This is a genomic window from Pseudomonas sp. CMR5c (genome assembly GCF_003850545.1).
GTDB lineage: Bacteria > Pseudomonadota > Gammaproteobacteria > Pseudomonadales > Pseudomonadaceae > Aquipseudomonas > Aquipseudomonas piscis.
The window spans coordinates 4,741,838-4,968,996 of the sequence record NZ_CP027705.1; the positions used below are offsets into that span (position 1 = coordinate 4,741,838).

At 63.2% G+C, this 227,159-nt stretch carries 212 protein-coding genes and 1 pseudogene (2 of these 213 running past the window's edge); 109 read left to right on the top strand and 104 right to left on the bottom strand.

Annotated features, from left to right (window positions below; translation table 11 throughout):
• Positions 1-2,729: the 5' portion of a non-ribosomal peptide synthetase gene (locus C4K40_RS21640; RefSeq protein ID WP_053133039.1), read on the bottom strand. It extends 10,303 nt beyond the left edge of the window; 2,729 of the gene's 13,032 nt are visible here — the first part of the coding sequence; the start codon lies at positions 2,727-2,729; its stop codon lies off the left edge, out of view.
• Positions 2,730-3,185: 456 nt separating this feature from the next.
• Here C4K40_RS21640 and C4K40_RS21645 point away from each other — a divergent pair, with 456 nt between their 5' ends.
• A complete protein-coding gene (locus tag C4K40_RS21645; RefSeq protein ID WP_022639980.1) occupies positions 3,186-3,734 on the top strand; it encodes an RNA polymerase factor sigma-70 in 549 nt (182 codons plus the stop codon).
• A 49-nt stretch (positions 3,735-3,783) separates the two neighbouring features.
• Here C4K40_RS21645 and C4K40_RS21650 read toward each other — a convergent pair whose 3' ends face one another.
• From C4K40_RS21650 to C4K40_RS21660, 3 genes are all read right to left on the bottom strand, one after another.
• Positions 3,784-4,143, bottom strand: a complete 360-nt coding sequence (locus C4K40_RS21650; RefSeq protein WP_053133043.1) for a hypothetical protein — start codon at positions 4,141-4,143, stop codon at positions 3,784-3,786.
• Between the two features lie 89 nt (positions 4,144-4,232).
• Positions 4,233-5,027 (bottom strand): ABC transporter substrate-binding protein, encoded by a 795-nt coding sequence (locus tag C4K40_RS21655; protein ID WP_031320236.1) that lies wholly within the window; start codon positions 5,025-5,027, stop codon positions 4,233-4,235.
• Positions 5,028-5,123: 96 nt separating this feature from the next.
• Positions 5,124-5,747, bottom strand: coding sequence for a TetR/AcrR family transcriptional regulator (locus tag C4K40_RS21660; protein ID WP_022639983.1), 624 nt, complete (start codon positions 5,745-5,747; stop codon positions 5,124-5,126).
• A 344-nt stretch (positions 5,748-6,091) separates the two neighbouring features.
• On the opposite strand from C4K40_RS21660, the gene C4K40_RS21665 reads away from it, so the two are divergent.
• From C4K40_RS21665 to C4K40_RS21700, 8 genes are all read left to right on the top strand, one after another.
• Complete coding sequence (locus C4K40_RS21665; RefSeq protein ID WP_053133046.1) at positions 6,092-7,882, top strand: acyclic terpene utilization AtuA family protein; 1,791 nt, start codon at positions 6,092-6,094, stop codon at positions 7,880-7,882.
• A gap of 9 nt (positions 7,883-7,891) precedes the next feature.
• Positions 7,892-8,761, top strand: coding sequence for an SDR family oxidoreductase (locus C4K40_RS21670; protein WP_053133048.1), 870 nt, complete (start codon positions 7,892-7,894; stop codon positions 8,759-8,761).
• A 3-nt stretch (positions 8,762-8,764) separates the two neighbouring features.
• Positions 8,765-10,381 (top strand): geranyl-CoA carboxylase subunit beta, encoded by a 1,617-nt coding sequence (gene atuC / locus C4K40_RS21675; protein ID WP_022639986.1) that lies wholly within the window; start codon positions 8,765-8,767, stop codon positions 10,379-10,381.
• Between the two features lie 77 nt (positions 10,382-10,458).
• Positions 10,459-11,616 carry a citronellyl-CoA dehydrogenase gene (gene atuD, locus C4K40_RS21680; protein WP_022639987.1) on the top strand — a complete coding sequence of 386 codons (1,158 nt, stop codon included), beginning with the start codon at positions 10,459-10,461 and terminating at the stop codon, positions 11,614-11,616.
• A complete protein-coding gene (locus tag C4K40_RS21685) occupies positions 11,613-12,410 on the top strand; it encodes an enoyl-CoA hydratase/isomerase family protein (protein ID WP_022639988.1) in 798 nt (265 codons plus the stop codon). The genes atuD and C4K40_RS21685 overlap by 4 nt, the downstream gene beginning before the upstream one ends.
• Positions 12,411-12,438: 28 nt before the next feature.
• On the top strand, positions 12,439-14,394 hold the full coding sequence (locus C4K40_RS21690; RefSeq protein ID WP_053133051.1) for an acetyl/propionyl/methylcrotonyl-CoA carboxylase subunit alpha: 1,956 nt from the start codon (positions 12,439-12,441) through the stop codon (positions 14,392-14,394).
• A gap of 121 nt (positions 14,395-14,515) precedes the next feature.
• Positions 14,516-15,055 carry an exonuclease domain-containing protein gene (locus tag C4K40_RS21695; protein ID WP_022639990.1) on the top strand — a complete coding sequence of 180 codons (540 nt, stop codon included), beginning with the start codon at positions 14,516-14,518 and terminating at the stop codon, positions 15,053-15,055.
• Positions 15,056-15,129: 74 nt separating this feature from the next.
• Complete coding sequence (locus tag C4K40_RS21700; RefSeq protein WP_022639991.1) at positions 15,130-15,414, top strand: pyrimidine/purine nucleoside phosphorylase; 285 nt, start codon at positions 15,130-15,132, stop codon at positions 15,412-15,414.
• Positions 15,415-15,495: 81 nt separating this feature from the next.
• Here C4K40_RS21700 and C4K40_RS21705 read toward each other — a convergent pair whose 3' ends face one another.
• A complete protein-coding gene (locus tag C4K40_RS21705; RefSeq protein WP_053133054.1) occupies positions 15,496-16,299 on the bottom strand; it encodes an MOSC domain-containing protein in 804 nt (267 codons plus the stop codon).
• An 82-nt stretch (positions 16,300-16,381) separates the two neighbouring features.
• A complete protein-coding gene (locus C4K40_RS21710; protein ID WP_022639993.1) occupies positions 16,382-17,317 on the bottom strand; it encodes a chemotaxis protein CheV in 936 nt (311 codons plus the stop codon).
• Positions 17,318-17,879: 562 nt separating this feature from the next.
• Between C4K40_RS21710 and C4K40_RS21715 the strand changes: the two genes are divergently transcribed.
• The 3 genes from C4K40_RS21715 to C4K40_RS21725 all read left to right on the top strand — a co-directional run bounded on the left by C4K40_RS21715 (position 17,880) and on the right by C4K40_RS21725 (position 20,401).
• Positions 17,880-18,317: a hypothetical protein gene (locus C4K40_RS21715; RefSeq protein WP_022639994.1), complete on the top strand. Its 438-nt coding sequence runs from the start codon at positions 17,880-17,882 to the stop codon at positions 18,315-18,317.
• Between the two features lie 534 nt (positions 18,318-18,851).
• Positions 18,852-19,745 (top strand): sensor histidine kinase, encoded by an 894-nt coding sequence (locus tag C4K40_RS21720; protein WP_022639995.1) that lies wholly within the window; start codon positions 18,852-18,854, stop codon positions 19,743-19,745.
• On the top strand, positions 19,742-20,401 hold the full coding sequence (locus C4K40_RS21725) for a response regulator transcription factor (RefSeq protein WP_031320239.1): 660 nt from the start codon (positions 19,742-19,744) through the stop codon (positions 20,399-20,401). The genes C4K40_RS21720 and C4K40_RS21725 overlap by 4 nt, the downstream gene beginning before the upstream one ends.
• A 1-nt stretch (position 20,402) precedes the next feature.
• Here C4K40_RS21725 and yegS read toward each other — a convergent pair whose 3' ends face one another.
• Complete coding sequence (yegS, locus tag C4K40_RS21730; RefSeq protein ID WP_053133415.1) at positions 20,403-21,302, bottom strand: lipid kinase YegS; 900 nt, start codon at positions 21,300-21,302, stop codon at positions 20,403-20,405.
• Between the two features lie 430 nt (positions 21,303-21,732).
• Here yegS and C4K40_RS21735 point away from each other — a divergent pair, with 430 nt between their 5' ends.
• The 13 genes from C4K40_RS21735 to C4K40_RS21795 all read left to right on the top strand — a co-directional run bounded on the left by C4K40_RS21735 (position 21,733) and on the right by C4K40_RS21795 (position 37,240).
• Positions 21,733-23,166 (top strand): undecaprenyl-phosphate glucose phosphotransferase, encoded by a 1,434-nt coding sequence (locus C4K40_RS21735; protein ID WP_053133057.1) that lies wholly within the window; start codon positions 21,733-21,735, stop codon positions 23,164-23,166.
• Positions 23,167-24,624, top strand: coding sequence for a mannose-1-phosphate guanylyltransferase/mannose-6-phosphate isomerase (locus tag C4K40_RS21740; RefSeq protein ID WP_053133060.1), 1,458 nt, complete (start codon positions 23,167-23,169; stop codon positions 24,622-24,624). It abuts the gene before it with no gap.
• A 68-nt stretch (positions 24,625-24,692) separates the two neighbouring features.
• Positions 24,693-25,466: a polysaccharide biosynthesis/export family protein gene (locus C4K40_RS21745; RefSeq protein WP_022640001.1), complete on the top strand. Its 774-nt coding sequence runs from the start codon at positions 24,693-24,695 to the stop codon at positions 25,464-25,466.
• 18 nt (positions 25,467-25,484) lie between these two features.
• Complete coding sequence (locus C4K40_RS21750; RefSeq protein ID WP_022640002.1) at positions 25,485-27,479, top strand: GumC family protein; 1,995 nt, start codon at positions 25,485-25,487, stop codon at positions 27,477-27,479.
• Positions 27,479-28,675 carry a glycosyltransferase gene (locus C4K40_RS21755; protein ID WP_022640003.1) on the top strand — a complete coding sequence of 399 codons (1,197 nt, stop codon included), beginning with the start codon at positions 27,479-27,481 and terminating at the stop codon, positions 28,673-28,675. Before C4K40_RS21750 ends, C4K40_RS21755 begins: the two co-directional genes overlap by 1 nt.
• Positions 28,665-29,960: a cellulase family glycosylhydrolase gene (locus C4K40_RS21760; RefSeq protein WP_083456930.1), complete on the top strand. Its 1,296-nt coding sequence runs from the start codon at positions 28,665-28,667 to the stop codon at positions 29,958-29,960. Before C4K40_RS21755 ends, C4K40_RS21760 begins: the two co-directional genes overlap by 11 nt.
• A 2-nt stretch (positions 29,961-29,962) precedes the next feature.
• Positions 29,963-31,180, top strand: coding sequence for a glycosyltransferase family 4 protein (locus C4K40_RS21765; RefSeq protein ID WP_053133066.1), 1,218 nt, complete (start codon positions 29,963-29,965; stop codon positions 31,178-31,180).
• Positions 31,171-32,271 (top strand): glycosyltransferase family 1 protein, encoded by a 1,101-nt coding sequence (locus C4K40_RS21770; RefSeq protein WP_053133069.1) that lies wholly within the window; start codon positions 31,171-31,173, stop codon positions 32,269-32,271. Before C4K40_RS21765 ends, C4K40_RS21770 begins: the two co-directional genes overlap by 10 nt.
• A complete protein-coding gene (locus C4K40_RS21775) occupies positions 32,271-33,689 on the top strand; it encodes an O-antigen ligase (protein ID WP_053133072.1) in 1,419 nt (472 codons plus the stop codon). The genes C4K40_RS21770 and C4K40_RS21775 overlap by 1 nt, the downstream gene beginning before the upstream one ends.
• Entirely contained in the window at positions 33,686-34,507 is an 822-nt protein-coding gene (locus tag C4K40_RS21780) for an acyltransferase (RefSeq protein WP_022640008.1), read from the top strand. Before C4K40_RS21775 ends, C4K40_RS21780 begins: the two co-directional genes overlap by 4 nt.
• Positions 34,508-34,517: 10 nt before the next feature.
• Complete coding sequence (locus C4K40_RS21785) at positions 34,518-35,933, top strand: lipid II flippase MurJ (protein WP_053133074.1); 1,416 nt, start codon at positions 34,518-34,520, stop codon at positions 35,931-35,933.
• Positions 35,934-35,946: 13 nt separating this feature from the next.
• On the top strand, positions 35,947-36,897 hold the full coding sequence (locus C4K40_RS21790) for a glycosyltransferase family 2 protein (protein ID WP_053133078.1): 951 nt from the start codon (positions 35,947-35,949) through the stop codon (positions 36,895-36,897).
• Positions 36,898-37,000: 103 nt separating this feature from the next.
• The gene (locus C4K40_RS21795; RefSeq protein ID WP_053133081.1) at positions 37,001-37,240 is read left to right on the top strand and encodes a hypothetical protein; all 240 of its coding nucleotides are present in this window, start codon (positions 37,001-37,003) and stop codon (positions 37,238-37,240) included.
• A gap of 41 nt (positions 37,241-37,281) precedes the next feature.
• Here C4K40_RS21795 and glp read toward each other — a convergent pair whose 3' ends face one another.
• Positions 37,282-38,469: a gephyrin-like molybdotransferase Glp gene (gene glp / locus C4K40_RS21800; protein WP_164485058.1), complete on the bottom strand. Its 1,188-nt coding sequence runs from the start codon at positions 38,467-38,469 to the stop codon at positions 37,282-37,284.
• Between the two features lie 22 nt (positions 38,470-38,491).
• Positions 38,492-39,031: a molybdenum cofactor biosynthesis protein B gene (gene moaB, locus C4K40_RS21805; protein WP_053133087.1), complete on the bottom strand. Its 540-nt coding sequence runs from the start codon at positions 39,029-39,031 to the stop codon at positions 38,492-38,494.
• Positions 39,032-39,277: 246 nt separating this feature from the next.
• On the opposite strand from moaB, the gene C4K40_RS21810 reads away from it, so the two are divergent.
• Entirely contained in the window at positions 39,278-39,499 is a 222-nt protein-coding gene (locus C4K40_RS21810) for a YgdI/YgdR family lipoprotein (RefSeq protein WP_022640016.1), read from the top strand.
• Between the two features lie 72 nt (positions 39,500-39,571).
• On the opposite strand, the gene C4K40_RS21815 is transcribed toward C4K40_RS21810, so the two are convergent.
• The 6 genes from C4K40_RS21815 to C4K40_RS21840 all read right to left on the bottom strand — a co-directional run bounded on the left by C4K40_RS21815 (position 39,572) and on the right by C4K40_RS21840 (position 43,855).
• A complete protein-coding gene (locus C4K40_RS21815; RefSeq protein WP_053133090.1) occupies positions 39,572-40,462 on the bottom strand; it encodes a pseudouridine synthase in 891 nt (296 codons plus the stop codon).
• Positions 40,463-40,540: 78 nt separating this feature from the next.
• On the bottom strand, positions 40,541-40,861 hold the full coding sequence (locus C4K40_RS21820; protein WP_022640018.1) for a hypothetical protein: 321 nt from the start codon (positions 40,859-40,861) through the stop codon (positions 40,541-40,543).
• A gap of 40 nt (positions 40,862-40,901) precedes the next feature.
• Positions 40,902-41,339, bottom strand: coding sequence for a S24 family peptidase (locus C4K40_RS21825; protein ID WP_022640019.1), 438 nt, complete (start codon positions 41,337-41,339; stop codon positions 40,902-40,904).
• A 106-nt stretch (positions 41,340-41,445) separates the two neighbouring features.
• Positions 41,446-41,682, bottom strand: a complete 237-nt coding sequence (locus tag C4K40_RS21830; protein ID WP_053133091.1) for a glutaredoxin family protein — start codon at positions 41,680-41,682, stop codon at positions 41,446-41,448.
• A 70-nt stretch (positions 41,683-41,752) separates the two neighbouring features.
• Positions 41,753-42,724: an acyltransferase family protein gene (locus tag C4K40_RS21835; protein WP_053133094.1), complete on the bottom strand. Its 972-nt coding sequence runs from the start codon at positions 42,722-42,724 to the stop codon at positions 41,753-41,755.
• Positions 42,725-42,760: 36 nt separating this feature from the next.
• A complete protein-coding gene (locus C4K40_RS21840) occupies positions 42,761-43,855 on the bottom strand; it encodes an acyltransferase (protein ID WP_053133098.1) in 1,095 nt (364 codons plus the stop codon).
• A 254-nt stretch (positions 43,856-44,109) separates the two neighbouring features.
• Here C4K40_RS21840 and C4K40_RS21845 point away from each other — a divergent pair, with 254 nt between their 5' ends.
• Entirely contained in the window at positions 44,110-46,065 is a 1,956-nt protein-coding gene (locus tag C4K40_RS21845) for a monovalent cation:proton antiporter family protein (RefSeq protein ID WP_022640024.1), read from the top strand.
• 54 nt (positions 46,066-46,119) lie between these two features.
• Here C4K40_RS21845 and C4K40_RS21850 read toward each other — a convergent pair whose 3' ends face one another.
• On the bottom strand, positions 46,120-47,328 hold the full coding sequence (locus C4K40_RS21850; RefSeq protein WP_053133101.1) for an ammonium transporter: 1,209 nt from the start codon (positions 47,326-47,328) through the stop codon (positions 46,120-46,122).
• Positions 47,329-47,660: 332 nt separating this feature from the next.
• On the opposite strand from C4K40_RS21850, the gene C4K40_RS21855 reads away from it, so the two are divergent.
• From C4K40_RS21855 to C4K40_RS21895, 9 genes are all read left to right on the top strand, one after another.
• Entirely contained in the window at positions 47,661-47,975 is a 315-nt protein-coding gene (locus tag C4K40_RS21855) for a YqjD family protein (protein ID WP_031320244.1), read from the top strand.
• A gap of 1 nt (position 47,976) precedes the next feature.
• Positions 47,977-48,366, top strand: a complete 390-nt coding sequence (locus C4K40_RS21860) for a phage holin family protein (RefSeq protein WP_022640027.1) — start codon at positions 47,977-47,979, stop codon at positions 48,364-48,366.
• A complete protein-coding gene (locus C4K40_RS21865; protein ID WP_022640028.1) occupies positions 48,363-48,704 on the top strand; it encodes a hypothetical protein in 342 nt (113 codons plus the stop codon). The genes C4K40_RS21860 and C4K40_RS21865 overlap by 4 nt, the downstream gene beginning before the upstream one ends.
• 184 nt (positions 48,705-48,888) lie before the next feature.
• Entirely contained in the window at positions 48,889-50,220 is a 1,332-nt protein-coding gene (locus C4K40_RS21870) for a deoxyguanosinetriphosphate triphosphohydrolase (RefSeq protein WP_022640029.1), read from the top strand.
• A gap of 819 nt (positions 50,221-51,039) precedes the next feature.
• Positions 51,040-52,683 carry a ShlB/FhaC/HecB family hemolysin secretion/activation protein gene (locus tag C4K40_RS21875; RefSeq protein WP_172681652.1) on the top strand — a complete coding sequence of 548 codons (1,644 nt, stop codon included), beginning with the start codon at positions 51,040-51,042 and terminating at the stop codon, positions 52,681-52,683.
• Between the two features lie 98 nt (positions 52,684-52,781).
• A complete protein-coding gene (locus tag C4K40_RS21880) occupies positions 52,782-57,740 on the top strand; it encodes a hemagglutinin repeat-containing protein (RefSeq protein ID WP_053133104.1) in 4,959 nt (1,652 codons plus the stop codon).
• Between the two features lie 203 nt (positions 57,741-57,943).
• The gene (locus C4K40_RS21885) at positions 57,944-58,570 is read left to right on the top strand and encodes a response regulator transcription factor (protein ID WP_022640032.1); all 627 of its coding nucleotides are present in this window, start codon (positions 57,944-57,946) and stop codon (positions 58,568-58,570) included.
• A gap of 43 nt (positions 58,571-58,613) precedes the next feature.
• Positions 58,614-60,275: a response regulator gene (locus C4K40_RS21890; protein WP_083456925.1), complete on the top strand. Its 1,662-nt coding sequence runs from the start codon at positions 58,614-58,616 to the stop codon at positions 60,273-60,275.
• 235 nt (positions 60,276-60,510) lie between these two features.
• On the top strand, positions 60,511-63,459 hold the full coding sequence (locus tag C4K40_RS21895) for an HD domain-containing phosphohydrolase (protein WP_053133107.1): 2,949 nt from the start codon (positions 60,511-60,513) through the stop codon (positions 63,457-63,459).
• Positions 63,460-63,463: 4 nt separating this feature from the next.
• Here the strand turns inward: C4K40_RS21895 and C4K40_RS21900 are convergent, their stop codons facing one another.
• Entirely contained in the window at positions 63,464-63,946 is a 483-nt protein-coding gene (locus C4K40_RS21900) for a GAF domain-containing protein (protein WP_053133110.1), read from the bottom strand.
• Positions 63,943-64,833, bottom strand: a complete 891-nt coding sequence (locus tag C4K40_RS21905; RefSeq protein WP_031320248.1) for an ATP-binding protein — start codon at positions 64,831-64,833, stop codon at positions 63,943-63,945. The genes C4K40_RS21900 and C4K40_RS21905 overlap by 4 nt, the downstream gene beginning before the upstream one ends.
• 166 nt (positions 64,834-64,999) lie before the next feature.
• Between C4K40_RS21905 and C4K40_RS21910 the strand changes: the two genes are divergently transcribed.
• Positions 65,000-67,321 (top strand): response regulator, encoded by a 2,322-nt coding sequence (locus C4K40_RS21910; protein ID WP_053133113.1) that lies wholly within the window; start codon positions 65,000-65,002, stop codon positions 67,319-67,321.
• On the opposite strand, the gene C4K40_RS21915 is transcribed toward C4K40_RS21910, so the two are convergent.
• The 3 genes from C4K40_RS21915 to msrB all read right to left on the bottom strand — a co-directional run bounded on the left by C4K40_RS21915 (position 67,305) and on the right by msrB (position 68,899).
• Positions 67,305-67,766 carry a MarR family winged helix-turn-helix transcriptional regulator gene (locus C4K40_RS21915; RefSeq protein WP_053133116.1) on the bottom strand — a complete coding sequence of 154 codons (462 nt, stop codon included), beginning with the start codon at positions 67,764-67,766 and terminating at the stop codon, positions 67,305-67,307. The two genes, C4K40_RS21910 and C4K40_RS21915, sit on opposite strands and share 17 nt — an antisense overlap.
• Positions 67,763-68,248, bottom strand: a complete 486-nt coding sequence (locus C4K40_RS21920; protein ID WP_022640039.1) for a glutathione peroxidase — start codon at positions 68,246-68,248, stop codon at positions 67,763-67,765. Before C4K40_RS21920 ends, C4K40_RS21915 begins: the two co-directional genes overlap by 4 nt.
• Positions 68,249-68,506: 258 nt before the next feature.
• Complete coding sequence (gene msrB / locus C4K40_RS21925; protein WP_022640040.1) at positions 68,507-68,899, bottom strand: peptide-methionine (R)-S-oxide reductase MsrB; 393 nt, start codon at positions 68,897-68,899, stop codon at positions 68,507-68,509.
• 224 nt (positions 68,900-69,123) lie between these two features.
• On the opposite strand from msrB, the gene C4K40_RS21930 reads away from it, so the two are divergent.
• Both C4K40_RS21930 and htpX read left to right on the top strand, forming a co-directional pair.
• Positions 69,124-70,335: a pyridoxal phosphate-dependent aminotransferase gene (locus C4K40_RS21930; RefSeq protein WP_053133119.1), complete on the top strand. Its 1,212-nt coding sequence runs from the start codon at positions 69,124-69,126 to the stop codon at positions 70,333-70,335.
• Between the two features lie 305 nt (positions 70,336-70,640).
• Positions 70,641-71,528 (top strand): protease HtpX, encoded by an 888-nt coding sequence (gene htpX / locus C4K40_RS21935; protein WP_022640055.1) that lies wholly within the window; start codon positions 70,641-70,643, stop codon positions 71,526-71,528.
• A gap of 62 nt (positions 71,529-71,590) precedes the next feature.
• Here the strand turns inward: htpX and C4K40_RS21940 are convergent, their stop codons facing one another.
• Positions 71,591-72,256 (bottom strand): thiopurine S-methyltransferase, encoded by a 666-nt coding sequence (locus C4K40_RS21940; RefSeq protein ID WP_053133122.1) that lies wholly within the window; start codon positions 72,254-72,256, stop codon positions 71,591-71,593.
• 102 nt (positions 72,257-72,358) lie between these two features.
• Here C4K40_RS21940 and C4K40_RS21945 point away from each other — a divergent pair, with 102 nt between their 5' ends.
• Positions 72,359-73,126 carry a class III extradiol ring-cleavage dioxygenase gene (locus C4K40_RS21945; RefSeq protein WP_022640057.1) on the top strand — a complete coding sequence of 256 codons (768 nt, stop codon included), beginning with the start codon at positions 72,359-72,361 and terminating at the stop codon, positions 73,124-73,126.
• Positions 73,127-73,208: 82 nt separating this feature from the next.
• Here the strand turns inward: C4K40_RS21945 and C4K40_RS21950 are convergent.
• Together C4K40_RS21950 and C4K40_RS21960 are read right to left on the bottom strand one after the other, a co-directional pair.
• A pseudogene (locus C4K40_RS21950) lies at positions 73,209-74,916 on the bottom strand (DEAD/DEAH box helicase).
• Positions 74,917-75,400: 484 nt separating this feature from the next.
• Positions 75,401-76,156, bottom strand: coding sequence for a spermidine synthase (locus C4K40_RS21960; protein ID WP_022640060.1), 756 nt, complete (start codon positions 76,154-76,156; stop codon positions 75,401-75,403).
• Positions 76,157-76,316: 160 nt separating this feature from the next.
• Here C4K40_RS21960 and C4K40_RS21965 point away from each other — a divergent pair, with 160 nt between their 5' ends.
• Positions 76,317-77,663 carry a class II 3-deoxy-7-phosphoheptulonate synthase gene (locus C4K40_RS21965; protein ID WP_022640061.1) on the top strand — a complete coding sequence of 449 codons (1,347 nt, stop codon included), beginning with the start codon at positions 76,317-76,319 and terminating at the stop codon, positions 77,661-77,663.
• Between the two features lie 39 nt (positions 77,664-77,702).
• Here C4K40_RS21965 and C4K40_RS21970 read toward each other — a convergent pair whose 3' ends face one another.
• Positions 77,703-78,917, bottom strand: coding sequence for a winged helix-turn-helix domain-containing protein (locus C4K40_RS21970; protein WP_053133125.1), 1,215 nt, complete (start codon positions 78,915-78,917; stop codon positions 77,703-77,705).
• A 260-nt stretch (positions 78,918-79,177) separates the two neighbouring features.
• On the opposite strand from C4K40_RS21970, the gene C4K40_RS21975 reads away from it, so the two are divergent.
• On the top strand, positions 79,178-80,353 hold the full coding sequence (locus tag C4K40_RS21975) for a diguanylate cyclase (protein WP_053133127.1): 1,176 nt from the start codon (positions 79,178-79,180) through the stop codon (positions 80,351-80,353).
• A gap of 35 nt (positions 80,354-80,388) precedes the next feature.
• Here C4K40_RS21975 and C4K40_RS21980 read toward each other — a convergent pair whose 3' ends face one another.
• The 4 genes from C4K40_RS21980 to C4K40_RS31645 all read right to left on the bottom strand — a co-directional run bounded on the left by C4K40_RS21980 (position 80,389) and on the right by C4K40_RS31645 (position 83,690).
• Entirely contained in the window at positions 80,389-80,604 is a 216-nt protein-coding gene (locus C4K40_RS21980) for a DUF1127 domain-containing protein (protein WP_053133421.1), read from the bottom strand.
• Between the two features lie 121 nt (positions 80,605-80,725).
• The gene (locus tag C4K40_RS21985; RefSeq protein WP_053133130.1) at positions 80,726-81,622 is read right to left on the bottom strand and encodes a hypothetical protein; all 897 of its coding nucleotides are present in this window, start codon (positions 81,620-81,622) and stop codon (positions 80,726-80,728) included.
• Positions 81,619-83,397: a hypothetical protein gene (locus tag C4K40_RS21990; protein WP_022640066.1), complete on the bottom strand. Its 1,779-nt coding sequence runs from the start codon at positions 83,395-83,397 to the stop codon at positions 81,619-81,621. Before C4K40_RS21990 ends, C4K40_RS21985 begins: the two co-directional genes overlap by 4 nt.
• Positions 83,398-83,522: 125 nt before the next feature.
• On the bottom strand, positions 83,523-83,690 hold the full coding sequence (locus tag C4K40_RS31645) for a hypothetical protein (RefSeq protein ID WP_022640067.1): 168 nt from the start codon (positions 83,688-83,690) through the stop codon (positions 83,523-83,525).
• Positions 83,691-84,050: 360 nt separating this feature from the next.
• On the opposite strand from C4K40_RS31645, the gene C4K40_RS21995 reads away from it, so the two are divergent.
• Positions 84,051-84,620, top strand: coding sequence for a peroxiredoxin (locus tag C4K40_RS21995; RefSeq protein WP_053133133.1), 570 nt, complete (start codon positions 84,051-84,053; stop codon positions 84,618-84,620).
• A 91-nt stretch (positions 84,621-84,711) separates the two neighbouring features.
• The gene (locus C4K40_RS22000; protein WP_022640069.1) at positions 84,712-85,566 is read left to right on the top strand and encodes a LysR substrate-binding domain-containing protein; all 855 of its coding nucleotides are present in this window, start codon (positions 84,712-84,714) and stop codon (positions 85,564-85,566) included.
• On the opposite strand, the gene C4K40_RS22005 is transcribed toward C4K40_RS22000, so the two are convergent.
• Complete coding sequence (locus C4K40_RS22005; protein WP_053133136.1) at positions 85,556-86,305, bottom strand: sulfite exporter TauE/SafE family protein; 750 nt, start codon at positions 86,303-86,305, stop codon at positions 85,556-85,558. The two genes, C4K40_RS22000 and C4K40_RS22005, sit on opposite strands and share 11 nt — an antisense overlap.
• 105 nt (positions 86,306-86,410) lie before the next feature.
• On the opposite strand from C4K40_RS22005, the gene C4K40_RS22010 reads away from it, so the two are divergent.
• The 3 genes from C4K40_RS22010 (at position 86,411) to C4K40_RS22020 (ending at position 88,532) form a co-directional block, all read left to right on the top strand.
• On the top strand, positions 86,411-87,361 hold the full coding sequence (locus C4K40_RS22010; RefSeq protein ID WP_053133139.1) for a LysR family transcriptional regulator: 951 nt from the start codon (positions 86,411-86,413) through the stop codon (positions 87,359-87,361).
• Positions 87,362-87,436: 75 nt separating this feature from the next.
• Positions 87,437-87,898 carry a MarR family winged helix-turn-helix transcriptional regulator gene (locus tag C4K40_RS22015; RefSeq protein ID WP_022640072.1) on the top strand — a complete coding sequence of 154 codons (462 nt, stop codon included), beginning with the start codon at positions 87,437-87,439 and terminating at the stop codon, positions 87,896-87,898.
• Between the two features lie 214 nt (positions 87,899-88,112).
• Positions 88,113-88,532 (top strand): organic hydroperoxide resistance protein, encoded by a 420-nt coding sequence (locus C4K40_RS22020; protein ID WP_022640073.1) that lies wholly within the window; start codon positions 88,113-88,115, stop codon positions 88,530-88,532.
• A gap of 71 nt (positions 88,533-88,603) precedes the next feature.
• Here the strand turns inward: C4K40_RS22020 and C4K40_RS22025 are convergent, their stop codons facing one another.
• Positions 88,604-89,176: an elongation factor P gene (locus C4K40_RS22025; protein WP_053133142.1), complete on the bottom strand. Its 573-nt coding sequence runs from the start codon at positions 89,174-89,176 to the stop codon at positions 88,604-88,606.
• 48 nt (positions 89,177-89,224) lie between these two features.
• Positions 89,225-90,358, bottom strand: a complete 1,134-nt coding sequence (gene earP, locus C4K40_RS22030) for an elongation factor P maturation arginine rhamnosyltransferase EarP (RefSeq protein WP_053133145.1) — start codon at positions 90,356-90,358, stop codon at positions 89,225-89,227.
• Between the two features lie 124 nt (positions 90,359-90,482).
• Here earP and C4K40_RS22035 point away from each other — a divergent pair, with 124 nt between their 5' ends.
• Positions 90,483-90,878 (top strand): hypothetical protein, encoded by a 396-nt coding sequence (locus C4K40_RS22035; protein ID WP_053133148.1) that lies wholly within the window; start codon positions 90,483-90,485, stop codon positions 90,876-90,878.
• 2 nt (positions 90,879-90,880) lie between these two features.
• A complete protein-coding gene (locus C4K40_RS22040; RefSeq protein WP_022640078.1) occupies positions 90,881-91,363 on the top strand; it encodes a GreA/GreB family elongation factor in 483 nt (160 codons plus the stop codon).
• Positions 91,364-91,375: 12 nt separating this feature from the next.
• On the opposite strand, the gene cysB is transcribed toward C4K40_RS22040, so the two are convergent.
• From cysB to C4K40_RS22065, 5 genes are all read right to left on the bottom strand, one after another.
• Entirely contained in the window at positions 91,376-92,350 is a 975-nt protein-coding gene (gene cysB, locus C4K40_RS22045) for an HTH-type transcriptional regulator CysB (RefSeq protein WP_022640079.1), read from the bottom strand.
• Between the two features lie 111 nt (positions 92,351-92,461).
• Entirely contained in the window at positions 92,462-92,962 is a 501-nt protein-coding gene (locus C4K40_RS22050) for a universal stress protein (protein WP_022640080.1), read from the bottom strand.
• A gap of 84 nt (positions 92,963-93,046) precedes the next feature.
• Positions 93,047-93,952, bottom strand: coding sequence for a 5'-nucleotidase (locus C4K40_RS22055; protein WP_022640081.1), 906 nt, complete (start codon positions 93,950-93,952; stop codon positions 93,047-93,049).
• A gap of 31 nt (positions 93,953-93,983) precedes the next feature.
• Positions 93,984-94,937 (bottom strand): putative 2-dehydropantoate 2-reductase, encoded by a 954-nt coding sequence (locus C4K40_RS22060; RefSeq protein WP_053133151.1) that lies wholly within the window; start codon positions 94,935-94,937, stop codon positions 93,984-93,986.
• Positions 94,937-95,323: a thioredoxin gene (locus C4K40_RS22065; RefSeq protein ID WP_053133153.1), complete on the bottom strand. Its 387-nt coding sequence runs from the start codon at positions 95,321-95,323 to the stop codon at positions 94,937-94,939. Before C4K40_RS22065 ends, C4K40_RS22060 begins: the two co-directional genes overlap by 1 nt.
• Here C4K40_RS22065 and C4K40_RS22070 point away from each other — a divergent pair.
• The gene (locus C4K40_RS22070) at positions 95,322-95,756 is read left to right on the top strand and encodes a PilZ domain-containing protein (RefSeq protein WP_031320260.1); all 435 of its coding nucleotides are present in this window, start codon (positions 95,322-95,324) and stop codon (positions 95,754-95,756) included. The genes C4K40_RS22065 and C4K40_RS22070 overlap by 2 nt on opposite strands.
• Positions 95,757-95,898: 142 nt before the next feature.
• Positions 95,899-96,975, top strand: a complete 1,077-nt coding sequence (locus C4K40_RS22075) for a 3-deoxy-7-phosphoheptulonate synthase (RefSeq protein ID WP_022640085.1) — start codon at positions 95,899-95,901, stop codon at positions 96,973-96,975.
• A gap of 57 nt (positions 96,976-97,032) precedes the next feature.
• Here C4K40_RS22075 and C4K40_RS22080 read toward each other — a convergent pair whose 3' ends face one another.
• Positions 97,033-97,314 carry a GNAT family N-acetyltransferase gene (locus tag C4K40_RS22080; protein WP_022640086.1) on the bottom strand — a complete coding sequence of 94 codons (282 nt, stop codon included), beginning with the start codon at positions 97,312-97,314 and terminating at the stop codon, positions 97,033-97,035.
• A 633-nt stretch (positions 97,315-97,947) separates the two neighbouring features.
• On the opposite strand from C4K40_RS22080, the gene oprI reads away from it, so the two are divergent.
• Positions 97,948-98,199: an outer membrane lipoprotei OprI gene (oprI, locus tag C4K40_RS22085; protein WP_003448337.1), complete on the top strand. Its 252-nt coding sequence runs from the start codon at positions 97,948-97,950 to the stop codon at positions 98,197-98,199.
• Positions 98,200-98,325: 126 nt separating this feature from the next.
• Here the strand turns inward: oprI and C4K40_RS22090 are convergent, their stop codons facing one another.
• The 3 genes from C4K40_RS22090 to C4K40_RS22100 all read right to left on the bottom strand — a co-directional run bounded on the left by C4K40_RS22090 (position 98,326) and on the right by C4K40_RS22100 (position 100,389).
• A complete protein-coding gene (locus C4K40_RS22090) occupies positions 98,326-99,300 on the bottom strand; it encodes a L,D-transpeptidase family protein (protein ID WP_031320262.1) in 975 nt (324 codons plus the stop codon).
• A 133-nt stretch (positions 99,301-99,433) separates the two neighbouring features.
• The gene (locus tag C4K40_RS22095; RefSeq protein ID WP_007931378.1) at positions 99,434-99,727 is read right to left on the bottom strand and encodes a hypothetical protein; all 294 of its coding nucleotides are present in this window, start codon (positions 99,725-99,727) and stop codon (positions 99,434-99,436) included.
• 56 nt (positions 99,728-99,783) lie between these two features.
• Complete coding sequence (locus C4K40_RS22100) at positions 99,784-100,389, bottom strand: arylesterase (RefSeq protein WP_053133156.1); 606 nt, start codon at positions 100,387-100,389, stop codon at positions 99,784-99,786.
• Positions 100,390-100,399: 10 nt separating this feature from the next.
• On the opposite strand from C4K40_RS22100, the gene C4K40_RS22105 reads away from it, so the two are divergent.
• Both C4K40_RS22105 and C4K40_RS22110 read left to right on the top strand, forming a co-directional pair.
• On the top strand, positions 100,400-101,083 hold the full coding sequence (locus tag C4K40_RS22105; protein WP_031320263.1) for an ABC transporter ATP-binding protein: 684 nt from the start codon (positions 100,400-100,402) through the stop codon (positions 101,081-101,083).
• Positions 101,083-103,593 (top strand): ABC transporter permease, encoded by a 2,511-nt coding sequence (locus tag C4K40_RS22110; protein ID WP_053133160.1) that lies wholly within the window; start codon positions 101,083-101,085, stop codon positions 103,591-103,593. Before C4K40_RS22105 ends, C4K40_RS22110 begins: the two co-directional genes overlap by 1 nt.
• Positions 103,594-103,617: 24 nt before the next feature.
• Here C4K40_RS22110 and greB read toward each other — a convergent pair whose 3' ends face one another.
• Positions 103,618-104,091 (bottom strand): transcription elongation factor GreB, encoded by a 474-nt coding sequence (gene greB, locus C4K40_RS22115; protein WP_031320264.1) that lies wholly within the window; start codon positions 104,089-104,091, stop codon positions 103,618-103,620.
• A gap of 295 nt (positions 104,092-104,386) precedes the next feature.
• Here greB and C4K40_RS22120 point away from each other — a divergent pair, with 295 nt between their 5' ends.
• A complete protein-coding gene (locus C4K40_RS22120) occupies positions 104,387-105,016 on the top strand; it encodes a response regulator transcription factor (RefSeq protein WP_022640091.1) in 630 nt (209 codons plus the stop codon).
• A gap of 86 nt (positions 105,017-105,102) precedes the next feature.
• Here C4K40_RS22120 and C4K40_RS22125 read toward each other — a convergent pair whose 3' ends face one another.
• From C4K40_RS22125 to C4K40_RS22135, 3 genes are all read right to left on the bottom strand, one after another.
• Positions 105,103-105,411 carry a hypothetical protein gene (locus C4K40_RS22125; RefSeq protein WP_053133423.1) on the bottom strand — a complete coding sequence of 103 codons (309 nt, stop codon included), beginning with the start codon at positions 105,409-105,411 and terminating at the stop codon, positions 105,103-105,105.
• Positions 105,412-105,709: 298 nt separating this feature from the next.
• Positions 105,710-106,144: a DoxX family protein gene (locus tag C4K40_RS22130; RefSeq protein ID WP_022640093.1), complete on the bottom strand. Its 435-nt coding sequence runs from the start codon at positions 106,142-106,144 to the stop codon at positions 105,710-105,712.
• Positions 106,145-106,245: 101 nt separating this feature from the next.
• Entirely contained in the window at positions 106,246-107,667 is a 1,422-nt protein-coding gene (locus tag C4K40_RS22135) for a transglycosylase SLT domain-containing protein (protein ID WP_053133164.1), read from the bottom strand.
• A gap of 236 nt (positions 107,668-107,903) precedes the next feature.
• Here C4K40_RS22135 and C4K40_RS22140 point away from each other — a divergent pair, with 236 nt between their 5' ends.
• The 3 genes from C4K40_RS22140 to C4K40_RS22150 all read left to right on the top strand — a co-directional run bounded on the left by C4K40_RS22140 (position 107,904) and on the right by C4K40_RS22150 (position 110,793).
• A complete protein-coding gene (locus tag C4K40_RS22140) occupies positions 107,904-108,710 on the top strand; it encodes a TatD family hydrolase (protein WP_022640094.1) in 807 nt (268 codons plus the stop codon).
• Between the two features lie 85 nt (positions 108,711-108,795).
• Complete coding sequence (locus C4K40_RS22145; RefSeq protein WP_022640095.1) at positions 108,796-110,277, top strand: methyl-accepting chemotaxis protein; 1,482 nt, start codon at positions 108,796-108,798, stop codon at positions 110,275-110,277.
• 153 nt (positions 110,278-110,430) lie between these two features.
• Positions 110,431-110,793 (top strand): terminase, encoded by a 363-nt coding sequence (locus tag C4K40_RS22150; protein ID WP_022640096.1) that lies wholly within the window; start codon positions 110,431-110,433, stop codon positions 110,791-110,793.
• A 13-nt stretch (positions 110,794-110,806) separates the two neighbouring features.
• Here the strand turns inward: C4K40_RS22150 and C4K40_RS22155 are convergent, their stop codons facing one another.
• From C4K40_RS22155 to C4K40_RS22165, 3 genes are all read right to left on the bottom strand, one after another.
• Positions 110,807-111,604 (bottom strand): acyl-CoA thioesterase II, encoded by a 798-nt coding sequence (locus tag C4K40_RS22155; RefSeq protein WP_022640097.1) that lies wholly within the window; start codon positions 111,602-111,604, stop codon positions 110,807-110,809.
• Positions 111,605-111,713: 109 nt separating this feature from the next.
• Complete coding sequence (locus C4K40_RS22160) at positions 111,714-112,481, bottom strand: CHAD domain-containing protein (protein WP_053133167.1); 768 nt, start codon at positions 112,479-112,481, stop codon at positions 111,714-111,716.
• Positions 112,482-112,625: 144 nt separating this feature from the next.
• On the bottom strand, positions 112,626-112,904 hold the full coding sequence (locus C4K40_RS22165) for a hypothetical protein (protein ID WP_022640099.1): 279 nt from the start codon (positions 112,902-112,904) through the stop codon (positions 112,626-112,628).
• A 223-nt stretch (positions 112,905-113,127) separates the two neighbouring features.
• On the opposite strand from C4K40_RS22165, the gene C4K40_RS22170 reads away from it, so the two are divergent.
• Positions 113,128-114,165 (top strand): patatin-like phospholipase family protein, encoded by a 1,038-nt coding sequence (locus C4K40_RS22170; protein WP_053133170.1) that lies wholly within the window; start codon positions 113,128-113,130, stop codon positions 114,163-114,165.
• Position 114,166: 1 nt separating this feature from the next.
• On the opposite strand, the gene C4K40_RS22175 is transcribed toward C4K40_RS22170, so the two are convergent.
• The 6 genes from C4K40_RS22175 to C4K40_RS22200 form a co-directional block, all read right to left on the bottom strand.
• Complete coding sequence (locus C4K40_RS22175) at positions 114,167-114,862, bottom strand: response regulator (protein WP_053133173.1); 696 nt, start codon at positions 114,860-114,862, stop codon at positions 114,167-114,169.
• Between the two features lie 98 nt (positions 114,863-114,960).
• Entirely contained in the window at positions 114,961-117,612 is a 2,652-nt protein-coding gene (locus C4K40_RS22180) for a sensor histidine kinase KdpD (protein ID WP_053133176.1), read from the bottom strand.
• A gap of 99 nt (positions 117,613-117,711) precedes the next feature.
• Positions 117,712-118,257 (bottom strand): potassium-transporting ATPase subunit KdpC, encoded by a 546-nt coding sequence (gene kdpC / locus C4K40_RS22185; RefSeq protein WP_031320266.1) that lies wholly within the window; start codon positions 118,255-118,257, stop codon positions 117,712-117,714.
• A gap of 32 nt (positions 118,258-118,289) precedes the next feature.
• Positions 118,290-120,374: a potassium-transporting ATPase subunit KdpB gene (kdpB, locus tag C4K40_RS22190; protein ID WP_053133180.1), complete on the bottom strand. Its 2,085-nt coding sequence runs from the start codon at positions 120,372-120,374 to the stop codon at positions 118,290-118,292.
• 10 nt (positions 120,375-120,384) lie between these two features.
• Positions 120,385-122,079, bottom strand: coding sequence for a potassium-transporting ATPase subunit KdpA (kdpA, locus tag C4K40_RS22195; protein ID WP_053133183.1), 1,695 nt, complete (start codon positions 122,077-122,079; stop codon positions 120,385-120,387).
• 11 nt (positions 122,080-122,090) lie between these two features.
• Positions 122,091-122,180 carry a potassium-transporting ATPase F gene (locus C4K40_RS22200; protein ID WP_022640106.1) on the bottom strand — a complete coding sequence of 30 codons (90 nt, stop codon included), beginning with the start codon at positions 122,178-122,180 and terminating at the stop codon, positions 122,091-122,093.
• A 326-nt stretch (positions 122,181-122,506) separates the two neighbouring features.
• Here C4K40_RS22200 and eat point away from each other — a divergent pair, with 326 nt between their 5' ends.
• The gene (eat, locus tag C4K40_RS22205) at positions 122,507-123,871 is read left to right on the top strand and encodes an ethanolamine permease (RefSeq protein ID WP_053133186.1); all 1,365 of its coding nucleotides are present in this window, start codon (positions 122,507-122,509) and stop codon (positions 123,869-123,871) included.
• A 126-nt stretch (positions 123,872-123,997) separates the two neighbouring features.
• Positions 123,998-124,165: a DUF2897 family protein gene (locus C4K40_RS22210; RefSeq protein WP_022640108.1), complete on the top strand. Its 168-nt coding sequence runs from the start codon at positions 123,998-124,000 to the stop codon at positions 124,163-124,165.
• A gap of 41 nt (positions 124,166-124,206) precedes the next feature.
• Here the strand turns inward: C4K40_RS22210 and C4K40_RS22215 are convergent, their stop codons facing one another.
• Both C4K40_RS22215 and C4K40_RS22220 read right to left on the bottom strand, forming a co-directional pair.
• Entirely contained in the window at positions 124,207-125,058 is an 852-nt protein-coding gene (locus tag C4K40_RS22215) for a DUF1989 domain-containing protein (protein WP_022640109.1), read from the bottom strand.
• A 15-nt stretch (positions 125,059-125,073) separates the two neighbouring features.
• The gene (locus tag C4K40_RS22220; protein WP_022640110.1) at positions 125,074-125,727 is read right to left on the bottom strand and encodes a GntR family transcriptional regulator; all 654 of its coding nucleotides are present in this window, start codon (positions 125,725-125,727) and stop codon (positions 125,074-125,076) included.
• A 188-nt stretch (positions 125,728-125,915) separates the two neighbouring features.
• On the opposite strand from C4K40_RS22220, the gene C4K40_RS22225 reads away from it, so the two are divergent.
• Complete coding sequence (locus tag C4K40_RS22225) at positions 125,916-126,473, top strand: TetR/AcrR family transcriptional regulator (RefSeq protein ID WP_031320267.1); 558 nt, start codon at positions 125,916-125,918, stop codon at positions 126,471-126,473.
• Positions 126,474-126,495: 22 nt separating this feature from the next.
• Here the strand turns inward: C4K40_RS22225 and C4K40_RS22230 are convergent, their stop codons facing one another.
• The 15 genes from C4K40_RS22230 to mtnA form a co-directional block, all read right to left on the bottom strand.
• Complete coding sequence (locus tag C4K40_RS22230) at positions 126,496-127,290, bottom strand: SDR family oxidoreductase (protein WP_053133189.1); 795 nt, start codon at positions 127,288-127,290, stop codon at positions 126,496-126,498.
• 196 nt (positions 127,291-127,486) lie between these two features.
• Positions 127,487-127,816: a ComEA family DNA-binding protein gene (locus tag C4K40_RS22235; RefSeq protein WP_022640113.1), complete on the bottom strand. Its 330-nt coding sequence runs from the start codon at positions 127,814-127,816 to the stop codon at positions 127,487-127,489.
• Between the two features lie 110 nt (positions 127,817-127,926).
• Positions 127,927-129,921, bottom strand: a complete 1,995-nt coding sequence (locus tag C4K40_RS22240) for a nucleoside-diphosphate sugar epimerase/dehydratase (protein WP_053133192.1) — start codon at positions 129,919-129,921, stop codon at positions 127,927-127,929.
• Between the two features lie 90 nt (positions 129,922-130,011).
• On the bottom strand, positions 130,012-131,031 hold the full coding sequence (locus tag C4K40_RS22245) for a glycosyltransferase family 4 protein (protein ID WP_053133195.1): 1,020 nt from the start codon (positions 131,029-131,031) through the stop codon (positions 130,012-130,014).
• 95 nt (positions 131,032-131,126) lie between these two features.
• Positions 131,127-132,086: an SDR family oxidoreductase gene (locus C4K40_RS22250; protein ID WP_083456926.1), complete on the bottom strand. Its 960-nt coding sequence runs from the start codon at positions 132,084-132,086 to the stop codon at positions 131,127-131,129.
• 371 nt (positions 132,087-132,457) lie between these two features.
• Positions 132,458-132,754 (bottom strand): integration host factor subunit beta, encoded by a 297-nt coding sequence (ihfB, locus tag C4K40_RS22255; RefSeq protein WP_022640117.1) that lies wholly within the window; start codon positions 132,752-132,754, stop codon positions 132,458-132,460.
• Positions 132,755-132,878: 124 nt separating this feature from the next.
• The gene (locus C4K40_RS32000) at positions 132,879-133,160 is read right to left on the bottom strand and encodes a hypothetical protein (RefSeq protein ID WP_083456927.1); all 282 of its coding nucleotides are present in this window, start codon (positions 133,158-133,160) and stop codon (positions 132,879-132,881) included.
• Between the two features lie 183 nt (positions 133,161-133,343).
• A complete protein-coding gene (gene rpsA / locus C4K40_RS22265; protein WP_022640118.1) occupies positions 133,344-135,038 on the bottom strand; it encodes a 30S ribosomal protein S1 in 1,695 nt (564 codons plus the stop codon).
• A 121-nt stretch (positions 135,039-135,159) separates the two neighbouring features.
• Entirely contained in the window at positions 135,160-135,846 is a 687-nt protein-coding gene (gene cmk / locus C4K40_RS22270) for a (d)CMP kinase (RefSeq protein ID WP_053133198.1), read from the bottom strand.
• The gene (locus C4K40_RS22275) at positions 135,846-138,053 is read right to left on the bottom strand and encodes a bifunctional prephenate dehydrogenase/3-phosphoshikimate 1-carboxyvinyltransferase (RefSeq protein ID WP_022640120.1); all 2,208 of its coding nucleotides are present in this window, start codon (positions 138,051-138,053) and stop codon (positions 135,846-135,848) included. The genes cmk and C4K40_RS22275 overlap by 1 nt, the downstream gene beginning before the upstream one ends.
• Before the next feature lie 28 nt (positions 138,054-138,081).
• Positions 138,082-139,194: a histidinol-phosphate transaminase gene (gene hisC, locus C4K40_RS22280; protein ID WP_053133201.1), complete on the bottom strand. Its 1,113-nt coding sequence runs from the start codon at positions 139,192-139,194 to the stop codon at positions 138,082-138,084.
• A gap of 11 nt (positions 139,195-139,205) precedes the next feature.
• Positions 139,206-140,300, bottom strand: a complete 1,095-nt coding sequence (gene pheA / locus C4K40_RS22285; RefSeq protein ID WP_053133204.1) for a prephenate dehydratase — start codon at positions 140,298-140,300, stop codon at positions 139,206-139,208.
• Complete coding sequence (gene serC / locus C4K40_RS22290; protein WP_031320272.1) at positions 140,300-141,385, bottom strand: 3-phosphoserine/phosphohydroxythreonine transaminase; 1,086 nt, start codon at positions 141,383-141,385, stop codon at positions 140,300-140,302. The genes pheA and serC overlap by 1 nt, the downstream gene beginning before the upstream one ends.
• A gap of 73 nt (positions 141,386-141,458) precedes the next feature.
• A complete protein-coding gene (gene gyrA / locus C4K40_RS22295; RefSeq protein WP_053133207.1) occupies positions 141,459-144,218 on the bottom strand; it encodes a DNA gyrase subunit A in 2,760 nt (919 codons plus the stop codon).
• 352 nt (positions 144,219-144,570) lie between these two features.
• Positions 144,571-145,647 (bottom strand): S-methyl-5-thioribose-1-phosphate isomerase, encoded by a 1,077-nt coding sequence (mtnA, locus tag C4K40_RS22300; protein ID WP_053133210.1) that lies wholly within the window; start codon positions 145,645-145,647, stop codon positions 144,571-144,573.
• A 110-nt stretch (positions 145,648-145,757) separates the two neighbouring features.
• On the opposite strand from mtnA, the gene C4K40_RS22305 reads away from it, so the two are divergent.
• The 5 genes from C4K40_RS22305 (at position 145,758) to C4K40_RS22325 (ending at position 150,616) form a co-directional block, all read left to right on the top strand.
• On the top strand, positions 145,758-147,089 hold the full coding sequence (locus C4K40_RS22305; RefSeq protein WP_053133213.1) for a TRZ/ATZ family hydrolase: 1,332 nt from the start codon (positions 145,758-145,760) through the stop codon (positions 147,087-147,089).
• A 60-nt stretch (positions 147,090-147,149) separates the two neighbouring features.
• Complete coding sequence (ubiG, locus tag C4K40_RS22310; protein WP_022640126.1) at positions 147,150-147,848, top strand: bifunctional 2-polyprenyl-6-hydroxyphenol methylase/3-demethylubiquinol 3-O-methyltransferase UbiG; 699 nt, start codon at positions 147,150-147,152, stop codon at positions 147,846-147,848.
• A 3-nt stretch (positions 147,849-147,851) separates the two neighbouring features.
• Complete coding sequence (gene mupP, locus C4K40_RS22315) at positions 147,852-148,523, top strand: N-acetylmuramic acid 6-phosphate phosphatase MupP (protein ID WP_053133216.1); 672 nt, start codon at positions 147,852-147,854, stop codon at positions 148,521-148,523.
• 56 nt (positions 148,524-148,579) lie between these two features.
• Positions 148,580-149,320 (top strand): YciK family oxidoreductase, encoded by a 741-nt coding sequence (locus tag C4K40_RS22320; protein ID WP_022640128.1) that lies wholly within the window; start codon positions 148,580-148,582, stop codon positions 149,318-149,320.
• 369 nt (positions 149,321-149,689) lie between these two features.
• Positions 149,690-150,616, top strand: a complete 927-nt coding sequence (locus tag C4K40_RS22325) for a GGDEF domain-containing protein (RefSeq protein WP_053133219.1) — start codon at positions 149,690-149,692, stop codon at positions 150,614-150,616.
• Between the two features lie 60 nt (positions 150,617-150,676).
• Here the strand turns inward: C4K40_RS22325 and C4K40_RS22330 are convergent, their stop codons facing one another.
• The 7 genes from C4K40_RS22330 to C4K40_RS22360 form a co-directional block, all read right to left on the bottom strand.
• Positions 150,677-151,429, bottom strand: a complete 753-nt coding sequence (locus C4K40_RS22330; protein ID WP_152898903.1) for a TenA family transcriptional regulator — start codon at positions 151,427-151,429, stop codon at positions 150,677-150,679.
• A gap of 77 nt (positions 151,430-151,506) precedes the next feature.
• Positions 151,507-153,966 carry an EAL domain-containing protein gene (locus C4K40_RS22335; protein WP_053133222.1) on the bottom strand — a complete coding sequence of 820 codons (2,460 nt, stop codon included), beginning with the start codon at positions 153,964-153,966 and terminating at the stop codon, positions 151,507-151,509.
• Between the two features lie 201 nt (positions 153,967-154,167).
• Positions 154,168-155,994 (bottom strand): ABC transporter ATP-binding protein, encoded by a 1,827-nt coding sequence (locus tag C4K40_RS22340; protein ID WP_053133224.1) that lies wholly within the window; start codon positions 155,992-155,994, stop codon positions 154,168-154,170.
• Positions 155,987-156,589: a DsbA family protein gene (locus C4K40_RS22345; RefSeq protein ID WP_172681653.1), complete on the bottom strand. Its 603-nt coding sequence runs from the start codon at positions 156,587-156,589 to the stop codon at positions 155,987-155,989. The genes C4K40_RS22340 and C4K40_RS22345 overlap by 8 nt, the downstream gene beginning before the upstream one ends.
• Before the next feature lie 36 nt (positions 156,590-156,625).
• On the bottom strand, positions 156,626-157,567 hold the full coding sequence (locus C4K40_RS22350) for a rhodanese-related sulfurtransferase (RefSeq protein ID WP_053133227.1): 942 nt from the start codon (positions 157,565-157,567) through the stop codon (positions 156,626-156,628).
• A 183-nt stretch (positions 157,568-157,750) separates the two neighbouring features.
• Positions 157,751-158,047: a BolA family transcriptional regulator gene (locus tag C4K40_RS22355; protein ID WP_022640135.1), complete on the bottom strand. Its 297-nt coding sequence runs from the start codon at positions 158,045-158,047 to the stop codon at positions 157,751-157,753.
• Between the two features lie 12 nt (positions 158,048-158,059).
• Positions 158,060-158,575 carry a DUF2059 domain-containing protein gene (locus C4K40_RS22360; protein WP_022640136.1) on the bottom strand — a complete coding sequence of 172 codons (516 nt, stop codon included), beginning with the start codon at positions 158,573-158,575 and terminating at the stop codon, positions 158,060-158,062.
• A 182-nt stretch (positions 158,576-158,757) separates the two neighbouring features.
• On the opposite strand from C4K40_RS22360, the gene C4K40_RS22365 reads away from it, so the two are divergent.
• On the top strand, positions 158,758-160,152 hold the full coding sequence (locus C4K40_RS22365) for a class II fumarate hydratase (protein ID WP_022640137.1): 1,395 nt from the start codon (positions 158,758-158,760) through the stop codon (positions 160,150-160,152).
• Positions 160,153-160,195: 43 nt separating this feature from the next.
• Here C4K40_RS22365 and C4K40_RS22370 read toward each other — a convergent pair whose 3' ends face one another.
• The 3 genes from C4K40_RS22370 to pap all read right to left on the bottom strand — a co-directional run bounded on the left by C4K40_RS22370 (position 160,196) and on the right by pap (position 164,109).
• The gene (locus tag C4K40_RS22370) at positions 160,196-161,155 is read right to left on the bottom strand and encodes a DMT family transporter (RefSeq protein ID WP_053133230.1); all 960 of its coding nucleotides are present in this window, start codon (positions 161,153-161,155) and stop codon (positions 160,196-160,198) included.
• Between the two features lie 155 nt (positions 161,156-161,310).
• The gene (locus C4K40_RS22375; RefSeq protein WP_022640139.1) at positions 161,311-162,495 is read right to left on the bottom strand and encodes a thiolase family protein; all 1,185 of its coding nucleotides are present in this window, start codon (positions 162,493-162,495) and stop codon (positions 161,311-161,313) included.
• A gap of 99 nt (positions 162,496-162,594) precedes the next feature.
• Positions 162,595-164,109 carry a polyphosphate:AMP phosphotransferase gene (gene pap, locus C4K40_RS22380; protein ID WP_053133233.1) on the bottom strand — a complete coding sequence of 505 codons (1,515 nt, stop codon included), beginning with the start codon at positions 164,107-164,109 and terminating at the stop codon, positions 162,595-162,597.
• Positions 164,110-164,256: 147 nt separating this feature from the next.
• On the opposite strand from pap, the gene mnmC reads away from it, so the two are divergent.
• From mnmC to C4K40_RS22405, 5 genes are all read left to right on the top strand, one after another.
• Positions 164,257-166,233, top strand: coding sequence for a bifunctional tRNA (5-methylaminomethyl-2-thiouridine)(34)-methyltransferase MnmD/FAD-dependent 5-carboxymethylaminomethyl-2-thiouridine(34) oxidoreductase MnmC (gene mnmC, locus C4K40_RS22385; RefSeq protein WP_053133236.1), 1,977 nt, complete (start codon positions 164,257-164,259; stop codon positions 166,231-166,233).
• 204 nt (positions 166,234-166,437) lie between these two features.
• Entirely contained in the window at positions 166,438-168,210 is a 1,773-nt protein-coding gene (locus tag C4K40_RS22390) for an N-acetylglutaminylglutamine amidotransferase (protein WP_031320277.1), read from the top strand.
• Positions 168,211-168,213: 3 nt separating this feature from the next.
• Entirely contained in the window at positions 168,214-169,959 is a 1,746-nt protein-coding gene (gene ngg / locus C4K40_RS22395; protein ID WP_022640143.1) for an N-acetylglutaminylglutamine synthetase, read from the top strand.
• An 81-nt stretch (positions 169,960-170,040) separates the two neighbouring features.
• The gene (locus tag C4K40_RS22400; RefSeq protein ID WP_022640144.1) at positions 170,041-171,225 is read left to right on the top strand and encodes an osmoprotectant NAGGN system M42 family peptidase; all 1,185 of its coding nucleotides are present in this window, start codon (positions 170,041-170,043) and stop codon (positions 171,223-171,225) included.
• Positions 171,226-171,310: 85 nt separating this feature from the next.
• The gene (locus tag C4K40_RS22405; RefSeq protein WP_022640145.1) at positions 171,311-171,538 is read left to right on the top strand and encodes a YheU family protein; all 228 of its coding nucleotides are present in this window, start codon (positions 171,311-171,313) and stop codon (positions 171,536-171,538) included.
• A 32-nt stretch (positions 171,539-171,570) separates the two neighbouring features.
• Here the strand turns inward: C4K40_RS22405 and C4K40_RS22410 are convergent, their stop codons facing one another.
• Together C4K40_RS22410 and C4K40_RS22415 are read right to left on the bottom strand one after the other, a co-directional pair.
• On the bottom strand, positions 171,571-171,903 hold the full coding sequence (locus tag C4K40_RS22410) for a YnfA family protein (RefSeq protein WP_053133239.1): 333 nt from the start codon (positions 171,901-171,903) through the stop codon (positions 171,571-171,573).
• Between the two features lie 64 nt (positions 171,904-171,967).
• Positions 171,968-172,783: an SDR family oxidoreductase gene (locus C4K40_RS22415; protein ID WP_022640147.1), complete on the bottom strand. Its 816-nt coding sequence runs from the start codon at positions 172,781-172,783 to the stop codon at positions 171,968-171,970.
• 252 nt (positions 172,784-173,035) lie between these two features.
• Here C4K40_RS22415 and C4K40_RS22420 point away from each other — a divergent pair, with 252 nt between their 5' ends.
• Positions 173,036-173,194, top strand: coding sequence for a DUF3309 family protein (locus C4K40_RS22420; protein ID WP_172681654.1), 159 nt, complete (start codon positions 173,036-173,038; stop codon positions 173,192-173,194).
• Between the two features lie 119 nt (positions 173,195-173,313).
• Here C4K40_RS22420 and C4K40_RS22425 read toward each other — a convergent pair whose 3' ends face one another.
• The 5 genes from C4K40_RS22425 to C4K40_RS22445 all read right to left on the bottom strand — a co-directional run bounded on the left by C4K40_RS22425 (position 173,314) and on the right by C4K40_RS22445 (position 179,091).
• Positions 173,314-175,407, bottom strand: coding sequence for an LTA synthase family protein (locus tag C4K40_RS22425; RefSeq protein ID WP_053133243.1), 2,094 nt, complete (start codon positions 175,405-175,407; stop codon positions 173,314-173,316).
• A 314-nt stretch (positions 175,408-175,721) separates the two neighbouring features.
• Complete coding sequence (locus C4K40_RS22430) at positions 175,722-175,913, bottom strand: PLDc N-terminal domain-containing protein (protein ID WP_011062611.1); 192 nt, start codon at positions 175,911-175,913, stop codon at positions 175,722-175,724.
• 85 nt (positions 175,914-175,998) lie between these two features.
• Positions 175,999-176,529, bottom strand: a complete 531-nt coding sequence (locus C4K40_RS22435; protein WP_022640149.1) for a hypothetical protein — start codon at positions 176,527-176,529, stop codon at positions 175,999-176,001.
• A gap of 107 nt (positions 176,530-176,636) precedes the next feature.
• The gene (locus tag C4K40_RS22440) at positions 176,637-177,155 is read right to left on the bottom strand and encodes an ankyrin repeat domain-containing protein (RefSeq protein WP_022640150.1); all 519 of its coding nucleotides are present in this window, start codon (positions 177,153-177,155) and stop codon (positions 176,637-176,639) included.
• A 97-nt stretch (positions 177,156-177,252) separates the two neighbouring features.
• The gene (locus C4K40_RS22445; protein WP_053133246.1) at positions 177,253-179,091 is read right to left on the bottom strand and encodes a long-chain-acyl-CoA synthetase; all 1,839 of its coding nucleotides are present in this window, start codon (positions 179,089-179,091) and stop codon (positions 177,253-177,255) included.
• Between the two features lie 275 nt (positions 179,092-179,366).
• Between C4K40_RS22445 and C4K40_RS22450 the strand changes: the two genes are divergently transcribed.
• Both C4K40_RS22450 and C4K40_RS22455 read left to right on the top strand, forming a co-directional pair.
• Positions 179,367-179,675 (top strand): hypothetical protein, encoded by a 309-nt coding sequence (locus C4K40_RS22450; RefSeq protein ID WP_124421355.1) that lies wholly within the window; start codon positions 179,367-179,369, stop codon positions 179,673-179,675.
• Between the two features lie 92 nt (positions 179,676-179,767).
• A complete protein-coding gene (locus C4K40_RS22455; protein ID WP_022640152.1) occupies positions 179,768-180,046 on the top strand; it encodes a DUF3509 domain-containing protein in 279 nt (92 codons plus the stop codon).
• Between the two features lie 69 nt (positions 180,047-180,115).
• On the opposite strand, the gene C4K40_RS22460 is transcribed toward C4K40_RS22455, so the two are convergent.
• The 3 genes from C4K40_RS22460 to aroC form a co-directional block, all read right to left on the bottom strand.
• Entirely contained in the window at positions 180,116-180,655 is a 540-nt protein-coding gene (locus C4K40_RS22460; protein WP_053133250.1) for an acireductone dioxygenase, read from the bottom strand.
• Between the two features lie 112 nt (positions 180,656-180,767).
• Entirely contained in the window at positions 180,768-181,922 is a 1,155-nt protein-coding gene (locus tag C4K40_RS22465; RefSeq protein WP_164485037.1) for an MFS transporter, read from the bottom strand.
• Between the two features lie 28 nt (positions 181,923-181,950).
• Complete coding sequence (aroC, locus tag C4K40_RS22470) at positions 181,951-183,042, bottom strand: chorismate synthase (RefSeq protein ID WP_053133253.1); 1,092 nt, start codon at positions 183,040-183,042, stop codon at positions 181,951-181,953.
• 191 nt (positions 183,043-183,233) lie between these two features.
• On the opposite strand from aroC, the gene C4K40_RS22475 reads away from it, so the two are divergent.
• Together C4K40_RS22475 and C4K40_RS22480 are read left to right on the top strand one after the other, a co-directional pair.
• Positions 183,234-184,187, top strand: a complete 954-nt coding sequence (locus C4K40_RS22475; protein ID WP_053133256.1) for an alpha/beta hydrolase — start codon at positions 183,234-183,236, stop codon at positions 184,185-184,187.
• Positions 184,188-184,285: 98 nt separating this feature from the next.
• A complete protein-coding gene (locus C4K40_RS22480) occupies positions 184,286-185,077 on the top strand; it encodes a hypothetical protein (protein ID WP_022640157.1) in 792 nt (263 codons plus the stop codon).
• Between the two features lie 51 nt (positions 185,078-185,128).
• On the opposite strand, the gene prmB is transcribed toward C4K40_RS22480, so the two are convergent.
• Positions 185,129-186,037 carry a 50S ribosomal protein L3 N(5)-glutamine methyltransferase gene (gene prmB / locus C4K40_RS22485; protein ID WP_022640158.1) on the bottom strand — a complete coding sequence of 303 codons (909 nt, stop codon included), beginning with the start codon at positions 186,035-186,037 and terminating at the stop codon, positions 185,129-185,131.
• A 240-nt stretch (positions 186,038-186,277) separates the two neighbouring features.
• Here prmB and C4K40_RS22490 point away from each other — a divergent pair, with 240 nt between their 5' ends.
• The 5 genes from C4K40_RS22490 to C4K40_RS22510 all read left to right on the top strand — a co-directional run bounded on the left by C4K40_RS22490 (position 186,278) and on the right by C4K40_RS22510 (position 189,050).
• Complete coding sequence (locus C4K40_RS22490) at positions 186,278-186,868, top strand: cysteine hydrolase family protein (RefSeq protein ID WP_031320281.1); 591 nt, start codon at positions 186,278-186,280, stop codon at positions 186,866-186,868.
• Positions 186,869-186,998: 130 nt separating this feature from the next.
• Positions 186,999-187,319 carry a hypothetical protein gene (locus C4K40_RS22495; protein ID WP_053133259.1) on the top strand — a complete coding sequence of 107 codons (321 nt, stop codon included), beginning with the start codon at positions 186,999-187,001 and terminating at the stop codon, positions 187,317-187,319.
• A gap of 76 nt (positions 187,320-187,395) precedes the next feature.
• On the top strand, positions 187,396-187,953 hold the full coding sequence (locus tag C4K40_RS22500) for a Smr/MutS family protein (protein ID WP_022640161.1): 558 nt from the start codon (positions 187,396-187,398) through the stop codon (positions 187,951-187,953).
• Positions 187,954-188,030: 77 nt separating this feature from the next.
• A complete protein-coding gene (gene folE, locus C4K40_RS22505; protein WP_011062625.1) occupies positions 188,031-188,576 on the top strand; it encodes a GTP cyclohydrolase I FolE in 546 nt (181 codons plus the stop codon).
• Between the two features lie 102 nt (positions 188,577-188,678).
• Positions 188,679-189,050 (top strand): glutathione S-transferase N-terminal domain-containing protein, encoded by a 372-nt coding sequence (locus C4K40_RS22510; RefSeq protein WP_022640162.1) that lies wholly within the window; start codon positions 188,679-188,681, stop codon positions 189,048-189,050.
• A 46-nt stretch (positions 189,051-189,096) separates the two neighbouring features.
• On the opposite strand, the gene C4K40_RS22515 is transcribed toward C4K40_RS22510, so the two are convergent.
• Entirely contained in the window at positions 189,097-189,699 is a 603-nt protein-coding gene (locus C4K40_RS22515; protein ID WP_022640163.1) for a glutathione S-transferase family protein, read from the bottom strand.
• Between the two features lie 9 nt (positions 189,700-189,708).
• Complete coding sequence (locus C4K40_RS22520; RefSeq protein ID WP_022640164.1) at positions 189,709-190,875, bottom strand: PLP-dependent aminotransferase family protein; 1,167 nt, start codon at positions 190,873-190,875, stop codon at positions 189,709-189,711.
• 82 nt (positions 190,876-190,957) lie between these two features.
• Here C4K40_RS22520 and C4K40_RS22525 point away from each other — a divergent pair, with 82 nt between their 5' ends.
• On the top strand, positions 190,958-191,401 hold the full coding sequence (locus C4K40_RS22525) for a MarR family winged helix-turn-helix transcriptional regulator (RefSeq protein ID WP_031320282.1): 444 nt from the start codon (positions 190,958-190,960) through the stop codon (positions 191,399-191,401).
• Positions 191,402-191,684: 283 nt separating this feature from the next.
• A complete protein-coding gene (locus C4K40_RS22530) occupies positions 191,685-193,034 on the top strand; it encodes an NCS2 family permease (RefSeq protein WP_053133262.1) in 1,350 nt (449 codons plus the stop codon).
• A gap of 163 nt (positions 193,035-193,197) precedes the next feature.
• Here C4K40_RS22530 and uraH read toward each other — a convergent pair whose 3' ends face one another.
• The gene (gene uraH, locus C4K40_RS22535; RefSeq protein WP_053133264.1) at positions 193,198-193,551 is read right to left on the bottom strand and encodes a hydroxyisourate hydrolase; all 354 of its coding nucleotides are present in this window, start codon (positions 193,549-193,551) and stop codon (positions 193,198-193,200) included.
• A gap of 425 nt (positions 193,552-193,976) precedes the next feature.
• Between uraH and puuE the strand changes: the two genes are divergently transcribed.
• The 7 genes from puuE (at position 193,977) to C4K40_RS22570 (ending at position 201,505) form a co-directional block, all read left to right on the top strand.
• Positions 193,977-194,903: an allantoinase PuuE gene (puuE, locus tag C4K40_RS22540; RefSeq protein ID WP_022640168.1), complete on the top strand. Its 927-nt coding sequence runs from the start codon at positions 193,977-193,979 to the stop codon at positions 194,901-194,903.
• A complete protein-coding gene (gene uraD / locus C4K40_RS22545) occupies positions 194,900-195,415 on the top strand; it encodes a 2-oxo-4-hydroxy-4-carboxy-5-ureidoimidazoline decarboxylase (protein ID WP_022640169.1) in 516 nt (171 codons plus the stop codon). The genes puuE and uraD overlap by 4 nt, the downstream gene beginning before the upstream one ends.
• 295 nt (positions 195,416-195,710) lie before the next feature.
• On the top strand, positions 195,711-196,214 hold the full coding sequence (locus C4K40_RS22550) for an ureidoglycolate lyase (RefSeq protein WP_022640170.1): 504 nt from the start codon (positions 195,711-195,713) through the stop codon (positions 196,212-196,214).
• 51 nt (positions 196,215-196,265) lie between these two features.
• Positions 196,266-197,573 (top strand): urate hydroxylase PuuD, encoded by a 1,308-nt coding sequence (locus C4K40_RS22555; RefSeq protein ID WP_053133266.1) that lies wholly within the window; start codon positions 196,266-196,268, stop codon positions 197,571-197,573.
• A gap of 172 nt (positions 197,574-197,745) precedes the next feature.
• Positions 197,746-199,104, top strand: coding sequence for a nucleobase:cation symporter-2 family protein (locus tag C4K40_RS22560; RefSeq protein WP_022640171.1), 1,359 nt, complete (start codon positions 197,746-197,748; stop codon positions 199,102-199,104).
• A 612-nt stretch (positions 199,105-199,716) separates the two neighbouring features.
• The gene (locus tag C4K40_RS22565; RefSeq protein WP_031320285.1) at positions 199,717-200,502 is read left to right on the top strand and encodes an outer membrane protein OmpK; all 786 of its coding nucleotides are present in this window, start codon (positions 199,717-199,719) and stop codon (positions 200,500-200,502) included.
• Positions 200,503-200,650: 148 nt separating this feature from the next.
• Positions 200,651-201,505, top strand: coding sequence for a pirin family protein (locus C4K40_RS22570; RefSeq protein WP_053133268.1), 855 nt, complete (start codon positions 200,651-200,653; stop codon positions 201,503-201,505).
• 19 nt (positions 201,506-201,524) lie between these two features.
• Here the strand turns inward: C4K40_RS22570 and C4K40_RS22575 are convergent, their stop codons facing one another.
• Both C4K40_RS22575 and C4K40_RS22580 read right to left on the bottom strand, forming a co-directional pair.
• Entirely contained in the window at positions 201,525-202,697 is a 1,173-nt protein-coding gene (locus C4K40_RS22575; RefSeq protein WP_022640174.1) for a patatin-like phospholipase family protein, read from the bottom strand.
• Positions 202,698-202,747: 50 nt separating this feature from the next.
• Entirely contained in the window at positions 202,748-203,680 is a 933-nt protein-coding gene (locus tag C4K40_RS22580; protein WP_022640175.1) for a lipid A biosynthesis lauroyl acyltransferase, read from the bottom strand.
• A gap of 121 nt (positions 203,681-203,801) precedes the next feature.
• Here C4K40_RS22580 and minC point away from each other — a divergent pair, with 121 nt between their 5' ends.
• The 9 genes from minC to C4K40_RS22620 all read left to right on the top strand — a co-directional run bounded on the left by minC (position 203,802) and on the right by C4K40_RS22620 (position 213,101).
• Positions 203,802-204,539 (top strand): septum site-determining protein MinC, encoded by a 738-nt coding sequence (gene minC / locus C4K40_RS22585; protein ID WP_053133272.1) that lies wholly within the window; start codon positions 203,802-203,804, stop codon positions 204,537-204,539.
• Between the two features lie 200 nt (positions 204,540-204,739).
• Positions 204,740-205,552: a septum site-determining protein MinD gene (minD, locus tag C4K40_RS22590; RefSeq protein ID WP_031320287.1), complete on the top strand. Its 813-nt coding sequence runs from the start codon at positions 204,740-204,742 to the stop codon at positions 205,550-205,552.
• The gene (minE, locus tag C4K40_RS22595) at positions 205,552-205,806 is read left to right on the top strand and encodes a cell division topological specificity factor MinE (RefSeq protein WP_010224188.1); all 255 of its coding nucleotides are present in this window, start codon (positions 205,552-205,554) and stop codon (positions 205,804-205,806) included. The genes minD and minE overlap by 1 nt, the downstream gene beginning before the upstream one ends.
• 90 nt (positions 205,807-205,896) lie before the next feature.
• Positions 205,897-206,532, top strand: coding sequence for an RluA family pseudouridine synthase (locus C4K40_RS22600; RefSeq protein WP_053133275.1), 636 nt, complete (start codon positions 205,897-205,899; stop codon positions 206,530-206,532).
• A 49-nt stretch (positions 206,533-206,581) separates the two neighbouring features.
• Positions 206,582-207,682: a hypothetical protein gene (locus tag C4K40_RS22605; RefSeq protein ID WP_053133278.1), complete on the top strand. Its 1,101-nt coding sequence runs from the start codon at positions 206,582-206,584 to the stop codon at positions 207,680-207,682.
• A gap of 94 nt (positions 207,683-207,776) precedes the next feature.
• Positions 207,777-209,066 carry a M18 family aminopeptidase gene (locus C4K40_RS22610; RefSeq protein ID WP_022640179.1) on the top strand — a complete coding sequence of 430 codons (1,290 nt, stop codon included), beginning with the start codon at positions 207,777-207,779 and terminating at the stop codon, positions 209,064-209,066.
• A gap of 149 nt (positions 209,067-209,215) precedes the next feature.
• Complete coding sequence (locus C4K40_RS31650) at positions 209,216-209,392, top strand: hypothetical protein (protein WP_022640180.1); 177 nt, start codon at positions 209,216-209,218, stop codon at positions 209,390-209,392.
• A gap of 80 nt (positions 209,393-209,472) precedes the next feature.
• Complete coding sequence (locus C4K40_RS22615) at positions 209,473-211,632, top strand: mechanosensitive ion channel family protein (RefSeq protein WP_053133281.1); 2,160 nt, start codon at positions 209,473-209,475, stop codon at positions 211,630-211,632.
• Between the two features lie 122 nt (positions 211,633-211,754).
• Positions 211,755-213,101 (top strand): amidohydrolase, encoded by a 1,347-nt coding sequence (locus C4K40_RS22620; RefSeq protein WP_022640181.1) that lies wholly within the window; start codon positions 211,755-211,757, stop codon positions 213,099-213,101.
• Positions 213,102-213,141: 40 nt separating this feature from the next.
• Here C4K40_RS22620 and C4K40_RS22625 read toward each other — a convergent pair whose 3' ends face one another.
• On the bottom strand, positions 213,142-213,855 hold the full coding sequence (locus C4K40_RS22625; RefSeq protein ID WP_022640182.1) for a UTRA domain-containing protein: 714 nt from the start codon (positions 213,853-213,855) through the stop codon (positions 213,142-213,144).
• 362 nt (positions 213,856-214,217) lie between these two features.
• Here C4K40_RS22625 and C4K40_RS22630 point away from each other — a divergent pair, with 362 nt between their 5' ends.
• The 6 genes from C4K40_RS22630 (at position 214,218) to C4K40_RS22655 (ending at position 219,609) form a co-directional block, all read left to right on the top strand.
• Positions 214,218-215,285 carry an ABC transporter substrate-binding protein gene (locus C4K40_RS22630; protein ID WP_022640183.1) on the top strand — a complete coding sequence of 356 codons (1,068 nt, stop codon included), beginning with the start codon at positions 214,218-214,220 and terminating at the stop codon, positions 215,283-215,285.
• A gap of 128 nt (positions 215,286-215,413) precedes the next feature.
• Positions 215,414-216,220, top strand: a complete 807-nt coding sequence (locus C4K40_RS22635; RefSeq protein ID WP_022640184.1) for an alkaline phosphatase family protein — start codon at positions 215,414-215,416, stop codon at positions 216,218-216,220.
• Complete coding sequence (locus C4K40_RS22640) at positions 216,217-217,062, top strand: ABC transporter permease subunit (RefSeq protein WP_022640185.1); 846 nt, start codon at positions 216,217-216,219, stop codon at positions 217,060-217,062. The genes C4K40_RS22635 and C4K40_RS22640 overlap by 4 nt, the downstream gene beginning before the upstream one ends.
• Positions 217,049-217,849 carry an ABC transporter permease gene (locus C4K40_RS22645; protein WP_053133284.1) on the top strand — a complete coding sequence of 267 codons (801 nt, stop codon included), beginning with the start codon at positions 217,049-217,051 and terminating at the stop codon, positions 217,847-217,849. Before C4K40_RS22640 ends, C4K40_RS22645 begins: the two co-directional genes overlap by 14 nt.
• The gene (locus C4K40_RS22650; protein ID WP_053133287.1) at positions 217,846-218,835 is read left to right on the top strand and encodes an ABC transporter ATP-binding protein; all 990 of its coding nucleotides are present in this window, start codon (positions 217,846-217,848) and stop codon (positions 218,833-218,835) included. Before C4K40_RS22645 ends, C4K40_RS22650 begins: the two co-directional genes overlap by 4 nt.
• A 120-nt stretch (positions 218,836-218,955) precedes the next feature.
• Positions 218,956-219,609, top strand: coding sequence for an HAD family phosphatase (locus C4K40_RS22655; RefSeq protein ID WP_022640188.1), 654 nt, complete (start codon positions 218,956-218,958; stop codon positions 219,607-219,609).
• 46 nt (positions 219,610-219,655) lie between these two features.
• Here C4K40_RS22655 and C4K40_RS22660 read toward each other — a convergent pair whose 3' ends face one another.
• Entirely contained in the window at positions 219,656-220,618 is a 963-nt protein-coding gene (locus C4K40_RS22660; RefSeq protein WP_053133290.1) for a zinc-binding dehydrogenase, read from the bottom strand.
• 139 nt (positions 220,619-220,757) lie between these two features.
• On the opposite strand from C4K40_RS22660, the gene C4K40_RS22665 reads away from it, so the two are divergent.
• Entirely contained in the window at positions 220,758-222,842 is a 2,085-nt protein-coding gene (locus C4K40_RS22665; protein ID WP_164485038.1) for a carboxy terminal-processing peptidase, read from the top strand.
• A 121-nt stretch (positions 222,843-222,963) separates the two neighbouring features.
• Positions 222,964-224,772: a bifunctional diguanylate cyclase/phosphodiesterase gene (locus C4K40_RS22670; protein ID WP_022640191.1), complete on the top strand. Its 1,809-nt coding sequence runs from the start codon at positions 222,964-222,966 to the stop codon at positions 224,770-224,772.
• Here the strand turns inward: C4K40_RS22670 and C4K40_RS22675 are convergent.
• From C4K40_RS22675 to C4K40_RS22695, 5 genes are all read right to left on the bottom strand, one after another.
• Entirely contained in the window at positions 224,741-225,139 is a 399-nt protein-coding gene (locus C4K40_RS22675; RefSeq protein ID WP_022640192.1) for a hypothetical protein, read from the bottom strand. The genes C4K40_RS22670 and C4K40_RS22675 overlap by 32 nt on opposite strands.
• A complete protein-coding gene (locus tag C4K40_RS22680) occupies positions 225,140-225,511 on the bottom strand; it encodes a hypothetical protein (protein WP_003179080.1) in 372 nt (123 codons plus the stop codon).
• Positions 225,508-225,849 carry a helix-turn-helix transcriptional regulator gene (locus C4K40_RS22685; RefSeq protein ID WP_031320291.1) on the bottom strand — a complete coding sequence of 114 codons (342 nt, stop codon included), beginning with the start codon at positions 225,847-225,849 and terminating at the stop codon, positions 225,508-225,510. Before C4K40_RS22685 ends, C4K40_RS22680 begins: the two co-directional genes overlap by 4 nt.
• Positions 225,850-225,944: 95 nt before the next feature.
• On the bottom strand, positions 225,945-226,421 hold the full coding sequence (locus C4K40_RS22690; protein ID WP_053133293.1) for a YkvA family protein: 477 nt from the start codon (positions 226,419-226,421) through the stop codon (positions 225,945-225,947).
• 292 nt (positions 226,422-226,713) lie between these two features.
• On the bottom strand, positions 226,714-227,159 hold the 3' portion of the coding sequence (locus C4K40_RS22695; protein WP_053133296.1) for an FKBP-type peptidyl-prolyl cis-trans isomerase. 277 nt of this gene lie beyond the right edge of the window; 446 of the gene's 723 nt are visible here — the last part of the coding sequence; its start codon lies off the right edge, out of view; the stop codon is at positions 226,714-226,716.

The following is a 227,159-nucleotide window of genomic DNA, read 5'->3' on the forward strand; positions in this document are numbered from 1 at the left end:
TCGCTGAGGCTCGCGCTCAAGCGCTGGCCGTGGCGCGCGGCGCTGTGCCGGACCTGGGCCGAGCGTGGATGATCGGTGGCCAGGCTCAGGGCTGGGGCTTCATCGGCCAGCTGCTGCTTCCAGTAATCCAGCTGGCGCTGGCCTTCGCCCTGGGCCAGCCATTGGCGCTGCCAACTACCGTAGTCGGCGTATTGCAGGGCCAGTGGCGCCAGCTCCAGGGCCTGGCCTTGGGCGAAGGCCGCATACAGGCGCGAGAACTCGTCGATCAGCAGGTTCAGCGACCAGCCGTCGGCAATGATGTGGTGCAGGGTCAGCAACAGTTGATGTTCTTCATCATCCAGGCGCACCAGGGTCGCCCAGTACAGGGGCCCCTTCTCCAGATCGAACTGGGTGTGGGCCTCATCCTCGCGGATCTGCCGGGCCCGGGCTTCGCGTTCGGCCGGTGGCAAGTCGCTGATATCGATCAGTTGCAGGTTGAATTCGCAGGGCTCATCCACTTGTTGCAAGGCTTGGCCGTCACGCTCGAAGAAACGCGTGCGCAGGGCTTCGTGGCGCTGGAGCAGTTGCTGGAAGCTGGCGCGCAGGGCGTCCTCGTCCAGTTCGCCACGCAAGCGCAGGCCACCGGGAATGTTGTAGGCGCTGCTGCATGGGTCCAGCTGCCAGGTGATCCACAGGCGGTTCTGGGCCAGGGATTGCGGCAACGGCTTCTGGCGCGACAGGGTGTTGATCGCGCCCTGGGCTGTGCCACCGTCCTGCTGCAGGCGCGCGACCTCGGCACTGAACGCCGACAGGGTCGGGGCCTCGAACAACAGGCGCAGCCCCAGTTCCAGGCCCAGTTCCTGGCTCAGGCGGGCCATGACCTGGGTGGCGGCGATGGAGTTGCCGCCCAGCAGGAAGAAGTGATCCTCGGCGGCCACCGCAGCGCATTGCAATTGCTCCTGCCAGATACGCCCGATCAGGGCCTGCAACTCATTGCCTGGAGCTTCGCCGGTTGCGTCCTGGCCCGGAGTCGAGGCATCCGGGAACAGCGCGTAGTAGTCCAGGCTGCCATCGGCCAGGCGGGTACGGCAGGCCGAGCGTTGCAGCTTGCCGCTGGAAGTCTTGGGCAAGGCCCCGGGGTTGAGCAGTACCACCACGCTAGGCGCTTCCTGGCAGGCCTCGGCGACTGCCTGGCGAATGGCCTTGATCAGTGCCTCGGGCGGCAGGATCTTCTGCACGCTGCGGCTGATTTCCGCGGCGATGCCAATGCCTTCCTGGCCCTGGTCGGTGACGGCGAAGGCCGCCACCCGGCCTTTGCGCACCACTTCCACTTCGCGCTCGATGGTCTTCTCGATGTCCTGGGGATACAGGTTGTGCCCACGCACGATCAGCAGGTCCTTCAGGCGCCCGGTGATGTACAGCTGGCCATCGCGCATGAAGCCCAGGTCGCCGGTGCGCAACCAGGTACGGCCGGCGTGCTGGACGAAGGTCTTGGCGGTCGCTTCGGGATTGCGCCAGTAGCCATGGGCGATGCTCGGTCCGGCGGCCCAGACCTCGCCGATGCGATTATCCGGCAGCTCGCGAAGCTGCTGCGGATCCATCAACAGCACCGCGTGTTCCGGCTGGCTGAAGCCACAGCTCATCATCGCGCTGCCCTGCCCCGGTTCGGCACGGTTCTGCGCCAGGGCCTGCTCGTCCAGGTGCAAGGCCGGGATGCCCTGGCCGCGCACGCCACCGGCGACGAACAGCGTGGCTTCGGCCAGGCCATAGGACGCCAGGAAGTTATCGGCGCTGAAACCGCAGGCACCGAACTTCTCGGCAAAGCGCTCCAGGGTGTCGAGGCGGATCGGCTCCGAACCGGAATAGGCCACGCGCCAACCGCTCAGGTCGAGGCGCTCCAGGGCCGACTCACTGACCCGCTCGCTGCACAGGCGGTAGGCGAAGTCCGGGCCGCCACTGATGGTGCCGCCGTATTCGCTGATGGCTTCCAGCCAACGCAGGGGCCGGGCCAGGAAGTAGGCCGGGGACATGAGCACGCAGGGCACGCCACTGAAGATCGGTTGCAGCAGGCCGCCGATCAGGCCCATGTCGTGGTACAGCGGCAACCAGCTGACGATCACGTCGTCCGGATTGAGGTCGATGCCGAAGCCGCGGCGGATCAGCATCTCGTTGGCCACCAGGTTGCCGTGGCTGACTTGCACGCCCTTGGGCAAGGCCGTGGAGCCGGAGGTGTATTGCAAGAAGGCGATGTCATCGTCCGCCAGCTCGACGGGCTGCCAGCCCTCGGCCAGGGCGCTGTCCAGGGTATCGACGCACAACAGTTGCGGTGCACCCTCGGCCTTGAGCTCGTCCATTTGCAACAGCGCCTCACGCAGCCCGGCGCTGGTCAGCAGCAGCCGTGGCTCGGCGTCGGCCATGATCGAGATCAGCCGTTCCTGGTGATGGCGCCGGGCCGATTCTGGCGGGTAGGCCGGCACCGCGATCACCCCGGCATACAGGCAGCCGAAAAACGCCGCGACGTAGTCCGGGCCACTGGGGAACAGCAGCACCGCCCGGTCGCCGAACTCGGCATTGGCCTGCAAGGCCGCGGCGATGGTGCGCGCCCGCAGGTCCAGGTCCCGGTAGCTGAGGACCACGCTCTGCTCCTGTTCGTCGGCGAGAAAGCGCAGCGCCACTTGATCAGGGGCCAGGACCGCCCGGCGTTGAAGGGCTTGGGCCAGGGTGCTGGGGAGTTCGAACGCGTCCGTCATGGGGTTTCCTGCCAGGATTGTGCATGCAATGGAGATCGGGCCCTGCGCTGCCGTGCCCTGTTGACCATCGACGGATCGAAAGGTCATGCGTGGGCCGCGGGCATCCGGAGGGCGCCGTGGCCGGGTCTGCTACCCGGAATCTTTCTCCAATGGGAACGGATGACGCCTGAAAATAATTAGCTGCTGGCGCCGTTTGCCGGCGGGCGTCTGCCCCGGGGCTTGCACGGCTTCGTCGCGCACTGTCACCAAACGGGAACAGACCCTGCGGCATGCTGCCTGGCAAGCCCTGCTCAGGACCGCTAATGCGCGCCCGTTCGCAATCTGTAAATCAGGAGAGCATTAGTTCTTTTTCTCAATTGACAATCATTATCATTCAGCCTAATTTGTCGCTCGATGTGTAGGACGAATCTGACCCCGCAGTAGTCCCACTACCCTCTTTGCAACAAGGTGATTTCCATGACGGAACAAGTATCCACAAGCAGGTGCGATTCACCGTTACTCCAGGCTTTTGTCGATAACCGCCTGATCCTGGTCAAGATTGCAGCACGCATCACCGGCTGCCGGTCCAGGGCCGAGGACGTCGTCCAGGACGCTTTCTTCCGGCTGCAATCGGCACCGCAGATCACCTCATCGTTCAAGGCCCAGCTCAGCTATCTGTTCCAGATCGTGCGCAACCTGGCCATCGATCACTATCGCAAGCAGGCGCTGGAGCAGAAGTACTCGGGCACCGAAGAGGAAGGCTTGAACGTCGTCGTCCATGGCGCCTCACCTGAAACTTCCCATATGAACTTCTCCACCTTGGAAAACATTGCCGAAGCACTGACCGAGCTGCCCTCGCGCACTCGCTATGCCTTCGAGATGTATCGCTTGCATGGTGTCCCACAGAAAGATATCGCCAAGGAACTGGGCGTTTCGCCGACCCTGGTGAACTTCATGATCCGCGATGCCCTGGTGCATTGCCGCAAAGTCTCGGGCAACCGCCCCGACACCTTCGCCCGTCGCTGACCCGCGACCGGTGCCGGGCCGTGGCGCCCAGCTCCAGAACCGCTCGGGCTCAGCTCTCGAGCAGGCCGCTCCGGCCCAGGACCAGCAACGCCGCACGCTTGTGCAACAGATCGAATTCCTGCTGGCAATTCCGACAACGGTCATGCCCGGCACACGCTGGCTCGTGGTTGGGAACCGGGGGGCGCTCGCAACCCGGTGGGTCCAGGTACAAGGCATGCACCTGGGCCGACAGCCAGAACGCCAGGCGGTCCTGGCGGGCCGCCTCCATGGCCTGCGCATCCACGGCCCCGGACTCCTGCCCCTCGACATGCAATGCCTGGAACAGCATCCGCCGTGCGGCAATCTCGTCGATGCCCAGCATGGCGCCAGTGCCTGGGGATTCAACGCTCAGCGGATTCACAAGGGCCATGGCAAGGTCACCGTCGAATGGGCATTCAAGCAAGTGACGTGGGCCGCCAGGAAAAATTTAGCCCGCCGTGAACCGGGCCGGAAACGGGCTCAAGCGTGGGGAACGGGCGTGACCACGATGCGATAAGGCTCGAAGATCTTCAGCATCTGGCCGTTGTCCCGCAACCTTTGCAACAACCCGGCGAAATCCCGGGCGCTGATGGGCGCCTTCGGCCGGATCAGGCTGTAGTGGTGGTAGACCTGGTCGATGCGCTCGGAAACCAAGAGGCGATCGGTACTGTCGACGTTGCGGGCCAGGAAGTCGCTGAGGTAGGAACGCGTCACCAGGGCGATATCCGCCCTGCCGCGCAAGACCATCAGCAAATTGCTGTCATGGGAATAGGTCAGCGTGGCGTTGAAGGTATCGGCCAGGTAGCGGGTATCGGCATTGAACTGGGCGAAGGCGTAGTGATAACCGCTGAACAGGGCCAGGCGCTTGCCCGCAAGGTCGGCGAAGTATTCCTGGCCGCGCCCGGGCTGGCGCTGGGCGACGAAGATCTCCGCATCCTCGAGCCCCATGTCGACGCTGGTGTGTTCGATGTCCTGCCAGCCCCAGGCGGGATTCTCGAAGATCGCCATGTCCACCCGCCCCTGTTCGAAATCGCGAAAGCGCCGGGGAATCGAAGTGGGCACCAGGACGAACTGGTAATCGCTCTGGGACTGGTTCAGCGCCTCCACCAGTTGCGGTAGCAGGCCAGTGTCGGCCCCGGTTTCAGGGCGTACGGTGTAAGGAGGGAAATGGGCCGCCGCGACCCGCACCAATTGCGCCGAGGAGGCCGGAGCGACCCAAAGTGTTGCCAGAGCCAGCAAAAGCATTCGCAAGGCTGGCCGCAAAGGCAGGGACATCAAGGCAACACACCTCGGGCAAGAGAATGGGAATGCCGTAAAGCTAGGCGTTTTCGGACGCTTCGACAATCTGGCAAGCGATAATTAATCGGCGTTTCAGTGATCCTTCAGTACCAGCAGCAAGGCCTCTTGCGCCAACTGTTCCAGGGTCATGCTGCCCTCGGCGCGAAACCAGGTGGTGGTCCAGGACAGGGCACCGGTGAGAAAGCGCCGGGTGATGAACACATCGCCCCTGATGAAACCGGCTTCCTTGGCCTCGCCCAGCACTTGCAGCCAGATCTGCTCGTAGATATCGCGCAGGGCCAGGACCGCCGCCTGACCCTCGGCCGATAGCGAGCGCCATTCGTAGACCAGCACCGCCATGGCCTCGCCACTACCGCCCATGATCGACTGCAGCTCGCAGCGGATCAGCGCCAGCACCCGATCACGCACGCTGCCGGCCTCGGCCAGCTCGGCGCGCATCAACGCGGTGTTGTAGTGGATGGTCTCCTGCATCACCGCCCGCAGGATGTCGTCCTTGCTCTTGAAGTGGTGGAAGATGCTGCCGGACTGGATCCCCACCGCGCCGGCCAGGTCGCGCACGGTGGTGCGTTCATAGCCCTTGTTGCGAAACAGATGCGCAGCCGTGCGCAACAGCTTGCCCCGGGCGCTCTCGGGATCGGTCACTTGCCCGCTGGCGATCAGCTCGCGCACCACCTGCAAGGCTTTTTGCTCGTCCACCGGTGTTCTCCTACTTCACTTCATCGATCACTCTGGCGCCGCACCCTAACAGGCCGGTGAAAAACTACCTGCGTTGCCATCGCTGCGTTAAAAACAGGCTGGTGCGCCAGGCCGGTCAAAATGCTCATTTACCACTCGTAAACTGCGCTTTTCGCCTGTTTTTGCCTTGCGCTGGCTGCCTCGCGACGTTTTTCAACGGCCTGCTAAAAGCGGGCACGGCGCGCGCAATTTAAGCCCCCTACCGCCCCCAAGCAAGCGCTTGGGTAGAAGAATAGCCCAGGGCATTTACAAACCAAGCGCTTGCTTGGTAGCCTCCGTGCAGTTCTTTCCTCGAGAGTCCCGCCATGACCAAGACCGTACGAATCGGCTGTGCCAGCGCCTTCTGGGGCGACACCAGCAGCGCCGCCGCGCAACTGGTGCAAGGCGCCAGCCTGGACTACCTGGTATTCGACTACCTGGCCGAGATCACCCTGTCGATCATGGCCGGGGCCCGCATGAAGGACCCGGCGGCGGGCTACGCCACGGACTTCGTCGAAGTGCTCACTCCGCTGCTGGGCTCGATCCATGCCCAGAACATCCGCGTCATCAGCAATGCCGGCGGGGTCAACCCCCAGGCTTGTGCCGACGCCCTGCGCGCCGCCTGCGCCAAGGCCGGGGTGCCGCTGAAGGTCGCCGTGCTGCTGGGCGACGATCTGCAACCACAGTCTAAGGAGCTGGCCAGCGCCGCAATCGTGGAAATGTTCACCGGCGCCCCACTGCCGCCCATGTGCGTATCCACCAACGCCTACCTCGGCGCCCCGGGAATAGTCGCCGCCCTGGAACTGGGAGCGGACATCGTCATCACCGGGCGCGGGGTCGACAGCGCCGTGGTCAGCGCCGCCCTGGTGCATGAGTTCGCCTGGTCCTGGCATGACTACGACCGCCTGGCCCAGGCCGCCCTGGCCGGGCACATCATCGAGTGCGGCGCACAGTGCACCGGTGGCAACTTCACCGACTGGCGCGACGTGCCGGACTACGAGCACATAGGTTTCCCCGTGGTGGAGGTCCAGGCCGATGGCCGTTTCGTGGTGAGCAAGGCCCCGGGTACGGGCGGCCTGGTCAGCCCGCTGACGGTGGGCGAGCAACTGCTGTATGAGATCGGCAACCCCCAGGCCTACCTGCTGCCGGACGTGACCTGCGATTTTTCCCAGGTGCAATTGCGCCAGGAAGCGGCCGACCGAGTCAGCGTCCAGGGCGCCCGGGGCATACCCCCCAGCCATCAATACAAGGTCAGCGCCACCTACCCGGACGGTTTCCGCTGCACCGCCAGTTGCCTGCTGGCCGGCATCGACGCGGTGGCCAAGGCCCGTCGGGTCAGCCAGGCGATCATCGACAAGACCAGCGAGATGTTCAGCCAGCGCGGCTGGGGCCCCTACAGCGAAGTGAACATCGAACTACTGGGCAGCGAGGCCACCTATGGCCCCCACGGCCAGCGCCAGGACAGCCGCGAAGTGGTGATCAAGCTGGCCGTGCGCCACCCGAACAAGGCGGCCCTGGTGCTGTTCTCCCGGGAGATCGCCCAGGCCGCCACCGGCATGGCTCCGGGACTGACCGGCATCGTCGGCGGACGGCCGACGGTGTACCCGGTGATCCGCCTGTTCTCATTCTTGCTGGACAAGGACCGCTGCCGCCTGGAAATCGACTTCGCCGACCAGCGCCATGCCTGCTCCCTGCCTGAGCCCGACCCGCTGGACCCAGGCGCCCTGCCCGTTCCCCACCCGCTGCCCAGGCCCCAGGGCCAGGCCGATGCCAGCGTGCCCCTGGTCAAGCTGGCGGTGGCCCGCTCCGGCGACAAGGGCAACCACAGCAACATCGGGGTCATGGCCCGCCACCCGGACTACCTGCCGTGGATCGCCGAGGCCCTGGCCCCGGAAGTCCTGGTGGACTGGATGAGCCATGTGCTGGACCCGGTCCATGGCCGGGTCCAGCGCTGGTACCTGCCGGGCACCCACAGCCTCAACTTCCTCCTGGAAAACGCCCTGGGCGGCGGTGGCGTCGCCAGCTTGCGCATCGACCCCCAGGGCAAGGCCTTCGCCCAGCAACTGCTGGAAATCCAGATCCCGGTGCCCCAGCGCATCGCCGACGCCGTCAATTAAGGAGCTGCCGTGGTGTACGACTCGATCTTCAAAGCGCAATTGTTTGCCGGCCAGACCATCCTCGTCACCGGCGGCGGCAGTGGCATCGGCCGTTGCACCGCCCATGAGCTGGCGGCCCTGGGCGCCCGGGTGCTGCTGGTGGGGCGCAAGGCGGAAAAACTCCAGCAGGTCGCCGGCGAGATCGCCGAGGACGGTGGGCTGGTGGATTGGCAAGCCTGCGATATTCGCGACGAGGATGCAGTCAAGGCCCTGGTCGGTGAGCTGATCGAGCGCTTTGGCCCGATCCATGGCCTGGTGAACAACGCCGGCGGCCAGTACCCGGCGCCCCTGGCCTCGATCAACCAGAAGGGCTTCGAGACCGTGCTGCGCACCAACCTGGTGGGTGGTTTCCTCATGGCCCGGGAAGTGTTCAACCAGTCCATGAGCAAGCACGGCGGCAGCATCGTCAACATGCTCGCCGACATGTGGGGCGGCATGCCCGGCATGGGCCATTCCGGCGCTGCGCGCTCGGGGATGGACAACTTCACCAAGACCGCCGCCTACGAATGGGGCCATGCCGGGGTCCGGGTCAACGCCGTGGCCCCGGGCTGGATCGCCTCCAGCGGCATGGACACCTACGAAGGCGCCTTCAAGGCGGTGATCCCCACCTTGCGCGAGCATGTGCCGCTCAAGCGCATCGGCAGCGAATCGGAAGTCAGCGCGGCCATCGTGTTCCTGCTCAGCCCCGGCGCGGCCTTCATCAGCGGCAGTACCTTGCGCATCGACGGCGCCGCCAGCCTCGGCAGCCGCGCCTGGCCCCTGGGCAAGGCGCGCAACAGCCACTCGTACAACGGTTTTCATCGGGCCTACCTGCCCGATGTGCTCAAGGACGGGGAATAAGCCATGCCGGTGATCCAATCCCAACTTGACCCCCACAGCGCGCAATTCGCCCAGAACCAAACGGCCATGCTGGCCGGCCTGCAACAGCTGCGCGACATCCAGCAACACCAGTTGGACAAGGCCGCGGAAGCCAAGGCCAAGTTCGAACAACGCGGGCAGTTGCTGCCCCGGGAACGCCTCAACCTGCTGCTGGACCCGGGCGCGCCGTTCCTCGAACTGGCCGGCCTGGCCGGCTACAAGCTGCACGACGACAAGGACGGCAGCCAGGCCGGCGGTGGCCTGATCGCCGGCATCGGCTACGTCTGCGGGGTGCGCGTGCTGGTGGCGGCCAACAACAGCGCGATCAAGGGCGGCACCATTTCCCCCAGCGGCCTGTACAAGTCCCTGCGCCTGCAACAGATCGCCATGGAAAACAAACTGCCGGTGGTGACCCTCGCCGAAAGCGGCGGCGCCAACCTCAACTACGCGGCGGAGATCTTCGTCGAGGGCGCACGCAGCTTCGCCAACCAGGCGCGGATGTCGGCCATGGGCCTGCCGCAGATCACCGTGGTGCATGGCTCGGCCACCGCCGGCGGTGCCTACCAGCCCGGGCTGTCGGACTACGTGGTGGTGGTGCGCGGCAAGGCCAAGCTGTTTCTCGCCGGGCCGCCCTTGCTCAAGGCCGCCACCGGCGAGGTGGCCACCGACGAACAGCTCGGCGGCGCCGAAATGCACGCCCAGGTTGCCGGTACCGCCGAGTACCTGGCGGAAAACGATGCCGACGGCATCCGCATCGTTCGCGAGATCGTCAGCCTGTTGCCCTGGAATGCCCAACTGCCGGCACCGCCGCCCAGGACCTGGAGCGAACCGTTGTACCCGATAGAGGAACTGCTGGGGCTGGTTCCCGACGACCCGAAGAAACCCTACGACGCCCGGGAAATCGTCGCGCGCCTGGCCGACGGTTCAAAGTTCCTGGAGTTCAAGGGCGAGTTCGATGCCCAGACGCTCTGCGGCCACCTGCAGATCCAGGGCCGGGCCTGCGGTTTCATCGGCAACAACGGCCCGATCACCCCCCAGGGCGCGAGCAAGGCCGCGCAGTTCATCCAGCTTTGCGACCAGAGCCAGACCCCGCTGCTGTTCTTCCACAACACCACCGGTTTCATGGTCGGCACCGAATCCGAGCAGCAAGGGGTGATCAAGCACGGTTCGAAGCTGATCCAGGCGGTGGCCAACGCCCGGGTGCCGAAGCTGACCATCGTGGTCGGCGGCTCCTACGGTGCCGGCAACTATGCGATGTGCGGCCGCGGCCTGGACCCGCGTTTCATCTTCGCCTGGCCCAATAGCCGTACCGCGGTGATGGGTGGTGCCCAGGCCGGCAAGGTGCTGCGCATCGTCACCGAGGCCAAGCACGCCAAGAACGGCCAGGAGGCCGACCCGAAGATGCTCGACATGCTGGAGCAGGTCACCGCGCAGAAGCTCGACAGCCAGTCCACCGCACTGTACGGCAGCGCCAACCTGTGGGACGACGGCCTGATCGACCCGCGTGACACGCGCACCTTGCTGGGCCTGCTGCTGGACATCTGCCATGAAGCCCAGGTGCGCCCACTGCAACCCAACAGCTTTGGCGTGGCGCGGTTCTGATCGCGCAGAACGGCCCGCAGGTAGTGGGCCACAACGATCCGCTGGTGACGTCACTCAACTTGAGAAGGACAACAACAATGATCTTCACCCAGGAACACGAAGAACTGCGGCGCACGGTGCGCAATTTTGTCGAGCGCGAGATCAATCCCCATGTCGATGAATGGGAAGAAGCCGGGCGCTTCCCCATCCACGAGATTTTCCGCAAGGCCGGCGAGCTGGGCCTGCTGGGCATCTCCAAGCCGGAGAAGTTCGGCGGCATGGGCCTGGACTACAGCTACTCGGTCGTCGCCGCCGAAGAGTTCGGCACCATCCGCTGCGGCGGCATTCCCATGTCCATCGGCGTGCAGACCGACATGTGCACCCCGGCCCTGGCGCGCTTCGGCTCCGATGAGCTGCGCGATCAGTTCCTGCGCCCGGCCATCAGCGGCGAGCAGGTGGGCTGCATCGGCGTTTCCGAGGTCGGTGCCGGCTCCGACGTAGCCGGGCTCAAGACCCACGCCCGCAAGGACGGCGATGACTACGTGATCAACGGCAGCAAGATGTGGATCACCAACTCCCCCAGCGCCGACTTCATCTGCCTGCTGGCCAATACCTCGGACGACAAGCCCCATGTCAACAAGTCGCTGATCATGGTGCCGATGGACACCCCCGGCATCAGCCTCAGCCCGAACCTGGACAAGCTCGGCATGCGCAGTTCGGAAACGGCCCAGGTGTTCTTCGACAACGTGCGGGTGCCCCAGCGCAACCGCATCGGCCACGAAGGCGCCGGGTTCATGATGCAGATGCTGCAATTCCAGGAAGAACGGCTGTTCGGCGCGGCGAACATGATCAAGGGCCTGGAGTACTGCATCGACAGCACCATCGAGTACTGCAAGGAGCGCAAGACCTTCGGCAATCCGCTGATCGACAACCAGGTGATCCACTTCCGCCTGGCCGAGCTGTCCACCGAGATCGAGTGCCTGCGGGCCCTGGTGTACCAGGCCACCGAACAGTACGTGCGTGGCCAGGACGTGACCCGCCTGGCCTCCATGGCCAAGCTCAAGGCCGGGCGCCTGGGCCGCGAGGTCAGCGACAGCTGCCTGCAGTATTGGGGCGGCATGGGCTTCATGTGGGACAACCCGGTGGCCCGGGCCTATCGCGATGTGCGCCTGGTGTCCATCGGCGGCGGTGCCGACGAGATCATGCTGGGGATCATCTGCAAACTCATGGGCATCCTGCCCGGGAAGAAGAAATGAGCCTGTTGCCGAGTTGCCAGACACTGTTGCTGGAATCACGCGACGGCGTGCTGTTCATCACCCTCAACCGCCCCGAGTGCCGCAACGCCATGAGCCTTGAGATGGTGGCGGAATTGCGCGCGGTGCTGGCCGCCGTGAGCGCGCGTCGCAGCATCCGGGCCCTGGTGCTGCAGGGCGCTGGCGGACACTTCTGCGCTGGTGGCGACCTCAAGGACATGGCCGGAGCCCGGGCCCGGGGCAACGCGGCCTACCGTGAATTGAACCGGGCCTTCGGTGCGTTGCTGGAAGAGGCGCAGAAAGTCCCCCAGGTGCTGGTTTGCGTACTGCAGGGCGCGGTTCTCGGCGGCGGTTTTGGCCTGGCCTGCGTCAGCGATATCGCCATCGCCGAGCACTCGGCGCAGTTCGGCATGCCGGAAACCAGCCTCGGCCTGCTGCCGGCGCAGATCGCCCCGTTCGTGGTCCGGCGCATCGGCCTGACCCAGGCCCGGCGCCTGGCGCTGACCGCCGCCCGCTTCGATGGCGAACAGGCCCGGCAACTGGACCTGGTGCACTTCGTCGAGAACGACGCCACGGCGCTGCAGGAACGCCTGGGGCAGCAGTTGGCGCAGGTTCTGCGCTGCGCCCCCGGGGCCAATGCACAGACCAAGGCCCTGCTGCTGGCCAGCGTCGACCAGCCACTGGGACCGCTGCTGGACCAGGCTGCCGACGACTTCGCCCAAGCCGTCGGCGGCGAGGAAGGGACCGAAGGCACCCTGGCCTTCGTGCAGAAACGCCAACCGTCCTGGGCCGGCTGACGCCCCACACAGACACAGGAAGCCTACGATGCCCGCGTTCACCAAGATCCTGATCGCCAACCGTGGCGAAATCGCCTGCCGGATCCAGCGCACCGCCCAGCAACTGGGCTATCGCACCGTCGCCGTATTCAGCGACGCCGACGCCGAGGCGCCCCATGTGCGCATGGCGGACGAAGCCGTGCGCATAGGTCCCGCGCCGGTCCAGCAGTCCTACCTGGACAGCGCCGCGATCCTCGATGCGGCCCGGCGCAGCGGCGCCGATGCCATCCATCCCGGGTATGGTTTTCTCTCGGAAAATGCCGAGTTCGCCGCAGCCTGCACGGCCGCCGGCATCACCTTCATCGGCCCCAGCGCCGCGGCCATCGAGTTGATGGGTAGCAAGCGCCGCTCGAAGATCGCCATGCTCGAGGCCGGCGTGCCCTGCATCCAGGGTTACCAGGGCGAAGAGCAAGACGACGCCACCTTGCAGCGCGAAGCCCAGCGCATCGGTTATCCGTTGATGATCAAGGCCAGTGCCGGTGGCGGTGGGCGCGGCATGCGCCTGGTACAGGAGCCCGGGCAACTGCTGGAGCAGATCAGGACCGCGCGCTCCGAGGCGCTGCACGCCTTCGGCAGCGACGAGCTGATCCTGGAACAAGCGCTGGTCGAGCCGCGCCATGTGGAGATCCAGGTCTTCGGCGACCATCACGGGCAGTTGATCTACCTCGGCGAGCGCGACTGCTCGATCCAGCGCCGCCACCAGAAGGTCGTCGAGGAGGCGCCCTGCCCGGTCATGACCCAAGAACTGCGCCAAGCCATGGGTGAAGCGGCGCTCAAGGCCGGACGGGCGGTGGACTATGTCGGTGCCGGCACCGTGGAGTTCCTGCTCGATGCCCGGGGGCAGTTCTACTTCCTGGAAATGAACACCCGCCTGCAGGTGGAGCACCCGGTGACCGAACTGGTCACCGGTCTGGACCTGGTGGCCTTGCAACTGCAAGTGGCCGCCGGCGAGCCACTGCCGCTGAAGCAGGAACAGGTACGTTTATCCGGCCATGCCATCGAAGTGCGCCTGTACGCCGAAGACCCGGCCCAGGGTTTTCTGCCACAGACCGGCCAGGTGCTGCGCTGGGAGCCGGCGCCGGGCATCCGCACCGACCATGGCTTGCAGGAAGGCCAGTGGGTCAGCCCCTTCTACGACCCGATGCTGGGCAAGTTGATCGCCCACGGCGCCACCCGCGAGGAAGCCCGGCGCAAGCTGCTGCGCGCGGTGGAGGATTGCGTGTTGCTGGGCCTGGAAAGCAACCGGCGCCTGCTGGCCAACCTGCTCGGGCACCCGGTGTTCGCCGGCGGCCAGTTCAGCACGGCATTCATCGCCGAACACTTTGCCGAGGATCCGAGCCTGCAACCGCAGCTTCCCGGTCACGAGGACCTGGCCATCGCCGCCGCGCTGTTTCATCACCACGCAGCCAAGGCCCATGCCGGGCCGCTCGCCGCCTGGCGCAACAACGTCGGGGGGGCGCTGCACTATCGCCTGGGGCAGGAGGAACGGCTGTGGTCCCTGCAACTGAGCCCGGGGACCGCAGGCCAGGTACAGGTCCGGCAGGCTGGGCAGTTAATGGAGCTGAAGGTCTGCAGCGCCGACGGACGCCGGGCCATCCTGGAGCTTGGCGGCATCCGCCGGCACTACGCCTATCACCTGGAAAACCAGGAACTCTGGCTGCACAGCCAACAGGGCAGCCTGCACCTGCAGGACCGGACCCACGCCCCGGTCCAGAGCCAGTCGGGCGCCCATTCGGGAACGCTCAAGGCGCCGATGGATGGCGCCATCGTCGACGTGCTGGTGAGTGAGGGCATGCGCGTCAGCAAGGGCCAGCTATTGCTGGTGCTGGAGGCGATGAAGATGGAGCATCCGCTCAAGGCCGGGATCGACGGGACGATCACCCGGATCCAGGTCGGCCTCGGCGACCAGGTGAAGAACCGCCAGGTGCTGCTGGAGGTGGAATAACCCTACAGGTCCTATCGGCGTCGGGGCGGATCGTACCCCGCCCGGCGCTCCCCCCTAGGCGGATTCCCCGGCTTTGGCTACGCTCAAGCGTCATCGAGATGGTTGAAGGCTGGAATTCGTGATGCCCCACTGGCTGGTAATAGATCTGGAAGCCACGACCGATGAAGGGGGCTGGCCGGTGAGCGAGATGGAAATCATCGAGATCGGCGCCACCCTGGTCAACCGAGAGGGCCGGGAACAGGACCACTTCCAGCGTTTCGTCCGGCCCGTCAGGCGCCCGATGCTGACGCCGTTCTGCCGCGAGCTGACCCATATCACCCAGGCCAATATCGACGGCGCCGCCCCCTTGAGCGAGGTCTGGCCCCTGTTCGAGCGCTGGCTGGCCCAGCATCGACCGCGCCTGGAGGGCTGGGCCAGCTGGGGCGATTACGATCGCAAGCAGTTGCAGCAGGAATGGCACAACCAGCAGTTGCAGAGCTTGCTCGCCGATGTACCGCACATGAACCTCAAGCAGCGCTTCGCCAAGGCCCGGCGCCTGGAGCGCCCCCTGGGGCTGAATACCGCCCTGCAACTGGCCGGGATGCAGTTCAATGGCCAGCAGCATCGAGCCCTGGAAGATGCCCGCAATACCGCGCGCCTGCTGCCGCTGGTGCTTCCTTGATGGCGACAGGTGACGGCCCTTCGGGGCTTGTGCATACTGGCCGGCCTTTTTGACCCACTCTTGAGGAATCGCCCATGTTTAAAGTCAACGAGTACTTCGACGGCACCGTCAAGTCGATTGCCTTCGGCACGGCCGAAGGTCCTGCCACCATTGGCGTCATGGCCCCGGGCGAATACGAATTCGGCACCGCGCAACGGGAAATCATGCATGTGGTTTCCGGCGCCCTGACCGTCAAGCTGCCAGGCAGCGACGAGTGGCAGACCATCTCTGCCGGCAACCACTTCAACGTACCGGCCAACAGCAAGTTCCAGCTCAAGGTCGCGGTGGACACCGCCTACCTGTGCGAATACCGCGGCTGATCCCTCCCCCGGCTTGCACCAGCGCATGAAAAATGCCCGTCCCCCACCAGGAGACGGGCATTTTTTTTCGCCGCGCCAAGGCTATTCGAGAACGGTCACCGGCATGCCCACCTGCAACTGGCCAATCCCGTCGTTGACCAGGTTCTGGCCGAACATCGCCCCATCCTCCCGTGCCCGGTACTTCTGCAAGGTCGCCAGGGGCTCACGATCAGGACTGCGCTCGCCAGTCTGCGGATCGATGGTGGTGAGGATGCAGCGCGAGCAGGGCTTGACCACGCGGAACTCGACATCGCCGATACGCACCCGCTTCCAGTTGTCCTCGGCGAACGCTTCGCTGCCCTCGACCACCAGGTTGGGCCGGAACCGCAGCATCTCCAGGGGCCGGCCAACTCGGCTGGCCAGGTCGTCCAGGGATGCCTGGCCGATCAGCAGCAGGGGAAAACCGTCGGCAAAAGCCACTTGGTCATCATCCTTGCCGTAGCCGGCAGCGGTGGTCCGCGCCCGCTCCAGCGGAACCTGTACCAGGCGCGTGGGCTTGCCGATGAATTCGCTGACCCAGGCTCCGGCCTCGTCGCCGGCATCGGGTACTCGCAAGGTGTCCTGCCAGATGGTCACGCCACGCAGGGCCGCAGTTTCATCCGGCAGCGCCACCTCCAGCGAGGCCAGGCCCGGGGCGCTGAGGGTCAGGCCACCCCGGGCATTCCACAGCGCCGAGAGCTGGCTCATCCGTCCTACGGCACGCTGGGTCAGGAAGCGCCCGCTGGCCTCATCCACCAGCATCCAGCGGCGATCACCCTCGAGGCCGAGCTTGTCCAGGCCGATCTGTTGCAGGGTTTCGCCCCTGCCGGATTTCAACGGATACCGATAAAGCGCGCTAAGACGCATGTCCTGCTCCCTACGGGGAAAAACGCCCACCCTATACCAGCGCCCCGGTGAAACAAAGATCCATGACGCTGGCTCGCCGGCCTCAGGCGCCAGCTTCATCCAGTAGCAGGCGCTGGCGCACTACATCCACCAGCTTGTCGGGCTGGAACTTGGAGAGGAAGTTGTCGCAGCCGACCTTCTTGACCATGGATTCGTTGAAACTGCCGGACAACGAGGTATGCAGCACCACGTAGAGCCCGCGCAGGCGTGGGTCGTTGCGGATCTCGGTGGTCAGGCGATAGCCGTCCATCTCCGGCATCTCGGCATCGGTGAACACCATCAGCAGCTTCTCGGTCATGTCGACCCCGGTGTCGGCCCAGGCCTTGAGCATCTTCAGGGCCTTGAGGCCGTCGCTGGCGATGTGCATCTTCACCCCCAACTGGCCCAGGGTATCGCGCAGTTGCGACAGGGCCACGTTGGAGTCGTCCACCAGCAGCACCTCGCGGCCGCGGGCACGGGCCAACAGCGGGTCGTCGAGCTTGTCGCGGGAGACCTTGGCGTTGTACGGCACGATCTCGGCCAGCACCTTCTCGACGTCGATGACTTCCACCAACTGGTCATCGACCTTGCTGATGGCGGTCAGGTAGTGCTGGCGGCCGGCGCTGGAGGGCGGCGGCATGATGGCTTCCCAGTTCATGTTGACGATGCGGTCCACGCCGCCCACCAGGAACGCCTGTACCGAGCGGTTGTACTCGGTGACGATGATGGTGCTGTTGGGCCCGGGAACCAGCGGACGCATGCCGATGGCCTGGGACAGGTCGATCACCGGCAGGGTCTGGCCACGCAGGTTGACCACGCCGCAGACGAAAGGGTGGCGCTGGGGCATCAGGGTCAGTTTCGGCAGTTGCAGGACTTCCTGGACCTTGAAGACGTTGATCGCGAACAGCTGCCGACCGGCCAGGCGGAACATGAGGATTTCCAGTCGATTCTCACCCACCAGTTGCGTGCGTTGATCTACCGTGTCGAGAATGCCGGCCATTAATGACTCCTGGGCTGTACTGATGAATTCACTAAAGACAGATATCGGCCAGGTACGCCGTATCTTGACCCGTATGCAAATTGCCATACAAAGCCATTGATGTCACATTAACATCATGCTTTACTGCGGCGGTCAATTCAGCAGTACTACTGCTGCGCCGCCGAGACCTCTATCTCGGCGGAAGGTTCCCGTGCCTAGGGGATTCCCCTATCAACAATCAGGACCAGCCTGATATTCGCAATATCCAATAGCCATTAATGTGACGCCATTCTCATTGCATGAATGGAGTCAGGCTTTTGTTTTTGATCGCAAAAGGGTGGCCCGACCCCCTTTCAAGCCTACATGCCACTGCTCACAGAACCCCAGCGCTCATGCGCTGCTTCGCTGTGGGCGGTATCCGGCTGCCAGCGGCAAACGATGAAATCCGTTCATCGCGCCCGATTGCGACTACTGAAAAAACGCCAGACTTGTCTAATATTCAAATTCCCCAAACGCCTCCCAAATTGAAACCGTTCAGCCAACGCCCTATCCCGCCATCGGAAACGAAGTCATGGAGATAAGCATGCTAAAGGACGGCCATGAGTGCACCACGCCCCTGCCCGAATTCCTGCTTGAAGCCCAGACACTGCTGGCCAAATCGGAAGACTGCCTGAGCCACCTGCACCTGATCAGGAACGACGAGGAGGCCATCAGTTGCCTGCTCGTGACCCTGCAGCGCCTGGCGCAGTGCGCGGCACGCCATACCATCAGCCCGCTATCGGAGTTTTCCCTGCACATCCACGGCCTGCTCAAGCGACCAGAGCATCCACTGGACCTCAACGACCAGATCCTCGAAGCGCTCAAGAGCTGCCTGACCCTGATGGCCTGGCAACTGGAACTGATCGACCCGCGCGACGGCCAGCTCAACATGGATGACAGCGAACAAGTGATGCTGATCGAGGAATTGGCCGACCAGGTCTCGCAGAACTGCACCTGCTCGCACCCATCTTGCAGCCATTGAAGTTGCAATAACCGCCAAGCTGTCGGATAGAGAACATCGAACGACGATGGCCAGCCGCACAAGATAAATAAGTAGGCGGCTAACTATCCAATCTACTGTCGTTATTGAACAGCACATACCCAAGAACGACATCAGCCACTAAAACAATTTCAACTTGCGTCCAACCCGGCACTGATCCTCCTGGGGACTTGCGTGTACCTGCAGCAGCGGATTCCCCCGGATTCATTGCTCGCAACAGCCCCCCGGCAACCCGGGACAGGAATGATCGACCATGGTTTTCCTGACCTCCAGGACATATATGCCCAGGCACTTGGGCGCGACCAGCAGTATCTTCGGTGGTATTATGCGGCGCACTAATGGACATACTTAATGGCACTTTGATTCCAATGTCGACAATCACTATCGAGCCTGTAGCAGAAATACAGGCAGAGTTGATTGAAGCCAGATATTCAAATAGCACCGTTTCTCAAACAAGCCTGGCCACCCATTCCTGACCAGACTCTTCGCAGCGAACATTCATTGGCTCCATCCGTCATGTACGCCAGTCTCAAGTCACTCTTCTCCTGGCCGCCCTCCCATGATCACCTGCGCTGGCTCAGCCTGTTGCTGTGCTCAGGCTCGGCGGTGGGCACCGTGCTGGTCTATTGCCTCGGGGACTCCCTGCCCCTGCCCCTGGTACTTCTCAACGTCGCGGCACTGGCCTGCATCTGGGGGCAGTACGGCTACTCGCGCAAGTCCATCCGCTTCCAGCCCCAGGAGCTCGCCGAACGCCTACTGCAAGTCAAGGAAAACGAACGTCACCGGCTCAGCCGCGAATTGCACGATGACATCGGCCAACTGCTGACGGCTGCCAAGTTGCAGGCCGACTGGCTCAAGCGGCGCCTGCCGGAAGACCTGCAGGAGCATTTCGCCCTGCTCGGCACCACCCTGGAAGAGACCCTGACCAAGGTGCGCGACGTTTCCGCCATCCTCAACCCCCGGCAGTTGACCAGCCTGGGCCTGGAGGCCAGCCTGCGCGCCCACCTGCTCAAGACTCTGGAGAACACCTCGGTGCACTGGAGCCTGGAATGCCACCAGCGCCTGTCGGGCATCCCGGAAGAAATGGCCGTCGCCGCATTCCGCATCACCCAGGAGGCGGTGACCAACACGCTTCGACATGCCCGGGCGAACAACCTGCTGGTGCGCCTGCAACGCCTGCCCGAAGGCCTGTCGCTGTTCATCAGCGATGACGGCCAGGGTTTTTCCCCCGCCGCCAACCCCGGCGCCCAAGGCCAGCGTGGCATGGCCGGGATGCAAGAACGGATCAATCAACTGGGCGGTTTGCTCAAGGTCACCAGCGAGACCGGCCAGGGCACCCAGATCGAAGCACTTTTTCCCTGGGCCCCTCGCACCCTTGAGCGGGCCAGTACAAATAAGGTTCTACATTGACCTGTAATTTACTTTTGGTGGATGACCACTCGCTCATCAGGGCTGGCGTGCGCGCCCTGGTCATGGACATTCCCGGATACGCCGTGATCGGTGAAGCCGACGATGGCGCGCACCTGCTGGAAATGGTCGAGAAACTGCGGCCGAACATCGTCCTGCTGGACCTGTCGATGAAGCACACCGGCGGCCTGGAGGCCCTGCGACAGCTCAAGGCCACCCATCCACACAGCAAGGTGCTGATCTTGTCGATGCACACCGATCCGGCGCTGATCATGCAGGCGTTGGAGTCCGGAGCCCATGGCTACCTGCTCAAGGACACCACCGCCACCGAACTGGAACACGCCCTCGAAGCGCTGCGCAACGACGAGCGCTACCTGAGCCCGGCCATCGCCCACACCGTGATTACCCAGGCCCTGACCCGCACCCAGAAGACCCAGCCGCCGCCGGCGGACAACCACAACCTGACAGCCCGTCAGTTGGAAATCCTGCGCCTGATCGTGCGCGGCAAGTCCACCCGGGAAATCGCCCAGGGGCTGGGCCTGAGCATCAAGACCGTGGAAACCCATCGCTCCCAGATCATGAAGCGCCTGCAGATCTTCGACGTCGCCGGGCTGGTGCTGTTCGCCGTGCGCGAGCGCATCATCAGCCTCGACGACTGAGTCAACCAGCGCCGCCCAACAGCGGCGAAGCGGCAGGCAGATGCACCTGCAAGGCCGCGGGCCGGACTTCGAAACGCAGCCGGTCGCCTTGCAAGGGCTCGCCGTCGAGGTTGATATCCAGCCCTCGCGAAGCCTTTATCTCGACCCAGGGCAGGCGGGTGCGAACGAACAGTTTGTCGATCGCCATCCCCCCGGCCAGCAGGTTCTTCAGGGTTCCCACCAGATCCTGGGGCGCCGGCAGGATGCTGACATCGAGCAAGCCGTCATCGGCCAGCGCCTGGGGACAGAGCTCATGGCCGCCCCCTGCCTGGCGACCGTTGCCGATGCCCAGGGCCAGCAGCTCACCATGCCAATGAAAATCCGGCCCCTGCAACTCACCGTAGGCGGCGCTCAGCTCGGCAAACCGTGATAACCCGGTGAACAGATAGGCGACGCCACCCAGGACCTTCTTCAGGTCCTCCGAAGTATTGGCTGTGACCTGGCTGCCGAAACCGCCAGTGGCCATGTTGAGGAAGACCTCCCCGTCCACTTCCCCAAGGTCGATCGGCCGGGCCGGCACATCCAGCAGGTCCAGGGCCGCTGCGGGTTCCAGCGGCACCCCGGCGGCGCGGGCAAAATCGTTGGCAGTGCCCAGGGGCAACAGCACCAGGCTGCATGGGCTCTGGGCGTCGGCCAGGGCCTGGGCGACATCGCGCAGGGTGCCGTCGCCGCCGCCGGCGACCAGCCGCCGATAACCGGCGGCCAAGGCCTCGCCAACCAGGCGCTGGGCATCCCCTGCCTCCCAGGTCAGGCGCACCGCCAGCTCCCAGCCGGCGGCCCGCCTGGCCTCCACCGCGGCCCGTACTTGCTCGTTCAGGGCCTGCTTGCCATGCAGTATCAAGAGCGCCTTGCGTTCACTCATCACGATGACTCCCATCGGTCACATGGTTCTGATGAGATGTTGACTCTCCTGCGGCCGGAAAAGATCTGCCGGATCGTTTTTTTTTGCCTCCAAGCGCCCTGGTGCCCCACTTCCGAGGGGCTGGCAGGGGATTAAAGGTACAGCGCAAAAGATCTTTCATCGCCAGTCGGTTTTCGATTCGCCAGCCGCTGTTTCATGAGCTTTACTCAGCCAAGTCGTTTAGATGAGCAAGTGCAGCCATCGGGTCGATCGGTGCCAGGAGCCCCACCCAGATGCGCGTACCTGCCTGCCCAATGGCTTGCGATCGAGACCAGGGATGGTTTGCCTGGTTTCGTGCGGTATCGGGACTGCGCGATGCGAAGGTGCATTTTTTGACCGGTGGCCAACCTCCAGAGGCGCCGGTTTGCCTTGGGTCGAGGGAATTGATCTTATGCGGTTGCAACCTGTAGACAGCCTGTTACTGACTCGACCCAGCATGGTCGAGTACTTCCTGTTCGGCATCCGCGTGGTCCATGGACTGACCGCGATCCTTCCGGGGATCCTGCTCCTGCTGCTGGCGAGCCCCGAGCTCCCGGCGCTCAAGAGCGACCTGACCATCCTGGTGTTCTTCGGCATCATCAGCGTGCTGATCTTCCAGGCCCTGGGGGTCTATGCCGAATCCATCTTCAGCAACCAGTTGCGCTTCCAACTGACCTTGTTCGCCTGGTCGGCGTCCTTTTGCGTGCTGCTGTTCATGCATTACTCGATGTTGATGTTCCATACCATCGACAACCGCGGGCTGCTGGCGTGGTTCTTCGGCAGCTTCGTGCTGTTCGGCATCGAGCGCCTGATCCTCCTGACCCTGTTCCAGCAACTGATGCAGCGCGGCGTGTTCCTGCAGAACGCGGTGATCCTCGGCGCCACGGAGAACGGCCAGCGCCTGGCCGAGTACCTGGCCCAGCACCAGGACATCCGCTCCGGGGTCACCGGTTTCATCGACGACCGCATCGGCCGCCTGCCCAAGGTGCTGTGCAACCTGCCGCTGCTGGGCAACTCCAGCGATCTGGAACGCCTGATCCGCGAGGAAAAGGTCACCCAAGTCCTGGTGGCCCTGCCCTGGTCGGCGGAGAACCGCATGGCCTATGTGATCCGCGAACTGCGCAGGCTGCCGGTGAACGTGCTGCTGGTGCCCGACATGGTGGCCTTCCGGCATGCGCACAACCGCATCACCGAAGTCGCCAACCTGCCGATGTTCAACGCCTCCGAAGTACCGCTGCGGGGCTGGTCGCCGTTCTTCAAGCGCCTGGAGGACATGATCCTCTCGAGCATCGCCCTGGTGCTGCTGTCCCCGGTGATGCTGCTGGTGGCCCTGGCCATCAAGCTCGACTCCAGGGGCCCGGTGCTGTTCAAGCAGAAGCGCTACGGCTACAACAACCGGCTGATCCAGGTCTACAAGTTCCGCTCCATGCACCAGCACATGAGCGATGCCAACGCCGAGAAGCAGACCACCCGTGGCGATCCGCGCATCACTCGGGTCGGGCGCTTCATCCGCAAGACCAGCCTCGACGAGCTGCCGCAGTTGTTCAACGTGTTCGGCGGCAGCATGTCCATGGTCGGTCCACGCCCCCACGCCACGGCCACCAAGGCCGCCGGCATTCTCTTCGAGGAGGCGGTCAAGGAATACACTTCGCGCCACCGGGTCAAGCCGGGAATCACCGGGCTGGCGCAAATCAACGGATACCGGGGCGAAACCGATACCCTGGAGAAAATCGAGAAACGTGTCGAATTCGACCTGGAATACATCGAAAACTGGTCGGTCTGGTTCGATCTGTACATCCTGTTCCGCACCGTTCCATCAGTGATCATGACCCGCGAGGCCTTCTGAATGAGCACACTCATTCCCTGCATCATCGCTGGCGGTGCCGGCACCCGTCTGTGGCCGGTATCCCGCGAGGCAATGCCCAAACCCTTCATGCGCCTGCCCGATGGCGAAAGCCTGCTGCAGAAGACCTTCGAGCGCGCGACGGCCCTGGACGACGTCGGCCGCCTGTTGACCGTGACCAACCGCGACCTGTTCTTCCGTACCCTGGATGACTACCGCCTGCTGAACAAGAAGCGGGTCGACCTGGACTTCATCCTCGAACCCTTCGGCCGCAACACCGCGCCCGCCATCGCCGCCGCGGCCCTGCACGTCAGCCGCCTGTATGGCGAGGACGCGCAGTTGCTGGTGCTACCGGCCGATCACCTGATCAAGGACCTGGCCGCTTTCGCCGCCGCGGTGGGCAGTGCCCGGCAACTGGCCGAGCAAGGCTGGCTGGTGACTTTCGGCATAGTGCCGACCCATGCCGAAACCGGCTTCGGCTATATAGAAAAGGGCCAGGGCCTGAACAACGATGGCTTCCAGGTCAGCCGCTTCGTCGAGAAACCTGACGCCGCCACCGCCCAGCGCTATGTCGATGGCGGCCTGCACCTGTGGAACGGCGGCATGTTCTGCATGCGCGCCGATGCGATCCTCCAGGAACTGCGGGAATTCGTGCCCGAAATGGTCAGTGCCGTGGAACGCTGCCTGGAGCTGAGCCATCGCAAGGAGGGCAAGCACGAACTGCAAGTGGAACTGGACGGCGACAGCTTCGCCCAGGCTGCGGACATCTCCATCGACTACGCCGTGATGGAACGTTCGAAGAAAGTCGCCGTGGTGCCCTGCCAGCTCGGCTGGAGCGATATCGGCTCCTGGCAGGCGGTGCGGGAACTGACTGCGGCGGACGAACATGGCAACCAGTGCAATGGCGAGACCGTGCTGCATGATGTTCACAACTGCTACATCGACTCGCGCAAGCGCCTGGTGGGCGGGGTCGGCCTGAACGACCTGATCATCATCGACACTCCGGACGCCCTGCTGGTGGCCGATGGCAAGCGCAGCCAGGACGTCAAGCTGATCGCCCAGGAGCTCAAGCGCCTGGGCCACGACGCCTACAAGCTGCACCGCACCGTGACCCGGCCCTGGGGCACCTACACCGTGCTCGAGGAAGGACCGCGCTTCAAGATCAAGCGCATCATGGTCAAGCCCGACGCCTCGTTGTCGCTGCAGATGCACCACCACCGCAGCGAGCACTGGATCGTTGTCAGCGGCATGGCCCGGGTGACCAATGGCGAGGACGAGTTCCTGCTCAACACCAACGAGTCGACCTTCATCAAGCCTGGCCGCACCCACCGCCTGGTCAATCCCGGGGTGATCGACCTGGTGATGATCGAAGTACAGAGCGGGGAGTACCTCGGCGAAGACGACATCGTGCGCTTCAACGATATTTATGGACGGGTTCCCGCCGAACCTGCCAAGACTTGAAACCGCGCTCTGCCCCCGAATCTGGCCCGACAGGGAGTTGTGACTATGCACGCCAGGAAGACCGCTCGATGAAAAGACTGCTGCTGATTTCCAGTGTTCTCATGCTGTGCGCCTGTTCCATACCGGCCAAGGTGGAACTGCCTCCCGGGCAGGACCTCGAACAAGGCCACCGGGCTGGCGAGGCCCTGGCTGGCAAGCCGCTGCCGCCGCAGCGAATCCGCCCGGGAGACACCCTGCGCATCGTTCGCAATACCGGCGAGGCACCGTCGATCTCGGCCTTCACCGCCAACTCGATCTACGAGCTGACGTTGTTCACCGTGCTCAACGACGGCACCTTCTCCTATCCCTATGCCGGCCAGGTCAAGGCGGCGGGGCTCACCCCGCAGCAGTTGACCCAGGTCCTGGAAAGCAAGCTGAAGAACGTCTACCAGGACTCGGCGCTGACCGTGAACATCAACCAGGCACCAGGCAACACAGTGTTCGTCGGTGGATCGGTGCGTAACCCGGCGTCCCTGCCGGTGACCGTCACCACCACCCTGGAACAGGCCATCGTCGGTGCCGGGGGACTGCTGTCAGTGGGCGACAGCCGCAACATCGCCCTGCTGCGCGAAGGCGAGGACGGGCGCTACAAGACCTACTTCTTCGACTACCGCAAGTTCATGATCGCCGGGAACGCCGGGGCGGCGCCGGTACTGCTGCAACGCGGCGACGTGGTGTTCGTGCCCAAGTCCAGCGTCGGCAACGGCATCGAATGGGTGGACGTGTACCTCAACCAGCTGATTCCGTTCACCAAGTCGATCGGTATCGGGGCCAGCTACGAAATCAACCGCCAATCCAATTGATCGCCAAGGACTGCCCATATGATCAATATCCGTTCCTTTCGCGATTTGCTGCGGCTGTTCTTCATCTTCAAGCGCGAGGTCAAGATCACCGTCCTGGTGACGTTCATCATCATCGTGCTGGGCGCCTTCCTGCTGCCCAACCGCTTCGAGTCCACCGCCCTGCTGCTGGTCAAGCCGGGTCGCGACACCAGCACCCTGCCCATCGAGATTTCCGACCGCCAGGCAGTGGTGATCCCCAGCGCCCAGCGTGATCCGATCCTCGACGAGGAGCGCATCCTCACCGGCGCCCCCATCGCCCGCAAAGTGGCGCAGCAGTACCTCGACGACCTGTCGCGCCAGCCCCAGCCCGGCGGCGTACTGGGCACCATCAAGAACGCGCTCAAGGGCGCGGTCGAAGGTATCGCCGACCTGTTTCGCGGGCTGCTGCAACTGGTGGGCCTGGTGGAGAAGCAAACCCCGGTCGAACGCCTGACCGAGCGCATGCTGAAGAACTTCAGCGTGACCCACGCCGCCGGCTCCTCGGTGATCGAAGTGAGCTTCACCTGGAACGATCCGCAAGTGGCGCAGACCGTGGTCAAGAGCTGGATCGAGCAGTACCAGCAGGAGCGGGCACAGACCCTGGGGCGCAAGAGCCTGTACGCCTTCTATGAAACCGAGAGCACCAGCACCAACCAGCGCATCCTCGGCTACAAGAAGCAGATCGCCGACTACCTCAACCAGCTGGGCGCGGTGAGCATCGACGAGCGGCTGAACGATATCTCGCGCAACCTCAACAACTTGCGCGGCGAACACCTCAATACCACTCGTGCGGTGGCCTCCACCAAGAGCGGCCTGGACACCATCCAGCAGCAGCTCAACAGCATGAAGAAAGAAATCAGCATCGGGCGCCAGATGAGCCTCAACCCCGACCGCCAAGACCTGCAACAGCGGATCAACGCCAAGCAGATCGAGCGCCAGGAGATGCTCCGTACCTTCAAGGAGGGCGCCCCGCCGGTCCGGGCCATGGATGCGGCGATCGCCAACCTGCAGGCCCTGCTACGGGCGGAAAACGCCACGGTCCAGCGCAGCGAGAACCTGGCGCCGAACCCGGTCTACACCCGCCTGCAGAACAGCTTCGCCGACCAGCAAGCCAGCCTCAGCCGCCTGAAAACCCAGGCTGCCCAACAGGAAAGCCAGTTGCTCAAGCTGGAACAGGACCGGCGCCATGCCCTGGACCTGGAACCTGAACTGGCCCGTTTGCAACGCGAGCTCAGCGCCGCCGAGAAAAGCTTCGCCCTGTATAGCGACAGCACCGAGAAGGCGCGAATCGACCGCGAGCTGGACCAGAGCCAGATCAGCAACATCGCGGTCATCGAGGACGCCACCTTCCAGCCCAGCCGGATCTTCCCCAAGAGCCTGACCATGCTGCTGGCGGCCATTCCCCTGAGCCTGGCGGTAGGCCTGCTGGCCCTGTACTTCTTCTACCTGCTGGACCAGCGCATCCACGACGCCGACCAGCTGGAGGAGCGCTTCGGAGTCAAGGTCTGGACCAGCCTGCAGGACCTGGACAGCCACCTGCCGCAGCGCAACAGCGCCTTCACCGCCAGCCTGTACCGGTTGTATGGCGTACTGCCGCTGAAACAGGTGGCCGAGCGCGGCCTGGTGATCGGCCTGACCTCGGCCCGTCATGGCGAAGGCGTGAGCTTCGTGACCGGCCACCTGCGCGACCTGTTGCAGGAGCGCGGCCACGGCGTGCGAGTCAACGGCGCCCCCACCGCACAGCCCGGTGAAATCGTGCTGCTGGAAGCCTCGGGCTTCTTCTCCAACCAAGAGGCCTTCGTCAGCCTGCGCGAAGCCGACCTGATCGCCCTGATCATCGAGGCCGAGACCACCACCGTGCCGGTCCTGCAAAACGCCCTGTCGATCCTCAACACCGCCTTCAAGCGCGTCGACGGCATCATCCTCAACCGCCGGCGCTTCGGTATTCCGGAAAGCGTGCTCAGCTTCATGGCGCGGATCAGGAGCCCACATTGATGCATATCGCCGTGCTGGCCCCCATGCCTCCCGAGCAGAACGGCATCGCCGACTATGCCGCGCATTTGCGCACGGCCCTGCAGGAACGAGGGATACGGATCAGCACACCACTGCAAGGGCTGGGCAACGATCCGCAGCGTGCCACCGAGCGCGTGGCCCAGGTCGACTGGCAGGATATCGACCTGGTACACGCCGAGCTCGGTGGAGGCCGGCTGGCCGAGTTCCATGCCTTGAGAGCCTTGCGCCAGCGCTTCCCCAGCCTGCCCCTGAGCGCCACCGTGCATGACCCCGAGCGCCTGGTCTGGCGCCGGGCCGCCCTGCCCTGGCCATTGTCGCTGGCGGCACGCCTGCCTTCACCGATGCCTCAGCTGGCCACGGTGCTGGCCGACCCGATCTGCCTGCACGAGGAAAAACAGCTGGCCCGCAGCCTGAACCGGCTGATCACCCTGACCCGTGCCGGCGGTGAGTGCCTGCGCCAGCGCATGGGGCTGCGCGCCGAGCAGATGGTGGTGATTCCCCATGGCAACCTGGCGATCCCCGCCCGGCCGCTGCCGCCGCTGACGCCACTTCGATTGCTGTACTTCGGCTTCATCTATCGCGGCAAGGGTATCGAGGATCTGCTGGACGCCCTGGCCATGGTCTTCGCCCAGCAACCGGACCTGCGCCAGCGCCTGCGCTTGACCCTGGCCGGAGGCAGCGAGCCGGAGATGGCCTTCGGCACTGCCGGCAGCTACCTGGACCAGCTACGCCAGCACATCCAGCGCCTGAACCTGCAGGACAGCATCGACTGGCAGCTGGACCTGCCGGCCGGTGATATCCCCCGAGTCATCCAGGACCACCATGTGATGGTCCTGCCCTATCGCGAATCGAGCAAGCTCAAGCTCCTGGGGCAGTTGCGCGGCACCAGCGGAGCGCTGTCCTGGGCCGTGGCCTGTGGCCGCGGGGCCATCACCTCCGATGCCCGTTCGTTCGCCGAGGAAGTCGCGCAGGACAATGGCGTGATCTTTCCCCAGGGCAACGTCGCGGCCCTGGCCGCCGAGATCAGCCACCTGTGTGCCAGCCCGGAGCTGGTGGAACGCTGGGCCGAGCACGCCGCGATGATCGGCGCGCATCGGGTCTGGAGCCAAACCGCCGAACGCTTCGCCCGAGTGTTCGCCGATGCCTGCGCAGGAGCTGCCCATGTCCATGCCACGTAGATCAGGCCTGCTGCTCGTGCTGCTGGCCAGCCTGGCCGGCCCGGTCCTGGCCGACAACGCCATGCGCGGGCCGCGACCGGTAATCTGGAAGGACTTCCTCGGGGTCAATGCGCAATTCCAGTATTTCGCCCCCAGCGTGTACCAGAAGCAGATGGACCGACTTGACGCCCTGGGCCTGAACTGGGTCCGCCTGTCCATCCACTGGGCCATGATCGAACCCGTGGAAAATCAGCTGAAACTCGACACCCTGGATGGCGCGATGAACGCCATGAAGGATCGCCATTACAAGATCCTCGCCTACATGGTCGGCTCAGCGCCCTTCGCCGCCAACGTCCCGGCCGGCGCGCCGCCCTCCGACCAGTACCCGCCCAAGGACTTCAACGTCTTCGCCCAGCGCATGAAGATGCTCGCCCAGCGCTATCCCCAGGTGAACACCTGGCAGGTCTGGAACGAGCCGAACATCGTCTGGCTGCCCAAGGAAGACCCCAGCGCCTACGACCAACTGCTCGGCACCACCAGCAACGCCATCCGTGCCGCCTTGCCGAACAAGCCCGTGGCCACCGCCGGCATGGCCTACTACAGCCAGATGCGCAGCACTCCCGGGCTGATGCTCGAGAACCTGCTGGTCCAGGGCCTGGGCAACGACAACCTGATCGCCGCCTACCACCCCTACTCCGAGTACCCCGAGGGCGATGACCCGGCGGCCAAGGATTTCCTGGCCCGGGGCAACTTCCTCAACAGTGCCCTGCACGGCAAGGGCGTGCAGCAGGTCTGGGCCACCGAATGGGGCTGGTCGAGCTATACCACCGGCGAACGCGAGATGCAGGCAATGATCGGCCCCAGCGGCCAGGCCGACTACACCCTGCGGCGCCTGGCCCTGATGGCGGCCATGGACTACCAGCGGATCTTCCTGTTCAACCTGAGCGACCTGGACGCCCGGGCCACCAACCGCGACCAGTCCTATGGCCTGGTGGACCTGGCCGGCGACCCCAAGCCGGTCTACACCGCCCTCAAGTACTTCCTCGAGACCACCGGCCCCAGCCTGGCTCCGGCCGACCCGCCGCCCCTGGCCAATGCCCCGGGCGATCTCTACAGCATCGCCTGGACCCGCCCCGATGGCTCCCATGTGTGGATGTTCTGGAGCGCCAGCGGCTCCAGCCTGCAGATCCCCGGGCTGGCCAGCGCCACCTTGCATGACCCGCTGGCCGGCACCCGCACCGACTTGAGCGGGGCCCAAGGCATCAACGTGCCGTTGAAAACCAGCCTGCAACTCCTGGTGTGGTGAACATGAAGATTCTCTGGACCCTGCCCTACCTGCCCTGGCCAGCCACCAGCGGCGGCAAGACCCGGCAATACCATCTGCTGCGAGCCCTGGCCGCCCGTGGGCACCGCATTACCCTGCTGGTGCAATCCAAGACGCCTTTGGACGAAGCCTCGCGCGCCGCCCTGGAACCCTGGCTGGACCGCCTGATCGTGCTGCCGCGCCGCCCCCTGCGCAGCCTCAAGACCCTGCTGGCGGTGCTGTTCGCGCCGTACCCGATGCTGGCCACGATCAATGGCCTGGCCGAGCCGCTGCAACAGCGTTTCCGGCAATTGCTGGAGGAGCCCTGGGACGTGGTGCAGATCGAACACAGCTATAGCTTCCAACCCTTCGAGCAACCACTGCGCCAGCACGAACAAGACTTCATCCTCACCGAGCACAATGTCGAGTCGGCCCTCGGAGCCGCCAGCTACGACCGCCTGCCAGCCTGGTCCAAGCCCTTCACCCTGTATGACCAGTGGCGCTACCGGCGCTGGGAAACCCGGGTATTCCGGCAGGCGGCCCGGGTCGTGGCCGTGACCGAACAGGATGCCGTGACCCTGGCCCGCCTCAGCGGCAAGCCGGCGCCGGTGGTGGTCAACGGCGTCGACTGCGGGCATTACGCCTCGGTGCAGCCGGACTTTTCCAGCCAGCGGCTGTTGTTCATCGGCAACTACGAATACAGCCCCAACCTGGATGCCGTGGAATGGGCCCTGGACAATATCCTGCCGCAGCTGTGGGCCCTCAACCCGGACGTACGTTTCGCCATCTGCGGTTATGCGCTGCCGGACAGCTTCCGCCAACGCTGGACCGACCCGCGCATCGAATGGCAAGGCTTCGTTCCCGACTTGCGCGACCTGCAACGACGCTCGACGCTGTTCTTCGCCCCGCTGCGCCAGGGCGGCGGTTCCAAGCTCAAGGTCCTCGAAGCCATGGCCGCCGGCTTGCCGGTGGTCACCACGGCCCAGGGCTGCTCGGGCCTGCAGGTGGAAAACGGCGAGCACTACCTGGGCGGCGAAGACTCCGCGACCCTGGTGCAAATCCTCGCCCAGGCGCTGGCCGACCCCGAGCGCCTGCGTCGCGTCGGCGCGGCCGGAAGGGCCTACGTCCTGGCCAAGCATGACTGGAGCGCCGCTGCCGCCCAGCTCGAAGCGGTCTATCACCAACTCCCCTCTGTCAAGGAAGAAGTATCCGTATGCGCATAGGCCTGGATTACCGCCCCGCCGCGGGTTACAGCAATACCGGGATTGGCCGGCAGAACCTGGCGCTGGAAGAAGCCCTGCGCGCCAACCCGCAGGTGAGCCTGCAGTTGTTCGGCGTGGCCCCGGAAGATCATCCGCTACGTCGCCGGGTGCACTGCCCGCGCTGGGGAGCGGCGCTGCAAGGCATCCACCGTTTGCCCGGACGGCTGCGCTTCGAAGGCGGCTTTCTACCGGGCGCCCTGCGCGAGGCGGGGGTCGAGGTCTACATCTGCAACTTCAACATGGGCCTGCCGCTGGGCAAGAAACCCCAGGGCTTGCGCTATGTGCTGCAACTGCACGACCTGTTCCAGTTGACCCTGAGCAACAGCCATGGCTCGCGCCTCAAGGAACGCTTCTACCGCCAGAGCGACAAGCTCTCCATCGGCTATTCGGTGAAGCAGGCGGACCGCATCTGGACGCCCTCGCAGTACACCGCCAATGAGTTGGTCAAGCTGTTCCCCGCCGCCCGGGACAAGGTCCGGGTCCTGCCGAACCTGGTGGCCGGCTTCAGCGGCGAGCCGGCCGACATCAATGAGCTGCAACTTCCCGAGCGCTACTGGCTGGTAGTGGGCACTCGCGAACCACGCAAGAACATCCCCTGGTTCGTCTCCGCTTGGCAGGCCGCACGCCAGCAATCGGCCGACGTCCCGGAACTACTGCTGATCGGCGCCCCCGAGCATCTGCCCAGCGAACTACGGGCCCTGCACGGCCTGCATTTCCTCAGCGACATCAGCGACAGCCAACTGCACGCTGTCTACCGCCAGGCCCTGCGCCTGTGGCAGCCCTCCTATGCCGAAGGGTTCGGCTTGCCGGTGATCGAGGCGCTGAGCGTCGGCACCCCGGTGGCAGTGGCCTCGGGCTCGGCCCTGGATGAAATCACCCCGGCCGGTAGCCCGCGCTTCTCGCCCACCGACAGTGCCGCGCTGGGCCAGTTGATGGTGCAGTTGGCCGACTCTCCCAAGGAGGATCCGGCGGCGCTCCAGGCCTGGGCCACCGGTTATGCCGAAGGCGCTTATCGCCAGCGCCTGGATGAACTGCTCGAGGAGCTCAAGTAATGCCCATCGCCCTGCCGCTGGCGCTGATCTTCAGCCTGGTTTTCGGCGTGCTGATCTGGCTGCTGCCGCCCTTGAAGGTACTGGTGCTGATGGTCGCCATCGCCGCGGCCGTGACCGTGGTCCGCCAACCTTTGCGCGGGCTGCTGCTGTTCGCCGTGCTGGCCACCTTCCTGCCCTATTCGACGGTGCAGATCGGCCTGCGTACCACGGTCTCCGAGGCGCTGCTGCTGTTGGTCTGGGTCAGCGTCCTGACCCAGAACCTGTTCTCCAACCTGCCGCGCCCGCCCCGGCTGCTGCGTACCGAGAAGCTGTTGTTGGCGCTGATGGCCTTCAGCGCCCTGCCCTTCATCATCGGCCAGTTGACGGTCGACGCCGTGGGCAACGGGCCGGTGAACTGGGTGCGTTGGCTGCTCAACCTGTCGGCACTGTTCCTGGTGCCGCGCCTCTTGCAGGAGCAACGGGCCCGGGAGCAACTGGTCTGCGGGCTGTTGCTGGGGACTTTGATGCTCCTGCTGCTGTCGATCAGCGTATTCCTCAAGAGCGGCACCGCCACCGCCATGACCCCAATCCTGGAAAGACTCGGCTACGGCGGCATCGCCGTGCTGGGCGACAGCCTCAGCGCCCTGGCCAACCGCATGGGCTCGCCCTGGATGCACCCCAACGTCACTGGCGGCGCCATGGCGTTGATCCTGCCGCTGGCCTTCTGCTTCGGCCTGACCCGAAGCGGCTGGGAACGCCGCCTGGGACTGGGCGTGGCCTTGCTGGGCGCGGTCGGCCTGTTGCTCTCGGGCTCGCGTGGCGCCCTGTTGAGCCTGTTGGTGGTACTGATCTGGATGGCCCGCCAGCGGGTGCCCTACACCGGACGCATGCTCATGGGCGGGTTCGTCCTGGGCGCCCTGCTCATGATGTCCTACCCGCCCCTGCAGGATCGCCTGCTGACCCTGTTCACCTCCAACGATGCCAGTACCAGCGTGCGGGTCGACGAGTACACGCACTTCCCCGAGGCCATGGCGATGTTCCCCTTCGGCATCGGCTTCAAGGTCGACCCACCGGTGCCTGGCACTGGCCTGTGGGGGATTTCCAACCTGTGGTTGAACTACATCTACAAGATCGGCGTACCGGGCATGCTGCTGTTCGTCGCGGTGATCTGGAGCTGGTGGCGGGAAACCCGGGCCCCTGGCCTGCAAACCCGCCTGACCCGGGACAACGCGCTGTGGCTGGGCAGCGGCGCGGGGCTGAGCGCGGCGCTGATCAGCGGCCTGTTCGACCACTATTTCAGCTTCACCCAGGTCTTGGCCGCCCTGTTCTGGCTGCTGCTGGGCCTCAACCTGCATGAAGCCAGGCGCCTGCGGCTCAAGGCCCAGGCCACGGCGCCAGGCAATGCTCCAGAATCTTCTAGCTCAGGAAACCATTCATGAAACATCGCCTCTTTCACTCGCAGAACCTGAAACAGGCACTGCCCGAATATGCGCAGAAAATGGGCGTAAGCCTCGAGGAACTGGAAGCGGCCTATCAGTGGATGCTGGAAAACGACGTGATTTTCGAGCAGCCCCTCAAGGGCAACATCCTCACCTATATCAGCTACCTGAACATCGAATCGAAGATCGAACCGGCTCTGCCCCGGCGCTTCTATGCCCTGCTGGGGCGCGAAGTCAAAGGCGCGCTGATCCCCATGTACGGCATCAATTGGCCGACCCTGCGCGATCGCATGCTGCGCACCTGGGAGCAGATGTACAACATCCTGATCTGCAAGATCCCCAGCCATACCCTGCGCCTGCTCTGGTTGCGCATGGGCGGGGCGAAGATCGGCAAGGGCTCCACGGTCTGGCGCAACACCGAGGTACTGGGTATCGACAGCCTGCGCATCGGCCAGGACAGCACCGTGGCCTGGCATTGCCAACTCGATGCCCGGGGTGGCTTGATCATCGGCGATCACGTGACCATCGCTTCCCACGTACTGATCATCGCCGGCGGCCACGACCTCAAGGAGCCGGAGTTCTGGGCGGTCGGCGGGCCGATCTATATCCATGACTACGCCTGGATCGCCAGTCGCGCACTGCTTTCCTATGGCGCCGACATCGGTGAGGGCGCGGTGGTCGGAGGCCAATCGGTGGTGTCCAAGCCGGTACCGCCCTATGCCATCGTCAGCGGCCCGGATGCCGCGATCAAGGGCGAACGCTGTCGTAACCTCAACTACAAAGTGGGCGGCAAAGGCCTGTTCACTTTGTTCCACTGAAACGCCCGGCATGTTCGGCGCAACGCTGTGGTTGACCCTGGCCACCCTGACCGGCCTGGCCGCCGGCTTCGCCCGGGAGTGGCTGTTGGTGGCCGCCTGGGGGGCGGGCGGCCAGAGCGATGGTTTCCTGGTGGCGATGTTCCTGCCCGAGGCCCTGCGCATGGCCCTGGCCGCCGGCCTGCTCAGCGCCGCGGCCCTGCCGCTGTACCAGCAACGCTCGGCCACGCAGCAGCAGGCCTGGCTCGCCGCCCTGGCTCCGCGCCTGTTGTTCTGCGGCTTGTTGCTGGGCGGCATACTGAGCCTCGGCGCGCCCCTGTGGGTACGCCTGGTGGGCCCAGGCCTTTCCAATGACGGCTACGCCCTGGCCAGCGGTGGCCTGCACTGGCTCGCCTGGTGCGCACCTGGATTCATCCTCCACAGCCTGTTCTGCGTACCCTTGCAGGCTCGTTCGCGTTTTGTCCTGGCAGGGCTGGGCTCGTTGTTGTTCAACCTGCCGCCAGTGCTCTACCTGGCCAGCTTGCACCATGCCGCCAGCCCCACCGGCCTGGCAGCCGCTTGTGTCCTGGGCAGCGTGCTGATGCCCAGCGTGCTGCTGCCCAGCCTGCTGCGCGAGGGCTGGCGCCCCTGGCGCATCCAGGGCGCGCCCGGGGCCGGCCGCGAGTTGCTGCAGCGCATCGGGCCGTTGCTGAGCAGCAACCTGGCCAGCCAGGGCCTGGCGTTGCTGGAACGCATGGCCGCCTCGTTGCTGGGCGAGGGTGCGGTCACCTGGATCAACCTGGCGCGCAAGCTGATCAACCTGCCGCTGATCGCCCTGATGAGCCTCAACCAAGTGCTGCTGGGCCTGATGAGCGGCAGCTCCGGCGAACAACGGCTGGATCTGCTGCGCAAGGGCCTGAGCAGCGCCAGCCTGCTGACCATCCCGGCGGTGGTGGGGCTGATCGGCGCCGCGGCGGCCCTGGTGCATCTGCTGTTGCCTTCCCAGGCAGCGGACAGCCCCTTGCCGAACCTGCTGGCCTGGTTCTCGGTGCCACTGCTGTTCGGTGCCTGGAACGCCCTGCTGGCGCGTTATGCCTACGCTGCGGGAGATACCCGCATGCCGCTCAACTGCGAACTGGCCGGCAGCCTGCTCAATGCCTTGCTGCTAGCTGCGCTTCCCTATTTCCTGGGGCTGGTGGGCATCGCCCTGGCGGCCATCTGTGGGGTGGTGCTCACCGCCCTGCTGCTGATGCGCCGCCAGCAGTTGCTGGGCCTGCTGCCCTGGCGCAGCCACTGGTCGATAGGCATCGGCGGCATGCTGCTGGCGGCGCTGTTCCTGCATCCGCTGACCTCGATCATCTGGCAACTGGCCCTGAGCAGTGCCTGCGGGTTGCTATTGTTGCTGGGACTCGCCGCCTGGCTGCGCCCCTGGCGCCAGAACCTGACCTGAACCGGAGGCATCTATGTCGGCACTGCGCGTGGCCTGTGTAATCCCCACCTACAACGGTTGCCGGGACCTGGCCCGGCTGCTGGATTCCCTGGCCATCCAGAGCGCCGTCTTCGATACCCTGATCGTCGATTCCAGCTCCAGCGACGGCACTTATGAACTGGCCGTGTCACGTTGCCCCAACGTGTTGCGCATCGACAGCCGCGACTTCAATCACGGTGGTACCCGGCAACTGATGGTGGAGCGCAATGCCGACTACGACGTCTATGTGTTCATGACCCAGGACGCCTACCTCGCCGATGCCGAGGGCATCGCCAGGATCGTCGCGCCCTTCGCCGATGGACAAGTGGGAGCCGTGTGCGGGCGCCAACTGCCACACCTGGATGCCAGCCCCCTGGCCACCCACGCGCGGCTGTTCAACTACCCTCCCACGTCCCAGGTGAAGAGCCTGGCCGATGTGCCGGCGCTGGGCATCAAGACCGCCTTCATGTCCAACTCGTTCTCGGCCTATCGCCGCGAGGCGCTGATGCAAGTAGGCGGTTTTCCCAACCACGTGATCCTGTCCGAGGACATGTACGTCGGCGCCAAGATGCTCCTGGCCGGCTGGAAGGTCGTCTATGAAGGCACAGCCTGTTGCCACCACTCCCACAACTACAGCCTCAGGGAAGAGTTTCGCCGCTATTTCGACATCGGTGTGTTCCACGCCCGGGAGCCCTGGATCCGCCAGGCCTTCGGCGGCGCCGGCGGCGAAGGATTGCGCTACGTCAAATCCGAACTGGCGTTCCTCGGTCTCGGACGGCTGCTGCAATGGCCTGGCTCATTGCTGCGCAATGCACTGAAGCTGTTCGCCTACAAGCTCAGCCAGCAGGAACGCTACCTGCCCCTGGGCCTGAAGAAGCGCCTGGGCATGTACCGCCGTTACTGGGACGGCCCCAACGCTCGCCCTCAGCCAGGGCCGCGGCAGTAACTTTTCTGACTTTAGAAAGAGAATCCCCCGAATTGACCCTCCAGCACCGATCAGTGACTGTGGTCGTCAGGCACTGACGCCTCAAACAGGGAAGTACAAGGTCATGAATGACAAGGGGTTGTATCCACGAGCGCATTCGACGCTCAACCGCATCAAAGACAACGCCTGGCTATCCAGCCCCTCAAGCCAGGAGTTCCGCGAACAGCGCCCGCCTCAGTCCCGCCTATCGTCATTGCTCAAGCGCCTGGGTCGACTGGCATTGGCCGCAGCCCTGCTGGCGGGTCTGGTGACCTGGGGTCTTCACAGCCGTTTCGGCCTGTTGCTGCTGTTACTGCTGCGTTGAACGCATCGGAGCCGGCCCAATACCGGGCCGGCTCGGGAGGTTCAATCCAGCAGCTCGCTCAGGGGAATGAAAGTGACCTGGTCACCTTCGACCAGGGTCCGCCCTTCGAGCACCTCCACCAGACCTTCGGCCCACGCCGCGCTACGCAGGACCCCTGAACTCTGGTTGCGATAGATGATCGCTCGGCCATCCTCGAGCCGCCCCCGCAAGTACTCACGCCGATTGCCCGGCTGAGGCCAGGCAAAGCCGGCCGCCACCTGGAAACGCAGCGGTTGGATGTTTTGCACGCCCTGGCGCCGCAGCAGGTAGGGACGAGCCAACAGGGCGAAGGTCACCAGGGTCGATGCCGGGTTGCCAGGCAAGCCAATCACCGGCACACCCCGAAAATGCCCGAAGGTCAGTGGCTTGCCCGGCTTGATCGCCAGCTTCCACAACGCCAGCTCGCCCGCCTCGCGCAGGGCCAGGCCGAGGAAGTCCGCCTCCCCTACCGAGACACCGCCGGTGGACAAGATCAGGTCGACGTCCTTGAGCTCTGCCAAGCGTTCGCGGGTCGCGGCCAGGTCGTCAGGCAGGATCCCGGCGTCCAGCACTTCGCAGCCCAGGCGCTGCAGCCAGCTGCACAACAGGACCCGGTTGCTGTTGTAGATCTGCCCGGGCCCCAGGGGTTGGCCCGGCTCCAGCAGTTCGTCGCCGGTGGACAGCACCGCCACCCGCACACGGCGAATCACGTCCAGCTCGGCACATCCCAAGGAAGCGGCCAGCCCTTGTTCGATAGGCCCCAGGCGAGTACCCGCAGCGAGGATCTGCTCACCAATGGTGGTTTCCTGGCCCTGTGGACGGATGTTCTGCCCGACTTTCAGCGGCTCGGTGAAACGCACCCGTTGATCGTCCTGGACCTCGGTGTTTTCCTGCATCTGGACACAATCCGCGCCGGCCGGCACTGGGGCCCCGGTGAAGATCCGCGCGCATGTTCCCGGTTGCAGCGGCTCCGGGGCCTGGCCGGCAAAGATCTTCTGGCTGACCGGCAGGGGCTCGCCCTTCCAATCCTCCAGGCGCAGGGCATAACCATCCATGGCGCTGTTGGGCCAGGGCGGCAGGTCCAGGCTGGATACCAGGGGCTCGGCCAGCACCCGACCCTGGGTCGCCGCCAATGGCAAACGCTCGCGCTCGCGGATCGGCGTCGCCTCGGCCATCGCCAGCAGGCGCTCCAGCGCCTCCTCCACAGGCATCAGGGCACCGAGCTTGCCCGGCTTAGCCACGGGATTCACAGGGTGCCGCCTGTTTCAGGTGAGGAACGAAATTGCAGGGACGGTGCCGCGAGTCCAGCTGTTCGGCAAGGATGCCATCCCAACCGGTGCGCACTGCGTTGGTGGAACCAGGCAGGCAGCAGACCAGCGTGCCATTGGCCAGGCCGGCCAACGCTCGCGACTGCACGGTGGAGGTACCGATGTCCGCCACGGAGATCTGCCGGAACAGCTCGCCAAAACCATCGACCTGCTTGTCCAGCAGGCACGCCACCGCTTCTGGAGTGCTATCGCGCCCCGTGAAACCGGTACCGCCGGTGATCAGCACTACCTGTACCTGGTCATCGGCGATCCAGGTGGCGACCTGGGCGCGGATCTTGTACAGGTCGTCCTTGAGCAGGACCCGCGCCGCCAGGTGGTGACCGGCAGTACCCAGGCGCTCGACGAAGAGCTGGCCGGAGGTATCGGTGTCCAGGGTGCGGGTATCGCTGACCGTCAAGACCGCGATATTCAGCGGGGCAAAAGGTACATCAGCCTTGGCTTTCATAGGCTCGATCCAGTGATGGGGAAACAGGCCGGTGTTATATCACAGGCCTCCGCTCCGCCGCCGTGCATCCGGCAATGCCTCGAGGGTCGGTTCATTCGGGAACAATCAGGCACAATGAGCGGCGCACATCAGCGAACGCCTGCGATCGTCCCGCCAACGTGGCAGAATGTCCCTGGCCAAGGAACTTGCAGACGTTGTATACGTCTGAAGACCAGCACTCATAAGTACTCATTTCGGAGACATACAATGACTCAACGGACCCTCGCCACTTTCATGCTCGCATTGGGCCTGGCCACTCTCGCCGGTTGCGCATCGCCGACAGTGATCACCCTGAATGATGGTCGCGAAATCCAGGCCGTGGATACCCCTAAGTTCGACAGTGATTCCGGCTTCTACGAGTTCGAACAACTGGACGGCAAGCGCACTCGCATCAACAAGGATCAGGTACGTACCGTCAAGGAGCTGTAAGCCTGGCGACTGCCGACCTGAAAACGCTAAAACCCGCCTGGTGCGGGTTTTAGCGTTTCTACGTCTCGGGATTTACCAGTCGAGGCGGATACCACTCTCGAACTCACGCTCCTGGCCAGTCAGCGGATCGATGAAGCGCAAGCCCTGGGCCAGCAGCTTCAACGGCTTGGCAGGGTCATCCTCAGCGTCCTTGAGCACCTGGGGATAGAACGGATCATTGCAGATCGCCGCGCCCAGCGCGCTCATGTGCACACGCAACTGGTGCTTCTTGCCCGTCACCGGATACAGCCCGTAACGCCAAAGGTCACCATGCTTTTCCCGGACTTCCACCAGGGTCTCGGTGTTGCTCACACCTGGGACCTCCTGCATGCGGAAGAAGGGTTCGCCGTCCACCAGCCGGCTCTTGTGCAAAAGCGGGAAGACCAGCTCGGGCAAGGCTCCGGCAATGGCTTCATAGCGCTTCTCGATTTGCCGGGTGGGAAACAGCGCCTGATAAGCCGAGCGACTACCCGGGTCGGCGGAAAACAGCACCAGCCCAGCGGTGTGCCGGTCAATACGATGCAGGGGCACCAGGTGCGGATTGTCAAAGCGACGGATCAACCGCCGCAGCAAGGTCTGCTCGACATACTCGCCCGCCGGGGTCACCGGCAGGAAATGCGGCTTGTCCGCCACCACCAGGTGCTCGTCGGCATACAGCACCGTCTCCTGCACCGGAATCACCTTTTCGTTCGGTACCTCGCGAAAATAGTGAATCAGCAAACCTTCACGATAGGCCAGCTCCACAGCGATGGGCTGGCCTTGTCCGTCCAGCACCCGCCCCCGGGCAAACCGGTCCAGCCATTGCTCGCGACTGATGGCCTTGAAGTGATCGCACAGGCAATCCAGCACGGTCGCCCAGGGGCCTGGAGGCAGGTACAAAGTGCTGGCCTGATGCTGTGCCGCAGAAAAACTCACGCAAGACATACAAAAACTCGAGGGATCGATCCAAGCCGGCATTATCCAACAGTGATCCCCGGCAGCCTAGGAAGAGTTTGCCCACCTTCAGGCACAGGACTGCCTGGCCTGGGCCGCCGCCTCGGTGAACTCCTTGAGCCAGCGCAAGACGTCTACCGCTTCCCAGCGAGCCGGATCGTACAGGGCATACAACAGCCCCTGGTACCCTACGACGTCCAACTGGCGGTGATAGCCCGCACGCTGGAACAGGGCCTCTATCTCGGCGAAACAGGTGTTGAAATGCAGCTTGTTGAAAGGCGTCTTGCCCTCGGTGACCAGACCATCCAGGCGCAGCTCATGCACCGCCTCGCGCAGCACGTCGGGAGACATGTTGTTCACGCTGTTTTTCAGTTGTTCGACATTGACCATCATTTATTCCTTTGAAGGTTCGAAGCCTGCACCACATCCATCAGGGCTGCTTGTGCCCAACGTAGCTGACGACCCAAAGCACCACGCCCCAGATCTCGATCGAGCCCAAGTCGTCCAGGGCAATGGAAGGGATCGACGGACGCGCTGCCTTGAGCAGCAGGCCGCCACGGGGATCGGGTGCCAGCAGGCGCAGCGAATACTCGCTGCAGCCGTGGGGGCGCACCACCAGGTATTGGTCCACCACCGGGGTGGCGGAACGATCGACGATCAGGCGATCCCCGGGGTACATGCCAAACCCCAGGAGGTTGTCATCGTCCACCAGCAGGCCGTGGATCTGAGGAGCCCCCAGGCCCAGGGTCCGGTCCAGTGAGAAACCACTGCCGATGGGGCCAGGGGCAGGCTCGCTGTCGCCCAACTCCATGAGACGGGTTGGCAACGGTTGCGAACGTTCGATACCGGTCAGGAAAGTGAGAGACATGGCGAGATTCCTCGTTGACTGTATATACATACAGTAACCGAATCGATGGATCTCGCCAACGAATTCCAGGCAAGGGCGACAGGCGGAAGCTGCGCGACGCCAGTTTTCAGCGCAGGAAGGCCACCACCTGTTCGGCGTCGAACGGCCAGCCCAGCTCGGCGCCATTGTCTGCCCGGCGCAGCACCGGGATACGCAAGCCGTAGGCTTCGAACAGCTCCTGGCTGTCGGCGATGTCCACCAACTCGACCATCAGGCCGTGCTCCACCAGCGGCATCAGCTCGGCCTCGGCCAGTTCGCACAAATGGCAGCCAAGGGTGCCGAACAATTGGCATTCAGGAGGCATGGGGATCGACCATTGAAATGAGGAACGGGCGCTCATTGTAGGGCCTGGATGAAAACAGCGTCGACCCGCCCTAGAGAATGAAGCGCACCCGGCGGCTGGCCAGGATCAGCAGCGGTGCCACGGCAAAGGCCAGCACCAACACCAGCATCGTCATCTGGTTGCCATAGGCCATGCCCGCCGCAAGCGCGCCATAGACGAACCAAGGGTGCACGTAATACACCGCCGAGGACAGCTTGGCCGGGAAGTTGCTGTGGCTGGCCCGGAAGTAAGCCTGGGGCAGCAAGAACAGCGCTGGAGTGATCACCAGCAGCGATGCGAGGAAATCGAAGTTCTGCTCGACGTCCGCCCGCAGCGCGAAATTCACTGCGGCCTCGCCCAGGATCAGCACCAACCCCAGCCCCAGCCAGCCCCACAGCAGCGGCCGGCCGATACGCTGCGCCAGTTCATGGCGGGCACAGAGGAAACCGATGGCCATGAACGGGAAACCCATGAACAGGAAATTGCGCGCCGTGTAGTCGTTCTGGTTGAAGTGCTGGAGAAAGGCGTTGGGCAGCTCGAAATAGACCCGCGCGTATTGCAGGCACAAACCAGCCAGGAACGCCGCCAGGGCCAGGCCGATCAGTGCCGGCGAACGCCAGCGGCGCAACACCAAAAGGATCAGCCCGCCGCCCAGCATTCCCAGCAGGTACCAGAGGTGGAAGTAGCCGATCAGCAGCTTCTTCACCACCCCCAGTACCCCGCCGAGGCTGGCGATGGTCGCCGGATCGACGTACTGCGGGCTGTAGACCAGCATCCAGAACAGGTAGATCAGCAATCCACGCTTGAACCACTGGGCGAAGGAATGCCCCCCTTCCAGGGTCTGGTACAGGTAGTAGCCATTGATGATGAAGAAGGTCGGCACCGCCACCCGGAACAGGCCGTTGCACAACAGGTAGCCGACCCAGGTGTAATTGCCCCCCAGCAGCTTGCAGTGCAGCATCACCACCATTACCGCGAGCAGGACCTTGAGGGCGTCGAGATTTCCGTTGAGAACTTTCGGCATCGAATGGCTACCCGAGCAGGCAGAAGGATTCCCGGATTACACCGGATCGTAGTGTTTGCGCTTGCCGGCCGAACTGAAGCGACGCTTGCAGTAGGCCGTGGCCCGGTCGAGGATCGGCTTCTCGTAGAACTGATAGCCCACCCAGCCATAACAGACCACCGCCGTCATCATCAGCAGCAGGAACAGCAGGTTATCCACAGGGCTGTGGGGCCAGGCTCCGATCACCTGCCAGGCCCTGCCGATCACCCCCAGCACCAACAGGTGCGACAAGTAGATGGTGTAGGACATATCGCCGGTGGCCGTAAGAAAGGCCGGCATCCGGATCAACTGCCGCCGTTCCAACAGCGCCAGGGACAGCACCAAGGCGCCGAACGCCAGGCCCACCGCCAGCATCCTCGGCAAGCCTTCGGTGGTGAAGAGCCGGTAGCTGTAGATCAACGGGAACCCCACCAGCAGCACCGCCACCAACGCGCCCCAAGCCAGCCAGGTGGGCACCCGGGCGCTGTGCGGCCCATAGAAGAACAGGGCCAGGGCACTGCCGACGATGAATTCCAGGGCATAGGGATGCAGCATGATCTTCAGGGCCGGGGAATAGTCCTGCCAGTCCTGCAACAGGTTGAAGACCACCAGCGCCACCGCCCACAGCAGCAGGATCCACGGCAACCAGCGCTCCTTGAAGAACAGCAGCAGGGTGAACACCAGGTAGAACCACAACTCGAACAGCAGCGACCAGGCCACCATCACCAGCAGCACTCGGTCGTTGGGCAGCAGCAGGAACGACATCCACAGGTTCGAGCCGCCGTGGGAGCTGTTCACCAGCGCCGGCTGCCACAGGTACACCCCCAGGGTGATGAAGAAATACAGCCAGTAGGTGGGATAGATCCGCGACAAGCGGTTGAACAGGAAGCGCTGGGTCTCGACGCTTTTCTGGAAACGCCCGCGGCTGACGATCACCATCACGAAACCACTGATGACGAAGAACAGGTCGACCCCCAACTGGAAGAAGTTCACGTACACCGGCAACAGGATGTCGCCCCCGGAATACTTGATCTCCACCGACATCATGTGGAATAGCACCACTCCCAGCACCGCGGCCCCACGCAACCCTTGCAGTGAATACAGACGCTCCATAAACCTCTCCGGCTCCCCACTGGCACGGCCCCTGTGGCACAGGCTGCCTGAACATCGCCCTGCGTCGCCCCCCGGCCACTTGCCGCCGGGGGCCACTCGCATCGACCGTTTCTGAGCATAGCGAAGGCTCGTGAAGATGGGACACTCTGGCGAAAGAATGACCTGGATCAGCACGATTTCCTGCCGGCCGGGGGATCCTTCCGACCTTTTTGCCTCTAGGCTTTGCCTGGCCGTCCCTTGTCCGGAGATAACCGTTGTTCGCCAACCTGCTGATCATTCTCGCCTCCTCGCTGGTGGTCATCGCGCTGTTCCGGCGCCTGAGCCTGCCGCCAGTGCTGGGTTACCTGTCGGTCGGACTGATGGTCGGCCCCACCGCCCTGGACTGGGTCAACGACAGCGAGGACCTGCCGGACCTGGCCGAGCTGGGGGTGGTGTTCCTGCTGTTCTCCCTGGGGCTGGAGTTTTCCCTGTCGAAGATGCTCGCCCTGCGTCGCGTGGTCTTCGGCCTCGGCAGCCTGCAAGTGCTGTGCACCGGCCTGGTGCTGGGTGGACTGCTGGCGCTGTTCGGCATGTCCTTGAGCTCGGCGCTGATGCTCGGCACCGGGCTGGCCCTGTCGTCCACCGCCATCGTCAGCAAGGAGCTGACCAGCCTGGGCGAGATATTCAGCAGCCACGGCCAGAATGCCATCGGCGTGCTGCTGTTCCAGGACGTGGTGGCCGTGCTGTTGCTGACCCTGGTCCCGGTGTTCGCCGGCAGCACCGACCAGGCCTGGTACTGGGCCCTGCCCGCGACCCTGGGCAAGACCGTGGTGCTGTTCGTCGGCCTGCTGCTGGCCAGTCGCTGGCTGCTGCCACGCCTGTTCCACGAGGTCGCCGCCTCCCACTCCGCCGAACTTTTCGTGCTGCTGGCCCTGGTGATCGTCCTGCTGACCGCCTGGCTCACTCACCTTTTGGGGCTGTCGCCGGCCCTGGGAGCCTTCCTGGCCGGCATGCTGCTGGGGGAAAGCCACTACCGGCACCAGATCGAAGCCGATATCCGACCGTTTCGCGACATCCTGCTGGGGTTGTTCTTCGTCAGCATCGGCATGCTCATCGACCTGCAGCTGTTCATCGACCACAGCCTGCTGATCATCGGCCTGACTCTGGCCCTGCTGCTGGTCAAGGGCACGGTGGTCGCGGCCCTGCTCAAGCTGCGCGGCAGCGACGGCGAAACCGCCTGGCGCAGCGGCCTGGCCCTGGCCCAGGGCGGAGAATTCTGCTTCGCCCTGATGGCCCAGATGCAGCTGAGCCAGATGATCCCGTCCACGCTCAGCAGCCTGCTATTGGCCGCCACCTTCTGTTCGATGCTGCTGACGCCATTGCTGCTGCGCGCTGCCCCGGTGCTCACCGCGCGCTTGCACCGCAAGCCCAACCAGGCTGCGCAGCTGGAGGAAATCAGCGCGCAGAACGCGCAGTTGCAGGGCCATGTGCTGATCTGCGGTTATGGTCGGGTCGGCCAGTCCATCGGCCGTTTCCTGCGCCACGAACAACTGCGCTACATCGCCCTGGACGACGATCCCGTGCGGGTCCAGGAGGCCTCGGCGGCGGAAAGCTGCGTGCATTACGGTGACTGTCGGCGCGGCGACCTGCTGGCGGCGGTCGGCCTGGAGCGCGCGCGGCTGCTGGTGATCGCCGTGGACAAGACCGATATCGCCCTGACCGTGCTCAAGGCCGCCCGGCGCCTGGACGGCAACGTGCCGATCCTGGTGCGCACCCGGGACGACAGCCAGTTGGCGGAACTCAAGGCCGCCGGTGCCAACGAAGTGGTGCCCGAGCTGCTGGAGTCGAGCCTGATGCTCGCCTCCCATGCGCTGATCATGCTGGGCCTGCCCGAGCAGCGGGTGCAGCGCACGGTGGATGAAGTGCGCCAAAGCCGCTACCGGCTGCTCCACGGCTTCTACCATGGCGGACAAAGCGATACCCAGGACAACCACGAACCGCCTGCCGTACAGATGCACGCGGTGAACCTGGATGCCGATGCCCATGCCTGCGACCAGCCGCTGCAAGCCCTGGCCCTGGATCGCCTGGGAGTGGACATCCGCGCCGTGCAACGCCAGGGCCACGACCTGCCGCTAGGTCCGGGCCTGCGCCTGCAAGCGGGCGACCGGGTGCTGCTGTCCGGTCCGCAGAACGCCATCGAAGCTTGCGAGGCGCGCCTGCTGGGCGGCTGAACTTGGTGCGCCGTGCCCCCGGTTGGCCCATGGTCAACCGGGGACGATGGCGGCTCACTCCTGGTTGACCGCACCGATCTTGTGCAACGACAGGTCGGCACCGTAGTACTCCTGTTCCTGGCTCAGGCGCAGGCCGCAGGTGGCCTTGATCGCGCCATATACGGCGAAGCCTCCCAGCAGCGCCACCAGCACCCCGAGCCCGGTGCCGAGCAACTGGCTGGCCAGGCTCACGCCGCCCAACCCGCCCAGCGCCGCCTGGCCGAAGATCCCGCAGGCGATTCCGCCCCAGACCCCACACAAGCCATGCAGCGGCCACACTCCCAGCACATCGTCGATCTTCCATTTGCCCTGGGCGGCGATGAAACACCAGACGAACAGCGCCCCGGCAATGACCCCGGTGCACAACGCCCCCACCGGATGCATCAGGTCCGAACCGGCACAGACCGCCACCAGCCCCGCCAGCGGCCCGTTGTGCAGGAAGCCCGGGTCGTTGCGCCCGACGATCAACGCCGCCACTGTGCCGCCGACCATGGCCATCAGCGAGTTCACCGCCACCAGCCCGCTCAGGCCCTGCAGGGTCTGGGCGCTCATCACGTTGAAGCCGAACCAGCCGACGATGAGGATCCACGAGCCCAGCGCCAGGAAGGGAATGCTCGATGGCGCGAAAGCCACCAGCTTGCCGTCGCGATAGCGCCCATTGCGCGGCCCCAGCAACAACACCGCCGCCAGGGCCAGCCAGCCCCCCATAGCATGCACCACCACCGAACCGGCAAAATCGTGAAAACCGGCGCCAAAGCGTTGTTGCAGCCAGGCTTGCAGGCCATGGTTGCCGTTCCACACCACCCCTTCGAAGAACGGGTAGACGAACGCCACGATCAACACCGTGGCGCACAACTGTGGGACAAAACGCGCACGCTCGGCGATGCCGCCGGAGATAATCGCCGGGATCGCCGCGGCGAAGGTCAAGAGGAAGAAGAACTTCACCAGGCCGTAGCCATGGTCGGCACTGAGTGCCGCCGCCGGTTGCAGGAAGCTCACGCCGTAGGAGATCCAGTAGCCTATAAAGAAATAGGCCAGGGTCGAGACAGCGAAGTCGCTGAGGATCTTCGACAAGGCGTTGACCTGGTTCTTCTGCCTGACCGTCCCCACTTCGAGGAAGGCGAAACCGGCGTGCATGGCCAGGACCATGACCGCCCCGATCAGAATGAACAGCGTGTTGGAACCGTGGACCAGGGTGTCCACAGCGCTTTGCAGGTTTTCCATGGAGTGGGCAGATCCGCTAATGGCGGTCGGCTTGCCCTGCGGTCGACGCGCCCTGCACCAAATTGGCTCCCGGGGGCGCCGGCAAGCGCCTCCAATGAACCGTTTTGGCGCGCCGCACGCCGCACGCGAAACCGCAGGCAAGACAATGACCGGGAGTTGTGGTTGATTCGTCCAGGGCTGACGCGGCTTGCACGCCAGCCCCGCGCATTTTCGGCGCAGGCCCCGGGGCCTGCGCACCAGGACAAAGCAAAAGCTGTACCAGGCAATTTCAGTGAACCTTCATCCGGGGCTCACACTCATAGCTCACACAAGCCACCCAAGGAGGCAGCAGCATGGCCAGCAAAACGGCAAAGACAGCTCAAGAAGTATTGATGGCGGATTTTCAGGCACTGGTCAGCGACACCGAGCGTCTGCTGGAGCACACCGCGACCCTGGCCGGCGACCAGGCCGATGAGTTGCGCGAGCAGATCCACGAGAGCCTGCTCAAGGCCCGGGAAACCCTGCAACTGACCGAGGAATCCCTGCGCCAGCGGGGCCAGGCGGCCGTCACCGCCGCGGAAGACTACGTCCAGGCCAACCCTTGGCAATCGGTGGGAATCGCCGCTGGGGTGGGCTTCCTCATTGGCCTCCTGGCGACGCGGCGCTGATATGGCACTCGACGAATCCAGCGCATCGGGCAGCGGCCCGAGCGCTTCCTCACGGCGCCTGGGGGCGGCAGTCCTGGGCTTGTTGCACAGCCACGTAGAGCTATTTGGCATAGAACTGCAGGAGCAGAAGGCCCGCACCGTGAGCCTGCTGCTGTTCGCCGGGCTGGCCCTGGTATTCGCCCTGCTGTTGCTGGTGGGGCTGTCGGCACTGGTGCTGATCCTGCTCTGGGACACCTATCGCCTGGCCGGCATCGTCGGCCTGTGCGTGTTCTACGCCCTGGCCGCGCTGTTCTGCGGCCTGCGCCTGAAATCGGCGGTGTTCGATGAGTCCTCGCCCTTCCATGCCACCCTCGAAGAGCTGGCCAATGACCGGGAGCGCCTGCTGCCATGAAGTTGCCTGACATTCCGCAGAACGCCTCGCGCCGGGACATGCGCAAGGCCCTGATCCGCTTGCGCATGGAAATGCACCGCCAGGAGATCCGCCAGGAAACCCGGCAACTGCTGCAACCCCTGCAGCGCATGCGCAGCATGGGGCAGAACTGGCAGCAAGGTCTTGGGATCAAACACGCGCCACTGTGGGGCGTGGCGGTGGTGACCCTGCTGGGCTTTCTTACCGGCAAGGGTGCTCGCAATGGCGGTACCAGCAGCCTGACCCGTCTGGTACGCCTGGGCTCCAGCCTGCTGCCGTTGATCAAGCTGGTGCTGCAGGGCTCCTCGCGTAAATCCTGAAGCGCCTGCGTAGTCCCTGCTCCTTGCCCGGCCATCCGCAGCGGCTCCCGGACTCCAGGGGCCGCTTTCGGCCGTCGCCAGATCGCTGATGAATCCCCGAGGACATTTACCGTCGCGCCCCTTGCAGCCATGGCCGGGAACCCGGAAGCTGGGCGCTTCACGTTTTCTTCGGAGAGACCCCGCCTTGGATTGGCAGACCCTGCTCAACCGCGAACGCCTCGGAAAGCCAGTACACAGCCCGGAAGAACTGGGCCGTAGCCCTTTCCACAAAGACCACGACCGCATCATCTTCTCCGGCGCCTTCCGCCGCCTGGGCCGCAAGACCCAGGTACACCCGGTATCCAGCAACGACCATATCCACACCCGCCTGACCCATTCCCTGGAAGTCAGCTGCGTGGGCCGTTCCCTGGGCATGCGGGTGGGCGAGACCCTGCGCGGCGCCCTGCCTGAATGGTGCGAACCCAGCGACCTGGGCATGGTGGTGCAATCGGCCTGCCTGGCCCACGACATCGGCAACCCACCCTTCGGCCACTCCGGCGAGGACGCCATCCGCCATTGGTTCCAGCAAGCGGCCGGACGTGGCTGGCTGGATGCGATGAGCGAGGCCGAACGCCAGGACTTCCTCAATTTCGAGGGCAATGCCCAGGGTTTCCGGGTCCTGACACAGCTGGAATACCACCAGTTCGACGGGGGCACCCGATTGACCTACGCCACCCTCGGCACCTACCTGAAGTACCCCTGGACCGCGCGCCATGCCGACTCCCTGGGCTACAAGAAGCACAAGTTCGGCTGCTACCAGAGCGAACTGCCATTGCTGGAGCAGATCGCCCACAAGCTGGGCCTGCCGCAACTGGAAGAGCAGCGCTGGGCCCGACACCCCCTGGTGTACCTGATGGAGGCCGCGGACGACATCTGCTACGCGCTGATCGACCTCGAGGACGGCCTGGAAATGGACCTGCTGGAGTATGCCGAGGTGGAGTCCCTGCTCCTGGGCCTGGTGGGCGACGACCTGCCGGAAACCTACCGCCAGCTGGGCCCGGGTGACTCGCGCCGACGGCGCCTGGCGATCCTGCGGGGCAAGGCCATCGAGCACCTGACCAACGCCGCCGCACGGGCCTTCGTGGAGCAGCAGGACGCCCTGCTGGCCGGCACCCTGCACGGCGATCTGGTGGAGCACATGCATGGCCCCGCCAAGCGCTGCGTGCTCAACGCCAAGGACATGGCCCGCAAGAAGATCTTCCAGGACAAGCGCAAGACCCTGCACGAGATCGGCGCCTACACCACCCTGGAGATCCTGCTCAATTCCTTCTGCGGCGCCGCGCTGGAACAACATGGCGGCAAGACCCCGTCGTTCAAGAACCGGCGCATTCTCGACCTGCTGGGCAACAACGCCCCGGACCCAGGCTGGCCATTGCACAAGGCTTTCCTGCGGGTCATCGACTTCATCGCCGGCATGACCGACAGCTATGCCAGCGAAATGGCCCGGGAAATGACCGGACGCTCCAGCCCGCAATGACCCCTGCGCTGCCGCGGCCTGGTCTTCGAGACAGGCCGCGATAGCCTCGCGACCACCCCGCCAGCAACTAGGGGATTCCCCTAGCCCACTATCCACCAGCACCAGTCGGATACTTGCCAAGCACGCCCATGAACCGGGCAATAGCAGCAGAATTAGATATCTAGGGAAAACCCTTAGTGAAACTAATTTAACCAACCCAGACAAAAACTAGAGCAACTACTCAGGTCAAATCCCCAACTAGCTAGAAGCACTCATTAGTCTGCGAGTGGATATCCGGCCACCCTCACAGAATTAAACATTTATTCATCAACCCAACCAAACATCCGACCTTTGGCATTTTGCCATCTCAGCTACAAGCCTTGCCTTTCAAGGACATGACGCAAATTTAGTTAGCCTTCTATGCACTTACAATTTATATACAAATAGGTTTTTTGGTTTCGGATAGTCTCGATTTCAACAGGAAATTTCCCCGCTGAACGCCCCCGAATAAAAATAATTCTGCTCTGCGCTGTAACGTTTCCAGGTCAACTCACTCAACCCTTTTGTCATACCTGAAACTGCACTGATTCATCCGGTACTCACTCAGGAACTGTCACTCTCGAGCACTTGGACATTTGCCCCCGATATAGATATCGACGGCGCAACATGTTCATAGGGCAGAACTAAAAGCGACGTCACTAGTTGAGCCCGCTGACCGGCTTCTCTGTTGTTCGTCACTTGGTCTTTTTACAGTAAGGATGCCAAGTGCCCCATTCATCACACACTGTCCGCTCCCTCCTCCCCCGCACCGGCGTGTGGTGCCTGGGACTGCTGTTCGGCATGGCGCAGCTGGGCCCGGCCCTGGCCGATGAGCCGGGCCAGGAAGCCCTGCGCCTGCAACAACAGCAACAACGTGACCTGCAGCAACTGCAACTGGAGCAGCGCCAGCGGCAGATGCAGCGCGGCAGCTTCAGTGCCAGCCCGGTGACGCCGGAAGTACCTCAGCAGCCGGCCAGCGATAGCCGCTGCTGGCCCTTGAGCGGCACCCGTATCGGCGGCGTCAGCCTGTTCAGCAAGACCCGGCTCAACGACTACATCAAGCCGTACGTGGCGCCCTGCATGGGGGTCAACCAGATCAACCAGTTGCTGGCCGCCCTCACCCGGCTGTACGTCGACGCCGGCTACATCGCCAGCCGTCCGTACCTGACCACCGCCCCGGCCGCCGGGCACAGCCTCGACATCCTGGTGGAGGAAGGCTACGTCGAGGCCATCGAGCTGGCCGACCAGAGCCTGCCGGTGTCGTTGCGCGGAGCGTTCCCGGGAATGCTCGGCAAGCCCCTGAACCTGCGCGACCTGGAACAAGGCCTGGACCAGCTCAACCGCCTGCGTTCACTGGACTTGACCGCCGACATCGCCCCCGGCAGCCAGCCCGGCGCCTCGCGGATCATCCTGCGTTCGCGCACCAGTGCCGCACGCTGGGGCCTGGGCCTGGGCCTGGACAACCTGGGCAGTGCCAGCACCGGCCGCGACCGGCAGTCGATCAACTTCAACCTCGACAGCCCGTTGCAGCTCAACGATGCCCTGAACCTGAACTACAGCGACACGCTCAACCACGGACCGCGCTACAGCCGCAGTTCCAGCCTGTTCTACTCGGTGCCCTACGGCTACTGGACCTACAGCCTGTTCGCCAGCCATGCCGAATACCGCGCGCCGCTCAAGCTGGCCCGCACCACCTTGTACAACAGTGGCCGTACCGACATGGTCAGCGCTCGCGCCGACCGGGTGCTGTGGCGCGGCCAGAGCCACCAGCTCAGCGCCAACCTGCAACTGGCCTACAAGGATGTGGACAGCTATCTGCAAAAGGCCCACCTGAAGATCCAGAGCCCGACCCTGACCGTGGCCGAGGCCGGCCTCAACCTGTTCTGGCTCAACAGCGCGGTATGGAACCTGGATGCCAGCTACGCCCAGGGCCTGACCTGGTTCGGCGCCGACGACGACTCACAGCAAGTGCAACGCAACCTGCCCAAAGCGCAGTTCCGCAAGTACCGCGCCGGCCTCAGCCAGTGGCGCAACGGCCAGCTGGGCGGCCAGCGCTGGCAATGGCAGAGCCAGTTGGCGGCGCAGTACAGCCCGGACCCGCTGCCAGCCATCGAGCAGCTCTTGGGCACCGACGACTCGGCGGTGCGTGGTTATCGTCTCAACAGTGTTTCCGGCGCCATCGGCGCGGTATGGCGCAACACCCTGCGCCTGCCCCTGGACAACGATCTGCCGGTGAAGCTCACCCCACGCCTGGGCCTGGATAACGGCTGGATCAAGGCCGACCACGGCGCCCAGAGCCGGCACCTGGCCGGTGCCAGCGTGGGCCTGAACCTGGCCTGGAAAAAACTCCAGCTCGACCTCGACTACCAGCGCAACCTCAGCACCCCGCAGGGGCTGCGCACGGAGCCGGAGGTTTGGCTGGCCCGCATCAGCCTGCAGATCTGACCAACCGCCGATTAGCCTGAACCAATCGATGAACCTGGGCACCACGCGCCGTTGCACCGAAGAAAGCGCCGGGCTCAACCACTTAGAACGAGGTTCTCATGCCTGACAACACTAGGTTCCACCTTTCCCCCCAGGGCACCTTGCGCTGGACCATTGCCAGCCTGCTGCTGGTCTCCCACCTGCCCCTGGCCCTGGCCAGCGGCATCACCGTGGTCGAGGGCCCGGGTGGCGTGCCGATCCTGCAAGACCAGGGCGGCGTGCCCATCGTCAACATCGTCGCGCCCAACTCCGGCGGCCTGTCCCATAACCAGTTCCTGGACTACAACGTTGGCCAGCAAGGCGTTGTGCTCAACAACAACAGCGATGTGTTGCACCAGGCAGCTTCGCAACTGGCTGGCCAGGTGGCGGCCAACCCGCAGTTCCAGGGCCAGGCGGCCAGCGTGATCCTCAACGAAGTGATCAGCCGCAATGCCTCGCAACTCAACGGTATCCAGGAAATCGCCGGCACCGCCGCCGATTTCGTGCTGGCCAACCCCAACGGCATCTCGGTCAACGGTGGCAGCTTCCTCAACACCCCCAACGCCAGCCTGGTAGTGGGGCGCCCGGAACTCGAGGGTGGCAAGCTGCAAGGTTTCACTACCCAGGACGCCCGTGGCCAGCTGGATATCCACAGTGGCGGCCTGCGTAATGAAAACGGCTCGATCGATCTGATCGCTCCACGCATCGACAGCCAGGGCGAACTTGCGGCCCAGAAACAGTTGAACCTGACCGTGGGCCGCAACCAGCTCGATGCCAAGGGGCAAATAACCCGGGTCGATCCTGCCGGCCATACCCAGGAACAACGCATCGACGCCAGCCTGTTCGGGGCCATGCGCGCCGGGCGGATCAATATCGTCAGCACCGCCGAAGGCGCCGGGGTACGCGTTGGCGCGGTACAGATCGACGGTCACGATGGCATCAAGCTGAGCTCCGCCGGCGACCTGGACATCCGCGGCCAGGCCGTGGCCAACAGCCTGGACGCCACCCGTGCCGACCTGCGCAGCCAGGGCGACATCGACCTGCATGGCCACCGCGACCTGGACCTGGCCGCCACCGATGTCAGCGGGCGCAACGTCAAGCTCGACGCCGGGCGCAACCTGACCCTGAGCAGCATCGAAAGCCGCAAGCTCCAGGAAAAGCGCCAGCAATGGGACAACAGCACCATCGGCATCACCTGGGAAACCTACGACCGCACCGAGACCGGCAGCGACAGCCGCCAGCACGGCAACAAGGTGGTGGCGCAACAGGATGCCGAGTTGAAGTCCGGCGCCAATACCCGCATCCAGGCCAGCAGCATCGAGGCCGGCAATCGCCTGTCCGCCAACAGCGATGGCGACCTGCTGCTCACGGCTGCCACCGAGACCAATACCCAGCGCGACCAGGGCCAGCACCGCAAGCACCTGTGGAAGGAAACCTGGGATACCGCCAGCAGCGAGCAACGCAGCATCACCAGCCAGCTCAAGAGCGGCAACCAGTTGCAACTCGAGAGCAAGCAGAAGCTGCGCCTGGAGGGTGCCGAGCTGCACAGCCAGGGTGACATCCGCCTGGCCGCCAAGGACGTGGATATCAACAGCGCCAGCCGCCACAGCAGCAGTAGCGAACAACGCTACTCCGGCGACCTGGTGGGCGGTGGCTTCTTCGGCAAGAACGCCGATGGCGACCAGGGCAAGACCCAGAACCAGGGCAGCAAGGTCAATGCCAACGGCAAGCTGATCGTGCAAGCCGACAACGTGCGCATCAGCGGCAGCCAGGCCAGGGGCGGTACCCAGGCCAGCGTCATCAGCGACAACGGTTCGCTGACCATCGACGGCGTGCAGGACACCTCCCACGCCAACAGCCATAGCAAGGACAGCAAGTTCTTCGGCGTAGCCAAGGACGAGAGCCGCCAGCAGGACAAGGCCAGCACCACCGTCGGCAGCCAAGTGCGCTCGGACAGCAACCTCAAGCTGCAAAGCGCCAAGGACCTGGTCGTCAGTGGTTCCCAGGTCAGCGCCAAGGGCCAGCTGGACGCCAGCGCCAAGGGCTCGGTCAAGGTGACAGCGGCCGAGGACACCCAGCACACCAGCAGCAGCTCGCAACAGCGCGGCTTCGATGCCTACGCCAAGCAGACCGCCCCCGGCAGCGGCCAGTACCGGGCCGGCGTGCGCTACCAGGACCAGCAACGCAACGACAGCAGCGACAGCACCCGGCAACAGGCGTCCAGCCTCGGCGGCGCCAGCCTGGCGGTCAGCGCTGGCGAGGACGTGAGCATCCAGGGCAGCAAAGTGGCGGCCACCGCCGGCGATGCCAGCCTGAGCGGCAAGAACGTCGAGCTGCTGGCAGCGCACGACAAGCAAGACAAGCACAGCGACAGCACCACCACCGGCGGCGGCTTCTACTACACCGGCGGCCTGGACCGGGCCGGCAACGGCGTGGAGGTGGCCCATAACAGCAGCCAGGACAGCAGCAGCAAGAGCACCGCGCAAACCAGCAACATCGCCGCCAGCGGCAACCTGACCATCAGCGCCGGCAACCGCCTGAGCACCGAAGGCGCCCAGGTCAAGGCCGGTGACAAGCTGCAGGTCAGTGCCGGGCAGATCGACAACCGTGCCGCGCACAACAGCGAAAGCAGCCATCACCAGGAAAACAACTGGGCGGTGGATGTCGGCGCCAACGTCGAATACAAGGGCGTGGCCCGGCCCATCGAGAAAGCCGTCCAGGGCGTGGCCCAGCGCAAATTCCACCAACCCGGGGTACTCGACGCCCTGGAACAGCCCAACATCGGGCTGGACGTGGATGTCAGCCACCAGAACCGCCAACTCGACACCAGCGCCAGCACTGCGGTGGCCAGCCAGTTGAGCGGTGGCCAGGTCCAGGTCAAGGCCGACGGCCAATTGCAGGACCAGGGCACCCAGTACCGCGCCACCGACGGCGCGCTGAAGATCGATGCCGGCAGCCTGGTGGCCAGCGCCGCCAAGGACACCCACAGCAGCAGCGAGCAGGCGGTGGACGCCAAGGTCGGCGTACGGGTCTACACCAACACCGGTGAAGACCTGAACATCCGTGGCAGTGGCGCCGGCGGCAGCAGCACCGTCACCAGCAACACCCAGAAGGCCCAGGTGGGCAGCTATGCCGGCAGCCAGGGCGTGGAGATCAAAGTCGCCGGCGACGGCCGTTTCGAAGGCAGCCAGTTCAATGGCGGCCAGGGCGACGTGAAGATCAAGGCCGGCGGCGAGCTGGCGTTGAACCAGGCCAACGACAAGCAGGACAGCAGCAACTCCAGCCTGCGTGGCGATGCCTCGCTGAGCCTGGGCACCCTGCCCGGCAGCAGCGGCACCAACCTCAACGTCGGCGCCGGGGTCCAGCTGGACCACAAGCGCCTGGACCAACAGGACAGCCAGGCACAAGTCGCCAGCATCCAGGGCCAGGGCAAGGTGCAGCTGGAAAGTGGCGGCAACCTGATCCTGCAGGGCACCAAGATCGGCAACGCCGCGCGCCCCACCGGGGATGTCAGCCTCAATGCCGGCGGCAAGCTCGACCTGCAAGCAGCCACCGACACCCACGCCAGCCAGGGCAGCAACCTGGGCGGTGGCTTCACCGCCGGTGGTGGCAAGTCCAGCAGCGAGCAGAGCAGCGGCAAGAACGCCAACCTGAGCGCCAACTTCAACATCGGTCGGGTCTCCGAGCAGGACCAGGACCAGCGTGGCGGCCAGGTCTACAGCCAGGGCCAGGTAACGCTCGCCAGCGGCGCTAGCGGCGATGCTGCGATCCACCTGCAAGGCACCCGGATCGACGCCGGCAAGGTGGTGCTCGATGCCGCCCAGGGCGGTATCTACCAGGAGTCGGCACAAGCCACCCAGGTCCACAACAACTGGGGCCTGACCCTGGGCGCCGGGGCCAACCTGAGCCAGACCACCCCGACCGACGCCGAGCAGGGCCCGGCGAAGAACGCCCACGGGATCAACGCCCGGGCCAAGATCGACGTCGACCGGCGGCAGAACAGCACCCAGCATGACAGCCTGATCAAGGCTGACCAGGTTGTGCTCGCCAGTGCCGGCAACGTGCACCTGGCCGGCGCCCACATCGACGCCCAGCGGGTCGACGGGGCGATCGGCGCAGACCTGACCATCGAAAGCCGCCAGGACCAGGTGCGTTCCACCCAGGTCAACATCGACGCCAAGCTCGACGCGGAGAAGAACCAGCCTGGCCTGGTGAGCAAGCTGGCCAAACCCGCCGGTCCGCTCAAGGACGACCTGCAAGCCAAGGCCGAGAAGAGCTTCGGCAAGCACCGGGAAAAACTCGAGAACGCCGTCGACAAGGGCGTGGACAAGCTCGGCTCGGCCAAGGACAGCCTGGTCAGCCAGGCCGAAAATGCCAAGGAACGCCTGGGCGAAAAGCTCAGCCGCAGCGCCAGCTACGACGTCAACCCCGAGCCTCGCGGCGCCATCGGCAACAGCGTGGACAAGGCCAAGGGCTATCTCGCCGACAAGGCCGACGCGCTGGGCAATCGCTTCTCCAGCCTGAAGGACCGCTTCTGGCCCAAGACGAGCGACAGCTACTCGGTCAACGAGAAGACCAGCACTGGCGCCAGCGTGGCCAACACCACGGAAAACGTGCTGTTCGGCGACAAGAGCGGCAATACCTCCTACACCCCGACCTTGAACCTGAACCTCAGTCACCAGGCCAAGGACAGCGTGCAGCAGGCCTCGGGCATCAGTGGCCGGCAGGGCGTCAATCTGTCGGTGAGCGGTGAAACCAGGCTGACCGGGGCCCGCATCGGCGCCAGTGACGGACGTGTCGACCTGGGCGGCTCGCGAGTCACCAGCACCGCCCTGGCCGGCTCGGACTACCGCGTCGACGTCGGGCTCAACCTGTCCAAGTCGCCAGTCAACCTGGCCCTGGGCAGTGGCAACGAACTGACCCGCAAGCAGGACGACGCCACCCAGAAGGACCAGGTGTTCAACCTGGGCCCGCTGCGTGTCGGCGGCCACAGTGACAGCCAACTGCTGCAGGCCGGTATCGACCAGAAAGCACCTTGAAGCATCGGCCGCCCCCTCCCTGGGGGCGGCCTTTGCCACTCCCTTCCCCGCACGGGACTTCCTCTGATTACCACCCTCTTGTAATACCTCCCCTTATTCGCTGTAGGACCGTTCTCGAATTCGCTTCACGGTCTTTTTCGCCACGCCACCCCAAGGCAGCTGGGCTACTGTTCGGGTTTTCCATTCATCGACAGGAGGCCTGCATGCGCTCGGTACTCATCATCGACGATCATCCCGTCATACGCCTGGCCATCCGTTTTCTCCTGGAGCACGAGGGGTATGTGGTCATCGGTGAGACCGACAACGGCGTCGATGCCTTGCAGATGGTCCGCGAATCCGAGCCGGACCTGATCATCCTCGACATCTGCATTCCCAAGCTGGATGGCCTGGAGCTCCTGGAACGCTTCAGCAGCATGCCCAAACCCTTGCGTGCCCTGGTCCTGACCGCCCAGTCGGCGACGCTGTTCGCCAATCGCTGCATGCGCGCCGGGGCCAGCGGTTTCGTCTGCAAGCAGCAGGACCTGAGCGAGCTGCTCAGCGCCATCAGGGCCATCTGCAACGGCTACAACTATTTCCCCAGCCAGGCCCTGCTGATCAACCAGGTGGCGCTGGGCCAGACCCTGGAACTGGCGCAGTTCAACTCGTTGAACGACCGGGAACTGATGGTCATGCAGCTGTTCGCCATGGGCCAGACCAACCAGCAGATCGCCGTGGGCATGTTCCTCAGCAACAAGACCGTCAGCACCTACAAGAAGCGCATCATGCAAAAACTGGCGACCACCTCCATGAACACCCTGGTGGACCTGGCCAAGCGCCATGCACTGATATGAACAGCCTGCCCCTGCCGTCCTGGCCACCTCGCAGGCCATGGCGATGATCGAGCCCATACTGCAACAACCCGCCCCCTGGGCCTTGCTCCTGGCGGCTGGACTGGGCCTGGCCTGGCTATACCGGCGGCTGCGCCGCAGCCAACGTTCGCTGCAAGCGGCCCTGCAGGCCACCACAGAGCTGAAGGCCGGCAAGCAGCAGGCCGAAACCGCCAGCCGCGAAAAAAGCCGGTTCCTGGGCAATATCGGCCACGAGATCCGCACGCCGCTCAATGCCCTGGTCGGCCTGCTGGAGCTGGTGCTGCGCCGTACCCAGCCACTGGATCCGAACCGCTGCTCCCTGGAGCTGGCGCTGGACTCTGCCAGGGACCTGCGGGAGCTGCTGGCGGACCTGCTGGACGTGACTCGGATCGAGTCCGGGCAAATGTCCCTCAACCCGGACTGGGTCCTGCTGCGGGACTGCGTCGATCCGGTGATGGGGATATTCCAGGTCCTGGCGCGGCGCAAGCACCTGGGCTTGCACCTGGAGTTCAACGCCCCGGAACCCGAACCCCAGGTACTGATCGACGCCCTGCGTTTCAAGCAGGTGCTGAGCAACCTGCTGAGCAATGCGATCAAGTTCACCCACCTGGGCGAAGTCCGGGTCAGGTTGCACCTGCAGCCCGATTCCCTGCCGGACCAGTTCCGGCTGCGCCTGCAAGTGCTGGATACCGGCCTGGGCATCGCCGAGGAACAACGCCAGCGCGTGCTGCTGCAACCCTTCGCCCAATCCGCCACGGCCGGCCAGTCGGCCCGCGACAGTACCGGGCTGGGCTTGCCCATCAGTCACCACCTGTGCCAGCAGATGGGCGGCAGCCTGACCCTGCACGGGCGCAACGGCCCTGGCACCGAGGCGCGGGTCGGCTTGACCCTGGCCGGCCGCGAAGCGCCCGCCCCGGTGATCGAGGAACCTGTACGCCAGATCGCCAGCCCGCCGCTGGATATCCTGCTGGCGGACGATCATCCGGCCAGCCTGGCGCTGCTGCAGGGGCAACTGGAGTACCTGGGGCACCGAGTCACCTGCGCCGAGGATGGCACACAGGCATACCGGCTATGGCTGGCCGGGGACTTCGACCTGCTGATCGTCGACTGCAACATGCCCGGGATGAACGGCTACCAGCTGACCGCAGCCATACGCCGCGACGAGGCCCGGACCCAGCGCCCAGCCATCACTGTGCTCGGCTACAGCGCCAGCCATGAGCGAGAAACGGTCCGGCAATGCCTGGAAGCCGGCATGCATGACTGCCTGTTCAAACCCCTGGGCATCAACCTGCTGGGCCGCAAGCTGGCGATGCTCGCCCCGCTGCCCAGGGCGGACTGCTTCAACATGACCGCCCTGCTGGCCCTCACCCGCGGCGATACGCCGTTCGCCTTGCGCATGCTCAGGGAGCTGCTGCAATGCTGCCACGACGATCGGCGGATGCTGGGACTGATCGCCGTCGGCAACCAGAACGAACTGCGGGCCCTGGCCCACAAGGTCAAGGGCTCTGCGCTGATGGCCGGGGCCAATGTCCTGTACCGCTGCTGCGAAGCACTGGAGCAGGCCTGCCAGGATGACAGTGGGATCGACACCCTCGATACCAAGGTGCGCGACCTCGACCTGGCCCTGGTGCGGTTCAGCCAGGCCCTGTACCAACATATCGAATCCTTGCGCCAACCTGCCGCCTGATCCCTGCGCCCTGCACCGCACCATCAACGGCAGCTGATGCCGGTCCCTGGCGATACCCTATTGCCAGATTGATATCACAAAGCCAGTATTCTCTTCGCCGCACCTACCGCCCACACCGTCCATGCCCGGGAACGGGTCGAGGTCGGCGAACTCCAGGCCAGTCGAGGCAGGAATGCCCGCCTTAACTATGCTTGGATCCTGAGCCGAGCCCGATGTGCCTTTGGAGAGAACTGGAATGCCGAGCACCCCCTTGCCCGCACAACGCCGCTTCCCTCTGCATATTCATATCAGTGTGATGTTCACCCTGTTGCTGCTCATGACCGGGGTGATACTGGGCATCTACAACTACCACGCCACCACCCGGATCATCCTGGGCAGCAGCGAAAAACTGTTCCAGCGCATCGAGCAGGATGTCCGCAGCGACCTGAGATCCACCTACGAACCCATCCGCCATGTGCTCAGCCTGCTGGCGACCAGGTCGGCGACCCAGGCCCCCAGCCTGGAGCAGCGGCTGGAACTGCTCCGGCCATTCAGCCAGTCCCTCTTGGACAACTCCGACCTGGCCTCGCTGTACCTGGGTTATGCCAACGGCGATTTCTTCATGGTGCGCCCGCTGCGCGACGCCCAGATCCGGGACAAGCGCCAGGCCCCGGCCAACAGCGCCTATGAGGTATGGAGCATCGAGCGCGATGCCAGTGCCGGCCAGGTCAAGTCGCAGTCATTGTTCTATGACGCGAACCTGGTGCTGCTCGAGCGCCTGGAGCATTCAGACGAGCGCTACGATCCACGGACCCGGGACTGGTTCGTCAATGCCCGGGGCAATACCGACCAGATCACCACCCGCCCCTATGTGTTCTATTCCACCCTCAACGTCGGCACCACCCTGGCTCGCAGCAGCGGAAAGATGGCAGTGATCGCCGCCGACCTGACCCTGGAACAACTGTCTTCGACCCTGGCCAAGCATCGGGTCACGCCCACCACCGAAGTCGCCCTGCTGGACGACCTGGGCAATGTCGTGGCCTATCCCGAAAGTCACAAGCTGCTGCTGGAGCAACGCTCCGCACGCCTGATCAAGGGCAGCGACCTGAGTCCGGCGCTCGATGCCCTGCTGCAGGGGCGGACCGAGGGCGGTCACCTGCAAGCCCAGGGCCGCAACTGGATAGTCGCCAGCAGCCACATCGCCGAAGGCGGCCCCGGCGGCCTGCAACTGGACTTGCTGGTGCCCGAGGATGAGCTGCTGGCCGATGCCTACCGCCTGCGCTGGCAAGGCGCGTTGATCACCCTCACCACCTTGCTCTTGTGCCTGCCCCTGGGCTGGCTGATCTCGCGCATCCTGGTCCGTCCGTTGCGTAACCTGGTGCAAGAGGCCGATGCCATCCGCAGCTTCGACTTCCATTACCCGGCCTCACGCCGTTCACCGGTGCTGGAAGTGGATCAGCTGAGCGTGTCCATGACGCGGATGAAGAGCACCCTGGCCAGCTTCTTCGAGATCAATGCCAGCCTGTCCGCGCAAACCCGCTTCGACCCGTTGCTGCAGCGGGTGCTGTTCGAAACGGTGAAGATCGCCCAGGCCCAGGCCGGGCTGATCTACCTCTGCGAGAGCAAGGGATCGCGCCTGGAGCCCCACGGCCTGATCATCGACGGGCAACCCCAGGACCTGTCGTCGTTCGATATCGCCACCCAGGACCTGGCCGCCCCGCACAACCCGGACTGGCTGCGCCAGCTGGCGGACCACGACAACGTGGTCACCACCCTGGGCTTCGAGCAGGCCGGCCAGCTGCAAAGGATACTGCTCGCCCTGGACAGCCCCAGCACCCACCTGGTGGGAATTCGCCTGCGCAACCGGCACCACGAGACCGTGGGCATGCTCCTGCTGTTCCTGGTGGACAGCGGTACCGAGGCGGACCTGGACAAGCTCAGCCCCGATCGCATCGCTTTCATCCAGGCGGTATCGGCCACCGCCGCGCTGTGCATCGAAAGCCAGCGCCTGCAGAACAAGCAGAAGCAGCTACTGGACTCGTTCATCCAGTTGCTGGCCGGCGCCATCGACGCCAAGAGCCCCTATACCGGCGGGCATTGCCAGCGCGTGCCGGCATTGACCCTGATGCTGGCCGAGGCCGCAGCGGCCAGCCAGGAGCCGGAATTCGCCACCTACAGGCCCAGCGAGGACGAATGGGAAGCGCTGCATGTGGCCTCCTGGCTGCACGACTGCGGCAAGGTCACCACCCCTGAATACGTGGTGGACAAGGCCACCAAGTTGGAAACCCTGAACGACCGCATCCATGAAATCCGCACTCGCTTCGAAGTGCTCAAGCGCGATGTCTGGATCGACTACTGGAAGGCCCTGGCCCAAGGGGCCGAGGAAGCGCCCCAAGCTAGCGAGCGCGACGCCCGGCTACAGGAGCTGGATGAGGAATTCGCCTTCGTCGCCCGCTGCAACCTGGGGGCGGAGTTCATGGCCGAGGCCGACCAGCAGCGCTTGCAGCGCATCGCCCAACGCACCTGGAGCCGCACCCTGGACAATCGCCTGGGCGTGTCCTGGGCCGAGGGCCAGCGCCTGGAACGTTCGCCGGCGTCCAGTCTGCCGGTCACGGAAACCTTGCTGGCCGACAGGCCCGACCACCTGCTGGAGCGCGACAGCTCGGAAGTGTTCGCCGCCGACAACCCCTGGGGCTTCAAGCTCCAGGTGCCGGAGCACAAGTACAACCGTGGCGAGCTGTACAACCTGAGCATTCCCCGGGGCACCCTGACCGCCGAGGAGCGCTACGTGATCAACCACCACATAGTGCAGACCATCATCATGCTCGAGCACCTGCCCTTCCCCAGCCACTTGCAGGGCGTGGCGGAGATCGCCGGTGGTCACCACGAGAAAATGGACGGCAGCGGTTACCCACGCCAACTCAAGCGCGAGCAGATGAGCTTGCCGGCGAGGATGATGGCCATCGCCGATATCTTCGAGGCGCTGACCGCGGCAGACCGTCCGTACAAGAAAGGCAAGACCTTGAGCGAGGCGCTGAACATCATGGCCATGATGTGCCGCGACGCCCATATCGATCCGCAACTGTTTGGGCTGTTCATCCGCCAGAAGATCTATCAGCAGTACGCCGAGCGCTTCCTGACGCCGCAGCAGATCGACGAAGTGGACCAGGCGGCCTTGCTGGGCAAGGCCGGATTGGACAGCTGAGGGCTCAGCAGTCGCTGGCGTTCAGGAAGATCCGCGCCAGGCGCTCGATCCCCGTCTGGTCCTCGACGCCGAAGCGCGCCAGGCTCGGGCTGTCCAGGTCCAGTACGCCGATCAACCGGCCAGCCTTGACCAGCGGCACCACCAACTCGCTGTTGGAGGCGCTGTCGCAGGCGATATGCCCGGCAAAGGCGTGCACGTCCTCTACCCGCTGGGTCTGCAAGGTCGCTGCAGCAGTGCCGCAGACACCCCGGCCGAAAGGAATGCGCACGCAGGCGATCTGCCCCTGGAACGGGCCAAGCACCAGTTCCTCACCACGGGCGAGGTAGAACCCGGCCCAGTTCAGGTCGTCGAGCTGGCTGAACAGGAAGGCCGAGAACTGCGCCGCGTTGGCGATGAAGTCACGCTCATCGGCCAGCAGCGATTCGAGCTGGGCACACAGCAGCCCATAACCGTCCAGGCCCTGTCCGGCGTTTTTCAGATCGATCATGGCTTTTGCTCCAGCAGTTGCAGGCCCACCCAATAGCGGGCGAACTGATAGGCGCAGCGACCGTTGCGGTTGCCGCGTCCGGTAGCCCAGCGCACCGCCAGGATGTCCAGCTCTTCATCGCGCTGCCACTTCAGGCCGGCCTTGCGGGCCAGTTCGCCGATCCAGTGCTCCACCACGTTGAGGAAGTGTTCCTGGGTGAAGGGATAGAACGACAGCCACAAGCCGAAGCGGTCCGACAGGGCGATCTTGTCTTCCACCGCTTCGCTGGGGTGCAGCTCGCCATCGACGCGCTTCCAGTTCTCGTTGTCGCTTTCCTTCTCCGGCACCAGGTGGCGGCGGTTGGAGGTGGCGTACAACAGTACGTTCTCCGGAGCCTGCTCCAGGGAGCCATCGAGCACGCTCTTGAGTACCCGGTAGTCGCCCTCGCCGGATTCGAAGGACAGGTCATCGCAGAACAGCACGAAACGCTGGGGCAGCTTGACCAGTTGCTCCACCACCCGTGGCAGGTCGGCCAGGTGGTCGCGCTCGATCTCGATCAGGCGCAGGCCGCCCTTGGCATGCTCGGCCAGCAGGGCCCGGACCAGGGAAGATTTGCCGGTGCCGCGCGAACCCCAGAGCAAGGCGTGGTTGGCCGGCAAGCCGTCGAGGAACTGCTGGGTGTTGCGGGCCAGCTGCTCGCGCTGCTTGTCGACCCCGATCAGGTCGCTCAGGCGCATGTCCAGGCTGACGTCCAGGGGCAGCAGGAAACCGCTGCGGCCTTCACGTTGCCAGCGCGCAGCCAGGCACTGGCTCCAGTCGATGGCTTGGCGCGGGGTGGGCAACAGCGGTTCGATCCGGGCCAGGACCGCATCGGCGCGTTCAAGAAATGCATTCAATCGAGCATCCACGACTTTTCCTCAGGCACGTTCAAGGTAATGATGCGGCACACAGATGAAACGCAGTCCTGATCAACGGGTCCAAAGGCCCTGTCAGCTGCTGCCAGGCCAAGCCGGCAACCCAAGATGATCAGCTATGCTTGCGCAGCGAAGGGAAACGAAAGTGGTTCAACCCCCCATGGATATCAAGTTCACCAACCGCCTGTCCTATAAACAGGCCCGGCTCACCGTGTTGGTGGGTTTCATTCTGGGGACCGCGCTCAGTCTGGTGCAAATCGGTATCGATTATGCCAGCGAAGACGCCTCCATCAATCGTGAAATCCACTCGCTGCTGGAAATCAGCCACAACCCGGCCTCACGCATCGCCTACAACATCGACGCCGAGCTGGCACAGGAACTGACCCTGGGCCTGTTGCGCTCCCCGGCGATCATTCGTGCGCAATTGATCGACAACAACAATACCCTGCTGGCCAACGTCGAGCGCCCGCCGTTGCAGAGCCGCTATCGGGCCATCAGCGACTTCCTGTTCGGCGCCGACCGGCAATTCGAAGACCGCCTCTACCTCAGCCACCTGCCGGAGGAATCCCTCGGCACCCTGCACCTGGACGTCGACACTTACGCCTTCGGTAGCCGCTTCCTGCGCCGCGCCGAAGTCACCCTGCTCAACGGCTTCGTGCGCAGCCTGATCCTCACCGGGATCCTGCTCGGGCTGTTCTACGTGATGCTGACCAAGCCCCTGGTGGGGGTGATCCGCGAACTCAGCAGCCGCGACCCACGAGGCTCGCGGCAGGCCAAGCTGGACTTCCCCCATGGCCACGAGAACGACGAAGTCGGAGTCCTGGTCAAGGTGGCCAACCAGCAGTTCGAGATAATGGCCACCGAGATCCAGCAGCGGCGCAATGCCGAGAACCGCCTGACCGAATACCTCGGGCAACTGGAGAACATCGTTTCGGCACGCACCACCGAACTCAAGGCCAGCAACGCCAGCCTCAGCCAATCCAACGAGGAGCTGGAAGCCGCCCGGCGGACCGCCCTGGACATGGCCCAGGCCCGCTCGGCCTTCCTGGCCAACATGAGCCACGAGATCCGCACGCCGCTCAACGGCCTGCTGGGCATGATCGCCCTGTCCCTGGACAGCCCGCTGAACCCCGAACAACGCCAGCAGCTATCCATCGCCCATGACTCCGGCAAGGTGCTGGTGGAACTGCTCAACGATATCCTCGACATGTCCAAGTTCGACGCCGGGCAACTGGAGCTCGAGCGCATCCCCTTCGATCTCGGGGTGCTAGTGGAGGACACCGCCAACCTGCTGTCGCAGAACGCCGCGGCCAGCGTCGAGTTGACCTGCCTGGTGGCCCCGGAATTTCCGGCGCTGGTGCTGGGCGACCCGATGCGAGTGCGGCAGATCGTCAGCAACCTGTTGTCCAACGCCCTCAAGTTCACCCGTTTCGGCCGGGTCGACGTGCGCCTGAGCACCTTGGCCGACGGCGTGCGCATCGAGATCTGCGACACCGGCATCGGCATCGCCCAGGAAGCCCAGGTGAAGATCTTCCAGCCCTATACCCAGGCCGGCGCCGGGATCACCCGCCAGTACGGCGGTACCGGCCTGGGCCTGGCCCTGACCTACAACCTCTGCGAGGCCATGAACGGCCGCCTGAGCATCAGTTCGGAAGTGGGGTTCGGCAGCCAGTTCTGCGCCGACCTGCCACTGCCCAGCCACGCCCCGGCCGCCGTGCCGCCGCGCTTGTCCGGCAAGATCATCGCCATCACCGATAGCGGCAGCGGCCTGTCCGAGCTGCTGTCGAGCCTGTTGCCGGCCTGGGGCCTGGCCTACCAGCGTTGCGACATCGAGGATTCGCTGGCCGGACTCAGTCCTGACTTGCTGATCACCGACTGCCCGGAGTGCCTGTTCGGCTTGCGCCCGGCCATCAGCGCCCCGATCCTGCTGGTGACCGCCTACGGCAGCTTCCTGCCCAGCGAGGAGGCCAGCGCCCTGGCCCCCCTGCAGCAACAAGCCCGGCCTCTGGCACGCAACGCGCTGTACCAGACCCTGCGCCGTTCATTGCAGGCCGAAACCGTCACCCTCAACGATGCGCAACTGGAGATGCCGGTGCAGATCCGCCGGGCGAACATCCTGCTGGTGGAAGACAACCCGGTGAACCAACTGGTGGCCAAGGGCATGCTGAGCAAGCTCGGCTGCGCGGTGACCGTGGCCGTGCATGGGGCCGAAGCCCTCAACCAGCTGGAACACAGCGATTTCGACCTGATCCTGATGGACTGCAACATGCCGGTCATGGATGGCTACGAGGCCAGCCGGCAAATTCGCCGCAGCGGGCGCTGGCCGGACCTGCCGATCATCGCCCTGACCGCCAATGCCATGCCCGAGGAGCGCGAGCGCTGCCGGGCCGCCGGCATGAGCGACTACCTGGCCAAGCCCTTCAGGCGCGAAGAACTGATCGCCCTGCTGGACCTGTGGGTACCGACTACGAGCAAGCTCTGAGCTGCAGCAGCAGGCGGTCGAGCTGTTCGCGCAACGGGCCCAGGCTGTCGAGATCGACGCCGCTTTCGCACAATAGCGCCGCCTTGAGCGGCCTGACCTGCTCACGCAAGGCCAGCCCGGTATCGCTCAGGCTCAGGTGCACCTCGCGCTCATCGCGTCCGGAACGTCGGCGTTGCACCAACTGCAACTGTTCCAGGCGCTTGAGCAGGGGCGTCAAGGTGCCGGAGTCCAGAGCCAGGCGCTCCCCCAGGGCCTTTACCGTGGGCAGCGCCGGCGGTGTCTCGTGCCACTCCCACAACACCAGCATCACCAGGTACTGCGGGTAGGTCAGGCCGAGCTGGTCGAGCATCGGCTTGTAGCCGCGCACCACCGCTCGCGAAGCGGCATACAGCTTGAAACACAGCTGGCTGTCCAGTTGCAGCGAAGCATCGGGCAGGTGGTTCATTTGAGCAGGGCTTCGATCTCGCCGGCCAGGTCCTGGGGTTTGGTGGTCGGGGCGAAACGCTTGACCAGCTTGCCGTCCTGGCCAATCAGGAACTTGGTGAAATTCCACTTGATGCCCTGGGAACCCAGGAGTCCGGGGGCGCGCTTCTTCAACTGGACGAACAGCGGATGGGCACCGGCGCCATTGACCTCGATCTTCTTGAACAGCGGGAAGCTGACGCCGTAGTTGAGCTCGCAGAACTCCGAGATCGCTCCCTCGTTGCCCGGTTCCTGCTGGCCGAACTGGTTGCACGGAAAGCCCAGGACCACCAGCCCCCGATCCTTGTAGGACTGCCACAACTGCTCGAGCCCCTTGTATTGCGGGGTGAAGCCGCATTTGCTGGCGGTGTTGACCACCAACACGGCCTTGCCGGCGAAATCCGCCAGGGTCTTCTGCTCGCCCTTGATGGTGGTGCAGGGGATAGTCAGCAACGCATCGGTCATGGCAGCAACTCCACTCGAGATTAGGAACGGATAAAAATAGTGCTCAATTAGATTGCATGCAATTTAAATCACGAAAAATCGGCTCCATGGAGCCTGATGCCCGTCAGTCGAGCGAGGTGATCCTCCATGGGAGCGAAGCTTGCTCGCGATGATCGTCAACACTAGCGCGTATTGACTGGATGAACGCAGCGCTCTGGAGCCCAGTGCGGGCAAGCCTCGCTCCTACAATTTCCTTAGCTTATCGTCCCGCCTTACCGCCTAGCGGGCTACCAGGTCCAGGCAGACGGAGTTGATGCAATAACGCAGGCCAGTGGGTGGCGGGCCATCGGGAAACACATGGCCCAGGTGCGCATCGCATTTGGCGCAGACCACTTCGGTGCGGATCATGCCGTGGCTCAGGTCGCGGATCTCGATCATCGCGCTGTCGGCGATGGGCTCGTAGAAGCTCGGCCAACCGCAACCGGAATCGAACTTGGCCCTGGAGTCGAACAGCGGCTCGCCACAGCAGACGCAGTGGTACACCCCATCGGTCTTGGTGCCGTTGTACTTGCCCGAGAACGGGCGTTCGGTGCCCTTGAGCCGGCAGACGTTGTATTGCTCCGGATCGAGCATCGCCCGCCATTCTTCCAGGGTTTTTTCCAGCTTTTCCATGGTCCTTCCTCTGCAACGGAAAAAGCCCGATCTGTATCTTTTCCACGGATCGGGCGGCACGTATGATTGCGCCTCGTCAGACGCCAGTCTGGCAGCCGCGCTACACCCATTCAAACGGATTTTGCCGCAGCCGGTGCGGGCTACAGCCCGGTGTAGGACGGCAGGATTCCCAGTACGGTAGTTCATCCTCCGCCTGGATCGTTCATTTTCGGGAACACATCGCCATGCAGGTCAGCAAATCGAACAAGCTCGCCAACGTCTGTTATGACATTCGCGGCCCAGTGCTCAAGCACGCCAAACGCCTGGAAGAGGAAGGCCATCGCATCCTCAAGCTGAACATCGGCAACCCAGCGCCCTTTGGCTTCGAGGCGCCGGACGAGATTCTCCAGGATGTGATCCGCAACCTGCCGACCGCCCAGGGCTACAGCGACTCCAAGGGCCTGTTCAGCGCGCGCAAGGCAGTGATGCAGTACTACCAGCAGAAGCAGGTGGAAGGCATCGGCATCGAGGATATCTACCTGGGCAACGGCGTATCCGAGCTGATCGTGATGGCCATGCAGGCCCTGCTCAACAATGGCGACGAAGTGCTGGTTCCGGCCCCCGACTATCCACTGTGGACCGCCGCGGTGAGCCTGGCCGGCGGCAACCCGGTGCACTACCTGTGCGACGAGCAGGCCAACTGGTGGCCCGACCTGGCCGACATCAAGGCCAAGATCACCCCGAACACCAAGGCCCTGGTGATCATCAACCCGAACAACCCCACCGGCGCCGTGTATCCCAGGGAAGTGCTGCTGGGCATGCTGGAGCTGGCACGCCAGCACAACCTGGTGGTGTTCTCCGACGAGATCTACGACAAGATCCTCTACGATGACGCCGTGCATATCTGCACCGCCTCCCTGGCCCCGGACCTGCTGTGCCTGACTTTCAACGGCCTGTCCAAGTCCTACCGCGTGGCCGGCTTCCGCTCCGGCTGGGTGGCCATTTCCGGTCCCAAGCAGCATGCCCAGAGCTACATCGAGGGCATCGACATGCTGGCCAACATGCGCTTGTGCGCCAACGTGCCCAGCCAGCATGCGATCCAGACCGCCCTGGGCGGCTACCAGAGCATCAACGACCTGGTCCTGCCGCCTGGCCGCCTGCTGGAGCAGCGCAACCGCACCTGGGAACTGCTCAACGACATTCCCGGCGTAAGCTGCGTCAAGCCCATGGGCGCGTTGTATGCCTTCCCGCGGATCGACCCGAAGATCTGCCCGATCCACAACGACGAGAAGTTCGTCCTCGACCTGCTGCTCTCCGAGAAGCTCCTGGTCGTGCAAGGCACCGCCTTCAACTGGCCATGGCCGGACCACTTCCGGGTAGTGACCCTGCCCCGGGTCGACGACCTGGAACAGGCCATTGGCCGGATCGGCAACTTCCTCAAGTCCTATCGTCAGTAATTTCTCAAACGCAGTGCGATCTTTCGCGGATCGCACTGCGATTAATTCAGCAACACATCTTCACTGACCCTCCCCGCCCCCCTTCTACTAAGCTTGCACTTTCCGTCGTTGCCACTGTCACAGCGTCTGCGTCGCAGCTGGACGATGGTCGTCCACGGCGATCGGTCATGAACTTGCCACACGCCTGTCATGCCCCGCCCCATGCGACATAGTTTGAAATAGAAGCCGTATTGAATCGGTGCTTGCCGCGCCTTATATACCCCCGCGGAACGCTACATCTTTAGCTTGAGGAGATTTCTACAACCATGATGCGAATCCTGCTGTTTTTGGCCACTAACCTTGCGGTCGTGCTGATTGCCAGCATTACCCTGAGCCTTTTCGGCTTCAACGGGTTCATGGCGGCCAACGGGGTTGATCTGAACCTCAATCAGCTGCTGATTTTCTGTGCGGTCTTTGGTTTCGCCGGCTCGCTGTTCTCGCTGTTCATCTCCAAGTGGATGGCGAAGATGAGCACCAGCACGCAGATCATTACCCAGCCGCGCACCCGCCATGAGCAATGGTTGTTGCAGACCGTTGAACAACTGTCCCGCGAAGCCGGCATCAAGATGCCCGAAGTGGGGATTTTCCCGGCCTACGAGGCCAATGCCTTCGCCACCGGCTGGAACAAGAACGATGCCCTGGTAGCTGTCAGCCAAGGGCTGCTGGAGCGGTTCTCCCCCGATGAAGTGCGGGCCGTGCTGGCCCACGAGATCGGCCACGTCGCCAATGGCGACATGGTGACCCTGGCGTTGATCCAGGGCGTGGTGAACACCTTCGTGATGTTCTTCGCGCGGATCATCGGCAACTTCGTCGACAAGGTGATCTTCAAGAACGAGGAAGGCCAGGGCATGGCCTACTACGTGGCGACCATCTTCGCCGAGCTGGTCCTGGGCATCCTCGCCAGCGCCATCGTCATGTGGTTCTCGCGCCAACGCGAATACCGCGCCGACGAAGCTGGTGCGCGCCTGGCCGGCACCAATGCGATGATCGGCGCCCTGCAGCGCCTGCGCTCGGAACAGGGCCTGCCGGTGCACATGCCCGATACCCTGAATGCCTTCGGCATCAACGGCGGTATCAAGCAGGGCCTGGCCCGGATGTTCCTGAGCCACCCACCGCTGGAAGACCGTATCGACGCCCTGCGCCGTCGCGGTTGATCCACTCCGGCAACAACAAGAAGGGCGACGCAAGTCGCCCTTTTTCATGGTCGCGGAAAAGCTCAGCGGGTGCCGGTCTTCTCCAGGCGGTAGACCCGCTCCACCAGCCGGGTGACCCCGCCCTGGAGGAACTTCCAGCTTTCACCGAGGATGTCGCGCTCGGTCTCCACCTGCAGCTGCCAGCTGCCCTCCAGGCTCTCACGCACCTCATCGTCCAGAACAGCGAATGGCGGCCCGTCGAGCTGCGCCTGGTCGTAGTCCATGGTAATCAGCAGCCCACGGCTACCGTGGGGCAACAAGCCATTGATGTGCGCGGCATAGCGCTGGCGCATCTGCCGCGGCAGGGCGATCATCGCCGCGCGATCGTACAGGGCCGTGCAGCCGGCGACATCCTCGGCGGCCAGGGCGAAGATGTCGCCGCACCAGAGCTGGATCGCGCCATGGGCATAGACCTTGAACACCCCTTGCTGGCTGACCTGCGGCTGCAACTGGTGTTCGCGGAAGAAATCCTCCACCGCCTTCTCCGACAGCTCGATCCCCAGCACCTGATGCCCGCGACTGGCGAGCCAGGCCAGGTCCAGGCTCTTGCCGCACAGCGGTACCAGCACCCGGGCCTGGTCAGCGAGTCCAAGCCCCGGCCAGTACTGCTGCAGATAAGGATTGACCTGCGCCAGGTGGAAGCCGATCTGGTCGCGTTCCCAGCGTTTGTGCCAAAAGTCCGCTTGCATGGAATGTCCTTGGAATTCGATCAAAAAGCCCTAAAACTTATATTAGATTTAGATCAATGATCTGATTGAAGATGGCGCATCTTAACCCTCAGGACCTTCTTCATGCTCCCCAGCCTGTTCATTTCCCATGGTTCTCCCATGTTGGCCCTGGAGCCCGGTGACAGCGGCCCCGCCCTGGTCCGCCTGGCGGCGCAACTGCCCCGGCCGCGGGCGATCCTGGTGGTGTCGGCCCACTGGGAAAGCCCCGACCTACGGGTCAGCGCCCATCCGCATCCGGAGACTTGGCATGACTTCGGCGGCTTTCCCGCCGCCCTGTTCGCCGTGCAGTACCCGGCGCCTGGCGATCCCGGGCTGGCCGCCCAGGTCGTGCAATTGCTGGCGGCCAATGGCCTGCCGGCGCGACTCGACGAGCAACGGCCCTTCGACCATGGCACCTGGGTCCCGCTGTCGCTGATGTACCCGCAGGCGGACATTCCGGTGGTCCAGCTGTCCCTGCCCAGCCAGCAGGGCCCGGCGTTACAGACCCGCATCGGCCAGGCCCTGGCCAGCCTGCGCGAGCAAGGCGTGCTGCTGATCGGTTCCGGCAGCATCACCCACAACCTGCGGGAACTGGACTGGCATGCCGGCCCGGAAAGCGTCACCCCCTGGGCCCAGGCCTTTCGCGACTGGATGATCGACAAGCTGGCCAGCGACGACCAGGCCGCGCTGCATGACTACCGGCGACAGGCGCCCCATGCCGTACGCAGCCACCCCAGCGACGAACATCTGCTGCCGCTGTATTTCGCCCGGGGCGCCGGTGGCGCATTCAGCCTGGCCCACCAGGGTTTCACCATGGGCGCGCTGGGCATGGACATCTATCGCTTCGGCTGAATCGCGGGTAAATCCCGGGCAAAAAAAATCCCCAGACCAGCCGGGGATTTTTCATGCGTGATCGATCAGCCCAGGGAGCGGATCAATCCTCGCGGTAGCGACGCAGCTTGAGCTGCTTGCCGGCAACGCGAGTGTCCTTGAGCTTGGCCAGCAGGCGGTCCAGACCGTCTTCCGGCAGCTCTACCAGGCTGAAGCTGTCGCGTACCTGGATACGGCCGATGGCTTCACGGGCCAGGCCACCTTCGTTGAGGATCGCACCCAACAGGTTCTTGGCGGCGATGCCATCACGGGCGCCCAGCGCGGTACGGCAACGAGCACGACCTTCGGCCAGTGGAGCCGGAGCGCGACGCTCGCGATCACCACGATCAGGACGGTCGCCGTAACGCTCGGAACGCTCGCCACGTGGGGCATTGTTCGGCACCAGCGGACGCTCTTTCTCGATGGTCGCCAGATCCAGCGCCTGGCCATTGGTGGCCTTGCGCAGCAGGGCCGCGGCCAGGGCGCGCGGGCTGCAACCGATGTCGGCGGTCAGGCGGTCCAGCAGGTCGCCATGGGACGCCTCGGCGTCAGCTACCAGTGGCGCCAGGCCGTTGGTCAGCTTCTTGATGCGCGCGTCGAGCACGGCCTGGGCGTCCGGCAGGCGGACTTCAGCCACTTTCTGCCCGGTCACACGCTCGATCACTTGCAGCATGCGACGCTCGCGTGGAGTCACCAGCAGCAGCGCGCGACCTTCGCGACCCGCACGACCGGTACGGCCGATACGGTGGACGTAGGATTCCGGATCGTAAGGCATGTCCACGTTGAATACGTGGGTGATGCGCGGTACGTCCAGGCCACGGGCGGCGACGTCAGTGGCCACAACGATGTCCAGGCGGCCATCCTTGAGGGAGTCGATGACGCGCTCACGCTGGTTCTGGGCGATATCGCCGTTCAGCGCGGCGGCCTTGTAGCCCTTGGCTTCCAGGGCGCTGGCCAGGTCCAGGGTCGCTTGCTTGGTGCGCACGAACATGATCAGGGCGTCGAAGTCCTCGACTTCCAGCAGGCTCAGGACCGCGCCAGTCTTCTGGTCGGCGTGAACCAGCAGGTGGGCCTGCTCGATCGCGGTGACGGTCTGGGTCTTGCTCTGGATCTTGACGTGCTTCGGATCCTTGAGGTGACGCTCGGCGATCGCGCGGATCGACTGCGGCAGGGTGGCCGAGAACAGTACGGTCTGGCGGGATTCGGGCATGGCCTTGAAGATCACTTCCAGGTCATCCATGAAGCCCAGCTTGAGCATTTCGTCGGCTTCGTCGAGAACCAGGTGGTTCACGGTGGCCAGGACCTTCTCGTCACGACGCAGGTGGTCGCACAGACGGCCCGGGGTGGCGACAACGATCTGTGCGCCGTTACGGATTGCCTTGAGTTGTGGGCCCATCGGCGCACCGCCGTAGACGGCCACAACGGTCACGCCCGGCATTTGCTTGGCGTAGGTTTCAAAGGCGGTTGCTACTTGTAGCGCCAACTCGCGGGTTGGGGCCAGGATCAGAGCTTGCGGCTCGCGCTTGGACGGATCGATGCGGTGCAGGATAGGCAGGGCAAAGGCAGCGGTCTTACCGGTACCGGTTTGCGCCTGGCCAATCATATCGTGACCGGCGAGGATGATCGGGATCGATTGCTGCTGAATGGCCGAAGGCTCTTCGTAGCCGGTGGCGACTACTGCAGCAACAATACTGGGATGAAGTTCAAGAGCGGCGAAGCCGCCGATTTCCTGGGTCATGGGTCTGCCTCTAAGTGCATCCGCAAAGACCCATGCTCCAAAGCTGCGCATGCCGTGTAAGACTCGATGAGTCACCCTGGCAGCTTTGTCGGCGGGGATTTGCGAAAACGATTGAAAGAAATGAACGTCAAGGATAGTCCGCGAAGCGGACAAGCAGCCGAAGCTGACTTCGGGGAAATGCGTTACCTAAACGAGGCCCTGCTAAAGGCCGGCGCGCACTATACCGGAATTACTCAAAAAAGGGAGTTTTTTTTGTCGGAAAAATCCGCCAAACCCCCGACTACCACAGGCTTTGCGCCGTTTCGGAAGGCCGGCCATCGGGCTCGAACCCAAGCGTATTCGGGCCCCTGGCTTAAACGGTTCACCTCGTGCCCCCAAGCCACTGCGGCAAACTGCCTCGCCTGCTGCAGAGAATGGCGTCCGGATCTCCCGGGCCACGGTGCCACTTGCGCGATGCAAGCACACCGATACTTGTCGACCCGGCGAGCCTGGCCGCCAGCGCTGCCGGGCGCGTCCGCTCAGGTAGCGGGCCGGATGTCCTTGATCAACGACTGCAACGAATACCCCAGGCGCGGCGCCAGGGCCTCGGCCCGGGCGACCAGGCCCGGCATGTCCAGCTCCTGCTCCAGGTCGGCCGGCACGATCAGGATCACGTTGCCCTCCTTCACCGGCAGCTCCCAATAGTGGCGGTGATAGAGGCCGCGCAGCAATGCGGCGCCCAGGGGCTTGCCGTCATCGGTGGCCCATTGGTTGATCACCAGCCAGCCACCCGGATTGAGACGCTTCTGGCAGTTTTCCAGGAACCCCCAGGCCAGGTGCCCGACGCCCGGTCCGACATCGGTATACAGGTCGACGAAGATCAGGTCGGCGGGCTCGGCGCTTTCCAGCAGTTCCAAGGCATCGCCGATCCTTATATATAGACGCGGATCATCGTCCAGCCCCAGGTATTGGATGGCCAGGCGCGGCACGTCCGGACGCAGCTCGATGGCCTCGACGTCCTCCAGGGGCAAGAACTTCAGGCACGCCTGGGTCAGGGTGCCGGCGCCAAGCCCAAGAAACAGCGCGCTCTCCGGTGCGTCATGGCACAGCGCGCCGATCAGCATGGCCCGGGTGTAGTCGTACTCCAGCCAGCTGGGGTCGGCAGTGAACACGCAGCTTTGCTCGATGGCCTCACCGAATTCGAGGAAGCGGTAATCGGCCACTTCCAGGACCCGGATCATGCCGAACTCGTCGTGAACCTCGGCCAGTACGCGTTCGACGCGTTCCTCAGTCATTTCATCTCCTCGTCGCCCGGGCCGGGAACCTTGCCAGGGCGCTAAACCTGCCGCTCGGTAGCGAGCGCAAAGGCGCGATTGTCGACCAAGGCGCAGGAACAGGTCACGCACTAATTTGCTGCTAACATGCCCATCCCAACGTAAAGCATTCGAGTCTGCGATGAGCCAACCCTGGAGCCCCGACAGCTGGCGCGCCCTGCCGATCCAGCAACAACCCCACTACCCCGACGCGGCACACCTGCTCAAGGTCGAGCAGACCCTGGCCAGCTATCCGCCCCTGGTATTCGCCGGGGAGGCCCGGGAGTTGCGCCGCCAGTTCGCCGAAGTCACCCAGGGCCGGGCCTTCCTGCTGCAAGGCGGGGATTGCGCCGAGAGTTTCGCCGAGTTCTCCGCGGCGAAGATCCGCGACACCTTCAAGGTGCTGCTGCAGATGGCCATCGTCATGACCTTTGCCGCCGGTTGCCCGGTGGTCAAGGTCGGGCGCATGGCTGGCCAGTTCGCCAAGCCACGCTCGGCCAACGACGAGACGGTCAACGGCGTGACCCTGCCCGCCTACCGTGGCGATATCGTCAATGGCATAGGTTTCGATGAAAAGAGCCGGGTACCGGACCCGGAGCGCCTGCTGCAGTCCTACCACCAGGCCACAGCCACCCTCAACCTGCTGCGCGCCTTCGCCCAGGGCGGTTTCGCCGACCTGCACCAGGTGCACAAGTGGAACCTGGACTTCATCGCCAACTCGGCCCTGGCCGAAAAGTACAGCCAACTGGCCGATCGCATCGATGAAACCCTGGCTTTCATGCGCGCCTGCGGCCTGGACAGCTCGCCGCAACTGCGCGAGACCAGCTTCTTCACCGCCCACGAAGCGCTGCTGCTCAACTATGAACAAGCCTTCGTCCGGCGCGACAGCCTGACCAACGACTACTACGACTGCTCGGCGCACATGCTGTGGATCGGCGACCGTACCCGGCAACTCGATGGCGCCCATGTGGAATTCCTGCGTGGGGTGAACAACCCGATCGGGGTCAAGGTCGGCCCCAGCATGAACGGCGACGAGCTGATCCGCCTGATCGACATCCTCAACCCGGACAACGACCCGGGCCGGCTCAACCTGATCGTGCGCATGGGCGCCAACAAGGTCGGCGACCACCTGCCACGGCTGATCCGCGCGGTGGAAAGCGAAGGCAAGCGGGTGCTCTGGAGTTCAGACCCGATGCACGGCAACACCATCAAGGCCAGCAGCGGCTACAAGACCCGCGATTTCGCGCAGATCCTCACCGAGGTCAAGGAGTTCTTCCAGGTGCACCAGGCCGAAGGCAGCTATGCCGGCGGCATCCATATCGAAATGACCGGGCAGAACGTCACCGAATGCATCGGCGGCGCCCGCCCCATCACCGAAGATGGCCTGTCGGACCGCTACCACACCCACTGCGACCCGCGGATGAACGCCGACCAGTCGCTGGAACTGGCATTTCTGATCGCCGAGACCCTCAAGCAGGTCAAGCGCTAGGCTCGATCACAGCGCCGCGCCAGCCATGGCGCGCGGCGCTCAGGCCAGGACCTGGCGCAAACGCCGTGCCCCCTCGCGCTGACAATTGAGCTGGATATCCGCCAGCCCCAGCCAATCCGCCATCTGCCGCAGTTGCCCGGCCAGGGCCTGGATGCCCTGCTCGTCCAGGCCTGGGGTTTCCTCGTGCACCGCATGCACCGCCAGGCGCCCCTGGGCCCGCTCCGCCCGCAGATCGACCCGCGCGGCGATACGCTCGTCATGCAGGAACGGCAGCACGTAGTAGCCATAGACCCGCTTGTGCTGCGGTGTGTAGATCTCCAGCCGATAGCGGAAATCGAACAGGCGCTCGGTGCGGCTGCGCTCCCAGATCAGCGAGTCGAAGGGCGACAGCAAGGCACTGGCAGCGACCTTGCGCGGCACCTTGGCCTCGGGCAGGCAATAGGCTGGCTGGCGCCAATCCTGAACCTGGCAGGCCAGCAACTGGCCGTCTTCGAGCAATTCGCCCAGCCGGGCACGGCTGTCCGCCGGATCGAGGCGAAAGTAATCGCGCAGGTCCTTTTCCGTGGCCACGCCCAGGGCCCGCGCCGCCTGCAACAGCAGTCGGCGCTGGGCCTGGGCCTCGTCCGGCAGCGGCTGGCACAGAATCGCCTGGGGAATCACCCGCTCCGGCAAATCGTACAGGCGCTCGAAACCACGACGCCCGGCCACCGTCACTTCCCCGGCGGCGAACAGCCACTCCAGGGCATGCTTCTCTGCGCTCCAGTCCCACCATGGGCCCGCCCGCTCCTCACGGGTAGACAGGCTGCCGGCGCCCAGCGCGCCTCGTTCCTGGACGGCGGCCAGGACCCGGCCGATGGTCGCCTGGTGTTCGTGGCCAAAACGCGCCAGCTGCGAATAGATGCCCTGGCCCTGGCTGGCCCGCTGCATCCGCCAGCGCATCAGCGGGTACATGGACATCGGCAACAGCGACGCCTCGTGCCCCCAGTATTCGAACAAGGTACGTCGCCGCCCCTGGCTCCAGGCGGCCTGGTCCAGCAACTGCTGTGGATAACTTCCAAGGCGGGAGAACAGCGGCAGGTAATGGGCGCGCACCAGGGCATTGACCGAATCGATCTGCAACAAGCCCAGGCGCTCTATCTGCTGGTTGAGCCGCGCGGCCTTGATCGCCGCTGGCGGCTGGCGACCGCCAAACCCCTGGGCGGCCAAGGCCAGTCGACGAGCCTGCTTGAGGGAAAAGGAATGGGCTGCGGTCATGGGATGCTCCTTGTCTGCCCGCACGCTAACGCAGCCGCGCCCCACTTGGATAGCCAGGCGCCGGGCATTTTCGCGACACCGACCGACCCGGGCAGCCATCGATAGCACCGCACTGCCCTGCAAGCGCAAACTCGCCGCCTTTGCAGCGCACCAGTTACTGCCCCTCCTGTCGCCGTTCTGGCTACAATCGCGCCCATTAATGGCAATTAGCCGCACCGGCGGTTGTTTTCCGCTCCGCCCTTGCTGACGAGAACCAGGATATGACGCTGCATCTCCCCACCTTGCTCGTGGTATCCGTGTTCATCTTCTTCCTGATGGGCCTGCTGACCTTGCACGCCTGGTTGCGGGAAAGCCGCGAACGGCCACTGGCCTACCTGGGCGGCATGATGCTGCTGGCTTCCCTGGGCGTGGCCCTGGTGAGCTGGCGCCATCACGTAGAACACTGGGTTCCCGTGGTGCTCGGCAACGTGGTCTTGCTGTTCAGCGCGGCCCTGAACTGGACGGCGATGCGGGTCTTCGCCGGACGCGAACCCCATGTAGCCGGCATGCTCGCCGGCGCCGGCCTGTGGCTGGCCTTGTGCCTGATCCCGGCCTTTCATGAATCGATGCCGGTACGGGTCACGGCCTATTCGTTGCTGGTGAGCGGTTATGGAACCCTGACAGCCCTGGAGTTCTGGCGCAGCCGCCGGAGCCTGGAAGTGGCCTATGTCCCGGCCCTGGTGCTGACCATCCTGCATACCTGCTTTTATGTCGTGCGCAGCGTCATCGACCAGGGCCTGGGGCTGGCCCAGGCCCTGGATGGCCAAGGCGAAGGCGTACCGTTCTTTTCCCTCATGCTGTTCGAGGCGATGGTCTACGTGATCGGCATCGCCTACGTGACCCTGGCCATGGTCAAGGAACGAGTGGAGCGACGCTTCAAGGCCGCGGCTTTCTGTGATGCCCTGACGGGGATCGGCAATCGCCGGGCATTCATGGCCAATGGCGAACGGTTGCTGGCCGGCTGCCAACGGCGAGGCGTACCAGTGGCGTTGCTGTTGTGCGACCTCGATCACTTCAAGCGCCTGAACGACGCCTTCGGCCATCAGACCGGCGACCAGGCGTTGATCGCCTTCAGCCAAGTATTGGTGCGCACCTTGCGCGCCAATGACGCCTTCGGCCGTATCGGCGGCGAGGAGTTCGCCTGCCTGCTGGCAGCAGTGGATGAGCAAGAGGCGGTACGGGTGGCCGAGCGCATCCGCGAAACCTTCGCCGACCTGACGCTGCTCGAGCCCGGGCTGCTCAGCGTCAGTATCGGCGTGGTAACCAGCCAGGCCCCGGACTATGACCTGTCGCGCCTGCTATCCCAAGCCGACGAAGCGCTGTACGACGCCAAGGGCAAGGGCCGCAACCGGGTACAAACCCTGGTGCGGCCCGCTTTCGAACTACCTGTGCACTGAAACGGCACGCCGTTGGCCAGCGAACCGGCGGGCACTCATTTCAACAACGGATCGTCCCAGAACGGCCGCGCCCGTTCATGCTCCACGTCCGCCCGGGACAAGCCGATGTCCTTGAGCGCCTCATCGTTCAAGCCCGCCAGCATCCGTCGCTCATGACCCAGGACGTACCAGCGCGCGACCTTGTGCCACAAGGCCGCGAGCGAGAAGCCGTGGAACGACTGGACCAACAGATAACCCTTTTGACCTTTCATCATCTTGTCCTCCTGTAGGATGACGACAGTGTCTGCCTGGGCGAATGATCAATCCAACGAATGTTTTTTATGCCATACATCTCAGGATTTGATGGATCATCCTTGCCCATCCAACGCCATCTCAAATCCGGTAGTCTCCGGGCCAGCCGCCCAGAGGGTCCCGCCCGAAACCATCGAGACTGGCCGTCGCGGCCTCCTCCCATGCCAACAGGCTGTAGCCTCCCAGGTCGTCGGGCAGGTCCGCAGCCGAAGGCGCCAACACTATGGACGGATGCAACTGCCCGAGGACGTCCTCCACACGAGGCCGGGTCGTCGGCCGGCTGCCATCGACGGCCAGCACCGCCGCCCCAGGGGCCAGCGCTTCGACCAGCACGGTATGCCCGTGATTGCTGCAACTAACTGAAAGTCGGCCTTGCATGCGCTGTTTTTCGATCTGCCGCGCCGGCTCTTCAGCCGCCGCCAGGACCACCGCGCAACAGCCCGTCGCCCCCATGATTCGCGCCTGCGGATAACGACTGCGCAAGCTGGCATAGGTGGACTGCTTGCCAGTGAGGACGATCAGCCCGTCCCGTCCCTGGAACTGCCTGGCCAGGCTCGCCGAGGGCTGGTCGCTGACGCGCAGCAGCTCCTGCACCTGCAGCAGGCTCGCCAATTCGGCGATCACTGCGCTGGCCTCCGGATAACGGTCATCGCGTACCGACACCGTGGTGGGAATGCCCATCAAGGCGAATGGCACGGCGCGGCGAATGGCATGCAGGCAAAAACCGTAGTAAGGCAACAGGCACAGGACCTCCTCGCCGTAGGCCTGGGCCTGCGCCTGGCCCAGGTCCTCCTTGGCGCGGATCAGCGCCCAGCGAAACAGCGCCAGCAACTCGCTGTGCAGCACATCGCGCCACATCGCCAGCGACATGCGCGGCTCCGGCAGGCGCCTGGCCAGGGCGTCGAAGTCCTGCTCCTCGAACAGCAGCTCATGCAGGCGCGCCAGGGGCTGCACCGTCTGGAAGTAAGGCCGGTTCATCTTGCACTCCAGGCCTGGCGCTGCAGGACCGAATCCTTGCCGGTGCAGTAATGGGCGCGAATGCCATCCAGGAAACTCCAGGCCAGCGACGGCAGGATCGCCGCCCGCGCCACGGAATCGCGACTCACCTCGCCCCGTGCCAGCAGGTACTGGATATTGCGTGAGGGTCGCAAGTCATGGCCCAGTTCATCATCCAGCTCATCGTGGGCCGCCATGGCCCCCAGCAGCGCGGCGCAACGGGGATTGTTGGCCGAAACCCGGGAATAGAACTTCATGTGGCGATCATCGCCGCGGCATTCGCTCAGGCTTTTTTGCAGGTAGGTCGAACCGATCAGGTAGCCCTTCCAGTCATGGCGCGCCAGGTCGCTGAGGTAACCGACGAAGGCCGCGGTGGTAGGCAGCGGTCGCATCGCCGTAGGCTGCCGGACTCCCAGCTCCCGTAGGCGAGGCTTGAGAATGTCGCAATGGGTCAGCTCGTCCTGCAGGTGCTGCAACAGGTTTTCGCGGATCCGCGCATCCTGGCAGGCGGCAATCGCCGGGCTGACATGGCGGGTGGCCGAGGCCAGGTAATGGAAATTCTCCAGCATGTAGCCAATCACCAGTTCGTCGCTGCACCCCTGGGTCATCTGCTGCCATAAAGGATGGCCGTCCACCGACACCAGCCAATCCGTGGTCATCCGTTCGATGGCCGCGACGCTGTCGGCGCCGCCCCCCTGGCTGTCGACCAGTTGCTCGTGGATCTGCCCCAGCAGCAGGCAGAACGGCGCGCCGTTGGCGGCCAGTTGTGGCACCCGGTGCCCCAGGGCATAACAGGAAGCGACGATGATGTCCGAAGGGCTGTCATCACCAGAGCGTTCGCCGTTGACCAGGCTCATGACACTGGCCGGCCAGACCGGCAAGCCCTGGAAGATGCCCACCTCCAGCGGCGAATCGCAATCGCGCAGCGGTTGATCCAGGCCATCCTCGGCGAGCACTTGCGCCGCCGTGACGATGGAACTGGCGCAGCCCTGCTCGAGGGCGGACAACCAGCGGTAGATCATCTCGCTCAGGCTGCACACCGTGTTCAGTACGCTGGCCACCACCGAGGCGGGATGACAGTCCTGGGTGCGGACCGCCTTCTTCCAGTTCTCGGAGTGCCCGTAGTCGAGGTCGGTGGCGAAGTGGCCCAGCACTTTGTTGGTGGCCATGCGGCTCAGCAGGTTGTGGCCCACCAGCAGGTCGTGCCAGCCAATCACGGCTTCTTTCTCCACCGAGGAATGCTCCATGAAGCCGGAACAGGCGGCCGACACCAACTCGCCCATGGCCGCGATGTGCCGGGACAGGTGGATCCACTCCAGGGTCGCCGGCAAGGGCCTGGCCAGCCGTACCACGTCGTTCGAGCAACCGATGAGCTCCAGGGCCTCGTTGAAGAACCGCGCGTGATCCCATTCCTCCAGGGCATGCCTGGAGAGCATCAGGGTGATCGGTGACAAGCCGATACCCGGGCTGACGGCAGGGCACATCCGGGAAGCGGCGGCAGCCAGGTAATGCCGGGTTTCCAGGATGTAGGCATGCAACGCGGATTGATCACCCTCGCGGATCTTTCTCCAGATCGGATGGCCATATACGAACTCTTCGGCGGCGGTGTATTGCTCGCCGAGCAACAAGATGAATTCTTCCGCGCTGAAGTGACTGCCCAGTATCGATAAGTTGAGGCTCTGGGCCAGGCGCTCGGTAAAAGAGGCATTGTCGCTCAGCGTCGAGATCGGAGCTTCCAGGCTTCCCAATAACAGCACCGCATGATCGCCATGGGTACTTCGCGCTAAAAATGGAGGGCTACGCAATGGTTCAGATAGATCAACATGATTGTTCCGAGTAGTGATTTCCATTTCTGATCCGCCCTCCAAGACGTTAGCGTCGGTTACTCGACTATGGCTGCCCTAAGTTGCTTGGCGGCCTTCTCCGTACGCTCTACCAGGCCGACCAGGGCCTTGAGGTCTTCTGGCGCCAGCTTGCCGGCCTTGAGCTTGGCCTTGAGCTGGGTAAGTTCTGCATTAGTTGGTTCGGCATGTTCCGCTTTCGCGCTCATGAAAGGACCCTCCAAAGTTGGTCGCAATCCCAGTACAGACCATCTGTACATGGCACCCGCAACACTAGTTGCGGATATAGCTTTAGGCAAACTTGAGAAAAGATAAAACACGCCATTAATCGGCATCACCCTCAATCTGTAATTTTTATCGCCAGAGGCAATTAATAACAATAAAAACATAGCCAACCACTGTATCGAAACTTGCTTATTTCCAGGCCTGATAATAACTATTGCCAAACTATCAACTTTGAATAGTTCCCCAACAAGAGCAGAAACAAGCGATATCACCTATAACAGTCTTGCAGCCGCCGGAGGCGACGAGACCGGCAAGCACAACCGGAGCACCAAGGAGCATTGGCGATGAGAGACATGCTGAACGTGGATTGGTCGAGCATTCCCGCTCCCCAGGATGACGGCGCGGCCCGGCACCTGGCCGGCCGATACCTGCCGCAATTGTCGCTACCCTCGACCACCGGACAGGCAGTGGACCTGTCCGTGCTGCCAGGTCGGACGGTGCTGTACATCTATCCGCGTACCGGCCGGCCGGACCTGCCGCTGCTCGAGGGCTGGGACCAGACCCCCGGGGCCCGTGGCTGCACCCCGCAATCCTGTGCCTTTCGCGATCATGCCCAGGAGCTTGCAGCAGCGGGCGTGGCGCGATTGTTCGGCCTGTCGAGCCAGGACAGCGCCTACCAGCGCGAAGCCGTCGAACGCCTGCACCTGCCCTTCCCGCTGTTGTCCGATGCCGAGGAACACCTGGCCCGGGCCCTGGCCCTGCCACAGTTCGAGCTCAACGGCAGGCGTTTTCTCAAGCGCCTGACCCTGGTGATCGATGGCGGGCGGATCGAGCAAGTGTTCTACCCGGTGTTCCCCCCCGATCAGAATCCGCAACAAGTACTTGCCTGGCTGTCATCCCAAAACCGGGCATGAACCGCCAGCCCGGGGGATGACGGCACTGGTCCGTGGGGAATAAGATCAGCCGCAAGAATGCTTCCCGCGTATCCATCTCAGGGTTTGATGAATGTCCCAGTTCCCCAGCATCGATACCGAAGTGCTGCGCACCTTCGTCGCCATCGCCGATGAAGGTGGTTTCACCCGGGCCGGCGAGCGGGTCAACCGTACTCAGTCAGCGGTGAGCATGCAGATGAAACGGCTGGAGGAGGACGTGCTGCAACGCCAGCTGTTCCAGCGCGACGGCCGCCAGGTCAAGCTCACCGCCGAAGGCCAGGTACTGCTGGGGTATGCCCGGCGCATCCTCAAGCTGCACAGCGAGGTGTTCAATACCCTGCGCGAGCCGCATATGGTGGGCCTGGTGCGCATCGGTACTCCGGATGACTACGTGATGCGCTTCCTGCCGGGCATCCTGTCGCGATTCGCCCAGAGTTACCCGTTGATCCAGATCGAGGTGCATTGCGAATCGTCCAGGCAACTGTTGCAGCGCCAGGACCTGGACCTGTCCATCGTCACTCGCGAGCCGGGCAACGAAATCGGCCAGTTGCTGCGCAAGGAGCGTTTCGTCTGGGCCGCGGCCGAGTGCTTCGAGCCCCCGGGGCAAACACCGCTACCCCTGGCGATGTTCAACAGCGACTGCTTCTGCCGGCTGTGGGCCTGCAACGCCCTGGATGCCAGCGGCCTCGACTACCGCATCGCCTACAACAGCTCCAGCCTGTCGGCGATCATGGCGGTGGTCAGCGCGGGGCTGGCGGTCACTGCCCAGCTGGAGAGCCTGATCACACCTGACTTGCGCATCCTGGGAGAAGCCGAAGGCCTGCCGTTGCTACCGGAGGCCAGCATCATGCTGGTACGCAACCTCAACCAGCCATCGCCGATCACCGAATGCCTGGCCGAGCATATCGTCGAGGGTTTCAAGTCCTGAGTCCCAACATCACTGCGCAAATCACCAGGAAGGCGCAGAACAATGCGCGCAGCAGGCGCTCGGGCAAGGCATGGGCGACCTTCACCCCCCAACTGATGCTTAGCAAGCCACCGGCCGCCAATGGCAGGCCCACCAGCCAGTTCACCTGGTGATGCAGACCATAGGTCACCAGGGTCACCCCGGTGCTAGGCAGCGCCAGGGCCAGGGCCAAGCCCTGGGCCACCACCTGGGAGGTGCCGAAGACACTGGTCAGCACCGGGGTGGCCACTACCGCGCTGCCGACCCCGAACAGCCCGCCAAGCGCCCCGGAAGCCGCTCCCAGCGCTCCCAACCAAGGCCAGGAATAGCGCATCGATGAAGCTGTCGCGGGAACATTGCCGAACAACCGCAACAGGTTGTAGCCGGACAGGGCCAGGAGGAAAACCACGAAGATGGTGCGCATTTTCTGTGGGTCGATACCCACCGCCCAGATCGAACCGAGCCAGGCGAAGCTGAAGCCCATCAGCGCCAGGGGCAAGGCATGCCGGGCCTCGATACGGTTGTGCTGGTGATAACGCCACAGCGCCAGCATCACGTTCGGCACCACCATCACCAGCGCCGTGCCCTGGGCCAGTTGCTGGTCCAGACCGAACCACACCCCCAGCACAGGGATGGCGATCAACCCGCCACCGATGCCGAACAGGCCCCCGACCGTCCCCAGGGCCGCGCCCAATAGCAGATACATCACTAAATCGATCAAGACCGCTCTCCTCACTCGAGGCTTGCATGCTACGCAGTCACCGCTGGTACGGAAACGCAAAGCAACGCACAATGGCTTTGCTGTTTTCGCATAGGCGAGCTGACCATGAATCCCAATATCCTTACTGAACAACTGGGGCTGTTTCTCGATGTGCTAGAAGCCGGCAGCTTCTCCGCCGCCGCCCGCCGCCATCCCCTGACCCCTTCGGCAGTGGCCCGGCGTATCGACGGCCTGGAAAAAGCCGTGGGCACCACGCTGTTCATGCGCACCACCCATGCCGTAGTGGCCACCGCGGCCGGCCTGGCATTCGCCGAGCGAGCCCGGCGCATCGTCGCCGAACTGCAACTGGCCAGGGCCGAGGCAGTGTCCTTGAGCCATGCGCCGGAGGGGCTGATCCGCATCGATGCTCCTGCCGCCTTCGGCCGCCGCCACCTGGCCCCGGCCATCGCGGATTTCCTGATGCTGTACCCGGGCCTGGACGTGCAACTGCACTTGATCGACAGCTTCGTCGACATGCAAGGCTCGCATCTGGGCAAGGTCGACCTGGTACTGCGGGCCGGACAGCAGGTGGACACGCGCATGGTGGCCACGACCCTGGCCAGCATCGTGCGGATCGCCTGTGCCAGCCCAGCCTACTTGAAGAGCCACGGCACACCGGTCCACCCGGCCGAACTCGACCAGCATGATGGCCTGGACTGGGACGGCCTGGCTCCGTTGTTCGCCTGGCGCTTCGAACTCGACGGCCAACTGCAGACTCATCGTCCGCGGCGGATCCGTTTCAGTGCCAACAACGCCGAGGCCCTGCTGTCCGGGGCCTTGGCCGGCCTGGGCATCGCCCACCTGCCGACCTGGCTAGCCAGCGAATATCTGCTGCGCGGGGAACTGGTGCCGCTGTTCTGCAACGGCGGTTTGCCCAAGCCGGAAACCGCCGGCATCTATGCCTTGCGCATGGAGCAGCATCCCAATGCCCGCAGCCGTCTGCTGCTGGAGTACCTCAAGAGCCGGTTCAGCCCTATTCCACCATGGGACCTGGCCCTGCAGAGCACCATGGGCTGAGCCCTGGCGAAATTCATCTGGCGCATTAAAGATTCGCCCGCTAGATTCAGGACCATCAATGATCAAGGCTTCGACATGACCACCGAACGCACCACCTCGCCCGCCTGCGATCCACTGCTGCTGGACAACCAATTGTGCTTCGCCCTGCATTCCACCTCTTTGCTGATGACCAAGGTCTACAAACCGCTATTGCAGCGCCTGGGGCTGACTTATCCACAATACTTGGCGATGCTGGTGCTCTGGGAGCGGGATGGGCTGACTGTCGGCGAAATCAGCCAGCGCCTGCTCACCGACCCCGGCTCCCTGACCCCACTGCTCAAGCGCCTGGAGGCCGAGGGCCTGCTCAGCCGTACGCGAAGCCGTGAAGACGAACGAGTGGTGATCGTCCAATTGACCGAACAGGGCCGCGCCCTGCAAGCCCAGGCCCAGGCAATACCACAATGCATCCTCGGCGCCAGCGGCCAGACGGTGGCGCAACTGCGCCAGTTGCAGGAAGACCTGCTGGCCCTGCGCCGTAATCTGCAAGAAAGCCTCTAGCCCTCCGCAGAGCCTACCGGCCCCGCCTTGGGGCTGGTCCTTCGTCAAAAAATATTTTCTTTATTAATCAATTGGTTAGCCATTAAAAGCGCCCTATGGACGGTTTTACACGAAAATTTATCTTGCGCACTAAATATTAGCGCAATATATTCACATCACAAATTACTTAGCGCACCAATAATTAGCACCCACAAACCAGAACGAGGCTTTCACCATGCAGACTCTCTATACCGCAGTTGCAACCGCCACCGGTGGCCGTGACGGTCGTGCCGTTTCCAGCGACAACATCCTCGACGTCAAGTTGGCCACTCCCAAGGAGCTGGGCGGTGCGGGTGGACAGGCAACCAATCCGGAGCAGCTGTTCGCCGCCGGCTACTCGGCGTGCTTCATCGGCGCCTTGAAGTTCGTGGCCAGCCAGAGCAAGCGCAAGATTCCAGACAACGCCTCGATCACCGCCCATGTCGGCATCGGCCAGATCCCCGGCGGCTTCGGCCTGGACATCGACCTGCACATCAACCTGCCCGGCCTGGCCCAGGATGAGGCACAAAGCCTGGTAGATGCCGCTCACCAGGTCTGCCCCTACTCCAACGCCACCCGCGGCAATGTCGATGTTCGCCTGCACGTAAGCGTCTGAAACGACGAATTGCAGGCACAAAAAAGCCCGACTCAAGGTCGGGCTTTTTCATCTACAAGAACGGGCCAGGTTTAAACCTTGGCGCGGCCTTTGTAAGAACCGCCTTCGCGGGTATCGATCTCGATCCAGTCGCCGATCTCGATGAAGTCGGCAACGCTCAGCTCGGTGCCGTTCTTCAGTTTGGCAGGCTTCATCACCTTGCCCGAAGTGTCGCCGCGAGCGGAACCTTCGGTGTAGTCGATCTGGCGCACGATGGTGGTCGGCAGGTCAACGGAAACCAGGCGGCCTTCGAAGAACACGGCTTCGCAGACGTCGGTCATGCCTTCTTCGATGAACGGCAGAACGGCTTCGATGTCCTCGGAGTTCAGCTCGTACATGGTGTAGTCGGTGGTGTCCATGAAGGTGTAGGAGTCACCGCTGATGAACGACAGGGTCGCTTCTTTGCGATCCAGGATCACGTCGTCCAGTTTGTCGTCCGCACCGTAAACGGTTTCGGTCTTGTAACCGGTCAGCAGGTTCTTCAGCTTGGTCTTCATGATCGCGCTGTTACGACCGGACTTGGTGAATTCAGCTTTCTGAACCAGCCAAGGATCGTTGTCGATACGGATCACGGTACCGGGTTTGAGTTCTTTACCAGTTTTCATTGCGAATATCCGAATTTGGATGGGATTTACAAAAATCTAGGCCGCGTATCATATCCAATTTAGGTAAAACTGCACCAGCGCCGCAGCAAGATCGGCCTGCAAGCCCTGTTCCAGACACCATTGTTCGGCATGCGCGGCGATTTCCGGCCAGTGTCGCAGCAGTTTTGCCCAGGGATCGGCCATCTGCCCCTCGGTGTTCCAGGCCCGCCACAGGGCCAGCACCGCCGCCCCGGCCTCGGCTGACAGCCCCCGGGTGTAGAGCGCAAGGAACGCCTCGAGCTTGTCCAGGTGGATGTCTTCGTCCTGGCGATAGATGTGCCAGAGCATCGGCCGCCCCGCCCATTGCGCCCGAACGAAAGAGTCTTCGCCCCGTACCGCATTGAAATCGCAGCACCACAGCAGGTGGTCATAATCTTCCTGGCGGATGAAAGGCAGCACCTGGAGCGTCAGCGATTGCCGGGCCAGCACGCTGCCCACGGCCAAGGAGTCGACGCCCAGCCAGCGTTGCACATCACCGAGGATGCGCCCTTCGGGCACCAATAAATGGGTGGGGCGGCGATCGGCGGCCAGGGCGTCCAGCCAGCCGGCCAGGCCGGCATTTTCATAGGCGAACAGCGACATCAACCGGGCATCGCTGGCTGGCACCACCCCAAGCTGGCGAAGGAATGCCGCCTGGGCCTCGAGGTCAGCCTGGAACGCCCGGCGCCGCTCCAGCAGGCCGCTCTCGCGCAGCAACCCGCCGGTCTGCGCCTGGAATCCCGGGAAGAAGAAGTACTTCTGCACGCCACGAAACTTCACCGAGGGCAGGCCGTGGCAGCCCCCGACCCAGTCCTCGGCGCTCAGGTAATCCAGGTTCAACCACAAGGGCGTCCGTTCACGATCGGCCATGGCTTCCATATAGGCGTGGGGCAACTGGCAGGCGAACGCAGCGATCACCACATCGGCCGCGGCTTCACCTGGCCACTGGGCCGGCCAATGCCGGACCTCGACCCCGTCCTGCTGCTGGCGGTCCTTGTCCATGTCGATCTCCGGACAGATCCGCTCGAAGGCGCGCAAGTCGTCGACCCACAAGCGCACGGCACACCCATGTTCGGCCACCAACTGCCGGGCCAGACGCCAGGTCACGCCGATATCCCCGTAGTTGTCGACGACGCTGCAAAAAATGTCCCAGGAGGCTTTCATTCCTGTCCCCGATTGGCAAAGGCGCCGATTGTCCGCATAAATGCCCCTGCGCAGAAGAGCCGACCTCGATTAATCTTCGTGCGACAATCAGCTCTCGTTCAACCTTGCCCGCCAGGAGGCAACCATGCCGCACCGTCCGCCCGCCCGCCGCCCATTGCGCATCGGCTTCAATGCCCTGGCGCTCAGCGCCAGTATCGCCTTGGGCCTGTGGCTGGGGTTCCTGGCGATCGCCCTGACCTGCTGGCTGGCCTCGCACTTTCTGTTCAGCCAGCAACTGGCGCCGGTGGCCCAGGCCGTGCAACAACTGGGCAAACCCGCTGTGACCGCCCCCCAACAGCCCAACCGCCTGTTCGAGCAATACCAGGAAAACCTGCGCAAGAACGAGGAACTGCAATCCCTGGAGAACGCCCGTAGCAACCCGCGCAACCTGTCCAACCCCAAGTGCCAGTTCTGGCTGCAGCAGGACCAGACCGCGCCGAGCGACAAGAGCCGGGCCAACGTCCTGCAGTTCTGTAATTGACCATGAATAAACAGTCCGTCTACCAACTGATCCTGCAACAGCTCCAGGACGATCTGCAGATCGCCCTGCGAGCGGCGCAAACCGCCTACGAAACCGCGACCCACGAAGAGAACGTCGCCGAGAACAAGTACGACACCCTGGGGCTTGAAGCCGCGTACCTGGCCGCCGGCCAATCCAGGCGGGTCGAGGAAATCCGCCAGGCCCTGGGGCTCTGGCAGAACCTGGTCTTGCGCCCCGGCGATGCGCAATCGAGCATCCAGGTCGGGAGCCTGCTGGGCCTGGAAGATGAGCGCGGGCGCGAACAGTGGCTGTTCCTCGGGCCCGACGGAGCGGGGCTGAAGGTCCAGGTGGTCGGCCAGATGGTGACGGTGATCACTCCACGCTCGCCCATGGGCCAGGGCCTGCTTGGCAAGTTCGAGGGTGATGAAGTGGAAATCGTGGTGGCCGGCTCTCGGCAACAGTTCACTGTCACCGAGGTGCGCTAGGCCGGCGGGAAATCAGTGGACCGGTAGCTCGACGCCGTCGAACAGCTCTTCCAGTTCCTGCTTGTTATGGCACTGGATGGCCTTGGCCATGACTTCGCGAGTCAGGTGGGGGGCGAACTTCTCGATGAAGTCGCACATGAAGCCCCGCAGGAAGGTACCGCGACGGAAACCGATCTTGGTGATGCTCGACTCGAACAGCTCGCTGGCATCCAGTACCACCAGGTCGCTATCGAGCTTGGTATCCACGGCCATCTTGGCCACGATGCCCACGCCCAGGCCGAGGCGCACATAAGTCTTGATCACGTCGGCGTCGGCGGCGGTGAATACCACCTTGGGCGTCAGGCCGCGATGGCTGAAGGCTTCGTCGAGCTTGGAGCGGCCAGTGAAGCCGAACACGTAGGTCACGATCGGGTATTCGGCCAGGGTCTCGAGGGTCAGCTTCGGCAGCTTGGTCAACGGGTGGCCCTGGGGTACGACCACGCAGCGGTTCCAGCGGTAGCACGGCATCATCACCAGGTCGCCGAACAGCTCCAGCGCCTCGGTGGCGATGGCGAAGTCCACGGTACCGTCGGCAGCCATCTCGGCGATCTGCATGGGCGAACCCTGGTGCATGTGCAGGGCCACATCCGGGTACTGCTTGATGAAGCTGCTGATCACCGGAGGCAGGGCATAGCGCGCCTGGGTGTGGGTGGTAGCGATGGACAGGGTGCCCTTCTTTTCGTTGGAGAATTCCTGGGCGATCTGCTTGATGCTCTCGACCTTGCGCAGGATCTCGCCAGCGGTGTTGATGATTCGCTCGCCCGCCGGGGTCACGCGGGTCAGGTGCTTGCCGCTGCGGGCGAAGACCTCGACACCCAGTTCGTCCTCGAGCAGGCGGATCTGCTTGCTGATACCCGGTTGCGAGGTGTAGAGGCTTTGGGCAGTAGCGGAAACGTTGAGGTCGTGGTGCGCCACTTCCCAGATGTAGCGCAATTGTTGAAGCTTCATATCAATCCCTCAAAGCAGGTAGGCGCCACGGGTATCAGCGACGGTATATAACTATATTAATGGTCAGGAGAATAAATCTAGAACTTTTCTTCAGAATTTTCCATTCCGTCCTCAGGCGTCGCCCTGGCGTCGCCGCTGCACCAGGGGGACCAGGTAAACCGGCACTTTGGCCAGTTGCAAGACCCGCGCGGCGGTGCGCCCCAGCGGCGTTTGCGCCCCCACCCCATGGCTGTGACTTCCTACGATCAACAGATCCACCGAGAGTTTCGCCGTCTGCTCGAGTATCACCTGCGAGGGGTCTCCCTGCAGGACACGCACCGACTGGATCAGGGTCAGGTCCTGCATGCCCTCCCCCAGTTCTTCGCGAAAGCTGTCCAGCACCCGCTGCTCGATATTGGCCATCACCGTGTTCAGCCCCTGGCGATGGAACTCGTTCAGCGACTGCTCGTCCAGATAGCTCTGCAATACCGACTCGGCGAACAACCCCATGGGTTCGACGGCGTGCACCACGTGTAGGTCGGCATTGAACGTTCGAGCCAGTTCCAGGGCGTGCTGCATCACATAGGGGGCGTAAACGCCGAGGTCCGTGGCATACAGCATCGAACGAATCATACGACCTCCTCAACTGCCAATCTGGCGGAGATTGATTCAGCTTAGCAGTGCCTGGAGGTGTGCGAGCCCCGGATTCCGGGGGGCTCAGGCCTTGGCTTGGTTACTGATGCCATGGGGCACGTGACCGGTGGCTACCACCTCCCGCGCCAGCTCGCAGTGACCGGCCTGGTCGTCGAAGAACACATCGGCGGCGAAGGCTTCGAGGAAGGCGGCCTTTTCCAGGCCACCGAGAAAGAGCGACTCGTCGAGGCGGATGTTCCACTCGCGCAAAGTCCGGATCACCCGTTCGTGGGCCGGGGCCGAACGTGCAGTGACCAGTGCCGTGCGAATCGGGCAGGCATCGCCGGGGAACTCGCCCTGGAGCAGGTTGAGCGCCGCCAGGAATCCCTTGAACGGCCCACCTGGCAGAGGCTCGCGGGCCGACTGGCGCTCGCTGGCCTGGAACGCCTCCAGACCGCCGGACTGGTAGATGCGTTCCGACTCATCGGAAAACAGTACCGCGTCACCATCGAAGGCAATGCGCAGCTCGCCGTTCTCCGCCCTCCGGGTGCCACCGGAAAGAATGGTTGCCGCGGCAAAACCGGCCTCCAGCGCACTGCGCACATCCTCGGCATGGGTGGAAAGAAACAGGTCGCTGCCAAAGGCCGCCAGGTAAGGATAGGGGCTGCGCCCGCCAACGAAGGCAGCCCGGGAAATCCCCAGGCCATAGTGCTGGATCGAGTTGAACACTCGCAGGCCCGTGTCGGCGCTGTTGCGTGATACCAGCACCACCTCGACTCGCGCCCGCCCCAGGCTGGCATTCAGGCTCAGGAGCTTCTTGACCAGGGGAAAGGCATCACCGGGTTCGAGGATTTCCTCCTCATGCTCGATCTGGTATTGCCGGTAGGCCTCCACCCCCTGGGCCAGGTAGACCTTATGGCTATCACTCAGGTCGAACAGTGCCCGCGAAGAGATCGCCACCACCAGCTTGCCGTCCAGTCCCTTTGCCATATTCGCTCCTAGTTGAGGTGATGGGCCGGCCTCAGGCCGGATGCCGATCGATGAAGCCCAGGGCCTGGTACAACGCCCGGATCTTCGGCAGCTCGCAACCCGCTGCCTGCGCGGCAGCCAGCGGAGCAGCGTAGATGGCCCCGAGTTCCAGCGGGCGCCGCTGCAGGAAATCATGGTACATGCTGGGCCAATAGTCGGGCATGAGCTCGGTGGACTTGAACAACTGCTGGGCATAGGCCTCGGGAATGGCGTAGCCGCAGGCCGCAGCACCCTGCAATACCTCTCGCATCAAGTCCTGGATCAACTGCCGGCAGTCCGGGTCGGCCATCAGCGGCGTGGTACTCGCCCGCAGCAGCACCGACAAGCCGTTGTACGGCACGTTCCACACCAGCTTCTGCCAACGCGCCTGCTGCAGGTTGCCCATGGCCTGGGAATCGATCCCGGCTTCACGGAACAACCCGGCCCCCTCCTCGACGATCGCCTGGCGCAGTGCCGGGTCGCCGGCGGGACCGCTGTGATAGCCCAGGTTCACGGCGCCAAGGGCCTGATGCTCGATCTGCCCGGGGCCGGCACGATGGACACAGATGAAGCACAAGCCGCCCAATAGATGCAGCGAGTCGGGCAAAGCACCACGCAACTGGTCTTCGACACCCAGGCCATTCTGCAACAACAGGACCCTGGCTCCCGGGGCGGCAGCCTGGATGATCGCCGGTGCCAGTTGCAGGTTGCTGGTGGTCTTGGCGCCCACCAGCAGCCAATCGCAAGGCGGCATCTGCTCGGCGCTGGCGTAGGCCTGCACTGGATCGAGGGTCAAGGTGCCATGTACCGCGCTGGTCAAGCGCAGCCCCTGTTCGACGACGGCCGAAAATTCACTGCGCAATAGAAAGTGCACGTCGAAACCGGCACGGGCCAGCAGCAACCCATAAAAACCGCCGATCGCCCCGGTCCCGATAATGCCCACACGCGGCTTGCGAACTGCATCCATCACGGCAACTCCTCTGGTAATCGTTCAAGCGCCTGATCCAGGCCCAGGGCAAGTTCCCCAGCCGTCAGCCGCGATTCTATGCCCCCATGAAACCGAGCATCGCGCACCACGAACAATGCTGGAAGGTGGAACACCTGGTAACGCTCCACCGCGCCGCCATTGTCACCGGCATCGATCCAGCACAGACAATCGACCGGCAAATCCAGCCTGGGTAACTGCTGCCGTGCCCAACGGCAGGCGGAACAGCCGGGGCTGGTGAAGATCACCAGGGAAACCCCCGACAGCCCCAGCAAGGTCTGGTCGACGTCGAAATCGGTCAGCTCCAATTGGGCCACTATACTTCGGGAAACAATGTCAGTTGGACGACACTCGGAGTCTGCGGTCATGGGACGGTTTCTGCCTCATCCTGATGATGTTCCGGTTGAATTGACCCTGCGCAAGCATGCCTGCATTTCGCGCCAGCGGCTGCACACTATCAGCCTCGGCGGCATGGCCTGCAATTACCATCGCGCCTGGCGTCGCGGCACCGCGCTTGAAGTGCACATGCCGACCCTGGGCGAGAATGCCCGCTATAACGGCTATGTGGCCTGGTGCCTGAAGCGCAAGCGTGGCTACCTGGTGGGCATCGCCTTCGTCGACGAACAGACGTTGTTCGGCGCACGCATGAGTGAACAGGTCTGCCAGATCGGTCGCTACTGTCGCCTGCACGAGCCCCAGAGCGAACAGCAATGTATCGAGGCGCTGGCCCTGGACTGGGTCGAGCGCCACGCACAGGATTATTCCGAGGACCGGGTACGCCAGGCATTCATACAGCCATAGCCCCATAAAACCGCACCCTGCCCATTGTCGAGCCCCCGGGTAACGCGCTAAGGTTCGGCTCCCCGACGCGCCCAAATCCGCTGTGCTCCGCCGCTCTCGGGGATCGCTGGCGGCCGGCATCCGTGACCTGACGAGTAACACGATGGCTGATTTACCGATCAACGACCTTAACGTCGCCTCCAACGAGACCCTGATCACTCCCGATCAACTCAAGCGAGACATTCCGCTGAGCGACACCGCCTTGCGCACCGTGACCCGCGGTCGCGAAGTGATCCGCAACATCCTCGATGGCACTGATCACCGTCTGTTCATCGTCATCGGGCCTTGCTCGATCCACGATATCAAGGCGGCCCATGAGTACGCCGAACGACTCAAGGCCCTGGCCGCCGAAGTTTCCGACACTCTCTACCTGGTCATGCGGGTGTACTTCGAGAAACCTCGTACCACCGTTGGCTGGAAAGGCCTGATCAACGACCCCTACCTGGACGACTCGTTCAAGATCCAGGATGGCCTGCACATCGGCCGCCAGCTGTTGCTGGACCTGGCTGAAATGGGCCTGCCTACCGCCACCGAAGCCCTGGACCCGATCTCCCCGCAATATCTGCAGGACCTGATCAGCTGGTCGGCCATCGGCGCGCGCACCACCGAATCCCAGACCCACCGCGAGATGGCTTCCGGTCTGTCCTCGGCAGTAGGGTTCAAGAATGGCACCGATGGCGGCCTGACCGTCGCGATCAACGCCCTGCAATCGGTTTCCAGCCCTCACCGCTTCCTGGGGATCAACCCAGAGGGCGGCGTGTCCATCGTCACCACCAAGGGCAACGCTTACGGCCACGTGGTCCTGCGGGGCGGCAACGGCAAGCCGAACTACGATTCGGTCAGCGTCGCGGTCTGCGAACAGGCCTTGAACAAGGCCAAGGTCAAGCCGAACATCATGATCGACTGCAGCCACGCCAACTCCAACAAGGATCCGGCGCTGCAGCCACTGGTGATGGAAAACGTCGCCAACCAGATTCTCGAAGGCAACCAGTCGATCATCGGTTTGATGGTGGAGAGCCACCTGAACTGGGGCTGCCAGGCGATCCCCAAGGACCTGTCGGAGCTGCAATACGGCGTGTCGATCACCGATGCCTGCATCGATTGGGAAAGCACCGAGAAGACCTTGCGCAGCATGCATGCCAAGCTCAAGGATGTCCTGCCGCAACGCAAGCGCAGCTGATTTCGCCAGATACGAAAACGCCGGGCCAAAGCCCGGCGTTTTTCATTATCACCCTGTTCAGAGTTTTGCTGCGTGGCGCTGGTGGCGCTCCATATAGCGCTCCACATACGAGCAGGATGGGATCACTGTGTAGCCCATGCGGTCGGCGTACTCCAGGGCCTGCTCGGTCAGCGCCGCAGCGATGCCACGCCCCCGCAGGGCGTTGGGCACGAAGGTGCGGTAGATATCCAGGGTCTGCTTACCCAGGTCCATATAGGTCAGGTAGGCACGATGACCGTCCACATTGGTCTCGAACTGATGACCAACCTGGTCATGGTGGATGGACAACGCCTCGCTCATCACTACTCCTTGCGGGTCTGGAATGCTGACCCCTACCTTACCGATGTTTTTCCGGCGAAGGAACAACTTACGCCACCTCGTGCCTGTCAGGCGCCGAGTAGAATCTTGCACCAAGAGAGCACGTTACAAAATATTAGGCGCCCTTGGCATGAATGCTCAAGCCATACCCGTCACAGACCAGTACAAAATGACCCGGTGGCCGCTTGCCACCCCCGCCTGGCTCTGATTCAAGATACCTGGCAGTGATACATCGCCGGATGCTGAAACTTAAGACGAAGCAGCGCTCTTAAAGTCACCGTCCATAGACATAAAGAGCTCGCTCGAAACGTGCACAAAAGTGTCATCGACACAATATAGACCGACTTTAGTCTAGCGCCCGAAACTGCGCCTGGAAAAATTCCGGGATCAATGCTGGCAAACAAGCAGCACTCATGCCCTGCAAGGCCTCTGCGTTGAATATTTTTTATACAGGCGGTTTGTAGAGTTGATCGAAAAAGATTCACCACCTAGAATTTTTTTTGCTTCTTGCGCTACGTCAGTTTACTTACTACAAGTAATGGGTAGTATGTACGCCGGCTATTTCCTCGTTTCGAGGTGATAGCCACTAATAGAAAGTCCTTGAAGGGGAACACGATGAACAACGTTCTGAAATTCTCTGCTCTGGCTCTGGCCGCAGTTCTGGCTACCGGTTGCAGCAGCGTATCCAAAGAAACCGAAGCTCGTCTGACTGCTACTGAAGACGCAGCAGCTCGTGCTCAGGCTCGTGCAGACGAAGCCTATCGTAAAGCTGATGAAGCTCTGGCTGCTGCTCAAAAAGCACAACAGACTGCTGACGAAGCTAACGAGCGCGCTCTGCGTATGCTGGAAAAAGCTAGCCGCAAGTAATAGTCCCTCGGGATTGTTATCGAGCCGATCCAATTTTTTGGGTCGGCTTTTTTATTGCCTGGCTTTTGCCTCGGCAATAAAAAACCCGCCGCAGCCAACAGGCCGCGGCGGGTTCTCTTGAGCCGCTTACTGCGGCATTTCAAAAGGTGTGCTGGACAACGATGTCGCGGGGGCAGCCGTTGGCACGGCAATCTCTACCGGCAAGCCATCTTCGGCCGCCACTACATCGCGCACCACATCCCAGTTCATACGCAGGTTGTTAGCCAGGTCTTCGCGCTTGAGCAAGGCGTTGATTACCGCAGTGTGCTTGTCGACCACCGAAGGATTGCCTTTATCATCCAATGGCGTATGAGCCTCAAGATAGACTTTGCCGGCACTGATACCGAACTTGTACGGTTCATTGATGATACGCACGGAAGTTCCCACCGGGACCATACCGGCCATTTGCAATACGTTGTTGTTGAGCATGCGGAAACAACCATGGCTGGTGCGCATGCCAATCCCGAACTTCTTGTTCGAACCATGAATCAGGTAGCCGGGCGTGCCCAGGGTGAACTTGAACGGCCCCAGCGGGTTATCCGGCCCGGCCGGCACCACGCCAGGCAACGGATCGCCATCGGCAGCGTGTTCCGCCCTGATCGAGGCAGGCGGCGTCCAGGTCGGGTTCGGCGTCTTGGCGGTGATGCTGGTATGCGCGATCGGCGACCCCCAGCCTTCTCGACCGATCCCCAGCGGGAAGGTGTAGACCACGCTCTGCCCCTTTGGAAAGTAGTACAGCCGATACTCCGCCAGGTTGATCACGATACCTTCGCGCGGCCCCGGGGGCAGGATGAAGCGAGTGGGCAGGATCACCTCGGTGCCCGCACCCGGCAACCAGGGATCGACACCCGGGTTGGCCGCCACCATCTCCAGGTAACCCAGGTCGTTGGCCGTGCCCAGGTCGGCGAAGGTATCTTCGTACTTGGCCTTGATCACCTGTACCTGGCCGACGATATCTTCGCCGGGAGGAGGCAGGGGGAATTCCAATGCGGCAACAGGGCCAGCCACACACAATGCGGCAAGTGACAGGCAACGGGTGAGGACAGGGAGGCGCGGCAACATCCAGATAATCCTTCGCATGTACAACCAATGAAAGAAACACGATTGTACACCCCGCCCCAAGGCTCCGGGAGCCAGGCCGGGGGAGACAAGCGCACATATGCAATCCCTGCCGAAACGACCCGCTAGCGGCCGCCTACAACTCGAAGCGTAGCTCGGGCCAGATCGGCGGAGTGCCACGTTTCTGCGACTCGAGGATCGCCCGGCACAAGGGGCAGAGTCGCTGGTCCTGGAAAATCGTCCTGTCCACGCTCGACCAACGCGGTTGCGCCGGCAATAACGTGCCGCACAAGGTGCGGTCGGCGGAACCGCCCAACTCCAGCTGTCGCGTCACCAGGTGCACCCTGACCTCCTGACAAGCGAACAGGTCAAGCTGTTCATCAGGCTCGATCAGTTGGTAGGCAAACAGGGACCAGGCGGGACGCGGCATCGGGGGCTCCAAATCGGGGGCGCAACATTAGCCGAAACACCGCCACTAGAAAAGCGTCAAAGCAGCGGTTTTAGCGTCGGCCAGACATTTTCCAGCAACTTGTCCTGGGCCACTGCCGCCGGGTGCAGACCGTCCGCTTGCATCATCTCCGGGTGACCGCCGACCCCTTCGAGAAAAAACGGCACCAGGGCCACCTTCTTGTCGCTGGCCAGTTGGCCATAGACCTTGGCGAAAGCCTGGGTATAACGCACGCCGTAGTTGGGTGGTAGTTGCATGCCCAGAAGCAGCACCTTGGCCCCCGCGGCCTGGGAACTGTCGATCATCGAGGCAAGATTTTGTTGCAATTGCTGGGGGGACTGGCCTCGCAGGCCGTCATTGCCTCCAAGTTCGAGTACCACCACCTGCGGCTTATGCTCCGCAAGCAGCGCCGGCAGCCGTGCCTGGCCTCCGGCACTGGTATCACCGCTGACCGAGGCATTGATCACCCTGGCGCCGAAACCCTGGTCGTCGAGGCGCTTTTCCAGCAGTGCCACCCAGCCCTGGCGGGTATCCAGGCCGAAAGCCGCACTGATACTATCGCCCACGATCAGGACCGTTCCCGCCGCTGCGTTCTGGACCATGCACATCAGGGCCAGGCCGGCACTCAAAAACCATACACGCATCGGATTCTCCATGGGCGCAAGTATTCTCACTGCGCGGAACCTTAGCAAAGTGGTTCCCAGCGCGGAAGGCGAGCTGACTATCCTCCACGAGCTCAGCCTGGAGCTCGACCAGGGCGACAGCCTGGCCATCGTCGGTGCCTCGGGCTCCGGCAAATCCACCCTGCTCGGCTTGCTGGCAGGCCTCGACCTGCCCAGTAGTGGCCAGGTCATCCTCGCCGGCCAGAGCCTCGGCCAACTGGATGAAGATCAGCGGGCCCGCGTCAGGGCCGAGCATGTGGGCTTCGTCTTCCAGTCCTTCCAATTGCTCGACAGCCTCAACGCCCTGGAGAACGTCATGCTGCCCATGGAGCTGGACGGCCGCCGCGATGCTCGCGAACGCGCTACCGAGCTACTGCGCCGGGTCGGCCTGGGCCAACGCCTGAGTCACTCGCCGCGCCAGTTGTCAGGTGGAGAACAGCAACGGGTGGCCATCGCCCGGGCATTCGCCGCCGAACCTGACGTGCTGTTCGCCGACGAACCCACCGGCAACCTCGATAGCCATACTGGAGAGCGTATCAGCGACCTGCTGTTCGAACTCAACAGGGAAAGCGGTACCACCCTGGTGCTGGTGACCCATGATGAGCGCCTGGCCCACCGTTGCCAGCGCCTGATCCGTCTCGAAGCGGGCTCGCTGGTCGCCCCCCTGGAGCCTTGATGGCACGCCTGTCCCTGTTGCGAGTCTTCAGCCTGGCCCTGCGCCAATTGCTGCGTGATGCCCGGGCCGGTGAGCTGCGGGTCCTGTTCTTCGCCTTGCTGGTGGCCGTTGCGGCGAGCACGGCCATCGGCTATTTCGGCGCCCGCCTGAACGGAGCGATGCAGTTGCGGGCCACCGAATTCCTCGGCGCCGACCTGTTGCTCGAAGGCAGCTCGCCAGCACATCCGCAACAGATCGACAGCGGGCGCGTCCTGGGCCTGGAACACGCCAGTATCGTAGAGTTCTCCAGTGTCATCGCCACGGACAACGGTATCCAGCTGTCGAGCATCAAGGCCGTGGACAGCGCCTACCCGTTGCGCGGCCAGCTCAAGAGCGCCGAAGCCCCCTATGCCAGCGAGATACCTGGTGGGACTCCCGGGCCCGGCGAAGCCTGGGTCGAGCCGCGGTTGCTGGCCGCACTTAACTTGAAGATCGGCGATAGCATCGACGTCGGCAGCAAGACCTTGCGCCTGGCCCGGGTCCTGACCTACGAGCCGGATCGTGCCGGCAACTTCTATAGCCTGACGCCCCGGGTGCTGATCAACCTGAATGACCTGCAAGCCACCGGCGTGGTCCAGCCCGGCAGCCGAGTCAGCTACAAAGAGCTCTGGCGCGGCCCTGCACCCGCCCTGGAGGCTTACCGCCAGCAGGTCAAGCCGGGGCTTCAAGCCAACCAGCGACTGCAGGATGCACGCGATGGCAACCAGCAGATCGGCGGCGCACTGGGCAAGGCCGAGCGTTACCTGAACATGGCCAGCCTGGTGGCGGTACTGCTCTCGGGAGTCGCGGTGGCGCTATCGGCCAACCGATTCGCTGCGCGCCGTTTCGATGCCAGCGCCTTGTTGCGTTGCCTGGGGCTATCGCGCCGGGAAACCCTGTTGTTGTTCACGACCCAATTGGCATTGCTCGGTCTGCTGGCCAGCCTCAGTGGCGCATTGCTGGGATGGCTGGCGCAGTTGGTGTTGTTCTACCTGCTGCACGGGCTGCTACCTGCCGATGTTCCTCCGGGAGGCCTGCTGCCGGCCATTGCCGGCATCGGTACCGGGCTGGTGGCCCTGGCCGGCTTCGCCTTGCCGCCCCTGGCAGCGCTGGGCCGCGTGCCGCCCTTGCGGGTCCTGCGTCGCGACCTGCTGCCGATCCCACCCAGCACTTGGCTGATCTATGGCGTCGCGCTGCTGGCCCTGGGCCTGATCATGTGGCGCTTGAGCCTGGATCTGATCCTGACCTTCGCCCTGATGGGTGGAGGCCTGGTCGCCGCGCTGGCCCTGGGCGGCCTGCTATTGCTGGCGCTGCAGAGCTTGCGCCGGTTGCTGGCTCGCTCCTCCCTGCCTTGGCGCCTGGGCTTGGGCCAGTTGCTGCGCCATCCCCTGGCCGCCGCCGGGCAATCCATGGCGTTCGGCCTGATCCTGCTGTCCATGGCGCTGATCGCCCTGTTGCGGGCAGAACTGCTGGACACCTGGCAAAACCAATTACCGAAAAATGCTCCCAACTACTTCGCCCTGAATATCCTGCCAGCCGACAAGCAAGCCTTCACCGAACGCCTGCTGCAGTTGTCCGCTCCATCCGCCCCCCTGTACCCGGTGGTCCCCGGACGCTTGGTGAGCATCAATGGCGAAGCGGTGCAGCAGATCGTCACCAAGGAGTCCAGTGGCGATCGAGCGGTGCAACGCGACCTGAGCCTGACCTGGTCTGCCGAATTGCCCGCGGGCAACCAAATTACCGCAGGAAGCTGGTGGTCGTCCTCGCCCCAGGCGGATGAGGCACTGCCTGGTGTATCGGTGGAGGCCAAGGTGGCCGAAAGCCTGAAACTGAAACTGGGTGACCAGTTGACCTTTACCGTTGCCGGTGTGAACCGGCAAGCCCGGGTCACCAGCTTGCGCAGCGTCAACTGGGACAACTTCCAGCCGAACTTCTTCATGATCTTCCAACCTGGAACCCTCAAGGACCTGCCGGCGACCTACCTCACCAGCTTCTACCTGAGCCCCGGGCACGACCAGCAAGTGGTGGAGCTGTCGCGGGCCTTCCCGGCAGTGACCATTCTCCAGATCGAGGCCTTGCTGGAGCAATTGCGCAGCATCCTGGCCCAGGTCACCTTGGCGGTGGAGTATGTGCTGCTGTTCGTACTAGCGGCAGGAATGGCGGTACTACTGTCCGGTTTGCAAGCCACTCTCGACGAACGCCTGCGCCAAGGTGCACTACTACGAGCACTGGGCGCCGAACGACGGCTGCTGGTCAAGGCACGACGGATCGAGTTCGGCCTGCTCGGGGCCATGAGCGGCCTGTTGGCGGCACTGGGTTGCGAACTGGTCAGCCTGGTGCTCTACCGCTTCGCCTTCGACCTGCCCTGGCACCCGCACCCCTGGCTGTTGTTGCTACCGCTGGCTGGTGCGGTGCTAGTGGGGGCAGCCGGGGTGTTCGGTACCCGGCGAGCGCTCAACGCCAGTCCATTGAGCGTTCTGCGCGAGGGATGAGAGCTCGCCGCTGCGGTGGCGAGCCTACTTCTGGTAGTCGATCTGGTTGATCCACCAGCAGGTCTCGCCCGCCGGAGTCACGACGATGGCTTCATCTCCCACTTCCTTTTTCAGCAGGGCCCGAGCCATGGGCGAATCAATGGATATGTAGTCCTTGCGCTGATAGATCTCGTCATAACCCACGATGCGAAAACGCTTGATCTCGGCCGCTTCGTTCTCGACTTCGACCCAAGCGCCGAAGAACACCCGGCCCTCCTGCTCCGGCGCATATCCCACTACCCGCATGTCCTCCAGACGCTTGCGTATGTAGCGCACCCGGCGATCGATTTCCCGCAGCAGCTTCTTGTTGTACTGGTAGTCGGCATTCTCACTCCGGTCCCCCAACGAAGCGGCCCAAGTGACCTTCTGCGTGATTTCCGGGCGATGTTCCCGCCACAGGTAATCCAGTTCCTGCTTGAGAGCCTCGTAACCTTCCTGCGTGATGAGCTTGGTACTCAATTGGCTTGTCATCTCCCAGCCCGGCAGGCTGCTACGTTGTTTGAATGAATCGCAAAGCACGGTCACCAGGGAGCATCGCCGCTCCACCACTTCCGCTCTATACAACTATCAGATTTGTCCGATTTAGATCTCAGAAAAATCGACCAATCATTTGATCAAGAGGACAAAGCCTCAGACGACAAGGCACCTTTTCAGCAGCGCTCTCAGTACTCCAGGCCGCTCGCCAGCTGGAGCCCTCCACTTCAAGGACTCTCAAGGTGCCTCTCGATCCGCCGAAAATCAAAGGGAGCCACCGATGGGCAGCATCATCATCGTCGATGACCATCCACTGATCCGCCTGGCGCTCAGGTCGGAACTGGAAACCCGGCAGTACACCATAGTCGGCGAAACCGACAATGGCGCAGACGCCGTGCAACTGGTACGCCAACACAACCCGGACCTGCTGATCCTCGACCTGGGCATTCCCAACCTGGACGGATTTTCGGTCATCGATCACATCAGGTGTATCCAGAAGCCTCTCAAGATCCTGGTGGTCACCGCCAGTGAGTCGAAAAACTACGCCTTGCGCTGCCTGCAGGCCGGAGCCATGGGTTTCCTGAGCAAGACCGAAAACCTCCACGAACTGGGTCATGCCGTCAAAGCCATATTATCCGGCTATATCTACTTTCCCGATGACACCCTCAACCTGATGCAGCAGAACAGCCGTGCCACTGATCAGGAGAGCGTGCTTATTTCCCGTCTCAGCGATCGCGAGATCACGGTCCTGAAACTACTGGCCAATGGGCTGAACAACCAACAGATCGCCGATAACCTGCTGATCAGCCACAAGACCGTCAGCACCTACAAGATTCGGCTATTCAAGCACTTCAACATTTCCAACCTGGTAGCCCTGGCCGAGTTGGCGAAGCGCAATTCGGTGGTGTGAATGACTGCTCGCCAGTCGGACTGGAACCATCGCTGGTGAGCCCTTGGTACCGCCGACCGATACGGGTCCGACTGGAACGAGGACGCTCAACGACGAACGATCAACCCTTGCCGGGCGACACGGGTCAATTGCTTGATGACTTCAGCGGCGTCCTGCGCCTGGGGAGCGGGGATGACCGCCAGGTCGAAATTGTCACTGGCAAAACGAGCCAGGGACTCACCGTCCTCGACAAACTGGATCAGGAACGCCGCCGGTCCAGTGGAACGCCGGGGCCAGCCATCGAGATAACGCAACAAGGTAGGTTGGTGCTGACCGCTGAGGAGGATTTTCGGATTGCGCGGGGAAAGACTCGCCGTGATTGGCGCAAGACGTACAAGGGGGCGTGGTGCATTCATCGTATCGTGTCTCTGCCTCAAGTTTCTGCCGGGCAGGTGAGAGGCAACACCGAACCAGCGCTTTAGCGGTACTTCGAAGCCGGACTGGCTTCTGGCAGCAAGCTTTCGGCTTGCCTGGCGCCCCGCAAGTAGCTGTTTAAATCGGCGCATGAGCAGCATCCTAGAGAAGCTGGCCGGTCAGTGTCAAGATTCCAGCAAGACGAAAAAAGGCCTGCATCGGCAGGCCTTGGGGCATTCTTGCAAGCACTTGATCCGGGACAATCGCAGGAGCTGCGCCCACCCGGATCGACCGCCAGGATCACTTGGCGATGGACGCATCCAACGAGAGTTTGCCGGCCCCTTCGATCAGCACCGCCAGGGTACCGCCGAGCAGCGCCAGGGCGAATTCGTAGCCATTGTTAGCCATGAACAAGCCATTGCTGATATGCACCGAGAAGATCGCCACCACCAGGGTGAAGGTCAGGCCCAGGGCCGCAGGACGGGCCAGCAAACCGATGATCAGCGCCAGGCCGGCGAAGAACTCGGTACCACCCGACAGCAAGGCCATCAGGTAACCCGGGGCCAAGCCGATGCTTTCCATCCACTGGGCAGTGCCCGCCAGGCCGCCACCACCGAACCAACCAAAGAGTTTCTGCGAACCGTGGGCCGCGAAGATGATGCCGACAAGGATGCGCACGACGGTCAGGCCATAACCTGCGCGGGTTCCCAGTACATTCTTGATCAAAGTGCTCATGCTGTGTGTCCTGTGTAAGGGGGAGAAGTTGGTCGCCATATTAATCAGTTTTTATCATGTTAAAAGCGGAAATACTCCGGCATAACAATCAAATTTTTCGATTATTTGCGCGATACAACTTTTCGCTCACGAGGCTCCAGGGAGTCCCGTTCGCGATCGAAGGCCAGATAGTATTTGTTGACACTATTAACATAGCTGACCGCTCCCATCCCCACCTGCTCCATGGCGATGCGCTCCACCTGGAAAAACCACTGGTTCGGGTTCAACCCGCGACGCCTAGCCTCGGTGCGCATGCCCTGGACCCGCTCCGGCCCCATGTTGTAGGCCGCCAGGATGAACGCCATCCGCTCGCGCTCATTGAGCTTGGGGCTGGCGAAGAATTTGCGACGGATCATGGCCAGGTACCTGGCTCCGGCCTGCACATTGCTGTCCACGGATTGGATATTGCTCACGCCCACCCGCTGCGCCGCCGAAGGTGTGATCTGCATCAGCCCGGTGGGACCGCCACCACTCCTGGCACTGGGCTGAAGTGCCGATTCCTTGAAGGCCAGGGCTGCCAGGTTCAGCCAATCCATGCCCTGTTCCCCGGCATGCTTTTGCAGCACCGGTCGCAACTTCTCCAGGCGCTGGCGATCGGCCCGGGCCAGCGGGTAATGCACCTGGTACTGGCGGCGGTAGATACGCAGGAAGGCCGCATCCTGGTCCGCTGGCGCCTTGTAGGTCTTGAGGAACCGATCGATGCTCGCCCGCAACATCGAGGCATCACGCCGGACGAACCAGTGTTCCTCCCCGGGCTCGCTGATCTTCAGTTGCCGGTCCAGGCGCAACTTGCCGAGGATCTTGCCCCAGCGCTCGGCAATCGGCTGCTCGACTATGGTCAGGTGGAAGATGCCGCCCTGGACCATTTCCAGCACATCCTCCACCGCCAGGCTGGGATCGACCCACTCGACCTTGATCGGAGCCAGCTTGTGCAGGGCCAGCTTCTGGTTGATCTGGCTCACCGCCTCGCCGGCAGCGCTGCCGGTGGTGAGGGTCAGGGTCTTGCCGGACAGTTGCTCGACTCGCGTATAACGCCGCTCCCCCTTGATTCCCACCAGCAGCAACGGAACGTTACTGGCGATCGGATCGCTGGAGCTGACCGCATGCCCGGGCTGGGACTCCAGCAACTCCCCTGGGGCCACCAGGTCTCCTTCTCCGCGCTGCAGGGCGCCCAGTAACTGGTCCTTGGCCTTGGGGATGATCTTCAGGCTGATTTCCTGGCCATCGCGGGCATGGCCATTGAGGTACTGCTCGAAAGCCCGCAGGCGATGGTACTCGACCCCGATGGGCTGGCCCTGGACTTCACCGGAGCTGTTGCGGCTCTGGTTGACCAGCACCCGCAGCACCCGACTGCTACGGATTTCCGCCAGGTCGCGGACCTTGCCCTTGGCCTGGACTTCCGGTGGCCCGGCCAGGCGCGCCACCGCCGGCAACGGCAGGAGCAGGGTCAGGCACAGAGCGAGCAAGATCGAGGGTCGGGTCATCCGTTCTCCGCATGGAATACTGTTCAACCCTTCGTCGCTTTTCCGGGGTTGATCGCCAGAAACTAAGCGCCGTGGGCGCTGGCAAGGTGCGAAAGACAGCTGAAATGGCCGGTGCGAGCGCTGGGCCATTGCTGTTTGCGACAGCAAGAGACAGCTTCAACTCGTTGTAGTTCTTGGTTTTTCTTATTAAATCCAGAGCTCTGATATGCTTTCCGACCGCAGGCGGAGATAGCACCATGCAACTCATCGATATCGGCGTCAACCTGACCAATCCCTGTTTTTCCGAAAAACGCCAAGCGGTTCTCGATCGTGCTTATGAAGCTGGTGTCTGCCAATTGATCGTGACCGGAACCAGCGTCGAGGGCAGCGAACAGGCCCTGGACCTGTGCCAACAACTGGATCCCGAGGGCCAGAGGCTGTTCGCCACTGCCGGCCTGCACCCCCACAGCGCCAGCGACTGGAACCCCGACAGCGCCCGGCGCCTGCGAGCCTTGCTGGGCGAATCGCGGATAAGGGCGGTGGGCGAATGCGGCCTGGACTTCAACCGGGATTTCTCACCTCGCCCGCAGCAGGAAAAGGTCCTGGAAGAGCACCTGGCCCTGGCGACCGAGTTGCAACTGCCGGTGTTCCTCCACGAACGCGATGCCAACGAGCGCCTGTTGGCTATCCTGAAAGACTTCCGGGACCGTTTGCCGGCAGCCGTGGTGCATTGTTTCACCGGTGAGCAGCGAGCGCTGTTCAGCTATCTCGACCTGGACCTGCATATCGGTATCACCGGCTGGATCTGCGATGAACGCCGGGGGACCCACCTGCATCCGCTGGTGCGGGAGATTCCCCGGGGCCGCCTGATGCTGGAGAGCGATGCGCCGTACCTGTTGCCACGCAGCCTGCGGCCGAAACCGAAGAATGGCCAGAATGAACCGGCCTACCTGACCGAGGTGCTGCGTGAAGTGGCCTTGCACCGCCAGGAAACACCGGAGGACCTGGCTCGCCACAGCACAGCCTGCGCCCGGGCGTTCTTCGGCCTGTCAGAAATTGCTTGATGCATATCAAGATTTTTCTTAACGCATAACGGCACAATAATGGCACCTTGCCAATACTATTCCGCTCAATCAGAGAAGACCTTCTATGGGTGCCTGGCTTAGCAATATCTCGCTGAAATACAAATTCTGGGCGGTCAATGCGGTCGCCTTCGTCACCACCTTGTTATTAGTGCTGTACGCCGTGCAACTGGAACAACAGGCCCGTAGCCAGAGTGCCCAGGCCGCTGCCCAGGCCCAGGCACGCCTGCTCGATGCCTGGCCTGTCGACAAACCGCTGCCCAGCGCCGAGAACCTGGTGTTTTTCTCCCGAGGGCAGACACCGGCCCTGAACGACCAGCCGGTCCCCGAGCTGAATGGCGCCAGCGGCTGGGTCGAACTCAACCACCTGCCGCTGTTCGGCGACAACCCGCTGTTGGGCGCTGAGGTCATAGGCCGCGCCGACGGCCAGCAAGTCGCCGTAGTGGCCCATACTCCCAGCTTCGCCCAGGTGTTCGGCGATCGCTTCACCAACTACGCAGTCGCGGTGTTCATCCTGATGTTCGCCATGCTCTGCGCTTCGCAGTTGCTGATCCGCTTTCTTCTCAGCCAGCTCAACACCCTCAAGGACGTGATGCTGCACGTTGAAAAGACCGGCGATTTATCCGCCCGGGTACCGCTGTCCTGCAAGGACGAAGTGGGCCAGATGGCCAGCGCCTTCAACGCCATGCAAGCCGGCTACCAGCGGGTGGTGAACACTGTGGCCAATACCGCGCGCCAGCTTGACCAGGGTGCCGCACGCTTGGCATCGAGCATGAACGACGTGCGCCACGGCATGCTCGGCCAGCAAAGCGAAACCGACCAGGCGGCGACGGCGATCAATGAAATGTCCGCCACCGTCTACCACATCGCCCAGCATGCCGGGGCGACCCGGGACCTGTCGCAAACCGCCGATGCCCTGGCCGGTTCCGGGCATGAGGTGGTAGGCCGGGTGCAGAAGTCCATCGCCGGGTTGTCCAACGGCGTGCAGCAGACCGCCGAGATGATCCAGAAGCTGGCCGAGGACAGCCAGAAGATCAACGGCGTGGTCAACGTTATCCACAGCATCGCCGAACAGACCAACCTGCTGGCGCTCAACGCCGCCATCGAGGCCGCGCGGGCTGGCGAGATGGGCCGCGGCTTCGCCGTGGTGGCCGACGAAGTACGTAACCTGGCCAAGCGCGTGCAGACCTCCACCGATGAAATCACCAGCATGGTCTCCGCCCTGCAGGCAGGCACCCGAGACGCCGTGGACTTCATGCAGGAAAGCTCGTTCAAGGCCGATGATTGCGTGCAGCAGGCCCAGGAGGCCGGCGAAGCCCTGGCGGAAATCACCGGTGCCGTGGCGCAGATGCGCGAAAGCAATACCCAGATCGCCGTCGCGGCGGAACAGCAGAGCCAAGTGGCCGAAGAAATGAACCGGGCGGTGGTGAGCATCCGTGACGTCACCGAAAACACCGTGCAGCAGACCGTAGCCTCCGCCACGACCAGCAGCGAACTGGCCACCCTGGCCGGCGAACTGAGCAAGGCCATCGGCCAGCTCAAACTCTGAGCGACAAGACCTGCCAAAGGGGGCGAACTGCTCGCCCCCGCCTCTGCGCCTCCACGCCTGCGCTATCGAGACGATAGCCAGCCTTGATTCGTCGCCGTGCGGCTCGCGCCCTATCCTTGGTCCATGAGTTTCCAGACACTAAGGATGAGCATCATGGGCCAACGCCACCCCAACCTCCCCGCCTGGCAATGGCGGGTCTACCCGAACAGCCACCAGCATCCGACCAACCTGGTGCTGCACCTGATCGCCGTGCCACTGTTCATCGTCGGTTTCCTGCTGATTGCCTCGGGAGTGTTTTCCCTGAGCCTGCTGAGCCTGGCCATCGGCGTGATCGGCATCCTCGCGGCCCTGGGCCTGCAACGCCACGGCCATAGCCTTGAAACCCAGGCCAGCGAGCCTTTCACCGATCGCCAGGACGCGGTCCAGCGCTTGCTGGTGGAGCAGTTCGTGACCTTTCCCCGCTTCGTCCTGAGCGGCGCCTGGCGGCGTGCCTGGATGCAACGCCACCGGCACTGACGGCCACAGGGGCTCAGCCGAAAATGGTCACCGTCTGCCGACTCAGTGCGACCAACCGCCCATCGGCACTCCACAGTGCGGCAGCGGCATGCCCATAGCCGTCGCGGGCATGCTCGATCTCCACCCGATACTTGCACCAGTCCAGGGTATCCAGCTCCAGCAGCGGCTGGACGAATTCGATGGTCCAGGTCAGGGTGCTGCCGGCGGCGGGCTTGGTCAGGTGCGGCAACAATGCCGGAGGCCAGGCATCCACCAGGGCCAGGATGTGCGCTTCGGTCACCGGTTCTTCCTTGACGTCGCCCCGCAGACGCACCCAGCCCCCCATGTCCCGTGAGCGATTGCCGGTGAACGGCATGCCACCGATGCTCCAGCGCATCGCCAGGTGGCGCATGAATTCCGGAGTCACACCCGGGATATAGGGCAGCTCCTGGCAATCGTCCCAGTGCTTCATTTCGGGTGCCGGCAAGGCCTCGACACTCACTACCGACTCCCGCGAGGCGCCGAAGCTGCCCTGCACCAACGTCACGACCTGGCCTTCCTGCATCACCCGCCCCAGGACCTGGCTGACTGCCTTGCCCTCACGCAGCACATCCACTTCGAAACTCACCGGCACCTCGGGAGCCACAGGACCGACGAAGGTCACCGCCAGGGAGCGCACCGGGCGGTCCGCCGGGACCTTGGCACGCATCGCCTCGTACTGCAGGGCCACCACCAGACCGCCGAAGCTGGCCCGCCCCTGGGCCCATTGCGCCGGAATGGTCAGGGCCTCGGGCTGCTTGCGAACCGCTTCGAGCAAATCATAGAAACGCATGAAAACCTCTACAGGAAATGAATGAACCCAAGGATCTTAACCAGCGAGCCAAGGCTCTACAGCAACCATTCCGGCCAAAGCAGCGGACAGATAGGCCGCTGGCCGATGCTCAATGACCGAAGCAATCGCCGTACAGTTTCTCCAGCATGCGGTCGGCACGCGCCTCGGCCTTGAGCATGGTGCTCCGCCAGGTGGCCACGCAAGGCAGCAGGTCCGGCTGCTGCTCGGCCTGGGCCAGCCATTGCCAACAGTCATGCCAATCACCCAGCGCCGCCTGGGCGGCCTTGAGCCGCTTGATGGCCGGGCCAGGCAAACGGTCCAATTCAGGATAGGACTCGGCGGCATAACGCACCCGCTTGATCAGCAAGCGCAGGCGATGGCGGTCGTGGGCCGGATCCTCCAGTGCCTGGCCCAGGGCCTGCCACTGCTTGCCCAGGCGCTTCTCGATGCGCGGGCGCAAGCCGCCCAGCAACTCCTGGCGCTGGGCGGCCCTGAGAAATCGCGGGAATGCATCCAGCACCATGACCAGGCGCGCCAGCTCGGGCCCCGCCGCCACGGCAGGATACTCCTGGGCCAGCAGTACCGTGCGGCGGTCGCCGGCGGCATGCTGGCCATGCTGATGCAGGTAGGCCGCCAGGACTTCGCGATCCCGGATCGGCGTGGTCACGCGCCCTACTTGCGCACCGGCCTGTTCCAGCTGCTCGACTCCCGGCAGGCCGCGCAACGGCCGCAACAGGCTGCGCAAGCGCCGTACCCCGACACGCAGGTCATGCAGCGCCTCGGCGTCCGTGGCGGCCGCCAGGCGCGCCTGGCAGGCCAGCAAGTTCACGTCCAGGCTCAGGATCCGAGCCACCAATCGATCAACCAGGGCAGACATCAAGGATTCCCCAACACAACTCAACCAACCCGGTGCCGGCTCGTCCGGCCCCGGAATGAAATCGCGGGCCGGTGACCGGCATTACGTCCGGCCCGCGGCCCGCGATCTTCGATTTTGCCGGCTTAGCGTAGCGCTTGTCGCCTTTCAACGTCCGGCACGTGATTCGCGAATATAGAAACGCGCCTTCTCGGCCTTGTTGGTGCAGCCTTCGAAGGCTTCGAACTGCTGCTGGGTCTTGGCGCCCGTCAGCAGCGACAGCGCCTTGGAGTAGCTCACGGTGCCGGCGAAACCCTCGGCCTTGGCCAGGTCCAGCTCACGCCAGGCGGCATCCAGCTGGGTACCGCAGCTGTCACGGTAGGCGGTCTTGCCTGCGCAACCGGTCAGAACCAATGCAATCAGGGGCAAGCAGATCCAGGCTTTCATCAATGACACCTCAAGAATGGGAATACAGTCGTACGGGTTAAGACGGTGGCGGTGAAGAAAAGTGCCAAGGCCACCTCCAGGAAAATATAGCCGCAGGCGCCGTGGCGCGAGGCTCGACGTCAGTCCGCGACGCCGTGCCGAGGCGCATTCCCGGGCCAGCCGCGATTGAACCTCGGGGCGCTAAGGGTGCATTGTGGCAGCCTGCTTGGCGAAAGGACGAATCATGAAAAAACGTGTCGCACTGGTCCTCGGTTCGGGAGGTGCCCGTGGGTACGCCCATATCGGGGTCATCGAGGAAATCGAAAAACGCGGTTACAAGATTGCCTGCATCGCCGGCTGCTCGATGGGGGCGGTGGTGGGCGGCATCTATGCGGCAGGCAAGCTCGACCAGTACCGGGAATGGATCGAGAGCCTGGACTATCTGGATGTGCTGCGCCTGGTGGACGTGAGCTTCCGCCTGGGGGCGATTCGCGGCGAGAAGGTCTTCGGCCAGATTCGCAAGATCGTCGGTGACATCAACATCGAGGACCTGCGCATCCCCTACACCGCAGTGGCGACCGACCTGACCAACCAACAGGAAATCTGGTTCCAGGAAGGCTGCCTGCACCAGGCCATGCGCGCCTCGGCGGCGATCCCCAGCCTGTTCACCCCGGTGATGCAGGGCAATCGCATGCTGGTGGATGGCGGCCTGCTCAACCCGCTGCCCATCGTGCCGGTCGTCTCCAGCCACTGTGACCTGATCATCGCGGTCAATCTCAACTCCACCAACCAGCGGCACTATCAGTTGCCGGTGATCCAGCGCCCGCCAGCCTTCAAGAGCCGCTTCGACAGCCTGATCAACTCGCTGGGCTCGCGCCTGCCATTCCGGCGCAAGCAGGCCGAGCAACTGTTGCTGCTGGAGCAAGAGGCGTTCAGGAGCGATGCGGCGCAGATCAATCCCTGGGTCGAAGGCGCCGAACCTGAGTCCCAGCAGCCCGCCGCGGCCCCGGAAACCGACGGTGCCCCGAGGTCGGCCAGCGGCTCGTTCATCGTCGATAACGTCGGCCCCGCCTCGCTGCTGGACCTCGTCAACCAGAGCTTCGAGGTCATGCAGACCTCCCTGGCCCAGTACAAGATCGCCGGCTACCCGCCGGATATCCTGGTCAACGTACCCAAGCGGGTGTGCCGTTTCTTCGAGTTCTACAAGGCGCCGGAACTGATCGCCCTGGGTCGGGAAATCGCCAGCGACACCCTCGACCGCTACGAACAGGAGCAGCCCTAGCTCAAGCCTCCCCCGCCAGCAGGCGATAACCGACCCCGGCCTCGGTGACGATGAAACGCGGCCGGGTCGGGTCGTCTGCCAGCTTCTGGCGCAAGTGCCCGACCACGATCCGCAGGTAATGGCTGTCTTCGGTATGGGTCGGCCCCCAGATGCCCTTGAGCAGTTGCTGCTGGGTGATCACCCGCCCCGGGTGGCGAGCCAGCTGGGCCAGCACAGCATATTCCTTGCGTGTCAGGGCTACTTCCACGCCTTCGAGCAACACCCGGCGGTACGCCAGGTCGACCGTCAAGGGCCCCACCTGCAACGCCGCTTCCTGGACTTCTCCGGACGGGGCCTGGCGCAACAGGGCACGTATGCGAGCCAGGAACTCCTGGATGCCGAACGGCTTGGTGACATAGTCGTTGGCCCCACCGTCCAGGGCTTCGACCTTCTGCAACTCGCTGGCCCGCACCGAGAGCACCAGCACCGGTACCGCCGACCACTCGCGAAATTCGCGCAGTACCTGCTGGCCATCCATGTCCGGCAACCCCAGGTCGAGCACCAGCAGGTCCGGTTTGTTCAGCGCCGCCTGGGCCAGGCCCTCGGTGCCGGTGCCGGCTTCAATCACTTTGTATCCTTGGGACGCCAGGCTGATGCGCAGGAATTTGCGGATCTGCGGCTCGTCGTCGATGACCAGGATGGTCGCGGTCTGGCTCATGGGTTCAGTTCAAGACAAATAAGAGACAAGAGAGTAGCGCAACGCCAATCTCCTCCAGAGAGCTTTTGCAGGAGCCCCAGCCCCTGCTGCCAAGCGCTTCACAGCTCACCCTCGAGCTCCGGCTGGGCCTGCAAGGGCAGGTACAGGGCGATGCAGGTCCCCCGCCCGTCGATGCCATCGGCGACACTGATATGTCCGCCGTGCGCCCCCACCATGCCCTTGCAGATCGCCAATCCCAGGCCTGTACCCTGGCCCCCCCGATCGCCCCTGGCGGCGGTGTAGAACATGTCGAAGATCTTCGCCCGCTCCTCCTCGGGAATACCCGGGCCCTCGTCGCTCACGGCGAAACTCAGCGCCTGCTCGTCGGCGCGAACCGCCAGGTGCAGGCGGCCATGGACCGGGGAAAAACGCGCCGCATTCTCCAGCACATTGACCAGGGCCTGTTCGATCAGCGCCGCGTGCACATACAGCAGCGGCAGATCCTGGGGCAACTGCGTACTGACCTGTAATGGCGCCAGCACCACGCGCAGGCGATTGAGCGCGCTGCCGACGATATCCGCCGGGGTGACCCAGTCGCGGGCCAGCTTCAAGGCGCCATGGCCAAGGCGGGTCATGTCCAGCAGGTTCTGGATGTACCGATCCAGGCGCTCGGCTTCATCCCGGGTACCCTCCAGCAGTTCTCGGCGATCCTCCAGGGGAATCGCCTCGCCCAAGGCCAGCAGGCTGTCGATGCTGCCACGCATCGACGTCAGCGGAGTGCGCAAGTCGTGGGACACCGAGGCCAGCAAGGCGCTGCGCAGTTGTTCGGTTTCGCCGTGCAAGCGCGCCGCCTCCAGGTCCTCGGCCAGGCGCGCCCGGGCCAGGGCCTGGGCCAGCGGCTGGCTGAGCGCGGTGAGCAAGCGCCGACGTTGATCACTGAAGATCGCACCCTCCCTGGGGCACACCCCCAACAAGCCCAAGGGGCCGTCATCCACCGACAGCGGCCACCACCACCAACGGCCAAAAGGCAGGGTCCCGGTGCCCAACCCCGCAGGTTGATCGTGCTGCCAGGCCCAATCGGCCGCGGCTCGCTCGGCTTCGGAGAGTTGCTGCGTGCCGCCGCTCTCGACCTTCCAGGCACCTTGCTCATCGCGGTTGAACAAACAGATACGCAACTCCTCGCGCCCGTCCAGGTGCTGGATCGCAGCGCTGATCACCGCCTGCCGATCGGTGGCAGCCGTGAGTTTGCGCGACAGGTCCAGCAACTCGCCGGTTTCCTCCTGGGTATCGCGCAGGGCCTGCAATTGCCGGCGCTGGCGGGCCGCGAGATTACCCGTGAGCGCGGCCATCAGCAGGAAGAACAGCAGGGTCAGCACGTCTTCTTCGCGCTGGATGGAAAGAGAGAAGTTCGGCGGGATGAACAGGAAGTCGTAACTCAGGAACGACAGCGCGGCGCAGGCCAGGGCCGGCCCCAGGCTGCTGCGCACCGCCACCAGCAGCACTGCGGCGAGAAATACCAGGGAGATGTTCGGCAGCGCCAGGATTCCGGCCACGCCCCAGGCCAGGGCACTGGCCAACAGCGTCGCCAACAGCGCAAGGGCATAGTCGAACCACATCAACGGATGCTTGACCCGCAACCTCGGCTGGCTGGGCAATGGCTCGCTGTCCAGGACATTGATTTCCAGGCCATCGGCGTTGCGCAGCAAACGTGCCGCCAGCCCGCCGCCGAACCAGCGCCGGCGCCAGCGACGGCTCGACTGCCCCACCAGCAACAGGCTGGCCCGCCGCTCGTTAGCGTGCTGGATCAGGGTCTTGGCCACCTCGCCCGCCCGCAGCAGGACCACCTCCCCGCCCAGGCGCTCGGCCAGTTGCTGGGCCGCCTGCAGACGCAAGCGCGACTGTTCGTCGCCAAGGCGGCCGTTATCCACATGCACCAGGCTCCAGGGCAAATGCCGACGCTGCGCAACCCGGCTGGCATGGCGCACCAGGCGTTCGGCCTGGAGATCACCGTCGACGCCCACCAACAGCCGCCCGCGCACCGCCGGTGCCGCTTGCCCGAGGCGGCGATAACCCTGGGCCAGGTCGTTGTCCACCTGGGCCGCCGCGGTCTGCATCGCCAACTCACGCAGGGCCATGAGGTTGGTCTGGCTGAAGAAGGCATCGATGGCCGCCCGCGCCTGCTCCGGCACATAGACCTTGCCATCGCGCAGGCGCTCCAGCAGCTCCCGGGGCGGCAGGTCCACCAGTTGCAGCTCATAGGCCTCCTGCAGTACCCAGTCGGGCAAGGTCTCGCGGACCTGGACCCCGGTGATGCCGCGCACCTGGTCATTGAGGCTCTCCAGGTGCTGGACGTTGACCGTGGTGAACACGTCGATGCCTGCCGCCAGCAGCTCCTGGATGTCCTGCCAGCGCTTGGCATGGCGGCTGCCCGGGGCGTTGCTGTGGGCCAATTCGTCCACCAGCGCCAGCTTGGGCCGGGCCTTGAGCAGGCCGTCCAGGTCCATCTCCTCCAGCAGCACCCCACGATACTCCGAGCGCAGCAGGGGCTGTTGCGGCAAGCCGCCCAGCAGTGCCTCGGTCTCGGCCCGACCGTGGGTCTCCACCACGCCGGCCAGGACCTTGACGCCCTGGCGCATCTGAGTGTGGGCGGCCTGGAGCATGGCGTAGGTCTTGCCGACTCCGGGCGCGGCGCCGAGAAAGACCTTGAGCCGGCCACGCCCGTCCCGGGGCAGCTCGGCAAGCAGCGCGTCGGCGCGACCGGAATCACTCATGGGGCATCTCTCTGCGACAAGACAATAGGTTTCAATCGTCACTCCTTGGGGCTCGAGCATCGCAAAAGCCCCTTTCGGGGCTTTTCCAGGCTCGCCAGGTTACAGCCGCTCCAGGGCCAGGTTCAGGGCCAGTACGTTGACCACCGGCGGGCCGATCAGCGGCCGTTCGGTGTGCTCTGCCACCAAGGCTCGTAGCCGGTCGGCTGGCAGGTTGCGAGCCGCTGCAACTCGCGCCAGTTGATAGTCAATCGCCTGCGGTGGCAAGTGCGGATCCAGGCCGCTGCCGGAAGTGGTCAGCAACGCCAGGGGCACTGGGCCCTGACCGTGCACCAAGAGCTTGTTGGCATCCTCGATCACCCGGGTCGCCAGCGCCGGATTGCTCGGTGCCAGGTTGCTGGCCCCGCTGGCCACCGTGGCAAAGGCGCCTGCGGAGGGGCGCGGGTGGAACCAGGCATCACCGGCAAAGCCCTGGGCGATCAGGGTCGAGCCCCGCACCTTGCCGCTGTCATCGCGGACCAGGCTGCCATTGGCCTGGTCCGCGAACGCGACCTGGGCCACTCCAGTGACCACCAGCGGATAGGCCACGCCGGTGATCAGGGTCATCAACACGATCAGGCTCAAGGCCGGACGCAATACGCTAGACATTTCTCAATCCTCGATGGGTCAATCCCGGCCGCCTACACCAGGTGGGCGGCGGTCAGCAGCAGGTCGATCAGCTTGATTCCGGTAAAGGGCACCACGATGCCGCCCAGGCCGTAGATCAGCAGGTTGCGCCGCAGCAGGTGGGCGGCACTGGCGGCCTGCACCCGCACACCGCGCAAGGCCAGGGGAATCAGCACCACGATGATCAGCGCGTTGAACACGATCGCCGAGAGAATCGCGCTCTGCGGGCTGGCCAGGTGCATGATGTTGAGCACGCCCAGCTGTGGATAAATCGCCGCGAACAAGGCCGGCAGGATGGCGAAGTACTTGGCCACGTCATTGGCGATGGAAAAGGTGGTCAGGGCGCCACGGGTCACCAACAGTTCCTTGCCGATCTGCACCACGTCCAGCAGCTTGGTCGGATCGCTGTCCAGGTCGACCATGTTGGCCGCCTCGCGAGCGGCCTGGGTGCCGTCGTTCATGGCCATGCCGACATCGGCCTGGGCCAGCGCCGGGGCATCGTTGGCACCGTCGCCGCACATGGCCACCAGGCGCCCGTCGTTCTGCTCGTGACGGATGCGCGCCAGCTTCTTCTCCGGCGTGGCCTCGGCCAGCACATCGTCGACCCCGGCTTCGGCGGCGATGGCGGCGGCAGTCAGCGGGTTGTCGCCGGTGACCATCACGGTACGGATCCCCAGTTTGCGCAACTCGGCGAAACGCTCGCGGATACCGGGCTTGACCACATCCTTGAGGTGAATCGCGCCCAGCAACCGGCCTGCGGCGCAGACCAGCAGCGGAGTGCCGCCGCTCTGGGCGATCTTGTCGATCTCGCGGGCCAGCGCCGGAGCCAGGTCATCGCGCTTGAGGCCAACGAAATCCAACACCGAGTCCACTGCCCCCTTGCGATAGGCCTGGCCACGATAGTCGACCCCGGACAAGCGGGTCTCTGCGCTGAAAGGCACGGCCACCAGCAGTTCGCTGCCCGGCTCGGGCTGTGGATAAAGTTCGCGCAGGTATTCGACGATGGACTTGCCTTCGGCCGTGTCGTCGGCCAGGGACGCCAACAAGGCGGCCTCGGCCATGTCCCCGGCGCTGATGCCCGGGGCCGGGTGGATGGCGCTGCACCGGCGATTGCCGAAGGTGATGGTGCCGGTCTTGTCCAGCATCAACACATGCACGTCCCCGGCGGCTTCCACCGCCCGCCCGGACTTGGCGATGACATTCAGGCGCACCAGGCGGTCCATGCCGGCGATACCGATGGCCGACAACAGGCCGCCGATGGTGGTCGGGATCAGCGTCACCAGCAGCGCCACCAGGAACACCAGCGGCAAGCTGCCATTGGCGAAATGGGCGAACGGCTGCAGGGTCACCACCACCAGCAGGAAGATCAGGGTCAGACCGACCAGCAGGATGTCCAGGGCCACCTCATTGGGGGTCTTCTGACGCTTGGCGCCTTCCACCAAGGCGATCATGCGGTCCAGGGTCGACTCCCCGGGATTGCTGGTGATACGCACCAGCAACCAGTCGGACACCAGGCGGGTGTTGCCGGTCACCGCCGAGCGATCGCCACCGGACTCGCGGATCACCGGCGCCGACTCTCCGGTGATCGCCGCTTCGTTGACCGCGGCGATACCTTCGATCACTTCACCGTCGCCCGGGATCATTTCCCCGGCATCGACCCGCACCACATCGCCTTTGCGCAGGTTGGCCGCTGGCACCAGCTGGAAGCTGCCATCAGCCCCCCGGCGCCGGGCGCTCAGGCCTTCGCTGCCGGCCTTGAGGCTATCGGCACGGGCCTTGCCACGCCCTTCGGCCAGGGCCTCGGCGAAGTTGGCGAACAACACGGTGAACCACAGCCACAGGGCGATCTGCACGGCGACGAAAGTCGGCACCGCGGTGTTGGGCACCAAGCACAGCACAGTGGTGAGGATCGCGGTCAGCTCCACCACCAGCATCACCGGCGAGCGCTGCAGTTGCCGTGGGTCGAGCTTGACGAAAGCCTGGACCAGCGCCGGGCGCCACAGGGCGGACAGGCTGGTGGCCGACGACGGCGCAGGAGAATGCTTGGCCTTGGCCGCCGCATCGGCGACCTTGTTCGAGGTGGGAACATGCATATTCATCATCGGATCCTCAGAAGCCCATGCTCAGTTGTTCGGCGATGGGACCCAGCGCCAGGGTCGGCAGGAACGTCAAGCCACCTACCAGCAAGATGGTCATGGTCAGCAAGGCCACGAACAGTGGGCCATGGGTGGGAAAGCTGTTCTGGCCTACAGGCGCGGTTTTTTTCAGGGCCAGGCTGCCAGCCAGCGCCAGCACCGGCAGGATGTAGCCAAAGCGACCGATCAGCATGCCCAGGCCCAGCATCAGGTTATGAAACGGGGTGTTGGCGCTGAAACCACCGAATGCCGAACCGTTGTTGGCGCTGGCCGAGGTGTAGGCGTACAGCAGTTGGCTGAAGCCGTGGGGCCCAGGGTTGCTGATGGCTCCTGCCGGTCCTGGCAAGCTGGCGGCCAGCGCCCCCAGCACCAGCACGCCGATGGGCATGACCATCAGGGTCAATACCAGCAGTTGCACCTCCCTGGCCTGGAGCTTCTTGCCCAGGTATTCAGGCGTGCGCCCGATCATCAGGCCGGCCAGGAATACTGCGATCAGCACATTGAGCAGCATGCCGTAGAGCCCGGCGCCGACGCCGCCGAAGATCACCTCGCCCACCATCATGTTGATCAGCGCCACCATGCCGCTCAGCGGGTTGAGGCTGTCGTGCATGCCGTTGACCGAACCGTTGGAAGCGGCGGTGGTGGTCACCGACCACAGCACCGTGGCCGTGGTACCAAAGCGCGTCTCCTTGCCTTCCAGCGGCGCTGTCTGCTCCACAGCCGGGTTGGCCAGTGCCGGGTTGGGCTGGTATTCGGCCCACAACGAGGTGGCGCCGCCGATCATGAACAGCGCCAGCATGCAGGCGATGATGGCCCGGCTCTGGCGCATGTCCTTGACGTAATGGCCAAAGGTGAAGACCAACGCCACCGGGATCAGGATGATCGATACCAGTTCGAACAGGTTGCTCCAGGCCGTGGGGTTCTCGAACGGATGCGCCGAGTTGACCCCGAAGAAGCCACCGCCATTGGTGCCCAGTTGCTTGATGGCGATCTGGCTGGCCGCTGGCCCCAGGGGAATCACCTGGTCGTTACCTTGCACGGTCAGGGCGTCCACATAGTGAGCGAACGTCTGCGGCACGCCCTGCCAGACCAGCAGCAAGGCCAGCAGCAGGCACAGCGGCAACAGGCCGTAGAGGGTGGCCCGGGTCATGTCGGCCCAGAAGTTGCCCAGGGTGCGTACCGAACGCCGGCCGATACCCCGGCACAGGGCCACCAGCACCGCCAGCCCGGTGGCCGCGCTGACGAAGTTCTGTACCGTCAGGCCGGCCATCTGGCTGAAGTAGCTCAGGGACGCCTCGCCGCTGTAGGCCTGCCAGTTGGTGTTGGTCATGAAGCTGACCGCGGTGTTGAAGGCCAGGGTCCACTCCTGCCCCGGCAGGTGTTGCGGGTTGAGGGGCAAGTGGTCCTGGAACAGCAGGATGATGAACAACAGGACGAACCCGGCGAGGTTGAAGGCCAGCAAGGCCAGGCTGTACTTCTGCCAGCTCTGCTCCAGCTGGGGATCGACCCCGGCGATGCGGTAGCACACACGCTCCACCGGCCCCAGGATCGGGGTCAGCCAGGTACGCTGGCCCTCCATCACTTTGTAGTAGAAGCCTCCCAGCCAGGGTGCGGGCACCAGCACCAGCGCGAAGAAGGCGAGGATCAGCCAATAGTCATAACTGTGCATCAGCGTCGCTCCTAGTTCCGATTCGCGCACAACAGTGCAATCAGCAGGTAAACGAACAGGCCCACCGCCAGCAGCAACGACACCGCGTCCAGTATGTTCATGGAATTTCTCCGAGGTACGGCGATCGCCGCGAATGGCGACATTGTCCGCAGGCTGCCTGTAAAGGAACGAGAGCGACGGGGTGGGTGGGCCATAAAGAAAGCGTAAAGACTCACGCCATGGCCGCTCTGGCCCGGGCGAAGGACGATAGGCCCTTGCCCCAAAGCGAGGCTGCCAAGCGCACCGGATTGCAACGCCCAAGACGGGCCGCGGTCGGGGAATATTCTCGATACGACGGTTTTCCGAACTTTGCGACGCCCCGTGGCCGCCTGGCACGACCGCTGCAACGCCCTGTCCCGGACCTTTCCAATCGTTCAGGACGCTATCGATGAACACAAGACTCAAGCCCACCCTGGGCACGCTGCATCTCTGGGGGATCGCTGTCGGCCTGGTGATTTCCGGGGAGTATTTCGGCTGGAGCTATGGCTGGGGCGTGGCCGGGACCCTGGGGTTCCTGGTGACCTCGCTGCTGGTCGCCTGCATGTATGCCTGCTTTATATTCAGCTTCACCGAACTGACCACCGCGATTCCCCACGCCGGAGGCCCTTTTGCCTACAGCCGTCGGGCCTTCGGCGAAAAAGGCGGGCTGATCGCCGGGCTGGCGACCCTGATCGAGTTCGTCTTCGCCCCACCGGCCATCGCCCTGGCCATCGGTGCCTACTTGAACGTGCAGTTTCCGACGCTGGACCCCAAGCACGCCGCAGTGGCGGCCTATGTCGTCTTCATGGGCCTGAACATTCTCGGGGTGAAGCTGGCGGCAACCTTCGAACTGGTGGTCTGCGTCCTGGCGGTCCTGGAATTGCTGGTATTCATGGGCGTGGTGGCCCCGGCGTTCAGCTTCAGCCACTTCGCCGCCAATGGCTGGGCCGGCACGGATCAGCTCGGTAGCGCAGCAGTTGCCGGCATGTTCGCGGCGATCCCCTTCGCCATCTGGTTCTTCCTGGCCATCGAGGGCGCGGCCATGGCTGCCGAGGAGGCCAAGGACCCCAGGCGCACCATCCCCCGGGCCTACATCAGCGGCATCCTGACCCTGGTGGTGCTGGCCCTGGGCGTGATGTTCTTCGCAGGTGGCGTGGGTGACTGGCGCAGTTTGGCGAACATCAACGACCCGCTGCCCCAGGCCATGAAGGCGGTGGCCGGCGACAACTCCGGCTGGCTGCACATGCTGGTGTGGATCGGCCTGTTCGGCCTGGTAGCCAGCTTCCACGGGATCATCCTCGGCTACTCGCGGCAGTTCTTCGCCCTGGCCCGCGCCGGCTACCTGCCCGCCTCCCTGGCCGGGCTGTCGCGGTTCCAGACCCCGCACCGGGCGATCATCGCCGGTGGTCTGGTGGGCATCGCCGCGATCTATAGCGATGGCCTGGTCAACCTCGGTGGGCTGAGTCTCACCGCAGCCATGATCACCATGGCCGTGTTCGGCGCCATCGTGATGTACATCATGAGCATGCTCAGCCTGTTCCGGCTACGCCAGACCGAGCCCGGCCTGCCACGCAGCTTCCGCGCTCCCGGTTATCCGCTGGTCCCGGCCCTGGCACTGCTGCTGGCCGTGGTGTGCCTGGTGGCCATGGCCTGGTTCAATACGCTGATCGGCCTGGTCTTCCTCGGCCTCATGGGGCTGGGCTTCATTTACTTCCAGTGCACCGCACAGTCGCGGGCCAATGCGCCGGCAGATGCCATGCTCACCGGACTCTAGAGACGCTGCCGGCCAGGCCGAACAGGCATACAATGGAACCCCTGCAAAACGTTTTGACTCAAAGCGTTACAAGCCGCTGCGGAGCGAACCTCGCTTCCGGCAGACGGCCTCATCAAGGAGAGCCCTATGCCCTGGTATGCCTGGTTGATTCTGGTGGTCGCTATCGGTTCGATCGTGGGTGGCCTGATGCTGCTACGCGATACCGCCAGCAAGGTGGAACTTACCGAAGAACAGCGCCGACGCGTGGCCGAACGCAATGCCGAAGCGGACGCCAAGGACGCCCGCGACCGGTGAATACATGGCCCCCTGCGCCTGCGGTGCAGGGGGCCATGGGCTCAACTTTCCCACTCGGGCGTGGCGATCTGCAAACCATGCAGGCCCTGGTAGGCCGCCCGTTCAGGCGAGCTCCAGCCCTCGAGTAACGCTGGCTCCAGGCGATAGACCTCGACCCCCAATGGCCGGCATACGCTGAGCGGGTCCTGCGCCTGTGGCCCCCACATCGGCAGGGACAAATCCCCGCCAGGGCAGGTCGACAAAGCGCAGAGCAGGTCGATTTCAGCAAAGAACTCCAGGTAATCGCCCTTGCCCGCCGGGCAGGCCTTCATGAAGTACAGGTCGTCGTGGTTCAGCCCTGTGCACTGGAAGATGTTCAGCACATCATGCACGTCGAACTCAGTCAGGCCGTGGGGCAGCACCGCCCGCGTCAGGTTGGAATGGCAGTGGTGGTGAAAATCCTCGCCGGTGAGCATCCGGTTCACATAGGGATCGCAGCGGGTTCCCAGCAAGTCATGCAGGCGCCCGCCATGCTCATCGATACCGTAATCGGCCAGGCTGTCGTCGGTGATGGTCACCAGCGGCCGCAGGAACGGCAGGTTCGACCAGAGCCGATCGTGAGTACTGACATGCGCTCCCTGCAACTGCCGGGTTCGGGCCGCCCATAAGCGCTCGCGCGGATCGTGGGCATTCCAGACGTTGAAATCGCCCACCTGTGGACCATGGGGCGTGGTGACCCGGAACACATGACCGGCTGGCACCTTCCAGGCACGTCCCGTGCGGATCGGCACCTCGAAACTCTCGATCAACATGCGCTGGCCAGGGTTGGCCCGAATGCGCTCGTAGAAGGCCGTGTCCACTTGCAACGCCGAGCCCTTACTGACCTGGTAGGCCGCGGGATAGTCCTTGTACATCGCTATGCTCCTCGTTCAATGACGCAAGGATGGATCGAACATGTTCAGCAACAGGCGCTCGGAATCATCCAGGTAACACGCCATGGCCGTTCCGGCCGACGCCGTGTCGCCGTCGGCCAGCCACCCATGGATCTGCCGGTCGCGCTCCAGCCAGGGGGCCTGGAACAGCGCCTCGTCTGGCGCGGTGCAAAACACCAGGCGCAGCTGCGCCACCACATTGGTGAAGAACTCGTCCAGCAATGGTGAGTCCAGCAACGCCACCACATGCTGGTGAAAAACCAGGCCATGGGTACCGACGGCGCGCCAGTCCTCTCGGTCCCTGGCCAGTTCGGCCGCCTCGATAGCATCGAGCATATGGCCCGACTGGCACTCGCGCAGCGGCCTGGCGCTGGCGATTGCCTGCAACTCCAGGGTCCGGCGCACCCTGAACAGATCGCGCAGATCGTCCCTTTCCAAGCGGCGGACCATCACTCCCTTGTGGCGCACATAACGTGTCAATCCCTCCTGCCCGAGGCAATGCAGCGCCTCGCGGATGGTGTTGCGCGAGGCGTTGTAGCTACCGGCCAGTTCGTTCTCCACCAGGGGCATGCCGGGCAAAAGGCGACCGCCGATGATGTCCGCACGCAGTTCCAGGCGAATCTGATCCGCCAGGGATAAACCAACGTTCATGAAAAGGCCTCAGGATTGTTCAACAATGGATGAGTGATCAGTAACCACTTATCGTGCCAACTCACCTGACTGTGCTTGGCATGGAAACCTGTCGCCAAGCTGTAGCAGCCAGCCAAAGCAGGTACAGAAGTGGATGTGATCGGCTGAACCCTGGTTAAAATAGTGGCCTTGTTGCGGAGGTTTCCCAGATGCGTTATTCAACAGACCACAAAGCCCAGACCCATAAACGCATCATCAAGGAAGCCTCGGAGCGATTTCGTCGCGACGGTATAGGGGCAACAGGCTTGCAACCCCTGATGAAAGCCCTGGGCCTCACCCATGGCGGCTTCTACTCCCACTTCAGCTCCAAGGACGAACTGGTGGAAGAAGCGCTCTGCTCTGCCGCCCAGGACCTCGATGCTCATTGCGCCAAGCTGTTCGCCCAGGAACATCCCCTGCAGGCATTCATCGACAACTACCTCTCCGAATGGCACCAGGAGTCACCACACCTGGGCTGTCCGCTCCCGACCATGAGCTCGGAGCTCGGCCAGCGTGGCCAACCCAGCGCCACCACCGACGCGGTGCTCAAGGCCAGGCTCGCGCAAGTGGAAGCGACCCTGGATGGCGAAGACAAGCCCAAGCGCAGCCTGATGATCATGTCGACTCTGGCAGGTGCGCTGATGTTGTCGCGCAGTGTGGAAAATCCACAACTGGCTGCGCAGATACTTGAAGTGGTACGCGAAGGCTTGAAGGAACAGGAGCGGTAACGGCAGCCGCTCCGTTGCGTGCTTATTTGTAACGGGCCGCCGCGCTGCTGCGTGAGAGGTTGGGGGCCAGGGCCAAGCGCGCCGCCACCATGGCCTGCCAATCCCCGGCATCGGGCAACGACGGCAGGGTAATCAATTCCCGCTGGTCGAAACCACTCAAGGCCGCATCGACCATCTCCCCCGCATCCATCACCATTTCTGCCGGGATAACCGATACATCAAAGCCCGCGCGCTGCCAGATCTCGGTACGAGTGACCCCGGGCAGGACGGCCTGGACTTGGACCCCGGTGCCTTTCAGTTCTGCCTGCAGGGATTGGCTCAGGCTCAATACATAAGCCTTGGTGGCGCTGTAGGTAGCGTTGAAACGCTCCGGCAGCAGGGCCACCACGGAGGCGATATTGATGATCGCTCCTCGCCCCTCCGCAGAAAAGTTGGCGGCTGCGGCGCTCGCCAAACGGGTCAGGGCCACCACATTGAGCTGGATCATCTGTTCCATCTGATCCAGGTCCGCGGCAGCCAGGGGGCCATCGGCCGCGACTCCGGCATTGTTCAGCAATAGGCTGATGTCCCGGTCATTGCGCAAGCGACGCTCGACCTCGAGCAGATCGCTCCTGGAGGTCAGGTCGGATTTCAAGACCTCGACCTGCACCGAATGGCTGGCTTGCAGAGTATTAGCCGCGACATGCAGACGCTCCTCATCCCGAGCCACCAGCAACAAGTCAAAGCCTCGCGCCGCCAAGCGCTCGGCATAGACCGCGCCAATACCGGATGAAGCTCCCGTGATCAAGGCCTTGCCTTGGGAACGAACCGAACTCATAGCTGCACTCCTGACGATGAATGAACCTGATGGGCATTCGCGATCTTGCAAGGTTGGCGAATTAAATATTACACATATAATATTTCCATCATTTCATGGAAAAAATCTACCTCGCCGATGAAAATTAGACTTCGAGGCCATCCCTTCTGAAGGCGAAGGCCGATCAATGATCGGCTTTCGTCTTGAACGGGGCGCCTCAGTTGACCTGGAGCTTGTCTCGGTTGCGCTCGAGGATGGCCTTGCCGATTCCCTTGACCTCTAGCAGCTCATCCACTGAAGCGAAGGGACCGTTTGCCTCGCGATAACTGACTATCGCCCTGGCCTTGGCCTCGCCTATGCCAAGCAGTTCGCGCTGCAAGAGGGTGGCATCGGCAGTGTTGAGGTCGAGCCTGGTTGAATTGGAGGTGGAATGTTCTACCACTTCAGTGGCGGCTTCCTGCACCTTGGCGATCGGTGCTGCCTGGGTGGCGAGAGAAAGGCTGGCCAGCAATGCAAAAGCCAGGGAGGAGAAATAAGAATTACGCATAATGACGCTCCATGACATCGAGAAGGAAAGCAGCTTTTCCAAAGCTGCCTTCCAAACCTAGGAGATGCATGGAGCAAGTCAAAAGCGGGAGAGTTACCGCTTGTGTAGATTCAGGGCTTGAGGCGCTGTTGCTGATAAACCCAATCGACTATTTCTCCGTCAGGTGTGTAACCGCTGACGGTCTCGCGCAAGAGCTGGCGAACTCGTGAATAATCATCGTTATCCAGTGCCAGCAGGAGTTCGCCGAGCTTGATCTTGAGTGCATCCCAAGACAAATGATCCTCGTTGGCGCTCATGATCATTGGGTGCTGGGTGGCCACGACGTTGTCGCCAATCAGCAACTCTTCGTAAAGCTTTTCACCAGGGCGCAAACCGGTGAACTCAATAGCAATATCTCCATGGGGGTTCCTTTCCGAACGAACACTCAACCCGGAAAGATGAATCATCTTCTCTGCCAGTTCGACGATTCTTACCGGTTCACCCATATCCAGCACGAAAACATCCCCCCCCTGCCCCATCGAACCAGCCTGGATGACCAGTTGGGCAGCCTCCGGGATAGTCATGAAATAACGGGTGATTTTCGGATGGGTAACCGTGAGCGGCCCCCCGGATTTGATCTGCTTATGGAACAGCGGAATGACCGAACCTGACGAACCCAGCACATTGCCGAAGCGGACCATGGTGAACCGGGTTTTATTGACCCGTGAAATTTTCGATGAGTCGTTGAACAGCACGGGGGCCAGTTCCTTGCTCAGCGCTTGCAAGGTGAGTTCCGCCAGGCGCTTGGTACTCCCCATCACATTGGTTGGCCGGACGGCTTTGTCGGTGGAAATCAGCACGAAATTGGCGACCCCCGATTGCAACGCGGCCTGGGCAGTATTGAGGGTGCCCATGACATTGTTGAGCACACCTTCGGCGATGTTGTGCTCGACCATCGGAACATGCTTGTAGGCCGCGGCGTGATAGACCGTATCGACACTCCAGGTGCTCATCACGCTCAAAAGCTTTTCATAGTTGCGCACCGAGCCCAGGATCGGCAGCAATTTCACCATCAGGGACTCCCGGGACAGGCGTTGCTCCAACTCGGCCAAAATGTTGTAGAGATTGAACTCGCTATGATCCAACAGTATCAGGGTGGTCGGACGTAGACTCAGGATCTGCCGGCACAGCTCGGAGCCAATGGACCCGCCCGCCCCCGTCACCAGAACCGTTTGTCCCTTGATGCAATGAGCCAGCAAATCACCCTGTGCAGGAACGGCGTCCCGGCCGAGCAGATCGGCAATATCCACCTCCTGGATATCGTCGACCTTTACCCGACCACTAGCCAGGTCCATGAAACCCGGCACGCTCCTGACATGGAGGGGGAAGCCTTCCAGAAACCCCAATATCTCCCGACGCCGGCTACGACTGGACGAAGGAATGGCCAGCAGGATTTCTTCTGCCCCGGTGTCATCGATCATTTGCTGCAGGTGCTTGGGTTTGTATACCTGGAGCCCGGCGATCATCCTGTCGGCGATGACGCTGTCATCATCGATAAATGCCACAGGACGCATCACACGCCCCAGGCGCAGAGCTGCAACCAACTGATTACCAGCGGCCCCCGCCCCATAAATAGCCACTTTGGGCAAACCATCATCACGACTGGTGAAAGGCACATGCCGGACAGCGGTGAACCAATCACCCAGGAAGTACTGGCGCATGGCAAGCCTAAGCCCTCCGATCATCACTAGGCTCAACCACCAGTAGTTGAACACGATAGAGCGAGGCACCACGGTCTGGTGATTGCTATAGAGATAAACGACCAGCGCCAGAACCAACGCAGCCAAGGTCACCGCTTTTACAATGGTAATAAGCGCATCATTGCCAAAGTAACGCATGACAGCACGGTACATACCAAAACGGATGAACAACGGGATAGCAATGATTGGCGCACTGGCAAATAGCCAAAAATGCACAATAAATGGATTGTTCAGCTCATCAAAACCCAGCCTGACAACGAACGACATCCACAATGCAATCCACACCAGAAGGATGTCGGTGATGACTTGCAGGATTCTTTTTTGTCTGCGTGGAAGCTTTAACAGACGCGTTCGTATTTTATCCATAATCCCTATTCTTGAACCTCGAGCCCTAGTCACAACCTACATTGACCATTGATAGATAGAAATCGCTTGGCATTGCAGAGCTAGTCCATCTCAGCCGGCCTTTTCCAACTCTCCCGCATGGAATCTGACGGCAAGAACAAACAACGGCACATAAGCCAACACTGCGCCGATCATACCATCCAAGCCCAGCAGACCTACGCATACGGCTATGGGGAACAACCACAATACATTAATTGCCAGCACCGCAAGGGTCACTGGCAGGTGCCGGCCATATCGGCGGGAGGCGAACTGATAAGCATGACTGCGATGTGCTTCGTAAACCTTGTCTCCTCGCAGCAATCTGCGCATCAAGGTAAAGGTTGCATCAACGATGAACACGCCTAGAAGAATCAACCATACCCAGAAAAATTTCGAAGAAGTCCAGGCTGCCTGGATAGAAAGCACGCCGAGAACGAGGCCAAGGAATCCACTACCTGCATCTCCCATGAAGATACGCGCCGGGGGGAAGTTCCAGTAAAGGAAGCCCAACACTGCCATGGCCAGGAGCAGTGGCCCCCAGATCAAGGATGTATCACCAGCCGCCCAATAAATAACGCATGCACCAAGGCAGGTAGTAACAGCCTGGACGCTGGCAATGCCATCAATACCATCCATGAAGTTATACAGATTGAGCACCCATACCAGATAAAGAACGGCGAAGGCGTGGCCGAACCAAGAAAGATTGAACGTTCCACCCAGCAACTGAATCGGTGGAAATCCCCCCAACCAGGCCAAAGCCCAGATAGCAGCCGAAAAATGGGCCAATAGTCGCCAGCGCGCAGCGATATGACCATGATCATCCAGAAAACCAACTACGGCTATAAGCGCTCCGCCACCCCATAATGCCCATATGTAAGGCCAGGGCATCTCAACAACTCCGCCTAAAAAGGGAATAGCAGAGAGAAAACTCAGGACAATAGCTACACCGCCTCCTCTCGGAGTCGGAACTGAATGGGAACTACGGTCGTTGGGAATATCCATGAGACTGCGCGTCAGCGCATAATGTCGCAGCACCCACGTTAATAAAAGTGAAGCACCGAGCACTACTAACATCAACCAGCTGATTACCATCTAGACTTCTAACCCCTAAATACAAAATAGAGCATTAACTGAAAACCCAGCACTCATTAACAATGAAAAAACACACAGTCACTAAAAAACATGAATCAGGTATGTTTCTCAAGAAAATTACTGGCTGCAACACTAAGTGCTGAATCCACACTTAATGGTGGCTTCCAACCTAATAACTCACGATTCTTGGCGATATCGACCTGGAGTGAACCACAGAGACGCTGCGAAAGAGACTTTTTACCCAGCATGAATGCCGCAAGTTTTAAAAACAAACTCGGAACAGGTAAAAGACGAGCAGGCTTATTCAATGCTTGAGCCATCTTCTTCAGTAACAGAGTCGTTGAAAGATCATCACCATCACTGACGAGGAACGTCTGGTTGGCAGCTTTGGGGTGATCGATACATGTAACAACAAGATCCACCAAGTTATCCAAAGCCACTAGGCTACGGCTGTTATTGATCGCACCAAAAGGCAACGGAACACCCTTGTTCAACCACTTCATCATGCTCAAGAAGTTCGCCTTGACCCCAGGCCCGTAAACAAGAACAGGGCGAATGATCACCACCTCCATCCCGGTCTGGGAAGCAATTCTCATGAGTCCCTGTTCCGCCTCCAGCTTGGAAATACCATAAGGATCCACCGGAGCTGGTTGAGAATCTGCGGTATAGGGGGTCCCGAAGGTTTCTTCACCATTGACCTTGATGGAGCTAATGAATATGAAACGACGAACGCCCTTAGCGGCAGCTTGCCGGGCGAAATTCAGCGTCCCCTCTACATTCACTTTCCGAAAAGATGCAAGAGGATCTTTGGATGATTCATGCATTACATGGACACGAGCGGCAGCATGTATGACCACTTCGCAATCCAGCAGCGATTGAGTCCAGTCCGTAGCACCATCGATTTGCTCGATCAGAGCACTGGTAACAGCAGTTCCAAGTGCTTGCATGGGCCTACGTAATGCGAGGGTCAAATCGTAAGTCGAGAATTTGGCTAAACGCTCATGAAGAGCGCCTCCCACAAAACCGGATGCTCCTGTCAAAAGAATCCTGGTCATTTCCTAGCGTACCCTCTCAAACCTGCGCTACAGACGATGCCTGAAACACTCAAAAACTGGCATTATGCGCCTACAATGCACCAAGGAGCTACATTTCCCTTAAAAATCCCTCACCACTGATCCTTATTCCGCAAACCGGTCAGTACAGACCACCCCAATAAGCTACAACAGGCGTAAACTGCAAAACCCACAACGAAAGCTCAAACTACAAGCACAAAAAAACCACACCCATCTATTGAATTGGTATGGTAAGAAAAAAGAAATACCTAAATGCCCCAGAACAGCGACAGACTCTGCTCTAGCAACACCGCAAGAGCAATTGGAGAGTAGTTTCTTCCTTATGAAAGCTTGAAGTCTTTCAGAGTCAAAACTTAAAAAGCACTGCCCTCTTCCTCATTAACCCGGTCCCTAAGCTCCTTGCCTGGCTTGAAATGCGGAACAAACTTCCCGTCCAAGCTGACCGACTGACCTGTCTTCGGATTTCGGCCCACCCTCGGAGCACGGTAGTGAAGTGAGAAACTACCAAACCCCCTGATTTCGATCCGATCACCGGTAGCCAAACACTGAGACATTTGCTCAAGCATAGTCTTGATGGCCAACTCGACATCCTTGGATGACAGCAGCCCTTGATGGGTGACAATTCGTTCGATCAACTCCGACTTCGTCATATTTTTCCCTTCTTTTTCAAGCAGCTAGGTCAGTGCTTAGAAGGTTTTAGCATGCCCAGAAGGTTTTGAACAGCCCACTCTCGTCGAGCAATATAAACGAGACGGATCCATACCGATCGAAATCTTAGCGACACATAACGAGCATTGTCCTCGTCACATACCCCGCCGGATTCCAACCAAAGGGATAATCGCCCTCCTCATCTTTCGCGTCGCTGGATTTGCTGAGGACCTTATAACCACTGCTATCGCACTCACGCGCAGCCCGCTCGTAGCACCTCTTCCAATCCGAGCCCAATCCAGAACAATCGATTTCTATGCCAGTGGCTCCACGAATCGCGTGGGTTTTTACAGTGGCCTCACAACCAACCAAAAACAACATCAAACCAACAACCATGAACCTGCTCATACTCCTCCCTAGGTCAGACTTCGTGCCACCTGAGTCACCCAGCGAAAACCAAGACCCTTACTTGCAATCCCCCCCTTAAGAGACCGCTGATTGCACGTCTTGGTTTCATCCCAAGATAGCCCTATCTGATTTCCAGACATAAAAAAGGGCGACCGAAGTCGCCCTTTTTTGGTGAACCAGAACTTAGTTCTGCTTCTCCATCTGTGCACGCAGCAGGTCGCCCAGAGTGGTAGGACCAGCAGCGATATCCGAGGTAGCTGGCTTGTCGCGCAGGCTCTGGATAGCTTCTTTCTCGTCTTCAACGTCTTTCGACTTGATAGAGAGCTGGATTACACGGCTCTTACGGTCAACGCTGATGATCTTGGCTTCAACTTCTTCGCCTTCTTTCAGGACGTTGCGCGCATCTTCGATGCGGTCACGGCTGATTTCAGAGGCTTTCAGAGTAGCTTCGATATCGTTAGCCAGGGTGACGATGGCGCCTTTGGCGTCAACTTCTTTTACAACACCCTTAACGATTGCGCCTTTGTCGTTCTCTTGTACGTACTCGGAGAACGGATCGCTTTCCAGCTGCTTGATACCCAGGGAGATACGCTCACGCTCTGGGTCAACCGACAGGATAACGGTGTCCAGCTCGTCGCCCTTCTTGAAGCGACGCACGGCTTCTTCGCCCACTTCGTTCCAGGAGATGTCGGACAGGTGAACCAGACCGTCGATGCCGCCATCCAGACCGATGAAGATACCGAAATCGGTGATCGACTTGATGGTACCGGAGATCTTGTCGCCCTTGTTGAACTGGCCAGAGAAGTCTTCCCATGGGTTGGACTTGCACTGCTTGATGCCGAGGGAGATACGACGACGCTCTTCGTCGATGTCCAGAACCATAACTTCCACTTCGTCGCCAACTTGTACGACTTTCGAAGGATGGATGTTCTTGTTGGTCCAGTCCATTTCCGAAACGTGTACCAGACCTTCAACGCCTTCTTCCAGCTCAGCGAAGCAGCCGTAGTCAGTCAGGTTGGTTACACGAGCGGTAACGCGGGTGCTTTCTGGGTAACGAGCCTTGATGGCAACCCATGGGTCTTCACCCAGTTGCTTCAGGCCCAGGGAAACACGATTGCGCTCGCGATCGTATTTCAGAACCTTGACATCGATCTCGTCGCCAACATTGACGATTTCGGAAGGATGCTTGATACGCTTCCAAGCCATGTCGGTGATGTGCAGCAGGCCATCGACGCCACCCAGATCGACGAATGCGCCGTAATCGGTGAGGTTCTTGACGATACCCTTGACTTGCTGACCTTCCTGCAGGGATTCCAGCAGAGCTTCACGCTCGGCGGAGTTCTCGGCTTCGAGGACGCTGCGGCGGGAAACGACAACGTTGTTGCGCTTCTGGTCGAGTTTGATGACTTTAAACTCGAGCTCTTTGCCTTCCAGGTGCGTGGTGTCGCGCACTGGACGGACGTCAACCAGAGAACCTGGCAGGAACGCACGGATGCCGTTAACGTCGACAGTGAAGCCGCCCTTAACCTTACCGTTGATAACGCCCTTGACCACTTCTTCGGCTGCGAAGGCTGCTTCCAGAACGATCCAGCATTCAGCGCGCTTGGCTTTTTCACGGGAGAGCTTGGTTTCACCGAAGCCGTCTTCAACCGAGTCCAGAGCAACGTGAACTTCATCACCAACATTGATGGACAGCTCGCCAGCATCGTTGTAGAACTGCTCAAGCGGGATCAGCGCTTCAGACTTCAGACCAGCGTGAACGGTTACCCAACGCGCTTGGTAGTCGATGTCGACGATAACACCGGTGATGATGGAGCCTGCCTGAAGGTTCAGGGTTTTCAGGCTTTCTTCAAAGAGTTCCGCAAAGCTTTCGCTCATTTTAATTCCTGTTGATAAGGGCGAAGATGCCGCCCATCTGCCACATTCCAGACAATGTGGGTTACGTTCATATAAAAGAAAGATCGCAGGACTATGACTGGTCCCCTACGACCTTCCTTGTTCACCCGGCGATATCGCGAAGGGCGATTTCGCTCAAGATGCGTTGCAACACCTGATCGATGGACAACTCCGTGGAATCCAGCTGTATGGCGTCAGCCGCCGGCTTGAGCGGGGCGACCGCTCGCTGGGTATCGCGCTCATCACGCGCACGAATCTCATCTAGCAGACTCGACAGACTAACACCATCGACCTTCCCCTTCAACTGCAAGTAGCGGCGGCGTGCACGCTCCTCGGCACTAGCGGTCAGGAAAATCTTCAATGGCGCATCGGGAAAAACCACTGTCCCCATGTCACGACCATCGGCGACCAGCCCCGGCAATTCGCGAAAGGCCCGTTGACGCTGCAGCAGAGCATCCCGTACCGCCGGCAAGGCAGCGACCTGGGAAGCCCAGGCGCCGACCTGCTCGTTACGCAGGTCGTCGGTCACATCGTCGCCTTCGAGAATGATCCGCTGCGGATGGCTTTCAGTAGCGCCCAGGAACTGTACATCCAGATGAGCCGCCAGAAGCTTGAGCGACTCCTCGTTGGTCAGGTCGACCCCATGGTTGCGGGCAGCGAACGCCAGCAACCGATACAAGGCCCCGGAGTCCAACAGACACCAGCCCAGATGCTCGGCCAGCTTGCCAGCGATGGTGCCTTTGCCCGAACCGCTTGGCCCATCGATGGTGATTACAGGCGCCTTGCTCATCACGACTGGGCCTCTTGGGCAACACGGATGCCGACCTGGGCGCACAACGCAAGGAAATTCGGGAAGGAAGTAGCGACGTTGGCGCAGTCATGGATGCGAATCGGCGCATTGGCGCGCAACGAGGCCACACTGAAGGCCATGGCAATCCGGTGGTCGCCATGACCATGGACCTCGCCACCACCAATCTGGCCACCATCGATGATGATGCCATCCGGGGTCGGCTCACATTTCACACCCAGGGTCAGCAGGCCGTCGGCCATCACCTGGATGCGGTCGGACTCCTTGACCCGCAATTCTTCCGCGCCACGCAGCACCGTACGCCCCTCGGCACAAGCGGCCGCGACGAACAGTACCGGGAATTCGTCGATCGCCAGCGGAACCAATTCCTCCGGGATCTCGATCCCCTTGAGCCTGGCTGCGCGCACATGCAGGTCTGCAACCGGTTCGCCACCCACTTCACGCTGGTTTTCCAGGCGAATGTCGGCCCCCATCAAGCGCAGGATGTCGATGACTCCGGTACGAGTCGGGTTGATCCCCACATGTTCCAGCACCAGCTCGGAGCCTTCGGCGATCGAAGCGGCCACCAGGAAGAAGGCAGCGGAGGAGATATCCGCCGGCACCTCGATATGGGTAGCCTTGAGCTTGCCACCGGAGGCCACCGAGGCGGTCGCTCCTTCGACATCCACCGAATAACCGAAGCCGCGCAGCATGCGCTCGGTATGGTCGCGAGTCGGCGCCGGCTCGGTCACAGTGGTCTTGCCTTCGGCGTACAGCCCCGCCAATAGCAGGCAGGATTTCACCTGGGCGCTGGCCATCGGCAAGGTGTAGGTCAAACCCTTGAGCTTGTGACCGCCACGGATCACCATCGGCGGGCGACCTTCGGCTGCGGTCTCGATCACCGCGCCCATCTCCCGCAACGGGTTGGCCACACGATTCATCGGACGCTTGGACAGCGAAGGGTCGCCCGTCAGGGTGCTATCAAAATCCTGCGCAGCCAGCAGGCCGGAAAGCAGGCGCATGGACGTACCGGAGTTGCCCAGGTAGATCGGGCCAGGTGCCGGCTTCAAACCGTGCAGCCCCACCCCATGAATGGTCACCCGGCCGTGATGCGGCCCCTCGATGACCACACCCATGTCGCGGAAAGCCTGCAATGTAGCCAGCGCATCCTCACCCTCGAGGAAGCCTTCCACTTCAGTGGTGCCCTCGGCCAGGGAGCCGAGCATGATCGAGCGGTGGGAAATCGATTTGTCACCTGGAACACGAATCCGCCCACTCAGGCGGCCACCAGGATTTGCCAGGAAAATCAGATCGTTGGAGTTCATAGCGTCCACATAGGCCCGGCGGGCCAGGATTTTACCGAAATGCTCGCGGGCTACCCGGGCGCGAGTGAATACGCCCAACAGCTGATGCCCGTCCCCTGCATCGACCGCGTCGCGCAAGGCGTCGAGGTCATTGCGAAATGTATCGAGTGTGCGCAGGACCGCTTCGCGATTGGCGAGGAAGATGTCATGCCACATGACCGGGTCACTGCCGGCGATTCTCGTGAAATCGCGGAACCCGCCCGCAGCGTAACGGAAGATGTCCAGATTTTCACTGCGCTTGGCCAGCGAATCGACCAGCCCGAATGCCAAAAGATGCGGTAGATGGCTAGTTGCAGCCAGGACCTCGTCATGCCGCTGGACCTGCATATGTTCGACATCTGCCCCCAATTCGCGCCACAAGCTGTCGACCAGCGCCAGCGCCAACGCATCCGTCTGCGTCACCGGCGTCAAGATCACCTTGTGCCGACGAAACAACTGGGCATTGGAGGCCTCGACACCACTTTGCTCGGAACCGGCAATCGGATGCCCAGGCACGAAGCGCGCCGGCATACCAGCAAAAGCCTCGGTCGCCGCCCGCACCACATTGCCCTTGGCGCTGCCGACATCGGTCAACACCGCCTGCCCCAGATCCATGCTCGCCAACTTGGCCAGCAATTTTTCCATGGCCAGGATCGGCACCGCCAGCTGGATCACATCGGCACCCTGACAAGCCAGGGCCAGATCCTCTTCGCAGCGATCCACCACCCCAAGCTCCACGGCCAATCGACGAGACTGCGGATCCAGATCAACGCCAACCACTTCGCGACAGATGCCACTTTCACGCAGCCCCTTGGCAAAGGAGCCGCCAATCAATCCCAGGCCGATCACCACCAGGCGACCGATCATAGGCACAGCAGATTGCACTGGAATGACATCAACCACGAGCCATGACCTTGGCCAAGGCCTCGAGGAAGCGAGTGTTTTCCGCCGGCAAGCCGATGGTCACGCGCAGGTGGTTGGGCATTGCGTAGTTGGCCACGGGGCGCACGATCACCCCTTCACGCAACAACCCCTGGAATACCGGCGCGGCTTCGCGCCCCAGGTCAACGGCAATGAAGTTGCCCCTGGACGGGATCCAGCCCAGGCCCAGCTCGCGAAACCCCGCTTCCAACTGCTGCATGCCAGCCTCGTTGAGGCGGCGGCTTTCAGCCAGGTAGTCATCGTCCTGCAACGCTGCGCAAGCCGCTGCCAGGGCCAGGCTGTTGACGTTGAAGGGCTGGCGCACGCGATTCAGCACATCCGCCACTACCGCGGTAGACAAGCCATAACCGACCCGCAGCGCTGCCAGGCCGTATGCCTTGGAAAACGTCCGCGAGACCAGTAGGTTCGGGTAAGCCGCCAGGAAATCCAGGCCATCAGGCAGATCACTGCCTTCGGCATACTCGATGTAGGCCTCGTCCAGCACCACCAGCACATGGGCCGGTACGTCCTGGAGAAACTCGTCCAGCGCCTCGGCATCGAACCAGGTGCCTGTCGGGTTGTTCGGGTTGGCGATGAATACCACCCGGGTCTGCGCATCGATGGCCTTGAGCATGGCGGACAGGTCGTGCCCCCAATCCTTGGCCGGCACTACCCGCGCCTCGGCCCCGACCGCCTGGGTGACGATCGGGTAGACGGCAAAGGCGTGCTCGCTGAACACCGCGTTCAGGCCTGGGGCGAGGTAGGCGCGAGCGACCAGCTCGAGGATGTCGTTGGAGCCATTGCCAAGGGTCACCTGCTCGATCTCGACGCCACAGCGCTCGGCCAACAGGGACTTGAGCGCGAAGCCGTTGCCATCCGGGTAGCGGGTCAGCTCGGCCAGCTCTTCGCGAATCGCTGCAAGCGCCTTCGGACTGGCGCCCAGCGGATTTTCGTTGCTCGCCAGCTTGACGATGGTGGCCGGATCGATATCCAGCTCACGGGCCAGTTCGTCCACGGGCTTGCCCGGAACGTACGGCGAAAGTTGTTGCACACCTGGCTGCGCCAGGGCGAGGAAGTCGCCACTCATTGTTAAATGCCTCAGAGAACCGCTTTCGGGTAGGAACCCAGCACCTTGAGTGCCACTGCTTCCTGACTGATTTTCTCCAGCACACCCTTGACCAGCGGGTCGCGGTGGTGGCCGACGAAGTCGATGAAGAATACGTAGGTCCATTTGCCACTGCGCGAAGGCCGGGTCTCGATCCGCGTCAGGTCGATGCCATTGTCATGGAATGGCACCAGCAGCTCGTGCAACGCACCTGGCTTGTTGCTCATGGAAACGATGATCGAGGTCTTGTCGTCACCAGTCGGTGGCACTTCCTGGTTGCCAATCATCAGGAACCGCGTGGAGTTGTCCGGACGGTCCTCGATCTTGTCGGCCAGACGAGTCAGGCCGTAAAGGCTCGCCGCCATGTCGCCGGCAATCGCCGCGGAGTTCCACTCGCCCTTGACCCGCTTGGCGGCCTCGGCATTGCTCGATACCGCGACCCGCTCCACATTCGGATAGTGGGCGTCCAGCCACTTGCGGCACTGGGCCAGCGACTGGGCATGGGAGTAGATACGACTGATGCTCTCGGTCTTGGTGTTCTCGCCCACCAGCAAGTGGTGGTGAATACGCAGCTCGACCTCGCCGCAAATCACCATGTCGTGCTCGAGGAAGCTGTCGAGGGTGTGGTTGACCGCACCCTCGGTGGAGTTTTCCACCGGTACTACGCCGAAGTTCACCGCACCGGCCGCCACTTCGCGGAACACCTCGTCGATGGCCGCCATCGGCTTGCTGATCACCGCATGACCGAAATGCTTCAGGGCCGCAGCCTGGGTGAAGGTGCCCTCGGGCCCCAGATAGGCCACTTTCAGCGGCTGCTCCAGCGCCAGGCAGGAAGACATGATCTCGCGGAACAACCGCGCCATTTCCTCGTTGTCCAGCGGCCCCTGGTTACGCTCCATCACCCGCTTGAGGACCTGGGCCTCACGCTCGGGGCGATAGAACACCGGCACCTCACCTTCGGCCAGGGAAGCCGTCTTCACCCGGGCCACTTCCTGAGCACAACGCGCGCGTTCACTGATCAGCTCCAGGACCTTCTCGTCCAGGGAGTCAATGCGCAGGCGCAAGGCCTTGAGTTCTTGCTCAGACATCAGCCATGTTCCTTCTCGAACTCCGCCATGTAGGCCACCAGGGCGTTGACCGCATCGAGGCCCAATGCGTTGTAGATGGAGGCACGCATGCCACCTACCGAGCGGTGGCCCTTGAGATTGAGCAGACCACGGGCATCCGCGCCGGCCAGGAAAGCCTTGTCCAGGCGCTCGTCGGCCAGACGGAACGGCACGTTCATCCACGAGCGGGCGTTGACGCTGATCGGGTTGGTGTAGAAGTCACTGTTGTCGATGAAGCCGTACAGGGTGTCTTTCTTCGCCTTGTTGCGCTGCTCCATGGCGGCAACACCACCCTGCTCCTTCAGCCACTCGAAGACCAGACCCGAGAGATACCAGGAATAGGTGGCCGGAGTGTTGTACATCGAGCCGTTGTCGGCAGCGACCTTGTAGTCGAGCATGGTCGGACAAGCGCTACGGGCACGGCCCAGCAGATCTTCACGAACGATCACCACCACCAGGCCACTCGGACCGATGTTCTTCTGCGCGCCGGCGTAGATCATGCCGTACTGCGACACATCGGCCGGACGCGAAAGAATGTCGGAGGACATGTCGACCACCAGAGGCACGTCACCGGTCTGCGGCACCCAGTCGAACTGCAGGCCACCGATGGTTTCGTTGGACGCATAGTGCACGTAGGCCGCGTTGGGGGTCAGCTTCCACTCGTTCTGGCCCGGAATGGCCAGGTAGTCGTAAGCCTTGGCGCTGGCGGCGATGTTGACGGCGCCGAAGCGACGGGCTTCCTCGATGGCCTTCTTCGACCAGATACCGGTCTCGACATAGTCGGCCGTGCCGTTTTCCGGCAGCAGGTTCAACGGGATCTCGGCGAATTGCTGGCTGGCGCCGCCCTGGAGGAACAACACCTTATAGTTGGAGGGGATGGACATCAGCTCGCGCAGGTCCTGCTCGGCTTTTTCGGCGATGGCCACATAGTCGTCGCTACGGTGGCTCATTTCCATGACCGACAGGCCCTTGCCGTTCCAGTCCAGCATCTCGGCCTGGGCGCGCTTCAGCACCGCTTCAGGAAGCGCGGCAGGGCCTGCGCAGAAGTTAAAGGCTCGTTTGCTCACATCCACTCTCGCTCTGCTTCATTTATGAAGCGGGGCGATCATGCTGATCGCCCCGCCGGGTTATTGCGCTAGGTTACTTCTGGGGCACCTCGTCGGCGGCGCCGGGCTCCTCGCCCTCGGTGTCGACCACCTCGCCATCGATCACCTCGCCGTCTTCGAGCACGTCTTCGAGCTCATCCGACGCCTGGATACGCTCCAGGCCTACCAACGTCTCATCGTCGGCCAACTTGATCAGCGTCACCCCCTGGGTGTTGCGGCTGAGGATGGACACCTCGCCGACCCGGGTGCGCACCAGGGTCCCCTGGTCGGAGATGAGCATGATCTGCTCGTCCTCGCGCACCTGGATGGCGCCGATCAGGTTGCCGGTACGGCCCTTCATGGCGATCACGCCCTGGCCACCACGCTTGCGGCGCGGGAACTTGGGCAGCTCGGTACGCTTGCCAATACCGCGTTCGGACGCAGTGAGGATCTGCGCACCGGACTCGGGGATCAGCATGGAGATCAGTTGCTGGGACTTGCCCAGTTTCATCCCGCGCACACCACCGGCTACACGACCGCGCTCGCGAACTTCGCTCTCGACGAAACGGATGACCTTGCTGGCGCTGGAGAACAACATGACTTCCCGCGCACCGTCGGTGATGGCCGCAGCGATCAGGGTATCGCCCTCTTTCAGCTTCAAGGCGATCAGGCCGGCCTTGCGCGGTTTGGCGAAGCTCGCCAGCGAAACTTTCTTGACCAGGCCGAAGGCCGTCGCCATGAAGACGAAGGCACCGGTCGGCTCAGCGACCCACTCCGGCGTGTCGCGATCGTCGTCGTCCTCGGCTTCCTCTTCATCCATCACTTCGGCTTCGGCCAGCACGTCCTCGGCCTCTTCCACTTCTTCGGAATCAGCGCCCTGCTGCAGGGCCTCGAGGTCGATCTGCAACATCGCGGTAATGCGCTCGCCCTGCTCCAGCGAGTCGATGATGTTCACCAGCGGACGGCCACGGGCAGCACGGGAGGCTTCAGGAATCTCGTAGGTCTTGAGCCAGTACACCTTGCCCTTGCTGGAGAACAGCAACAGGGTCGCATGGCTGTTGGCTACCAGCAGGTGCTCGATGTAGTCCTCATCCTTCACGCCGGTCGCCGACTTGCCCTTGCCACCACGGCGCTGGGCCTGGTAGGCCGACAACGGCTGGGTCTTGGCATAACCGCCATGGGAAATGGTCACTACGCGCTCTTCTTCGGGGATCATGTCGCCGTAGTCGAGGTCGTGGGTCGCATTGACGATTTCGGTGCGGCGCTCGTCGCCGTATTCGGCACGGATCACTTCCAGCTCTTCGCGAATCACTTCCATCAGGCGCTCGGCGCTGTTGAGGATGCGGATCAGCTCGCCGATCTGGTTGAGGATCTCCTGGTACTCGGCCAGCAGTTTCTCGTGCTCCAGGCCGGTCAGGCGGTGCAGGCGCAGCTCCAGGATGGCCTGGGCCTGTTCCGGGGACAGGAAGTACTTACCGTCGTGCAGGCCATACTGCTCTGGCAGGTCCTCAGGACGGCAGGAATCGGCACCAGCGCGCTCGACCATGACCTGCACGGCACTGGATTCCCACGGCGTGGAAACCAGCGCTTCCTTGGCTTCCGATGGGGTCGGCGAGGCCTTGATCAGGGCGATGACCGGATCGATGTTGGACAGGGCAACGGCCTGGCCTTCGAGGATATGGCCACGCTCGCGAGCCTTGCGCAGCTCGAATACGGTACGCCGGGTCACCACTTCGCGACGGTGACGAACGAAGGCTTCCAGCAGGTCCTTCAGATTGAGGATCCGCGGACGACCGTCGATCAGCGCGACGATGTTGATACCGAACACGCTCTGCAGCTGGGTCTGGGCGTAGAGATTGTTGAGCACCACTTCCGGCACTTCGCCACGGCGCAGCTCGATCACTACGCGCATGCCGTCCTTGTCGGACTCGTCGCGCAGCTCGGTGATGCCTTCGAGCCTCTTCTCCTTGACCAGCTCGGCGATCTTCTCGATCAGGCGGGCTTTGTTCAGCTGGTATGGCAGCTCGGTGATGACGATCTGCTGGCGACCACCGACCTTGTCGATGTCCTCGATGGTGGAGCGGGCGCGCATGTAGATGCGGCCACGGCCGGTGCGATAGGCCTCGATGATGCCCTGGCGCCCGTTGATGATACCGGCGGTGGGGAAGTCCGGACCCGGGATGAACTGCATCAGGTCGTCGACGCTCAGCTCGGGATTGTCGATCAGCGCCAGGCAGCCATCGATCACTTCGCCCAGGTTGTGCGGCGGGATGTTGGTCGCCATGCCCACGGCAATACCGCTGGAGCCGTTGACCAGCAGGTTGGGGATCTTGGTCGGCATGACCGCGGGAATCAGTTCGGTGCCATCATAGTTGGGCACCCAATCCACGGTTTCCTTGTGCAGGTCGGCCAGCAGCTCGTGCGCCAGCTTGGTCATGCGCACTTCGGTGTATCGCATGGCCGCCGCGTTATCGCCGTCCACCGAACCGAAGTTGCCCTGGCCGTCTACCAGCAAGTAGCGCAGGGAGAATGGCTGGGCCATGCGGACGATGGTGTCGTACACCGCAGTATCGCCGTGGGGGTGGTACTTACCGATCACGTCACCGACCACACGGGCAGATTTCTTGTACGGCTTGTTCCAGTCGTTACCGAGTTCGCTCATCGCGTACAGCACACGCCGGTGCACGGGCTTCAAGCCGTCGCGCGCATCAGGCAGTGCCCGCCCGACGATTACGCTCATCGCGTAGTCGAGGTAGGACTGTTTCAGCTCGTCTTCGATATTGACCGGTAGGATTTCTTTGGCCAGTTCGCCCATGAGAAGCCTGATTCCTTTTTCTGGTGAAACTTCGCCACATCCAGATGGGACGAACGAAGCTCGCCGCTGCAGGCCTAGTGCCAGCACCGACTTACGACAAATCAACAAGTTATGACATGGATTTGCGCAGTAGAGGTGACCGCATCGGACCACCCTGGAAACCGCCGGATGTTATCACAATCGCCGCCACGCACCTATCCCCCTGATGCGCATGGAACGTAGCTAGTTGACCGATGACCACCTGAAAGACGGCGACAGGGCCTCAGAGACCGATCCCCCTTCCCGCCAACCCGGTTTTTTACCTGTCGGCGATCATTTACCGGTCAACCCAGCGGCAGGTGTCGACGCAGGATCAATGCAGGCGCTTGCGACACAGCAATTGGGCCATCTTTGCCGCATCAGGGCGCTCGACGATGCCCTTCTCGGTGACGATGACATCGATCAGGTCCGCCGGCGTGACGTCGAACACCGGATTGAAGACCTCCACCGCCGCCCCCACCGGCTTGCCACCCACCTCCAGCAGCTCCCGGGCGTCGCGCTCCTCGAGCGGAATATCCTCGCCAGTGGCCAGGCTCATGTCGATGGTCGAGCTGGAGGCCACCACCATGAAGCGCACGCCATGGTGCATGGCGTTGACGGCCAACTGGTAGGTACCGATCTTGTTCGCCACATCGCCATTGGCGGCGATCCGGTCCGCGCCGACCACCACCCAGGTCAGGCCCTTGGTCTTCATGATGTGCGCCGCCGCGGCGTCGGCGTTCAAGGTTACCGGCACGCCTTCGCTGGCAAGCTCCCAGGCAGTCAAACGTGAGCCTTGCAGCCAGGGCCGGGTTTCATCGACATAGACCCGCTCCACCATGCCTTCCAGCCAGGCTCCGCGAATCACTCCCAGGGCAGTGCCGAAGCCACCGCTGGCCAGGGCGCCAGTATTGCAGTGGGTCAGCAGCGTCTGCGGGTTGCCCTGGTATCGACGAATCAGCTCCACCCCGAGCTGGGCCATGGTCAGGTTGGCCTCGCGATCGCTTTCATGGATCGCCAGGGCCTCGACCTCCAGGACAGCCAGAGGGTCGGCATGTTCCCTGACCCGCTCCAGCCGCTCACGCATGTGGCGCAAGGCCCAGGAAAGGTTGACCGCGGTCGGCCGGGTGGCTTCGAGCAGCTCGAAGTCCGCATCGAGCGCGGCGATCCAATCGCCGCCGGCAGCAAAACGTGCGCGCGCAGCCAGGACCACACCGTAGGCCGCACTGATGCCAATGGCCGACGCGCCGCGCACCGCCATCGCGCGAATGGCCTCGGCCACCGCAGCGACGCTGTCGCAGGCCAGCCAGGTCTCTTCAAGGGGCAAGGCCCGCTGATCGAGCAGGTACAGAGTGCCATCCCGCCAATCAATGGCCTTGACCTTCTCCGCAGCCAACAGACGATCGCGCATCCCTCACCCCGCACTCATGAACAAAAGCCGCCGATTATAGCGATCCCCCGGCGAAGACGCTCGGGTATACTTCGCCATCCTTTGTCTTTGAAGCCCTGGACCGATACTCGATGCCGAACCGTGAACCTGCGCTCGACCTCCTGCTGCTGCCCACCTGGTTGGTGCCCGTGGAGCCAGCCGGCGTCGTCCTCAAGGACCACGGCCTGGGCATCCGCGACGGTCGCATCGCCTTCATCGGGCCACGCAGCGAAGCCCTGAGACGCCAGGCTGGCGAGGTCCGCGAACTGCCCGGCATGCTGCTCAGCCCGGGCCTGATCAACGCCCACGGGCATGCGGCCATGACCCTGTTCCGCGGCCTGGCCGACGACCTGCCACTGATGACCTGGCTGGAGAACCACATCTGGCCCGCCGAAGCCAAGTGGGTGGATGAAGCCTTCGTCCACGACGGCACGGACCTGGCCATCGCCGAGCAGATAAAAGGCGGCATCACCTGCTTCTCCGACATGTATTTCTTCCCCAAGGTCGCCAGCGAACGAGTCCATAACAGCGGCATTCGCGCCCAGATCGCCATCCCGGTACTGGACTTCCCGATTCCCGGTGCCCACGACGCGGCCGAAGCCATTCGCCAGGGCGTGGAACTGTTCAGCGATCTCAAGCATCACCCGCGTATCCGCATCACCTTCGGCCCCCATGCTCCCTACACCGTAGGCGACGAGAACCTGGAGAAGGTCCGCATGATCGCCGAGGAACTCGACGCCTCGATCCACATGCACGTGCACGAGACCGCGTTCGAGGTCCAGCAGTCCCTGGAGCGGCATGGCGAGCGACCGCTGGCTCGCCTCTCCCGGCTAGGCTTGCTGGGACCACGCTTCCAGGCCGTTCATATGACCCAAATCAGCGATGAAGACCTGGCTTTGCTGGTAGAAACCAACACCAGCGTGGTTCATTGCCCGGAGTCCAACCTTAAACTGGCCGGCGGCTTCTGTCCGGTGGAGCGCCTGTGGCAGGCCGGGGTGAATGTCGCGGTGGGCACCGACGGCGCGGCCAGCAACAACGACCTGGATCTGCTCGGCGAAACCCGCACCGCAGCCTTGCTGGCCAAGGCCGTGGCGGGCTCGGCAACGGCACTGGATGCCCATCGCGCCCTGCGCATGGCCACCCTCAACGGCGCCAGAGCCATGGGCCTGGACGATGAAGTGGGCTCCCTGGAGCTCGGCAAGGCTGCGGACCTGGTGGCATTCGACCTGTCCGGGCTGGCCCAGCAACCGATTTACGACCCGGTGTCGCAACTGATCTACGCCACCGGCCGCGACTGCGTGACGCACCTCTGGGTGGCCGGCAAGCAGCTACTGGACAACAAACGGCTAAGCCGCATGGACGAGCGCCAACTCGGCGAAACCGCCCGCGACTGGGCCCGGCGCATCAGCGGGCACGTCCAATAAACCCGGGCCTCGCGCAAGCACGAGGCCCTACCGAATTCCTCAAGTTTTGGAGCACTACCCATGAGCAACGTCGACCACGCTGAAATCGCCAAGTTCGAAGCCCTGGCCCACCGCTGGTGGGACCGCGAAAGCGAGTTCAAGCCCCTGCACGATATCAATCCGCTGCGGGTCAACTGGATCGACGAACGGGTCGGCCTGGCCGGCAAGAAGGTCCTGGACGTCGGTTGCGGCGGCGGCATCCTCAGCGAAGCCATGGCCCAGCGTGGCGCTACCGTCACCGGGATCGACATGGGCGAGGCCCCGCTGGCGGTCGCCCAGCTGCACCAGTTGGAATCCGGGGTGAACGTCGAATACCGGCAGATCACCGCCGAGGCCCTGGCCGAGGAAATGCCCGAGCAGTTCGACGTGGTCACCTGCCTGGAGATGCTCGAGCACGTTCCCGATCCTTCGTCGGTGATCCGCGCCTGCTTCCGCATGGTCAAGCCCGGTGGCCAGGTGTTCTTCTCCACCATCAACCGCAACCCCAAGGCCTACCTGTTCGCCATCGTCGGCGCGGAATACATCATGAAACTGCTGCCACGCGGCACCCATGACTTCAAGAAATTCATCCGCCCATCGGAACTCGGCGCCTGGAGCCGCGCCGCCGGCCTGACCGTCAAGGACATCATCGGCCTGACCTACAACCCGCTGACCAAGCACTACAAGCTGGCAGCCGACGTGGACGTCAACTACATGATCCAGACCCTGCGAGAGGAGTGAAACATGGCCATAAGAGCCGTTCTTTTCGATATGGATGGCACCTTGCTCGATACCGCGCCGGACTTCATCGCGGTCTGCCAGGGCATGCGCCGTGATCGCGGCCTGCCGCCCATCCCTGACCAGCATATCCGTGACGAAGTCTCGGGCGGTGCCCGGGCCATGGTGGCCGTGACCTTTTCCATGGACCCAGAATCCCCGGGATTCGAAGAGTTGCGCCAGGAGTTCCTCGAGCGCTACCTCGAGCATTGCGCAGTGCATAGCCGGTTGTTCGACGGCATGGAACAGCTGCTGGCCGACATCGAGCGAGCGAACCTGCCCTGGGGCGTGGTGACCAACAAGCCCGTGCGCTTCGCTGCGCCGATCATGGAACAACTGGGACTGGCCGAGCGCTCGGCCCTGCTGATCTGCCCCGATCACGTGAAGAACAGCAAGCCGGATCCCGAACCACTGATCCTGGCCTGCAAGATGCTCGACCTGGACCCGTCCACCGTGCTGTTCATCGGCGACGACCTGCGCGATATCGAATCCGGCCGCGATGCCGGCACCAAGACCGCAGCCGTGACCTACGGCTACATCCACCCGGACGACAATCCCCGGCACTGGGGCGCAGACGTGGTGGTCAGCCACCCGCTGGAACTGCGCCAGGTCCTGGATAACGCATTGTGCAGCTGCTGAGCAGCGCCCTGCCCGACTGACTCCCGGGCAGGCTCCCATTTCCGCTGAGGCTTTTTATGTTTGATTACTCCGCCCGCCCCGAACTGCTCAAGGACCGGATCATCCTGGTCACCGGCGCCGGTCGTGGCATCGGCGCCGCCGCCGCCAAGACCTACGCCGCCCACGGTGCCACCGTGCTCCTGCTGGGCAAGACCGAGGCCAACCTGACCGAAGTCTACGACGCCATCGAGGCCGCCGGGCACCCGCAGCCCGTAGTGATCCCGTTCAACCTGGAAACCGCGTTGCCGCACCAGTACGACGAGTTGGCGGCCATGATCGAAGCCGAATTCGGTCGCCTCGACGGCCTGCTGCACAACGCCTCGATCATTGGCCCGCGCACACCGCTGGAACAGCTGTCGGGGGAGAACTTCATGCGGGTCATGCAGGTCAACGTCAACGCTACCTTCATGCTGACCAGCACCCTGCTGCCGCTGCTCAAGCTGTCCCAGGACGCTTCGGTGGTCTTCACCTCCAGCAGTGTCGGCCGCAAGGGCCGCGCCTACTGGGGCGCCTACGGGGTATCCAAGTTCGCCACCGAAGGCCTGATGCAAACCCTCGCCGACGAACTGGACACCGTCGCCCCGGTACGCGCCAACAGCATCAACCCCGGCGCCACCCGCACCAGCATGCGCGCCCTGGCCTACCCGGGCGAAAACCCCAGCAAGAACCCCCAGCCCGAAGAAATCATGCCGGTCTACCTCTATCTCATGGGCCCGGACAGCGCCGGCATCAACGGCCAGGCATTCGACGCGCAGTAACCCCCCGCCGTTCGTCGCGACGGAATACCGTCGCGACTCCTCGACAAGCCTCATCCGGCACGGACTTCAAGCCAAACAACCGTCGCACCGGATGACGGCAATTTTTCGCATGTTTCCAAACCATTGAATTGAATGGATTTTTCTCAATCTGAACCGAATGGCACGAGTTTCGCTCTAAGAACACTCAACACACCGTGCCTTGGCACCGTGGAACATGGCTTTTATCGGGGCGTGGAAGCCCAAGATGAAGCGGCATAAAATGTGCGCGATTGTCCTACGGGACTGAAGGAACAGTACGACGCGCAGCTCCGAGCCGCTCTCACCCAGGCCAGTAAGACTTTACACAGTGCTCAGGGGGCGCAAGCTCAGATGAAGATTCCCACCCAGAACAACGCAATTGACTTTGACAGCGCCAAATTGCAACGCCTGGGCTTTACCCAACAGTCGCCACTGCTCAAGCAGCCTGTGAGCCTCGCGCAGTTGCGCCAGCAACTGGGCCTGCAACTGCAGACCAGCCTGGAACCACAACGCATCCTGGGCCTGTTCTTTCGCGAAGTGCAGCGCCTGGTTCCCCTCGATGCCCTGCACTACGCATACACCCCCAGCGACCTGCGCCTGGAGTTCGGCCAGCGCGGCCATCACTCCATCAGCTACAGCCTCAGCCATGAAGGCGAGCCCATGGGCGAACTGGTCTTTCGTCGCAACCAGCGCTTCAGCGATAGCGAACAAGGCCACCTGGAATCCTTGCTCTCCACCCTGCTCTACCCGATGCGCAACGCCTTGCTGTACCGCGCCGCCACCCGCAGCGCCCTGCGCGACCCGTTGACCGACACCGGCAATCGCATCGCCATGGACCAGACCCTGTCGCGGGAAATCGAGATGGCTCGACGCCACCTGCTGCCGCTATCGCTGCTGATGCTGGACATCGACCACTTCAAGCGCATCAACGATAGCCATGGCCACGGTACTGGCGATGAGGTGCTCAAAAGCGTTGCCGCCTCCATCAAGGGGCAATTGCGCAATGTGGACATGGTGTTCCGTTTCGGCGGGGAAGAATTTCTGATCCTGCTTTCCAACACCGGTCGCGAGGCTGCGGCCATGGTCGGGGAACGCCTGCGTAATGCTGCCCAGGCCCAGGAGCATCGGGCCGATGGCAAGCTGATCGAACTGACCGTCAGCCTGGGCTGCGCCACGCTCCTGCCCGGGGAATCCGCTGAAAGCCTGCTGCGCCGCGCCGATAGCGCGCTTTACGTCGCCAAGCGCGAGGGTCGCAATCGCCTGGCCATGGCGGGCTAGGCGTCAAATATCGCCACAAGCGCTAGCCGCTTGTGGCGATCTGTCCTGCCAACTGCTGACTCAGCCCTCGGCCAGCGCCAGGCGCTCGCGAGTCACCGTGCTCTTTTCCAGCTGCATGCAGCGTTCCAGGAACAGGTACATATAGTCATAGCTCTTGCAGATCGCCTGACGTAGTTCGGCCTGCAGCGCCTTGCTCGGGTTCAGCCCAGCCAGGGTGACGATGATCTCTAGCGCTTCCCAAGGGTGGGCATCGTCATACTGCGCGTGCATCTTCAGCCACTTCATGGCGCGCTTGCGATCTTCCTCGGGAAAAGACGCCGCATAGATACCGTTGGAGCAGACCAGGGCCGACCACTCGCCAGTCGCCCCTTCGATGGCGTAGTTGGTGGCGGCGATCGCCACGATCAGCGAATCCGCCGAACTGGTATGCCAGCACCAGTGGCTCAGGGCATGCAGCTCCGGTGGCACCTGCTGGGCCTGCAGGTCTTCAAGGGTCACCCCATGGGCCCGACTCCAGTGCACCCAGTAGTCGGCATGGTTGAGCTCGACGCGAATGTTGCGCATCAACCAGCGGCGCGCCATGTCTTCCCCGGGATGGCGGGCAAAGCGGGTCTTGGTCAGGTTCTGCGCCATGTACAGGGCGAACTGCTCGACCACCGGCCACCCACCGATCAGGTATTGGCGCATGACTTTCGGGCTGAGCTTGTTGTCTCGCATGCGCTGGTACAGCTCATGCTCTACGACGCGGCGCTTGCTCTCGCTGCAGTCCTGGATCAATTGCTGGGTCCAGGCGGGGTAACTGGCAGCTTCCATGAGCGGGCCGGTTCGGCTGAATGTGTCGATCACTGTCGGGCTCCTTTTGATTGTGATGTACGGATCCAAAGAAGGTTTCAGCGGAACGTGCCGGGCGCCTTGAGCAATACGGGCCGTGGCCGCACGGGTCGACACTGCAGGCTGTCACAGGTGAACAATTGCGGACGCTCGATGTTGTAGCCTTGAGCATAATCCACGCCGATCTCGAGCAGGGCCTGTTCGATCTGCGGCGTTTCGACGAATTCGGCAATCGTGCGCTTACCCATGACATGCCCGATATGGTTGATCACCTCGACCATGGCGCGGTTAATCGGGTCGTCCAGCATATCCTTTACGAAACTTCCATCGATCTTCAGGAAGTCTACAGGCAAATGTTTGAGATAAGCGAACGACGACATTCCCGCACAAAAGTCGTCCAGGGAAAAATGACAACCTAAGCCCTTGAGTTCGTTTATAAAACGAATCGCGCTGCCCAGATTGGCGATGGCGCTGGTTTCGGTAATTTCAAAACAGATCAGCTCCGGTGGTACCCGGTAGATGGCGAACTGCTCGCGCAGGAAGTCGAGGAACTCGTCGTCGCCGATGGTGATCCCCGACAAATTGATCGCGCACATGGCCATCGGCCCTTCCCGGCCCTCTTCGATGCACTGGGCAACGATCTTGAATACGTTCTGTACTACCCAGCGATCCAGGGACGTCATCAGGCCATAGCGCTCGGCTGCCGGGATGAAACTGTCCGGCAGGATCATGCGCCCGGCCTCATCGTGCAGCCGCAGGAGGATCTCCAGATGGCCGCCATCTCCCTCCATATGGCCCAGCGCGGTGATTTCCTGGGAGTACAGGCAGAAGCGGTTTTCCTCCAGCGCCATGTGCAAGCGCTGGACCCAGGCCATCTCGCCAAAACGCAGGGACAGCTCCGAGTCATCGGCATGGTAGACCTGCACTCGGTTGCGGCCCTTTTCCTTGGCCATGTAGCAGGCCATGTCCGCCGCGCGCAGGGAGGCCTCCAGGGTGGTCGGGGTCTGGGCGATATGTACCAGGCCGATGCTCACGGTGGTCACGAACGGCCGGCCCTTCCAGACGAAATGCAGGTTCTGCACGGTCTGGCGCAAGCCTTCGGCGATTTTCTCCGCAGCCTCCGGCGAGCAATTCTCCAGGAGGATGCCGAACTCGTCCCCACCCAGCCGGGCCAGGGTATCGCCCTCGCGCAGGCCCGACTGCAGCAAGGCGCAGATATGCCGCAGCAATTCGTCGCCGGCGGCATGGCCGCAGGTGTCGTTGACCAGCTTGAACTGGTCCAGGTCCAGGAACATCAGGGCATGTCGCGCCGGTTGCCGGGCCAGGCCGTACAGGGCCTGTTCCAGGCGGAACTCGAACTCGCGACGGTTGGCCAGGCCAGTCAGCGCATCGTGGGTCGCCTGCCAGGACAGGTTGGCGATGTACTGCCGCTCCTGGGTCATGTCGTGCAGCACTAGCACCGCACCGCTGACCTTCCCGGCATTGCGGATCGGCGCCCCCACCAGCGTCACCGACACCGTGCTGCCGTCCAGGCGCTGGATCAGCTTGGAATGCTCGCTGCCACCACTGAGCTGGCCGCTGAGAATATGCTCGATCAGCGTGAAACCATCGGCCTGGGCGTTTTCATCCAGCAGATTGAACAGTGCCGCCAGGGGCAAACCCACGGCCTGCGCAGCCTTCCAGCGAGTCAGTTCCTCCGCCGCCGGGTTCATGTAGGCGATGGCACCCTCGACATCAGTGGTGATTACCCCATCGCCGATGGACTGCAAGGTGATCTGCGCCCGCTCTTTCTCCAACTGCAGGGCGGTGGCGAAGGCATGGCGCTGGGCCAGCAGCTTGTGGGTGCGCAGCAAAGCCAGGCCGATCAGGAACAACGCCGTGGCCAGGTTGGTCACCAGCAGCAACCGCAGGATCACCCGCGAGCCCTCTCCAAGGGCATCGCTGAACGCCTTGGCCGCGGGGGTGACCCCGTCGTTGATAGCGAAGATTTCGCTCTTCCAGCGCTGGACATCGGCCTCGCTGGCATTGTTGCTGCTGATGTGCTGGTGCATTTCCCGCGCCACCCGGTCCAGTTGCAACAGGTAGCTGTCGCCCACGGTCCAGCGGTCGATGGCTTTTTCCAGGTAGCTGAAGTGCCGGAAGTTGAGGTACAGCCAGATCAGGCTGGCCACGTCGTCCGGGTGGTTGCCGCCCTTGAGGATCCCCAGGCGCGCTGCTTCCAGGTCTGGAGGCTGGCTATCGAGCGCCACCCGCAGCTCATGCCCGCCCTGAGGCACGGCGATCGCGTTCTGGTATTTGAGGAAGGTGCCTTCGTCGCGGCTGTCGGCATACAGGCTGAGGTAGTAGATAGCGTCTTTCTGGCCCTTGGACCACAGGCTTTCGCCGGCGACGTAGCCACGCACCGCCGATAGCACATACAGGCTGAGGCCACCCAGGAGTGCCTGGAATACCACCACTGCAATGAAAGGCCAGACAATGCCCAACAACCGTGGCGTTGCGAAAGTCCGCTTTTGCTTCATGAGGGTCCTTGCTTCAGCACTGCCAAATGAACACCCAGTAGTCCCGCCTCAGACAGCACAGATTAGGCTAATTTCCCCCGTTTCGAGACCGGGCGAACGGCCGTTGGCTCGGGCCCTTTGCAAAAGGTCCCGAGCCAAGCCTGCTGAAGCGATCAATACATCTGGAAATTCAAGCACTAAGCACAGAAAGCCGGATAAAACTCAAGGCGCTCGAACTTGCTGCAAATGCCCATAAAGCTTGGCATAGAGGCCGCCATCGGCAATCAGCTGCTGATGGTCGCCATCTTCGGCGATCTGTCCGCCATCGAACACCAATACCCGGTCCGCCTGCTTCACCGCCGACAGGCGATGGGCAATGATCAGCGTAGTCCGGCCCCGCAAAAAGCGCGTCAGCGCCTGGTGCAGGTTGTATTCGGTGGCCGCATCCAGGGCGGAGGTGGCCTCATCGAGGATCACCACCTTGGGTTCGGCCAGGACCATCCGCGCAATCGCCAGGCGCTGGCGCTGCCCCCCTGACAGTCGTACCCCGGAACGTCCGACCACGGTGTCCAGCCCCTGGGGCAGGCTCCTCACCGTGACATCCAGCTGGGCGATCTCCAGCGCCTGCCAGCAGGCATTGTCGCTGCGCTCACGGCCCATGGTCAGGTTGGCCCGTACGGTGTCGTTGAACAGCGCTGGATGCTGCAGCACCACGGCCACGTTCTCGCGCACGGTCGCCAGGCCGATCTCCTCCTGGGTCGAGCCGCCGAAGCGGATACTACCGGCCTGCGGCGTGTACAGGCCAAGCAACAGTTGCACCAGGGTACTCTTGCCGCCGCCGCTGGCGCCGACGATCGCCACCTTCTCCCCCGGGGCGATGGACAGGTTCATGTTGTCCAGCACGCGCTCGTCGCCATAACCGAAGCTCAGCCCGCGCACCTCGATGCCCACGGTCTCGCGTCCCTGGAACGGGTCCACGCCACCGGCATATTGCGGCTCGTCGGCGCGCGCCAGCAGCTCGTTGATCCGGGTCAGCGCCCCGCCCGCGGCGTAATAGGCGTACTGCAGGTTCAGCAATTGCTCCACCGGCCCGATCATGAACCACAGGTAGCTGAACACCGCGAGCATCTGGCCGATGGACAGGCCGGAAAACAGCACGGTGAGCATCGCCACGGCGCGGAAGATATCGATGCCGAACTGGAACAACAGCCCGCTGGCCCGCCCCGAAGCGTCGCTTTTCCACTGCGAGGCCACCGCATAATCCCGCACCTCTTCGGCACGCTGCCCCAAGCGCCCGAGGAAGTAGCCCTGGCGATTGCCGGCACGGACTTCCTGGATCGCTTCCAGCGTCTCGGTCAGGGCCTGGGTGAAGCGCGAGGTGCTGTCGTTCTCCAGCTTCTTCAGGTGCTTGACCCGCTTGCCCAGTTGCACCGTGGCGAAGATCACCAACGGGTTGAACAGCAGGATCAGCAATGCCAGTTTCCAGTGCATCCACATCAGGATCCCGGCGGTGCCCACCAGGGTCAGCATGGCCACCAGGAAACGACTCAGGGTCTCGCCGACGAACTTGTCCACGGTGTCCAGGTCGGTCACCAGGTGGCTGCTGACCGTGCCGCCACCCAGGCTTTCATACTCACCCAGGGAGATGCGCTTGAGTCGCTCGATCAGGCGGATGCGGATGCGATAGACGATGTCCTTGGCCAGGCCGGCGAACAATCGGGCCTGGACCACGTTGAACACCAGGGCCGCGCAACGCAGGATCAGGGTCGCCAGCAGCATCAGGCCGATGTAGCCAGCGGCGCTATGCCAGGAAGCCGGCAGCAACAGCCGCATCACCTGCAACGCGGCATCGCCATGCCCCAGCAGCACTTCGTCCACCAGCAACGGCAACAGCAAGGGGATCGGCACACTGCACAGGGTCGCCAGGACGGCGACGCCATTGGCGATCCACAGGGATTTCTTGTGTTGCAGGGCCAGGCGACGGATTTCCGCCCAGCTCAGACGATCGACGGTCTTGCCGCTGGCGCCTGGATCGACCGGCTCAGGCACTGGCAGCGCGCTCCAGCCAACGCCCCAGCAACGGCGAGAGTTCGCCAAGTGGCTGGTAGCCGTTGGTCAGCAACGCCAGTTGACCGTTGCGTTCGGCCAGCATGGTGGGGAACCCGGCGATGCCCAGGTCCTGGACCCAGGTGAAGTCCGCCGCCGTGGCCGCATGCTGCTCGGCGCGGTCGAAAGCCTCGGCGAATTCGATGCGCGGCACTCCGGCCCGCTCGGCCAGTTCCACCAACACGCTGGCCAGGGTCACATCCCGGCCTTCGACATAGAACGCCCGCTGGATCAAACCCAACAGCTTCCAGGCGCAATCCGGCGCCAGGCCACGCGCAGTGACGATGGCCCGGCAAGCCGGTTCGGTGTCATAGACGAATCCGTCGGGCAACGCCCCCTCGAACTTGAATGCCTGGCCGGTGGCCTGGTGCACCGCCTGCCAGTGTTCGAGGATGTAGCGCCGGGTCGTGGGCTCCAGGGCCGCGCCGCTGCCAGTGCGCAGGCCGCCCACTACCAGGTGCAGCTCGACGCCGGCAGCTTGTGCCTGCTCCACCAGGGCCTCGGCCACCGGAGCAAAGCCCCAGCACCATGAACACATTGGGTCCATCACATAGAGCAGGCGGGCGGACATGGCTCAGGCCTCGGAGGATGTTTGCTTGTAGTTGTAGCCGATCGGGTGCGGCTGGTTGCGAGCCTTGGCCAACTCGATCTGTTTCTGCCGGTCGATGGCGCTGCGGCGAGTCTTCTCGCTCAACGTGTCCCAGCAATGGGGGCAACTGATGCCCGGCACGTAGTGCTCGGAGGTACGATCCTCGACGCTCACCGGAGTCCGGCAGGCATGACATTGATCGTAGTCGCCTTCGCTCAGGTCGTGGCGCACGGTGACCCGGTTGTCGAACACGAAGCAGTCGCCCTGCCACTTGCTCTCTTGCTGCGGCACTTCCTCGAGGTACTTGAGGATCCCGCCCTTGAGGTGGAACACCTCGCCGAAACCTTCGCTGAGCATGTAGCTCGAAGCCTTCTCGCAGCGAATGCCGCCGGTGCAGAACATCGCCACTTTCTTGTGCTTGCTGGGGTCGAAGTTGGCCCGGATGTAGTCCGGGAACTCGCGGAAGGTGGTGGTCTTCGGATCGATGGCGCCTTCGAAGGTACCGATGGACACCTCGTAGTCGTTACGGGTGTCGATCAGCAGGACCTCCGGGTCGCTGATCAGGGCGTTCCAGTCCTGGGGCTCGACGTAGGTCCCGACTTGCTTGTTCGGGTCCACGCCCGGCACGCCCAGGGTGACGATTTCCTTCTTCAGCTTGACCTTGGTGCGGTAGAACGGCTGCTCGTCGCAGTACGACTCCTTGTGATCGATGTCGTGCATGCGCGGGTCGTTCTTGAGCCAGGCCAGCAGGCCGTCGATGCCTTCACGGCTGCCGGAAACCGTGCCATTGATGCCTTCCTCGGCAATCAGCAGGGTGCCCTTGATGCCGTTGTCGAGCATGGCCTGCAGCAGGGGCTCGCGCAGGCTGACGTAATCTTCGAGGGTGACGAACTTGTACAGTGCCGCCACGACTATGGGTTGAGTCATGGGTAATCTCCAGGTGGCTACCCTCGTAAAGGGTGAACCGGATGCAAAAAAAACGCGCCGGCTAAGCGGCGCGTTGCGGATTGTAACAGGAAGCCGGCGGCAAGCTCCAAGTCTCGAGCCGCAAGCGAGCAGCCGAGCCGGGAATCTGCAACCAGGGCTCGCCGCCGGCCTGCGCCGCGACGCCTAGGAATGGCCCCCGGCGCAGGTCGGCGAGGCCGGGGCCGCGCCGATCGTTTCCCATTCCTGGGGCGTGTAGGTATGCAGCGCCAGGGCATGGAACTGGCCCATCAGCTCACCCAGGGTGGCGTAGACCTTCTGGTGGCGCTTGACGCTGTTGAGGCCGGCAAACTGCTCGCTGACCAGCACCGCCTTGAAGTGGGTTTCCTGGCCACGGCTATGCATGTGGCTTTCGTCCAGCACTTGCAGGTGCGCAGGCTGCAAGCCCGCCAGCGCCGTTTCGATCCGTTGTTGCATGATCATCGCGGGCTCCGCTTACTTCTTCTTCGCCGGAGCGGCCTTGGGCTCGAGCTCGGCGGTCATGTCGGCCAGCAGCTTGTTCACCACCGGCACTGCGCTTTCCAGCTTGCCCTGGGTCATCTGCGCCGATTGTTGGGTCAGCTGGGGCATCTTCTCCAGGACCTTCTTGCCCAGTGGCGACTGGTAGAACGCCACCAGTTCCTTGAGCTCCGACTCACTGAAGTTGCTGGTGTAGAGCTTGACCATGTCCGGTTTCAGCTTGTTCCAGCCGATGGCCTGGTCCAGGGCGGCGTTGGCCTTGGCCTGGTAGGTTTCCAGCAGCGCACGCTTGGATTCCGGAGCCTTGGTCTGCTCGAAACGCTGGGCGAACATCTGCTGCACTTGCATGTAGACCGGGGTACCGAGCTTGTCCGCATGGGCCAGGGTCAGGAAAGCCTCGGCACTGGCGTTGTGGCTGGCGGTATCGGCAAGAACCTGGCCGCTGGCACAGACCAGAACAACCGCGGAACAGAGGGCACGAAGACGGGTCATCGAGTTTCCTTTTCTAGCAGGCGAGGTAGAACCCCAAGGGCGCCCATTCTGCGCCTATTGCTCCGCGTCCCTCAACCCCACCCGGTTTTGCCCGGGCCAATGGCAGGGATAAATCCCTCCAAGGGAACCCGAGCCTCGGATCAGGGCCTAAACTGGCCAGTCAGACTAGGAGGATCGCCACGATGAATCGAATCGAAACTGACAGCCTGGGCCAGGTTGAAGTCCCGCAGGAAGCCTACTGGGGCGCTCAAACCCAACGCTCGCTGGTCAACTTCGCCATCGGTACCGAACGCATGCCGCTGTCGGTCCTGCACGCCCTGGCGCTGATCAAGAAAGCCGCGGCCCGGGTCAACAACCGCAACGGCGACCTGCCCGCGGATATCGCCCGACTGATCGAACAGGCCGCCGACGAAGTGCTGGCCGGCGAGCACGACGACCAGTTCCCACTGGTGGTGTGGCAAACCGGCAGCGGCACCCAGAGCAACATGAACGTCAACGAAGTGCTGGCCGGACGGGCCAACGAGCTGGCGGGCAATCCCCGCGGCGGCAAGGCGCCGGTGCATCCCAACGATCATGTCAACCGTTCCCAGAGCTCCAACGACTGCTTCCCCACCGCCATGCACATCGCCACCGCCCAGGCCGTGCAATTCCAGCTGCTGCCGGCCATCGCCGAACTCTCCGGCGGCCTGGCCGAGCTGTCGGCGCGGCACATGAAGCTGGTGAAGACCGGACGCACCCACATGATGGATGCCACGCCAATCACCTTCGGCCAGGAACTCTCGGCCTTCATCGCCCAGCTGAGCTACGCCGAGCGAGCGATCCGCAGTGCCCTGCCGGCGGTCTGCGAACTGGCCCAGGGCGGCACCGCCGTGGGTACCGGACTGAACTCGCCCCACGGTTTTGGCGAAGCCATCGCCGCCGAGCTCGCCGCCCTCTCCGGTCTGCCGTTCGTCACCGCGCCCAACAAGTTCGCCGCCCTGGCCGGCCATGAGCCACTGACCGCCCTGTCCGGGGCCCTGAAGACCCTCGCGGTGTGCCTGATGAAGATCGCCAACGACCTGCGCCTACTGGGTTCGGGGCCGAGGGCCGGTCTGGCGGAGGTCAAGCTGCCGGCCAACGAGCCAGGCAGTTCGATCATGCCCGGCAAGGTCAACCCGACCCAGTGCGAAGCCTTGTCGATGCTGGCCTGCCAGGTCATGGGCAACGATACCGCCATCGGTTTCGCCGCCAGCCAGGGCCATTTGCAGTTGAACGTGTTCAAGCCGGTGATCATCCACAACCTGCTGCAATCGATCCGCCTGCTGGCCGATGGCTGCAGCAACTTCCACCAGCACTGCATCACGGGCCTGGAGCCCGATCCGGTGCAAATGGCCGCCCACCTGGAACGCGGCCTGATGCTGGTGACAGCGCTCAACCCGCATATCGGCTACGACAAGGCCGCCGAGATCGCCAAGAAGGCCTACGCCGAGAACCTGACCCTGCGCGAGGCGGCGCTGGAACTGGGTTACCTGGACGATGCGCAGTTCGACGCCTGGGTCCGCCCGGAAAACATGCTGGAAGCCGGAAAACAGGGCTGACATCCAGAGCGGGCGGCGGGTTTCATGCCGCCGCCCGTGATCGTCACCTGGCGCCACCGCGCCGACGCCGTGCCCGCAACCCCTCGATCAGCGACGGCCCCAGGGCCGTCAGCGCCGACCCCAGCACCACCAGCAACGCACCGCCATAACCCAGGCCGTTGATCTGTTCCGCGTGCACGTACTCCGGCCACATCCAGGCCGCCCAGGCCACGGCGGCGAAGGTCACCAGCGGGGTGATGGCCAGGGTCGCGCTGACCCGCGATGCTTCCCAATGGGCCAGGGCTTCGGCAAACGCGCCATAGGCCACCAGGGTATTGAGGCAGCAGGCCAGCAACAGCCAACCTTGCAATGGCGTCAGCGCCAGAACCTCCAACGGATGAACCCAGGGCGTGAGCAGCAAGGCGCAGGACAGGTAGATCACCATCATCACCTGCAATGAATTCCACACACTCAACAACTGCTTCTGGCCCAGGGCATAGAAGGTCCAGACCGCCGATGCCGCCAGCACGGTGAGCACGCCAGCGGTGTAGTCGCCCAGGGACGTCAGCAACTCGGCCAGGCGCTGGTTGAAGAACAACCCGAACCCCACCAGCAATACCAGCAGGCCCAGGCCCTGCCCCAGGCTGAAGCGCTCCTTGAACACCAGCACACTGGCGACCAGCAGCAAGATCGGCCCCATCTGCACCACCAGTTGCGCGGTGCCCGGGCTCAACAGGTTCAGGCCCATCAGGTACAGCACGTAGTTGCCCACCAGGCCACCCACCGCAAGCGGCACCAGCCAGGCGCCCCGCGGCCCGAGCCGACGCCAGTCGGGCAGGCGTCGTACCGCCGCCAGGTAGACCAGCAGGCACCCGCCGGACACCAGCAGGCGGAACCAGGTCACGGTGACCGGATCCATCGCTTGCAGTACTTGCTTGAGCTTGATGGGCAGGATGCCCCAGAGCACCGCGGTCACCAATGCGAGGAACAGGCCGTAGGCCCAACGACCGGATGAAACATGCATGCCAACCCCACAAAACCTGCCAGCGACGGGCACATTCTAGGGCCGGAGCCTGGGGCGACACAGCGGCTATGAGCGACCGCGCGCAAACAGGACAGTCCAGGTCGCAAACACGCAAGCCGGCCCCACCGGAGCCGGCTGGTATAGCGGCAACAGGCCTAGCGCACGGCCTCGAACAGCCCGGTGGCGCCCATGCCGCCCCCCACGCACATGGTGACGATGCCGTAGCGCAAGTTGCGCCGCTGCAGCTCGCGCACCAGGTGTCCGACCTGGCGCGAGCCGGTCATGCCATAGGGGTGGCCGATGGCGATCGAGCCGCCATTGACGTTGTAGCGGGCGTTGTCGATTTCCAGGCGCTCGCGGGCATACAGGCACTGGGACGCAAAGGCCTCGTTGAGTTCCCACAGGTCGATGTCGGCGATGCTCAGGCCCTTGGCCTTGAGCAGCTTGGGCACCGAGAACACCGGGCCGATGCCCATTTCGTCCGGCTCGCAGCCGGCCACGGTGAAGCCACGGAAGAACGCCTTGGGCTTGAGCCCCAGGGCCAGTGCCCGCTCCAGGCTCATCACCAGCGTCATCGAAGCCCCATCGGAGAGCTGCGAGGAGTTGCCAGCGGTCACCGAACCATCCTCGGCGAACACCGGCTTGAGCGCCGCCAGGTTCTCCAGGGTGGTGTCCGGGCGGTTGCAGTCGTCGCGATCCACCACGCCATCGAGGATCTGCACCTGCCCGGTGTTCTTGTCCTCGACCCTGTACTTGACCGCCATCGGCACGATCTCGTCGTCGAACAGGCCGGCGGCCTGGGCCTGGGCGGTGCGCTGCTGGCTCTGCAGGGCGTAAAGGTCCTGGCTCTCGCGACTGACCTTGTAGCGCCGGGCCACCACCTCGGCGGTCTGGCCCATGGGGAAATAGATGCCCGGCACCTGCTCCTTGAGCAACGGGTTGATCAGGTTGTCGGTATTGACGCTCTTCATGGTCAGGCTGATGGACTCCACCCCGCCGGCGACGATGACGTCGCTGCAGCCGGAGGCGATCTGGTTGGCGGCGATGGCGATCGCCTGCAACCCCGAAGAGCAGAAACGGTTGAGGGTCATGCCCGCGGTGCCGGTGCCCAGGGCCGAAAGCACGGCGACGTTGCGCCCGATGTTGTAGCCCTGGGCCCCTTCGTTGGAGCCGGCGCCGACGATGCAATCCTCGACGCTGGCCGGGTCGATGCCAGTGCGCGCCAGCAGCGCATTGACACAATGGGCGGCCATGTCGTCCGGACGGGTCTGGTTGAACTTGCCGCGAAAGGACTTGGCCAGGCCAGTCCGCACGCTGTCGACTATCACCACTTCACGCATGACGCTCTCCTTGTTGTTGCCAGCTCAAGAGCGTCGAGCATAGATCCGCGGCCAACCGCCCGCGACGATCATTCATTGGCCGTATGCGTGGCCATCGGCCTACTTCTTGTGTTTCTTGTCGTGCCGGTCGCTGCGCTCGAACGCCTCTTCCAGGGTCCGGTTGATGGTGCGCAGGACCTTGACCCGGGCCCAGCGCTTGTCGTTGGCCTCCACCAGGGTCCAGGGCGCCACTTCGGTACTGGTACGGTCGACCATGTCGCCCACCGCAGTACGGTAGTCGTCCCACTTGTCGCGGTTGCGCCAGTCGTCCTCGGTGATCTTGAAGCGTTTGAAGGGGATCTCTTCGCGCTCCTGGAAACGCTCCAGCTGGGTGTCCTTGTCGATGGCCAGCCAGAACTTCACCACGATCACCCGGGCATCGGCCAACTGCTCCTCGAAGTCGTTGATCTCGCTGTAGGCACGCAACCAGTCGGCCGGGCTGCAAAAGCCCTCGACCCGCTCCACCAGCACCCGGCCGTACCAGGAACGATCGAAGATGGTGAACTTGCCCCGGGCCGGGATCTGCCGCCAGAAACGCCAGAGGTAGGGCTGCGCGCGCTCGTCTTCGGACGGCGCGGCGATCGGCACGATGCTGTATTGGCGTGGATCCAGCGCCGCCGCCACCCGGCGGATGGCGCCGCCCTTGCCCGCCGCATCGTTGCCCTCGAACACCGCCACCAGGGCGTGCTTGCGCATGCGCTTGTCGCGCAACAGGCCGGCCAGGCGCGCCTGCTCGGTGATCAGTTGCTCTTCGTAGTCGTCCTTGTCCAAGCGCTGGGTCATGTCCAGGCTGTCCAGCAGGCTCAACTGGTCCACCGCTGGCGGCAACGGCGCGGCGTTGACCTGGGCCGGCTTGAGCGGCTTGCGAGCCAGGGCACTCTGCAAGCCCTCGAGGAGGATGCGGCCCACGGTGAGGCTGCGGTAATGCGGGTCCACGCCTTCGATCACATGCCAGGGCGCATAGTCGCGACTGGTGCGGCGCAAAACTCGCTCGCCGTACTTGACGAACTTGTCGTAGGTTTCTGACTGCTGCCAGTCCAGCGGGCTGATGCGCCAGCTGTGCAGCGGATCGTCCTGCAGGGCCTTGAGCCGGGCCTTCATCTGCTTCTTGGACAGGTGGAACCAGAACTTGAAGATCAGTGCGCCCTCATCGCAAAGCATCTTCTCCAGGCGCTCGGCAGCATTGATCGCCTGGTCCAGGCGCGGGTCCTTGATCTGCCCATGCACCCGCCCCTGGAGCATCTGGCTGTACCAGTTACCGAAAAACACCCCCATGCGGCCCTTGGCCGGGAGCATGCGCCAATAGCGCCAGGCCGGTGGCCGCGACAGCTCCTCGTCGGTCTGCTGGTCGAAGGTGCGCACCTCGATCAGGCGCGGGTCCATCCATTCGTTTAGCAGCTTGACCGTCTCGCCCTTGCCCGCCCCTTCCACGCCATTGATCAGCACGATCACCGGGAATCCGGCCTTCTGGCGCAACTCGAACTGCGCCTCGAGCAAGGCTTCACGCAGGGCCGGCACTTCGGCGTCGTAGGTTTCCTTGTCGATGGCGTGACCGATTTCAGCGGATTCGAACATGGGTGGCTCCCTTCCAAGAATTTTCCAAGACTAGCGGATGGACCTCGGCCAGGGAAAACAAATCCAGAAGCGCCAACGGCTTGCCATGGATCAAGCGCCGACCCGGTGATCGGCTAGAATGGCCGCCTTGCGCCACATGAGCCGAACATGACAGCAGAACTACCCTACGCCCAGCTCGACTGGGACGACCAAGGACGCCCGCGCTCGCGGGTCTTCGACGATGTGTATTTCTCCAGCGACTCGGGGCTGGATGAAACCCGCCACGTCTTCATCGAACAGAACCGCCTGGGGGAACGCTTCGCCGCCCTGGCCGCCGGCCAGCGCTTCGTCATCGGCGAGACCGGCTTCGGCACCGGGCTGAACTTCCTCTGCGCCTGGCAACTGTTCCGGCAACAAGCGCCGGTCGGCGCGCGCCTGCATTTCGTCAGCGTCGAAAAATACCCCCTGAACCACGCCGACCTGCAACGGGCCCTGGGCCTGTGGCCGGAGCTGGCCGACCTGGCGCAGCCGCTCTTGGTGCAGTACCAGGCGATCCACGGTGGTTTCCAGCGCCTGGTCCTGGACCAGGGCCGGGTCATCCTGACCCTGTTGATCGGCGATGCACTGGAGCAACTGCCGCAACTGGACGCCCAGGTGGACGCCTGGTTCCTCGACGGTTTCGCCCCGGCGAAGAACCCCGAGATGTGGACCGCCGAGCTGTTCGCCGAACTGGCCCGCCTGGCTGCACCGGGCGCAAGCATCAGCACCTTCACCAGCACCGGCTGGGTGCGGCGCCTGTTGAACGCCGCGGGCTTCAAGATGAAGCGCACCCCGGGCATCGGCCGCAAATGGGAAGTGCTGCGCGGCGAGTTCCTCGGCTGGCCCGAAGAAACTCCCGCTCCGGCCGCAGCCAAGCCCTGGTTCGCCCGCCCACCACGACAAGACAAGAGCGCCCTGGTGATCGGCGGCGGCCTGGCTGGCTGTTCCAGTGCCGCCAGCCTGGCTGCCCGTGGCTGGCAGGTACAACTGCTCGAACGCCACGGGCAACTGGCCCAGGAAGCCTCGGGCAATCCCCAGGGCGTGCTCTACCTCAAGTTGTCGGCCCACGGCACGGCGTTGTCGCAGATGATCCTCAGCGGCTTCGGCTACACCCGCCGCCAGCTCGAACACCTGCAACGAGGCCTGGACTGGGACGGCTGCGGCGTCCTGCAACTGGCGTTCAACGCCAAGGAAGCCGAACGCCAGGCGCAACTGGCCGCGGCCTTTGCCCACGACTTGCTGCACATCCTGGACCGCGAGCAAGCCCAGGCCCGGGCCGGCATTGGCCTGGAATACGGCGGATTGTTCTTCCCCGAAGGGGGCTGGGTCCATCCGCCGGCGCTGTGCCAATGGCAAGCCGCGCATGCAGGTATCCAGGTCCTGGCCCATCGGCAGGTGCTGGAACTGCGCCGGGTCGACCAGCAGTGGCAGGCCTGGGACGGCGAACAGCTACTGGCCAGCGCCGCCGTGGTGATCCTCGCCGGCGCGGCCGAGATCAAGCAGTTTCCCGCCAGCGCCGAGTTGCCCCTCAAGCGCATCCGTGGGCAGATCACCCGCCTGCCGCAAACGGCACGCAGCCAGGCCCTGGCCACGGTGGTCTGCGCCGAAGGCTATGTCGCCCCACCCCGGCTGGGGGAACACACCCTGGGCGCCAGCTTCGACTTCCACAACCAGGACCTGGCCCCGACCACCGCCGAACATGCGGGCAACCTGGCGATGCTGCGGGAAATCTCCAGCGACCTGCTGCACCGCCTGGACGCCGAGCACTTGCCCCTGGAAGAGCTGCAAGGCCGCGCGGCCTTTCGCTGCACCAGCCCGGACTACCTGCCCATCGTCGGTCCGCTGGCGGACCCCGCTGCCTTCGCCGACACCTATGCCGCCCTGGGCAAGGACGCCCGCCAAGTACCGGACCTGCCCTGCCCCTGGCTCGAAGGCTTGTACATCAATAGCGGCCATGGCTCGCGCGGCTTGATCACCGCGCCGTTGTCCGGGGAACTGCTGGCCGCCTGGCTGGAGGACGAACCCCTGCCATTGCCCAGGAACGTGGCCGAGGCCTGCCATCCGAACCGCTTCGCCCTGCGCCGGCTGATTCGCGGCAAGGCCTGAAACAGGGCCCCGGCAGCCGCCTGGCCGAAGCGCTGCCTGCTCCTGCCCTGCCCTGCCCCGGTCCGTCCGGGGTTGGACAGTGCCTGGCGCTTATAACCCATCGATCTAAAACTCCCGAGTTATGCACAGGTCAGTTTCCTGGTAGCCGTCATTTTGGCGGCGACGGATTGACTCTTCCCCAACGGAAAAAACCGGTAAGGACTTATGTGCGGATTAGCTGGAGAACTACGTTTCGATCACCAACCTGCCGACCTTGCGGCAGTTGAACGCATCACCCACCACCTCGCCCCCCGCGGCCCCGACGCCTGGGGCTTCCACAGCCAGGGTCCGATCGCCCTGGGCCATCGGCGCCTGAAGATCATGGACCTGTCGGACGGCTCGGCGCAGCCCATGGTCGACAACCAGCTGGGCCTGTCCCTGGCCTTCAATGGAGCGATCTACAACTACCCCGAGCTGCGCGCCGAACTGGAAGCCAAGGGTTATGCCTTTCATTCCGGGGGCGATACCGAAGTATTGCTCAAGGGCTATCACGCCTGGGGCGCCAAGCTTCTGCCCAAGCTCAACGGCATGTTCGCCTTCGCCATCTGGGAGCGTGATAGCAAGCGCCTGTTCCTGGCCCGCGATCGCCTCGGGGTCAAGCCCCTGTACCTGTCGCGCACCGGCCAGCGCCTGCGCTTCGCCTCGAGCCTGCCGGCACTGCTCAAGGGCGGCGACATCGATCCGCTGCTCGACCCGGTCGCCCTCAACCACTATCTGAACTTCCATGCCGTGGTCCCGGCCCCCAGGACCTTGCTGGCGGGCATCGAGAAGCTGCCGCCAGCCACCTGGATGCGCATCGAGGCCGATGGCCGCAGCGAGCAGCAGACCTGGTGGACCCTGGCTTACGGCCCGGCCGCCGATGAAACCCGGTTGACCCTGGAGGATTGGCGCGACCGAGTGCTGGACAGCACCCGTGAAGCGGTGGCCATCCGCCAACGGGCAGCGGTGGACGTCGGCGTGCTGCTGTCTGGTGGCGTCGACTCGAGCCTGCTGGTGGGGCTGCTGCGTGAAGTCGGAGTGGACGAGTTGTCGACCTTCTCCATCGGTTTCCAGGATGCCGGCGGCGAACGGGGCGACGAGTTCCAGTATTCCGACCTGATCGCCCGGCACTACGGCACCCGCCATCACCAACTGCGCATCGCCGAGCACGAGATCATCGAGCAGTTGCCCGCTGCGTTTCGTGCCATGAGCGAGCCGATGGTCAGCCACGACTGCATCGCCTTCTATTTGCTGTCCCGGGAAGTGGCCAAGCACTGCAAGGTGGTGCAGAGCGGCCAGGGGGCCGACGAGTTGTTCGCCGGCTACCACTGGTATCCGCAGGTGGACGGCGCCGATGATCCCTATGGCGCCTATCGCGCGGCCTTCTTCGACCGCAGCTACGAGGACTACGCCGCCACCGTGCAACCGCGCTGGCTGCTGGACCACGACGCCGCCGGCGACTGGGTCCGCGAGCATTTCGCCCGGCCCGGGGCCGACGCCGCCGTGGACAAGGCACTGCGCCTGGACAGCACGGTGATGCTGGTGGACGACCCGGTCAAGCGCGTGGACAACATGACCATGGCCTGGGGCCTGGAGGCCCGCACGCCATTCCTCGACTACCGCCTGGTGGAGCTCTCGGCCCGGGTCCCGGCGCGCTTCAAGCTGCCCGACGGAGGCAAGCAGGTACTCAAGGAGGCCGCGCGGCTGGTGATTCCCAGCGCGGTCATCGATCGCAAGAAAGGCTACTTCCCGGTACCGGGGCTCAAGCACCTGGAGGGCAAGACCCTGGACTGGGTCCGCGAACTGCTGCTGGACCCGAGCCAGGACCGCGGCCTGTTCAACCCGGCGATGCTCGACCGCCTGCTGACCGATCCCCAGGGTCAGCTGACGCCGTTGCGCGGCTCCAAGCTGTGGCAACTGGCGGCGTTGAACTTGTGGCTCAGTGAACAAGGAATCTGACCGATGAAAGCCCATGCTACGGCCTACAGCCAACGCCTGCTGCGCGGCCAGGCCCCCTCCTACGAACGCTTGCAGGCGCGTTTTGCCGAAGACGGCAGCGAGCCAGGCAACGACCCGGTTGCCGTGCACTGCGGTTGGGGCCGCCTGCTGATCGGCCATACCTTCCCCGACGCCGCCCGGCTGGCCGAGGAACTGCTCAACGAGCGTCCCGGCGAGCGGGACATCGCGCTGTATGTGGCCGCGCCCCAGCAGGTGCTGGGGCTGGAGCCGGCGCAGCTATTTCTCGACCCCTCCGACACCCTGCGCCTGTGGTTCAGCGACTACCGCCAGGCCACCCGGGTATTCCGTGGCTTTCGTATCCGGCGTGCGCAAAGCGCCGCCGACTGGCAGGCCATCAACCAGCTGTACCTGGCCAGGGGCATGCTGCCCATCGATCCAGAGCTGCTGACCCCACGTCACCAGGGCGGGCCGGTCTACTGGCTGGCCGAGGACGAGGATAGCGGCGCGCTGATCGGCAGCGTCATGGGCCTGGACCATCACAAGGCCTACCAGGACCCTGAGCACGGCAGCAGCCTGTGGTGCCTGGCCGTGGACCCAGACTGCAGCCGACCGGGTGTTGGCGAAGTTCTGGTGCGCCACCTGATCGAACACTTCATGAGCCGTGGCCTGAGCCACCTCGACCTGTCGGTGCTGCACGACAACCGCCAGGCCAAGAGCCTCTACGCCAAGCTGGGCTTTCGCACCCTCTCGACCTTCGCCATCAAGCGCAAGAACGGCATCAACCAGCCGTTGTTCCTTGGTCCCGGCCCCCAGGCACAGTTCAACCCCTATGCCCGGATCATCGTCGAGGAAGCCCATCGCCGGGGTATCGACGTACAGGTCGACGATGCCACGGCCGGCCTGTTCACCCTCAGCCACGGCGGGCGCCGGGTGCGTTGCCGGGAATCCCTGAGCGACCTGACCAGCGCCATCAGCATGACCCTGTGCCAGGACAAGAGCCTGACCCACAAGGTGCTCAAGGGCGCCGGGCTGAACCTGCCGGCCCAGTGCCTGGCGGGCAACGCCGATGACAACCTGGAGTTCCTCGACGAACATCGACGGGTGGTGGTCAAGCCCCTGGACGGCGAGCAGGGCCAGGGGGTAGCGGTGGACCTGCGCAGTATCGAGGAGGTGCAGCAGGCCATCGACCAGGCGCGCAAGTTCGACAGCCGGGTGCTGCTGGAAAGCTTCCACGAAGGCCTGGACCTGCGCATCCTGGTGATCGGCTTCGAAGTGGTGGCCGCGGCCATCCGCCGCCCGGCACAGATCATCGGCGATGGCCAGCACTCCATCGGCGCGTTGATCGAAGCCCGCAGCCGCCGGCGTCAAGCGGCCACCGGTGGCGAGAGCCGCATCCCCCTGGACCACGAGACCCAACGCACCCTGCACGCCGCCGGCTACGATTACAACAGCGTGCTGGAACCCGGCGAGCTGCTATGCGTGCGGCGTACCGCCAACCTGCACACCGGCGGCACCCTGGAAGACGTCACCGACATCCTCCATCCGCAGCTGGCCGATGCCGCGGTGCGCGCGGCCCGGGCCCTGGATATCCCGGTGGTCGGCCTGGACCTGCTGGTGCCGGCGGCGGACCAGCCCGAATACGTGTTCATCGAAGCCAACGAGCGTGCCGGGCTGGCCAACCACGAACCACAACCAACGGCCGAGCGTTTTGTCGACCTGCTGTTCCCCCTCAGTCAACCAACCCCCTGAGCCCCTGGGGCCTGCGGCGCCAGCGAGTGCCGCGGGTCTTGGACGAAGCCATCGCTGGGCGTTTTTTCATCAGGAGTTTCCATGACCCGCAAGATCGCCGAACCGGACCTCGCCTACCTGCAGAAGGTCCTCCTGGAAATGCTCGCCATTCCCAGCCCCACCGGTTTCACCGACACCATCGTGCGCTATGTCGCCGAGCGCCTGGAAGAACTGGGCATTCCCTTCGAACTGACGCGGCGCGGCACCATCCGCGCCACCCTCAAGGGCCAGAAAAACAGCCCCGACCGGGCCGTCTCGGCACACCTGGACACCATCGGCGCCAGCGTCCGTGCGGTGAAGGACAACGGCCGCCTGACCCTGGCGCCCGTGGGCTGCTGGTCCAGCCGCTTCGCCGAGGGCAGCCGGGTCAGCCTGTTCACCGATAACGGCGTGCTGCGCGGCAGCGTGCTGCCGTTGATGGCCTCCGGGCATGCCTTCAACACCGCGGTGGACGAGTTGCCCATCAGCTGGGACCACATCGAGCTGCGCCTGGACGCCTACTGCACCACCCGCGCCGACTGCGAATCCCTGGGCATCGGCGTGGGGGATTTCGTGGCATTCGACCCCCTGCCGGAGTTCACCGAAAGCGGCCATATCAGCGCCCGACACCTGGATGACAAGGCCGGGGTCGCGGCCCTGCTGGCCGCCCTCAAGGCCATCGTCGACAGCGGCGAACCCTTGTCGATCGACTGCCACCCGCTGTTCACCATCACCGAGGAAACCGGTAGCGGCGCTGCCGCAGCCCTGCCCTGGGACGTCAGTGAATTCGTCGGCATCGACATCGCCCCGGTCGCTCCGGGCCAGCACTCCAGCGAGCACGCGGTCAGCGTGGCCATGCAGGACTCCGCCGGGCCCTACGACTACCATCTGTCCCGGCACCTGCTGCGCCTGGCCGGGGAGCATGAGTTGCCGGTACGGCGCGACCTGTTTCGCTACTACTTCAGCGATGCCCATTCGGCGGTCACCGCCGGCCACGATATCCGTACCGCGCTGTTGGCCTTCGGTTGCGACGCCACCCATGGCTACGAACGGACCCATATCGACAGCCTGGCGGCGCTGGCCCGGCTGCTGAGCGCCTACATCCTCAGCCCACCGGTATTCGCCAGCGACGCCCTGCCGGCCCAGGGTTCCCTGGACCGCTTCAGCCATCAGCTCGAGCATGATGCGCAGATGGAAAGCGAGACCCGGGTGCCTTCGGTGGACAGCCTGGTGGGCAATCGCTCCTGAACATGACGGGCAGGTTCGTGCAGATCGTGGTTGGCGGGTGGCTGCCTGGCGCAGTAGCATCCGGGATTGTTTGCCGGAGGTCCCCATGCTGATTCCCCACGACCGCCTTGAAGTCGACACCCTGACCCGCTTGATCGAAGACTTCGTCACCCGCGAGGGCACCGACAACGGTGATGAAACCCCGCTGGAAACCCGGGTCCTGCGGGTCCGCCAAGCCCTGGGCAAGGGTCAGGCGGTGATCGTCTTCGACCCCGACAGCGAGCAGTGCCAGTTGATGCTCAAGCACGATGTGCCCAAGGAACTATTCGACTGAACACGACGCCCGGGCCTGCCCCGGGCATTTTTTCAAGAGGCGCTCAAGCGCGGCCCGAACAGGATCACGCTGGCGCCAATCACGCACAGCGCCAGCCCCAGCCAATCCGACCCCAGGGGACGGACCCGCTCCACCACCGCCAGCCAGCCAATCGACGCGACGATGTAGATGCCTCCATAGGCGGCATAGGCGCGCCCGGCGTAAACCGCCTCGACCTTGGTCAACAACAGGGCGAACAGGGTCAGGCTGACCAGCGCGGGGATGACCCACAGGGCGCTCTTGCCCTGGCGCAACCACATCCAGAAGGCATAGCAGCCGAAGATTTCGAACAGCGCGGCGAAAAAGAACCACAGGTAGTTGAGCATGCAAGGTCTCGTCAGGATTGCCAGATGCCGGCAACCCTAACCAGGCCCAGGCCGACGGGCAAGTTCAGTTGGCGCCTTGCTTGGCCTTGGCGCGCATCTTCTCGGCCATCTGGGTCATTTCGGCGTACAGCGCCTGGGGATTGTGCTGCTTCAGGGTCCAGGCCAGGCGCCCCTGCTCATGGGGCAGGATCATGAACTGGCCGGCCTGCACCTGCTGGTGGATGTAGTCGGCGATCTCGACCGCGCTGATTGGCGAGCTCTCCAGCAACTTGCCCACCTGGGCCTTCATCGCCGGGGTCGGGCCACGGAAGGAGTCCAGCAGGTTGGTCTGGAAGAACGACGGGCAGACCACGTGCACGGCGATCTCCTGCTGCGCCAGCTCGACCAGCAGGCTTTCCGAAAGCGCCACCACGCCAGCCTTGGCCACGTTGTAGTTGCTCATCGCCGGCCCCTGCATCAGCGCGGCCATGGAGGCGATGTTGATGATCTTGCCCTTGCTCTGCTCCAGCAGCGGCAGGAAGGCCTTGCAGCCCTTGACCACGCCCATCAGGTTGATCGCGATCTGCCAGTCCCAGTCCTCCAGGGACAGCTCGCTGAAGAAGCCGCCGGAAGCCACGCCGGCGTTGTTGACGATGATATCGATGCCACCGAACTTGAGCTCGCAGGCCTGGGCGAACGCGGTCAGTTGGCTGTAGTCGCGCACATCGCAGCGCTGCACGAAACCATCGCCACCGGCTTGGCGAACCAGCTTCAGGGTCTCTTGCAAACCCGCCTCGTTGACATCGGACAAGGCCAGCCGCCAGCCCTCGCGCGCCCAGCGCAAAGCGATTTCGCGCCCCAGGCCGGAGCCGGCGCCGGTGATCATCATGCGATTGTGCATAACAGTTGCCTTGTAGGTCCTGGAAAGATGAGCGCAGTGTAGCGAAGGCCCCGGCACGCCCCATGCACCATCAGGGTGCTGAATGGCGCGGGCAAACCCGTGCCTCGGTTCGGCCCTTGGGAGCGACGACGCTGGCCGGCGAAAAACTTTGAATCTTGTGCACCGGCAACGAGTCCGAAACAGTAAGCGGCCCAGTTGCGAGCAAGACAGGTACGCAACCTTAGCCGTTCGACAAATACTTCCTAAAAGGACATCGCTATGGGCACCATCCTGATCATCATCCTGATCCTGCTGCTGATTGGCGGCCTGCCGGTCTTCCCCCACTCCAGAAGCTGGGGCTACGGCCCTTCGGGGGTGATTGGCGTGGTGCTGGTCGTGCTGCTGGTGTTGCTGTTGCTCGGCAGGATCTAGGGCACAAGCCGCTCCGGCAGCTTCGGGCCGGGCAAAAAAACACCCCTGCAAGAGGGGTGCATGGTGACCTGGCCAACCCGGCCGGCGCTCGAAGGCGAGCCGGCCGGGTGCCATGGCGATCAGTCCGGCTTGCCGTTGACCACGCCTGCGGTGTTATCCAGCAGACTCTTGGTCGCGGTTTGCAGGAAAGCTTCGAGCTTGTGCTTCAACTCGTCGGTCCGCGGGGCATCCGGGACGATTTCCGCGTGAGGGTTGGCGCCCAGCTCGTACTGGTACATCCGCGGCGCCATTTCCTTCTCCCGCGGCAGCACCAGGATCTGTCCGGCCGTCACGATGGCCGTGGTCTGCTCGCTGCCCGAAGGCTTGATCACGCCGAAGCCGGTATCGCCTTCCGGCAGGTTGAGCAGGTCACGTCCCCAGCACTGGTGGCGCACCTCGCCACCCAGGCGCCCCATGATGGTCGGCACGATATCGACCTGGGTACCCACGGTGTGGTTGCGCTGGCCGAACTTCTCCTGGATACCCGGGGCGATCATCAGCATCGGCACGTTGAAGCGACCCAAGTCCATTTCGGTGATCTGGCGCTCGTTGCCGAAACCATGGTCGCCCACGATCACGAACAGGGTTTCCTTGAAGTACGGCTCCTTGCGCGCCTTCTCGAAGAACTGGCCCAGGGCCCAGTCGGCGTAGCGCATGGCCGTCAGGTGTTCATTGAGGCTGCCACGATCGGTCACTTTCTCCACCGGCAGTGGCGTCGGCAAGGCGTACGGGGTGTGGTTGGACAGGGTCTGCAGCAAGGCATAGAACGGCTTGCCGTTTTCCCGCGCCTTCAGCTCCTGCAGGCCACGGTCGAACATATCCTGGTCGGACACGCCCCAGGTCGGATCGGAGAACACCGGATCGACGAAGTCGTTGCGACCGACGAAGTTGGTCATGCCCTGGTTGCTGAAGAAGCCCGACTGGTTGTCCCAGGCGAAGTCGCCGTTGTAGACGTAGACATCGTCATACTTGCGCGCACTCAATACTTGCGGCAGGCCGGACAGCTTGTGGCTGCCTTCCGGGGTCTGCATCAGGTATTCGAAACCCGGCAGGTTGGGGAAGCAGGCCATGGTGGCGAACATGCCCTGGTGGGTATGGGTGCCATTGGAGAAGAAGCGATCGAACAACAAGCCTTCCTGGGACAGCTTGTCCAGGTACGGAGTGATGTTACCCGGGCCACCCAGGGCGCCCACCGAGTGACCGGCCATGCTCTCCATGAGGATCACGACCACGTTCTTGATCGGCAGGGTCTTGTCGGCCGGCGGCATGTAGTCACGGCGTACTGCGGCGATATCGCCATCCACCAGCTTGTCGTCCGGCATCAGCAGCAGGTCGCGCACCACTTGCTGCGCCTCGGGCTGGGGCAAGGTGGCCTTCCAGATATTGCTGCGATCCTCGCCCATCCGGCTCTTGGCCGCCTCGATCAGCGACAGGGTACCGTTGAGGCCCAGCTGGTTGGCGAAGTTGGAATCGGTGGTGTAGACGTCACCCCAGCGCATCGGCGGTCCCTGGCGCAGGGTGCCACGAATGGCCACCACGCAAATCACCAGGCAGACCACGAACACCGCCAGGCGCGCGTACCAGGGCGCGATCTGGCGTGCCCCGACGCTGCCGCCGGTGAATGGCCCACGGGGGCGGGTGGCACGATCGGCCCCCTTGAATGCCAGGCTCAGGATCCAGGTGCCCACGACCCAGGCCAAGAGATAGCGCACCACCGGGAAGCCGTACCAGAGCATGCTCATCACGGTCTTCGGGTCTTCCTTGACGTACTGGAACACCAGGCCATTGAGGCGTTGGTGGAACTCGCGATAGAAGTCCATCTCCATCAGGCCGAGGAACAGCGCGATGCTGGAGGTCAGCGTCAGCCAGAAGCGCAGCAGCCCACGGGCAGCCATGGCCCGGGCACTGAACAGCGCCAGCACCAGCGGCGCACTGATGTAGGCCACCAGTCGCAGGTCGAAACGCAGGCCATTGGCAAATGCCTCGAGGAAGGTCGAGGCTGGCGTATCGAGGATCATCTCGCGGTTGTAGACCAGCAGCGCAACGCGCAGCAGGGTGAACATCACCATCATGACCAGCGCACAGAGAAGCGTGTAGGCCAGATGGGATTTGACGGTCGGTTGCAGCAAGCGATTCGGGGATCGCTGCTGGCTCAGGGCATCCGAGTTTGCCATGTCGTTTTAGGACCCATTGGAAGTTTAAGTTGCAAGGATGAAGCGGCGTTCAGCCCTCTTGTTGCCGCCGGGGCGACGGGGAATACGCGGTGCGCAGATGTTGCACGATCACTGGAGGCATTGCCATTGCTTAGTGGCAGGCGTATTCGCCACCCTACCAACGGCTCTGGCGCAATGAATTGCAGGGAGTGACAGCGAAAAAAAACGCTGGCGAATTGTCTTCGAGCGTTTGTGAAAATTTCGTTCAAGGCATGTTTAGTCACACAAAAAAGGGCCTCGCGGCCCTCTCTTGCTGACGCTCGATCCGTTGGCGGTCAGAGGCGCACATTCCCCCGGGGCCCGGCGATGGCCCAGATGATCAGCCCCAGCACTGGCAGCAGGATGATCAGCAGTACCCAGAGAATCTTCATGCCCGTCTCGGCGCCGCTCTTGAGGACGTTGATGATGGCCCAGATATCCAGGGCCAGGATGATCAGGCCGACCAGGCCATTGAAGGTGGAACCCATGGTGTCGCTCCCTAATGATGGTGTGCTTCCTTCTAGGATAGCCGGCCACCATCAGGGTTCCGTGAGATCTCACGACATTGACGAATCAGACGTGCACCGCGACCTTCAGGGCCTCCAGGGCCGGGGCTGCGGCGATACCCACCTCGGCACACAGCTCCAGCACTCGCGGCACATCGTGGCCGTAGACCAGGACCATCTGCAGTTCGTCGTCCAGCAACTGGCTGAAGTTCACCAGCACGTAGCCGCCGTTCTCCGGGTTCATGCTGCCCATCTGGATCTGGATCCGGTTCAGGGCGGTCAAGGCTTCGGTCTTGGCCAGTTGCTTGGGCTTGATATTGAACGACACGTCCTTGCCGAAGGACGCGACGATCTGGCTGAACAGGTCGACGTAGGTATCGGCCTGGAACAACACGGTGTCCGGCAGGCTGCCGACCACCACCCATTCGCCCAGGGAGATGGGGAAGCTGTCGTCATAGTTGATGTCGGGGTTGGCCGTCAGGAACGCCTCGGGATCGGCATAGGCCTGGCTCGCTTCATCGGCGATCCGCTGGATCTCGGCGTCGCCCATGCAGCCGGAGCTGATTCTGGTGATGAGTTCGATAAGGGCGGTCTTCATGGGCGCATCCTGGAGGCAAGGAAATTTCGAGGGCGCGAAGGATAGCCTAAAGTCCGCGGTCGGTCCTGCTGAACGACGAGGGCCCAAGCCCTCGCCGCTCTCGCGCCTCAGGCCAGGAGCTGTTCCAGTTGCGCGGTGGTATCCGCCGCGCCCATGGTCCGGGCAGCCTCCAGGGCACTGACGCCATTGGCATCGCGAACCTTGGGATCGGCGCCTTGGCTGATCAGGTAGGTGACGATCTCGGTGCGATTGAACATCGCCGCCATCATCAGCGCAGTACGGCCGTCGAAAGAGGCGCCCTCGACCTGGGCCCCCCCCTCCACCAGCGCCTTGACCACCGCCAGATCGCCCTTGAAGGCGGCCCCGGCGATCGGGCTCTGGCCGTTGTCGTTGCGGATCTCGGGGTCGGCCTTGTGCTTGAGCAGCACCTGTACCGCCTCCACATGCCCGTAGTACGCGGCCAGCATCAGCAGGGTATCGCCCTTGTGGTTGCGCAGGTTGACCGGCAGGCCACCACCGGCCAGCCGGTCGAGCATCTGGGCATCGCCCTGGCGGGCGACGTTGAACACCTGCTCGACAAACTGGGCGGCCTCGTCTTCGGTCATCTGGCGGCTTTTGTCGGTCATCGGTAACTCCAGGTTCGGCAAATCGGAAAGTCGCTAGTTTCCCCAAGCCGGCCGCAGCCTGTCATCCTCTTTTTCCCAAGGGCCGCCATAGACAGAATCAATAGCGCAGGCGCCCTCCCTGGATGTCGGCGAAGATCTGCGGGGTCAAGCGCACATAGGTGTCCGAACCCGGCAGCCAGGCATAGATCGGATCGTCATCGGTGCGTTCGAGATCGAAGGCCTGCTCCTTCAGGCGGCTCTTCTGGTATTTGAAAGTACCGGTGGTGTCCATCTTCACCTTGATCCGCAGGAACAGCGGCACCGCATAGCCCGGCAGTTGCTGCCGGGCGAACTGCAACAGCGCGCTGAAATCCAGGGTCGCCAGGGACTCCGCCGGGGTGATCGCCACCATCCCCGCACGGCCGTTGGTGTTTTGGATCTCCACGCCATAGGCCACCACCTCGGCGACCTGCGGGTGCCCCAGCAGGATGTTCTCCACCTCGGTGGTGGAGACGTTCTCGCCCTTCCAGCGGAAGGTATCGCCCAAGCGATCGACGAACTGCACATGGCCAAAACCGATATCACGCAGCAGGTCGCCGGTATTGAAGTAGCTGTCGCCCTTCTCGAACACGTCCTTGAGGATCACCTTGAGGTTTTTCTCCGGATCGGTATAGCCATCCAGCGGCGCCTTGTCGTCGATTTTCGCCAGCAGCAGGCCCTGGCCGCCCTTGGCCACCTTCTGCATGAACCCCTGGCTGTTGCGCAGCGGCGCACCGGTGTCGTGGGCGTACTCCACCAAGGCCCAGGGAATCAGGGAGAACCCGACGGTGTTGTCGAAGTTGAGAATGTTGCTGAAGCCGATGTTGCCGTCGCTGGCAGCGTACAGCTCGCAGATATGGCCGACGCCGAAGCGCTGCTTGAATTCACTCCAGACCCCCGGGCGCAGGCCGTTGCCGATCATCTTGAACACCTGGTGGTCGCTGTCGCGTGGCGAACCCGGCTGGTCGATCAGGTAGCGGCACAACTCGCCGACATAACCTATGGCGGTCGCCTGGAAGCGCCGGGCATCGTCCCAGAACTGGCTGGCGCTGAACTTGCGGCGGATGGCGAACCCCGAGGCCCCGGTGATGGCCGAGCCCCAGCACACGCACAAGCCGGTGGCGTGATACAGCGGCAAGGTGCAATACAGCACATCCTCAGGCTGCATATCCAGGGCGATGGTGCCGAAGCCGGCACTGGTGCGCATCCAGCGCCCGTGCTTGAAGATGCCTGCCTTGGGCAAGCCGGTGGTGCCGGAGGTATAGATGTAGAAGCAAGGGTCATCGAGGAAGATGCGCTGGGTCTGGGCCAGGTTGTCCCCCGGGTAACCGGCACTCTCGGCCATCAGGTTGACCAGCCCTTCGGGAGTGGCTCCGGGATCGGCCAGGGTATCCTGGTCGGCGACGTACCAGGTGCGCCGCGGCTCGATTCCGACCTGGTCGCGCACCGCCGAATAGGCCGCCAGCAACTCGGCGCCGACCATGATCGCCACCGGCTTGACCAGGTTCAGGCTGTGCACCAGCACCCCCTGGGTCTGCGCGGTGTTGACCATGGCGCAGATCCCGCCGAGCTTGGCCACCGCCAGTACGGTGACCAGCAGTTCCGGACGGTTTTCGATGAAGACCGCCAGCACATCGCCCTTGCCGATGCCTCGCTCCTGCAGGTAGGCCGCGATGCGGTTGGCCCACTGGTTGACCTGGGTGTAGCTCAGGACCCGGTTGCCATACAGCAATGCCGGCCCCTGGGGATTGCGCCTGGTCGCTTGCTCGAAGCTCCAGCCCAGGCCGCAGGGCTGGTCCGCCTTCTCGATGTTCCCGGCCCTGATACCGCGCACCACCCGTGGCAGCGCCCGGGCAATGGACGGCACCTTACGCAGCATCATGCCCCAGGTGATCATGTCGCTCTTTTGCTTGTTCATGGTGGCTCCGGCTCGACGACAAAGGTCTGTGCCCGGACCTGGCCGGCCGGGCGCTGGCAACGGATGACGTGCTGGGCTCAACCGGGATTGGCGACCCGGGATCGGAGCACCGGCAGGCGACGCAGGCCGCAGCTGCTGGAAAGGAACGACGGATGAGTCGGGGAGAGTGCGGCAGGCAGCGCCGCCGAGGGTATGCGCAGATCGTTCATGAAGGGCGTCCTATATTCTTATTATCCTTCTGGCGAGGTCACCAGGACCGCGCCGCAACACATTCCATGTCGCTGCAAGCCCCTGCCCAGCGCTGGCGCAAGACCAGTGCAGCAAGGGCTGACGAGCTGGAAAATACGTCAGCCCTCGCGAAGCTGTACACGGGGTTTTTGCAAAGTTTTGTATCTCCAGCGCCGCCCTTTGATGGCACTTCATGGCCCTGGATCGGCATTGAATTTTCTTGCCGGCCCGATGGTCACAATGATCAAGGCCACCATGCGCCCTGCCCCGCCACAACCTGCAAAATGCAGGATGCACGATGGCGATTCATGCAATTTGCACGAATTCTTTTTTCAGGTGATTTTATAAGTAATTGATATATAAGGATTTTTATAAAATCCAATACTGGCACAATCGCTGCACCTATCACTCCATGCTTGCCCTTCAAGAACTAACGGAGCTGATAGACATGAGCCTGATCCAAGAAAAGTTTTCCTCCCTGTTCTCCAACTTCGAAGTGACCACCCTGGCGCGCCCCGATGGAGGCATCCTGCTCACCCTGCGCAATAGCGAGGGCAAGGAGTTCAAGCGTTCGATTTCCTACGCCCAACTGCACGCCGCAGACCAGTTGTCGTGGGTCATCAGTGCCATCCGCCGCGACCTGGCCGAGCAGGCCAGCGAGCTGCCACAGATTTCCCTGTTGCAGAGCCAGAACCGCTTCGCCCTGCCGACTTACCACTCCCTGTAAGTCGCTGCCCATCCAGCTGCTCGGGCCGGCCCCACCTTGCGTGGCGCCGGCCCGAGTGCATTTGCCAGGTCAGTCGTCCAGGCGTGGGAAAACACTGGCGATCGCGTCACCGGTGATCTTGGCGGCTTGGGTCGCGGTCTTGCCGCCGAACAAGCGGATGGCCACCAGGTCCGGCTGCTCGCCCATATCGAACCAGTGGGCGGTGCCTGCCGGCAGCGAGACCAGCTCATGCCGTTCGCATACCAGGCCATACACGTAGTCGTCGATGTGCAGGTAGAGCAGCCCGCGCCCAGCCAGCAACAGCAACGCTGCGTCGTCATCCAAGCGCTGCTCCTCGGGCAAGCTGCCGTCGATGTCCGCATAGCTGCCCTTGCGGCTGAGCACTTCCAGCGAGGCATGGCCGCGCTGGCTCATCAGCGGATCGAGTTGGGCCTGGCAAGCGGCCAGGACCTGCTCCTGGCTGGCGCCGGGTTCGATCCGGGTAGCGTGCGGCCAGCGCTCGATGGCGATGCCCTGCTCGGCCAGGGTGGCGGCGATATCCTCGAAATGGGTCAGGACCTTGTTCGGCAGGTCCGGGCTGGAGAAGTGATAGACGGACAGGCTGCTCATAGTGGTGACTCCTGGAGTTTGATGGGGCCGTTCGGACACAACGCCGGCGCCTTCGTCGAAGGAGCTTTGGCAGGGTCGCTGGCCACGACAGGCAACAGTGCGAGAAACAGGCTCAGGGCCTCTGCTCTTGCATGCGGGTGGCAATGATAACGGCTGCGGCCAGGGCTGCGACGCTGGCAATACTAAAGGTCAATGTCGCGCCCAGGGCGTTCCAGCTGTAGCCGGCGTAGAGCGCTCCGAGAGCGCCGCCGGTGCCCGCCAGGGCTGCGTACAACGCCTGGCCCTGGCCTTGCTGGCGCGCCCCGAAGCTGCGTTGGACGAAATGAATGGAGGCCGCGTGGAAGCTGCCGAAGGTCGCGGCGTGCAGCACCTGGGCCAACAGCAGCACCCAGAGGAACTCCGCCAGGCTGCCCAGCAGCAACCAGCGCAGGGCCGCCAGCAGGAAGCTGGCCAGCAACACCCGGCGTACGGAGAACCGCGCCAGGATCCGGCTCATGGCCAGGAACATCAGCACCTCGGCCACCACCCCAAGGGCCCAGAGCATGCCAATCAGCCCACGGCTGTAGCCCAGGCGCTCCAGGTGCAAGGTCAGGAAGGTGTAGTAAGGACCGTGGCTCAGTTGCATGAGCGCCACGCACAAGTAGAAGGCCAGCACCCCGGGGGCTCGCACCTGCCGGAGAAATCCCTCCCCCGCCAGCCGCTGGCCCTGGGCCAGCGGCTGGGCATTGGGCACCCACAGGCTGCTGAGGACGATCCCCGCCATGATCACCACCAAGGTGACCGGGTAGATATCCAGGCTCAGCCATTCGAACAAGCGCCCCAGGACCACCACCGTGAGAATGAAACCGATGGACCCCCAGAGGCGGACCTGGCTATAGCGCGAGGCCTGCCCCTGCAAGTGGGCCAGGGTGATGACCTCGAACTGCGGCAGCACCGCGTGCCAGAAGAAGGCGTGCAGGGCCATGACCATCGCCAGCCAGGCGTAGCTCTGGTCGATGAAGATCAGGGAAAAACAGCCCAGGGTGCAGATCGCGCCGAAACGCACGATGGCCAGGCGCCGGCCGGTGTAGTCGCCGAGCCAGCCCCAGAGGTTCGGCGCCACGCACCGCATGAGCATGGGGATGGCCACCAGCTCGCCGATCCGCGCGCTGGAAAACCCCAGGTGGTCGAAGTACAGCGCCAGGAACGGCGCGGTCGAACCCAGTAGCGCGAAATAGAACAGGTAGAAGCTGGAAAGCCGCCAGTACGGCAATGCCGCCACGGTCATCCGACCGTGGCGACCGGCAGCGCCGGCATCAACGCTGGCCCAGGACCGGCGTACCGACGCGCACGTCGGCGTTCTGGGCGCGATGACGCAGCAGATGGTCCATCAGCACGATGGCCATCATCGCCTCGGCGATCGGCGTGGCGCGGATGCCCACGCATGGGTCGTGGCGCCCCTTGGTAATCACGTCCACCGGGTTGCCGTCGACATCGATGGAGCGCCCCGCAGTGGTGATGCTGGAGGTCGGCTTGAGGGCCAGGTGGGCAATGATCGGCTGGCCCGAGGAGATGCCACCGAGGATGCCGCCGGCGTTGTTGCTGAGGAAACCTTCCGGCGTCAGCTCGTCCCGGTGTTCCGTGCCACGCTGGGACACCGAGGCGAAACCGGCGCCGATTTCCACGCCCTTGACGGCGTTGATGCTCATCAGCGCATGGGCCAGTTCGGCATCCAGGCGATCGAAGATCGGTTCGCCCAACCCTGGCATCACGCCTTCGGCGACCACCGTGATCTTCGCGCCCACGGAATCCTGGTCACGGCGCAGTTGGTCCATGTAGGCCTCCAGCTCCGGCACCTTGTCCGGGTCGGGGCTGAAGAAGGCGTTGTCCTCTACGCAGTCCCAGGTCTTGAACGGGATTTCGATCGGGCCCAGCTGGCTCATGTAGCCCCGCACCACGATGCCCTGGCTGGCCAGGTATTTCTTGGCGATGGCACCGGCCGCCACGCGCATGGCGGTTTCCCGCGCCGAGCTGCGGCCACCGCCACGGTAGTCGCGAATGCCGTACTTGTGGTGGTAGGTGTAGTCGGCGTGGGCCGGGCGGAACAGATCCTTGATCGCCGAGTAGTCCTTGGACTTCTGGTCGGTATTACGGATCAGCAGGCCGATGGAGCAGCCGGTGGTCTTGCCCTCGAAGACTCCGGAGAGGATCTCGACCTCGTCGGGCTCCTGGCGCTGGGTGGTGTGGCGGCTGGTGCCGGGCTTGCGCCGGTCCAGGTCGCGCTGCAGGTCTTGCAGGGACAGCTCGAGGCCCGGCGGGCAGCCGTCGACAATGGCGACCAACGCCGGGCCATGGCTTTCGCCGGCGGTGGTGACAGTGAACAGCTTGCCGTAGGTATTGCCGGACATGCGGGGCGCTCCGTGAAATCAGCGGGAATGACTCAATCTGGACCAGGTCCCGTTACGGTTTGTCGATCCTCCATCGACCCACGGCAACAGCTCCCGGCAGCACGGCAGTATACGCAGGCTACCCAAGTAGTTCATCCTCGAACCTTCGACCCTTGCCCGAGTCCAACGGGCACCTTTTCCATGATGGCGTGATGATGCTGCGAGTTCTTCTGCTGAGTCTGTTCCTGTTCACCGGCCTGGCCCAGGCCACCGTTCTGCAACGTCCCATCAGCCTGGATACCGGCCATGGCGAGCTGTACGGCACGCTGCTGCTGCCCAAATCCGCGCAGCCCGTGCCGGTCGTGCTGATCATTTCCGGCTCCGGCCCTACCGATCGCGACGGCAACAACCCCGACGGCGGGCGCAATGACAACCTCAAGCGCCTGGCCTGGGTGCTGGCCCGGCACAACATCGCCAGCGTGCGCTACGACAAGCGCGGGGTGGCCGCCAGCCTCGCCGCCACCCCGGACGAACGCAACCTGACCCTGGAGGCCTACGTGGCCGACGCCGTCGCCTGGGGCAACAAGCTCAAGGCCGACCCGCGCCTGGGCCAATTGGTGGTACTGGGCCACAGCGAGGGGGCGCTGATCGCCAGCCTCGCCGCGCCGCAAGTGGATGCCGCCGGGGTGATCTCCATCGCCGGCACCGCCCGGCCGGTAGACCAAGTCCTGCGCCAGCAATTGAGCTACCGCCTGCCCCCGGGCTTGATGGTGCGGGCCAACGAACTGCTGGACAGTCTCAAGGCCGGCAAGGTCGACAGCGATGTGCCCGCAGCCTTGCAGGTGATCTTCCGTCCCAGCGTACAGCCTTACCTGATCACGCTGTTCCGCGAGGATCCGGCCGCTGCGTTCGCCCGCCTGAAGATGCCGGCGCTGATCGTCCAGGGCAGCAACGACATCCAGGTCAGCGTCGATGATGCCAAGGTGCTCAAGGCCGCCAAACCCGATGCCCGGCTGGCGCTGATCGAGGGCATGAACCATGTGATGCGCATCGTGCCCAACGACCTGCAGCGCCAGCTGGCCTCCTACAAGGACCCGCAACTGCCCCTGGCGGCACAGCTGGGCAGTGCCATCACCGACTTTATTGACGGACTTCACACCCGTTAGCCTGTTTTAACCCTCCAGTCCTGGAAAAAACGGCCGATAAGCCTTTGCCGGCCGTTCGATTGCTGTCGGCGCACAGCGATTGGACAGGACTTGCCGTTATGACTGATACCCAGAATTCACCTGCCGCCGAGCAGGAAACCGTCGCCCCGGAGCCGGCAGCGCGCCCCTGGGCGGACGTTCAGGTCGAGCACCGCAAGATGCTGCGCCTGGCTCCCCTGCAAACCGATCGCGCCACCGGCTCACGTCCCCTGCGTTTCATCGAGTTCGGCTACGCCGAGCGCAGCAACAAGCAATACAGCCTGCTGCGCCTGAACGTCAGCCTGCCCGGGCAACGGGTGCGCAAGGAACAGAACCACCTGGATGTGTGGGTCGAGCACGACACTCGCCGAGTCTGCTTCGAGCCCGAGGGCGGCCTGCAGATCGAACCCTTGAACCGTGGAATTGGCCGCTTCCTGCTGGCCCAGGCCGCACAGTGGGCACAGAAGAAATGGCCGCACTACCGGGTCGACGGCTTCGACCTGGCGAACAAGGACGCCCTGAACGAAGACACCCGCCTGCGCCGCGACCATGTGCTGCGCATGCAGGGTTTCGACGTGGCCTACGCCGATGCCCAGCACCTCAAGGGCAGCGTCAAGGACGTCCAGGTCGGTGAGCTGCTGAGCCAGTGGAACACCGAGAAACTGCAGTTCGTGGAGATACTGGAAGCCGCGCAGATGCTCCAGCAGGCCGAACAGAACCTGGAGGAGCTGGAAGGCAAGCTGCGCAAGCAGGATGAGAAAGTCACCAAGTACAAGCGTGAAGATGCCGGCTTGCGCTTCACCATCACCTGCCTGGTGGCCTTCGCCGTGTTCCAGGCCGGGTTGCTGATCTGGATCGCGACTCACCGCTGAGCCGCATCCCCTTGCCGCCAGGGCCCGCATTGCGCGGGCCGGCGGCCCCCTTCAGAGACGAGAAGCGAAGAGTGCCTGGTGCTGACGGCATTGTTCGGCGGTGAGCATGAACACGCCATGGCCACCGTTCTCGAAGTCCAGCCAGGCGAAATCCACCTCCGGATACAACGCCTCGACGTGCACCTGACTGTTGCCTACCTCGACGATCAGCAGGCCCTTTTCGGTCAAGTGCCCGGCCGCTTCGGCCAGCATGCGCCGCACCAGGTTCAGGCCATCTTCGCCACAAGCCAGGCCCAGCTCGGGCTCGTGCTGGTATTCCTCGGGCATGTCGGCGAAATCCTCGGCGTCGACATAGGGCGGGTTGGACACGATCAGGTCGAAGCGCTGGCCTGGCAGGCCATCGAAACCATCGCCCTGCACGGTGAAGACCCGCTCTTCGACGCCGTGACGCTCGATGTTCTGGTTGGCCACTTCCAGGGCCTCGAAGGACAGGTCCGCGAGCACCACCTCGGCATCACGGAACTCGTAGGCACAGGCGATGCCGATGCAGCCGGAGCCGGTGCACAGGTCGAGGATGCGGGCCGGCTCGTTGGCCAGCCAGGGCTCGAAGCGCTTCTCGATCAGTTCGCCAATGGGCGAGCGGGGAACCAGCACACGCTCGTCGACCATGAATGGCAGGCCGCAGAACCAAGCCTCGCCCAGCAGGTAGGCCACGGGGACCCGGTCTTCGATGCGGCGCTTGAGCAAGTGCTGCAAGTGGACCAGCTCGTTGTCTTCCAACGCGCAGTCCAGATAGCTATCGGCAATTTCCCAGGGCAGATGCAGGGCACCCAGTACCAGTTGGCGCGCCTCGTCCCAGGCATTGTCGGTGCCATGGCCGAAGAACAGATTCTCCCCATGAAAGCGGCTGACAGCCCAGCGGATATGGTCACGCAAGGTGCGTAGACGGGAAGTGATCACGGAACAGACTCCTGACAAAACGACCGACGATTCTAACAGCCAAAGCCGTTGTCGACTAAGCGTGAAAACCATTGCCGCGCAATCGACCGGCGAGCGCCCTGGCTCCTCTCGAAGGGCGTTCGACGATAGCTCTTGACATGGCTGCAGGCCAGCAACGGCGCCCCTTACGTTAGTAGCGATTCACAGAAGCGCTCCGCCAGAGGACAATGTCGCAAACGCCCCACTCACAGGAGCCCCAGAATGTCCGTTCCAAAGACGATGTTTCAACTCAGCGGTCGTGGTTATGCGGCGGCCAATTTGAGCCACGCGACCCTTGTGATCATCGACGCCCAGAAAGAGTACCTCAGCGGCCCCCTGGCCCTGTCCGGCATGGACGCGGCAGTGGCCAACATCCGCCAGCTGCTGAGCGCCGCCCGGGCAGCCGGCCGGCCCATCGTGCATGTCCGCCACCTCGGCACCGTCGGCGGCCTGTTCGACCCCCAGGGCGAACGCGGCGAATTCATTCCCGGCCTCGAACCCCAGGGTGACGAGACCATCATCGGCAAGCTGTTGCCCAGCGCCTTCCACGGCACCGAACTGGAAAAGCGCCTGCAGGACCTGGGCTCCCTGGACCTGATCGTGGCCGGTTTCATGAGCCACTCCAGCGTCAGCACCACCGTCCGCGCGGCGAAGAACCTGGGCTTTCGCTGCACCCTGGTGGAAGATGCCTGCGCCACCCGCGACCTGCCCTACAAGGACGGCATCCTCAGCGCTGCACACGTCCAGCAGACCGAAATGGCGATCATGGCCGATAACTTCGCCACCCTGGCCTCGACCGCAAGCCTGATCTGACCGCCCTCCGATGAGCGGCTGGCGGGCCGCTCATCCATGAATGCCACGCATTTGCAGCAATTACCCGAGCCTCAGGAACCACCCGATCAACTTCCGGTCGAAGGGCCGATACCCACTGAGGAAGGTCGGAATGAAGATATCCGATGGTTTTGACGCACGCCGGTTGCGGCCCAAGAGCCCGCGCAACTGGCGCTTGCGCTTGGGAGCGGCATTCTCCGCATTGCTGGCGACCTGCGGCGTGCTGCTAGCCATGGCCGGTATCGCCAGCCTGCTGGGGCGCGCGCCGGCGCTGGGCGAACTCAACGCCCAACCGCTGGGATCGACGGTGGTTCTGCTGATCGGCCTGGTACTGCTGTATGCCGGCGTACGCCTGTGGCGACGTTGCCGACGGCGCATGCGCCAGCCGCTGGCGCTGAACATGGCCCCGCACCTGATGAAAAAACACGACTGAAACGGCCCACGGCGCGATTTACGCGCCTGAAGGCGTACCGACTTGGGTAAACTAGCCGCCCTTCGCGGAGGCTGACATGCAAGACGACGACTTTTCCCTGTTCAAGAACGAAATGCGCGGCATCAAGCCGATCAAGCATGACCGTGCCGAAACAGGCAAACCCAAGACCGACCGGGCGCAGATCGCCAAGCTGCGCCAGGCTGCCACCGTACGCAGCGAAACCACCACGGTGGACGGCTTGTCCGACCAGTTCGTCATCGACGTGGGGCCGGAAGACGAGCTGATGTGGGCCCGCGATGGGGTCCAGGACAGCCAGATGCGCAAGCTGAAGATCGGCCAGATCCCCTTCGAAGGCAGCCTCGACCTGCACGGCATGACCGTGGAGAAAGCCCGGGAAACCCTCTGGGCGTTCCTCGCCGAAGCCACCAGGTTCGAAATCCGCTGTGTCCGGGTTACCCACGGCAAGGCCGTGCGCCTGGACGGCAAGCGGCCGATGATCAAGAGCCACGTCAACACCTGGCTGCGCCAGCATCCGCAGGTGCTGGGCTTCGCTTCCTGCCAGGCCAGGCATGGCGGCACCGGCGCGCTGTATGTGATGCTCAAGCGCACCATGATGGAAGGCCGCGACGAATAAAGCGCCTGCATCGAGCTTGCAGCGCCGTGCCGGCCACCGTACCCTTGCCCTTTGCGTAAAATCCCACAGGTAGTTTCATGTCCCTGGAACAGAATTACACCGCGATCCTCGGCCAATTGGGCGAGGACGTCTCCCGCGAGGGCCTGCTCGACACGCCCAAGCGCGCCGCCAAAGCCATGCAGTACCTTTGCCGCGGTTATGCACAAACCCTGGAAGAGGTCACCAACGGTGCCTTGTTCAGCTCCGACAACAGCGAAATGGTACTGGTCAAGGACATCGAGCTCTACTCGCTGTGCGAACACCACCTGCTGCCTTTCATCGGCAAGGCCCACGTGGCCTACATTCCCAGCGGCAAGGTCCTGGGGCTGTCGAAGGTCGCGCGCATCGTCGACATGTATGCCCGGCGCCTGCAGATCCAGGAAAACCTCAGCCGGCAGATCGCCGACGCCGTCCAGCAAGTGACCGGTGCCCTGGGCGTGGCCGTGGTGATCGAGGCCAAGCACATGTGCATGATGATGCGCGGCGTGGAGAAGCAGAACTCGTCGATGATCACTTCGGTGATGCTCGGTGAATTCCGCGAGAATGCCGCGACCCGCAGCGAGTTCCTCAGCCTGATCAAGTGACAGGCGGGAAATGAAAAAACCGGCGTCGATCGCCGGTTTTTTTTCGCCTGGCAAAAATCGGTTAAGCTGCCGCCCCTTCATCCATGGGCAAGAGGCAACACCGTGATCGTCAAAGCACTGCGAGTCGGCCTGGGCCAACTCATCATTTTCATCGACTTCATCACCCGCCCACGCAAGCAGCAGCGCAGCGCTGCCGCCCAGGCCCAGGTCGAGCAGACCGCCCAGGGCCTGGCGCTATACCAGTTCCACGCCTGCCCCTTCTGCGTGAAGACCCGTCGCACCCTGCACCGCCTGAACGTGCCGGTGGCACTGCGCGACGCCAAGAACAACCCACAGGACCGCCAGGCCCTGCTGGAACAAGGCGGCAAGATCAAGGTGCCGTGCCTGCGCATCGAAGAGAACGGGCAGACCACCTGGATGTACGAATCCAAGGTGATCATCGACTACCTGAACCAGCGTTTTTCCGCAGTCTGAACAACCTGCCGCGAAGGTCCGGTGCCCGTCAGGCGCCGGCCGCCGCTCAATCGAACATCGCCACATGTCGCGGATGGCTCGCCACCCGCTGCATCCAGGCCTGGATCCCAGGATAGCCGGCCAGGTCGAAACCACCCTCATGGGCCACATGGGTGTAGGCATACAGCGCGATGTCGGCAATGGAGTAATGCTCGCCCACCAGGTACGGCGTGCGACTCAGTTGTTTCTCCATCACATCCAGCGCCTTGTAGCCACGCTTGTGCAGCTTCAGATATTCCTCCCGGCGCTCCTCGGGCAAGCCCTCGTAGGCTTTTATGAAACGCGCCACGGCAATGTACGGCTCGTGGCTGTATTGTTCGAAGAACTGCCATTGCAGGACCTGGGTCCGTAGCCGCGGCTCGCTGGGCAGGAACTCACTGCCATCGGCAAGGAAGTTGAGGATCGCGTTGGACTCCCACAGGCAAGTGCCGTCCTCGAGTTCCAGGACCGGGATCTTGCCGTTGGGGTTCTTCGCCAGGAATGCCTCGGTCTGGGTATCCCCGCCAAGGATATCCACCGCCTGCCATTCATAAGGCAGACCCAACAGGTTGAGCATCAGCTTGATCTTGTAGCAGTTGCCTGAACGGTAATCGCCATAAACCTTGTACATGGCCCTCCCCTAGGCTGCCTGTGCAGCCTGTGCTTGACGTATCACGGTGGCCAGCCGCTTGAGGCCCTCGTCCAGCCGCGCCGGATCGATGTGGCTGAAATTCAACCGAAGATGCCCGTGGTTGTGGTCCGGTTCGCTAAAGAACGGCTCACCGGGCATGAAGGCGACGTCGCGTTCCAACGCCGCCTTCAGCAAAGTGCGGGTGTCGAGGGGCTGTTTCAAGCTCAGCCAGAAAAACAATCCGCCCGCGGGCACCTGCCAGTACGCCAAGTCGCTGAAGTGAGCCTGCAAGGCCGCCTCGAAAGCATCACGACGCTGGCGGTAGTAGCTGCGCAGATCCTGCAGATGCTGCTGGAACCGGTCGCTGCCGATCCACTGCATGGCCTGCCACTGGCCGAAACGGTTGGTGTGCAGATCCGCCGACTGCTTGAGCCGCAGCAGGTGCGGGAACAGGTCCGGGCTGGCGATCAGGTAGCCGACCCGCAAGCCGGGCAGCAAGGTTTTGGATACCGTGCCGCTGTAGATCCAGCTGGCCTTGTTCAAGCGCCCGGCAATGGGCCTGGCGCTGCCGCCGTCGAAGGTCAGCTCGCGATAGGGCTCGTCCTCGACCAGGGTGACTTCGAATTCGTCCAGCAAAGCCGCCACCGCATCGCGCTTGGCTTCGCTGTAGCGCACGGCCGAGGGGTTCTGGAAGGTCGGGATCAGGTAGGCGAAGGCTGGGCGCTGCTGTTCCAGGCGCTGGCGCATCTGCACCAGGTCCGGGCCATCTTCCTGCAGGGGCACGGTCAGGCACTGGGCACCGAACAGCTGGAAGATCTGCAAGGCTGCCAGGTAGGTCGGGGCTTCCAGCATGATCTGGGTGCCCTTGTCGATGTACAGCTTGGCCGCCAGGTCGAGGGTCTGCTGGGAGCCGCTGACCACCAGGACCTGGCTCGCCGTACAAGGCAGGCCGAGCTGGCGAGCCTGTTCAGCCAGGACCTCGCGCAGCTGCGGCTCCCCCTCGCTCATGCCGTACTGGCCCATGGTGGTGGGCATGTCCTGCCACTGCACCTTGGGCAACATCGCCTCGGCGGGCAGGCCTCCAGCGAACGACATCACTTCCGGACGCTGGGCCGCGGCGAGGATTTCACGAATCAGGGAGCTTTTGAGGCGCGATACACGTTCGGAGAAGGCCATGGAGTCACCGCTAGCGAAGGGCTGGGAAAATACGTCAAACTGCTTGACCTAAAATTACGCCGACTCTCGCAGATACGTCAATATGCTTGACCTTAAACAGCAATCCTCGCAGCAGATCGCCATGGAAGCCTTCTTCTTCGGCTACCAGGCCTTCACTGCCAAGGCCGACGAAATGCTCGAACGTCGCGGCCTGAGCCGCGTCCATCAACGCATCGTGTTTTTCATCGCTCGCTACCCCGAGTTGAGCGTGAAGGAGTTGCTGGCCCTGCTGGGAGTCAGCAAGCAAGCCTTGAACACTCCCCTGCGCCAACTGTTGGAAATGCACCTGGTGAACAGCGTCACGCCAGCCTGCGATAAGCGCAAACGCCTGCTGCAACTGACCGCCGAAGGCGTGCGCTTCGAACAATCCTTGCGCCGCGAGCAGGTCAAGTTGCTGCAACGGGCCTTTGCCGAAGCGGGTGAAGATGCGGTCAATGGCTGGCTGGCGGTCAACCAGGCCCTGGCCGGCAAACCGGCCGACGCCTGACTTCCCGGGCGGGCATCAGCTCCCGGTACCCGCCTCCTGCCATCTCCCCGTCTTGAGCCCCGATTGCCTGCAAGCTCGATATAGCCGTGCCTGGCAGAGCTTTCGCACACAAGTCCAAAAACATTATTTGCATTCTTTGTATACAAAAGCATAATCGCCAACTGTGAGTTCTTGACCCAAGGGTCAACTAAGCCCACGCGCCTGACCTGCCTCAAAGAGCCGCTGCCCACCCTCGCGTGCCCGGTTCTGGAAAAAACAATAAAACTCTTGAGGAGTACTCGCTGTGGAAAGCCGAAAATCCGAAGCCTCTCCGCTCAACCTCTCGTCATCGCCGAACAGCGGCTGGCTGGAGCGCATCTTCAAACTCAAGTTGCATGGCACCACGGTGAAGACCGAGCTGATCGCCGGCATGACGACCTTCATCACCATGGCCTACATCATCTTCGTCAACCCGAACATCATGGCCGACGCCGGTATCGACCACGGCGCCGCCTTCGTCGCCACCTGCATCTCCGCGGCCCTGGGCTGCCTGTTGATGGGCTTGTACGCCAACTGGCCAGTGGGCCTGGCACCTGGCATGGGGCTCAACGCCTTCTTCACCTACACCGTTGTCGGCACCATGGGTTACCAGTGGGAAACCGCCCTCGGCGCGGTCTTCGTCTCCGGCGTGCTGTTCATGATCCTGACCCTGTCGCGGGTCCGCGAGTGGCTGCTCAACAGCATTCCGGCCAGCCTGCGCTTCGCCATGGGCGCCGGGGTCGGGCTGTTCCTCGGCCTGATCGGCCTCAAGACCTCCGGGATCATCGTCGACAGCCCGGCGACCCTGATCAAGCTCGGCTCCCTGCGCGAGCCGGGGCCGCTGCTGGCTGCGGTGTGCTTCCTGATGATCGCCGTGCTCAGCTATCGCCGGGTGTTCGGCGCGATCCTGATCAGCATCATCGCCGTGACCCTGGCCGGCTGGGGCCTGGGCCTGGTGCACTACAACGGCATCCTCTCCCCGCCGCCAAGCCTGGCGCCGACCTGGATGGCCATGGATGTCGCCGGGGTGTTCAACGTCAGCATGATCAGCGTGGTCCTGGCGTTCCTGTTCGTGCACATGTTCGATACCGCCGGCACCCTGATGGGCGTGGCCCAGCGCGCCGGCCTGGTGAACCCTGACGGACGGATCGAGAACCTGTCCCGGGCGCTCAAGGCCGACAGCGCCTCCAGCGTGTTCGGCGCGATGGTCGGTGTGCCACCGGTCACCAGCTATGTGGAAAGCGCCGCAGGCGTGGCCGCCGGTGGCCGTACCGGCCTGACCGCCATCACCGTGGGCGTGCTGTTCGTGGCGGCGATGTTCTTCGCCCCGCTGGCCGGGATGATCCCCGCCTACGCCACCGCTGGCGCGCTGATTTACGTGGCGATGCTGATGATGGGCGGCATGGCCCATATCGACTGGGAAGAAGCCACTGACAGCATTCCGGCGATCGTCACGGCGATCATGATGCCCCTGACCTTTTCCGTCGCCGACGGGATCGCCCTGGGTTTCATCACCTACGTGGTGCTCAAGGCCGGTACCGGCAGGCACAAGGAAATCTCCATCAGTCTGTACGTGCTGTGTGCGATCTTCATCGCCAAGTTCGTGTTCCTGTAGTTCTCGGCCCTTGTCGCCAAGCCCCGTCCAGTCGGATGGGGCTTTTTCATGGGCGCCCCGGCAACACACCGGCCCGCCCTGGTCGCGGGCAAAAAAAAGCCCGCAGTGTGGGGCGGGCAAGGACCAAAGAAAGCTATTTGCGCAGGATTCTTGGGGGAAAGTCCTAGCTTCCTCGATAGGTCGAATAGCTGTAGGGCGAAATCAGCAGCGGCACGTGGTAGTGATCCTGCTCGGCGCTGATGCCGAAACGCAGCACCACCACATCGAGGAATGCCGGCTCCGGCAACTGCACACCGTGGGCGCGGTAGTAATCGCCGGCGTGGAAGTGCAACTGGTAGACGCCGCTGCGGTACTCATCGCCTTGCAGCAGCGGTGCGTCGCAGCGCCCGTCGCTGTTGGTGACGGCGGTGGCGACCGGTTCCAACTGCGCCCCTTCGACCCGATACAGCTCGATCTTGATGGCGCTGCCAGGGCAGCCGTGTGCGGCATCCAAAACGTGTGTAGTCAAACGTCCCATTGATTCTGCGTGCCTGTTGCGATCGAGCTTCAGGCCTCGCGCCTCCCGGAGTCAGTGAAAGAAAGGGCGGCCATGATCGGCGGCTGGGCAACGAGCATGGCGAGGCCACGATTAAGACACTTTTATCTAAAATTGTACACAATAATAATTGCACTCATCGTCCACTCCAAGGCTACTGCCGGTCGACCGCCGATCAAGACCAAAAGCACGCCGCCTGGCGACTTGCGATTCATAAGCTGACCACTTGGGCAGATTTCTTGCAGGGAGATTGTGCAGCAACAAAAGGGTAAATTTGCAAAAAAACGGGCTTACAAACCGATTATAAACTTGTATACAATCAAGCCATCGCAGTGACGCTCACCTGGCTCTTCCCGGTTTCAGGTCCCGCCACGCCACAGTTACCACGAACAATAAGGAAGACTGCAGTGAGCGCTGACTACCCTCGCGACCTGATCGGTTACGGCTCCAACCCTCCTCACCCTCACTGGCCAGGCAATGCCCGCGTCGCCCTGTCCTTCGTGCTCAACTACGAAGAAGGCGGCGAGCGCAACATCCTTCATGGCGACAAGGAGTCCGAAGCCTTCCTCTCGGAAATGGTCGCCGCGCAGCCCCTGCAAGGCGAGCGCAACATGAGCATGGAATCGCTGTACGAATATGGCAGCCGTGCCGGCGTCTGGCGGATCCTCAAGCTGTTCAAGGAATTCGATATCCCGCTGACCATCTTCGCCGTGGCCATGGCCGCCCAGCGCCATCCGGACGTGATCCGCGCCATGGTCGAGGCCGGCCACGAGATCTGCAGCCACGGCTACCGCTGGATCGACTACCAGTACATGGATGAGGCCCAGGAACGCGAGCACATGCTCGAAGCGATCCGCATCCTCACCGAGATCACCGGCGAACGCCCCCTGGGCTGGTACACCGGGCGCACCGGCCCGAACACCCGGCGCCTGGTGATGGAGGAAGGCGGCTTCCTCTACGACAGCGACACCTACGACGACGACCTGCCCTACTGGGAACCCAACAACCCCACCGGCAAGCCGCACCTGGTGATCCCCTACACCCTGGACACCAACGATATGCGCTTCACCCAGGTGCAGGGTTTCAACAAGGGCGATGACTTCTTCCACTACCTCAAGGACGCCTTCGACGTCTTGTATGCCGAGGGTGCAGACGCACCGAAGATGCTCTCCATCGGCCTGCACTGTCGCCTGGTTGGACGTCCGGCACGCCTGGCCGCCCTCAAGCGCTTCATCGAGTACGTCAAGGGCCACGAACAGGTGTGGTTCACTCGGCGGGTGGATATCGCCCGTCACTGGCAGCAAGTCCACCCTTGCCAGGGAGCGGCGAAATGACCGCATTCCAGACCCTCAAGCCCTCGACCCTGGACCGCACAGGCTTCATCGAGGCCTTCGCCGACATCTACGAGCATTCCCCATGGGTGGCCGAAAAGGCCCATGACCTGGGCCTGGACGCCTCCATCGACCAGATCGAGGGGCTGCACCAGCGCATGAGCGACATCCTCCTCAGCGCCGACCACGCCCGCCAACTGGCGCTGATCAACGCCCACCCGGACCTCGCCGGCAAGGCCGCGATCCAGGGTGAACTGACCGCGGCCAGCACCAACGAGCAGGCCGGCGCCGGCATCCATCAGTGCACCGCCGAGGAGTTCCAGCGCTTCACCGAACTGAACGATGCCTACAAGGCCAAGTTCCAGTTTCCCTTCATCATGGCGGTGAAGGGCAGCAACCGGCACCAGATCCTCGCCGCCTTCGAAACCCGCATCCACAACTCGGTGGACACCGAGTTCAAGTGCGCCCTGGCGGAAATCAACAAGATCGCCCTGTTCCGCTTGCAGACGCTGTAGCCAGTGGTCGAGGCAGGCCCGGCCTGCCGCGGCAAAACCACCGATAAAGGCTGACAAGAACAATGAACAACCACGCCATATCCTGCCCGCAGCCCGCCACCCGCAAGGGTGCATGCCCGGCTGTCCGGAGCCTCGCCGAACCTCGGGGCCCGCACCTTCGCATCCAGCCGCACCGATTCCCGGACACGAGCCGCGAACAGCCCTGGGCATCCGCCAGGGATGCAGGCTGAAACCGCTCGGTGAGCAGCGCCGGACATGGCCAACAGCAACCCATAGAGAATTCAAGAAGAACAGCATGCGCACATTGACCATTGAGCCCCTGAGCAAAGAAGCCTTCGCCCCTTTCGGAGACGTGATCGAAACCGACGGCAGCGACCACTTCATGATCAACAACGGTTCGACCATGCGCTTCCACCGCCTGGCGACGGTCGAGACCGCCCAGCCGGAGGACCGGGCGATCATCAGCATCTTCCGCGCCGACGCGCTGGAGATGCCGCTCACCATCCGCATGCTGGAACGTCATCCGCTGGGCAGCCAGGCTTTCATCCCGCTGCTCGGCAACCCCTTTCTGATCGTGGTCGCGCCACTTGGCGATGCACCTGTATCAGGTCTCGTCCGCGCCTTTGTCAGTAATGGCAGGCAGGGCATCAACTACCATCGCGGCGTCTGGCACCACCCGGTGCTGACGATCGAAAAGCGGGATGACTTCCTGGTGGTCGATCGCAGTGGTTCTGGCAACAACTGCGATGAGCATTTCTTCAAAGAGGATGAGCGTTTGATCCTCGCCCCCCACCAATAAGAGAAGGCCTGATCCCCCGACAACAAGGGTGACGGGCATGAGGTAAAGACTGTGGAAGCACATCTGTTGGAATGGCTCAACCTGAGCGTGCGCTGGATACACATGATCACCGGTGTGGCCTGGATCGGCGCATCGTTCTACTTCGTCTGGCTGGAGAACAACCTCAATCGCGTCAACCCCAGGAACGGCCTGTCCGGCGATCTCTGGGCGATCCATGGTGGCGGTATCTACCACCTGGAGAAGTACAAGCTGGCACCACCCTCGATGCCGGAGAACCTGCACTGGTTCAAATGGGAAGCCTATTTCACCTGGATGTCGGGGATCGCCCTGCTGTGCCTGGTGTTCTACTGGAACCCGACCCTGTACCTGCTGGCCCCCGGCAGCACCCTGAGCGGTGGCGAGGGCATCGCCATCGGCGTCGGTTCGCTGGTCGCCGGCTGGTTCATCTACGACTTCCTGTGCGATTCGCCGCTGGGCAAGCAACCGGCCCTGCTGGGCCTGGTGCTGTTCGTGCTGATCATCGCCGCCTGCTTCGGCTTCAGCCAGGTGTTCAGCGGTCGCGGTGCCTACCTGCATACCGGGGCGATCATCGGCACCATCATGGTGGGTAACGTATTCCGCATCATCATGCCGGCCCAGCGCCAGCTGGTAGCGGCCATCGAGGCCAACCAGACGCCGGATCCGGTCCTGCCGGCCAAGGGCTTGCTGCGTTCGCGGCACAACAACTACTTCACCCTGCCAGTGCTGTTCATCATGATCAGCAACCACTTCCCGAGCACCTACGGCAGCCAGTACAACTGGTTGATCCTGGCCGGTATCGCGGTGGCGGCGGTGCTGGTTCGCCACTACTTCAACACTCGCCATGACAGCCACAAGTTCGCCTGGACCCTGCCGGTCGCGGCGCTGGGCATGATCTGCCTGGCCTACGTCACCGGCCCGGCCGGCACTCCCGGCACCCCGGAAGTGGCCAAGGCCCCCGCCAAGATCGAGTACCAGCCGTTGCCGGAAACCGCCCTGGGCGGGGGTGCCAAGCCAGCCACCCAAGTCTCGGCGCCAGCTCCGGCCGCCAGCGCTCCGGCCCAGGCCGCCAATACCGGGCCGAGCTTCGAGAAGGTCCACAACGTGATCCAGGAGCGTTGCGCGGTCTGCCACTCGGCCAAGCCCACCAGCCCTTTGTTCAGCGCCGCGCCAGCCGGGGTGATGTTCGATACCCCCGAGCAGATCCGCTTGCAGGCGGCACGCATCCAGGCCCAGGCCGTCGCCAGCCAGATCATGCCCCTGGGCAACATCACCCAGATGACCCAGCAGGAACGTGAACTGATCGGCGCCTGGATCGCCCAGGGGGCCCAGACCAACTGATCAGCGCCTGGCGCCAGGCCCAGCGGCGAGCAGCTTGCGTCTACAGGATCGATGCTTCTGTAGGGGCGGGCTGGCTCGCCATCGGCCGATCATGATTTGCCTGTTGCTGCATACCACCACGCCAATGGCGCGGTGGCTAAATCACAAGAATAAAAAAGATCCGAGGTGTTGCATGTCCGATTCATCCGAACAGTGCGTCCCCGATGCGCCAGCCATTCAGCGCTTGCCTTTCCTGCAACTGATCCTGGTCGGCTTGCAGCACGTCCTGCTGATGTATGGCGGCGCGATCGCGGTACCGCTGATCATCGGACAGGCCGCTGGCCTGAGTCGTGAAGAAATCGCCTTCTTGATCAACGCCGACCTGCTGGTGGCCGGCATCGCCACCATCGTCCAGTCCTTCGGCATCGGCCCCATGGGCATTCGCATGCCGGTGATGATGGGCGCCAGTTTCGCCGCCGTGGGCAGCATGGTGGCCATGGCCGGCATGCCCGGCATCGGCCTGCAGGGCATCTTCGGCGCCACCATCGCCGCCGGGTTCTTCGGCATGCTGATCGCGCCCTTCATGTCCAAGGTGGTGCGTTTCTTCCCCCCCCTGGTCACCGGCACGGTGATCACCTCGATCGGCTTGTCGCTGTTCCCCGTGGCGGTGAACTGGGCCGGCGGCGGCGGGACCTCGGCACAATTCGGCTCCCCCATCTACCTCATCGTCGCCGGGTTGGTGCTGGGCACCATCCTGCTGATCCACCGCTTCATGCGTGGGTTCTGGGTGAACATTTCCGTGCTGATCGGCATGGGCCTGGGCTACCTGCTGTGCGGCTTGATCGGCATGGTCGACCTCAGCGGCCTGGCCCAGGCGCCCTGGCTACAGGTGGTGACGCCCCTGCACTTCGGCATGCCGCAATTCAACCTGGCCCCCATCCTCTCCATGTGCCTGGTGGTGGTGATCATCTTCGTCGAGTCCACCGGCATGTTCCTGGCCCTGGGCAAGATCACCGGCCAGGAAGTCACGCCGCGCATGCTGCGCCGTGGCCTGTTGTGTGATGCCGGGGCCTCGTTCTTCGCCGGCTTCCTCAACACCTTCACCCATTCCTCGTTCGCCCAGAACATCGGCCTGGTACAGATGACCGGGGTTCGCTGCCGTTCGGTGACCATGGTCGCCGGCGGCTTGCTGATCGTCCTCAGCCTGCTGCCCAAGGCGGCCTTCCTGGTGGCGTCGATTCCCCCGGCGGTCCTGGGTGGCGCGGCCATCGCCATGTTCGGCATGGTGGCGGCCACCGGGATCAAGATCCTCCAGGAGGCCGACATCGCCGACCGGCGCAACCAATTGCTGGTGGCGGTGAGCATCGGCATGGGCCTGATCCCGGTGGTGCGCCCGGAGTTCTTCGCCCACCTGCCGCTGTGGATGAGCCCCATCACCCACAGCGGCATCGCCATGGCCACCTTGAGCGCCCTGTTGCTGAACCTGCTGTTCAACATCCTTGGCGGTGCCGAACGAGCCACCGACAGCCACCGGCAAGTCCACCAGCATTGAACGACCCGGGCGCCAGGTTGGCGCCCGAGCATGCCCTGAACCGATACCGCAGCCACGGCCCACCCTGGGCCCAGCGCTGCCTGCACCGCTGCGCCTTGATAATAAGAACAACAGGGAGCACCACCTTGCAGACTGCCCGCAGTTACCCAGTGGCCCCCATTCCCCGGGCGCCACGCAGCCAGGCCGCCAACGGTCATGGCCCTGCCATTTCCCATCCTTGCGAGCCGGTGGCCAGACCTGGCGCCCGGCCTGCCCCAGCGTGGCTGCAAGTACAGCGCTGTGCCGTACTTGAGCGCCGCCGTGGGAGCCAGTATTCTCCGCGGCCGCGCAACTCCGAGGTAAAAAAAAGCCCGGACGAAAAACCTGACCTGAAAGCCAACTTATCCCGGCCCAGGCAGGCATCAAGGCGCAAGAATCAAAGCACAAGAACCCTCTGCCGACTGTATCGCTACAGCCGGGCGGTGGTTCTTTCGCTTTTTTCGGCCTTGCCACAGCAGCCGTTAAAAGCGGCCGAGCTGAGCGATCGGACAGTGTTCGACGCAAAGAAAAAGGCGCCACACCAGAGCGCCAGATCAAAAAAAACATTGAAACACCTACTTTGGGAGCAACCGAATGAAACCTGTGAGCACACGCCTGATGCTGGCCGCCGGCCTGCTGGCCGGGAGCCAGGCCATGGCCGGGGACCTGCTGCAATGGCAGAACAACAGCCTGACCTACCTGTACGGCAAGAACTTCACCATCAATCCGCAGATCCAGCAGACCGTGACCTTCGAGCACGCCGACGCCTGGAAGTACGGGGACAACTTCTTCTTCCTCGACCGCATCTTCTATAACGGCAAGAAAGACGGCAACGTCGGCCCGAACACCTACTACGGCGAGTTCACCCCGCGTCTTTCGTTCGGCAAGATCTTCGATCAGAAGCTGGAATTCGGCCCGATCAAGGATGTGCTCCTGGCCTTCACCTATGAATTCGGCGAAGGCGACAACGAGTCCTACCTGGTAGGTCCCGGTTTCGACCTGGCGGTACCCGGCTTCGACTACTTCCAGCTCAACTTCTACCAGCGCCACACCGAAGGCAGCCGCCCGGGCGACAACGTCTGGCAGATCACCCCAGTGTGGTCCTACACCATTCCCGTGGGCCGCTCGGACATCCTGATCGACGGCTACATGGACTGGGTCGTGGACAACGACCGTAATTCCAAGGGCACCTACCACGCCAACCTGCACTTCAATCCACAGGTCAAGTACGACCTGGGCAAGGCATTGAACTGGGGCGCCAAGCAGCTGTACGTCGGTTTCGAGTACGACTACTGGAAGAACAAGTACGGCGTCCAGGACTCTCGCGCCTTCGAGACCAACCAGGACACCGCCAGCCTGCTGGTCAAGTACCACTTCTAAGCGGCATCCCGGGTGCTGCCTTCGATGGCTGGAGGCAGCACGCAAAATATCGACTAATTCGATAAAACCAGCGTACATTTCGCAACCATCGATCGATGAGACAGGCATAACATCCCGCTCATTCCACTTATCGACCAGGAGTTGCTCCATGACCCAACTGCGCAAGGTACTCAGCGTCCATAGCGGCCAGCCCGCATCCGACGGTGCCGGAGTGAAACTGACCCGGGTCTTCGGTGGCCAGGGCGTCGAACGCTTCGATCCGTTCCTGATGCTCGACGAATTCGGTTCACAAAACCCCGACGACTACATCGCCGGCTTCCCGCCCCACCCGCACCGTGGCTTCGAGACCGTGACCTACATGCTCGAAGGCCGCATGCGCCATGAAGACCACCTGGGCAACGTCGGCCTGCTGCAAAGCGGCGGCGTACAGTGGATGACCGCTGCCAAGGGCATCATCCACAGCGAGATGCCGGAACAGGAACAAGGCGTGATGCGCGGCTTCCAGTTGTGGCTGAATCTGCCGGGCCGGCACAAGCTCGATCCGGCCGCCTATCGCGATATCCAGCCCCAGGACATCCCGCGGCTGACCACGGCTGATGGGGTCGAGGCGGTGGTGATCGCCGGGCGCTTCGACGATGGTCACAGCCAGCAGGCCGGAGCAGTGGAGCGCCCCCATACCGAACCGCATTACTTCGACCTGCACCTGCCGGCCGGGGCCTCGGTCAGTCCACGACTGCCGGCGGGACACCGAGTGTTGCTGTACGTCTATGAAGGTTCGATCGAGTTGCCGGGGCACCCGCAAAGCGTCGCCAGCAGCCGCCTGGTACGCCTGGCCGACGAAGGTGAGCTGCGCCTGGACAGCCGCGCGGGCGCCCGGGTGCTGCTGATCGCCGGCAAGCCCCTGGGAGAACCGGTGGTGCAGTACGGCCCTTTCGTGATGAATAGCCGGGAGGAAATCGAACAGGCCTTGCGGGATTATCGCGATGACCGCCTGACCGACTGAGGCTCGCAGACCAGGGGTTTCAGGCCGGGGCCAGGGTCTTGCGCAAACCGAGGAAACGCACCAGCTCCCCAGCCTTGGCCAGGGCGTCGCTGCGACCCAGCTCAATCAACTCGCTGCAGTAGGCTGCCTCGAACAGCAGGTAGCTCAGCACCCCGGCACCACTGGTACGGGTCGCCCCCGGCCCGCGCAGGAACAGGCGCAAGGCCGCCGGCAATTCGTGGCGGTGACGCGCGGCGATCTCGTCGATCGGCTGGCTGGGGGCGATCACCAGCACCTCCACCGGAGCGATGCCCAAGCCACTTTCGCTGGCGCCGCCCGGTACCAGTCGGGTGAAGTGATTGAGCCGCTCGAGCAGTTCGATGTCGCTTTCCAGGCTGTCGATGAAGGTGCTGTTGAGCATGTGGCCGCCGATCTGCGCCAGGGTCGGCTCCTGGCCGGTGTAGGTGCGCTGCATGAGACTCTGCGGGTCGTTGCCCCGCGGGTTGCCGCTGACCCCGACCACCAGTACCCGGCTCGCGCCCAGGTGCAGGGCCGGGCTGATGGGCGCCGACTGGCGCACCGCACCATCGCCGAAGTACTCCTGCTGCAGCTTCACCGGGGCGAACAGCAGTGGAATGGCCGAACTGGCCAGCAGGTGATCCACCGTCAAGCGCGTGGGAAGACCGATCCGCCGGTGCCGCAGCCAGGGATCGATCACTCCGCCGCCCTGATAGAAGGTCACCGCCTGGCCGGATTCATAACCGAAAGCCGTGACCGCCACCGCGTGCAGTTGCCCCAGGGCGATGGCCTCGTCGATCCCCGCGAGCTGCATGTGCTGGTCGAGCAGATCGCGTAGCGGCGAGCTGTTGATCAACGCCACCGGCACCTGGGAACCCAGGCCCAGCAGGCTGTGGCCAACGAAGCGGCTGGCCTGGCGAATCACTCCCGGCCAATCGCTGCGCATCACCTGGTGACTGCGAAAGTTGCCCCAGAAAGTTGTCAGGCGTTCGATCGCCGCGGAAAAATTGCTGGCGCCACTGGCCAGGCTGACCGCATTGATCGCGCCGGCGGAAGTGCCGACGATCACCGGAAACGGATTGCGGGCCCCGGGCCCCAGCAATTCGGCGATCGCCGACAGCACCCCCACCTGGTAGGCCGCTCGGGCCCCACCGCCGGAAAGAATCAAACCTGTGACCGGTTGCACCGCACTCATCAATCCACTCCATCCATGACGCCTTGGGGGCGCTAGTCACTGTCGGGGAATCAACCGCGTTTCGGGTAAAGCCGGGGCTCGCCTGGCGGACGGCTCTTGAAACGCCGGTGGGCCCACAGGTACTGCTCGGGGCAAGCACGCAGCGCGCTCTCGACCCACTGGTTGATCCGCAGGCAATCCGCTTCCTCGCTGGCGCCGGGAAAGTCCGTCATCGGCGGATGGATCACCAGCCGATAACCGCTGCCATCGGCCAGGCGCTCCTGGGTGAACGGCACCACCAGCGCCTTGCCCAGGCGGGCGAACTTGGTGGTGGCGGTGACCGTGGCGGCCTGGATGCCGAACAGCGGCACGAACAGGCTCTGCTTGGCGCCGTAGTCTTGATCCGGCGCGTACCAGATGGCGCGACCGGAGCGCAGCAGCTTGAGCATGCCGCGTACGTCCTCACGCTCCACCGCCAGTGAGTCGAGGTTGTGTCGTTCACGGCCACGACGCTGGATGAAGTCGAACAGCGGGTTCTTGTGCTCGCGGTACATGCCATCGATGGTGTGCTGCTGGCCCAGCAGGGCCGCGCCGATTTCCAGGGTGGTGAAGTGCAGGGCCATGAGGATCACTCCCTGCCCTTCGCGCTGGGCTTGCCTGAGGTGCTCCAGCCCCTCGACATGGGCCAGGCGTGCCAGGCGCGGCTTGGACCACCACCAGCTCATGGCCATCTCGAAGAAGGCGATGCCGGTGGACGCGAAGTTCTCCTTGAGCAGGCGCTTGCGCTCCTGGGCGGACTTTTCCGGGAAGCACAGCTCCAGGTTGCGCTGGGCGATCCGCCGGCGCTCACCGGCGACCCGGTACATCAGGGCTCCCAGGGCGCGACCGATCAGCAGTAATAAAGGATAGGGCAGCTGGACGACCAGCCATAACACCCCGAGACCCAGCCACAGCGGCCAAAAGCGAGGATGAAGGAATGCAGCTCGAAAACGCGGGCGATCCATTACAGATTCCGGACAGACAACAAGGTCGCGCATTCTACAACGGTTCGACCTGGCTTGCGGCCCGCGGGCGTTCTCGTTATAAGTCTCGGCACTTTTAGTGACAAGCCGCCCCCTGCAGACCATGAGCCAAACCGAATTGCTAGACCAAGATCCTGTCTTCCAGTTAAAGGGCAGCATGCTCGCCATCACTGTGCTGGAGCTGGCCCGCAACGACCTGGAAGGTCTCGATCGCCAGCTGGCCGCCAAGGTCGCCCAGGCCCCGAACTTCTTCAGCAACGCCCCACTGGTACTGGCCCTGGACAAGCTGCCCGCCGCCGAAGGCTCGGTGGACCTGCCCGGGCTGATGCGCGTCTGCCGTCATCACGGCCTGCGGACCCTGGCCATCCGCGCCAGCCGCATCGAGGACATCGCTGCGGCGATCGCCGTGGACCTGCCGGTACTGCCGCCTTCCGGAGCCCGGGAACGGCCACTGGAGCCGCCGGAAAGCGAAGTCCGCAAGGCGCCGGAAAAGCCCCCTGAACCCACGGTCAAGCCGACCCGCATCATCACCTCGCCAGTACGTGGTGGCCAGCAGATCTACGCCCAGGGTGGCGACCTGGTGGTGGTGTCCTCGGTCAGCCCCGGTGCGGAACTTCTCGCCGATGGCAATATCCATGTATACGGCCCGATGCGTGGCCGGGCCCTGGCCGGTGTCAAGGGCGACACCAAGGCACGGATTTTCTGCCAGCAACTGAGCGCCGAACTGATCTCCATCGCCGGCCAGTACAAGGTCTCCGAGGACCTGCGGCGCGACCCCCTGTGGGGCTCTGGAGTCCAGGTCAGCCTGTCGGGTGACGTGTTGAACATCATCCGTCTTTAACGGATACTGCCGCATTTTCCAAGCATCTCTAAAACGTAGCGAATACGGCTCAAACGAAGTGGGAAATTGGCAATAAGCAGCGTTTATCGAAGATAAACCCTGCCACTGACCGAGCTCCAGCCAAGGCTGTCCGACTGCAGTAGTTTTCAAGAGATGTTTTTCAGGGACCCAAAGTCCTTTTTCCTTAGGGGTGAAACACCTTGGCCAAGATTCTCGTTGTTACATCCGGCAAGGGTGGTGTGGGTAAAACCACCACCAGCGCCGCTATCGGTACCGGCCTCGCTCTGCGTGGCCACAAGACTGTCATCGTCGACTTCGACGTCGGCCTGCGTAACCTCGACCTGATCATGGGCTGCGAGCGTCGCGTGGTGTATGACTTCGTCAACGTGGTAAATGGCGAAGCCAACCTGCAACAAGCCCTGATCAAAGACAAGCGTCTGGAAAACCTCTACGTACTGGCCGCCAGCCAGACCCGCGACAAGGATGCCCTGACCCAGGAAGGCGTGGAAAAAGTCCTGATGGAGCTCAAGGAGTCCTTCGACTTCGTGGTCTGCGACTCCCCGGCCGGCATCGAAAAAGGCGCCCACCTGGCCATGTACTTCGCTGACGAAGCGATCGTCGTGACCAACCCGGAAGTATCCTCGGTCCGTGACTCCGACCGCATGCTGGGCCTGCTGGCCAGCAAATCGCGTCGTGCGGAAAAAGGCGAGGAGCCGATCCAGGAACACCTGCTGATCACCCGCTACCACCCCGAGCGTGTCGAGAAAGGCGAAATGCTCGGCGTCGAAGACGTCAAGGAAATCCTCGCCGTCCGCCTGCTGGGCGTGATCCCGGAATCCCAGGCGGTACTGAAGGCCTCCAACCAGGGTATCCCTGTCATCCTCGACGACCAGAGCGATGCCGGCCAAGCCTACAGCGATACTGTCGATCGCTTGCTGGGCAAGGAAAAAGAACACCGGTTCCTGAATGTCGAGAAGAAGGGATTCTTCGAGCGCCTGTTTGGAGGTAGATAATGAATCTTTTCGACTTCTTTCGTGCCAGCAAAAAGGTCAGTACCGCGTCGGTAGCGAAAGAGCGTCTACAGATCATCGTGGCGCATGAACGCGGCCAGCGCAGCACCCCGGATTACTTGCCCGCCTTGCAGAAGGAACTGGTGGAAGTGATCCGCAAGTACGTCAATATCGGGTCCGATGATGTGCAGGTCGCCCTGGAAAACCAGGGTAGCTGCTCGATCCTTGAACTCAACATCACTCTGCCTGATCGCTGATCGACCGGGCGGAAACCACGGCGGCTCGCGGGCCTCATGCATGCATGGGGTCGGCGAGCCGCCGTTGGCGTTTGTTACGAGACTGTTTTGATGCCGTTGTCCAATATCCACATCCTGTACCAGGATGCCGCCATTCTGGTGGTGAACAAACCTACCCTGCTGCTTTCGGTGCCCGGTCGCGCCGACGACAACAAGGACTGCCTGATCACCCGCCTGCAGGAAAACGGCTATCCCGAAGCCCGCATCGTCCACCGCCTGGACTGGGAAACCTCAGGGATCATTCTCCTGGCCCGGGACCCGGACACCCATCGCGAACTGTCCCGGCAGTTTCATGACCGTGAAACCGAAAAAGCCTATACCGCCCTGTGCTGGGGCCAGCCGGAACTGGACAGCGGCAGTATCGACTTGCCCCTGCGCTATGACCCGCCGACCAAGCCACGGCACGTGGTGGACCACGAGCAGGGCAAGCACGCCTTGACCTTCTGGCGCGTGTTGGAGCGCTGCGGCGACTGGTGCCGTGTCGAGTTGACCCCTATCACCGGCCGCTCCCACCAGTTGCGAGTGCATATGCTGTCGATCGGCCACCCATTGCTGGGCGACGGTCTCTACGCCCATCCCCAGGCCCTGGCCGCCTGGCCGCGCCTGTGCCTGCATGCCAGCATGCTGGCCTTCACCCACCCCCAGACCGGCGAGCGCCTGCGCTTCGAATGCCCTGCCCCGTTCTGACAACACCCGATTCTCCAGCGCCTATCCAGAAGTAAGGACACTCGAAACGATGACGTTCCCTGCAGTACCGTCTCCCCACAACCCAGAGAAAACACCGCAGCAACTGCTCTACCTGGTCTACGGCAGCAATGCGGTCTACCGGCGCGAAGTCAAGTTCAGCATCCTCACCGCCCTCAGCCACTTGAGGAGCAGCGAATCGCTGTGCATCAGGATCATGACCGACCGGCCAGAAGACTATGCCGGCTGGCCCGTGGATACTGTCGCCCTGGATGAGCAGACCCTGCAGCAATGGCAAGGCCAGAACGGCTATCACCATCGACGCAAGGCCTGCGCTATCGCCAGTGGCTTGCAACTTGCTGAGAAGACTCTGTTCGTCGATACCGACACCCTGTTCTTGAAGAGCCCACATCTGCTGTTCAAGCAGATCAGCCCTCAGCGTTACCTGATGGACTGCTTCGAATATCACTGGCGAGACGTCAGCAAGCGCCCGGTCTACCACAAGCTCGGCCAGTGCCTGAAACCCCACGGCATCGAACCTGACAGCGACTTCCGGCTGTATAACAGTGGACTGTGCGGCCTCACCGACAGCGACTTGCCGATGCTGGAACGGGCCATCGAACTGATCGACGAGTGGACCCGCGAGCCTTTCGAGATCCATACCATCGAACAGGTCGCGCTGTCGTTCACCATGCGCGGCAAGCCGGTGCAGGAAGCCAGGAAACACGTTTATCACTACTTCGCGGCGAAACGCTTCTTCCATGCCATGCAGGCGCACTTCTTTGCCTTGCACGGCGAGGACTATCGCCCCGAGCTGATTACGCTGTGCCAGGAAATGCCCCGGAGCAAACCCCTGCCGCATCTGTGGCAGCGACTGCGGATCAAGTGGCGGTTGCGCAAGCTCAAAGGGGGACAGAAAAAGATCGGCCGCGACGTGCTCTACGGCAGCTCGCTGTCCGATGCGCCGTATCATTCGGCGTGCCGGCATGCCTGGTGGGAATGCGCATCCCGTGAAATCGGCCGCTGGGACGAGCAGCAACAGCAAGCCATGCTGGCCCTCGAGGATGGCACCTGGCCGGAGCACCTGCCTATGCCCGAGCGCCGGGAAGACCACCAAGCCATTCTCGGCTACCTGCGCCAGCCTATCGCCTGAGGCCCCACTCACAGGATGGGCAAGCAGCACATGCTCTTGCCCATAGCCCCTGCCCAATACGTTAAACTCGCGCCACTGCTGTCTGGAGCTACTTATGCGCGAAGAGCTGAACCAAGGCCTGATCGACTTCCTCAAGGCCTCCCCTACCCCTTTCCATGCCACTGCCAGCCTGGTTCAACGCCTGGAAGCCGCAGGCTACCAGCGCCTGGACGAGCGCGAGTCATGGGCCACCGAAGCCAATGGCCGCTACTACGTCACGCGCAACGACTCCTCCATCGTCGCCATCAAGCTGGGTCGGCACTCCCCTCTGCACGGCGGCATCCGCATGGTCGGCGCCCATACCGACAGCCCGTGCCTACGGGTCAAACCCCAACCAGAGCTGCAACGCCAGGGCTTCTGGCAACTGGGCGTGGAAGTCTACGGCGGCGCATTGCTTGCCCCCTGGTTCGACCGCGACCTGTCCCTGGCCGGCCGGGTGACCTTCCGCCGCGATGGCAAGGTGGAAAGCCAACTGATCGACTTCAAGGCGCCGATCGCGATCATTCCCAACCTGGCCATCCACCTCAACCGTGAAGCCAACCAGGGTTGGGCCATCAACGCGCAGAACGAACTGCCACCGATCCTCGCCCAGTTCGCCGGCGACGAGCGCGTGGATTTCCGTGCCGTGCTGACCGACCAGTTGGCCCGTGAGCACGGCCTGAACGCCGACGTGGTGCTGGACTACGAGCTGAGCTTCTACGATACCCAGGGCGCAGCGGTGATCGGCCTGCACGAAGACTTCATCGCCGGCGCGCGCCTGGACAACCTGCTGTCCTGCTACGCCGGCCTGCAGGCCCTGCTCAATGCCGACAGCGACGAAACCTGCGTGCTGGTGTGCAACGACCATGAAGAAGTCGGCTCCTGCTCGGCCTGCGGCGCCGACGGCCCGATGCTCGAGCAGACCCTGCGCCGCTTGCTGCCCGAGGGCGACGAGTTCGTGCGTACCATCCAGAAGTCGCTGCTGGTTTCCGCCGACAACGCCCACGGGGTCCACCCCAACTACGCCGACAAACACGACGCCAATCACGGCCCCAAGCTCAACGCCGGCCCGGTGATCAAGGTCAACAGCAACCAGCGCTACGCCACCAACAGCGAAACCGCCGGTTTCTTCCGTCACCTGTGCATGGCCGAAGAGGTGCCGGTGCAGAGCTTCGTGGTGCGCAGCGATATGGGCTGCGGCTCGACCATCGGCCCGATCACCGCCAGCCACCTGGGCGTGCGCACCGTCGATATCGGCCTGCCGACCTTCGCCATGCACTCGATCCGCGAGCTGTGCGGCAGCCACGACCTGGCTCACCTGGTCAAGGTGCTGAGCGCCTTCTACGCCAGCCAAGAGCTGCCGTAAACCACCAACCGCTGCTGGCACAGGCACTCGCGCCTGCGCCAGCACGGCCCCGGTACCGGCGACAGATCGCCAGTCGCTGATGCACATCACTACGAATCGCGACAAAACGACCTAGACTTATAAGCATTCCTTCTGAGGAGGCCATTGCCATGATTTCGATGTCTTCATTCCATGCCATGCTCGTGCCGATCCTCATTGGCATGATCCTCCTGGCCATCGGCTTCAATTTCCGCGACAAGAACCTGGGCGTGCTCAGCATGTGGATCGGCATGCTGCTGATCCTCGGCACCGTGGTCTACAAGATCCTGGCCAAGCTAGCGGAATAAAAGCGCCGCTCGCCCTCGCATTGGATTTGGCGGCCTCGTACACTCGGTCGATACCGTAAACGTCCGAGGTTGACCGCCCAGTGTTCGCTCGTCTGTTCGCCCTGCCCTGCTATGTGCTCGTCTGCCTGCTGACCCTCCTGCCCCTCAACAGCGCCCAGGCCGTCGGCCTGCCTGGCCTGCTGGGCAACCAGGCCAAGCCCCAGCCGCAAGCCGAGGAGCCCCTGGGGCAGTCCCTGGACCAAGTGATCAAGTCCCTGGAGAACGACCAGCAGCGGGCCAAGCTGCTGGCGGACCTCAAGCGCCTGCGCGACACCACGAAAAAAGCCCAGCCCACCCCCGAGGAAGGCGTGCTCGGGCTGATCGGCGGCACCTTGTCGACCCTGGAGAAGCAGTTTTCCGGCGCTGACAGCCCCGCGACCCGCTGGACCGACGAGTTCGAGCTAGCCCAGCAGGAACTGGTGGCCCTGGTACTGCCGGCCAGCCAGTGGCTGCCGATCATCTTCGCCTTTGCCCTGATCCTCATGGTCTGGAGCCTGCTGGCAGCGGCGCTGATCTGGCTCAGCCATCGCGTGCGCCTGCGCTTCGGCCTTACCGAGGACCTGCCCCAGCACCCCAAGACCTGGGACCTCTTGCGCTTCGCCTTGCGCAAGCTCGGCCCCTGGATGATCGCCCTGCTGATTACCGTGTACATGACCTATTCCCTGCCCTCGTCCCTGGGCAAGGACCTGGCCATGGTCCTGGCCTATGCCCTGGTGGTCGGCACCTGTTTCTCGGCGATCTGCGTGGTGGCGTTCTCGGTGCTCGACGGCCCCCACCGCCATCGCGCCCTGTATATCCTGCGGCGCCAGGCGTTTCGGCCGCTGTGGTGGATCGGCAGCTTCGCCGCCTTCGGCGAGGCCCTGAGCGATCCGCGCATGGTGGCCAGCCTCGGCCAGCACCTGGCCCATACCGCCGCGACCTTCGCCAATGTCATGGCCGCCCTGTCCACCGGGGTGTTCATCCTGCGCTTCCGGCGGCCGATCGCCCACCTGATCCGCAACCAGCCCCTGGCGCGCCGCCTGACCCGCCGGGCCTTGAGCGACACCATCGAGATCATCGGCACCTTCTGGTACCTGCCAGCCCTGGTGCTGGTGGGCATCTCGCTGTTCGCCACCTTCGTCTCCGCCGGCGACACCAGCACCGCACTGCGCCAGTCGCTGCTATGCACCGTGCTGCTGGTGCTGTGCATGGTGATCAATGGCCTGGTGCGCCGCCATGCCCAGCGCCCCCACCGCGGGCACAAGCGCCATGCGCTGTATTCCGAGCGGCTCAAGGGGTTCTTCTACACCCTGGCCCACCTCGCCGTGTGGCTGGCCTTCATCGAACTGGGCTTGCGGGTCTGGGGCATGTCGCTGATCCGCTTCACCGAAGGCGACGGCCACGAAGTCAGCGTCAAGCTGTTCGGCCTCGGCGGCACCCTGATCTTCGCCTGGCTGATCTGGATCCTCAGCGACACCGCCGTGCACCACGCGCTGACGCGCTCGCGCAAGGGCCTGGCCAATGCCCGCGCCCAGACCATGATGCCGTTGATCCGCAACGTGCTGTTCGTGGCGATCTTCATCATCGCCACCATCGTCGCCCTGGCCAACATGGGCATGAATGTCACGCCGCTGCTGGCCGGTGCCGGTGTGATCGGCCTGGCCATCGGTTTCGGCGCCCAGTCGCTGGTGGCGGACCTGATCACCGGCCTGTTCATCATCATCGAGGACTCCCTGGCCATCGACGACTACGTGGATGTCGGCGGCCACCTGGGCACCGTCGAGGGCCTGACCATCCGCACCGTGCGCCTGCGGGACATCGACGGCATCGTCCACACCATCCCGTTCAGCGAGATCAAGAGCATCAAGAACTACTCCCGGGAGTTCGGCTACGCCATCTTCCGCGTGGCGATCCCCTACAACATGGAGATCGACGATGCGATCAAGCTGATGCGCGATGTCGGCCAGAAGATGCGCAGCGATCCGCTGCAGCGGCGCAATATCTGGTCGCCCCTGGAGATTCAGGGGGTGGAGAGCTTCGAATCCGGCAGCGCCATCCTCCGCGCCCGCTTCAAGACCGCGCCGATCAAGCAATGGGAAGTGTCCCGGGCCTTCAATCTGTCGCTCAAGCGCCACCTCGACGAGGCCGGGCTGGACCTGGCGACCCCGCGCATGAGCATCCAGGTGGTCACCGCCGGGGGCGGCTCCCAGGCCGAGGCGTAAGGCGAGCCGCACGCCGGGGCACGGCTGCGCGCTCCATGGCAAGGCGGTCCAGACAGGGCGGCACAGCACGCCACGGGACCTGGCAGCCCCGTACTACAACAACAATCAAGGAGAGAGTCCCCATGCAGCTATCCACTATCGCCAGCGCTTGCCTGGCCAGTGTCCTGGCCTTGTCCGGCCACTACGTCCATGCCGCCGACGACAGCGCCATGGCGCAGGCCCGCAAGCACATCGCCGAACAGGCCAAGGCCCTGGAACCGACACTGCTGGCAACCCGTCGCGATATCCATGCCCACCCTGAACTGGGCAACACCGAACACCGCACTGCCGAGCTGGTAGCCACGCAGTTGCGCGCCCTGGGCCTGGAAGTCCGGACGGGCGTCGCCCGCACCGGCGTGGTGGCGGTGCTCAAGGGTGGCCTGCCCGGCCCCACCGTGGCCTTGCGCGCCGACATGGACGCACTGCCGGTCAAGGAGGTCGCGGACCTGCCGTTCGCCTCCAAGGCCAAGGGGCGCTACCTGGACAAGGAAGTGGACGTCATGCACGCCTGCGGCCACGACGCCCACACGGCAATCTTGCTGAGCACGGCGAAAGTCCTCAGCGACATGCGCGAGCGCCTGCCAGGCACCGTGGTGTTCTATTTCCAGCCCGCCGAAGAAGGCCCGAGCGATTTCATTCCAGACGGCAAGAACGTCTGGGGCGCGAAGATGATGGTGCAGGAAGGCGTGATGCAATCGCCCAAGCCGGACGCGGTGTTCGGCCTGCATGTCTGGGCCGGGATTCCCGCCGGGCGCATCGCCTATCGCCCGGGCCCGACCCTGGCCAGCTCCGACGACCTGCGCATCCGCATCCTCGGCAAGCAGACCCACGCCGGCCGCCCCTGGGACGGCATCGACCCGATCACCGTCGGGGCCCAGGCCATCGTCGGGCTGCAGACCGTGGTCAGCCGCCGTACCGATATTTCGTCGTACCCGTCGGTGGTCAGCATCGGCACCATCAACGGCGGCACACGCTACAACATCATTCCCGAATCGGTGGACATGACCGGCACCATCCGCTCCTACGACTATGGCATTCGCCAGAAACTGCACAGTGATGTACGCCAGACCGTGGAACGGATCGCCGAGAGCGGCGGCGCCAAGGCCGAAGTGAGCATCATCGAGAAGTACGACCCGACCATCAACGACCCGGCCCTGACCGAGAAGATGCTGCCAAGCCTGCGCTGGGCGGCCAAGGACGATGTGGTGCAAGGGCCGCTGGTGGGCGGCGCGGAGGACTTTTCCTTCTATGCCAAGCAGGCGCCGGGACTGTTCGTGTTTCTCGGCGTGACGCCCCGGGACCAGGACATGGCCAAGGCCGCGCCGAACCACAACCCGGGATTCTTCGTCGACGAGTCGGCGCTGGTGGTGGGCGTGCGGACCCTGGCGTCCTTGACCACCGACTATCTATTCGCCGGAGCCAAGCCCTAGGCGCTGTCCAACCCTGCCCGCTGGCGCGAAGGCAGCGGGCTCAGGCCACATCCACACCAACGTGGATCGCATCGTGGCGCCAGAACTCCAGGTCGCAATCGATCAGCCGCTGATGCTGGTCGTAGTTGACCCGGGCGATGCGCAGTCCCGGGCTGCCCACCGAGACCTTGAGCGCCGCGGCCGCTTCCGGCGGCAGGGAAGTGGGCACGATCTCGAAGCGCACCCGCCCGTAGTGCAGGTCGTAGTGCCGGGCATACAGCTCGGTGATCGACTGGTTCAGATCCAGGTCGAGGATCTTCGGGAAGTACTGCGGATTCAGGTAATGCTCGACATACAGCACCAGACGCTCGTCGATCCGTCGCACGCGGCAGATCTGGATCACGCTGGACAAGGCCGGAAGTTGCAACCAGGCGCAGACCGCCGCCGACGCCGGTTGCAAACGTGCACAAATCACCTCGGTGGACGGTACCCGGCCCTGGGCGCTGACCATGGCGTGGAAATGGCTGCGCTGCATCAGGTTATAGGCCAGGCGCGGCGGCGAAACGAACCAGCCACGACGCTCCTCGCGGTAGATCTGTCCCTGGGCCTCCAGTTGCAGCAGAGCCTCACGCACGGTGATCCGGGTAGTGGCGAACAGCTCGCTGAGCTTGCGCTCGGCCGGCAGCTTGCTCCCCGGTGCCAGCAAGCCATGGGCGATCTGTTCTTGCAGTACCTGGCCGATGGCTGTCACCGCCTTGGTTGCCTCTATACGCATCAACGTTACCTATCTGGACTAGACCAGCACCGTCCCAGTGCCTGGCAGCGACCTGTACGGCCCCCTGCTCCTGACTGCAAAGCCTAGGCAACGCAGATGACTGATATGTGACAAAGCTTGCGAACGGCCCTGGCCAGAGCTGCAACTTTCCCGCCAGGGCCTTTGAAAACGGGAGTTTTGCCGTGGTCTACGCTTAGTTCGCAGTGTCGAGCCTGCGCCTGGTTCCAGGCGTTCGCAGCAGGCATCGACATAAAAGTGTCATCCAACAGGCTTAGATTGGCTCAGGTATTGCTGACCTAGACCAACCCACCGCAAGACTGTCGATCACAACGCAGCGTGGAACACGCCCAAAGGAGCTTCGGATGAAACAGCTTTTCCTGGCATCACTGTTAGGTTCGACCATCGCCATGTGCACCGCCGCCATGGCCGCTGACAACGACTTGAAAACCCTGGAAGCCGCTGCGAAGGCGGAAGGCGCCATCAACAGCGTCGGCATGCCCGATGACTGGGCCAACTGGAAAGGCACCTGGGAAGACCTGGCCAAGACCTACGGCCTCAAGCACATCGACACCGACATGAGCTCGGCCCAGGAAATCGCCAAGTTCGCCGCCGAGAAAGACAATGCCAGCGCCGATATCGGCGACGTTGGCGCCGCGTTCGGCCCGATCGCCGTCAAGCAAGGCGTGGTCCAGCCCTACAAGCCAAGCACCTGGGCGCAGGTCCCGGACTGGGCCAAGGACAAGGACGGCAACTGGGCCCTGGCCTACACCGGCACCATCGCCTTCATCATCAACAAGAAGCTGCTGCACGGTTCCGAAGCACCCAAGAGCTGGGCCGACCTGGAAAAGGGCAAGTACAAGGTGTCCATCGGTGACGTGAGCACCGCCGCCCAGGCTGCCAACGGCGTCCTGGCCGCCGCCATCGCCAAGGGCGGCGACGAGAAGAACATCCAACCGGCGCTGCTGATGTTCGCCGAGATCGCCAAGCAGGGGCGCCTGTCCCTGGCCAACCCGACCATCGCCACCATGGAGAAGGGTGAAGTGGAAGTCGGCGTGGTCTGGGACTTCAACGGCCTGAGCTACCGCAACAAGATGGTCAACAAGGACGACTACGAAGTGCTGATCCCGTCCGACGGCTCGGTGATCTCCGGCTACACCACCATCATCAACAAGTACGCCAAGCACCCGAATGCGGCCAAGCTGACCCGCGAGTACATCTTCAGCGACGCCGGGCAGGTCAACCTGGCCCGTGGCAATGCCCGCCCAATCCGTGCCGAGCACGTCAACCTGCCGGCGGACGTCAAGGCCAACCTGCTGCCCAACGAGCAGTACAAGCACGTGACGCCGATCAAGGACGCCGAAGCCTGGGAGAAGACCTCCAAGGCCCTGCCGCAGAAGTGGCAGGAAGAAGTGATCATCAACATGCAGTAATGCTGCTTCCGTAGGGGCGAGGCTTGCCCGCGATCCAGGCGCTGCGGCCTATCTTGAAATCGCAGCGATACCATCGCGGGCAAGCTGCGCTCCTACGAGATTGTTCGGTCTTGCGGAGCCCTTGCCCCATGTCACACAACGTCATCCTTGTCGTGCTCGACGGCCTCAATCACCAGGTCGCCCGCCACGCCATGGGACATCTTCAAGCCTATGTCGGCGCAGGACGCGCAGCGCTGTACCAACTGGAATGCGAGCTTCCGGCACTGTCCCGCCCGCTGTACGAATGCATCCTCACCGGGGTGCCGCCGATCGACAGCGGCATCGTGCACAACCAGGTCTCGCGCCTGTCCACCCAGCGCAGCCTGTTCCATTACGCCCGGGCCGCCGGCCTGGGAACCGCCGCTGCCGCCTACCACTGGATCAGCGAGCTGTACAACCGCACGCCGTTCAATGCAGCGCGAGACCGGCACACCGTCGCCCCTGAGTTGCCGATCCAGTACGGCCACTTCTACTGGAGCGACCACTACCCCGACTCCCACCTGTTCGCCGATGCCGAGGACCTGCGCCTGCGCCACGCTCCCAACCTGTTGCTGGTGCACCCGATGAACATCGACGACGCCGGCCACAAGCACGGCCTGGACAGCGCCCAGTATCGCAACAGCGCACGCTCGGCCGACATCATCCTGGCCGACTACCTGCAAGGCTGGCTCGACGCCGGCTACCAGGTGCTGGTGACCGCCGACCACGGCATGAACGCCGATCGTTCGCACAATGGCCTGCTGCCCGAGGAACGGGAGGTGCCGCTGTTCGTCATCGGCGGGGCCTTCAGCCTCGATCCCGGGGCCACACCGAAGCAGACCGAACTGTGCGGCACCATTTGCCAACTGCTCGGCGTACCCCACGACAAACCCTTCTGCCGGGAGCTGTTGAAGTGAATTCAGTGACCCGTGGCAAATGGCTGGCGGCCTTGTGCCTGGTGCCTTTCGCCCTGTTCTTCATCGTGTTCCAGCTGGCCCCGCTGGCGTGGGTGCTGATCAACAGCCTGCAGTCCGAGGAGTTCGGCTGGGGCCTGGCCAACTTCAACAAGATCTTCAGTTCGAAGTTCTACCTGCAGGCGATCCAGTACAGCCTGGAGATCAGCTTCTGGTCCAGCGTGTTCGGCATCATCATCGCCGTGCTGGGTAGCTACTCGCTGCGCCGGGTCGACTCCAGGCTGCGCAACTTCGTCAATGCCTTCGCCAACATGACCAGCAACTTCGCCGGCGTGCCCCTGGCCTTCGCGTTCATCATCCTGCTGGGCTTCAACGGTGCCATCACCATCATGCTCAAGCAGTCGGGGGTCATCCAGGACTTCAACCTCTACTCCAAGACCGGCTTGATCATCCTCTACACCTACTTCCAGATCCCGCTTGGGGTGTTGTTGCTGTACCCGGCTTTCGACGCACTACGCGAAGACTGGCGCGAATCCGCCGCCCTGCTGGGCGCCAGCGGCTGGCAGTTCTGGCGGCATATCGGCCTGCCGGTGCTGACCCCGGCGCTGCTGGGCACCTTCGTGATCCTGCTGGCCAACGCCCTGGGCGCCTATGCCACGGTCTATGCCCTGACCACCGGCAACTTCAACGTCCTGCCGATCCGCATCGCGGCCATGGTTTCCGGGGACATTTCCCTGGACCCGAACATGGCCAGCGCCCTGGCGGTGGTGCTGGTGGCGCTGATGACCCTGGTGACCATCGTCCATCAGTTGCTGCTCAAGAGGAGCTACCATGTCTCGCGCTGAACCTGGCTCCGTCGCCCTCTACCACCGGTTCGTGGTCTGGCTGCTGTTCGCCATCCTGCTATTGCCGCTGCTGGGGACCTTCGTCTACTCCATCGCCAGCAGCTGGTCGGCGACCATCCTGCCCAGCGGCTTCACCTTCAAGTGGTACTTGCAGCTGTGGAGCGACCCGCGCTTTCTCGCGGCCTTCGGCCAGTCGCTGCTGGTCTGCGTCGGTGCCCTGGCCTTGTCGGTGGTGCTGATCCTGCCGCTGCTGTTCGTGGTGCACTACCACTTTCCCAAGCTCGATGCGCTGATGAACATCCTGATCCTGCTGCCCTTCGCGGTGCCGCCGGTGGTGTCCTCGGTGGGCCTGCTGCAGTTATACGGCTCAGGCCCCCTGGCCATGGTCGGCACGCCGTGGATCCTGATCGGCTGTTACTTCACCGTGGCCCTGCCGTTCATGTACCGGGCCATCACCAACAACCTGCAGGCGATCAACCTGCGGGACCTGATGGACGCCGCCCAGCTCCTGGGCGCCAGCACTTGGCAGGCGGCCTTGCTGGTAGTCCTGCCGAACCTGCGCAAGGGCCTGATGGTGGCGCTGCTGCTGTCCTTCTCGTTCCTGTTCGGCGAGTTCGTGTTCGCCAACATCCTGGTGGGCACCCGCTACGAAACCCTGCAGGTATACCTGAACAACATGCGCAACAGCAGCGGCCACTTCACCAGCGCCCTGGTGATCTCCTACTTCTTCTTCGTGCTGGTCCTGACCTGGGCCGCCAACATCCTGAACAGGGACAAGAGCCAATGAGCTTCGTCGACGTGCAACACCTGCAAAAGCACTACGCGGGCACCACGGTGTTCAGCGATATCAACTGCCAGATCCACAAGGGCGAGTTCGTCACCCTGCTGGGCCCCTCCGGCTGCGGCAAGTCCACCCTGCTGCGCTGCATCGCCGGGCTGACTCCGGTGGATGCCGGCAAGATTCTCCTCGACGGCCAGGATATCGTGCCCCTGAGCCCGCAGAAACGCGGGATCGGCATGGTGTTCCAAAGCTATGCGCTGTTCCCCAACATGACCGTGGAACAGAACGTCGCCTTCGGCCTGCGCATGCAGAAGGTCAACGCCGACGACAGCCACAAGCGCGTCAGTGAAGCCCTGCAACTGGTGGAGCTCAAGGACTTCGCCAGCCGCTACCCACACCAGCTCTCCGGCGGCCAGTGCCAGCGCGTGGCCCTGGCCCGTTCCCTGGTGACCCGGCCGCGCCTGCTGTTGCTGGATGAGCCGCTGTCGGCACTGGACGCGCGGATCCGCAAGCACCTGCGCGAGCAAATCCGCAATATCCAGCAGGAACTGGGCCTGACCACCATCTTCGTCACCCATGACCAGGAAGAAGCGCTGACCCTGTCGGACCGGATTTTCCTGATGAACCAGGGCCAGATCGTCCAGAGTGGCGATGCCGAGACCCTGTACACCGCGCCGGTGGATGCATTCGCCGCCGGCTTCATCGGCAACTACAACCTCCTGGACGCCGAGAGCGCCAGCAAGCTGTTACAGCGTCCGGTGAGCGGGCGCATCGCCATTCGTCCCGAGGCCATCGAGCTGCGCAAGGACGGCCAGCCGGACGCGCTGATCCGTGGCCACAGCCTGCTGGGCAACGTCATCCGCTATCGGGTCGAGGCCCACGGCGTGGAACTGGTGGTGGATGTGCTCAACCGTTCGGCTGCCGACCTGCACGCCAATGGCCAGCGCCTGGCGTTATCTATCGATCCGAGCGCCCTGTGTGAGGTAGCTTGACGGCAGCGACAAGCTTCAAGCTGCGAGCTTCAAGTTATAGATAGACCGCTAAGCACCTAAATCCAATTCTTGCAGCTTGAAGCTTATAGCTTGAAGCTGTTCTCGGAGAGAACTGCACTGATGGCCCTGGCAATTTTTGATCTGGACGAAACCTTGATCCACGGCGACTGCGCCACCCTCTGGAGCGAGCAGATGGGGCGCCTGGGTTGGGTCGACAGCGAGTCGTTCATGCGCCGCAACAACGAGCTGATGGACGCCTACAGCCATGGCAAGCTGGCCATGGAGGAATTCATGGCGTTCAGCCTCGAGCCCATGGCCGGGCGCAGCCCGGAGGATGTGGCCCACCTGGTGGAGCCCTGGGTCGAGGACGTGATCGAGCCGATCATCTTCAGTGATGCCTGCAAGACCCTGGCCGCCCATCGCCAGGCCGGCGACCGGATCCTGGTGATCTCGGCCTCGGGCACCCACCTGGTGCAGCCGATCGCCCAGCGCCTGGGCATCGATGAAGTACTGGGGATCGAGCTGGAAGTGCTCAACGGCGTCTATACCGGCAATACCCTGGGCACCCTGACCTACCGCGAGGGCAAGATCACCCGGTTGCTGCAATGGCTGGAAACCGAACAGGAAAGCCTTAAGGGCGCGACCTTCTATTCCGACTCGCGCAACGACCTGCCATTGCTGCTGCGAGTGGATCATCCCCAGGTGGTCAACCCGGATCCGGTACTGCGCGAGCATGCGCAGCAGGCCGGCTGGCCGATCCACCACTGGAAATGACCGCAATGCCTGCGGGAACCGGCCGTGGGCCAGCTCCCGCAGATGGTCATGCCAATGCCGAGTCGATCACCAGGACCAGCTTGCCCGATACCTGATTGGTGGCCAGTTCGGCGAATGCGGCTTCGGCATCCTCGATCGGGAGCGTCCTGGCCAACTGGGGGCTCAGGCGCCCATCGCCGAACAGCGGCCAGACGTTCTGGCCCAGATCGCTCAGCAAGTCGGCCTTGAACTGATCGCTGCGGCTGCGCAGGGTCGAACCCAGCAGCTGGATCCGCTTGGCCAGCACCTTGGCCAGGTCCAGTTGCGCCTCGCGCCCGCCCATCAGGCCGATCAGCACCCAACGCCCATCGAGGGCCAGCAGCTTGAGATTATCGGCCGCGTAGCCAGCTCCCACCGGGTCCAGGACCACATCGAAGGGGGCGAAATCCCGCAGTGCATCCAGGCCATCGGTGCGTATCACGCCCCCCTGGGCACCCAGTTTTTCGCAGTAGGCCAGGCGCTCGGCGGAGCCGACACTGACCCAGCACGGACTGCCGAAGGCCTTGCACAGCTGGATCGCCGCCGAGCCGACCCCACTGGCCCCGGCGTGCAGCAGCACCTTTTCTCCGGGCTTGAGCGCCGCCAGTTGGAACAGATTCAGCCAGGCCGTGGCATAGACTTCCGGCAACGCCGCGGCCTCGACCAGCGACAACCCCTCGGGCACCGGCAGCACATGGCGTGCATCGACCACCACTTCCTCGGCCATGCCGCCACCGGCCAACAGCGCACAGACCCGATCACCGATTTTCCAGGACGAACCCGGGCCGACTTCACTGATCACCCCGGAGCATTCCAACCCCAGCACCTGGCTGGCCCCGGCCGGCGGTGGATAGAGCCCCGCGCGCTGCAGCAGGTCGGCCCGATTCAGGCCGGCGGCGGCCACGCGAATACGAACCTGGCCCGCATCGCAAGTCGGGCTTGGCTCTTCAACCCACTCCACATGACCTTCAACGCCTTGCAATGCTTTCACAGTGCCTCCATAGTGAGTCTGGACTGAGCCCGGAGGTTATAGCACCGGGCTTTTTGCATTATGCGACCGGCCCTGATGGAACCGGCGACTTCTAAGACGGCCTAATATGCGTTATCAATTGCCCCCGCGTCGAATCAGCATGAAGCATCTGTTCCCCAGCACCGCCCTCGCTCTTTTCATTGGTTTCGGCCTACTGCCGATGTCGACCACTACGCTCGCAGCCAATAGCTGGGACAAGCTACAGCCTGATCGCGATGAGGTAATTGCCAGCCTCAATGTTGTTGAACTGCTCAAGCGTCATCACTACAGCAAGCCACCTTTGGACGACGCACGCTCGGTCATCATCTACGACAGCTACCTGAAGCTGCTGGACCCATCGCGCAGCTACTTCCTGGCCAGCGACATCGCAGAGTTCGACAGGTGGAAAACCCAGTTCGACGACTTCCTCAAGAGCGGTGACCTGAACGCAGGCTTCACCATCTACAAGCGCTACCTGGACCGGGTCAAATCCCGACTCGACTTCGCCCTGGCGGAACTGGCCAAGGGTGTCGACAAGATCGACTTCACCACCAAGGAAACCTTGCTGATCGATCGCAAGGAAGCTCCATGGCTCAAGACCACCGCCGAACTCGACGACCTGTGGCGCAAGCGCGTCAAGGACGAAGTGCTGCGGATGAAGATCGCCGGCAAGGAACCCAAGCAGATCCAGGAAACCCTGACCAAGCGCTACAAGAACCAGTTGGCGCGCCTGGACCAGACTCGGGCCGAGGATATCTTCCAGGCCTACATCAACACCTTCGCCATGTCCTACGACCCGCATACCAACTATCTGTCGCCGGATAACGCGGAGAACTTCGACATCAACATGAGCCTGTCGCTGGAAGGCATCGGCGCGGTACTGCAAAGCGACAACGACCAGGTCAAGGTCGTGCGCCTGGTACCGGCAGGCCCGGCGGACAAGACCAAGCAGGTCGCCCCGGCGGACAAGATCATCGGTGTCGCCCAGGGCGACAAGGAAATGGTCGACGTGGTGGGCTGGCGCCTGGACGAAGTGGTCAAGCTGATCCGCGGTCCTAAGGGCACCCTGGTGCGCCTGGAAGTGATCCCGGCCAGCAATGCGCCGAACGACCAGACCAGCAAGATCGTGCCTATCACCCGGGAAGCGGTGAAGCTCGAAGACCAGGCGGTGAAGAAGTCGGTCCTCAACCTCAAGCAGGACGGCAAGGACTACAAGCTCGGGGTGATCGAGATCCCGGCCTTCTACCTGGACTTCAAGGCGTTCCGCGCGGGTGACCCGGACTACAAGAGCACCACCCGTGACGTGAAGAAGCTGCTGACCGAACTGCAGAAAGAGAAGGTCGACGGCGTGGTCATCGACTTGCGCAACAACGGCGGTGGTTCCCTGCAGGAAGCCACCGAGCTGACCAGCCTGTTCATCGACAAGGGCCCTACCGTGCTGGTGCGTAACGCCGATGGCCGGGTGGATGTGCTGGAAGACGAGAACCCCGGTGCCTTCTACAAGGGCCCGATGGCCCTGCTGGTCAACCGCCTTTCGGCCTCGGCCTCGGAGATCTTCGCCGGCGCCATGCAGGACTACCATCGCGCGTTGATCATCGGCGGCCAGACCTTCGGCAAAGGTACGGTCCAGACCATCCAGCCGCTCAACCATGGCGAGCTGAAGCTGACCCTGGCCAAGTTCTACCGGGTTTCCGGGCAGAGCACCCAGCACCAGGGCGTGCTGCCGGATATCGGCTACCCATCGATCATCGACACCAAGGAGATCGGTGAAAGCGCGCTGCCCGAAGCCATGCCTTGGGACACCATCCGCCCGGCCATCAAGCCGGCGATGGATCCGTTCAAGCCGTTCCTGGCCCAGCTCAAGGCCGAACACGAAAGCCGCTCGGCGAAAGATCCGGAATTCGTGTTCATCCGCGACAAGCTGGCGCTGGCGCAGAAGCTGATGGCGGAAAAAACCGTGAGCCTCAACGAAGCCGATCGCCGTGCGCAGCATGCCGATATCGAAGCCAAGCAACTGGCCCTGGAAAACATCCGTCGCAAGGCCAAGGGCGAAGAGCCGCTCAAGGAGCTGAAGAAAGAGGATGAGGACGCACTGGCCGCTGCCGAACCGGACAAGACCAAGCCGGAAGACGACGCCTACCTGAGCGAAACCGGGCGCATCCTGCTGGATTACCTGAAGCTCAACACTTCGGTGGCCAAGCACTGAGGATGATGGCAATTTAATTCGAGCGCTCCTCGGAGCGTCATCAAATAGTCATCATTCTGTCGTGAAATAAAGGACTGGGGGCCACGCGCACCCGGTCCTTTTTTTATCGACAGAGATCGCCATGACCACGACCGAACAGCTCAGTGCATTGAGTTCAATCCTGGCTCAAAGCGGTTTGCACAGCCTGTTCCAACCAATCATTTCCCTCTCGGAACGCCGCATCCTCGGCTATGAAGCCTTGAGCCGCGGCCCCTCCAACAGCCCGCTGCATTCCCCAGTCGCCCTGTTCGCCGTCGCCCGCCAGGCCGGCCGCCTGAGCGAACTGGAGATCGCCTGCCGCCATAGCGCCTGCCGGCGTTTCAGCGAGCAGTTGCTGCCTGGCAAGCTGTTCCTCAACGTTTCCCCCGAATCCCTGCTGGAAGCCGCCCACCAACCCGGGCGCACCCTGCAATTGCTGCAAGACTTCGGCATCCCTCCCAGCCAGGTGGTGATCGAACTTACCGAACAGACTCCCATCGACGACTTCCAACTGCTGCAGAATGCCCTGCACCACTATCGCGACATGGGTTTCTCCATCGCCCTGGATGACCTGGGGGCCGGATATTCCAGTCTGCGCTTGTGGTCGGAGCTGCGACCGGACTACGTGAAGATCGATCGCCATTTCATCGACGGTATCCACCAGGATGCGCTCAAGCGTGAGTTCGTCGGATCGATCCTGCAGATCGCCAAGGCCTCCCGGGCCAAGGTGATCGCCGAAGGCATCGAGCTGGCCGAGGAACTGGCGGTGCTCACCGAGATGGGCGTCGACCTGGTCCAGGGTTATCTGCTGTGCCGACCCCAGGAACAACCGTCCCAGGATGCCTGGGCAATGATGCCCAAGCACGACAACACCAGCGTGGCCTTGAATGACGAAGGCAGCGACCTCAGCGCCCTGCTCAACGACCAGCCGGCGGTGGCACGCAACACGCCCACGGCCAACGTGCTGGAGGCCTTTCGCCGCCAGGCCAATCTCAACTCCCTGGCGGTTCTTGACGAGCAGGGCCAGCCCTGCGGAATCGTCCACCGACATTCGCTTTCCGATGCCCTGCTCAAGCCATTCGCTACCGACCTGTTCGCCCGCAAGCCCATCAGCCGGCTGATGAACGACGACTTCCTGGCCGTCGAGCTGACCCAGTCGCTGCAACAGGTCAGCCGACTGATCACCAGCCGCGCCAGGCAACGCATCGAGGAAGATTTCATCATCACCCTCAATGGCCATTACCTGGGGCTGGGGCGGGTGATCGATGTGCTCAAGCTGATCACTGAACTGAAGATCCAGCAGGCTCGCTACGCCAACCCCCTGACGCTGCTGCCGGGCAACGTCCCCATCCAGCAATGCCTGACCCGCTTGCTCCAGCAGGGGCGCGAATCGGTGATCTGCTATGTGGATATCGACAGTTTCAAGCCCTTCAACGACATCTACGGCTACGGCCGCGGCGATGAGGTGCTGCTGTGCCTGGCACAATGCCTGAATGACCGGGTAGACCCGAGCCGCGACTTCGTCGGGCATATCGGCGGGGATGATTTCTTGCTGGTGCTGGGACCGGAAGACTGGCGCAAGCGGCTGAACCAGTTGCTGGACGACTTTCACAGCCAGTGCCGGCGCTTCTATCGCAGCGAACACCTGGAAGCCGGTTGCTTCGTGGCGCCCAACCGCCAGGGAATTCGCCAGGAATTCCCCTTGCTGTCACTGTCCATCGGCGTAGTGCACCTGTATCCACAGGCCTGTGGGCAACTGGACTCCAGCCAACTGGCGGAGCTGGCCTCCCAGGCCAAGCACCATGCCAAGAACGTCCAAGGCTACAGCGTGCACGTGATCGACAGCCTGGAAGCCCTGGCCCGCCAGCGCAACGAAAACCTCAGTGCTGCGGACCTAGCTGCTCCAGCTTGAGGCTGGCCAGGGGATGTCCGGCCTGGGCCGAAAGTTTCCACCAGCGAGCCGCTTCGACAGCATCGGGTTCCTTGCTGGCCGAGCCGGCCAGGCTGATCACCCCAAGCTGGTAGGCAGCCTTGGCATCGCCGGCCAACGCAGCCAGGCGCAACAGGCGGATCCCCTCCTCCCGTGCCCCGAGCCCCTGGCCACGGAAAAGCAGGATATGGCCATAGAAGCTCTGCGCGCCCACATCGCCCAGGTTGGCCATGCGCGCATACTGCCCCTCCATCCAGCGCCAGCTACGGGGCTGGCGGATGAACCAGGGCCAGTGAAACAACCGGCGCGCCAGCCAATAGCCGGCCCGCGCCTTGAATCGCCAGAACATTCAAGCCTCCGCTGATTCGGGATATTCGTACTCGAACACTCGCACCACTTCCGAGGCATGCCAGGACGCTGCGGCAACACCATCGGAAGGTCCGGAAAAACGCCCCAGGCGCTCCACGCACTCGAAGAATCCGGTACGCGGCAGGCGGCTGGCCCCCTGGCTGATGACCAGGGAACTGCGCAGCGGCTGCTCGGCTCGTGCATCCAGGGCGGCCAGGTGCTCCAGCGCGGCCGTCAGGGTCTGCATCGCCGGACTGGGCAACTGCAAGCGCTCCAGCAATGCACGGTAGGTTAAGAGATGACGTTGTCGTCGGGCTTGATCCAGCTCACCCAACAGCCCATCCCAGTGCTGACGACTGATCCTTACACTCACGATTGCTCCCTCCACCCCGGCACCGTCAGTTCCCAGGCCAGGCTGCGGCGAATAGCAGCGTCAGGTTGACGCTCGCCACTTTCAATCAAGGCCAGGTAGGACGGGCTGATGCCTACTTTGCGGGCCAGCGCCTCGATGGCGATGCCCTTCCCTTCGCGTAGATTGCGTAATTGATCCAGGCCCGGAAGACTCTGGGCCGGTGTCGCCGCCTGAGAGACTGCAGCGGCTTGCGGTGCGTTTTCGGTGAGACCTGCGGCTTTCAACAACGCTTGATACTGAGCCCACGGCAGAACCGCATATTCGGGTTCGCCATCGCGTTCAATAATCTGGATATCCATCACCACCCCGTAGGACTACGACACTTAACGAGTCGGAATTTTCCTTAGAAGTGTAATCCTAACAGCGATGGCGGTCGCGCAGAGCATGATTGTCGTCAGGTAACGGGGCCGTTACCGGAGGTGCTCCCCGCCCCCTCCAGACGCAATTGTTCGGGGGTGTCCGGCAGCCGTTCCACTACCGCCAGCTTTTCCGGGGCCTGGCGATTGCGCCAGGCGCGGAAGGCATCCAGCTCATCGCCCAGGGTCTTCATCAGCCAAGCCAGCACGGCGATGTCATCGAGCATGCCGAACACCGGCAGGAAATCGGGAATCGCATCCAGCGGGCTGAGGAAGTACATCAGGCCGGCGACCACCGACAGCAGCGCCTTGGGACTGATCGCTCGGTACTCGCCCCGCCAGTAGGCCAGGCACAACGCCTGCAACAGACGCAGGTCTTCCTTGACCTTGCCCAGGCGCTCGCCCTGGAAAACGCCCTTGCTCGCCACGGCGAACAACAGCGTCGGCAAGCGGCCACGACTCAGGAGCCGAGCGGCCAGGGGCAGGAAGCGGGCAAAATTCCAGGGTGCTTTCATCTTCACTCCCACTGAAATGTTATCCACACAAATTGTGGATAACCTTGTGAACAGAGCTCCTTTTCAGCGCTGAAAGCCCCGTCTCACAAGGGCTGAGCTCAGATCGGGCGTTTTTTACTCACATAAAAAAACCCATAATTTCATTGACTTGGCAGGCTCCAGCGACTAGCTGCTGGCGCTCCTCTGTTCTGACTGCCGACAATGCCGCCAGTTCGGATTTTTTACCATTACCAGCCTGTAGAAACGACAACGCCCCGTAAGAACGGGGCGTTGTTGCAGACGTTGCAGCAGATTACTTGGCTGCGTCTGGCTTGTCTTGCTTGGCCGGATCCTTGATACCCAGCAGTTCCAGCTCGAACACCAGCACCGAATTGGCCGGGATCGCCGGGCTTGGGCTCTGGGCGCCATAGGCCAGGTCGCTAGGAATGTACAGCTTGTACTTCTCGCCGACGTGCATCAGTTGCAGGCCTTCGACCCAACCCGGGATAACGCCGCTGACTGGTAGATCGATCGGGCTGCCACGCTCAACCGAGCTGTCGAACACGGTGCCGTTGGTCAGGGTGCCGGTGTAATGCACGGTCACCACGTCAGTCGGCTTGGGCTGCGGGCCATCGGCCTTCTTCAGGACTTCGTACTGCAGGCCGGAAGCAGTGGTGGTCACACCAGTCTTCTTGCCGTTCTCTTCGAGGAATTTCTTGCCGGCGGCGGCCGACTCTTCACTCATCTTGGCCATGCGCT

What these genes read in the sequence shown, in the direction of transcription:
- minE (WP_010224188.1), top strand. Translation starts at nt 205,552, where the DNA reads ATGAATCTTTTCGACTTCTTTCGTGCCAGCAAAAAGGTCAGTACCGCG.
- C4K40_RS21795 (WP_053133081.1), top strand. Translation starts at nt 37,001, where the DNA reads ATGAATGACAAGGGGTTGTATCCACGAGCGCATTCGACGCTCAACCGC.
- moaB (WP_053133087.1), bottom strand. Translation starts at nt 39,031, where the DNA reads ATGAAAGCCAAGGCTGATGTACCTTTTGCCCCGCTGAATATCGCGGTC.
- cmk (WP_053133198.1), bottom strand. Translation starts at nt 135,846, where the DNA reads ATGAGCAAGGCGCCTGTAATCACCATCGATGGGCCAAGCGGTTCGGGC.
- C4K40_RS21825 (WP_022640019.1), bottom strand. Translation starts at nt 41,339, where the DNA reads ATGTCTCTCACTTTCCTGACCGGTATCGAACGTTCGCAACCGTTGCCA.
- C4K40_RS21705 (WP_053133054.1), bottom strand. Translation starts at nt 16,299, where the DNA reads ATGCGTCTTAGCGCGCTTTATCGGTATCCGTTGAAATCCGGCAGGGGC.
- C4K40_RS21735 (WP_053133057.1), top strand. Translation starts at nt 21,733, where the DNA reads ATGCGGTTGCAACCTGTAGACAGCCTGTTACTGACTCGACCCAGCATG.
- C4K40_RS22155 (WP_022640097.1), bottom strand. Translation starts at nt 111,604, where the DNA reads ATGCGTTTCTATGATTTGCTCGAAGCGGTTCGCAAGCAGCCCGAGGCC.
- C4K40_RS21860 (WP_022640027.1), top strand. Translation starts at nt 47,977, where the DNA reads ATGGCACTCGACGAATCCAGCGCATCGGGCAGCGGCCCGAGCGCTTCC.
- C4K40_RS21665 (WP_053133046.1), top strand. Translation starts at nt 6,092, where the DNA reads ATGACCAAGACCGTACGAATCGGCTGTGCCAGCGCCTTCTGGGGCGAC.
- C4K40_RS21820 (WP_022640018.1), bottom strand. Translation starts at nt 40,861, where the DNA reads ATGGTCAATGTCGAACAACTGAAAAACAGCGTGAACAACATGTCTCCC.
- C4K40_RS22400 (WP_022640144.1), top strand. Translation starts at nt 170,041, where the DNA reads ATGACCCGCAAGATCGCCGAACCGGACCTCGCCTACCTGCAGAAGGTC.
- C4K40_RS21695 (WP_022639990.1), top strand. Translation starts at nt 14,516, where the DNA reads ATGCCCCACTGGCTGGTAATAGATCTGGAAGCCACGACCGATGAAGGG.
- C4K40_RS22495 (WP_053133259.1), top strand. Translation starts at nt 186,999, where the DNA reads ATGAAGATATCCGATGGTTTTGACGCACGCCGGTTGCGGCCCAAGAGC.
- C4K40_RS22165 (WP_022640099.1), bottom strand. Translation starts at nt 112,904, where the DNA reads ATGAAAGCCTGGATCTGCTTGCCCCTGATTGCATTGGTTCTGACCGGT.
- C4K40_RS22605 (WP_053133278.1), top strand. Translation starts at nt 206,582, where the DNA reads ATGACGTTCCCTGCAGTACCGTCTCCCCACAACCCAGAGAAAACACCG.
- gyrA (WP_053133207.1), bottom strand. Translation starts at nt 144,218, where the DNA reads ATGGGCGAACTGGCCAAAGAAATCCTACCGGTCAATATCGAAGACGAG.
- C4K40_RS21655 (WP_031320236.1), bottom strand. Translation starts at nt 5,027, where the DNA reads ATGTCCCTGCCTTTGCGGCCAGCCTTGCGAATGCTTTTGCTGGCTCTG.
- C4K40_RS21940 (WP_053133122.1), bottom strand. Translation starts at nt 72,256, where the DNA reads ATGCAAGCGGACTTTTGGCACAAACGCTGGGAACGCGACCAGATCGGC.
- C4K40_RS21645 (WP_022639980.1), top strand. Translation starts at nt 3,186, where the DNA reads ATGACGGAACAAGTATCCACAAGCAGGTGCGATTCACCGTTACTCCAG.
- C4K40_RS22450 (WP_124421355.1), top strand. Translation starts at nt 179,367, where the DNA reads ATGTCGCTGCAAGCCCCTGCCCAGCGCTGGCGCAAGACCAGTGCAGCA.
- C4K40_RS22210 (WP_022640108.1), top strand. Translation starts at nt 123,998, where the DNA reads ATGCCCTGGTATGCCTGGTTGATTCTGGTGGTCGCTATCGGTTCGATC.
- C4K40_RS22090 (WP_031320262.1), bottom strand. Translation starts at nt 99,300, where the DNA reads ATGTTGCCGCGCCTCCCTGTCCTCACCCGTTGCCTGTCACTTGCCGCA.
- C4K40_RS22685 (WP_031320291.1), bottom strand. Translation starts at nt 225,849, where the DNA reads ATGGATATCCAGATTATTGAACGCGATGGCGAACCCGAATATGCGGTT.
- C4K40_RS21945 (WP_022640057.1), top strand. Translation starts at nt 72,359, where the DNA reads ATGCTCCCCAGCCTGTTCATTTCCCATGGTTCTCCCATGTTGGCCCTG.
- C4K40_RS22240 (WP_053133192.1), bottom strand. Translation starts at nt 129,921, where the DNA reads ATGGATAAAATACGAACGCGTCTGTTAAAGCTTCCACGCAGACAAAAA.
- hisC (WP_053133201.1), bottom strand. Translation starts at nt 139,194, where the DNA reads ATGAGTGGCGACTTCCTCGCCCTGGCGCAGCCAGGTGTGCAACAACTT.
- C4K40_RS31650 (WP_022640180.1), top strand. Translation starts at nt 209,216, where the DNA reads ATGATTTCGATGTCTTCATTCCATGCCATGCTCGTGCCGATCCTCATT.
- C4K40_RS21650 (WP_053133043.1), bottom strand. Translation starts at nt 4,143, where the DNA reads ATGGCCCTTGTGAATCCGCTGAGCGTTGAATCCCCAGGCACTGGCGCC.
- folE (WP_011062625.1), top strand. Translation starts at nt 188,031, where the DNA reads ATGTCCCTGGAACAGAATTACACCGCGATCCTCGGCCAATTGGGCGAG.
- C4K40_RS21850 (WP_053133101.1), bottom strand. Translation starts at nt 47,328, where the DNA reads ATGGAAAACCTGCAAAGCGCTGTGGACACCCTGGTCCACGGTTCCAAC.
- C4K40_RS22445 (WP_053133246.1), bottom strand. Translation starts at nt 179,091, where the DNA reads ATGAACAAGCAAAAGAGCGACATGATCACCTGGGGCATGATGCTGCGT.
- C4K40_RS22150 (WP_022640096.1), top strand. Translation starts at nt 110,431, where the DNA reads ATGGGCCAACGCCACCCCAACCTCCCCGCCTGGCAATGGCGGGTCTAC.
- C4K40_RS21810 (WP_022640016.1), top strand. Translation starts at nt 39,278, where the DNA reads ATGACTCAACGGACCCTCGCCACTTTCATGCTCGCATTGGGCCTGGCC.
- C4K40_RS22525 (WP_031320282.1), top strand. Translation starts at nt 190,958, where the DNA reads ATGCTTGACCTTAAACAGCAATCCTCGCAGCAGATCGCCATGGAAGCC.
- minC (WP_053133272.1), top strand. Translation starts at nt 203,802, where the DNA reads ATGAGCCAAACCGAATTGCTAGACCAAGATCCTGTCTTCCAGTTAAAG.
- msrB (WP_022640040.1), bottom strand. Translation starts at nt 68,899, where the DNA reads ATGGAAAAGCTGGAAAAAACCCTGGAAGAATGGCGGGCGATGCTCGAT.
- C4K40_RS21750 (WP_022640002.1), top strand. Translation starts at nt 25,485, where the DNA reads ATGATCAATATCCGTTCCTTTCGCGATTTGCTGCGGCTGTTCTTCATC.
- C4K40_RS22320 (WP_022640128.1), top strand. Translation starts at nt 148,580, where the DNA reads ATGTTTGATTACTCCGCCCGCCCCGAACTGCTCAAGGACCGGATCATC.
- C4K40_RS21880 (WP_053133104.1), top strand. Translation starts at nt 52,782, where the DNA reads ATGCCTGACAACACTAGGTTCCACCTTTCCCCCCAGGGCACCTTGCGC.
- glp (WP_164485058.1), bottom strand. Translation starts at nt 38,469, where the DNA reads ATGCCTGTGGAGGAGGCGCTGGAGCGCCTGCTGGCGATGGCCGAGGCG.
- C4K40_RS21740 (WP_053133060.1), top strand. Translation starts at nt 23,167, where the DNA reads ATGAGCACACTCATTCCCTGCATCATCGCTGGCGGTGCCGGCACCCGT.
- C4K40_RS21890 (WP_083456925.1), top strand. Translation starts at nt 58,614, where the DNA reads ATGATCGAGCCCATACTGCAACAACCCGCCCCCTGGGCCTTGCTCCTG.
- C4K40_RS22125 (WP_053133423.1), bottom strand. Translation starts at nt 105,411, where the DNA reads ATGAATGCACCACGCCCCCTTGTACGTCTTGCGCCAATCACGGCGAGT.
- oprI (WP_003448337.1), top strand. Translation starts at nt 97,948, where the DNA reads ATGAACAACGTTCTGAAATTCTCTGCTCTGGCTCTGGCCGCAGTTCTG.
- C4K40_RS21885 (WP_022640032.1), top strand. Translation starts at nt 57,944, where the DNA reads ATGCGCTCGGTACTCATCATCGACGATCATCCCGTCATACGCCTGGCC.
- C4K40_RS22635 (WP_022640184.1), top strand. Translation starts at nt 215,414, where the DNA reads ATGTCACACAACGTCATCCTTGTCGTGCTCGACGGCCTCAATCACCAG.
- C4K40_RS21980 (WP_053133421.1), bottom strand. Translation starts at nt 80,604, where the DNA reads ATGAAAGGTCAAAAGGGTTATCTGTTGGTCCAGTCGTTCCACGGCTTC.
- C4K40_RS22235 (WP_022640113.1), bottom strand. Translation starts at nt 127,816, where the DNA reads ATGCGTAATTCTTATTTCTCCTCCCTGGCTTTTGCATTGCTGGCCAGC.
- C4K40_RS22365 (WP_022640137.1), top strand. Translation starts at nt 158,758, where the DNA reads ATGAATCGAATCGAAACTGACAGCCTGGGCCAGGTTGAAGTCCCGCAG.
- C4K40_RS22010 (WP_053133139.1), top strand. Translation starts at nt 86,411, where the DNA reads ATGAATCCCAATATCCTTACTGAACAACTGGGGCTGTTTCTCGATGTG.
- C4K40_RS22135 (WP_053133164.1), bottom strand. Translation starts at nt 107,667, where the DNA reads ATGACCCGACCCTCGATCTTGCTCGCTCTGTGCCTGACCCTGCTCCTG.
- C4K40_RS21775 (WP_053133072.1), top strand. Translation starts at nt 32,271, where the DNA reads ATGCCCATCGCCCTGCCGCTGGCGCTGATCTTCAGCCTGGTTTTCGGC.
- C4K40_RS22405 (WP_022640145.1), top strand. Translation starts at nt 171,311, where the DNA reads ATGCTGATTCCCCACGACCGCCTTGAAGTCGACACCCTGACCCGCTTG.
- C4K40_RS21965 (WP_022640061.1), top strand. Translation starts at nt 76,317, where the DNA reads ATGAGCCAACCCTGGAGCCCCGACAGCTGGCGCGCCCTGCCGATCCAG.
- C4K40_RS22245 (WP_053133195.1), bottom strand. Translation starts at nt 131,031, where the DNA reads ATGGTAATCAGCTGGTTGATGTTAGTAGTGCTCGGTGCTTCACTTTTA.
- C4K40_RS32000 (WP_083456927.1), bottom strand. Translation starts at nt 133,160, where the DNA reads ATGAGCAGGTTCATGGTTGTTGGTTTGATGTTGTTTTTGGTTGGTTGT.
- C4K40_RS22570 (WP_053133268.1), top strand. Translation starts at nt 200,651, where the DNA reads ATGACCCAACTGCGCAAGGTACTCAGCGTCCATAGCGGCCAGCCCGCA.
- C4K40_RS22500 (WP_022640161.1), top strand. Translation starts at nt 187,396, where the DNA reads ATGCAAGACGACGACTTTTCCCTGTTCAAGAACGAAATGCGCGGCATC.
- C4K40_RS22370 (WP_053133230.1), bottom strand. Translation starts at nt 161,155, where the DNA reads ATGCATGTTTCATCCGGTCGTTGGGCCTACGGCCTGTTCCTCGCATTG.
- C4K40_RS21995 (WP_053133133.1), top strand. Translation starts at nt 84,051, where the DNA reads ATGAGAGACATGCTGAACGTGGATTGGTCGAGCATTCCCGCTCCCCAG.
- C4K40_RS22410 (WP_053133239.1), bottom strand. Translation starts at nt 171,903, where the DNA reads ATGCTCAACTACCTGTGGTTCTTTTTCGCCGCGCTGTTCGAAATCTTC.
- C4K40_RS21915 (WP_053133116.1), bottom strand. Translation starts at nt 67,766, where the DNA reads ATGAACCACCTGCCCGATGCTTCGCTGCAACTGGACAGCCAGCTGTGT.
- pheA (WP_053133204.1), bottom strand. Translation starts at nt 140,300, where the DNA reads ATGTCTGAGCAAGAACTCAAGGCCTTGCGCCTGCGCATTGACTCCCTG.
- C4K40_RS21875 (WP_172681652.1), top strand. Translation starts at nt 51,040, where the DNA reads ATGGCGCAGCTGGGCCCGGCCCTGGCCGATGAGCCGGGCCAGGAAGCC.
- C4K40_RS22000 (WP_022640069.1), top strand. Translation starts at nt 84,712, where the DNA reads ATGTCCCAGTTCCCCAGCATCGATACCGAAGTGCTGCGCACCTTCGTC.
- C4K40_RS22490 (WP_031320281.1), top strand. Translation starts at nt 186,278, where the DNA reads ATGTCCGTTCCAAAGACGATGTTTCAACTCAGCGGTCGTGGTTATGCG.
- C4K40_RS21910 (WP_053133113.1), top strand. Translation starts at nt 65,000, where the DNA reads ATGGATATCAAGTTCACCAACCGCCTGTCCTATAAACAGGCCCGGCTC.
- C4K40_RS21685 (WP_022639988.1), top strand. Translation starts at nt 11,613, where the DNA reads ATGAGCCTGTTGCCGAGTTGCCAGACACTGTTGCTGGAATCACGCGAC.
- C4K40_RS22355 (WP_022640135.1), bottom strand. Translation starts at nt 158,047, where the DNA reads ATGATCATGCAACAACGGATCGAAACGGCGCTGGCGGGCTTGCAGCCT.
- C4K40_RS22025 (WP_053133142.1), bottom strand. Translation starts at nt 89,176, where the DNA reads ATGAAAACTGGTAAAGAACTCAAACCCGGTACCGTGATCCGTATCGAC.
- C4K40_RS22465 (WP_164485037.1), bottom strand. Translation starts at nt 181,922, where the DNA reads ATGACCGTGGCGGCATTGCCGTACTGGCGGCTTTCCAGCTTCTACCTG.
- C4K40_RS22095 (WP_007931378.1), bottom strand. Translation starts at nt 99,727, where the DNA reads ATGCCGCGTCCCGCCTGGTCCCTGTTTGCCTACCAACTGATCGAGCCT.
- C4K40_RS22035 (WP_053133148.1), top strand. Translation starts at nt 90,483, where the DNA reads ATGCCGCACCGTCCGCCCGCCCGCCGCCCATTGCGCATCGGCTTCAAT.
- C4K40_RS22100 (WP_053133156.1), bottom strand. Translation starts at nt 100,389, where the DNA reads ATGCGTGTATGGTTTTTGAGTGCCGGCCTGGCCCTGATGTGCATGGTC.
- C4K40_RS21710 (WP_022639993.1), bottom strand. Translation starts at nt 17,317, where the DNA reads ATGGCCGGCATTCTCGACACGGTAGATCAACGCACGCAACTGGTGGGT.
- C4K40_RS21690 (WP_053133051.1), top strand. Translation starts at nt 12,439, where the DNA reads ATGCCCGCGTTCACCAAGATCCTGATCGCCAACCGTGGCGAAATCGCC.
- C4K40_RS22180 (WP_053133176.1), bottom strand. Translation starts at nt 117,612, where the DNA reads ATGAGTGATTCCGGTCGCGCCGACGCGCTGCTTGCCGAGCTGCCCCGG.
- mupP (WP_053133216.1), top strand. Translation starts at nt 147,852, where the DNA reads ATGGCCATAAGAGCCGTTCTTTTCGATATGGATGGCACCTTGCTCGAT.
- C4K40_RS22110 (WP_053133160.1), top strand. Translation starts at nt 101,083, where the DNA reads ATGGCACGCCTGTCCCTGTTGCGAGTCTTCAGCCTGGCCCTGCGCCAA.
- C4K40_RS22515 (WP_022640163.1), bottom strand. Translation starts at nt 189,699, where the DNA reads ATGTACAAGGTTTATGGCGATTACCGTTCAGGCAACTGCTACAAGATC.
- C4K40_RS22575 (WP_022640174.1), bottom strand. Translation starts at nt 202,697, where the DNA reads ATGAGTGCGGTGCAACCGGTCACAGGTTTGATTCTTTCCGGCGGTGGG.
- C4K40_RS22200 (WP_022640106.1), bottom strand. Translation starts at nt 122,180, where the DNA reads ATGAACATACTGGACGCGGTGTCGTTGCTGCTGGCGGTGGGCCTGTTC.
- C4K40_RS22070 (WP_031320260.1), top strand. Translation starts at nt 95,322, where the DNA reads ATGGGACGGTTTCTGCCTCATCCTGATGATGTTCCGGTTGAATTGACC.
- C4K40_RS21830 (WP_053133091.1), bottom strand. Translation starts at nt 41,682, where the DNA reads ATGCCTCCTGAATGCCAATTGTTCGGCACCCTTGGCTGCCATTTGTGC.
- C4K40_RS22670 (WP_022640191.1), top strand. Translation starts at nt 222,964, where the DNA reads ATGACCACGACCGAACAGCTCAGTGCATTGAGTTCAATCCTGGCTCAA.
- C4K40_RS21960 (WP_022640060.1), bottom strand. Translation starts at nt 76,156, where the DNA reads ATGACTGAGGAACGCGTCGAACGCGTACTGGCCGAGGTTCACGACGAG.
- C4K40_RS22225 (WP_031320267.1), top strand. Translation starts at nt 125,916, where the DNA reads ATGCGTTATTCAACAGACCACAAAGCCCAGACCCATAAACGCATCATC.
- C4K40_RS21745 (WP_022640001.1), top strand. Translation starts at nt 24,693, where the DNA reads ATGAAAAGACTGCTGCTGATTTCCAGTGTTCTCATGCTGTGCGCCTGT.
- C4K40_RS22080 (WP_022640086.1), bottom strand. Translation starts at nt 97,314, where the DNA reads ATGAGCGAGGCGTTGTCCATCCACCATGACCAGGTTGGTCATCAGTTC.
- C4K40_RS22060 (WP_053133151.1), bottom strand. Translation starts at nt 94,937, where the DNA reads ATGGATGCAGTTCGCAAGCCGCGTGTGGGCATTATCGGGACCGGGGCG.
- kdpA (WP_053133183.1), bottom strand. Translation starts at nt 122,079, where the DNA reads ATGCACAGTTATGACTATTGGCTGATCCTCGCCTTCTTCGCGCTGGTG.
- C4K40_RS22325 (WP_053133219.1), top strand. Translation starts at nt 149,690, where the DNA reads ATGAAGATTCCCACCCAGAACAACGCAATTGACTTTGACAGCGCCAAA.
- C4K40_RS22550 (WP_022640170.1), top strand. Translation starts at nt 195,711, where the DNA reads ATGCGCACATTGACCATTGAGCCCCTGAGCAAAGAAGCCTTCGCCCCT.
- C4K40_RS22630 (WP_022640183.1), top strand. Translation starts at nt 214,218, where the DNA reads ATGAAACAGCTTTTCCTGGCATCACTGTTAGGTTCGACCATCGCCATG.
- htpX (WP_022640055.1), top strand. Translation starts at nt 70,641, where the DNA reads ATGATGCGAATCCTGCTGTTTTTGGCCACTAACCTTGCGGTCGTGCTG.
- C4K40_RS22610 (WP_022640179.1), top strand. Translation starts at nt 207,777, where the DNA reads ATGCGCGAAGAGCTGAACCAAGGCCTGATCGACTTCCTCAAGGCCTCC.
- C4K40_RS22425 (WP_053133243.1), bottom strand. Translation starts at nt 175,407, where the DNA reads ATGGCAAACTCGGATGCCCTGAGCCAGCAGCGATCCCCGAATCGCTTG.
- C4K40_RS22645 (WP_053133284.1), top strand. Translation starts at nt 217,049, where the DNA reads ATGTCTCGCGCTGAACCTGGCTCCGTCGCCCTCTACCACCGGTTCGTG.
- C4K40_RS22675 (WP_022640192.1), bottom strand. Translation starts at nt 225,139, where the DNA reads ATGTTCTGGCGATTCAAGGCGCGGGCCGGCTATTGGCTGGCGCGCCGG.
- C4K40_RS21920 (WP_022640039.1), bottom strand. Translation starts at nt 68,248, where the DNA reads ATGACCGATGCGTTGCTGACTATCCCCTGCACCACCATCAAGGGCGAG.
- C4K40_RS22475 (WP_053133256.1), top strand. Translation starts at nt 183,234, where the DNA reads ATGATGCTGCGAGTTCTTCTGCTGAGTCTGTTCCTGTTCACCGGCCTG.
- C4K40_RS22580 (WP_022640175.1), bottom strand. Translation starts at nt 203,680, where the DNA reads ATGGATCGCCCGCGTTTTCGAGCTGCATTCCTTCATCCTCGCTTTTGG.
- C4K40_RS22655 (WP_022640188.1), top strand. Translation starts at nt 218,956, where the DNA reads ATGGCCCTGGCAATTTTTGATCTGGACGAAACCTTGATCCACGGCGAC.
- C4K40_RS22390 (WP_031320277.1), top strand. Translation starts at nt 166,438, where the DNA reads ATGTGCGGATTAGCTGGAGAACTACGTTTCGATCACCAACCTGCCGAC.
- ihfB (WP_022640117.1), bottom strand. Translation starts at nt 132,754, where the DNA reads ATGACGAAGTCGGAGTTGATCGAACGAATTGTCACCCATCAAGGGCTG.
- C4K40_RS22145 (WP_022640095.1), top strand. Translation starts at nt 108,796, where the DNA reads ATGGGTGCCTGGCTTAGCAATATCTCGCTGAAATACAAATTCTGGGCG.
- C4K40_RS22075 (WP_022640085.1), top strand. Translation starts at nt 95,899, where the DNA reads ATGGCTGATTTACCGATCAACGACCTTAACGTCGCCTCCAACGAGACC.
- C4K40_RS22375 (WP_022640139.1), bottom strand. Translation starts at nt 162,495, where the DNA reads ATGCGTGAAGTGGTGATAGTCGACAGCGTGCGGACTGGCCTGGCCAAG.
- C4K40_RS22565 (WP_031320285.1), top strand. Translation starts at nt 199,717, where the DNA reads ATGAAACCTGTGAGCACACGCCTGATGCTGGCCGCCGGCCTGCTGGCC.
- C4K40_RS21930 (WP_053133119.1), top strand. Translation starts at nt 69,124, where the DNA reads ATGCAGGTCAGCAAATCGAACAAGCTCGCCAACGTCTGTTATGACATT.
- C4K40_RS21900 (WP_053133110.1), bottom strand. Translation starts at nt 63,946, where the DNA reads ATGATCGATCTGAAAAACGCCGGACAGGGCCTGGACGGTTATGGGCTG.
- C4K40_RS22415 (WP_022640147.1), bottom strand. Translation starts at nt 172,783, where the DNA reads ATGCACAATCGCATGATGATCACCGGCGCCGGCTCCGGCCTGGGGCGC.
- C4K40_RS21970 (WP_053133125.1), bottom strand. Translation starts at nt 78,917, where the DNA reads ATGACCGCAGCCCATTCCTTTTCCCTCAAGCAGGCTCGTCGACTGGCC.
- C4K40_RS21755 (WP_022640003.1), top strand. Translation starts at nt 27,479, where the DNA reads ATGCATATCGCCGTGCTGGCCCCCATGCCTCCCGAGCAGAACGGCATC.
- C4K40_RS22120 (WP_022640091.1), top strand. Translation starts at nt 104,387, where the DNA reads ATGGGCAGCATCATCATCGTCGATGACCATCCACTGATCCGCCTGGCG.
- C4K40_RS22220 (WP_022640110.1), bottom strand. Translation starts at nt 125,727, where the DNA reads ATGAACGTTGGTTTATCCCTGGCGGATCAGATTCGCCTGGAACTGCGT.
- earP (WP_053133145.1), bottom strand. Translation starts at nt 90,358, where the DNA reads ATGAAAGCCTCCTGGGACATTTTTTGCAGCGTCGTCGACAACTACGGG.
- kdpC (WP_031320266.1), bottom strand. Translation starts at nt 118,257, where the DNA reads ATGTCTAGCGTATTGCGTCCGGCCTTGAGCCTGATCGTGTTGATGACC.
- uraH (WP_053133264.1), bottom strand. Translation starts at nt 193,551, where the DNA reads ATGGGACGTTTGACTACACACGTTTTGGATGCCGCACACGGCTGCCCT.
- C4K40_RS22175 (WP_053133173.1), bottom strand. Translation starts at nt 114,862, where the DNA reads ATGAGCCAGACCGCGACCATCCTGGTCATCGACGACGAGCCGCAGATC.
- C4K40_RS31645 (WP_022640067.1), bottom strand. Translation starts at nt 83,690, where the DNA reads ATGAGCGCGAAAGCGGAACATGCCGAACCAACTAATGCAGAACTTACC.
- atuC (WP_022639986.1), top strand. Translation starts at nt 8,765, where the DNA reads ATGCCGGTGATCCAATCCCAACTTGACCCCCACAGCGCGCAATTCGCC.
- C4K40_RS22305 (WP_053133213.1), top strand. Translation starts at nt 145,758, where the DNA reads ATGCCGAACCGTGAACCTGCGCTCGACCTCCTGCTGCTGCCCACCTGG.
- C4K40_RS22560 (WP_022640171.1), top strand. Translation starts at nt 197,746, where the DNA reads ATGTCCGATTCATCCGAACAGTGCGTCCCCGATGCGCCAGCCATTCAG.
- C4K40_RS22130 (WP_022640093.1), bottom strand. Translation starts at nt 106,144, where the DNA reads ATGAGCACTTTGATCAAGAATGTACTGGGAACCCGCGCAGGTTATGGC.
- cysB (WP_022640079.1), bottom strand. Translation starts at nt 92,350, where the DNA reads ATGAAGCTTCAACAATTGCGCTACATCTGGGAAGTGGCGCACCACGAC.
- C4K40_RS21815 (WP_053133090.1), bottom strand. Translation starts at nt 40,462, where the DNA reads ATGTCTTGCGTGAGTTTTTCTGCGGCACAGCATCAGGCCAGCACTTTG.
- uraD (WP_022640169.1), top strand. Translation starts at nt 194,900, where the DNA reads ATGACCGCATTCCAGACCCTCAAGCCCTCGACCCTGGACCGCACAGGC.
- C4K40_RS21865 (WP_022640028.1), top strand. Translation starts at nt 48,363, where the DNA reads ATGAAGTTGCCTGACATTCCGCAGAACGCCTCGCGCCGGGACATGCGC.
- C4K40_RS21760 (WP_083456930.1), top strand. Translation starts at nt 28,665, where the DNA reads ATGCCACGTAGATCAGGCCTGCTGCTCGTGCTGCTGGCCAGCCTGGCC.
- atuD (WP_022639987.1), top strand. Translation starts at nt 10,459, where the DNA reads ATGATCTTCACCCAGGAACACGAAGAACTGCGGCGCACGGTGCGCAAT.
- C4K40_RS22160 (WP_053133167.1), bottom strand. Translation starts at nt 112,481, where the DNA reads ATGTCTGCCCTGGTTGATCGATTGGTGGCTCGGATCCTGAGCCTGGAC.
- C4K40_RS22015 (WP_022640072.1), top strand. Translation starts at nt 87,437, where the DNA reads ATGACCACCGAACGCACCACCTCGCCCGCCTGCGATCCACTGCTGCTG.
- C4K40_RS21700 (WP_022639991.1), top strand. Translation starts at nt 15,130, where the DNA reads ATGTTTAAAGTCAACGAGTACTTCGACGGCACCGTCAAGTCGATTGCC.
- ubiG (WP_022640126.1), top strand. Translation starts at nt 147,150, where the DNA reads ATGAGCAACGTCGACCACGCTGAAATCGCCAAGTTCGAAGCCCTGGCC.
- C4K40_RS22435 (WP_022640149.1), bottom strand. Translation starts at nt 176,529, where the DNA reads ATGAAGACCGCCCTTATCGAACTCATCACCAGAATCAGCTCCGGCTGC.
- C4K40_RS21835 (WP_053133094.1), bottom strand. Translation starts at nt 42,724, where the DNA reads ATGCCGAAAGTTCTCAACGGAAATCTCGACGCCCTCAAGGTCCTGCTC.
- yegS (WP_053133415.1), bottom strand. Translation starts at nt 21,302, where the DNA reads ATGAGTGAACGCAAGGCGCTCTTGATACTGCATGGCAAGCAGGCCCTG.
- C4K40_RS22105 (WP_031320263.1), top strand. Translation starts at nt 100,400, where the DNA reads ATGGGCGCAAGTATTCTCACTGCGCGGAACCTTAGCAAAGTGGTTCCC.
- C4K40_RS21770 (WP_053133069.1), top strand. Translation starts at nt 31,171, where the DNA reads ATGCGCATAGGCCTGGATTACCGCCCCGCCGCGGGTTACAGCAATACC.
- C4K40_RS22520 (WP_022640164.1), bottom strand. Translation starts at nt 190,875, where the DNA reads ATGGCCTTCTCCGAACGTGTATCGCGCCTCAAAAGCTCCCTGATTCGT.
- C4K40_RS22625 (WP_022640182.1), bottom strand. Translation starts at nt 213,855, where the DNA reads ATGCGTATAGAGGCAACCAAGGCGGTGACAGCCATCGGCCAGGTACTG.
- aroC (WP_053133253.1), bottom strand. Translation starts at nt 183,042, where the DNA reads ATGTCCGGCAATACCTACGGCAAGCTGTTCACTGTCACCACCGCCGGC.
- C4K40_RS22350 (WP_053133227.1), bottom strand. Translation starts at nt 157,567, where the DNA reads ATGACTCAACCCATAGTCGTGGCGGCACTGTACAAGTTCGTCACCCTC.
- C4K40_RS21715 (WP_022639994.1), top strand. Translation starts at nt 17,880, where the DNA reads ATGCTAAAGGACGGCCATGAGTGCACCACGCCCCTGCCCGAATTCCTG.
- C4K40_RS22330 (WP_152898903.1), bottom strand. Translation starts at nt 151,429, where the DNA reads ATGGAAGCTGCCAGTTACCCCGCCTGGACCCAGCAATTGATCCAGGAC.
- C4K40_RS22055 (WP_022640081.1), bottom strand. Translation starts at nt 93,952, where the DNA reads ATGGCAAAGGGACTGGACGGCAAGCTGGTGGTGGCGATCTCTTCGCGG.
- C4K40_RS21895 (WP_053133107.1), top strand. Translation starts at nt 60,511, where the DNA reads ATGCCGAGCACCCCCTTGCCCGCACAACGCCGCTTCCCTCTGCATATT.
- C4K40_RS22690 (WP_053133293.1), bottom strand. Translation starts at nt 226,421, where the DNA reads ATGAAAGCACCCTGGAATTTTGCCCGCTTCCTGCCCCTGGCCGCTCGG.
- C4K40_RS21720 (WP_022639995.1), top strand. Translation starts at nt 18,852, where the DNA reads ATGTACGCCAGTCTCAAGTCACTCTTCTCCTGGCCGCCCTCCCATGAT.
- C4K40_RS22360 (WP_022640136.1), bottom strand. Translation starts at nt 158,575, where the DNA reads ATGACCCGTCTTCGTGCCCTCTGTTCCGCGGTTGTTCTGGTCTGTGCC.
- C4K40_RS21975 (WP_053133127.1), top strand. Translation starts at nt 79,178, where the DNA reads ATGACGCTGCATCTCCCCACCTTGCTCGTGGTATCCGTGTTCATCTTC.
- C4K40_RS22480 (WP_022640157.1), top strand. Translation starts at nt 184,286, where the DNA reads ATGACTGATACCCAGAATTCACCTGCCGCCGAGCAGGAAACCGTCGCC.
- C4K40_RS22040 (WP_022640078.1), top strand. Translation starts at nt 90,881, where the DNA reads ATGAATAAACAGTCCGTCTACCAACTGATCCTGCAACAGCTCCAGGAC.
- pap (WP_053133233.1), bottom strand. Translation starts at nt 164,109, where the DNA reads ATGTTCGAATCCGCTGAAATCGGTCACGCCATCGACAAGGAAACCTAC.
- kdpB (WP_053133180.1), bottom strand. Translation starts at nt 120,374, where the DNA reads ATGAATATGCATGTTCCCACCTCGAACAAGGTCGCCGATGCGGCGGCC.
- C4K40_RS22600 (WP_053133275.1), top strand. Translation starts at nt 205,897, where the DNA reads ATGCCGTTGTCCAATATCCACATCCTGTACCAGGATGCCGCCATTCTG.
- C4K40_RS22455 (WP_022640152.1), top strand. Translation starts at nt 179,768, where the DNA reads ATGAGCCTGATCCAAGAAAAGTTTTCCTCCCTGTTCTCCAACTTCGAA.
- C4K40_RS22460 (WP_053133250.1), bottom strand. Translation starts at nt 180,655, where the DNA reads ATGAGCAGCCTGTCCGTCTATCACTTCTCCAGCCCGGACCTGCCGAAC.
- C4K40_RS22230 (WP_053133189.1), bottom strand. Translation starts at nt 127,290, where the DNA reads ATGAGTTCGGTTCGTTCCCAAGGCAAGGCCTTGATCACGGGAGCTTCA.
- C4K40_RS22050 (WP_022640080.1), bottom strand. Translation starts at nt 92,962, where the DNA reads ATGATTCGTTCGATGCTGTATGCCACGGACCTCGGCGTTTACGCCCCC.
- C4K40_RS22345 (WP_172681653.1), bottom strand. Translation starts at nt 156,589, where the DNA reads ATGTGTTCATGGTGCTGGGGCTTTGCTCCGGTGGCCGAGGCCCTGGTG.
- mtnA (WP_053133210.1), bottom strand. Translation starts at nt 145,647, where the DNA reads ATGCGCGATCGTCTGTTGGCTGCGGAGAAGGTCAAGGCCATTGATTGG.
- mnmC (WP_053133236.1), top strand. Translation starts at nt 164,257, where the DNA reads ATGACAGCAGAACTACCCTACGCCCAGCTCGACTGGGACGACCAAGGA.
- C4K40_RS22170 (WP_053133170.1), top strand. Translation starts at nt 113,128, where the DNA reads ATGAAAAAACGTGTCGCACTGGTCCTCGGTTCGGGAGGTGCCCGTGGG.
- C4K40_RS21840 (WP_053133098.1), bottom strand. Translation starts at nt 43,855, where the DNA reads ATGGAGCGTCTGTATTCACTGCAAGGGTTGCGTGGGGCCGCGGTGCTG.
- eat (WP_053133186.1), top strand. Translation starts at nt 122,507, where the DNA reads ATGAACACAAGACTCAAGCCCACCCTGGGCACGCTGCATCTCTGGGGG.
- C4K40_RS22650 (WP_053133287.1), top strand. Translation starts at nt 217,846, where the DNA reads ATGAGCTTCGTCGACGTGCAACACCTGCAAAAGCACTACGCGGGCACC.
- C4K40_RS22065 (WP_053133153.1), bottom strand. Translation starts at nt 95,323, where the DNA reads ATGACCGCAGACTCCGAGTGTCGTCCAACTGACATTGTTTCCCGAAGT.
- C4K40_RS21780 (WP_022640008.1), top strand. Translation starts at nt 33,686, where the DNA reads ATGAAACATCGCCTCTTTCACTCGCAGAACCTGAAACAGGCACTGCCC.
- C4K40_RS22250 (WP_083456926.1), bottom strand. Translation starts at nt 132,086, where the DNA reads ATGACCAGGATTCTTTTGACAGGAGCATCCGGTTTTGTGGGAGGCGCT.
- C4K40_RS22275 (WP_022640120.1), bottom strand. Translation starts at nt 138,053, where the DNA reads ATGATCGGTCGCCTGGTGGTGATCGGCCTGGGATTGATTGGCGGCTCC.
- C4K40_RS22430 (WP_011062611.1), bottom strand. Translation starts at nt 175,913, where the DNA reads ATGGGTTCCACCTTCAATGGCCTGGTCGGCCTGATCATCCTGGCCCTG.
- C4K40_RS21790 (WP_053133078.1), top strand. Translation starts at nt 35,947, where the DNA reads ATGTCGGCACTGCGCGTGGCCTGTGTAATCCCCACCTACAACGGTTGC.
- C4K40_RS22020 (WP_022640073.1), top strand. Translation starts at nt 88,113, where the DNA reads ATGCAGACTCTCTATACCGCAGTTGCAACCGCCACCGGTGGCCGTGAC.
- C4K40_RS22215 (WP_022640109.1), bottom strand. Translation starts at nt 125,058, where the DNA reads ATGTACAAGGACTATCCCGCGGCCTACCAGGTCAGTAAGGGCTCGGCG.
- ngg (WP_022640143.1), top strand. Translation starts at nt 168,214, where the DNA reads ATGAAAGCCCATGCTACGGCCTACAGCCAACGCCTGCTGCGCGGCCAG.
- C4K40_RS22665 (WP_164485038.1), top strand. Translation starts at nt 220,758, where the DNA reads ATGAAGCATCTGTTCCCCAGCACCGCCCTCGCTCTTTTCATTGGTTTC.
- rpsA (WP_022640118.1), bottom strand. Translation starts at nt 135,038, where the DNA reads ATGAGCGAAAGCTTTGCGGAACTCTTTGAAGAAAGCCTGAAAACCCTG.
- C4K40_RS21785 (WP_053133074.1), top strand. Translation starts at nt 34,518, where the DNA reads ATGTTCGGCGCAACGCTGTGGTTGACCCTGGCCACCCTGACCGGCCTG.
- C4K40_RS21985 (WP_053133130.1), bottom strand. Translation starts at nt 81,622, where the DNA reads ATGAACCGGCCTTACTTCCAGACGGTGCAGCCCCTGGCGCGCCTGCAT.
- C4K40_RS21855 (WP_031320244.1), top strand. Translation starts at nt 47,661, where the DNA reads ATGGCCAGCAAAACGGCAAAGACAGCTCAAGAAGTATTGATGGCGGAT.
- C4K40_RS22335 (WP_053133222.1), bottom strand. Translation starts at nt 153,966, where the DNA reads ATGAAGCAAAAGCGGACTTTCGCAACGCCACGGTTGTTGGGCATTGTC.
- C4K40_RS21765 (WP_053133066.1), top strand. Translation starts at nt 29,963, where the DNA reads ATGAAGATTCTCTGGACCCTGCCCTACCTGCCCTGGCCAGCCACCAGC.
- C4K40_RS22140 (WP_022640094.1), top strand. Translation starts at nt 107,904, where the DNA reads ATGCAACTCATCGATATCGGCGTCAACCTGACCAATCCCTGTTTTTCC.
- C4K40_RS22620 (WP_022640181.1), top strand. Translation starts at nt 211,755, where the DNA reads ATGCAGCTATCCACTATCGCCAGCGCTTGCCTGGCCAGTGTCCTGGCC.
- C4K40_RS22440 (WP_022640150.1), bottom strand. Translation starts at nt 177,155, where the DNA reads ATGACCGACAAAAGCCGCCAGATGACCGAAGACGAGGCCGCCCAGTTT.